At 45.1% G+C, this 207883-nt stretch carries 158 protein-coding genes, 7 pseudogenes and 1 riboswitch; of the genes and pseudogenes, 99 read left to right on the top strand and 66 right to left on the bottom strand.

Annotated features, from left to right (window positions below; all coding sequences use genetic code 11):
• A pseudogene (locus AC0YNV_RS31670) lies at nt 1-187 on the top strand (carbohydrate ABC transporter permease); the annotation flags it as partial.
• 495 nt (nt 188-682) lie between these two features.
• Here AC0YNV_RS31670 and AC0YNV_RS31675 read toward each other — a convergent pair.
• The 12 genes from AC0YNV_RS31675 to AC0YNV_RS31730 all read right to left on the bottom strand — a co-directional run bounded on the left by AC0YNV_RS31675 (nt 683) and on the right by AC0YNV_RS31730 (nt 17426).
• Nucleotides 683-2230, bottom strand: a complete 1548-nt coding sequence (locus AC0YNV_RS31675; protein WP_475771591.1) for an extracellular solute-binding protein — start codon at nt 2228-2230, stop codon at nt 683-685.
• Between the two features lie 241 nt (nt 2231-2471).
• The gene (locus tag AC0YNV_RS31680) at nt 2472-3614 is read right to left on the bottom strand and encodes an enolase C-terminal domain-like protein (protein ID WP_475771592.1); all 1143 of its coding nucleotides are present in this window, start codon (nt 3612-3614) and stop codon (nt 2472-2474) included.
• A gap of 38 nt (nt 3615-3652) precedes the next feature.
• A complete protein-coding gene (locus tag AC0YNV_RS31685) occupies nt 3653-4534 on the bottom strand; it encodes a carbohydrate ABC transporter permease (RefSeq protein WP_475771593.1) in 882 nt (293 codons plus the stop codon).
• A gap of 14 nt (nt 4535-4548) precedes the next feature.
• On the bottom strand, nt 4549-5466 hold the full coding sequence (locus tag AC0YNV_RS31690; protein WP_475771594.1) for an ABC transporter permease: 918 nt from the start codon (nt 5464-5466) through the stop codon (nt 4549-4551).
• A 167-nt stretch (nt 5467-5633) separates the two neighbouring features.
• Entirely contained in the window at nt 5634-7853 is a 2220-nt protein-coding gene (locus AC0YNV_RS31695) for a helix-turn-helix transcriptional regulator (RefSeq protein WP_475771595.1), read from the bottom strand.
• 388 nt (nt 7854-8241) lie between these two features.
• On the bottom strand, nt 8242-9114 hold the full coding sequence (locus AC0YNV_RS31700) for a carbohydrate ABC transporter permease (RefSeq protein ID WP_475771596.1): 873 nt from the start codon (nt 9112-9114) through the stop codon (nt 8242-8244).
• 27 nt (nt 9115-9141) lie between these two features.
• Entirely contained in the window at nt 9142-10053 is a 912-nt protein-coding gene (locus AC0YNV_RS31705; protein WP_475771597.1) for an ABC transporter permease, read from the bottom strand.
• 86 nt (nt 10054-10139) lie between these two features.
• Nucleotides 10140-11141, bottom strand: a complete 1002-nt coding sequence (gene yiaK, locus AC0YNV_RS31710; protein WP_475771598.1) for a 3-dehydro-L-gulonate 2-dehydrogenase — start codon at nt 11139-11141, stop codon at nt 10140-10142.
• 31 nt (nt 11142-11172) lie between these two features.
• A complete protein-coding gene (locus tag AC0YNV_RS31715) occupies nt 11173-12582 on the bottom strand; it encodes a family 4 glycosyl hydrolase (protein WP_475771599.1) in 1410 nt (469 codons plus the stop codon).
• A gap of 36 nt (nt 12583-12618) precedes the next feature.
• The gene (locus AC0YNV_RS31720; protein ID WP_475771600.1) at nt 12619-14112 is read right to left on the bottom strand and encodes an extracellular solute-binding protein; all 1494 of its coding nucleotides are present in this window, start codon (nt 14110-14112) and stop codon (nt 12619-12621) included.
• Between the two features lie 249 nt (nt 14113-14361).
• Nucleotides 14362-16539, bottom strand: a complete 2178-nt coding sequence (locus AC0YNV_RS31725; RefSeq protein ID WP_475771601.1) for a helix-turn-helix domain-containing protein — start codon at nt 16537-16539, stop codon at nt 14362-14364.
• Nucleotides 16540-17264: 725 nt separating this feature from the next.
• The gene (locus tag AC0YNV_RS31730; protein ID WP_475771602.1) at nt 17265-17426 is read right to left on the bottom strand and encodes an aldo/keto reductase; all 162 of its coding nucleotides are present in this window, start codon (nt 17424-17426) and stop codon (nt 17265-17267) included.
• Nucleotides 17427-17625: 199 nt separating this feature from the next.
• On the opposite strand from AC0YNV_RS31730, the gene AC0YNV_RS31735 reads away from it, so the two are divergent.
• Nucleotides 17626-18237: a helix-turn-helix transcriptional regulator gene (locus AC0YNV_RS31735; RefSeq protein WP_475771603.1), complete on the top strand. Its 612-nt coding sequence runs from the start codon at nt 17626-17628 to the stop codon at nt 18235-18237.
• 645 nt (nt 18238-18882) lie between these two features.
• Here the strand turns inward: AC0YNV_RS31735 and AC0YNV_RS31740 are convergent.
• From AC0YNV_RS31740 to AC0YNV_RS31820, 17 genes are all read right to left on the bottom strand, one after another.
• Nucleotides 18883-21423, bottom strand: coding sequence for a carbohydrate-binding protein (locus tag AC0YNV_RS31740; protein WP_475771604.1), 2541 nt, complete (start codon nt 21421-21423; stop codon nt 18883-18885).
• 333 nt (nt 21424-21756) lie between these two features.
• Nucleotides 21757-23766 (bottom strand): glutaminase family protein, encoded by a 2010-nt coding sequence (locus tag AC0YNV_RS31745; RefSeq protein WP_475771605.1) that lies wholly within the window; start codon nt 23764-23766, stop codon nt 21757-21759.
• 22 nt (nt 23767-23788) lie between these two features.
• On the bottom strand, nt 23789-26533 hold the full coding sequence (locus AC0YNV_RS31750; RefSeq protein ID WP_475771606.1) for a glycoside hydrolase family 2 protein: 2745 nt from the start codon (nt 26531-26533) through the stop codon (nt 23789-23791).
• Nucleotides 26534-26649: 116 nt separating this feature from the next.
• Nucleotides 26650-27492 carry a carbohydrate ABC transporter permease gene (locus AC0YNV_RS31755; RefSeq protein ID WP_475771607.1) on the bottom strand — a complete coding sequence of 281 codons (843 nt, stop codon included), beginning with the start codon at nt 27490-27492 and terminating at the stop codon, nt 26650-26652.
• Nucleotides 27493-27504: 12 nt separating this feature from the next.
• A complete protein-coding gene (locus AC0YNV_RS31760; RefSeq protein ID WP_475771608.1) occupies nt 27505-28440 on the bottom strand; it encodes a carbohydrate ABC transporter permease in 936 nt (311 codons plus the stop codon).
• Between the two features lie 59 nt (nt 28441-28499).
• Nucleotides 28500-29843 (bottom strand): ABC transporter substrate-binding protein, encoded by a 1344-nt coding sequence (locus tag AC0YNV_RS31765; RefSeq protein ID WP_475771609.1) that lies wholly within the window; start codon nt 29841-29843, stop codon nt 28500-28502.
• 1179 nt (nt 29844-31022) lie between these two features.
• Nucleotides 31023-31940 (bottom strand): ArsR/SmtB family transcription factor, encoded by a 918-nt coding sequence (locus AC0YNV_RS31770; protein WP_475771610.1) that lies wholly within the window; start codon nt 31938-31940, stop codon nt 31023-31025.
• A 695-nt stretch (nt 31941-32635) separates the two neighbouring features.
• Nucleotides 32636-32791, bottom strand: a complete 156-nt coding sequence (locus AC0YNV_RS31775; protein WP_475771611.1) for a hypothetical protein — start codon at nt 32789-32791, stop codon at nt 32636-32638.
• 1152 nt (nt 32792-33943) lie between these two features.
• Nucleotides 33944-35665: a dihydroxy-acid dehydratase gene (locus AC0YNV_RS31780; RefSeq protein ID WP_475771612.1), complete on the bottom strand. Its 1722-nt coding sequence runs from the start codon at nt 35663-35665 to the stop codon at nt 33944-33946.
• 17 nt (nt 35666-35682) lie between these two features.
• The gene (locus AC0YNV_RS31785) at nt 35683-36864 is read right to left on the bottom strand and encodes a M20 family metallopeptidase (protein WP_475771613.1); all 1182 of its coding nucleotides are present in this window, start codon (nt 36862-36864) and stop codon (nt 35683-35685) included.
• 51 nt (nt 36865-36915) lie between these two features.
• Nucleotides 36916-38127 (bottom strand): Gfo/Idh/MocA family protein, encoded by a 1212-nt coding sequence (locus tag AC0YNV_RS31790; RefSeq protein ID WP_475771614.1) that lies wholly within the window; start codon nt 38125-38127, stop codon nt 36916-36918.
• Between the two features lie 19 nt (nt 38128-38146).
• Complete coding sequence (locus AC0YNV_RS31795) at nt 38147-38917, bottom strand: phytanoyl-CoA dioxygenase family protein (protein ID WP_475771615.1); 771 nt, start codon at nt 38915-38917, stop codon at nt 38147-38149.
• Nucleotides 38918-38943: 26 nt separating this feature from the next.
• Nucleotides 38944-40233, bottom strand: coding sequence for an aspartate aminotransferase family protein (locus tag AC0YNV_RS31800; RefSeq protein ID WP_475771616.1), 1290 nt, complete (start codon nt 40231-40233; stop codon nt 38944-38946).
• Nucleotides 40234-40269: 36 nt separating this feature from the next.
• Nucleotides 40270-41151 (bottom strand): carbohydrate ABC transporter permease, encoded by an 882-nt coding sequence (locus tag AC0YNV_RS31805; protein WP_475771617.1) that lies wholly within the window; start codon nt 41149-41151, stop codon nt 40270-40272.
• Nucleotides 41152-41165: 14 nt separating this feature from the next.
• On the bottom strand, nt 41166-42134 hold the full coding sequence (locus AC0YNV_RS31810) for an ABC transporter permease (RefSeq protein WP_475771618.1): 969 nt from the start codon (nt 42132-42134) through the stop codon (nt 41166-41168).
• Nucleotides 42135-42218: 84 nt separating this feature from the next.
• Nucleotides 42219-43958 (bottom strand): extracellular solute-binding protein, encoded by a 1740-nt coding sequence (locus tag AC0YNV_RS31815; RefSeq protein WP_475771619.1) that lies wholly within the window; start codon nt 43956-43958, stop codon nt 42219-42221.
• Between the two features lie 35 nt (nt 43959-43993).
• Nucleotides 43994-45142 carry a Gfo/Idh/MocA family protein gene (locus tag AC0YNV_RS31820; protein WP_475771620.1) on the bottom strand — a complete coding sequence of 383 codons (1149 nt, stop codon included), beginning with the start codon at nt 45140-45142 and terminating at the stop codon, nt 43994-43996.
• A 202-nt stretch (nt 45143-45344) separates the two neighbouring features.
• Here AC0YNV_RS31820 and AC0YNV_RS31825 point away from each other — a divergent pair, with 202 nt between their 5' ends.
• The gene (locus tag AC0YNV_RS31825; RefSeq protein WP_475771621.1) at nt 45345-46136 is read left to right on the top strand and encodes an SDR family NAD(P)-dependent oxidoreductase; all 792 of its coding nucleotides are present in this window, start codon (nt 45345-45347) and stop codon (nt 46134-46136) included.
• A 24-nt stretch (nt 46137-46160) separates the two neighbouring features.
• Complete coding sequence (locus AC0YNV_RS31830; protein WP_475771622.1) at nt 46161-46946, top strand: IclR family transcriptional regulator; 786 nt, start codon at nt 46161-46163, stop codon at nt 46944-46946.
• Nucleotides 46947-47743: 797 nt separating this feature from the next.
• Here the strand turns inward: AC0YNV_RS31830 and AC0YNV_RS31835 are convergent.
• Nucleotides 47744-48040, bottom strand: coding sequence for a helix-turn-helix transcriptional regulator (locus AC0YNV_RS31835; RefSeq protein WP_475771623.1), 297 nt, complete (start codon nt 48038-48040; stop codon nt 47744-47746).
• A 101-nt stretch (nt 48041-48141) separates the two neighbouring features.
• On the bottom strand, nt 48142-48489 hold the full coding sequence (locus AC0YNV_RS31840; protein WP_475771624.1) for a hypothetical protein: 348 nt from the start codon (nt 48487-48489) through the stop codon (nt 48142-48144).
• A 309-nt stretch (nt 48490-48798) separates the two neighbouring features.
• On the opposite strand from AC0YNV_RS31840, the gene AC0YNV_RS31845 reads away from it, so the two are divergent.
• From AC0YNV_RS31845 to AC0YNV_RS31855, 3 genes are all read left to right on the top strand, one after another.
• Entirely contained in the window at nt 48799-48987 is a 189-nt protein-coding gene (locus AC0YNV_RS31845) for a hypothetical protein (RefSeq protein WP_475771625.1), read from the top strand.
• Between the two features lie 2190 nt (nt 48988-51177).
• Nucleotides 51178-52428 carry a replication initiation protein gene (locus AC0YNV_RS31850; protein WP_475771626.1) on the top strand — a complete coding sequence of 417 codons (1251 nt, stop codon included), beginning with the start codon at nt 51178-51180 and terminating at the stop codon, nt 52426-52428.
• Nucleotides 52429-53175: 747 nt separating this feature from the next.
• Nucleotides 53176-53838: a prepilin peptidase gene (locus AC0YNV_RS31855; protein ID WP_475771627.1), complete on the top strand. Its 663-nt coding sequence runs from the start codon at nt 53176-53178 to the stop codon at nt 53836-53838.
• A 581-nt stretch (nt 53839-54419) separates the two neighbouring features.
• Here the strand turns inward: AC0YNV_RS31855 and AC0YNV_RS31860 are convergent.
• From AC0YNV_RS31860 to AC0YNV_RS31955, 20 genes are all read right to left on the bottom strand, one after another.
• Nucleotides 54420-54950 (bottom strand): DUF3841 domain-containing protein, encoded by a 531-nt coding sequence (locus AC0YNV_RS31860; protein ID WP_475771628.1) that lies wholly within the window; start codon nt 54948-54950, stop codon nt 54420-54422.
• A 63-nt stretch (nt 54951-55013) separates the two neighbouring features.
• Nucleotides 55014-55148, bottom strand: a complete 135-nt coding sequence (locus AC0YNV_RS31865; RefSeq protein ID WP_475771629.1) for a hypothetical protein — start codon at nt 55146-55148, stop codon at nt 55014-55016.
• A gap of 277 nt (nt 55149-55425) precedes the next feature.
• Nucleotides 55426-55668: a hypothetical protein gene (locus AC0YNV_RS31870; protein WP_475771630.1), complete on the bottom strand. Its 243-nt coding sequence runs from the start codon at nt 55666-55668 to the stop codon at nt 55426-55428.
• A 190-nt stretch (nt 55669-55858) separates the two neighbouring features.
• Nucleotides 55859-56575: a hypothetical protein gene (locus AC0YNV_RS31875; protein WP_475771631.1), complete on the bottom strand. Its 717-nt coding sequence runs from the start codon at nt 56573-56575 to the stop codon at nt 55859-55861.
• A 794-nt stretch (nt 56576-57369) separates the two neighbouring features.
• Complete coding sequence (locus AC0YNV_RS31880; protein ID WP_475771632.1) at nt 57370-63150, bottom strand: CARDB domain-containing protein; 5781 nt, start codon at nt 63148-63150, stop codon at nt 57370-57372.
• 9 nt (nt 63151-63159) lie between these two features.
• Nucleotides 63160-64278 (bottom strand): S-layer homology domain-containing protein, encoded by a 1119-nt coding sequence (locus tag AC0YNV_RS31885; RefSeq protein ID WP_475771633.1) that lies wholly within the window; start codon nt 64276-64278, stop codon nt 63160-63162.
• Nucleotides 64279-64646: 368 nt separating this feature from the next.
• A complete protein-coding gene (locus AC0YNV_RS31890; protein WP_475771634.1) occupies nt 64647-65270 on the bottom strand; it encodes a hypothetical protein in 624 nt (207 codons plus the stop codon).
• Nucleotides 65267-65728, bottom strand: coding sequence for a TadE/TadG family type IV pilus assembly protein (locus AC0YNV_RS31895; RefSeq protein WP_475771635.1), 462 nt, complete (start codon nt 65726-65728; stop codon nt 65267-65269). The genes AC0YNV_RS31890 and AC0YNV_RS31895 overlap by 4 nt, the downstream gene beginning before the upstream one ends.
• Nucleotides 65729-65953: 225 nt before the next feature.
• Nucleotides 65954-66142 (bottom strand): hypothetical protein, encoded by a 189-nt coding sequence (locus AC0YNV_RS31900; RefSeq protein WP_475771636.1) that lies wholly within the window; start codon nt 66140-66142, stop codon nt 65954-65956.
• 13 nt (nt 66143-66155) lie between these two features.
• The gene (locus tag AC0YNV_RS31905; RefSeq protein WP_475771637.1) at nt 66156-66308 is read right to left on the bottom strand and encodes a hypothetical protein; all 153 of its coding nucleotides are present in this window, start codon (nt 66306-66308) and stop codon (nt 66156-66158) included.
• A gap of 12 nt (nt 66309-66320) precedes the next feature.
• Nucleotides 66321-67193: a hypothetical protein gene (locus AC0YNV_RS31910; RefSeq protein WP_475771638.1), complete on the bottom strand. Its 873-nt coding sequence runs from the start codon at nt 67191-67193 to the stop codon at nt 66321-66323.
• 18 nt (nt 67194-67211) lie between these two features.
• A complete protein-coding gene (locus AC0YNV_RS31915) occupies nt 67212-68138 on the bottom strand; it encodes a type II secretion system F family protein (protein ID WP_475771639.1) in 927 nt (308 codons plus the stop codon).
• Nucleotides 68138-69550, bottom strand: coding sequence for an ATPase, T2SS/T4P/T4SS family (locus AC0YNV_RS31920; RefSeq protein WP_475771640.1), 1413 nt, complete (start codon nt 69548-69550; stop codon nt 68138-68140). The genes AC0YNV_RS31915 and AC0YNV_RS31920 overlap by 1 nt, the downstream gene beginning before the upstream one ends.
• Before the next feature lie 11 nt (nt 69551-69561).
• The gene (locus AC0YNV_RS31925) at nt 69562-70803 is read right to left on the bottom strand and encodes a CpaE/TadZ family protein (RefSeq protein ID WP_475771641.1); all 1242 of its coding nucleotides are present in this window, start codon (nt 70801-70803) and stop codon (nt 69562-69564) included.
• The gene (locus AC0YNV_RS31930; protein ID WP_475771642.1) at nt 70800-71789 is read right to left on the bottom strand and encodes a hypothetical protein; all 990 of its coding nucleotides are present in this window, start codon (nt 71787-71789) and stop codon (nt 70800-70802) included. Before AC0YNV_RS31930 ends, AC0YNV_RS31925 begins: the two co-directional genes overlap by 4 nt.
• A 31-nt stretch (nt 71790-71820) precedes the next feature.
• On the bottom strand, nt 71821-73413 hold the full coding sequence (locus tag AC0YNV_RS31935; RefSeq protein ID WP_475771643.1) for a hypothetical protein: 1593 nt from the start codon (nt 73411-73413) through the stop codon (nt 71821-71823).
• 373 nt (nt 73414-73786) lie between these two features.
• Nucleotides 73787-74695, bottom strand: a complete 909-nt coding sequence (locus AC0YNV_RS31940) for a replication-relaxation family protein (protein WP_475771644.1) — start codon at nt 74693-74695, stop codon at nt 73787-73789.
• Between the two features lie 17 nt (nt 74696-74712).
• Complete coding sequence (locus tag AC0YNV_RS31945) at nt 74713-75561, bottom strand: 30S ribosomal protein S1 (RefSeq protein ID WP_475771645.1); 849 nt, start codon at nt 75559-75561, stop codon at nt 74713-74715.
• Nucleotides 75562-76076: 515 nt separating this feature from the next.
• Nucleotides 76077-76346, bottom strand: coding sequence for a hypothetical protein (locus AC0YNV_RS31950; RefSeq protein WP_475771646.1), 270 nt, complete (start codon nt 76344-76346; stop codon nt 76077-76079).
• 210 nt (nt 76347-76556) lie between these two features.
• A complete protein-coding gene (locus AC0YNV_RS31955) occupies nt 76557-76775 on the bottom strand; it encodes a type II toxin-antitoxin system HicB family antitoxin (protein WP_475771647.1) in 219 nt (72 codons plus the stop codon).
• Between the two features lie 314 nt (nt 76776-77089).
• Nucleotides 77090-77173: riboswitch (cyclic di-GMP riboswitch) on the top strand.
• A 35-nt stretch (nt 77174-77208) separates the two neighbouring features.
• On the opposite strand from AC0YNV_RS31955, the gene AC0YNV_RS31960 reads away from it, so the two are divergent.
• Nucleotides 77209-77871, top strand: a complete 663-nt coding sequence (locus tag AC0YNV_RS31960; protein WP_475771648.1) for a LytTR family transcriptional regulator DNA-binding domain-containing protein — start codon at nt 77209-77211, stop codon at nt 77869-77871.
• A 274-nt stretch (nt 77872-78145) separates the two neighbouring features.
• Nucleotides 78146-78463, top strand: coding sequence for a hypothetical protein (locus tag AC0YNV_RS31965; RefSeq protein WP_475771649.1), 318 nt, complete (start codon nt 78146-78148; stop codon nt 78461-78463).
• A 74-nt stretch (nt 78464-78537) separates the two neighbouring features.
• Here the strand turns inward: AC0YNV_RS31965 and AC0YNV_RS31970 are convergent, their stop codons facing one another.
• Nucleotides 78538-80973: a type IV secretory system conjugative DNA transfer family protein gene (locus AC0YNV_RS31970; RefSeq protein WP_475771650.1), complete on the bottom strand. Its 2436-nt coding sequence runs from the start codon at nt 80971-80973 to the stop codon at nt 78538-78540.
• A 685-nt stretch (nt 80974-81658) separates the two neighbouring features.
• Between AC0YNV_RS31970 and AC0YNV_RS31975 the strand changes: the two genes are divergently transcribed.
• A complete protein-coding gene (locus tag AC0YNV_RS31975) occupies nt 81659-82327 on the top strand; it encodes a hypothetical protein (RefSeq protein ID WP_475771651.1) in 669 nt (222 codons plus the stop codon).
• A gap of 1285 nt (nt 82328-83612) precedes the next feature.
• Here the strand turns inward: AC0YNV_RS31975 and AC0YNV_RS31980 are convergent.
• Both AC0YNV_RS31980 and AC0YNV_RS31985 read right to left on the bottom strand, forming a co-directional pair.
• Nucleotides 83613-84173 (bottom strand): hypothetical protein, encoded by a 561-nt coding sequence (locus tag AC0YNV_RS31980; protein WP_475771652.1) that lies wholly within the window; start codon nt 84171-84173, stop codon nt 83613-83615.
• 39 nt (nt 84174-84212) lie between these two features.
• A complete protein-coding gene (locus AC0YNV_RS31985; RefSeq protein ID WP_475771653.1) occupies nt 84213-85517 on the bottom strand; it encodes a ParM/StbA family protein in 1305 nt (434 codons plus the stop codon).
• Between the two features lie 591 nt (nt 85518-86108).
• Here AC0YNV_RS31985 and AC0YNV_RS31990 point away from each other — a divergent pair.
• The 30 genes from AC0YNV_RS31990 to AC0YNV_RS32135 all read left to right on the top strand — a co-directional run bounded on the left by AC0YNV_RS31990 (nt 86109) and on the right by AC0YNV_RS32135 (nt 122766).
• A complete protein-coding gene (locus tag AC0YNV_RS31990; protein ID WP_475771654.1) occupies nt 86109-87119 on the top strand; it encodes a replication-relaxation family protein in 1011 nt (336 codons plus the stop codon).
• 274 nt (nt 87120-87393) lie between these two features.
• A complete protein-coding gene (locus tag AC0YNV_RS31995; RefSeq protein ID WP_475771655.1) occupies nt 87394-87786 on the top strand; it encodes a hypothetical protein in 393 nt (130 codons plus the stop codon).
• 15 nt (nt 87787-87801) lie between these two features.
• Complete coding sequence (locus AC0YNV_RS32000) at nt 87802-88935, top strand: conjugal transfer protein (RefSeq protein ID WP_475771656.1); 1134 nt, start codon at nt 87802-87804, stop codon at nt 88933-88935.
• A gap of 58 nt (nt 88936-88993) precedes the next feature.
• Nucleotides 88994-89296 (top strand): hypothetical protein, encoded by a 303-nt coding sequence (locus AC0YNV_RS32005; RefSeq protein ID WP_475771657.1) that lies wholly within the window; start codon nt 88994-88996, stop codon nt 89294-89296.
• A gap of 3 nt (nt 89297-89299) precedes the next feature.
• Nucleotides 89300-89704 (top strand): TcpE family conjugal transfer membrane protein, encoded by a 405-nt coding sequence (locus tag AC0YNV_RS32010; protein ID WP_475771658.1) that lies wholly within the window; start codon nt 89300-89302, stop codon nt 89702-89704.
• Between the two features lie 31 nt (nt 89705-89735).
• Nucleotides 89736-92381, top strand: a complete 2646-nt coding sequence (locus AC0YNV_RS32015) for an ATP-binding protein (protein ID WP_475771659.1) — start codon at nt 89736-89738, stop codon at nt 92379-92381.
• Nucleotides 92350-95031, top strand: a complete 2682-nt coding sequence (locus AC0YNV_RS32020; RefSeq protein ID WP_475771660.1) for a CD3337/EF1877 family mobilome membrane protein — start codon at nt 92350-92352, stop codon at nt 95029-95031. Before AC0YNV_RS32015 ends, AC0YNV_RS32020 begins: the two co-directional genes overlap by 32 nt.
• A gap of 12 nt (nt 95032-95043) precedes the next feature.
• A complete protein-coding gene (locus AC0YNV_RS32025) occupies nt 95044-96963 on the top strand; it encodes a glucosaminidase domain-containing protein (protein ID WP_475771661.1) in 1920 nt (639 codons plus the stop codon).
• A gap of 486 nt (nt 96964-97449) precedes the next feature.
• Entirely contained in the window at nt 97450-97686 is a 237-nt protein-coding gene (locus tag AC0YNV_RS32030; RefSeq protein ID WP_475771662.1) for a hypothetical protein, read from the top strand.
• Entirely contained in the window at nt 97683-98078 is a 396-nt protein-coding gene (locus AC0YNV_RS32035; RefSeq protein ID WP_475771663.1) for a DUF4258 domain-containing protein, read from the top strand. Before AC0YNV_RS32030 ends, AC0YNV_RS32035 begins: the two co-directional genes overlap by 4 nt.
• A 76-nt stretch (nt 98079-98154) precedes the next feature.
• Entirely contained in the window at nt 98155-98388 is a 234-nt protein-coding gene (locus AC0YNV_RS32040) for a hypothetical protein (RefSeq protein ID WP_475771664.1), read from the top strand.
• A 112-nt stretch (nt 98389-98500) separates the two neighbouring features.
• A complete protein-coding gene (locus AC0YNV_RS32045; protein WP_475771665.1) occupies nt 98501-98698 on the top strand; it encodes a hypothetical protein in 198 nt (65 codons plus the stop codon).
• A 284-nt stretch (nt 98699-98982) separates the two neighbouring features.
• On the top strand, nt 98983-99342 hold the full coding sequence (locus AC0YNV_RS32050) for a hypothetical protein (RefSeq protein WP_475771666.1): 360 nt from the start codon (nt 98983-98985) through the stop codon (nt 99340-99342).
• Between the two features lie 435 nt (nt 99343-99777).
• On the top strand, nt 99778-100458 hold the full coding sequence (radC, locus tag AC0YNV_RS32055) for a RadC family protein (protein ID WP_475771667.1): 681 nt from the start codon (nt 99778-99780) through the stop codon (nt 100456-100458).
• Nucleotides 100459-100522: 64 nt separating this feature from the next.
• Nucleotides 100523-101245 (top strand): hypothetical protein, encoded by a 723-nt coding sequence (locus AC0YNV_RS32060; protein ID WP_475771668.1) that lies wholly within the window; start codon nt 100523-100525, stop codon nt 101243-101245.
• 243 nt (nt 101246-101488) lie between these two features.
• The gene (locus AC0YNV_RS32065) at nt 101489-102613 is read left to right on the top strand and encodes a hypothetical protein (RefSeq protein ID WP_475771669.1); all 1125 of its coding nucleotides are present in this window, start codon (nt 101489-101491) and stop codon (nt 102611-102613) included.
• Nucleotides 102597-102767, top strand: coding sequence for a hypothetical protein (locus AC0YNV_RS32070; RefSeq protein WP_475771670.1), 171 nt, complete (start codon nt 102597-102599; stop codon nt 102765-102767). The genes AC0YNV_RS32065 and AC0YNV_RS32070 overlap by 17 nt, the downstream gene beginning before the upstream one ends.
• Nucleotides 102768-102870: 103 nt before the next feature.
• On the top strand, nt 102871-103005 hold the full coding sequence (locus AC0YNV_RS32075) for a hypothetical protein (RefSeq protein ID WP_475771671.1): 135 nt from the start codon (nt 102871-102873) through the stop codon (nt 103003-103005).
• A 462-nt stretch (nt 103006-103467) separates the two neighbouring features.
• Nucleotides 103468-104205, top strand: a complete 738-nt coding sequence (locus AC0YNV_RS32080; protein WP_475771672.1) for a hypothetical protein — start codon at nt 103468-103470, stop codon at nt 104203-104205.
• A gap of 178 nt (nt 104206-104383) precedes the next feature.
• Entirely contained in the window at nt 104384-104587 is a 204-nt protein-coding gene (locus AC0YNV_RS32085) for a hypothetical protein (RefSeq protein WP_475771673.1), read from the top strand.
• Nucleotides 104588-105102: 515 nt separating this feature from the next.
• Nucleotides 105103-106662 (top strand): response regulator transcription factor, encoded by a 1560-nt coding sequence (locus AC0YNV_RS32090; protein WP_475771674.1) that lies wholly within the window; start codon nt 105103-105105, stop codon nt 106660-106662.
• Nucleotides 106663-106913: 251 nt separating this feature from the next.
• Entirely contained in the window at nt 106914-111641 is a 4728-nt protein-coding gene (locus tag AC0YNV_RS32095) for a DUF7402 domain-containing protein (RefSeq protein WP_475771675.1), read from the top strand.
• Nucleotides 111642-111751: 110 nt separating this feature from the next.
• Nucleotides 111752-113440: an extracellular solute-binding protein gene (locus AC0YNV_RS32100; protein ID WP_475771676.1), complete on the top strand. Its 1689-nt coding sequence runs from the start codon at nt 111752-111754 to the stop codon at nt 113438-113440.
• Nucleotides 113441-113531: 91 nt separating this feature from the next.
• Nucleotides 113532-114422 carry an ABC transporter permease gene (locus AC0YNV_RS32105; protein ID WP_475771677.1) on the top strand — a complete coding sequence of 297 codons (891 nt, stop codon included), beginning with the start codon at nt 113532-113534 and terminating at the stop codon, nt 114420-114422.
• A gap of 15 nt (nt 114423-114437) precedes the next feature.
• Nucleotides 114438-115319 (top strand): carbohydrate ABC transporter permease, encoded by an 882-nt coding sequence (locus tag AC0YNV_RS32110; protein WP_475771678.1) that lies wholly within the window; start codon nt 114438-114440, stop codon nt 115317-115319.
• Nucleotides 115320-115422: 103 nt separating this feature from the next.
• Entirely contained in the window at nt 115423-117138 is a 1716-nt protein-coding gene (locus AC0YNV_RS32115) for a sensor histidine kinase (protein ID WP_475771679.1), read from the top strand.
• A gap of 24 nt (nt 117139-117162) precedes the next feature.
• Complete coding sequence (locus tag AC0YNV_RS32120; RefSeq protein WP_475771680.1) at nt 117163-119625, top strand: glycoside hydrolase family 38 N-terminal domain-containing protein; 2463 nt, start codon at nt 117163-117165, stop codon at nt 119623-119625.
• A 117-nt stretch (nt 119626-119742) separates the two neighbouring features.
• Nucleotides 119743-121488, top strand: a complete 1746-nt coding sequence (locus AC0YNV_RS32125) for a class I mannose-6-phosphate isomerase (protein ID WP_475771681.1) — start codon at nt 119743-119745, stop codon at nt 121486-121488.
• Nucleotides 121489-121514: 26 nt separating this feature from the next.
• Nucleotides 121515-122453: an ROK family protein gene (locus tag AC0YNV_RS32130; protein WP_475771682.1), complete on the top strand. Its 939-nt coding sequence runs from the start codon at nt 121515-121517 to the stop codon at nt 122451-122453.
• Between the two features lie 187 nt (nt 122454-122640).
• On the top strand, nt 122641-122766 hold the full coding sequence (locus AC0YNV_RS32135; RefSeq protein ID WP_475771683.1) for a hypothetical protein: 126 nt from the start codon (nt 122641-122643) through the stop codon (nt 122764-122766).
• A 264-nt stretch (nt 122767-123030) separates the two neighbouring features.
• On the opposite strand, the pseudogene AC0YNV_RS32140 reads toward AC0YNV_RS32135, so the two are convergent.
• A pseudogene (locus tag AC0YNV_RS32140) lies at nt 123031-123238 on the bottom strand (IS110 family RNA-guided transposase); the annotation flags it as partial.
• 1033 nt (nt 123239-124271) lie between these two features.
• Here AC0YNV_RS32140 and AC0YNV_RS32145 point away from each other — a divergent pair.
• The 3 genes from AC0YNV_RS32145 (at nt 124272) to AC0YNV_RS32155 (ending at nt 134515) form a co-directional block, all read left to right on the top strand.
• Nucleotides 124272-127781, top strand: coding sequence for a Tc toxin subunit A-related protein (locus AC0YNV_RS32145; protein ID WP_475771684.1), 3510 nt, complete (start codon nt 124272-124274; stop codon nt 127779-127781).
• A gap of 150 nt (nt 127782-127931) precedes the next feature.
• Nucleotides 127932-133934, top strand: coding sequence for a toxin TcdB middle/N-terminal domain-containing protein (locus tag AC0YNV_RS32150; protein ID WP_475771685.1), 6003 nt, complete (start codon nt 127932-127934; stop codon nt 133932-133934).
• Between the two features lie 320 nt (nt 133935-134254).
• The gene (locus AC0YNV_RS32155; protein ID WP_475771686.1) at nt 134255-134515 is read left to right on the top strand and encodes a hypothetical protein; all 261 of its coding nucleotides are present in this window, start codon (nt 134255-134257) and stop codon (nt 134513-134515) included.
• A 121-nt stretch (nt 134516-134636) separates the two neighbouring features.
• On the opposite strand, the gene AC0YNV_RS32160 is transcribed toward AC0YNV_RS32155, so the two are convergent.
• From AC0YNV_RS32160 to AC0YNV_RS32170, 3 genes and pseudogenes are all read right to left on the bottom strand, one after another.
• Nucleotides 134637-135311: an exosporium glycoprotein BclB-related protein gene (locus AC0YNV_RS32160; protein WP_475771744.1), complete on the bottom strand. Its 675-nt coding sequence runs from the start codon at nt 135309-135311 to the stop codon at nt 134637-134639.
• An 11-nt stretch (nt 135312-135322) separates the two neighbouring features.
• On the bottom strand, nt 135323-135508 hold the full coding sequence (locus AC0YNV_RS32165; protein WP_475771748.1) for a hypothetical protein: 186 nt from the start codon (nt 135506-135508) through the stop codon (nt 135323-135325).
• An 82-nt stretch (nt 135509-135590) separates the two neighbouring features.
• Nucleotides 135591-135983: pseudogene (locus AC0YNV_RS32170) on the bottom strand (copper amine oxidase N-terminal domain-containing protein); the annotation flags it as partial.
• 430 nt (nt 135984-136413) lie between these two features.
• Between AC0YNV_RS32170 and AC0YNV_RS32175 the strand changes: the two are divergent.
• From AC0YNV_RS32175 to AC0YNV_RS32190, 4 genes and pseudogenes are all read left to right on the top strand, one after another.
• Nucleotides 136414-136584: pseudogene (locus tag AC0YNV_RS32175) on the top strand (amidase); the annotation flags it as partial.
• A gap of 270 nt (nt 136585-136854) precedes the next feature.
• Entirely contained in the window at nt 136855-137151 is a 297-nt protein-coding gene (locus AC0YNV_RS32180) for an ArsR/SmtB family transcription factor (RefSeq protein ID WP_475771687.1), read from the top strand.
• A gap of 46 nt (nt 137152-137197) precedes the next feature.
• Nucleotides 137198-137461, top strand: a complete 264-nt coding sequence (locus tag AC0YNV_RS32185; RefSeq protein ID WP_475771688.1) for a hypothetical protein — start codon at nt 137198-137200, stop codon at nt 137459-137461.
• Nucleotides 137462-138211: 750 nt separating this feature from the next.
• Nucleotides 138212-138787: pseudogene (locus AC0YNV_RS32190) on the top strand (transposase); the annotation flags it as partial.
• A gap of 154 nt (nt 138788-138941) precedes the next feature.
• Here the strand turns inward: AC0YNV_RS32190 and AC0YNV_RS32195 are convergent.
• A complete protein-coding gene (locus tag AC0YNV_RS32195; protein WP_475771689.1) occupies nt 138942-140543 on the bottom strand; it encodes a response regulator in 1602 nt (533 codons plus the stop codon).
• A gap of 17 nt (nt 140544-140560) precedes the next feature.
• Nucleotides 140561-142288, bottom strand: coding sequence for a sensor histidine kinase (locus tag AC0YNV_RS32200; RefSeq protein ID WP_475771690.1), 1728 nt, complete (start codon nt 142286-142288; stop codon nt 140561-140563).
• Between the two features lie 302 nt (nt 142289-142590).
• Here AC0YNV_RS32200 and AC0YNV_RS32205 point away from each other — a divergent pair, with 302 nt between their 5' ends.
• The 6 genes from AC0YNV_RS32205 (at nt 142591) to AC0YNV_RS32230 (ending at nt 150598) form a co-directional block, all read left to right on the top strand.
• Nucleotides 142591-143520, top strand: a complete 930-nt coding sequence (locus tag AC0YNV_RS32205; protein WP_475771691.1) for an ABC transporter permease — start codon at nt 142591-142593, stop codon at nt 143518-143520.
• 17 nt (nt 143521-143537) lie between these two features.
• Complete coding sequence (locus AC0YNV_RS32210; protein ID WP_475771692.1) at nt 143538-144458, top strand: carbohydrate ABC transporter permease; 921 nt, start codon at nt 143538-143540, stop codon at nt 144456-144458.
• 389 nt (nt 144459-144847) lie between these two features.
• Nucleotides 144848-146464 carry an extracellular solute-binding protein gene (locus AC0YNV_RS32215; RefSeq protein WP_475771693.1) on the top strand — a complete coding sequence of 539 codons (1617 nt, stop codon included), beginning with the start codon at nt 144848-144850 and terminating at the stop codon, nt 146462-146464.
• Nucleotides 146465-146700: 236 nt separating this feature from the next.
• On the top strand, nt 146701-147450 hold the full coding sequence (locus AC0YNV_RS32220; RefSeq protein ID WP_475771694.1) for a ThuA domain-containing protein: 750 nt from the start codon (nt 146701-146703) through the stop codon (nt 147448-147450).
• A 258-nt stretch (nt 147451-147708) separates the two neighbouring features.
• A complete protein-coding gene (locus AC0YNV_RS32225) occupies nt 147709-149457 on the top strand; it encodes an alpha-glycosidase (RefSeq protein WP_475771695.1) in 1749 nt (582 codons plus the stop codon).
• A 91-nt stretch (nt 149458-149548) separates the two neighbouring features.
• Nucleotides 149549-150598 (top strand): Gfo/Idh/MocA family protein, encoded by a 1050-nt coding sequence (locus AC0YNV_RS32230; RefSeq protein WP_475771696.1) that lies wholly within the window; start codon nt 149549-149551, stop codon nt 150596-150598.
• 448 nt (nt 150599-151046) lie between these two features.
• On the opposite strand, the gene AC0YNV_RS32235 is transcribed toward AC0YNV_RS32230, so the two are convergent.
• On the bottom strand, nt 151047-151280 hold the full coding sequence (locus AC0YNV_RS32235; RefSeq protein WP_475771697.1) for an ATP-binding cassette domain-containing protein: 234 nt from the start codon (nt 151278-151280) through the stop codon (nt 151047-151049).
• An 809-nt stretch (nt 151281-152089) separates the two neighbouring features.
• Between AC0YNV_RS32235 and AC0YNV_RS32240 the strand changes: the two genes are divergently transcribed.
• From AC0YNV_RS32240 to AC0YNV_RS32260, 5 genes are all read left to right on the top strand, one after another.
• Nucleotides 152090-152362 carry a hypothetical protein gene (locus AC0YNV_RS32240; RefSeq protein ID WP_475771698.1) on the top strand — a complete coding sequence of 91 codons (273 nt, stop codon included), beginning with the start codon at nt 152090-152092 and terminating at the stop codon, nt 152360-152362.
• 138 nt (nt 152363-152500) lie between these two features.
• On the top strand, nt 152501-154213 hold the full coding sequence (locus tag AC0YNV_RS32245; RefSeq protein ID WP_475771699.1) for an LPD1 domain-containing protein: 1713 nt from the start codon (nt 152501-152503) through the stop codon (nt 154211-154213).
• A gap of 58 nt (nt 154214-154271) precedes the next feature.
• The gene (locus AC0YNV_RS32250; RefSeq protein ID WP_475771745.1) at nt 154272-154409 is read left to right on the top strand and encodes an aspartyl-phosphate phosphatase Spo0E family protein; all 138 of its coding nucleotides are present in this window, start codon (nt 154272-154274) and stop codon (nt 154407-154409) included.
• Nucleotides 154410-154715: 306 nt separating this feature from the next.
• Nucleotides 154716-155234 carry a hypothetical protein gene (locus AC0YNV_RS32255; protein WP_475771700.1) on the top strand — a complete coding sequence of 173 codons (519 nt, stop codon included), beginning with the start codon at nt 154716-154718 and terminating at the stop codon, nt 155232-155234.
• Nucleotides 155206-155823 carry a hypothetical protein gene (locus AC0YNV_RS32260; protein ID WP_475771701.1) on the top strand — a complete coding sequence of 206 codons (618 nt, stop codon included), beginning with the start codon at nt 155206-155208 and terminating at the stop codon, nt 155821-155823. The genes AC0YNV_RS32255 and AC0YNV_RS32260 overlap by 29 nt, the downstream gene beginning before the upstream one ends.
• A gap of 354 nt (nt 155824-156177) precedes the next feature.
• On the opposite strand, the gene AC0YNV_RS32265 is transcribed toward AC0YNV_RS32260, so the two are convergent.
• Nucleotides 156178-157164, bottom strand: coding sequence for a helix-turn-helix domain-containing protein (locus tag AC0YNV_RS32265; RefSeq protein ID WP_475771702.1), 987 nt, complete (start codon nt 157162-157164; stop codon nt 156178-156180).
• Between the two features lie 851 nt (nt 157165-158015).
• Between AC0YNV_RS32265 and AC0YNV_RS32270 the strand changes: the two genes are divergently transcribed.
• Nucleotides 158016-158276, top strand: a complete 261-nt coding sequence (locus AC0YNV_RS32270; RefSeq protein WP_475771703.1) for a hypothetical protein — start codon at nt 158016-158018, stop codon at nt 158274-158276.
• Between the two features lie 770 nt (nt 158277-159046).
• Nucleotides 159047-160300, top strand: a complete 1254-nt coding sequence (locus AC0YNV_RS32275) for a toprim domain-containing protein (protein WP_475771704.1) — start codon at nt 159047-159049, stop codon at nt 160298-160300.
• Nucleotides 160301-161010: 710 nt separating this feature from the next.
• Here the strand turns inward: AC0YNV_RS32275 and AC0YNV_RS32280 are convergent.
• Nucleotides 161011-161259 (bottom strand): hypothetical protein, encoded by a 249-nt coding sequence (locus AC0YNV_RS32280; protein WP_475771705.1) that lies wholly within the window; start codon nt 161257-161259, stop codon nt 161011-161013.
• A 147-nt stretch (nt 161260-161406) separates the two neighbouring features.
• Between AC0YNV_RS32280 and AC0YNV_RS32285 the strand changes: the two genes are divergently transcribed.
• Nucleotides 161407-161589 carry a hypothetical protein gene (locus tag AC0YNV_RS32285; protein WP_475771706.1) on the top strand — a complete coding sequence of 61 codons (183 nt, stop codon included), beginning with the start codon at nt 161407-161409 and terminating at the stop codon, nt 161587-161589.
• Between the two features lie 45 nt (nt 161590-161634).
• Here AC0YNV_RS32285 and AC0YNV_RS32290 read toward each other — a convergent pair.
• A pseudogene (locus AC0YNV_RS32290) lies at nt 161635-161792 on the bottom strand (N-acetylglucosamine-6-phosphate deacetylase); the annotation flags it as partial.
• 354 nt (nt 161793-162146) lie between these two features.
• Here AC0YNV_RS32290 and AC0YNV_RS32295 point away from each other — a divergent pair.
• From AC0YNV_RS32295 to AC0YNV_RS32305, 3 genes are read left to right on the top strand one after another with little or no spacing between them, the layout of a single operon-like run.
• Nucleotides 162147-162788 carry a helix-turn-helix transcriptional regulator gene (locus AC0YNV_RS32295; RefSeq protein WP_475771707.1) on the top strand — a complete coding sequence of 214 codons (642 nt, stop codon included), beginning with the start codon at nt 162147-162149 and terminating at the stop codon, nt 162786-162788.
• 3 nt (nt 162789-162791) lie between these two features.
• On the top strand, nt 162792-163883 hold the full coding sequence (locus tag AC0YNV_RS32300; protein WP_475771708.1) for an alanine racemase: 1092 nt from the start codon (nt 162792-162794) through the stop codon (nt 163881-163883).
• Nucleotides 163861-165090, top strand: a complete 1230-nt coding sequence (locus AC0YNV_RS32305) for a M20 family metallopeptidase (RefSeq protein ID WP_475771709.1) — start codon at nt 163861-163863, stop codon at nt 165088-165090. Before AC0YNV_RS32300 ends, AC0YNV_RS32305 begins: the two co-directional genes overlap by 23 nt.
• 58 nt (nt 165091-165148) lie before the next feature.
• Here AC0YNV_RS32305 and AC0YNV_RS32310 read toward each other — a convergent pair.
• A pseudogene (locus tag AC0YNV_RS32310) lies at nt 165149-165606 on the bottom strand (RidA family protein).
• A gap of 239 nt (nt 165607-165845) precedes the next feature.
• Here AC0YNV_RS32310 and AC0YNV_RS32315 point away from each other — a divergent pair.
• The 30 genes from AC0YNV_RS32315 to AC0YNV_RS32460 all read left to right on the top strand — a co-directional run bounded on the left by AC0YNV_RS32315 (nt 165846) and on the right by AC0YNV_RS32460 (nt 203192).
• Nucleotides 165846-167615 carry a cache domain-containing sensor histidine kinase gene (locus AC0YNV_RS32315; protein WP_475771710.1) on the top strand — a complete coding sequence of 590 codons (1770 nt, stop codon included), beginning with the start codon at nt 165846-165848 and terminating at the stop codon, nt 167613-167615.
• On the top strand, nt 167612-169180 hold the full coding sequence (locus AC0YNV_RS32320) for a response regulator (RefSeq protein WP_475771711.1): 1569 nt from the start codon (nt 167612-167614) through the stop codon (nt 169178-169180). The genes AC0YNV_RS32315 and AC0YNV_RS32320 overlap by 4 nt, the downstream gene beginning before the upstream one ends.
• Before the next feature lie 123 nt (nt 169181-169303).
• A complete protein-coding gene (locus AC0YNV_RS32325; protein WP_475771712.1) occupies nt 169304-170362 on the top strand; it encodes a Gfo/Idh/MocA family protein in 1059 nt (352 codons plus the stop codon).
• 296 nt (nt 170363-170658) lie between these two features.
• Complete coding sequence (locus tag AC0YNV_RS32330; RefSeq protein ID WP_475771713.1) at nt 170659-171999, top strand: extracellular solute-binding protein; 1341 nt, start codon at nt 170659-170661, stop codon at nt 171997-171999.
• Nucleotides 172000-172116: 117 nt separating this feature from the next.
• Nucleotides 172117-172986, top strand: a complete 870-nt coding sequence (locus tag AC0YNV_RS32335; protein WP_475771714.1) for a carbohydrate ABC transporter permease — start codon at nt 172117-172119, stop codon at nt 172984-172986.
• A 38-nt stretch (nt 172987-173024) separates the two neighbouring features.
• Nucleotides 173025-173909 carry a carbohydrate ABC transporter permease gene (locus AC0YNV_RS32340; RefSeq protein WP_475771715.1) on the top strand — a complete coding sequence of 295 codons (885 nt, stop codon included), beginning with the start codon at nt 173025-173027 and terminating at the stop codon, nt 173907-173909.
• Between the two features lie 65 nt (nt 173910-173974).
• Nucleotides 173975-174847 carry a sugar phosphate isomerase/epimerase family protein gene (locus tag AC0YNV_RS32345; RefSeq protein WP_475771716.1) on the top strand — a complete coding sequence of 291 codons (873 nt, stop codon included), beginning with the start codon at nt 173975-173977 and terminating at the stop codon, nt 174845-174847.
• Between the two features lie 949 nt (nt 174848-175796).
• Complete coding sequence (locus AC0YNV_RS32350) at nt 175797-175940, top strand: recombinase family protein (protein WP_475771746.1); 144 nt, start codon at nt 175797-175799, stop codon at nt 175938-175940.
• A 1028-nt stretch (nt 175941-176968) separates the two neighbouring features.
• Complete coding sequence (locus AC0YNV_RS32355) at nt 176969-177823, top strand: phytanoyl-CoA dioxygenase family protein (protein WP_475771717.1); 855 nt, start codon at nt 176969-176971, stop codon at nt 177821-177823.
• A 3-nt stretch (nt 177824-177826) separates the two neighbouring features.
• Nucleotides 177827-178927 carry an amidohydrolase/deacetylase family metallohydrolase gene (locus AC0YNV_RS32360; RefSeq protein ID WP_475771718.1) on the top strand — a complete coding sequence of 367 codons (1101 nt, stop codon included), beginning with the start codon at nt 177827-177829 and terminating at the stop codon, nt 178925-178927.
• Nucleotides 178928-178950: 23 nt separating this feature from the next.
• Complete coding sequence (locus AC0YNV_RS32365; protein WP_475771719.1) at nt 178951-180585, top strand: type 2 periplasmic-binding domain-containing protein; 1635 nt, start codon at nt 178951-178953, stop codon at nt 180583-180585.
• A 96-nt stretch (nt 180586-180681) separates the two neighbouring features.
• A complete protein-coding gene (locus AC0YNV_RS32370; RefSeq protein WP_475771720.1) occupies nt 180682-181626 on the top strand; it encodes an ABC transporter permease in 945 nt (314 codons plus the stop codon).
• Between the two features lie 12 nt (nt 181627-181638).
• Nucleotides 181639-182541, top strand: a complete 903-nt coding sequence (locus tag AC0YNV_RS32375) for a carbohydrate ABC transporter permease (protein WP_475771721.1) — start codon at nt 181639-181641, stop codon at nt 182539-182541.
• Between the two features lie 15 nt (nt 182542-182556).
• The gene (locus AC0YNV_RS32380; RefSeq protein ID WP_475771722.1) at nt 182557-183705 is read left to right on the top strand and encodes an aminotransferase class V-fold PLP-dependent enzyme; all 1149 of its coding nucleotides are present in this window, start codon (nt 182557-182559) and stop codon (nt 183703-183705) included.
• 454 nt (nt 183706-184159) lie between these two features.
• A complete protein-coding gene (locus tag AC0YNV_RS32385; RefSeq protein WP_475771723.1) occupies nt 184160-184387 on the top strand; it encodes a tyrosine-type recombinase/integrase in 228 nt (75 codons plus the stop codon).
• A 512-nt stretch (nt 184388-184899) separates the two neighbouring features.
• Nucleotides 184900-186774, top strand: coding sequence for an SLOG domain-containing protein (locus tag AC0YNV_RS32390; protein ID WP_475771724.1), 1875 nt, complete (start codon nt 184900-184902; stop codon nt 186772-186774).
• Nucleotides 186775-186829: 55 nt separating this feature from the next.
• Nucleotides 186830-187438 carry a TIR domain-containing protein gene (locus AC0YNV_RS32395; RefSeq protein WP_475771725.1) on the top strand — a complete coding sequence of 203 codons (609 nt, stop codon included), beginning with the start codon at nt 186830-186832 and terminating at the stop codon, nt 187436-187438.
• Nucleotides 187439-187557: 119 nt separating this feature from the next.
• A complete protein-coding gene (locus AC0YNV_RS32400) occupies nt 187558-188649 on the top strand; it encodes a toll/interleukin-1 receptor domain-containing protein (RefSeq protein WP_475771726.1) in 1092 nt (363 codons plus the stop codon).
• Nucleotides 188646-190226: a protein kinase domain-containing protein gene (locus tag AC0YNV_RS32405; protein WP_475771727.1), complete on the top strand. Its 1581-nt coding sequence runs from the start codon at nt 188646-188648 to the stop codon at nt 190224-190226. Before AC0YNV_RS32400 ends, AC0YNV_RS32405 begins: the two co-directional genes overlap by 4 nt.
• A gap of 1147 nt (nt 190227-191373) precedes the next feature.
• On the top strand, nt 191374-191982 hold the full coding sequence (locus AC0YNV_RS32410; RefSeq protein WP_475771728.1) for a recombinase family protein: 609 nt from the start codon (nt 191374-191376) through the stop codon (nt 191980-191982).
• Nucleotides 191983-192778: 796 nt separating this feature from the next.
• Nucleotides 192779-194257 (top strand): spore germination protein, encoded by a 1479-nt coding sequence (locus tag AC0YNV_RS32415; protein ID WP_475771729.1) that lies wholly within the window; start codon nt 192779-192781, stop codon nt 194255-194257.
• On the top strand, nt 194244-195404 hold the full coding sequence (locus AC0YNV_RS32420) for a Ger(x)C family spore germination protein (RefSeq protein WP_475771730.1): 1161 nt from the start codon (nt 194244-194246) through the stop codon (nt 195402-195404). The genes AC0YNV_RS32415 and AC0YNV_RS32420 overlap by 14 nt, the downstream gene beginning before the upstream one ends.
• Before the next feature lies 1 nt (nt 195405).
• The gene (locus tag AC0YNV_RS32425; RefSeq protein WP_475771731.1) at nt 195406-195657 is read left to right on the top strand and encodes a hypothetical protein; all 252 of its coding nucleotides are present in this window, start codon (nt 195406-195408) and stop codon (nt 195655-195657) included.
• A complete protein-coding gene (locus AC0YNV_RS32430; protein WP_475771732.1) occupies nt 195654-196760 on the top strand; it encodes a GerAB/ArcD/ProY family transporter in 1107 nt (368 codons plus the stop codon). The genes AC0YNV_RS32425 and AC0YNV_RS32430 overlap by 4 nt, the downstream gene beginning before the upstream one ends.
• 675 nt (nt 196761-197435) lie before the next feature.
• Nucleotides 197436-198695: a hypothetical protein gene (locus tag AC0YNV_RS32435; protein WP_475771733.1), complete on the top strand. Its 1260-nt coding sequence runs from the start codon at nt 197436-197438 to the stop codon at nt 198693-198695.
• 505 nt (nt 198696-199200) lie between these two features.
• Complete coding sequence (locus tag AC0YNV_RS32440; protein ID WP_475771734.1) at nt 199201-199761, top strand: TetR/AcrR family transcriptional regulator; 561 nt, start codon at nt 199201-199203, stop codon at nt 199759-199761.
• Between the two features lie 104 nt (nt 199762-199865).
• Entirely contained in the window at nt 199866-200507 is a 642-nt protein-coding gene (locus AC0YNV_RS32445) for an NAD(P)H-dependent oxidoreductase (protein ID WP_475771735.1), read from the top strand.
• A 70-nt stretch (nt 200508-200577) separates the two neighbouring features.
• On the top strand, nt 200578-200706 hold the full coding sequence (locus tag AC0YNV_RS32450) for a hypothetical protein (protein ID WP_475771736.1): 129 nt from the start codon (nt 200578-200580) through the stop codon (nt 200704-200706).
• A gap of 329 nt (nt 200707-201035) precedes the next feature.
• Nucleotides 201036-202022, top strand: coding sequence for an oxidoreductase (locus AC0YNV_RS32455; RefSeq protein ID WP_475771737.1), 987 nt, complete (start codon nt 201036-201038; stop codon nt 202020-202022).
• A gap of 369 nt (nt 202023-202391) precedes the next feature.
• Complete coding sequence (locus AC0YNV_RS32460) at nt 202392-203192, top strand: SDR family NAD(P)-dependent oxidoreductase (protein WP_475771738.1); 801 nt, start codon at nt 202392-202394, stop codon at nt 203190-203192.
• Nucleotides 203193-203550: 358 nt separating this feature from the next.
• On the opposite strand, the gene AC0YNV_RS32465 is transcribed toward AC0YNV_RS32460, so the two are convergent.
• Entirely contained in the window at nt 203551-204429 is an 879-nt protein-coding gene (locus tag AC0YNV_RS32465) for a sigma-70 family RNA polymerase sigma factor (RefSeq protein ID WP_475771739.1), read from the bottom strand.
• 687 nt (nt 204430-205116) lie between these two features.
• On the opposite strand from AC0YNV_RS32465, the gene AC0YNV_RS32470 reads away from it, so the two are divergent.
• The 5 genes from AC0YNV_RS32470 to AC0YNV_RS32490 all read left to right on the top strand — a co-directional run bounded on the left by AC0YNV_RS32470 (nt 205117) and on the right by AC0YNV_RS32490 (nt 207745).
• Nucleotides 205117-205485, top strand: a complete 369-nt coding sequence (locus AC0YNV_RS32470) for a DoxX family protein (protein ID WP_475771740.1) — start codon at nt 205117-205119, stop codon at nt 205483-205485.
• Nucleotides 205486-205629: 144 nt separating this feature from the next.
• Complete coding sequence (locus AC0YNV_RS32475) at nt 205630-206001, top strand: hypothetical protein (protein ID WP_475771747.1); 372 nt, start codon at nt 205630-205632, stop codon at nt 205999-206001.
• Nucleotides 206002-206251: 250 nt separating this feature from the next.
• Nucleotides 206252-206608, top strand: a complete 357-nt coding sequence (locus AC0YNV_RS32480; protein WP_475771741.1) for an NUDIX domain-containing protein — start codon at nt 206252-206254, stop codon at nt 206606-206608.
• Nucleotides 206609-206915: 307 nt separating this feature from the next.
• Entirely contained in the window at nt 206916-207098 is a 183-nt protein-coding gene (locus AC0YNV_RS32485; protein WP_475771742.1) for a hypothetical protein, read from the top strand.
• A gap of 293 nt (nt 207099-207391) precedes the next feature.
• The gene (locus AC0YNV_RS32490) at nt 207392-207745 is read left to right on the top strand and encodes a hypothetical protein (protein ID WP_475771743.1); all 354 of its coding nucleotides are present in this window, start codon (nt 207392-207394) and stop codon (nt 207743-207745) included.
• Nucleotides 207746-207883: the final 138 nt, after the last annotated feature.

Here is a 207883-nt window from a genome sequence, read left to right on the forward strand (position 1 = left end):
GCAGACCATTGTGGTAGCGATTGATTTTAACAAGCTGGGGATGACACCATCCGATGTGGAGAACCTTTCCCAACGCGGTGTCAAGTCTGCGCAAATCTTCATCACGATGCTACCTATTCTGATTGTCTATCCGTTTCTTCAGAAGTTTTTCGTCAAGGGAATATTGCTGGGCGCCGTAAAAGAGTAGCGCAGCGATAACTAAATAACCTTGATAACGAACGCATTCGTTTGGGCAATATGAAGGGTTGATTCGCTCTCCCATGATCGAAAGGCGGTATTAGACCATGCTGCATGAAAATAAAGATGAAAGTCAGCGACAATCGTCGTTTTCTGTCCAAGGAAGACTGCAGCCTTTTCTTTTTGGCTGGAGATCTATCTGAGCAATCGGGCGAATGCAGCAACGAGACGACTGCTCAAATGGCTGTTCTGCACTAATATTCGGCGCAATTCATCCCGATTAAATCCTGCGGGGAAAGGATGAGATTATTGCACCACAACCGTTGGCTCAACTACGACAAGGAGGCATCGGGCAAAATTAGTACGCCTTCTGAAGAATCATCGATCAGACTCGTAATTTCAAGTAAGCTTGCTTTTATCCGTTTATGAGAGCAAAAGTGAAAAGAGGACCGCAAACGGCCCTCTTTTCACTTTATCGCATTGACAGATGTTATTCTATATGCAATTATTTCTGTGCCAGACGTTTCTGATACTCGGCATCCATCTCGGCGATAATCTGTTGGTACGTACCGTCCTGCTTGAGTTGGTCGACATACTTATCCCAGTCATTGAGCGTAATTTTACCGATAATGACTTGCGTCTTCATATCGGCAATTTTCTTCGTATAATCAGCGCCCATCTTCTGATCCGTCTCGGAAACCAGGCCAATCGTCGGGTCGCCGATCGAAACCTTGGAACGGTCCTGAGCAATTTTCATATTCCGTTCGTAAATCTCTTTCGGCATACCGGCGGCATACTGCCACAGATCGACGACTGGCGTACTGAACATTTTGCCCCAAGAACCGGTTCCTACGCTGTCAGCCACAGCCTTGTCGGTAGCAATCTTAAGACCATCTACAACATTGTAATGGACATCCTTAATGCCATACAGCGTCAGATCCAAGCCCTCCCCGCCGGAGCCATAATCGATGAATTTCAAGATCGCCTTCATTTTTTCTTCCGATACGGATTTCGGGATTGCGAGCACCCCATTCATGCCAGAGCCTTGCTCAACGATCGTCTTTTCTCCAGCATGGGGACTTAACGATGTGATCGGCGTCCAATTCACATTCGGATCTTTTTTCCATTGATCCATCGTATAGCGAAATAACGCTTCAGGCGTTTCAAAGGTAACTCCGGATCTACCGCTTGTGGCGAGCTCCCAGTATTGTGTTTCCTTAAGTACAGGGAAGTCTTGCGGAATAAGTCCCTCTTGGTACAATTTAAGTTCGAACGCTAAGGCTTCTCTCATTTCCGGCTCAAGTGTCATATCAACGAGTTTGCCGTTCTTGTCTTTCCACTTGCCGACTGTACCAGTGAAAACGTCTTCAATGAAACTGAGCCCGCGGGTTGTATATCCGGTCGTATCTTTCTTGCCGTCCGGGGCATTATCCTTAAAAGCTTTCATGGCCGTATACAGTTCATCCAAGTTCTCCGGCATCTTCAATCCCAGCTTATCGAGCCAGTCCTTGCGGATAGAAGCGAACGCGCCGCCATCCAGGGGACGCCCTGCCGGAACGGCATAAAATTTGCCGTCGATCTTCGTATTGTTCCATACCTTCGCGTCCAAGGCCATCAGGTTCGGGAAGTTTTTAACATATGGGGTGATATCCCAGAACGCTCCTTGCTTCACCATCTGGCGGAATAGAGATGTTGTGACGCTTGGGATCTTGATAAGATCGGGAATATCGCCGGCGGCCAAGGCTACATTAACTCTGTCTGCGTAGTCCCCACCGGGTATCCATTGAACCGACAACTTCGTGTTTGTCTTCTTCTCGAATTCCTTCAATACCGGGTTATCAGGCGACGGGGGCTGCGCAATCGTGTAGTCAACCATAATTTTGATATCAGTGGGCATGCTTGATGTTTTCCCCTCATCATTTGTTGAAGCTGTATTTACCGTGGTGGTGGGCGACGAAGAAGAACATGCTGTGGCAACCGTCGCTAATACGACGATCATACAAGCGAAGAGTACCGCATACTTGCGACAGATACGGTTATTGCTGATTTTCATACAAACTCATCTCCTAATGATTGTTTTACTGCTATTTGTAGAAATTGCTGGCAAGTCGGTGTCTGAGAATCCCTTTTTTCTGATTGTCCCCCGCCTAACAATGGGGGAGCGGTCCGCTAGAAGCCAGCAGCAACACCGGATCACGATCCGTTTTCCTTCCCAGTCGTGGCTCTATAAACAGGCAGCGGCGAGTCCGCCTGCTTCTTGGCATTTAATGCGGACAATGGGACTCTCCGAACAGTTACACCACCCAGCCGGCCTCCCGAACTTTCTTTTCATAGTAGGCACTGTCTAGATTTAAGCCGAACCCCGGCGCGGAAGGCAAGGTTACGAGTCCATCCAGAATGGAATAGCCGGACGTATCGATGCCCGGAATTTGTGCTTCGTCCCACTCTACGAACATAAAGCCATCAATCGCTGGATACGCTTGAGCCGAAGCAAAATTGCCATAAAAGCCGCCATAATTGTGAGGTGCCGCTCGAACCCCGCTTTTGGCAAGCCGTTCGGCTAACTTGAGCCAATTGACAATACCATAGTCCTTCAAATCATATTGAATCGCATCGATTAAACCCTGCTCGGCCCATTCAATAATTGGCTTTGCGGCCAAGCCTTCACCGTCAGCGATAAGAACATCCAGCTTCTGCTCGGACAACCATTCCTTCAAATTGCGGTACAGGCAGTTATCCTCGTGGAACGCCTCTTCCACCCACAGCAGGTTAGACTCCGCCGTCTCCATCAGCACATGTTTGGTCAAGTTCAAGTTATAGCCGTTGTTGGCGTCAATCGAGATGTTGCAGGCCGACCCGACTACATCCCGAATGCCGTTGACGATGGCGATATCCCGCTTCGTTCCTACCTTCATATCCATATGCATTGCCCCGCGGCCAACCTTGATTTTAAAACCGCGGAAGCCCTCGTTGTAACCCTGCATCGCCTCCTCCTGCAGCAAGCGAACTGCATCCGCTTCCGTGCTCAGATGGAGATCATCGAAGTACAAGGACGTATCGTAGCAAGGTACTGCTAGTGGGGTAGCCCCCCTTATGCCTGTCAGCAGTTCATAGACCGGCATATTTCTGATGTTACCGAGCCAGTCGAATAGTGGGAATTGCAAGTTCTGAAATCGGTCATGAATCCACTGCTCCTCGGAGAAGATGTCACCAACTGGGACGCCGATCAGAGCGTTCGCTTCTTCCCGAGTAATCCTAGACCAGCCGAAGCCAGATTTGCCACCAATCATGATGCGAACGAGAGGGAAGCTTACCTCTTTGCCATGGACTCCGAGGCGTGCATTGCAGCCTGCAAGTCGGCGGCGCTCCCCTTTCATCAGTACTTGCTCGATGCGCTGGATGCGCCAACTGGAATCTAAATCTGTAAATCGCTTCATTGTTTATATACTCCTCCCTATAGTTGCGTGCGGCTCGCTCAACCTTTAACTGAACCTAACATAACACCTTTGGTAAAATGCTTTTGCAATAACGGGTACACGCACAAGATCGGCAGCGTCGACACGACAACTGCGGCCATTTTAATCGTCTGCGTTGGAATTTGTTTATCGGACGCCATCTCCATGGCAGTCGCTCCACCTACCGCGGTATCGGAATCGACGAGCATGTTGCGCAGGACAATCTGCAAGGGTACTTTGGTGAAATCGTTAATATAAAGCACGGCACTGAAGAATGTATTCCAGTAAGCTACGGCATAGAATAGTCCGAAAGCAGCGAGCGATGCGGTGGAAAGTGGAATAATAATTCGAAAAAAAATACTCAAATCGTTGCAACCATCGATCATTGCCGCCTCCTCAAGCTCAACAGGAATGCTGTCAAAAAAGCTCTTCATCAGAATCACATACCAACCGCTAGTCAGCACCGGAATAATAAGCGACCAGACGTTGTTGATGAGACCAAGGTCACGCACTAATAAATAGAGAGGGATAATGCCCGGACTAAACAAGATTGTGAACATCACCATGAATAACAATAGCTTCCTTCCGTGCAACCGCTTCCTGGACAAACCGAAGGAGAAGGCGGATGTCACGATCAGACTCGATACGGTTCCAACGGATGCCAGAAATGCGCTGACCCCAGTAGCCTTTATAAAGGCCGGAGTGGACAGCAAGTATTGGTACGCGCTTATGCTCCACTTGCTTGGGAACAGCACGAAGCCATATTTCTCTATATACTCGCCGGGATCGGTGAAAGAAACGATAAACACATAGTACAAAGGGAACAAAGTCAAGATGCCCACCACGACCAACAGCGTGATGTTTACTGAACGAAATATGCGGTCTCCCAAACTTTCTCTCATAGGTTGATCCTCTCCTAATAAACGCCCTCTTCGCCGAATCGCTTCGCTATCCAGTTCGCTCCAATGACAAGCGTCAACCCAATCAACGATTTGAATAAGCCGACGGCCGTCGTGTAACTGAACTGACCTTGTTGAATACCATTGCGATATACATACGTTTCGAACACGTCGGCTACATTCGCCACCGCGCCGTTTGACATTAAGAACACTTGCTCGAAGCCGACATCCATAATGTGTCCCAATCGTAATATGAGCAAAATAATAATGACATTACGGATACCCGGCAGCGTGATGTGCCACATTTGCCTCAATCGGCTCGCACCGTCGATCTTAGCCGCTTCATACTGTTGTGAATCGATCCCCGTCATTGCCGCGAGGAAAATAATCGTACCCCAGCCAGTATCCTTCCATATATTTTGCCCGGTAAGCAGCCCCCAGAAGTAAGTCTCGCTCGTGAGGAACGGCACCTTCGAAAAGCCCGTATATTCCAGCAATAGGTTGATTATGCCATTCGATTGAGACAGCAGCAGGAAGGTAATGCCGGCGATGATGACCCATGATAAAAAGTGTGGCAAGTATACGATAGATTGTATCGTACGTTTCAAATATTTGTTTCCGACTTCATTCATACATAGGGACAGCACAATTGGCAGCGGAAAGAAGAAGACCAAGCTGAGTAAACTAATCATCATTGTGTTACGCAGTAGCATGTAGAAGCTCGGATTCGTAAAAAAGCGATGAAAATGCTCGAAGCCAACCCAGGTACTCTTCAGCACGCCCATATAGGGCGAATAGTCTTGAAAGGCGATGACAATACCCCACATTGGGTAATACTTAAAAATCAGAAAGTAAAGAATACCCGGTAGCACTAACAAATACAAATATTTGTCACGTCTTAGATCGGACCAAAGCGTAGTTAATCGATGATTCATTTCCTTTCACCCCCTCACTAGTTCAATTGCCCTCAATATAAATCACCTTCACTGATAGTACAATATCAATAAATTTTCGCGATTCCTGGTCCAAATTTCCGGTCATCGTCTTTTTTTGCCCACACTCGCAAAGAGCCCTCCGATACTTCGGAAGGGCTCTAATCGTGCTACTGCTGTACATGCTTTTCTCGATATTGCCGGGGGGTGATCCCATCAGTCTTCTTAAACAGTCGGATTAAGTGGGATGGCTGATAATGCAGCATTTCGGCAATATCGTTCACTCTCAGGTCGGTCGTAACTAGTAGCTCTTTGCACTTCTCCATCCGAAGCCGAATAATCGTATCAATAAAGTTGGTACCGCTTATTTGCCGGAACACCTTGCTAAGCTTAGAGGAACTCATCTGCAGTTGCTCCGCATACGCTTCAAGTGATATGTCCTTCAAAATATCTTCCCGAATCTGCAGAAGAAGCTTGTCGATTAACTCTCGCAGCTGACTATCGTAGGCGATTGATAATGACTTGTTACATGGCCGAATTAGCTTGTATTGAAACCAATCTATAATCTGATCCGGCTCAGTGAGCTGCATCAGTTGCTCATACAGATGAGCGCCTTCGTAAACGCCGCATAAGTTGACATTATGCTTGATGATCATGTCATGGAGTGCGCCAAGAAGCTTCATCATCCCCTGGTGCACCATGATTTCAGTGCTGTTGTTATTCTGCAGTTCCACCATGAACTGTCTAATGAGACGAACGGCTTCATCCTCAAGCCCAATGCTGACCGTATGCACAATTTCTCTCTCTAACTCAGCAGGGAACTGCTTCTGACTGATCGTCTCCATCATGAATTGGTTCATATCCAACAGCTGGTTGGAAGTATGCAAGTTCCGAAAACGCAGCGCCTTACGTGTTTGCTCCAACACCTTAGGCACCTCCACGATAGAATCGGTTATTTTACTGGTGACGATTGTGACCCTCAGCCTCAATACATTGTTGACTGTTGCGATGTAGTCGTGGGCTAGCTTATGAAGCGAAGCTTTCATCTCCTCATTCGTATCGTGATTGTCCAACACTATCAATACACCCACAGATAAATCTTGAAAGTTGATGACATGAACCACGCTCCACTTCTCGGAACACAGCTCCAGCGCAATATTGGAAGCGGCGAAGGTGATCAACTGTTCATCCCGCTCTGAGAATCTTCCGATCAACTCTGAGACGCCGTGCAGCTGCGCAACCATTATTCCAAACCGTTTATGCTCGACATCCCATTCCAACTGCTTCATTTTGTCGATGAGCTCCGACTCCGTATGGGTGTACAGATGCCCCTGTAACAATTGCAATAAAAAACTCTCACGTAATGCTGGAATCGATTGTTTAAGTCGCGTTGAGAGCCGCTGAATAGGAGCATATATTTTGTTGGAGGCGACCCACGACAACAGCAATCCGATCGTTAATCCCAATAAACCGATCCAAAGAATAAGTCGGGACAACGAGGTTACTGGGGCCGTGACTTGAGACAGCGGGGTTGCAGAGACGATCGTCCACTTACTGCCTAGCTTGGAAATAGTCCCGTAGGATACGATATACGTCTGTTTATGCCAATCCAGCTTGAATTTATTGTTTTCGAATCTATTCTGCTTAATTTGGACTTTTAATTCTCCCACAAGTGACTCCTTATCAGGTCCGATGGCATTACCTTGGGGGGGCGTTAAATTAACGTCATTCTCGTTATAAAGAAATGCAGTTCCCTGGCCGAAAGAGAGTTTCTTCACCATTGCATTCAATTTGTCCTGATTCAAATAAATGAGGAAAGCGCCGAAGGATCCATACATCTGTCCTCCCGGAAGCTTAAGAATAATCGCTTTATTGTCCGATTCCGGTACAGAAAACCTCGGTAGCGAATAGTCCCAATAGATCGTCTGTTCTCGATCCAACAAAGAGCGGAGCCTCTTACGGTATTCGTCTGATTGGATCGACCGGAAGCCGTACTTGTCTCCAATAAGCTTATCCGCATCACGCAAATATAAGATTACACTATCGATAAGCGAATTCGATTCCGTAATCAATGAGAATGATTTCATCAGTTCATTAGTCCCCGCAAACTCCTGGATAAAGTCGATTTCGTTCAATGACTCGTCGTAATCGTGGTCGAAAGCAAGCCTTACTACAGAATGCTCCAAATTAGTTAAATAATCATTCAATTGCTGAATCGAGAGGTTGAGCTGATTTTGATGCGCCCTGGTCATTTCCGTTTCGATTCGCGGCGTCCCCACATAATAAATAAGGACACCGATAATAACGGTGGGGATGCAAGTAATGAGCAAGGTGATGCCCATATTTCTCCAAAAAATACTTCCCCTTCCCCATAGGATCCAAGTCGTCATCCGAGATTTTCTCCCCCTCTCTTTCATATACAGCAAACAAATTCGTAATTTTTTTACTTTCTTTTTATTGATCAAGACTGGGGATAATGCCTTTGAGACATGGAAGTGTATACCTCCAGGAGCGGCATGGAGATAGCCTCTACCTCTATTTCTAATGCCTTCATGTTGCCTAAGTCGTGCACCTTCTTATCTTTCAACCCTTAACAACAAGGCAGCTCTCATCAATATAGAGCTAACGATCTCCGATAGCGTGGATCGATGACAAACAATGTCGTCATGAATAAATCCGTGTTCTTATCGCTTATTGGGTCTTATCGGCAGTGAGCCGGCGCGTTGACACACGAAAACACCTGGAGTAAGGACTTTTGTTGGCCCGGCGGCTGTTGTTCTAGCCCTTAACTGATCCGAGCATCACGCCTTTGGCAAAATGCTTCTGCAGAAACGGATATATGACCAGAATCGGAAGTGTCGCAAATACGATGACAGCCATCCTAATCGTCAGCGGTTGTATTTCCGATTCATCGAAGCTGGTGTCTCCGATCCGGCTTTGTGACATAATCACAATTTCGCGAAGCAGCACCTGAACCGGCCATTTATGGCTATCATTGATATACATGATGGCGCTAAAAAATTGATTCCAGTTCGTAACCGCATAAAACATACCAAAGGTAGCCATGGCGGGCATCGACAGCGGGAGTACGATTCGAAATAATACGCCGACATCGCTGCAACCGTCAATTCGGGCGGAATCCTCCAGTCCGTCAGGAATTTGCTGAAAGAAATTTTTCAGCACGATCAGGTTAAACGCGCTGATGGCACTAGGAATCATCAACGCCCAATACGAGTTGGTCATTCCCATTGCATTGACAATAAAATAAGTCGGAATCATCCCCCCGCTGAACAGCATCGTAAACAAAACGGCCATTAAGATCGTTTGACGTCCACGCAAGGTTTTGTGCGCCAGCGGATAGGCCATCAGTGAAGTAAGCATTAGGTTAATGAATGTGCCGACGATTGTTGTGCAAACGGACACGAGCAGGCTGCGAAGCAAGGTAGAGGTCGAAAATATATATTTATATGCGGATAACGAAAATTCCTTTGGAAATAGGATGAAACCACCCTTGGTCATCTCATGTGGGCTTGTGAACGAAACGGCTACAATATAAATAAAAGGAAGAATTGCCACAAAACCGATCAGGGCAAGCAGCGTGTAGTTGATACTGTCAAATAGGGTATTACCCATCGTGCGATCCTGATTCAACGCTTCCACCCTCCTGTCATCGTCATCCTAATAAATTCCTTCCTCGCCGGATTTCCTGGCGAGCCAATTGGCTCCTACGACAAGCGCAAATCCGATAATCGATTTGAACAAGCCCACGGCGGCGCTATAGCCGTATTGCGCTTCCGTCAAGCCTTTTACATAAACGTAGGTGTCGAACACTTCCCCCACTTCCCGATTTGTAGACGTCAGCATCAGAAAAATGTGTTCAAAACCGGAATCCAGAAACGTACCGAGACGAAGAATCAGTAAAATCACAATCGTGCCGCGGATCGCCGGCAGTGTAATATGCCAAAGCTGCCTCCAGCGGTTCGCCCCGTCCATCCTAGCGGCCTCATACAATTGCAAATCGACTCCCGACAGCGCAGCCAGAAAAATGATCGTTCCCCAACCAGCCTCCTTCCAAATCGATTGGGTGACAATCATCGTCCGAAACCATTCCGGCTCCAGCAGGAAGGCGATTTTGTGGCCGGTCAACATAAATAACAGATCATTTAAAACGCCGCCTTCGGTCGTAAACAAAATATAAAAGACACCCACAACGACGACCCACGAAACAAAGTGGGGAATATAAACCAGTGTCTGAACAACACGCTTGAAGCGCTCTCTTCTGACTTCATTAAGCATTAACGCCAGCACAATCGGCACTGGAAAAAAAAAGACCAAATTGTACATGGCAAGCAGCGCTGTATTGCGGAATAAATTCCAAAATTGCTGCTCTGTGAATAAACGCTCGAAATGCTTGAATCCTACCCAGTCGCTGCCCCAGATGCCGGAAAACGGCTTGTAATCCTGAAAAGCCATTAGCAGTCCATACATCGGTACATATTTAAAAATAAAAAAATATACTATTCCTGGAATCATCATGAAATACATCCACTTATCCCGAATCAGCTCCCGCATCAGAGGACGGTTGCCCATATGTTTTCCTCCTGTCCTTTAGTTGAAAAAAGATGGCACCGCTTGAGCTTGACTACCAGTCGGTGCCAGTTTGCAACCGGGAACAGCTACATAGCCAAAACCTGCGCCCAGTAAGAGGGATCGACTGGTATACCGTTGCGCATGTTTTCTTTTCTTGTCTGAAGTACACCCTGACCCGGATAATAGACGTTGCCGTTCTCCTTGATCGGCGCGGACCCGATCACATCGTCAATTATCGCGTTAACAACTTGTGGGATCGCCTGACTATCTTTAAACTTCGACAAATCGAAGGCAATAAATGTTTGCGACACATTTTTTTCACAATTCAGCTTCCCTATATCAAGGGACGAGTTGCCTCCGGATAAAACCGAAACGATCAAATCAAGCACAAGCGAGAACCCGGAACCTTTCCAATATCCGATAGGCAATGGACGTTGGGAGCGTATAATGGCTGCGGGGTCTCTCGACAATTTGCCCGTCTCATCGTAACCGCCGTCCACACTCAGCGGCCTACCTTTTTGCGCATAGGATTCAAGCTTGCCATAGGAGAACATCGACATGGCCATGTCCAGCACGACATGTCCTTCCTGGCGAGGTACAGCCAAAACAATGGGATTGTTGCCCAGCTTACTTTCGGCTGCCCCCCACGGCGGCATATTCGGTATCGTATTCGTCCAGCATATCCCGATGCATCCCGCCTCGGCGGCTTGCCAGCCGTATGTGCCCGCACGCATCCAGTGGTTTGTATTACGAATCGCCACACACCCGATTCCGTTGGTACGGGACAATTCAACCGCACGGTTCATACTGAAGTGAGCATTCAGGTTGCCTGGGCCGCTATTCCCGTCCCATCTTTCCATAGCACCGTATTGTCCTATCTTTACCGGTTGTCCATGGGGATTAATGTCACTATCAAGAATGTTGCGGATAAACCGAGGGAATCTGTTGAGCCCGTGCGAATACACCCCGTCTCTGCTCGCCTCTGCAAACAGCGTCGCGCAAAGATCCGCCCGGGCAGCCGTAAATCCTATGCTAAGCAGCACTCTGAAAAGCTCCGAATACAGCCGGTCATACGTCACTCTCTCCATAGCAGATTCAGCTCCTTTATCTGGTAGAAAACTAAATGTCCCAACCAGGCAGTAGATGCTTCGTGTTATGTAGCATCTCGTCAAACATCCTTCTGGCATCGTCCACTCCGATTTGAACAACCAGAGGATCGTTCAGGAACGCTTTAAAAGCCAGCTCTTTGTCTTTTGCTAGGGCCGCTTTTAGAATCGTCTCTTGATTCAGCACATGTCCCAGAACGAGATGCTGCAGCTCCTCTGGAAGTTTTCCAGATACGATTGGACTTACTCCCTGCTTTCGAAACAGCGCGTTCGTCTCCACCACCGCGCCAGCGGGAATCCCCTCATATTGGCCTTTATTTGGCAAATTCACATTGCTGACTAAATCCTCCAGACCGAGCAGAGCTTTAATTTGGCGCATGCCTTCTTCACCTGACTTTTCCAGGGACATCCGCTCTTCTCCGCTCTCCAATTTCCGTCTCGTTTCCAGTCTCGCCTCAAGCTGTCTCTTGCGCCACGGCACGGAGGTTAGGGCAAATTGCCATTTTTCCGCGGTTTTAGAGTCTTTCAGGTACCAGGCTGGCGGCAGCGCTTCGGCCAGATGCCGGTCGCCCGCGGCAGCAATGACTCCATACCGTCTGAACAAATCGAATTTCACTCTGTTTTTGGAGCCGAAGGCTTGTCTGTCTAACTCGCTTCTCTCTTTATCCTTTTTCGTTTCATAGCCGGTTTCATAATATTTATCCACGAATTCTTTATATACGGGGAACAAATCGATTCCCTGATAGGTTGCACTGTCAATCCAAGTAAAATGGTTGACTCCCAGTATATTTACTTTGATATCTTCTCGCTGTACGTTCTCGATCCCCCTTAATTCGCGCAGCATATCCGCCATCAGCAACTGCGAGCTAAATACTTCGTGACAGTTGCCGAATGCCTTGATCCCAGGAAAGACCTTGTAAAGCACACGGGTGCAAAGCGTCATAGGGTTTGTGAAATTAATGACCCATGCTTCCGGACAGTACTGCTTGATTTTCATAGCGTAATCGGTGTAGATTGGAATCGTTCTAAGCGCCCTTATCAACCCACCTGGGCCTACCGTATCAGCCACAGACTGATAAATGCCGTATTTCTCCGGTGTATGCACATCCGATGCCATGTCGTCAAATGTGCCCGGCAGGATGGACATAATGACAAAGTCGGCACCTGTCAACGCTTCTTCGATCGTACGCACGGCTTCATAGTTCCATTTCGCTTTAACTTCGTCGCGCTCCAGCAACGTATTGCCTATACGTGCATTGCTTTCAGCCGCAGCGAAATCGATATCATACAACCTCATTGTACCCGACATACTCGCTTCGTCCGCTAGATCACTCATCAAACCCCATGCCCAATAACGGGAGCCGCCACCGATATAAGCGATCGTCACTTGGGATGCTTTGTTAGATAAATATTGGATTGTCATGGTAGAGTTCCTCTCCTCTGTCGTATTCGTCATCTATTATTTAGCAAGCTTCGCGTAGGATTCCTCATATTCCTTAATAAGCTGGTCTCCTCCCGCCTTGCGCCATTTCTCGACTTCGGCGTCCCAGCCGGCCTCTTCGATTTTGCCCATAATAAACATCGTTTTGGCATCAGTCAACATCTGCTCCAGCTCTTTTCCTCGCTCGCTGAATGTTTTGGAGGACAAGGTAAGAGCCGGATTATGGATCGCATACTTCAAATTTTCGATTTCCATTTTGGCTCCTTTTTCCCCTAGCTGGTCCTGCTTCAACTCGGGGATATTATAACCATCCAAATTCAGTAAATTGTCACGGTAAGGCTTGATTTCCCGGTTAAAAGCTGTCAAATCCGTATATTCCACTTTTCCGTCAGGTAGTTTTTTATAATGCACATCTTCGATGCCCATGCGCTGCAAAAGAGACATTGGTTCATCCATCAGTTTGTCAAGGAACTCCAATATTTTCTTTAGCTCGGCTTCGGTTTTGACAAAAGCTTTCGGAATAACCAGCATCCCATTATACCCAGGTTCTCCGGCAATGCGGATGCCTTGCGGACCTTCAAAATTGAATATTTCCATTTTTCCGTCCGGCACATTTTTGACCAGACGGTCCTGATGGTTAATGGCGCTAGTTGCGGCAACCTGAAGCCGCATGCCGAGACGGCCCGAATCCACCATGGCGTCCGCGTCCGCCGCATCCAGAACTGGGAAATCCTGATTAATCAGATTTTCCGCAAACAATCGTCTGAAAAGCTTCAATGTGTCCATGTATTCCTTGGTAAGAAATTCCGGGGTGAATTTCCCGCTTGCATCCACCGCCCACTTATTGGGAGCGCCCTGACTTACAGCGATTAGCGTCAATATAATATTCATTCTGGTTTTATCGAGCACAGCGCCATATACGTTGGGCCTGCCGGTCTTGTCCAAATCACTTTGGGAAATCGCTTTAATGACGTTATACCATTCATCAAATGTCTTCGGTGGCTGCAGGTTCAGCTTGTCAAACAAATCCTTACGGTATACGACTACTGAACGGCCAATATTGCGAAATACTGGAAGGCTGTACTGTTTTCCATCGACCAGGACATTATCATAAAATTGCTGGTCCTGGGCCGCCAAATTTTTATAATCCTTCAAATAAGGTCCGATTTCCCAAAATTGATTGGATTGTATGGCGCTTACGATCGTTGGCACATAGTTGACTCTAAGCACCTTGGGAAGATCCCCCGATGCAATCATAATATTGATCTTGTCATCAAAAGCGGACTGCGGAATCCATTGAATACTAAGCTTCGTATTCGTGTAAGCTTCGACTGCCTGATCAAAGGCATTGCCTCTGGCTGGGATATCGTTTACCTGCTGCAGTCCGATCGTAATCGGGAACGGCGCCGCATCACCTGCTTCTTTCCCCCCCGCGTCATTACCGCATCCAGCGACTATACCAGCCAGCAGAAACGCAGTACTCGCTATGAGGATAATGCGTTTAAAAACCATTTCTCGATCTCCTCCTTTCATATGTTAAATCTGTCATCATCATAGTCCCGCTTACGAAAACAAACCATGCACTGCATTCAACTTATTTGAAAACACTTGGTGCGTCTGCGTTGATCTCGAAGCTATCAGCTTTTTGCAACCAGCAATCAGCTTTTCTCTACTACGGTGCATCGATGCCAGAAAACCAGAGTATGCAAAAAACCAAGCTTCCGATTCGCCCGGGCTTGGTTTTTGCTGTCTTTGCCACAATTATTGTTTAAAAAGTTGATCCTTATACTGGCCTGGCGTCACGCCTACTTTTTTACGAAATGTCCGGATAAATGCGGTCGTGTTCCTGTAGTTTAATTTCTCGGCGATTTCCGCTACTTTCATCCCCGTCTGTTCCAGCCACGATTTTGCCATATTCATTCTGTAATCGGCTACATAATCGCTAAAGTTCACCCCAAGCTCTTTTTTGAAAACCCGACTTAAATAAACCGGGTGGAAATTCAAAATAGTCCCGCACGATTCAAGCGATAAATCCTGATCGAATCGCTCATGAACGATTTTCACCATCTCGTTGGCAATGTTAATGTATTGCGACTCCGCCTGCTGTTTCATATAACAGGTGACGGGCTTAAGTAAATCGTGATGAAACCACTCCGTAATTTCATCCAGCGTATTGAGCTTCATGAAGGTTTCGATGGAAGCGTGCTCACCCATCATCTTATTGATAGAAATGCCTTGTTCTCGAATAAATTGGAGGATTTTAGACACAAAAAGGAGCAAATGAAACTGAAATTCACTAAAAGCGATATCGTTTTCGATCACTGTGGCATTATAGTCGCGTAGAATCCGACCGATTTTATCCGAGTCGCCTGTTTTGACCGCCATTAGCAATTGGTCCTCCAATAGCCTGAAGCTGGCGTAAACGGCAACCTCCATATCGCGGCCAGCTTCGATATCCTCATAATGAACAATAATCTCATTGCCCAGACTGATTCTGCATTTAAGAGCAGACAGGCTTTCCCGGTAGGCCTCCATTATTCCCGTGCATGTATCGAAAGGTCTGCTAATTCCAACGCTCACCGACAATTGCAAATATTTCTTGACATGATACTGAATTCTTTCCGCTATCCCATAGATATGATCTTTCAATAGGGCTGGGTCTTCCAAATCGCTCATCACCAAGGTCACCTGAGACTGCTCAAGTAAAATCGGGCTGAATCGCTCCTGTTGGGCAATCAACTCGCCAGTTATATTATTAATAGAGAATAAAAGCAATTCTTTATCGTGAATACGATATCGGGTACCTTGCAGCGTATCGATCTGGACCGCAAGAACAGCCAGCCTCTCCCATTCGCCGGAAAACCCGTATAGCCGCGATTTGTATTTAAAATCTGCCTCCGAAACCGGTTCCGTAAACAACTTGAGCACAAAATATTCCCGCAATGAAGTAAAATGTCCACGAACCTGCTGCTCCAATTCCTCACCGGTGTGGAATAGCGTACGGAAGCGTTCCTCAATCACAACAAATTCGTCCGTCCTCTTCTTCTCATGATCCCCAGTATGCGGCTCGTTCATAAATTCGAACAACCGCCGTATCGGTGAATACATACGGCGACTGCCGTAAAAAGCTGTTAGTGTTACTACGCCCATCGTGAGCACGCATACCAGCAGCGTCGCTAATGCGATTTTTTTTGATTGCTGGGTAATATCTCCGATCGAGACCATCGATACGTAAATCCAGCCATTCTTGGGCGAAACGCGGTATGTGACGCCAACTTTCTGATGATCGCTCGTGGCATTAAAAAAACCCTGATCTTGTTCCGTTTCCCTAATCCGTTTGACAACAGTTTGATTGATCTCCTTCTCCGAATCTTCGATATCGGACAAAAACGGATGACCGCTCGGGTCCAGGACATTAATCGTCCCGAGTTTTACATTTTGGGTCAGTAGGCTGGCCACTTCGCTTTTTAAAATATCGATTACAAACATCTCTTTAGGTTGGATCACAGTCGAAAAAAAAGGAATTTTCAGTACCATCCGGATCACAGGAGGGGGAAGGGACGTTTCCTCAGGCTGCGAAGCGTTAGCTAGGGGACCGCTTGTGACCAAAAATAGATTTTCTGGATAGGCCGCAAAGGAGGCAAATGCATCCTTATATATAAAGTCGCTAAATTTCCGAAAGCCCTTGTTGCCAATCATCCAGTCATGGTCCAAATTGACCAAATAGATATCGCTGATGCCTGAAAACGTTTGCAAGTTATAAAGCCCTGTTGTGAGGTCGTTTATTTGGACAAAGTTGTCGGGTGTCAGCAGCTCGTTTTGACTTCGCACAACCATGGGTAAATTAATATACTGGATAGCCGATAATTCCAACGTTTTCAGCACTTCCTCAATTCTGAGCTGGGTTTGTAGCAGTATTTGCATGTTGCCTTCCTTCACCTTGTCTCCGATGTCTCCGGACGCGATCAGATAAGAAATCAATCCAATACATATAGTTGGGATTGCCCCGATCATCAAGCCGAAGCTAAGCAGGCGAAATAAATATTTAGGCACTTTGCGAGTCCTCGCTTTCACAACGCAGCTTGGTGAAAATTCCCTTCAGCAGCAGTATAGCAAACCAAGAAGATTTTTCAATGCTCGGCAAGAATCATAATAAAAAAAATGAATCTAATAGAACATAGATTATTAATTGTACCGAATGTAAGGAGATGTCTGTCGTTCTTCCCGGTATCCTTTGCGGATAGCTATCCCAATGTCCTCATGGGGTAACAGACTTTTGACAAGCTTGTCCTAGTTCGGTTGACTACACGGTGTCGGTCTTGTAGAGCTTCGTCACGAAATACGGTCTGCTGTAATGCGCAAATGATGAGTTTCCTCCAGAGTTTCGCATTTAGTGGATCGTGGTTGTACGAGCAAAAACAGATTCTACCTACGTATCAAGCATCTTTGTCCCAATACACAGCCCTTATTGCGGGTCTCCGATAGTTATCTTTTGTTTAATAGAAAAAAAGAGCATCTGCCAAGGCATGCTGCTCCACCGATGTCCTGTCCGCATTGGAACGAACAACAATTACTACATGTCTTCTTCCGAACGATTGGTTGCCGGTGGATGAGTGATGGAAATGGCCGATATTTCTTTTCTTCACTCCAGAGTCATGTCAATTTCAAGTGCTGAGAGAGTATTCCAGCTGTTCTAAGTTTTTTGCCCCGATAATCGGTGCCGTAATCGCCAGGTGTGACATAACCCATGAAACAGCGAAAGTCGTAAGATGAATCCCTTGTTCTTTGGCACAGGCGCTGAAACGGTCTGCCACTTCAAAGTTCATCTGATCCGCATAGCTGGCTGTATAAATTTTTTGCTCGATTAAACGTCCTTGCTCTGGTTTACGATTGAGCCCGTACTTACGATTGTGCGCTAGTCCATCCGCATCATCTCCAATTTTTGTATTATATTTAGTTTACCTGATTCAATAAACAAACAATAGCAAGAAGTCCGATATTGAGCAATAGTACGAGAAGCACTTTATGATAGGACCTGACAAAATCCCTGGCCCCTGGTGTGATAACCAAACGAAAAAGGCGTCCCTTCCGAAGAAAGAAAAACTTGAAAAAGCGCGATTTCACCCGGAACAGGTCACGGCTTGGCTAGAACAGACGGCAGACCACTTCTTCCCACTGGATCCAACAGCGCATAAGTGCATAGTGAACAAGCTGCAAACAGTAGAACCGCTTTATGATATCGAACCCTTCCTTCAACTTCTCATCCGAAAGCGACAAAAGGAACTGCCCCTCCCACATACGAGCGACCCTAACGTCCATTACCGTGAAGTTGTGGAGAAGGCTTTGCTGTATATCACCGCCCATTATCATACTCCTTTCTCTATCACCGACATTTGCCAGCAGGTGAACGTCACTCCGAATTATTTCAGCTCGATTTTCAAAAAGGAAATCGGCATCAATTACACCGATTACTTGACCAACTTCCGCATGATGCAGGCAAAACGGCTGTTAACCGACACCACCCTGCTGGTGCAGAAGATCGCGGAGAAAATCGGAATCCCCGATTACAACTATTTTACACGGCTGTTCCGTCGAACCGTTGGCTGCAGCCCCAGCGCTTATCGTAAAGGATGCTAGGTGAAAGGTAAACTCGGCTTAACTAGGAAAGTTCCAGGTTAGCGTTTCCCCTGTACTAGGAACCCGTTAAAGAATCAATACTTCGCTATCATTAAATGCGGTTATTAACCAGGACTTTAATTCGGTAATATGGACTGTGTTGCAAAAAATAAAATGATTTTCTTACTCTTAGAGTATAAGGAATTTATGCAGTCGACCCAAGATATTTATTAAACACATCCACATCAGAAAGAACAGGCGATTTTTCAACCTGTTCTTTCTTTACGTATAAAAGGCTTAAATTCTGACTATTGTTTTCTCAGGTTTGTACCAGCGAAGCTAATTCTAGGGGCAAACTCCTGTAAATAAATGTTATTTACTGGTTTTGCAGTAATGTTTTCACAGTCCTCTTGAATGAATAGTCTACATTGATTGTAGTCTTATCTGTTTAAGCGGCACGATTGTCGAAACGGCATGCAAGGGTCGGTTACGTCAAGTGATCCGAGAGGATGATGCCCTCATATACATACCTGTCGTCATAGCCAAAGAAATACGCGAATGGCTCGATTCACTAACATCCGCCGTCTTCTTTATTTTTGGCGTTATAGAAGAGGTAAACATACCTTCATTCTCCAGCAGTCTTCCTTGTTGAGAGCGGCCTCTCGGTTAGTCCACGTTCGGAGTCACTGTGAAGTTATCGATCAGTGTTTCACTGAAATAGCTTCTTACCCCCACTTTACCATGCGTGAATGCTGTGCTGCTCCGATCTGTATAATTGATCAGAGGCCTATCCATGTTACCTACATAGATTTTGATATTGGCTCCTTTCACCACTGCTTTCATATGATGCCAGGAATCAGTGATGCCGCTGAGCGGAGCAGCGGTTAAATATTCAAAATTATAATTGAACTTAGCCAAGTGTACACCATCCTCTGTCAGATATGCCGCATAACCTTGCATGAAGTCGGCATTATTTTGTCCCCAGTCGTTTCCGCTGGCAGGATTGTTTACTCGCATCAGTATGCCGGCATTGGAGGGGTTCGCGGTCTCTCGAGAAAGCTTGATATCCGTCTCCAAAGTATAATCCGACCAGTTACTGTCACCGAAAACTGATTTCGCATAGCCTCCTGCCTCAGCCTTATACATGCCTTGTATCGGTATGGCAGGGTCGTTGTGGAAACGGAAGCTGTAGAAATCAAACTCGCCGGTGACAATTTCAACTTTGATCGTATGTTGACCAGCAGGAAGGGTGAAGCCTTCTCTGGTCAATGTCGACCATACGTCAAATCCACCGGTATTCGGGACATCGATTACTCCCGTAAGGTCAGTCTCATCATCAAGCCACAGTCTCACCTGACTGCTCTCCATGGCAGTCGCGACCCTCAAGTCAAGATTATACGTACCGGCTTCGAAGACATTCACATTATATTTTAGCCATTCGCCGGTCTGATTCCATCCCGTTGTGTATCCTTGAGGGTGATTACGGATGTCGACAGCATCTTTTCGATATTGACGGCCGATATTCTCGTCTGTATTGTCATGGTACGCGACACCTTCCCCTCCCAAATTGTAATCCACAGCAAGTACAGTTCCTGGAAGAGGCTTATATTCATTGAATGTAAAGAACGAAAGGCTGTCGAGATCGTATTCACCTTCGACGATTTCAACCTTTATTGTATGCTCACCTTTCGGCAGAGAGATGTCGCCGAGCTTGACATTGCGCCACGCATCGCCATCGCCAGTCTTGGGGATCTCAACTGCACCTGTCAAATCGGTCGTTTCGTCCAACCATAATCGGATCTTACCACCGTCCACGGCTTTAGCAATCCGAACATTGACGTCATACGTACCTTCCTCGGTGAAATCGACATTATATTTCAACCACTCCCCCGTCTGGTTCCATCCTACGTTCCAACCGCCTTCTGGATTGATGCGGATGTCAACAGCATCATTCCGGTACTGGCCGCCGATGTTCTCGGAAGTATTGTCATGGAACCCGGCACCTTCACCGCCTGTATTGTAGTGAACGGCTTCAATTATACCTGGAAGTGTTTTATGCATATCGAATGAAGTGAACTTTAACCTTGCGAAGTCAAACTCACCTTTGACGGTTTCAAGCTTGAGCGTATGTTTTCCTTCTGGCAAGTAGAAACCCTGAGCGGATACTGTTTGCCATTTGTCCCAATCCCCTGTATTTGGGATGTTTAGGATACCCGTCAAATCCGTCTCGTCTCCCAACCATAGCCGGGTTTGAGCTCCATTAAATGTTGTAGCCGCCGTTAACTCGAAATTGTACATGCCGGCCTTCTTAATGTCCACATTGTACTTGAGCCATTCCCCGGTCTGATTCCATCCGACGTTCAACCCATTGAAGGTATTGGTACGAATATCGACTGCATCACCCCGATATACACCGCCAATATTTTCAGGCGTCGTATCGTAATAAGCGACATTTTGACCGCCGGTATTATAAAAAGGTGCTTCAATAATACCAGGAATCGGCTTGAGATTATCAAATGCGGTTAACTCGCCCGTATCTATCTGCCAATTCTGATCAAACTTCGTCCAATCGGTATCGGTGCCATCATTGAAATTTTGCGATACCGGTATCGTTGCAGCGGATCGCTTAAATTTGAAGACTGAGATATCGAACTTCCCGCCGGCAGCCATCAACTTGAGTTTTTGTTCTCCCGGGGTCAGTTCGACCCCTTTAATGAGCAGATTATCCCACTTGGAAGCCCCACCGGTTGACTTGACTAGCACATTTTTTTTCACTTTATCCGAACCGCTGAACTCGATCTTCAATCGGGCATTGTCCTTAGCTGCATATCTTACAACCATGTCATAAATCCCAGCCTCAGCGACATTCACGTTATAAAGCAGAGAGTCGCCCGATTTGAATGACGCAACATGATAGCCACCCTCCGGATTAACGGTCATTCCCATATCATCGTCATGGTCATGTTTTCCTTCGCGACTGAAATGAATAGCCTGAATCTCTCCCGGTATAGGCTTATAAGAAGAATTGGCGCTGCTGCCGCCCACCGTGTTGCTGAAAGCGACATAACCGAACTCCGCATGCGTGTCGGAGGTTGTATATCCGACCTTGCCGCCAGCGAGTTTACCAATCGCGCGAGTCTGTTTCAGCATATCATCAACATAAATGCGATAATTGGAATCCTCTTTCTCAACCCGGATCTGATGCAACTTGTTATATCTCCTATTTCTTGCATTTGAAGATAAAAGATCCACCATTCCATAACGTATAAGAACAATGGAACGGTGGACGGTTAATCAATGCCATTTCAGTTCCGGCATCTCCCCCTCATTCACCAGTTTGATCGACTCAAGCAGCATTTCAGTTTACGGTCACAAATAAGCAGACCGTTGCTCTATTAGGATGATGAATAAAACACCCCCAAATTTGCAAACGTGAATCGGTTGTATTGAAATTCAATAGAACTAAACCAAATTGCTATTGCCCGACTCTGGGGTCGATGATAACAAGCCAGTGCCCGAAAACTGCAACACTTATCTCCCTTACCTCCGGTTAAACGGATGTAACAGCTGCATATAAAACCCGCCGACAACTGTCCGGTTCTGAAAGCCTACTTGCTTGCCCGTGACCGTATCGTACCAGTCGGTAAGAGGAACACGGCTGGGCGATTCATGCAGCGAATTCCAAAGTGGCTCGATCATTTTCGCAAAGTCTTCCTTCGATTTTGTCATCGAAGCACACCATACGAGCCAGTCCGACTTGGTGTAGGTATTCCTGTTGTCCAGCGGCGTACCATACTGGTTTTGTTTGGTAAAATAATAAGGGATTTCTTTCGACAGTATGTCACTCGGGAAAAGGTCAAGTCCAAAAAGACGATCCCATACGAGATTATATTTTAAACTCCATGTATCTTCCGTACTGTCAAATGTCAATTTGTAATGGTCTCCCGCTACACCCATCGCCGTCCATTGGGCTGCCATTTCTTTGGCTATATCGGAATAACACGCCTTGTCTTCCATTTCCCCCAACATGCTGCACAAAATGGCATATGCTCCAATGCCGATAATCGCTTTAATCGAAAGGTTGGCATTATGAGCAAGATGTCCGGCAAAATCGTCTGTACACAACTGGTTGTTCGGATCGAGACCGTTTTCTTTCAAATAATTTGCCCATTTCGTCAATAGTCCCCAATGCTTTTCCGCAAAATCAACGTTGTTTTCGCACAGAGAAACGGCCGCCGCCATAATTATCATATTGCCGCATTCCTCGATCGGCATTTGGTATTCTAGCTTATTGTCTCTGTATACTTGCCCGTTTGCTACTGGATAACGCCCCACATCGTGTGGGGCAAAATCATACGGCCAATGTTCGCTGGACGCATACCGGAAAATTGGCCGCATCATACCTTTGACAAGCTCGGGATTATATCGCAAAAACAGCGGAATCGACGGATAACTAACGTCCACCGTGCCGATACATCCGTTGCTAAAGCATTCCTTGGACAAAAATAGAACATCGGCATTCTCATCGACGACCAGTTTGTGCGCCGAGATCGCCTGCCTATATGCGAGTGACAGTAAATCCGCATATTGCGATCCGCCCGCATCCATGCTCTCCTGCTGTAATCCCCTATCAAAAGCTTCGCATTTACCGATGACTTGATCGTACTGCCTAAAAACGGTGTCAAGCATATTCTCGAATGACATGCCGTTCCTCCGCCAATACGCGTTTAGCGGCCGGTTGAAATATTCGATGGACTGTATGTCGTCGTAAGCCAACACCACATATTGCGAAAGAACTGTGTCATGAACAGCACCAAAATCGAGTATTACGGCCATCACCGGCATATCGTCTTCCACTGCACGCGGCTTGCGCTCATCATCCGGCTGGCTTACATCTATCGATTCAATAAATTGCTTGCGCATCTGGTAAGATTGGATCATCATACTGGTTGTTTCGGATTTGGTAGCGGCCAGGTAAACATATCCCCAGTCAATCCGCACATTGTCGCCGGCACGCTGCAGCACAGGTTGTTGTTCGCTTCCCATGCACAGCGCTTCTATCCCGCTGCCGATAGTTTTGCGAGACCACACGATTTTCTGATCCGGCGTGTTGACGCACCATTCACCGGTAATATCCAAATAAATTTTTACATCGTGAGGTCTGCCGTCGGCGGATTGAACGCGAAACGTAACGTAAGAAGCTGGCCGTGATAATAGATCGAGGTCGTCAAGTAGCAACGGCGTGGTGAAATCGACCTCCAGTCGAACGCCATCCCCTTCAAACCGGTATTTACTGGACGTCGCGGTTACTTCCAGGTTCGTTTGCTTCAAGGCATCCGGTTCCTGGAAGTCACTTCCTTCACCAAACTCGGTCTTTCCCATAAACCGCCGAGGCTGGCCGTCGATTCTAATCATGCCGGTCATACTGTTGCGTTGATTGGTCCAATGAGTAGTATGTGTATCGGTTAGTCGGTCTGCGGCTGACCATACACTGAAATACGGATCGACCGTTACCAGTGGGACTGCAGGAGGCCTGAAATGTTGTGCCATTTTTTTATTCCCCTTTCATATCTTATGATTGCCAGTGAACAACGATATCGATTGGATAACGGCCGGCATTGCGGCCATAGATGGCAAGTCCGCCTTCTGCAGCGGCCAAACGGAGTGTGAATCCGCCCTTGTCGATAAAGCGAGCCAACAGACGGCTCGAAATTTGTACCCGCTGCAGGTAACCATACGAACCGGCTTCTACCAATTTGCGTTCATTAGATTGATAATGCCAGGACAATACACCGCGGCTGTCTGCGGGATCGTCAGGAAGATACAGCTCGCCGAGAGATTCCCCGTCCACTGTAACATCGACTCTGGACGGGGTGCGCTCTTCATCTGTCATGAAGTAGGAATTGATGTTCATACCCGGATCCAACTTAGCGCCATGCATATAGGAAATATCGTGCGCTTTGACCGTCGCCAATTCCTTATCTTTACCGAGTACAACCTTGGCGCCGGCTTCAAAAATCACTTCGAGACAACCGATCGAACTATCGGGGGCTTGCTCCGGAAGCTCGACATGATACTCCACAAAGCCGGATGGTCCACCGTTAACCTTATGATCGTCCAGCGCGTTCCAAGAATTGTCCCAGTGCACAGAAGTAAAATCAGCTGGCTTGATGCTGGTCCATTCTCCTTCCAGTTCGTAAACGCCTTTTGAATCACCACTTTGCACATCAAAAGTTATAAAATTACGTGTAACAATTGCCCCGTCCGCCGTCTCCAGCGTAATAGCAAGTACGGCCACAGCGTCGTAATGGGGCATAGACACCTGCAGCGTGTCTATAGCACGTACGCCATACCCCTCCCAGCGCACCGGTAGCGTTCCCGATCCAGCAGTCATTTTCCCGCTCAGACTGTCGTACCATAAAGTCCAATTCAGTGACAGCGACTGCCCGTGATAACGGTCAGAATAACTCGATGCCAGCAGGTGCACCTCGACGGAATCTCTAGGACGAACAGTACGGCAAGGCGGTGCATCGATAACGATGAAATCCGCCGTATGCAAATCGCGTAGGCTCATCCCCGGAACAAATGATCCGTAGCCAAAATCCTTCTCCTGTCTATCCATCCGGTAATACCCGTTAAATTCGTTGATGACATCATGAAATTCCGTAAAAATAAACCCACACATTTTATCATGGCGGCGGAATTCATTGATCATGTAGCGGTAATGCCATGCAAGATCGCTATCACCTGCGCTACCGTCAATTCCCCAGACCGCGCCGCATTCACTGTTCATCAGCGGGGCTTCGCTCTGAACGTTGCCGCCAATGTAATTCCAACTCGATCCCGGATACGTCTTATCGACGGCTTCCTGGATATGATCGCGAACGTTCTCGTAACCATTGAGATAGAAATGCCAGGTGTTCAGATCGCTTTCGACATGGTCGTATTTACAGGGGGAATTGTCCTCCACCAGCCGCGTCGGATCCTCCTGCTTTATCCATTTATAAACCGAGCGCACCCATTCTTGCGTTTCCGGAAGGTACTCCCGCTTTTCTTCCGCTGTCCTTGTGAACAACCCCCAGGTTTCATTGAACACGACCCAGGAAAAGATCGACGGATGGTTGAAATCACGTGCGATGATTTCATTCGCTTCACTTTCATAAGCGGTGCGCGCTTGCTCGTCCGGCTCGCCCCAGAAGCAAGGCATATCCTCCATTACGAGAATGCCAAGCTTGTCGGCCCAATATAGCTTAAGCGGCTCCTCCGGTTTAATGTGAATTCGCACAAAATTCAGTCCCAGTCGCTTGAGGCGCCATATTTCATCACGGATGTAGTCCTCGTTCGGGAACGTAAAATAACTGTCCGGGATAAAAGATTGGTCAAGTGTGCCGTTCAGGAATACGGGTTTTCCGTTTAACATAATCCATCTGTAATCGCGCGCTTCAACCTTTGCGGTGCCGATCTCCCGGATGCCAAAATAGGTGGACACGATATCGCCTCTGTGACACTCGGAGTCGATTTCCAGGCTGACAGTACCTTCGTACAGATAAGGAGACTCCGGGCTCCAAAGCCGCGGGTTCACAACTTGAATTGAAGTATCGAACCGGTGATCGCCTTCCTCCAGCATCAACTGCAGGTCATGTTTAATCGTGCCGTCATCGAATGAGAAACGGATCATGGATTTTCCGGGTTTATACGCCCGAATGGTGCCCGATATAGCTACGGTTCCATCGATGCGGGAAGAAAAGCGGACGGAATCCAAATAATTTTGCGGACGCGCTTCCAGCCAGACGGTCTGCCATATACCCCGAATTTCGCCGTACCCTTGTTTACCGCGCGTTTGGTAAGCCTTATCTTCATCCTGCACTCGTACCGAAATGCGATTTTCACCGTGGGCGCTCCAAACATCGGTCACATCAAACTCGAAAGCGCTGTATCCTCCGGTATGTGAACCAACCAAAACCTCATTCACCCATACATCACATAGGTAATCCACCGCTCCGAAGCGGAGAAAGACTCTGCTGTCTGATTGCTCCGGCTTCCAACGAATGGTGCGGCTGTACCACGCGATCCCTTTGTTATCCTTCCCTATGCCGGATAGCGGGCTTACCCAGGAGAATGGCACGGTAATTTGTTCAGTATATGGCGTTATCCCAGCCAAATACCATTTATCAACGTTTCCTATATCTTCGGGATCAAAGCTAAATTCCCACGTTCCATTTAAATTCAGCCATTCTTGCCTTTGCCAATCAGGCCTTGGATATTCTGGCCTCGGGATCGTATTTTCTGCATTTGCTTTTTGCAGTGTTTGTTCCATTCCAACATAACCTCTCTTTCATTATCTTACTTATTCAACAGCCCTGCGTTCAATTAAGAGACAGTCTCAAATATTCCCTTGTAAAATAATAGCTCCGCTAAATATTAGAAATGTGATCAACCTTTTATTCCGGATAAGGTAATGCCTTTCACAATATATTTTTGGAAAATGATAAAGATAATGATGATCGGAACGGAAGCATACGCATTCACTGTCATCGGCAATGTTTCGTCCTGGTTATAAGAACTCATGAAAAACGGAATGCCGATCGGCAGCGTAAACAACTCTTCCGATTGAATCGCCAGAAACGGCCATAAGAAGTCATTCCAGGTACCCAGAAAAGCAAAGATCATCAAAGAAGACAACACCGGCTTGGATAATGGAATAAAAATTTTCCACCAAACCCGAAACAAGCTGCAGCCGTCCATTTTGGCGGCCTCCACCAACTCATTCGGCATCCCGTCGAAAAATTGCTTCATGATCAGGACGCCAAGCGGACCTGCAAGGCCGGGTAGAATGAGCGCCGCATAAGAATCGAGAATGTTCAAGCTGTTGGCAAGCATATACAAGGACACGATTGTCGCTTCGCCGGGAATCATCATGCCACTGAGAATGAGCCAGAATGCTAGTTTCTTATAGCTGAAATCAATCCTGGAAAGCGCAAACGCGGCCAAGGAGGCCATTGTCAGGCTGAGTATGGGAACGATAATGGCGATGATCAAGCTGTTCATCGTCCATTGGATAATTGGCGCATTCTCAAAAATATAAAAGTAGTTCTCAATCGAAAACGGGGGCAAAAAGCGGTCGATCATATCACCCATAGCGGTTCCTTGCGGTTTTAGTGAAGTGAATATCATGTAGATAACCGGAATAAAAAAGATGAGTGCCAAACCGTATGCCGCAACGTATAACAATATTTTCGGAACAGTCCACCTTTTGGATCCAGCGAATTCATTCATCTCTACTTCCCCTTAATCCGATTTTTTATTGAAAATTTTAAACTGCAAGAATGAAAGCACAATCAGAAAAATAAAGAAAACAAAAGACATAGCGGTTGACAATCCAAGATCGTTGGCGGTAAAGCCCGTTTCATAAATGTATTGGATTATAGTCCGGGTTTCGTTGCCGGGACCTCCTCGTGTAACGAGCCATACCTGACCGAAAACTTTAAAGGACGCGATAACCTGCAACACGGTGATCAGCACAATTAATCCGCGCATCGCAGGTAGTGTGATAAATTTCAGCCTTTGCCACGCATTTGCCCCATCCAGTGTGGCCGCTTCGTAATGATCGACTGGAATATCCTGCAGCCCCGCGAGAAGCACGATCATGTTAAAGCCCTGAGTCCACCAAAGCGTGATCATGACGATAGAAATCCAGGCAAAATTCGGATCATTCAACCAAAAAAGCTCCGTTTCCTGGCTGAGAATGCCGATATTATGCAGCACCGTATTGACCAAACCAGTATATGGCGCTAGGACGAATATCCAAATAAAGCTGACTACCGCTACCGATAAAATACTCGGCATAAAAAAGAGGGTCCGCAGGAATGTTCTGCCTTTCACCTTCGAATCAAGAATCAGAGCGAGCAGGAAAGGCGTTAAGATCATAAAAGGTGTGGATATTAAGACGAAATAGGTCGTATTCCACAAGGACGCCCAAAAATCCGGATCCGTAAGCGCATAGATATAATTTTCAAGACCAACAAACCTTTCTTTGCCGATTAACGTCCAATCGTGAAAGCTGACGAAAAGTCCGTAAAAAATCGGAATGATCGAGAAAAGGATAAAGAAAAAGAAATAGGGAGCAAGAAAACCGGTCGCCAACAATTCGTTGTACAGCTTTCTTTTTCTCTTACCTATTGACATATCGACCAGATTCGGATCCACTACCGATGCGGTATTCATGATTCACCTCCAATAATGCTGCGGGATTCGCGCCGGCAACCCCGATGCGAATTCCTTTTTTATCGTTTCAGAAGTTTTTCCATGCTTTGAACAGCTGCATCCAGTCCTTTATCGACAGCCGCTTGGCCGGACCAAATCGTATCCAATGCTTTGACTAGCTGGTCTTTCGCCGGCCACATTTTCGGGGATTGCGGCAAGTAGACGCCGTCGTTGCCTGCTTGCAGATAATCTTGGCGAAGCGGAAGACTTTTGAACGCTTCCGATTCTACAGCTGTCGCGGAAGAGGGAATATGTCCAGCCTTGGACCACTCGGCAGCATTGTCCGTCACCCATTTGGCAAACGTCAATGAGGCTCTTACCTTGTTCTCGTCTTGCCCCTTCTTCTGAATAGGTAGGATGAAGTTGTGTGAATCGATCCATGTTGCAGGCTTGTCATAGATTTGCGGGAACGGAACAGCTCCGAACTCCAGTCCTTCTGTCGCTTCCAGCGTACCGGTAAACCAGACACCTGTAAGCAAAATCGCACCTTTGCCCGCTTGAAACGTCTCACCGATTTTCGGCAGGTTTCTTTGTATCAAGCCGCTCTCGAACATGCTGTTCATATATTCCGCAGCCTGTTTGCCCTGCGGATTATTCAACGTCACCTTTTGGCCGGACTCATCAAACATGCCTTCTCCGCCCATCTGGTTGTAGAGCGCCCACCATACCCGGTACGGATCTTCGCCGGTGGAGGCTAGCAGCATATTCACGATGCCTTTCGGAACACCGTCTTTGATTTTTTGAAGGAAGCTTGTAAATCCTTCTGGACCCGGTTCAATGATCGGTTTTTCGTTCTCGTCCAGCAAATTCAAGTCCCGTAGAATTTTTTTGTTGTAAAACATAATGAGTGGGTGAGCGTCAAGCGGTAATGCGTACTGTTGGCCGTCGAACAACGTCGCGTTCAGCATGTTTTCGTTGAATCCACTTACATCTATCCCCATCGAATCCAGATAAGGATCTAGTGGTTCGATGATTCCCAGATCCACCAACTCGCTTAATTTGGACGTGTGAGATATCGCAAGATCAGGCGCGTTTCCACCGGCAACAGCTGTTTGCAGCTTTGTATAAAATTGTCCCCAATCCTGCGTCAGTGCCTTGACTTCGATTTGATCCTTATGTTCTTCGTTAAATTTCTTCACAAGCTCGTTCATGATCACACCGTCACCGCCACCGAACAAGTTCCAATAGGTGATCGTCACTTTCTCGTCGGGAACGACCGCTTCTTCTCCTGCCTTCACCCCTGCGTTTTCATTAGCAGACGACGAGTTAGAAGCGCTTTCATTTCCTGACGAACAGGCACTTAAAAGCAGTGACACAATCACCAGCATCCCTAGTACAGCCATATACAGTTTTGTTCGTTTCATAGATATCCTCCTTAAAAAATAGTAAAGAAATGATTACGCTTACATTACTCATTGGAAAAGTGGCTGGCAAACCGCCCTCCCCCTTTTATTTTCCAATTATGTAACATTAACGGTAATCAGTAACGCCAATATAAACTCTATAAGAGATAAATTGATTCGTCAATACTTTTTTACCGTTTTTTTAATTAATACCGAATAATTGTAACGAATAGCATAATCAGCGTGCTTTATTATCAAATGCATCACGGAATAGTAGTAAAACCATATTGGGAAAGCTCGATCAGCCTTGACTAGAACAGATAAATCGTTCGGATAAGTTGCCGCCATCGGTATCCTGGCCACCATAAACAACCCTTTACCTTCAGCAGAACAACGGTTTAGCAATCCCCTTAAAATTAATCGATATCTTTAATCGCATTGCTTCTAAAGGAGAAAGAGTGTTAATCACATTCATAAGATTATCCGTTTGAGACAACATGTGTGGTGTTGATAAAAGCGACCAGTCGCGTTTCGTGAGAGTAGCAGAAATCTAAGCCCCCATTCAGCCTGTCAAGGCGCTAATACCTATCACTCTCGAAATGATTTGGCGAATCGAGTGGTGCACTGAAACCAACTGAAGGAAAAAATAAACTTGACGATTGTTAAGAGTGCGGATACCATGGAATTGGGAGATCCCCTATTATGGGATTTTTGTTTTATGTTGGCCAACAATTTTTGCTGAAAATGCCACGAATTCCTTTTATTCTTAACGCTTCGAAAAAGGTTATGTTAAAACGAGCAGATCAAACTTAAACCTACATATTCTTTAAAAACTAAATTTTTGCATATGTAAAATGTTCTCACGGCTTTACAGCAATCTTTATTTTGCTGGAGCTGGAGAATGGTCCAAGCGTTCCTCGCCCGTATTAGGAAAGGCTGACGTTTGAAGGAGAGCTCACTATTTCGTATTTCCTTTAGGATCTGGCACGCGTTACATGAGGAAAATCTCAGTATTCTGAGATTTTCCTCATGATCACACGCTACAGAATAGCCCCAAACTTAACGAGGCCCACCTCCCAGAAACATGAAGCTGGCCATATAGAAGATAATAATCAAACATCTATTTTTCAGTTTGCATGAACGCTAGTATCGATTTTTTGTTCATTCTGAGAAGGTAGACCATTCGTACCACGTAACCGATCAGTAGATGATCCGCATAATGATGTCCTGGTTGTAATCGCCGAACTGCTTGCCGAAAATATTGATGCCGCCGATATGTACTGCATTATGCTTGATTCCGATTCGTAACTTGATGAACTTATTCGTGCGCAAATCCAGCTCGTCCAGCTTTACTTCGGAAACTTTCACGTCGTCGAGGAAACTTCCCGTGTTATCGACCTTCCATGTTTTCAGCAGCCCATACTGCGTATGGATATCGGGTAACCAATGTGGGTTCAGCTTTCCCCTTCTATCACCGAAATCGCCAGGACATGTCCATGTTCCGATTTCGATATCATTAATCCATATCGTAATATCCGACGGCCAATCGTGATCATACTTAGGCGCTTCGGAGCATAGCTCCATCGAAAATTGAATGGATTTAATGTCCGCGTTAGTCTCCAACAACACGGGAAATTTATAATCAATGTATCCCCGGCGAAACCAGATTAATTGCGCGGAAACTCTACTCGGATGGAAAAAGTAGGAGGGTTCGTCGGCTGGTTGAACCATACCAGTTTCTGTGATTAATCCGCAGGTCGGGTGGATTTCGCAATCAGCGTAACAGCCCACCGGCATTTCAATTTGGTATACGTTCGTCGGATTATTGTATCCGACGTTTAAATTCAGATGCATATGAATATCGTCAAACGTTCTTGTGCAAACCTTCATCGTGCCTCTGGAAGCAGGCTGCACTTCCGTCATGATAATTCCCGCATTTTCCAGAACTCGGATATTAGAAGCAACAGTGGATACGGGCAGATCCAATTTTTCAGCAATATCGACGATATTTTCCTGCTTGTAATTCAATAACTTTAAAATGTTAATACGAACATCCGAAGCCAACGCGTGCGCAACTTTTCTTAACCGCTCCGACTCATCAATCGACAACTCTAACATACTGTTCTGCTCCCCTTTTAGGTTGTTCCATCTACATACATCTACTGTACCTTGTAGAACGCCCTTATCTTTCCAATATAGTATTCATGCTGTTTTAATTTTTTAAAATTAACTATTCATTCCCAACACCATTATATACAACCCATCTTCTTGTGCCATAAGGTATCGCTTAGCACATAATGCCAAGCTTGAAAATAATTTAGTTGCATCACCCTCATTATTTTAATACAAGGGTGTAGGTTGCAGCAAACAGCCCTAACGGTATATAACCGTAGGGTTCAATGAATTCGCCGCCCGCGAACATCCTGAATGTATTGTGGTGAAAGAATAGGATAACAGCCCTCCGGAAGCTGCGCAGGATACGAATCGCCCTGCCAGATCGTACGTATGGAACATGCTTTGATTGAATACTCCTATCTGGATTACATTCTAAGCGATACCGAAGAAGTCATGGAACAGCCCTTCCTCCTGCAACTATTCTGATAACGCTTACATCTAAACCAGTCCTGCTTAATGTTACATAATCCATTCCAATCACTCCTTCTTGATAGAATCATACTTTTTCAAGATGCCTTATCGACGCTATTGTCCGGTTTTTACCCACTTTTGTCAATAACAACGGCTCCCAACCAATGAATGACACTAGATATCTTTATACCCTATATTGTAGGATATATCTGCAACGCAACGATGTTCTAGATTCCAAGCTGCAGCAGCTCCCGGGACAGGATATTTGTACAAACATAACGATAGTAAGCGTAAGCATGATTAAGTGTGTTACCGAACATCGACATCGCTTTGAGCTTGGCTGAACTGACATCGTCTGTACATACTACAACGGTTACTGGCATCCCCCACTAGGCCAACCTGGTCAATGATCGGCTCCTGCGAATCATTTGCTCAAACCTATAGGTTTCGCGAAAATGTGCTATGGACCGGCATCAGATTATAATCATGGATTGTCAATTGCCTATGTTTACTTTTTTGGTAACGGTCTTCAAGATCGGCGATTGAAAATGAATGAGGGTGGAGCGTTTTTCGTATGGCCCCTTTATCCACGCCTGCTTCCAATTAAGGCTATTCAACCGGCTGAGCGGGCGACTATCTCTAGTTTTCCAAAAGAGTTGCACCGTTCAGTTTTAACATTTACATTCTTAACATTATGTTTATTGTAAAAACACTTCTGGGGCTTCCTCAACAATATGCTCATCATATGACCTAATTGTTTGGAATCACGGCAACTATTTAACAAAAATAGCCTCTAGAAAGTGAAATTATTATTGCAGGAATTTTTTTTATGTCGAATATACGCTCGCAAGAGGTGATTGGTTAATGGTTGAAAAGATTTCCGTTATTGAATGAGCGCGATAATACAATGTTTGTATTCACTAAAAAGGGCATGTTTTATTGTCACATCATTAAGAACCGTACGGACAAAGAGCCGGCCAGGTTTGTTTTCGAAACGGCATTATTCGATTCGGTAGCAGCACTAAAATTAGAATATCCGGAGGCTAACACTTGAAACGTTCATACCTAGGATTCCGCCAACTGACGTCTACATGCATTTATTTACAGCTACTATCGAGCAAACGCCAGTCCTCGTTTTCATGCGTTGAGAACTAATCGGCAGTGGCACAATCGATAAAATTTCCGAGAAAGTAGCACATGACGATACAACGGAAGATATCGTTGAGATCCACGGCAAACGTTATATCCGTTGTATTTGTACTTGTGTGTATGTAAATAACAGAGATGGTATTTGTACTGGAATGCAAAGCAAAAACTCCAGGGAGTAGTTTCTGGAGTTCTATTATCAGCGGTACGTTAAAGAGGAATCAAACTTCCCCGGTGAATGATACCGCTGGAATCTGAACCGACGTTATGACAGGAACGGTTCGTACTACCGATGACGATTTCACACGGTTTTATGCTGTAAATCGCTTTAATTTCTTTCTCATATGGATTTATTTTCTGTCGCTCGAATTATCCCAACATGGTCCCTCTTATCCTCTACCTACTATCGGAGGAACAAACTTTGCCTCGGCTCTATTTTTCGCGCGTAATGAACGCAGATCGCAACCTTCGGGAGCCTGCATAACAAGATCTTCGAAAATACGCATATAACCCCTAACATGAGGGGATTGGGGTTTTTCCCACTCAGCAAGCCGGCTGGCGATAATTTGTTCATCAACAAGCAAATTTAAAACTCCGTTCGGTATATCAATATCTATTAAGTCATTGTTCTGGACAACCGCAAACGGACCGCCGACGGCGGCTTCGGGCGCCGTATGTAGGATTACGGTCCCATAACTGGTACCACTCATTCTGGCATCGCTAATTCTCACCATATCTCGAACACCTTTTTTCAGCAGCTTATTCGGAATAGGAATTAACCCCCATTCGGGCATACCGGAGCCAACAGGTCCGCAGTTTTTCATTATCAGAACAGAGTTCTCGTCCACCTCCAGATCTTCGCTATTAATCCGATCTTGCATGTCTTGATAACTCTCAAATACAACTGCTCTTCCAATGTGACGCATAAAATGCAGCGAGCTTGCCGATCTTTTTAATATAGCTCCTTCAGGAGCAATATTACCTTTAAGAACTGCAAACCCAGACTCATGTTTAACCGGGTTAGCCAAAGTGGTTACCACCTCAGGACAATAAACCTCTGCGCTATCATATTCCTCCATAATTGTTTTTCCGGTTGCGGTTAATGCACGCCCGTCCAGTATCGGCAAGAGCTCTTTGATGGTGGCTGCAATACCACCTGCAACATGGAACTGATCCATGTTAAAGAGTCCGCTTGGCTGTAAATTAACAAGCAACGGAACATTCTGTGTAAGTTGTCCGAATGAATCCAATGACAAACGAATACCCAATCGGCCTGCAATTGCCGTTAAATGGATTACTGCATTACTGGATCCTCCAAGCGCGGCCAAAAGTTTTATAGCGTTATCAAAAGCCGATTGTGTCATTAGAATCGATGGAAGCAAATCCTCATTCACCATCTCGACAATGCGACGCCCGGTCGCTTCAGCAGCAACGTATCGTTCGGAATGATTTGCGGGAATACTTGCCGTACCTGGAAGCATCATACCCAGTATTTCCGAAAGACTTTTCATCGTAGAAGCCGTCCCCATCACCGGACAACCTCCCAAACTGCAAGAGATGCATTTTTCCAATTCACTCCATTCGCAACTTGTCAATAACCCCGCATTGTAGTCATCGAGGTATTTCCAAAAGTCAGTTCCATAGTTTATAGGCTTCCCACGAAAATAGGCCGTGGCACGGTGTCCCGCTGCGAGTTGAAGCGCCGGCAAATTACAGCTGGCTGCGGCCATTAACTGAGCTGGAGTCGTTTTATCGCATTCACACAACAAAACCATACCGTCTATCGGCAATGACCGAGTCATTTCCTCAATATCCATAGACATCAGATTTCGGTAAGGCAAATCTGAAGGCTTCATAAAATCCGAGGGAGTGGTTATCGTATTCATTTCCATTGGGTATCCGCCTGCCATGAACACACCTCGTTTCACATGCTCTACCAGCTGTTTATGAGGTAAATTGCAATTAGAAAAATCATTCCATGAGTTAAAGATACCGATTATAGGTTTACCTAAGAAAGATTCCGGGATATGTCCCATGGCCCTCATAGAGGAGCGGTGCTCAAACGTATGATCGGGCTTACCTTCGAACCATTCCTGACTTCTTAATCCCATTTTTTTATCCTTTCGTCCTAAAAATTCTTTCGAAAAACAGTGTCAGAGGTCAAAAATTCAAAAATGAATTCCAGATACACTTGAACTGTTAACTCAAGCTCACTTATCTCGACATATTCCACATCACCGTGTGCAGTACGCTGGTCGGGACCGTGGCAAAGAGTGGGGATTCCTAGATTATTGACAAATATCCCAGCGTCCGTAACTATTTTTTTTCCGTTGAGGGGAAGGTTAATATTTCTAACTTTACGAACGGCGTTGACAAGCGCAGAAACGGCGAAGTCATTTTTATTAATGCGGTACCCGTCTCTTACCTTTTTTAAATTTAAATCAATTTGAACCCGGTTCTCCTTTGCTACCTTGTTTAGCACTGAGTGCAGCTCTTGTTCGATTACTTCAAACCTGGTTAGTGGACCATACCGTCTTACACCGATTATCTCGGCCTTGTTGGGATGTTGATTGTAAAATTGCCCGCTATGAACGGATCCGATAAAGTAGGATGCATAGCCAATGTCTTCTATATACTCGGTTTCCAGTTCTTGATTAAGCTTATTGAATTGCCGAATGACGTCGGCAGCAACGGTGATCGGATGCGGTGTCCCCGGCAGGGTATACAATTGGTGGCTTGGCTCTCCTTCCCTTTGAATCGTAATTTCGAATGTGGCGGAACCGAACTGGGCAATCGTACAGTCATAGGTCGCCCCTTCCATTACAACAGCGGCATCAGCCTGCAAATCAATGTTATCTGTTAATGCAATCAGATCTTCGCCGCGGCCCCCAGGACTTTCGTGTAAACTATTTACTACAACGACGATTTTTCCAGGCAAAGTGATTTCGCTCTCATTGAGTACCCGCAAAGTCTCTACGATACAGGCAAGCGAGCCTTTCATATCACATGCTCCCCTGCCATATACACGTCCATCCTTGATGCACGCCGATTCGTGCAGAAGCGGGATCGTGTCCATATGTCCGTTGAATAACACCGTTCTCTCCGAACTATCATCACCATAGGTTGCAACAAGCGTCGGATTGTTGGGAACGAATTCGTAACACTTCACTATACACCCGACACTTTGAAGTAATGCCTCATATGCTGTTGCAATTTCACGCGTATCCCCGGTTGGACTCGGAATATTCACCAATTGTAAAGTGTCTAAAGCGACCCGGCTTGCGCTCACCTTTTCCAATCTCGTTGACATATTTACACCACCCCGTTCCTTTAGCGCTATGACGATATCGGTAAACAAGCGTTACCCCTTTGCTCCGCGCATAAAATCCGGAAATTCAATCGGCGTTCCTCCCGCTGCAACCGATTGTTCCGAAAGGGGAAACACGCAGCTCCAGGTGACTGCATCATAGACATTAATTTGTGGCTGCCGCTGCTCTATTATCGAAGATATAAACTCCTCCAGAACGAAAAAATCCCCGCCCCCATGACCGGATACGTCCGCCTCAGTTCGCCACCGCTGCCATAGAGGATGCTCAAATTTATCAGAATATTTCCAAAGCGATTCCCATTCAGCCTGATTCTCCCACGAGTGTGAAATTCCCGGGGAACGGCCTTCCAGCCAAATTAAAGGGTCTTCCCTAACATGACGAGGAGATAAATAAGCACCTTTGGTTCCCTGTAATATATAATGAGTCATGTTATGCGGCCTTGGGGAAATCCAATCAACCCGCAGAACGATAACCGCCCCTCGTTTGGTGCTAATCATGGTTACTGCCGAATCTCCCTGCCCCCAAAAGCCCGGTTTCGCCCCTGGATGGTTGTCACCGAAGATTTCGTTGTAATACTTTTGCGCGGCCTTTCCTTTAGTGACAAAAGTCGCCATTTTATCGAAGCGGTCACCGCCATCACAATAAATACCCATCCACTGAGCGAGCGGTCCCAGCGAATGTGTGGGGTAATTCATGCCGTTAAAGTTTTTCAGGAGCTCTCCCCGCCATGTTAAGCTGCCATTGATATCGTGAGTCAACTTGCGACAGTCATGAATATAGGCACCTTCCGCATAAGTAAGCTCACCGAACTGCCCTTGTTCAGCCATATTTTTCACCATCATATTTGAACGCATATAGCAATAATTTTCCCCCATCATGTAGACTAACCCGGTTTGCTCTACCGTCTCAACCAGCTCCCAGCAATCATCTAACGTGTGTGAAGCGATCACTTCGCTGATGACATGTTTGTCTGCCCGCAGCCCCTTTATCGCTTGCTGTGCATGAATAAAAAGCGGGGTAGCGAGATAAACGGCATCTACATTCGGGTCCTCCAACAACCATTCGTAATCAGAATAGATCCGAATGCCAGGATGACGCTCCATCCACAACTTCAGCACTTCATCATTTATTTCGCAAACGGCTGTTAGTGTAACCTTTCCACTAAAATATGCCAGCGCTTGATGGAATGCTGCGCCTCGATGGCCACCTACGATCGCGAGGCGGACCGGTTGAACTTCTGCCACGATCTATCCCCCTGTCTGTTTAGACCCTTCCCTCATATTCCTTTCCACGAACTAGCGGAAACCCCTTTTTTTGCTCGGCCGCGCCCACCCATTGTGAATCGGCACGCATATAGGAAGTTACTAATCCTCTCCGGCGGTAAGGAGACAAGTTGGGACCACTGCTGTGAATCGTGCAGCTATGGTGGAAAACACACCAACCGGCTGGAACCTCTGCCGGAACCGCCTTCTGCGGATCGAAGTCATGGACATGGAGAAATCCGTCATTTCCTTTGTGATGTTCCAAAACCCCATGCTTATGCGATCCGGGGACATAGCGAACACAACCGTTTTCGATGGTTGCATCGTCTAGAGCCGTCCAACAGTTAATGAGGGAGGGAGGACTAATTTGGGTCCAATATCCCGAATCCTGGTGCCAGGAAACGGCAGAACCGTGATGTGCTGGCTTCATTAGGGTTTGGTCACCAAACAGCTTAATATCCGTAGTTCCAAGCAATTGCTCAATAATATTAAGTATTTTGGAATTTCGAGCATGTCTGGAAATGGTTTCATCATACGAAGAGGCGTCCAAAATTTGCCAAACTTTATTTAACCTGGATTCATTCTTCAGTTTCTCAGAGTCCGTATCAGCCTCTAACCGGATCCCGACTCGTTCTGACAAAGGGTCTTCACCTGAGGCAAGTGCATCAATTCTTTCGCGTAGAATTCGTAGTTCGTCTTCCGTCAGAATCGGACCGACCAACAAAAAACCATTGTCACGAAACTGTTCCAATTGTTCGTTGCTTAATAGCATCGTAAAACCCTCCCTATTAAAATCCATTATTTGTGTAGAAGTTCTTTTAACACGGTTTCTATGATCTCCAACGTGACGTCAATATCTTGGTCGGTATGGCTGTACCCGATATGATTTCGTTTCAAATTCATCGGCATCTTGAAAATCCCTTTCTCGTTCAGCCTGCGACGGTAGCTGAGATACATCTTGGCATCGTTATACTGTAAATCACCGTAATTTTTCGGCTCAAAATCCATGAAATAAGTCGTCCAGACTGAACCAAAGCCGGCAACGAACGCCTTTATACCTACCCGCTCATGGATCTCGCGGATTCCGGAACGCATTTTATCTCCCAATTTAAATAGCCGCTCATGCACCGGCTCCATCTCCATCAGCTCGATGGTTGCGATAGAGGCGGCAGTCCCTACCGCATGCCCATTATACGTTCCGGCAAACCAGACATCGCCACCCGGATTCGTATTGAATCTCTCCATATAAAGCTTTTTTCCAGCGACAGCAGCGATCGGATATCCGTTGGCCATCGATTTGCCAAGCGTTGTTAAATCGGGGGTTACACCGGCTACCTTTTGAAATCCACCGAGATCATGGCGAAATCCGGTAATAACTTCGTCGAAGATAAGTAATGCTCCGTTTGCTGTACACACCTCCCTCAGCCCTTGTAGGAAGCCCGGCTGGGGAAGAATACAGCCGATGTTATGTGGAATCGGCTCTACGATCAACGCAGCGATTTCTCCTTTGTTCTCCCGGAACGTCCGCTCTACATCATCCAAATCGTTGAACGTACAAACCAACGTATGATCGATCGCCTCGTCAAGCATGCCGGCCGAGCCTGGATCGCGTTTACCGATCATATCCCACGGGCTTAACATGTTACGTGCTACATAATCATGCCAGCCATGGTAACAGCCTTGAAATTTGATGAGTTTGGTTCGCCCCGTGACCGCGCGGGACAACCGGATCGCGTGATAAGTTGCTTCCGATCCGGAATTGCAGAAGAGCACCTGTTCAGAAGAAGGGACATGTTTGCAAATAAGGCGCGCACAGTCGACCTCCAAATCCGTACAGCCCACTCCGTAAAGATCGGAACGTCCGATCGCCTCAATGACCTTTGAGTTGACGTAAGGATGATTATGCCCCAGGATAAAAGGACCGAAAGCAGCCTGGTAATCGATATATTTCTTGCCGTCTGCATCGTAAATATAGGCGCCTTGTGATTTAACGAATACCGGAAAAGGTTCGATATTGCGAATAGAGGTATGAACCCCGCCCGGCGTGTACTTCTTCGATTCCTCGTAAATTTGCTCATTTCGTGACATTGTAATCCTCCCATGCAGATTCTTATTTGAATATGTTCAGCCCTTGACCGAACCTACCAACAATCCCTTTATAAAATACCTTTGTAGGAACGGGTAAATAAGCATTACTGGTAGAACCGTAATCATGGTAATCGCCATTTTCAACCCTTCGGGCGTTACCGTATTTGCGGCCGGATTCCCAGATGCCGACTGCATAAGACTTGCATTATTCGCATTGGACAGTGTTTGATAAAGCACATACTGCAAAGTGAACAATTCTGGATTCATGGCGTTGTACAGCTGCGTATCCATGAAATTATTCCATTGCCCAACTGCCGAGAAAAGCACCATCGCCGCAATAACCGGCAAACAAAGCGGGAATACAACCCGCCAGAATACGGTAAGATCGCTCGCTCCGTCGACGACAGCCGCCTCTTCCAAGGAATCCGGCAAGCTTTCGATATATGTTTTAATTAAGATCATACTAAAAACGCTGATTGCCGTAGGGATGATATACACTAAAAAAGATTTCGACAATTGAAGCTGAACAATCAAAACATACAACGGGATGAGTCCGCTGGAAAAATACATGGTAAAAACAAAAAATTTCCTCCAATACCTTACGGCTACAAAGTCGTCCCTGGTTAAACAGTACGCGGCCATAGAAGTAACGAAAATCATAAGCATTGGGCCAAGAACCGTTCTGCCCACTGAAATGATAATACTGTGGAATATGGCTGGGTCTTGGAAGGCTCTTATATAAGCTTCAATCGTAAATCCTGCCGGGAGAACCATTAACCCTTGCGGTAATTTGCTCGGCTCACTTAATGAATAGCTGGCGATATACAGAAACGGAAAAAACATGATCATGCCGATAACCACCAGCAGAATGTAATTCAAAGTCTCGAAAAGCCAGTCGATTAGCGTTCTCTTTTCCATGGCTTCCCTCCTCATTAGAGCAGCGATTTATCAGTAACTTTCTTGGAAAGTGCGTTGGCTCCTATAACTAACAGCAGGCTAACGATCGTTTTTACGATCCCGACTGCGGTTGCATAAGGGAAATTGCCCAATGTCAGACCAAACTTGTATATATACATGTCAAGGACTTCCATGGTCTCCCAGTTTGTTGGATTTGTAAATAAGTAGAATAGCTCAAAATCGGAATTAAGTACCCAGCCTACGTTCATAATCAACAGAATGATAAGCGTCGGCATTAAATTCGGTATTGTAATGTACCATATTTTCCCAAACCTTCCCGCTCCGTCAATTGCCGCCGCTTCATACTGCTCGGATGGGATAGAAGCGATAGAGGCAAGATAAATCACCCCGTTGTACCCCAAATACTTCCAACCCATAACAAATATGATTAGAACCCATGAAAATGCTTTATCACCTAATACATTAATGCCATGATCGATGATCCCATGCTTGATAAGTGTGACGTTGACCGCACCGGTGGATTCTCCCATAAGGGCGTGAATAATCGCATAGACAATGACCCACGACACGAAAAAGGGGAAAAAGGAGACCGTTTGAATGATCTTCTTAAACCACGAATGTCGCACTTCGTTTAAAAGAATCGCAAATATCATGGCTACCGTGAGATTCAAAATAATAACCGATAAATTCATAATCAACGTATTTCGAATCAAATAAATGTAATCTGAGCTTTCCATGAAAAACATTTTGAAATACTGCAGCCCGACCCATGGAACCTTCAATGGATTGATACCTACCTGATAATTTTTAAACGCTATCAACCAACCGGCTAGTGGAACATAATGGAAAACAGAGATTAAAATAACTGCCGGCATAATCATCAGAAATAAATATCTCTGCCTATAAACCTTTTTTAGCCGCTTATGTCTGCTGCTTTGAAGCTCACTTGCAGTTCCCATCAACGATTGCTCCCCCGTGTACATGATCAAGTCTCTCCTTTCCGGTATATTTGGGATAAAGAAAAAAGGGGAGTTACGGTAGGTACTCACATAACTCCCTTAGCTGAATTACTTCATATTCTTCTTCACAATTTCCAGCTGCTCTTTAAGAAGCTCATTGTACTTTTCGACAACTTTCTGCGGGTTTAAAGCCTGATATTGTTTGACAACGCTTTGCCAGGTCGATTCGAATTCAGCATCAGACTTGGCACTAATCAGGTTGGCTGAGCTTTTTATACGAAGCTCCACCATTTTCTGAGAAATCAATCCTTCCGGGCTTGCCGGGTCGATGATGACGCCACTTGCCAAACCAGTCGGAGCTGGAACGCCGTTTTTCAAGTACCAATCCTTCGAGTTTGCCCAGCCCATTGCTTTGTAGGTGTCTGCTACCGTCTTGGTCAACGTAAATTCATCATGAACATTGATATCGCTAAGTAAATTATACGGTTGACCGTCTTCTGCCGAGGATGCCTTGGAGCCAAGGATAGTTAATAAACCGAAGCCCTGCTTCGCTAAGTAATCCGGATCTTCCTTATATCCTTTCTTGAACTCGTCGGTTAGAACACGTTTTCCATCCACGATATTGTAGTGAACCCCTTCTATACCGGACTGCAGAAGAAGCTGCCCCTCATCTGAAGAAATCCAGTCGATCAATTCGAATAAGCGCTTTGGGTCTTTCGCAGCCTTCGTAATGATAACCGAATCAAACGGACGAACGGTTTCTAAACGAAGGTTCTTCTTCTGGCCCTCTTGGACCATGGTATTCGTTTGAATTGGTAGCTGGACATACTCCAATTCCTGTTGTCCGGCTTGTTCCAGTGTGTTGTTAACAACATCTTTGGCCCACATGGTGTAATAGAAAGCCAATGCTTGACCAGACTTTATCTTTTCCAATACTTGATTGTAAGTATCCGTGAAGCTCTCCTTGTCGAGAAGCCCTTCCTGATACAGTTTGTTGAAAAATTGTATCGACTCCTTCGTGTAAGGGTTAAGGAGCATATCCTCAAATTTCTGATCTTTGACATTAAAAACAACTCCCTCGTTACCAATAGCGATATACTTGTCGCCTTTCTCATAGAGAATGGGCAGAATACCGGCCATTCCCCATGATTCGGCGAAAGGCGCGACGACGCCGAGCGTCTTCTTGCCATTGGTGGTCGGATGTGAGGCAATTGCATTCTTTAGAAACGCTATATATGAATCTGTGCTCAGTAGTTTCGGATAGCCCTGCTCCTTGAGAATATCATTACGGACAGCGATGTCATTGCATTCACAGAAATTGTTTACATCCTGCGGAACAGACATTTCCCATTTGTACAGCTTGCCGTCGCTCGCGGGCATTCTCCAGTAAGATATGAGCTCCTTGAACGAATCTTTGAAGTACTTTGAATTATTCACATAGTCATCTAATGGTAGAGCGGCACCCGCATTGATATATTTTATGACCAAGTCTTGTCGTTCGACGCGAAGAAGTTCCGGGTAATCGCCTGAAGCGAGCATCATGTTTAATTTGTCCCGGTAATTACCGCTATAAGGTATTAATTCAAAAACGATATTGAATTTATCCTTGATCACTTTGCCGATTGGTGTTTCATCGCTCTTTTTCACCAACGGATTAGCCGTTGAGGTTAATAATTTGATGGTGTACAAAGGTGGAGAAGAGGAATTAGCCGATGTTGAACTCGAGTCTGAAGGCTTCGAACTGTTCGTTGATTCCACCTTATCGTTACCCGACTGACCTGAACATGCGGTGACCAACAACATAAGAGCACTGACAGCAATAGTCGTTACTTTTTTAAATGTAGCCATGCTCAAACCCTCCCATTCCCCTTCATAATTCCGCGTTATAATTTAATAATCTGCTCTGCGTAAGAATCGCTATTTCGGAAATCCGGCATCTCGATATTCTTTCCGCCGTTCATCACCGACAGCTCGGAGAGCAAAGCCACAGCCGTCCATTCGCAGGCATCATATACGTCAATCGCGGGCTTATGCAGCCCCTTAACCGCGTTAACAAAATCTTCAACGATGAAGAAATCACCTCCCCAGTGTCCTGCTGCCTTCTGCTCTTCCGTTACGTTCTTATACCGTTCAGGCAAATACTCATTAAAGTCACTTAAAGGACGCCATCTGGCATGTTCCGGATGATCTCCCGTCGATTCGAGCCATACTTTATGCTCATCTCCGAGTCCCCGAGGTGCTTCGAAGCAACCCTTCGTTCCTTGAAGTGTATAGTAGCCCATATTATGCGGGCGCTGTGAGATACAATCGATACGCAATTTGATTAGCTTACCGCTTTCGAGCTGGCACAGGGTAATAGAGGTATCTTCTTGGCGAAAACGTTGATCCGTATTCCAACCGGTTCCATAGCACGAAACGGAACGAATGCGATCTCCCTCAAACCATTTCATCACAGGCCCAAGACTGTGAGTCGGATAAAATGCGCCGCGTTTGCCAAGCTGCCAATATTTACGCCAAGTTGGTTTAGTGCCTCCTGTATTTCCACTGCGGTTATTTCGGTATGCAAGACTTCGGATATCGTGCAAATACTCTCCTTCACCGAAATACACCTCGCCAAACAGCCCCTGCTTCACCATGTTAGAGATAAGTTGGTTTTGTGGGATATAACAATAGTTTTCTGCCATCATATATACTTTTCCCGTAGATTCGACAGTTTCTTTCAGCCACCATAATTCGTCCATTGAAACACCCGCTGTTACCTCACTCAAAACATGCTTACCCGATTGCAGGGCCAAAATCGTTTGAGGCACATGCAATTGCATGGGCGTAGATATGACCACAGCATCGATATCCGAGTCCAACAAATCTTCAAAAATCCGATAAGTACGGGGTATGCTGTGTTTGGCGGCAGCCTCACGTACATATTCTCCATCCAAATCGCAAAGCGCCACCACTTCCGTTTCCGGCAAGTGTTTAAATCCTTTCAGTGTACTGAGACCTCTCGCCCCTACGATTCCAACTTTTATGGTCATTCTCTTCCCCCCTATTGGGATGTATAACTAAAAAGTTAATAAATTTCGGTATTTAGATTACAATTCATCCTATTGAGTTTGAAATGGATTTATTCCATCATTGCTATGTCATATTTCTGATTACCGTTCCGTATAATGAATATCCAGAGACTCTATATGCCGAAATCATTAGAGAGCTAAATTGTATTAATGGAGGAACGGTATGACGAGACTTAGAGGTAAAAGAGCCTTAATTACCGGCGGAGCCCGGGGTATTGGCTTGGGAGTGGCTTCCCGATTTCTTCGTGAAGGAGCCAGCGTAATGGTTCTGGATATTCGCAAAGCAGAACTGATTGAAGCCGTTCAACAGCTTCGAGAGGTGGCAAGCGAAAGTTTACTGGCGCAACCGCCAGAAGTAGATTCAGTTATTTGCGATCTGTCCGATCCCGACCAGATCGAACAAGCAGTGGAGTTGAGCTGGACTCGTTTCAAAGGATTAGATATTTTAGTCAATAATGCCGGAATTGCCACGCGGGAGACTTTTACGGAAATTCCCTTTGATCGCTGGCAGCATATCATGGATGTCAATCTACATGCGATGTTCCTGCTCAGTCAGAGGATTTGTATACGAATGATTGATCAAAACATCCAAGGCTCTATTGTCAACATGGCATCCAAAAATGGACTCGCTGGAAGCTCTATGCTTGCCCACTACAATGCGTCCAAAGGCGGCGTGAATTTATTGACGCAATCTATGGCCGTCGACTTGGCAACATACGGAATACGCGTCAACGCAGTAGCACCCGGATTTATCGATACACCGCTTGATCGGGAATTGAAGAAAAAGGAAGCTCAATCTCTAGCGTTGACCAATCGTACCCCCATGCGTCGCCTAGGTACCATTGAGGAAACCGCAAATGCATTTCTGTTCCTAGCTTCTGACGAGGCGTCCTATATTACTGGAATAACACTAGTCGTAGATGGTGGACATCTTGCAAATGCAGGTGAATTCTAATCTTAACTATATGGAGGTTTGGGGATGGCGCAAGGCACGAAAGATTATTCGGTTCCAGCTTTAGAGAAAGCCATTGCAATTCTTAATGTGTTGGCCGCTAATGAACTCGCAATTAGTGAATTACATTCGCATTTGAAATTTCCCAAGACGACTACTTTTGTCATTCTTAACACTCTGGAGCAGCACGAAATTGTTCGCAAAACACCGGAAGGGAAGTACCGTCTCGGTCCCGGTGTCCTTCATTGGGGAAATCGATACATTGATTCCATGGATATGGTCCAAATTGCTCGCCCACACCTGCAGTGCTTAGTTCATGAGAAGCCGTATACATGTCATTTAGCAGTGCTAATTGGGGATAAGCCGGTGTATTGTGATAAAGTGGAGGGCAATGGTTTCGTCAGGTTCGCAACTGCTATTGGCCAAAGCCAGCCGTTACACCAATCAAGCGTAGGTAAGGCCTTGGCTGCAGGTTTATCCGATGAAGAAATTAGGTTACTGTTACCTGACGACATGGAAACTTCCACTGTCAAAAGTATTCGTTGGATTGAGAAATTTTTGGAGGAAGTCCAATTTGTGAGGGAAAATGGGTTCGCAATTGAAGATGAAGAATTTGAGGAGGGTGTGCGATGCATCGGCGCACCGATCCGCAATTATACCGGCAATATTATTGCTTCACTCAGTATCACTGCTTTAAGCAAGGACTTACCGGCTGTGAAATTCATGGTTATAGGTGAAGAAGTCAAGCATACAGCTGAGCGCATTTCCCGCGACCTCGGCTATAAAACTAAAACGACGAGTAACAAGTCATGATAACGATACAATTTCTCAGTCAAGATCATTGCCACACATGAACGATAGCTTTAACAGGGAATTCCCATTGTGAGGTAAAATCGATGATTGCACCGTGACCTTCTGGTCGGATTTCCGTATCTACCGTCTTTAGGCTGGTGCCTTTGGTATAATACGTCATTCAATTCGTTCCATTTGCTACAAGAACAACTGTAAGTGGCCAAGTTATCCGCCCTGTTTCAAACATCTATACTCCCTTTAAAAAAGAAACCCGTCGTTAAAAACGCGGGTTTCTCGACACTCTGAGTCCCAGTAACTGAGACTCTTGCTTTACGCCGGGCGTCCTTGTTTTTGAATAGATTCTTAAATGGAATAAGTAGATCCCGAGTTTCACTAATTCCCTGCTCCATTCTGCTCGACTTTTCAAAGTCGGCGCTTATTTCGTTGTACCTGTTATTGTCGATGCTTTTTGAGAAACAAATGAAAGCGCGTACAATGGCAAATCACACTTTACGGGAAATGATAGCACGAAGTGCATAGCTTAATGTGACTACCAGTCAAAGACAAGCCGGGACTTGTCCTTCGGTTTGGACAAGAACTTGTATTCTTAAAATAAAAAAACCGCGATTTTCGCGACCTTAAATACCTATGATCTTGTCCACTACATCATCAGTTATGCCGCCGTCAATTGTGATACTATTCGTCCTAGAAAAGGTATCATTGCTCATTATATCGATCTGTCAATATTAAACCAGTACAACGGCTGCATCGGTAAAAGCTGTCATGAGAAGGCAGTAGCGGATGCGGGCAAACTTCATTCATCTTCCGCCTTTTTCCCTGTATTCTCCTGGAGTCATTCCCTCGTGTTTTTTGAAAATACGGTTGAAGTAGGAGGGCTGGTAACCTATCCGACTTGCAATGTCATTAATCCTGATATCCGTTTCGATCAGCATACTTTTCGCTTGGTCAAGACGAAGGCGCGTTAAATGATCGATAAAATTAATGCCGGTAATATTCTTAAAAGCCATGCTTACTTTTTGCGGATAAGTCTTGTGCAGTTCTGCGCACCATTCCAATAAAATATTGTGCATATAGTGCTCCCGCATAGTATCCATAACACTCTCCACAAACTGCTTAAGTTGGATATCGTAAGTCTCTGACAAGATCTCCACATAGGGGTGAATAACCTTATTCCGAAACCACTTAGGAATTTCATTTAATTCCCGAATTCGGTAAAGCTGGTCGAAGAGATTCCTTTCGACAACTGGTGCAGTTTAAAATCCGATTGGAGCATCGCATATTGAATATTACCCAGCAGTAGCTGCATCCCTTGCTTGACCTGCAGCTCATTGTCGGCATGAATTTGCAGATCATGCATAAAACGGCCGATCAGTTGGACCGCGTCATCCTCTTTGCCCATTCGAACGGCATGTATGACATCTTTTTCTGAGGTAAACGGGTAATGAATCGGTTGTTCGCCACGAAGCAGCACCTCCCCCATATCCATAACCTGGTTATCTATTTGTAAATCACGATAACACAGCGTATGCATCGCTTCTTCCATTATTTCCGGAATCTGCCTGATGTTAAGCAAAGATATCTGCCCTAATAATAGGTATCATTTTTAAAGGGCATTTAAGCATTGTTTTCAAGGCGTCTGATTGATTATAAAAGGAGCCCTGGAATCCATTGATCGCCTTCCTCTACTTTTGAGCCTTAAATCACTTCTGGGACTTCCTCAACCATATGCTCTTCATGTGACTTCACTGCTAAGATAGTTTAAGCGGTTCTCAAGAAGTAATAGCTGAAATCATTCATTGAAGGAATATTGTTTTTAAATGTCGAATATACGATCACAAGAGGTGATTTGTTAATGGTTGAAAAATTTCCATTATTGAATGAGCGCGATAAAACAATGTTTGTATTCACTAAAAACGGTATGTTTTACGGTCACATCATTAAGAACCGTACGGACAAAGCGCCTGCCAGGTTTGTTTTCGAAACGGCATTATTCGATTCGGTCGCGGCACTAAAATTAGAATATCCGGAGGCTAGTGCTTGAAACGATCATACCTTGGATTCCGCTAACTGACCTCTACCCTGCATTTATATACAATGCTATCGATATGCAAATAACAGAGGTGGTAATTCTAATGGAATACAAATCAAAAACTCCAGGGAGTAGTCTCTGGAGTTCTATTATCAGCGGTAAGAGTCACACAGAGCATGGATGCTTGGGACAAAACTGTAGAATGGTTTTCTCGACGAACTACCCAAATTTCAAAAATAATTTCAGCTTCTGAGTTTCTGCTCTTACTCCCAGCTCATCCATTCCTCCAGATTACTAACTCTAAATAATTAAAGGGACTTTCAAGGAGTACGGTAATGTCAGATAAAGCGGAAATTTGTATATACATGTCCTATGGATCTATTTGCACTCATCGCAACCAAAAATATGCTACAGACAAGGTCAGGGAGCTCCCGGCCACACGAACCAGACAATAACTTTGATATATTCACAACACCACTCCAGCTATGAAAGCTGTCGGAAAGCCTCTCCAAGAAAGCTAATTACCGGCCACACAAACCAGACCATTTAAACCTATAACGAAAAAATGTTTGGAGAGACTGTAAAAATCTCGGAGTCATACTTCTGTTATCCACAGTGATTTAATGGCGAAAACTAAAGCTAGGAGTAGGTTGTTCTCCTACCGGCCACACGAACCAGAATCCTTAAGCCGTAAACACGGAGTATTTTAATTAATATATAATAAGAGAACGGCTCATTTATCGATTTAACCTTCTAGGTACAAACAAACCAGGCATCTGTACATACTGACTGGCTGGTTTATTGGATAGAGGCCACACAAACCAGATAAATTCCTGGGTTATCCACATTAACTGAAGAGTTACGGGAGCTTTATAATACGATATAGAAGGCAACTCACATAACTGTGGCCTCCAGATTCTGCTCAACGTGGCCACCGAGTCTGTTTCAAGTGTCTGCTAACAACATTTAAGTGTGGCCGATTGGTCTGCTACATGTGACACTTAGGTCTGCTTCCTGTGGCCCATAGGCATAATTTATCCTTTAATACTCTATGATTATCTCTCTTCTAAACAGGTAAACAAATAAAAAAACAAGTAATATAAAAAATAATATAATATATGGTCTTAAACATCCATAGCTTTCCACAGTTAAACACTCTATCTCTATTTATATTATGATAAAGCTTTTCATATGATACCGTGTATAAAAAGAGTTTCAATTAAACCGGCCACACAAATGTGAGTATGCTTATACAGAAAAACCTCTCATGTAATCCCCCACGACAATTTCAGATTTTCATTATCACAAATCTTTGGTATGAACAATATCAACGAAGTTTAAGATCTACCATTCTTCCTACGTAGCTCTGGATTTTCCTTACCCGTGGTGATGTGAACCGAGCAGTTATTTATAACCGGCCACACCAAGCAGACAATATGAGGAATTACTAAGGAATGTTACGAATCGTCCGGATCGCATTATATGAAATTGTCTGCTACATGTGGCCGGTCAAAACTTACCCTCAAAGCAAGCAAATCCGCACTACGATCTGAACTGTCCGCAAATGTTTACATCTGAGTAAATAGAACTACAACCTAATATTATTACGCTCCATCACTAGAAATCAGTACATTTAGGCAATGAAAATTTGCTTTATTTGGCTACTATCAAGAAAAACATTCTGCTCCGTGTGGCCGCTACCCATAATAGCTCACATAGTGTCTGCTCGACGTGGCCGGTTTGAATAAACTCATTCTTGCCCGTAATCACTTACGGAGCTTGGTTTAACTTCATCTCCTTCCAAATTGTCTGCTTCATGTGGCCTCTACTTAGTCATATAAATCTCAGATTTTCATCCATTGATGCATTTTCAGTCTCAAATTGTCTGCTCCGTGTGGCCGGTTCAAAAAAACAAAAGATCTTGAAATGTAGACATGTTACAAATAGCTCAACTGTATCATTCTGCTTCGTGTGGCCGGAACCAAATAGACGCAAAACCACCTGTTTTACGTGGCCGCAGTTAAATGGGCTATATTTATGCTCTGTACGCAATCTTTCGCAAGCCTTATTTTGTCATTTGGATGAAATAAAAGCGTTTTCAGATCCTATTTAACCGGCCACACAAATATGAGTAGAACTTCCTACTAATATTCGTTATGATTCTAGTAAGTTATTATAAAAACAAAGAATGAAGGTGACCCGATGAGCGAAGAACAACTGGAGTTGAATTTTGAACCAGATCCGATATCACAACACTATATCGTTACTGAGTCAAATGCGCTCATCGAGGCAAAAACCAACCTCACCCTTTACGAGCGAAGGCTCATTTACATATTGGCTTCAAGGATACATCCAGAAGATAAAAACTTTAAAACACACTTCTTTAAGGTCAGAGAAATCGCTGAGAAACTTGATCTCAATGATAGAAACTTTTATAAACGCGTTCGTGAAATTATTACTCAATTACGTAGTAAAGAAGTCATCATCGATGAGCCCCAAATGAATTCAACCTTGGAAACCAACTGGCTTGCGTCTGCAAGATACTATCACGGTAAAGGGATCATCGAGCTTGAATTCTCTTCTCAATTACAGCCCTACCTTCTTCAGCTCAAACAGAATTTTACAAAGTTTAAACTATGGAATGTCCTTTATTTAAGGAGCAATCATTCACTTAAATTATATATGCTTCTAAAACAATATCTCCACCTTGGTAAACGAAAGTTCAAGACCATAGATGAGTTAAAACAGAAACTCGAGATTGAGCCCGGCCTTTATGAACGTTATTCCCACCTTAAGAGCCGTGTCCTTCTGACCGCACAGGATGAATTAGCTGAAAAAACTGATATCAGATTTGAAATTGAAGAAATCAAAAACGGTCAGCGAGTAGTAAGTATTGTATTTCATATTTTACGTAATGCCAAGGAAATCCGCGAAAACCTGAATGATGCTGAATATATAGATAATCAACCGATTTACGAGTTACTGAGCCGTTTCGATATGAATCAGCGTCAAGCAAAGAGCCTTGTTAAAACCCATGGTGAACATCGGATACGTGAGAACATTCGTTATGTATTTGAACGAATGAAAAACCAGGAAGTCACGAATGCCTCCGGCTATATTATCAAAGCCATTGAAGATAATTACGCTGATTGCGGCATCCTTTTTACACCAGAAGATCCTGAAAACAGAAAGACTTCTCTTACTGAACTAAATCAACGTATAAGCAGAGTCATCTTTTTCCATGAACAATGCATTAAAGATAATGTTTATGAACAGTCCGAAGGATATGCAAACATGATGAAAGCAATTATTGCAGATCTGTTGAACTGTTCAAATGAACGCCAGTTACTGAATTTAAAACCTATAGAGGAAGAAGACCTGTATCATCATTATGCAAAGCAGGCACTCGCCTATTATGTAAACGATACTGAGCCAGGTTTGATAAGACCATAATCCCAAGGAATATGAGTTGCCCCACTAAAGGGACGGCCATGCAAATGGACAATGTGAGATATGACCGTCTCTGCCTGCTGATAAGAAGCCTGATCGCAAGGAGTAACATCAGCATTATGACTAGGATGGTCATAGAGGCATAGAAAACTGCTAGCGGCGCCGGTAATTATCGTGTGAGCCATCGTGCCGATGCTTATTTTGAAATGGAATCGAAATTATGCCGTCCCCCATTCAACAAATTCAAAACCTTTGGAAAGATAGCCCCCCTGCTTCCCACATCTGCAGCTTCATATCTTCGGTAGAATCGATATGGATGTATCTTGCCATATTCACTTACACCAAATTCTGTCGTTTTGGCTGCTTAACCCCTTCCGTTCTCATCATTCCATATGTACTTTATATTGTAAATTTTCCTGAATACGAAATCTCATCAGAACGAAATGAGTAAACCATTATTTCCGATTGTTTTGAATGACAAGAATTAAAACAAAAGATTGCTAAAATTGCACTATATCAATATAGTAATATGGGAGTATCGTTAATGAATATACTTTCTTTTATTACATTCTTCAGCTCCGAGTCAGCGGGAATGCATGTTTAACGAGCCCTGGGCTTCATTGCGTAAATACTCATGCTTCCCCTTACTTGAAATTTACTTGTAGCTCGCTCAAACAGAAAATCAAGTGGTATCGTCTATATTGTTGTACCGAAAGACCAGAGCGGACAAATTAATGAGGAGTGTTTTAGATGCATCATTTCATTTACATATTAATAGCTGCCGCGTTGGGTTTTTGGATTGGAGGATATATGAATCTTCTGTTAACACGATTTGTCCTACTTTCTGAAAGTCCCCAGTTCTCCTCGATGATGTTGCGTATTTCGACAGCCGCAGTCCTTGCATTAAGCGTACTTTTTGTGGATTACTCAACAGAATGGTTTATTTCCTTACCTTTCGCAGTAGCCCTAATAACGATTTGCTTTCTCGATTTCCGTTACAAGGTCATTCCAGATTTCATAACTTTGCCCGGCATTTTGCTCGCTGCTGTACTTCGCTCATGGATTCACCCCCTTCCCTTCCTGAACTATGTCTCAGCCGCATTGTTCGGCGCCGGGATCTTCTATGCCATTGGTTTAATCATGCAGCTCTCTTCAAAAAGTGATTCAGTAGGTGGTGGAGACATAAAACTTCTTGGCTTAACAGGTCTCGTCCTTGGGGTCAAACTTTCACTACTCTCATTCGTGCTCTTCTGTTTGGCAGGTATGATAACTGGCATCATCATCGTGATTACTGGACGCTCACAGAAGAACATGCTAATCCCAGTTGGTCCTTTCATCGCTGGTGCATCGCTTATTTGCTACCTCTGGGGAAATGACTTTGAAAGTTGGTTAATAAGAAATTTGATTCTTTGATTTCTTAATGGCGTTACATAGAACATCGTCAAAGGCCTTCTACTTCTCACTGTTTGCTACCTCCGAATCATCAGGATTTAAAAATGCTCTTCTTATCAGTCCATTATGGAACAGTGAACAAGTACCTATGAAGAGAGAAAAATATTGGTAAAACAATTAGCCCAATCATAATATTGAATTAGGCTTAATTTAAAATAGAGCGTATGACTATATTAAATTAGCGTCTTAATAACACATATCGCTGATCTCCTAGACGACCTGCATATTCCCATCCATCTAGACCTAAATAATTTAAACACTCTAACAAGGTTTTATTTAGGCAATCTTCTAGATGTTCTTCATTAATAAACCATTTAGAAGAAAACTCACATGTTAAAATTGCGTGTTCAATGACAGACATTATATCACCTAGTTCCTAATAGATTTTTTACTCTACAAGTATTATGCAGAATCATTTTCGTATATTAGAACCAAACAGCGGTAATAATGGAAGTATAAAGGACGCTTATCTATCGGAAATAGTAGGCTCTGTGCTGATACTCAATTAGTGTCGGCATTTTTAATTTCATAGAAAGCCAATATTAAATGTTTGCATGTCTGCGTGTCACGAAATATTCAACTTTTTTTACCTGCCTTAAATCGATTCCTCCAGTTACCCCTTGCAATTTTTGTTCGCCACTGCCATCCCACTCTGGATCCCGTGTTTTATTCCAATCAAAGATGCGTTGCCAACTATCTTCTTTGGTTATCTGCAAAATACCAGCATAAAAGTTTTCCCATTCCTGTTCATCATTCCCCAAGAATGAATGATTAAGAACACTATGCCAATCATCAAAATCAGATACCAATACATCTTCATCATCCAATACCAAAGTTAATCTGACACACCTTGTATAACTCTCAAAATGACCTGTAAAGCGCATGTCTGGCTTTTTAATCCATAACCAAATAGGATGTTCAACGTTGTAATTAGGTAGCCTCTTGTCCATCTGATTCATCATCCATTGATACTCTTCTGGATACATTGCGTGATGAGGATTCCCCTCTAAGTATCCCGACTCTTTGGCACGATCCCATACAACTTCTTTTTGCAATGTCCAAAATGCAGTCAAACGATTATCCACTCCACTTAGAAGTATTATTTATGTTCAAGGCATTTTAAGAATCATCTATCGTCAATTATCATGATATTTTTCTGTTGGCTCATTCAATACCCATTCCAGTATTTCAATTTGCTTTTCGATTTCAACATTTTTACTCAAAGACTTTAACTGAATCAATTTCGCTTTAATTTGATCTTCTGTTCTCATGTTTTTCTCCTTAAATAAACTTTTATGTAATAATTAAACCCTCGCTTTAATTAGCACTAGTACGTTTTATACTTTTGCTAGTATCCTTTATTACTTGATTCGCATGCAATCGTGCAGTGGTACCCGTCCTGTTACAAAAGGTACAAAAAACGTTAAGCTCTAAATGGTCCCGCATTTGCCCAACTGGGATTTCTAATAAGCTGCTGATACGTGCCATACGCTGTGAATCCATTATCTGCAATGTTGTCAAAAAAATGACCAGTCGGATCCTTAAACCTTATGGATTATTCGCCACATATGTATATAAATTCAACATCAGTGGGTTTTTAATCTGTCCCTTAATCACATCCTCTACCTGTAAACCATCCATTACTGGGATCATACCATCTCGTTCGCAAATATTAAAGACCTGTTGCTGCGCGGCTATATTCCCAAAGATATCATAGCTATTAATGTTCAGCTTGGTTTTCCCGGTGATGTCCTCAGATTGACGACATCGCTTTGCCCATGTCGTCTTCACAGGCGATCAGCTCTTATCCTCGAATATAGCGAACCTTTAATGTCGCCACACCCGGTATGTCGCGTTCTGAATGCCGTTCCCATCATACGTATTGAATGAACAAAACACTTTTAATCAGAAATTCCAGCCCGTATGTTCGAGTTAAACTAATAAAACGCTCCCCCTTTACCTTTTAGGGGAGCGTTTTCGTTTATTCTAGCCTATGTGTTTTTGTTACATCCCAAATACTTCCTTTAATATTAACTGTCACATTGTCTACTTTCCTAACCCCATTCGAGTAATCGGTAGTGAAAGTAAATGTGTATGGTCCATCAAAAAGATTGTCGAAATTATCTTCCCATAAGCTACCTGACCAATAAATACTGTTTGTACTTGTCAGATCAGTTGTAATGCCTCCCATCGTGACATGAACTACAATCGCCTTTGTCGTTGAATTTCCCGTATCAGTTGTGACCGCGTTTAGAAGAAATTCTTCACCGGCCCAGTACGTATTTGCACTTCTTGGAGTCAATGGATTGTCCAAGTTCCATTCAATGCGATTCTTTTCCCAGGCTGCCGTATGAGTAACAAAGCCTTTTACCATAAGAGGTAGAATCTGAACGATCTTTTGCGTGTTAGTTAAATTTGGCTCTCCTTTTGAATCGGTCGCTTTTAATGTTACCGTGTAGTCTCCTATGTGATTCTCCGTTACAGACCCAAGTATTGTAATATCAGTTGTGGTATAGGTAGCCATATATCCATTCGGCCCATTCACCGTCCAATGATATATCATTACATCTCCATCAGGATCGGTAGAGAGGTTTTTACAGATAACATTGTCACCCTCATAGGCAGGATTTGGTTCACAAACAAAGTCTGAGACTGGAGGACGATTGGATAAGAATAGGTAAGGTTTTGAGGTAATCACCGCCTTTTCCCCTCTTCCACACCGTGCGAGCACGTTTCCGCGCACACGGCGTTCCATCTTCTTAATGTCGAATCACGATAAGTTCCAAGTTACTCATAAACTGTAATAGTCCCAATAACGTAAGGTTTGCACTATGGTATCCCCCCATTTCGGGAGAATTCCCCACTTTCCTACCTCATTGGTGCAATACACCTTTGGAATATCGAATTTAATTAAGAAGACTTGGGGCTGTTCCTCTGCACCTATTACAGATGCTTCGTCGGTCATGCCCCTACTCTCACAAAGATAAATGCACTTCGGCATCTTGCCTTATAGCAACCGTCTAGGATGGCAATCCATGTATCGACGTCCCTTGCTTTCCTTGTTCCTTGTAACTTAGCTATCCGTATCAACTTTAGGTGCTGCCACTAAGCCTGTGGACTTGATGCTGCCATTGTTCAGCATAGCGATTTTCCTATTGAAAACTCGTACTCTTCGCCATCCACTCCAACATTCGTTGGATCATATGTTTCCATATGCTCTATATTTAGACCCGTACATTCAGCAGTTCGTCAGTCCTGTGGACATTCTCACCATAGTTGATTTTTCAGCCGTCCGACCTATCTATTGGCATACCTTCTCGAAAAGAGTGGCTCCAGCCTCCATTCAGCCGACTTCACCTGGCTCCATACACCTTATGTTTGCCCATATGACGCATGCAGGAGTATTAACGGGATTGTTTCAGGATACATGGTTCCGTCATTCCAATCCTCAGTTACAAAGTTAGATTTTAATAAACCCCGCACTTCCCGCTGTTAGGCGGTTATAGCGGAACAAGTCGCACTTTCAATATAGAAGTATTTGGGATCACTCCAATTCCCCCAATCATAACCATCAAATGCACGAACTTTTACGTACATGTTTACATGCTCCGGCAAATCAGTGGTTGGCCGCCATGAAAGCACATTACCCGGCTTGATATCGGTATCCCGATACAGTTCACCACCATATTTAAAAATCTGAAGTTGATACCGTGTTTGTACGTCTGCATCCTCATCATAGTACGACCACTGAAAAGGCGGTCTGAACTCTTTTAATTTGGTAGGGTTATTCTGATCCGTGCTTTCCGGAATACTTATCTGTGCAACCGGTAAACGGTTGTATATATTTACCTGGTTACTGAACTGCGCTTCTGCCCCTGCAGTGTCCTGAACCACTTGGCGGATATTGAAAGTGCCCAATGAGCTGAATGCCTTGCTCCAGGATGTTCGGGACGTGCTCTGCAGCGTTTCGCCGTCTCCGGTTGTTACATTGCGGATATAGTACTCATGCGGCAGATTCTCCCGAGCGCCGTCTTCGGCGTCATAAGCCGTGGAGTCAATGACAATGGGAACGGTTCGGAACGTGCTTACATAGCTAGTTGTGAAGCCAGGAACGGGCGGTGTATTCGGTCTTGGAATAACGGATATATCCAAGGATACAACCGTATACTCTGACCATGCGCCGTACTCATCTTTTACGGCCATACCGATTTCATACAATCCGCGTTCTTGCGGCGTGACAAGCTTCTCATACACAATGACTCCCGATGGAGTTTGATAATAAAACTTCTTCTCGATAACGCCGCGGGTAACGCGGTAATCGATTGTCGATGGTTCAGTCGAGTAATTGTCAGGACTGACATACCTGTCCGGATCGTAACTGCTATCGGTCCAAATGAGTTTCCCATCCCCACCTGGAGTAACGGTGAACTGCGAGATTGGCCGCCGATGCACGGTGACTCGTTTCGCAAAGGGATTTGAGTTTTTTCGGTACTCGTCAAAGGTCATATCCGGATAGGGATAGCTTGGGTTTGGATCATCCTTTGCCTGCAATGTGACGATATAATCCCCAACTTTATCAAAGGTCAGCTGCTCGGAGTTGAATGTTCTGTCGTTCATGGCCGACACGCCCTGGTTATTGATGAAGCGCGGCGTATGCTGAATGCTCCACTGATAATCCCCGGCCTGATGATCCCCCTCGGGATCGAGAAACGAAATATTCTTGTAGTTAATCTCCGCCGTGGCTGTACCTGCATCCCAAATCGCGTAGCTATCTGACCATTCAATTTTATTCTGTACTGATTTATAGGTGAAAGCACTGAACACGACATAGGATTTGTCGCTGAAATAGCCAAAACGCCCTTGTGTATAGCTGCCATCTGATGCCGTCAGAATCGGGATATTATTGAGGAACACATCGATCTGATTCCCGACCGTCTTGATCTTTACCGCATAGCTTTCGTTTGATTCAAACGGATACGAACCTGCTTTCAGCACGGTTGGTGAGCCGTTCACATATTTCACCAGATTGAACACGTGGCCATCGGTTTCCACCGCGTATCGGTTGCGCGTATCCTGCATGCGGAAGGAGAAGCCCGCCATCTCCCGGTCATAGTCGATATCCTCCATCCGGAAGCTGAACTTCATCTCTACATCGATGAGTGTGAGGTCCGATACATATTGACCGTTCGTAAACGTCTTCTTAACAAGCGGCGTGGAGGTAGGTGTGCCTATCGCAACGCCTAACGAGGGTTGATCTCTGGCGGATTCATATTGAACATAGAAGAAGGCTCCATCTCCAAAATATTCCCCCATGATCTGACCGCCATTACCCCAGTTACACCCTGAAACGTTTTGGGCAATCAGTGCGCCGTTTTGATCGTAAATGTTGACGGCATTGGCGCCGCAAGTGCCCATCCCTTTATTGATCTCAAAATCGGTTGTATACCCGTCTGCAGTCATGGATTTATTGGCACCTGCTATATAGTTCCCGTTCCAATCCATGGTGTAGGGGGTATCGCCATCCGTTCCAAATCGGTAGGTCGGTATTGTCATGCCGTTCTGAGCCATTCGACTTTTTGGCGTGCCGTCACTTGCATTCAAGACGGTGAAGTACGTATTGGGATATTCGTAATTGCTCGCGGTTATTTCATTATTGAAGGGGTTCATGGCAAATCCGCTATAGCGCGTGATACTGCTGCCGCCTCCATTGATATCTTGGCCGGTATAGCCGGGCTCTCCTGCAGCCGTCAAGTATTGTCTCCAGGCTAAGCTCATATCCGGATTGTACTTTGTGACGCTCATGTCGCGGAAATAAGTATTACTGGGGCCCGTTGAGGCATAGCCTTGATACGTATATATGGCACCTGCCGGATCGGTATAGATCGGCAATAATACTTTGTACACCATGTTTAACCCTTGAAGGGAAGAGCGCGAAGCCGGTATCAGCCAGTCCGGTTTTTCAGCAACCGATAGATCCGGGCCAACTTCTCTCCATTGGGTAGTCCACGTTGTATTTTGATTACTATTATTGTCCCGGCGAACCATAACTTTGTTTCCGTTGGCATGGCTTATGGTCCAGTTGCTGACCCCGTTGACCGTATTACTCAGTCCCATATCGGCTGCATTCCTCGTTGCCACTTCTGCACCTGTTCTTGCATCCAGCACAGTAAATGTATCGTTATTCTGGATGTAAATATACTGATCGGCCAATTCCCATTTGTCTATTGTATAGGTTCCCGGCAAGGTCTTCGTAAAAACGTAAGGGGAACCATTGGTGTAACGGTAAAGCAAATTGAAATTGCCGCTGTCCATATACTGTTCTTGCGGAGATACCCTTTTAGGATCCAACGCATAGAGTGTCGTGATGACTTTTCCATTCAAGTACTGCTTTTCATCAAAATAAAGATATTTTTTGTTTGACCTGATTTGGGATGTCCCATGATCGAACTGGACATGTGTCCCGTCTTTGTTAATTAAAAGGTCCGTCATACCGGCATTAAAACGGGTTGCAGCTCGCCAGGGTGAAAGACGATTATTCCCAAATCCATTATTGTTCATATCAAATGTTTTGAGGAACGTATTGAAGTTACTGGTCTCCGTGTATGCGTAGGTCCGTGAGGTGCCAAAGTTTCGGCCTTCTCCACTCACAAGGCTGCCGCCCACTGCTTGCCACAAGTAATTCTTGTTGTACACCTCCTTTGTATCGTTGGTGATGTAGACCGGCCAGTTGATCATCACTTCCGGACGAATGGTGGTGGAGGGATCCAAATCCGGCTGCGGATTTTTTCCTTCTACTTCAAATGAGACTTCCGGTGCATTATTGACCACATCCAACGTCAATGTTTGTTCAGCGGCTGCAGATGTGTTGCCCGACTGACCAAATTCCTCTGTCACTTTGACGTAGAAGAGGTACTTGCCTACTTTATCCGGATTGATGATGACTTTTTCTAAATTACCGGTTAGGGGTTGCCATAAATCGTCTGCAAATCCGTTATTCGCTGTATCGTATTTGTATTGATAATCTGCTGTAACGATTTCATCACCATCGGGACTATATGATTTGTTGAGAATCACAGAGGGCTCGTTTCGTATGCCGAGTGGGGGAACGTCGAGCTTCGCGATTGGTGGTAAGTCAGGCTTAACGATAATATCGCAACTGGCAGTGTTTAATGATTTCAATCCATACGTATCGTAAACATCAAGCGAAACCTGAACCGTTATATTATGGTCGGTGCCGTTTGTATAACTGCTTTTTCTGTTTGTCCATTCATCTCGACTATGGTTGATGCCTCTGCCTGCAATCGGGCTGTAGCTTCCGCTTGCATCAAAGGCCGAGCTTGGGATGAGGTGGTTTTCAATCACCGTTTGCGGACACTTGATAACGGGAACGGCATTCTTCGCTCTGACGGTGATGTATGTTGTGGCTTGGGCTGTTAAACCAAATTCGTCATGGATCTGAGCGCTTATTTTATGATAGCCGCCTGTATCCATCGTGATTCTATACATCCCCCACGGAACAGGGGTGTATTTACTTGGTAATGACTGTATCCATAACGAATCACTGGCGTTGAAGTGAAATTCATCGAAGTACAGAGAATCGCCATCCGGATCGTTCGGAGTTGGAACGGAAGGATCCTGGATAACTACCAAATCCAGTACATCACCTTCGAGCGCTTCATGAACGGGTACTGTTGGCCGCGCTGGATTAACAAATGCGATTTGGAATTCCGGTGGATGATTATCTCCAGGGCCGGTGACGATGAGCGGTTTTGGACCGACCCACTTTTCACCGCAGCTGGTCGAAATCTTCATGTATACATCATGCGTTCCTACTCCGATGATCGAAGGGTAGGTGTTGCGTGTATACGTGGAATCTTTCGTTTGGCCGACTACATCCGGACCGATCCAGGTCAGACCGCGTTCGATTTTGAACGAATGCGAGATATAGGTACAACCTTGCATTTCAAAATCCCTGGGATGAAGCGTGAAACTGTCTCGGTAGGAGATCGTCGTCGGGTTTACATCGAAATCACCGGTGAAGTCCTTTTCCGGAGGAGGTGGTGCATCTCCGGGCTTAAAGGAACGGGAGACTTGATTGTTATCTTCGCGTTCTTCTCTTATCGAATCGGCACTATCTACGGTAAACCTGAAGGTTTTCTGAATGGTATTCGTAAATTTCCATGTGAATAATAGTTCTAGTGTGTCGCTGTCTTTGGGTGTACTTGTCCTCGGACTTAATTGAATTTGATTGCCTGACTCATCTATAACTTTTAGATTGTAAGAGGTATTAATTGCTGGCCCTTCGTTATGAAACAGAGCGCGAAAGGTTGTTGTCTTATTTACATCAATTGTACCGACTGGTTGAATATCATCGGCAATAAGATCGGGTAGTGTTGGTATCGCCGTACTCTTGTAGGCAACCTCCATTTCAAAATCAAGAACATAGGTTTTTGCAGACCAAGTTGTTTCGGAATCCAAGAGATAGGTTCTGCCTTGAACTGGATAACCAAGGCTGTCATCAACACGATAATCAATTCCTTCTGTGTTGTATGTGCTGTTCATTGACTTATGGACTTTTAAATATCCGAAACCATCTTTTCCTTTACCGAAGTAATCTATAACCATACCTCTTTGGTTAGGAGTGGCTGAGGTAATTGTAATAGAGCTTGCTTCGACTAATGATTTAGCGACTTCTACATTTGACGCTGTTTTGAAAATCGAAGGTGATGCTATTGCATCAGACCAAGAAGCTGCGGATCCATCCGGATATCGCAGTGGTTCAGGTATTGCTGCACCATTGTCATCTCTCGCAGGGAAAAGCCCTGGATAGTTAGATACGCCCCCTGAAATTGTTGACGAGTCAGCAGTGAATTGATATGTACCCAATTCTGGCAAGCTTGTTCTCCATGCCTTTCCTGAGCTTGTTCGCCAGATTGCATGATACATTCTAGAAGGAGCTTGACCCGTTAATTGGACGATATCTCCATTTAAACCATGGATGTTTATTTTTTTTGTTATCGGATCATAAGGTTCCAGTTCTCCTTTTGGTATACCGTTTTTGGTTAGTTTATATGATTTTACTTCATAACCAGAAAACTGTGGAACTGGGACTGAAATGTCTCGCAATAAGGTATTAGAATACTTTTGATACCCTGTTATGTTTGATGATTTTATTATAACTGGCTCTAACGTTTGATCAGCTGCAAAAGATACGACCGGAATAAACGTAAGCCCAATTGAAATCAGCAGTATAATTGAAAGAAGACGTTTCATTACTTCCCCCTATTGATAGAATATTTTTCCGTCCTTTGACAATGTGAAGTAAGCTGTACTTCCGAGCCATTGGAAATACCAAAACAGCTCATTATGCGATTTTATATCTTTGATCTCATTCTTATTTATTGTGGCTAAGAACCAAGTAGAAACTTTATTCATTTTATCCATATGCAAAGGCATTACATTACTAATAGTGGTAGTAAGACCAGATTCCTTCGGGATAACTGTTCTTGTTAGGAATGTACTAGCAACGAGATCATCAAAGTAGAGCACAGTTTTAGGGATAATCTTTGTATTTTCCATAGTTATTTTAAATGCAACCAAATAGTCGCCCTTCCAATCCTTGCCATCTACTTTGATAGCTCCATTCGCCCAACTTCTATATGGACTATTCTTGTCGTCCATATCAATGATTAATACTTGCTCAAACGTTCCCTTGACTGAAGCTGATAAATCATGTTTATCAGGCAAAGCATTCATTTTGCCGCCCCACATCGTTTCCATGTTCGTCCCGCGTAGTTCTACCTCGGCAAAGGACGCAGCACGTTTATCCACCGAAAGTTTTTTTCCATCAAGCAGCTGCAGCATACGATCAATAATGACGGCAGCCTGGGCGCGAGTAGAAGACTGATCCTTACCCAGTTCCCCATTAGCCACGCCGTTTATGATTCCGCGTTTGGTTGCCTCATACATAAGCTGCTTATCGTCCGAATTTTTGAAAGCCTTGTCTACCGCCCGGACAGCGAATCGAGCGGTCTCCAGCCGCGTAATGGCTTTATCCCAACCGGTTAAGAAATCCTTGGTGGTATAAATGCCGGCATCTTTTGAAACATTCACGTAAGGGGTATACCAGGGCTGCCCTTGTTTGAGATCAGCTACAGGCAAACTAAGCGCTGTCGCTGTCATTTTTATGAGCTCCGATCGTGTCACTGTTTGATTAGGTTTGAATGTACCATCGGTAAATCCATTGATTACACCTTTGTTTACTAGCTTTTGAACAGAAGAATAATACCAATCAGACGGTTTTACATCCTTAAATCCTTTTGTGGATCCCGCCGCGGCATATGACACCTGGGCAAATAACACAGATACAGCCACTATCAAGAAACTCAATCGTTTTAACATAATTATCTCTCCCCTATTTTTTTATTTCATCATTTGGGTATTGAAATAAATTCCCCTCAGCGCATATAGATATTTCTTCTTTTCTTCTCAGCTGCATAAAAATCTTTACTTTCAGCCCCCAATGAGAACTGCAATAGACATGTCCGAGCTGACGATTTTAGGCAATGGTTTTGCTGTTGCCCTATCTTGTACCAAAGCAATAGATTAGAGTAGAGCTGTAGGTGCAACGATCGTCGAAATCATATTTTTCTTTATTTATTTTCATCCTCCCTAGCGATTTGATTATTTATAGTTATATCGGTATTAATGAAGAAATATAGAATATCTGAATTGATCCTTGAAGGGTTCTTCTAATTTCTCTTACTATATTACTTTGCAAAATATACTTCCTGTAAAGCGGGTATTAAGAGCGGCTCATTGGAAATCGAACCGATGCCCTCATGTGACGTGTCAATAATCGCAACTAGCGATGGGCCAATAACCAACTGATCTATGGTGCGAGTTATCTGTGTCTGGGTTGCCGGATTCAAAGTAACGGAACACGAGACAATAGATGATATGTTGTTGTATGTACAAGTCGTTGGCTTTGTATTAAGATTAGTGATCGTTCCCGTTTCGTAATCGATATATAGAAGTTCATCAACGTTTACTCCGGTACCAGGCTTGATCTTACTGCCAGGTAGGGCTACATTATTGTCGTCGAGTTTCATATTAAGCCGGAGATATTGAAAGAACATATCTTGTACCCGAGTTCCTGGAGTTGTCGTATCGAGTTTGAAATAGCCCTTTGCGAGCTGCGCTTCGTCAATTGACAACGAGCTTGCATGGACCGCGGTATTCAGGTCGTTCTTTAGCTTATTTTGAGTGTTATATAGGATTAAATAGTCAAGGCAGATGATCATTACGAGAATAGTAAAAAGCAATCCACTAATGGAGAATATCATAACCTCAACACCTCCTCGTTCATTACCAAGGATGTTCAATTTTTTCATTTTTCTTCACTTCTTCCGTAGGCTTCAAGATAGAAATAACCTGGATCCTCGGTAGACGATACTCCGAAAAAGATCATTATCTTTGCTAAATCCGATGCGGGATACTGAACAATTAGCTTTACTGTTGGGTCTGGTTCAAACTTCCCAACCTTTGTTATTGTGCTCCCAGTAAAGGATGGATAGATTATGCCTCCCTTTGAAACGGCTGGGTAGCCTAAAGATTCCATTTTCGTTCGAATATCGTCCTCAATTTCTGGTGTGAGATACCCTGAAGTCTCAACCATTTGAAGCGCACGATCCTTAATATCATCGAGTTTAGCCTGACGCATTAAAAATAAGAACATCGTTACGATCATGACGGTTACAGCAAAGAAGATTGGCAGCACAATAAGAAGGACAATTAAGTTCGAAACTCCTTTTTGGTTATTCAATGGTTTCAGTAACCGTCTAACTAACATTTTTTTAACCACTCTACTTTCCAGATTTACTAAAGGGGAAGATTTCTGCCCTCCCCCTCCTTGCTCACGGACCGGGTTTGTAGCCGTACGAACGAACGTCTGCTTTCAGGTTGTCATAGCCGTATGATACGGTTTTATTCAACCCGTTCGGGCTTAGAAATAGCCAGCTACAAAGACCAATAACGATGATCGCGGTTATGATGATCAATACTAATTTATCCATTATTAAGGAGACACGTGGCCGGCGCCCGGCGCCGTCGACCCACTATAATCAAAAGATCCCACTTTGGAATGTACTTTAGTTGCCCCGTTGTCTGCAGCATCACCAAGACCATTCGGGTTATTGTAAGCCCAGAAAATTAGTCCAATTCCGATAACTACGATGATCAATGTTCCGATAACTTTGTCAATCATTTGATACTCCTCCTTAGTCTTGTGTCGCTTGAATTATTTTCGTCTTAACATTATTGCTGCCCTGGTCTAACCCATCACCAATGCCATTGGGGTTATTAAAAACCCAAAAAGTTAAACCAATCAGAATGATTGTTACAATAATTCCTCCGATTATTTTATCTAGCATTCGATCCCCCCTTCAAAATACTTGTTTGATCACCGTTTGGAAACTTATATACCAGGGCAGCAAGCACAAGGCGCCGACAACCGCGAAAGGTATCATAATTACGAATGTGACACGAAGCGGAGAAGCCTCAATCTTCTTTTTCACTTGAAAGTCTCTCATCGTGTCAATGTTACGTATTTGCTGATGGAACAGATCAATGATCTTGTCTTGCGGTGCGTTCCAACTTGCAAGCAGTGTATTGGTTAAAGGAAGCACCTCATTGATTCCGATCTGTTCCCCGAAGTAATTGATTGCTGCTCTTGGATTATCCATCCAGTCGATAAGTAAATCGTCCACGTACGGCTTCAAAACTTTAGACGTCCTCCCTGCTCTACGTATGGCGTAGTACAAGGGAATTTTATCTGTAACACAAACGATAAGCCGATGTGAGAACTTAACAATCTCTTCTGCAAGCACTTCTCGTCGGTTTCGAGCGAGAACAAAAAGCATTGTCGGAGGAGTAGCATAAGCAATTAGAACGATCACTATGAATGGTAAAAAGGGAAATGGTGCTGAATATCCATTCACACTGCTACGTAACACAAAAAGGAAAATCGTCAGGATACATGCAATCAGCGGTAGTAGCAGGCGGAGCATGTAGTAATGAAACACATGCATGCCGTATGGATGCCCGGCTGTTTTCAATCTTCTGGCGACTTTGTAATTCGACTTTCTCCGATCCTCTCTGATTACTGCAGCGTGGTACATGTCTTGAAGAAGCTGCTTCCTCTTCGTTCTGGTCGATGGGATGCGGAGTCTCTTCTTAAACTTTACGGATAAGGTGAACGGCATTACAATGAACCCCATGCCTAGCGTAAATGCGATAAGAATGATCCAAGTAATCAAGACCTCCTCTCCTCCTCCCTATAATTTTTTCCTGCCCATGTGCATCGCGCCGATGAATGATACAAAGAGCACTATTACTGACAATGTTACAATGCGGACACCGGTAGCCGTACGAAAGTAAAAATTGTAATTTTCGGGATCCATTTTGATGTTAAAGTACACCACGAATACCGATAAGCCAACCATAATGAATGTTCCATATTTGTAAGTAGTAAGTAACGTAATCCTTTTTTCCTCGTTGTACTCGGAATTTTGCATTTCACCGATTAGCTTAAATAATGAAGATGTAATATTTACTCCAGTATCGATATGCGTGATGAGGATATCCGCAAAATAATGCGCCCAATCATTCCCTACGCGATTGGCAAATTGGATGAGTGCTTTTTCAGGCTTTTCTCCCGTCTGAAAATCCATGATCAACCTGTTCCATTCGTTTGCGATCTCCGGCTCTATGCTTCTCGATGATTTGTAAATCGCACTTTCGAGATTTTCTGCTTCGGTAAAAAATCCAATGAAGTTTTGTACAGTCGGAATCATGACCTTCGCCATTGCTAAAGTTTTTTTCTGGTGCCTGGACCAAACCCATAGAAGCGGGATCGTACCGAACAAAACGCCTATAATGAAATTAAATAAAGGCGCTGGCATGACCTTATTGCTTATGATGAACAACGCAAGCAAGACCACGAAGCACAACAAGAACAGGTACTTTGCCGGCGTTTTGATTTCAGCAATACTCATGTACTCATCCAGTTTTTTGACAAGCGGATGATCAAAGACAGACTTTATTTCAACGGTCTCCAGCCGTCCATTATTTTTTCGTTTGTCGTAGAATCGATTTCGTCTCAGGACCGTAAATCCTACCAAGAGACGGCCAACTACCGGTTCAACGATTAGTACCATGCCGATTATGAAGACGCAGAGAAATGCAAGTTCGATAATTAGCATTAGTAGACACCTATCTCTATGAATTCTTCGGGTGTGGCGCCATAACTGATCATGTGCTCAATGAGTTCGTCGCTAACTTTATTCTCCGTTCTCTCCCAATCTTTTTTCTCCATATTCCAAACAAAGATTATCCGCATTTCAATTTCACCACTTTGGGTCGGTACAATTTCAGTGATTTCTGTCATGACCCGGAGATTTTTGTAATCATGCACCCTTATAAAACGTTGATAAACAACAATATTGAATGCACGCCCAATCCTGTTCTTTAGCAAATTGTCATCATGTGAACGGCCATCTTGCTTCACCATATCCATGATGTCGGTAATGATCATGCTGCGGTACTTTGAATGGAGCGAAACCATTGTATCGTGTCCACGAAGCGCTGCCTGTACAGCTTGAGAGGCTTCCGCGCCACGAATCTCTCCGATGATGATTCGATCCGGACTCTCACGAAGCAGAGGCTTAAAGGCATCTTCCATGGAAATTCCAAGTTCGGGTACAGCCTGAAATGGAACGATATTTCGACCAGGAAGGCGTTCATCTAACCGCATTTCCATTTCAGTTTCGAGGGAAAGTACGCGTTCCAAAACAGGAATTTCCTTCGCCAGTGCATATAGAGTTGTCGTTTTTCCGGTCTTCGTTCCACCTGCCACAATTATTGAAGCATGATATTTCACGAGCAGACTGAGAAACCTGGCCATCGGTTTATTCAATGTCCCACGATCCATGAGAGTGATGTGCAAGTCCGGATCCTTTAATATAAAATTCCGGATTGCAATTGTCGGGAAGGCTGAGTACGGCGCTTGCGTCATGGTAAGACGCGCTTTGTTATACATGTAGGTATGACAAATTGGATGTTGCTCGTTAATACGGGCGCGTCCATAAAGAGCAAGTCTTTCTTGCAGGCGAATGACCTGTTCGATATGGTCGAAAACCCTTGGGAATTTTACCGAGACTCCATCCTTCATGATGTAAATTTCTGTTCCGTTCACCTGTACTTCCTCAATGTCCTTCCCTTTGTATAAATCCTCGACGTAGCCAGCGCCGACGGTAAGGGCAAAAACGGCTTCCGGCAGACTCATTCGTTCTTGGAGCTCACCTATCGATGCATAGAGCAAGTTGTCGTAGATAATCTGCTTTATGAGCGCCTTAACCCTTTCTTGCGCGAGAGGGTTGCCCAGACCTGCCTGATGGACCATTTCTTTATGTTCGTCTTGTTCTTCCGCCGTACCGTCGGTCTTCTTCAAAAAATCCTGCACGATTTTCACAACTTCATAGAGCGTTCGGTGTTGATACCCGCGGTTTGCACCCGCCTTTTTCTTTTCTTGCTTATCTTTCTGGAGCTGCTCAACGATGCTAAAATTAGGGCGGTGCTTTCGAGTCGGCAAAGAAGCTGATAAAGTACCGATCACTATATTCCCTCCTATCCAATTAAGCCAAAGAGTTTTCGTTTGCCTTTTAGTGCTGATTTGTGATCGGATTGAAGCGGAACAATTTCTACTTTTACTCGTTCCGCGATCCATGCCGTCAATTGCAAAATATTGTCCCGGAAATCAACCGATTCATCTCCAGTATTGAGATAGAGCGGTTGACCATAGTTTATAGCCTTGATGCCCGCTCCTTTATCGACGTTCCGGATTCGTGAAACAATTTTGGTACCCATGGCCTTCTCAATTCCAAATCCGTCTAGTGCACCCTTATTGTCTCGATTCATGACCAATTGAAAATCGGTCTCTTTCATTCCATAATGCTGCCATACACTGTTATACCAGTCATTCCATGAAGACTGATAGCTTGTTACGATAGGCTGCACGACCACCAGGCGCTCGTCAGCATCTTTAATGCACTTCAATGTTGCGGCTTGATCAGGGAATGTATGAACGTCTGCTACGATCAAATCAAACGTCTTTCTGGCAACCGTCAAGAAATGTCCAATCTCTTCGATTGTGATTTTTTCGGCCCATTCACGTCGCTGAATACCCGTTAGAATATGAAGATTGGGAATATCCTTCAGGGATTCGCAAGCCTTTAGGAGAGAACTTTGTTCAAGCGTTCCCGAATCGCAATCCGCCTGGAGCATCTGATATCCTTTATCGGACTGTACGTTCAGATGATCACGGATTTCTGGGCTTTTAAGATTGAAGTCTACAAGCAAAACCTTCTTTTCTGGCATCCGCTGCGCCGCGCATACAGCAGTAGAGATTGCAATTGTCGTAGCCCCGTCTTTCGGGGAAGCTGCCATGAACGTGATTAGCCGTCCTCCATCACCGGTTTCAGTCTGCTTTGGTTTATTTGAGATCCGGGCACCGATCTCTTCAGCAATTTCGTCCTCGGTTAGACCATTTGGAATGAGGGAAACACCCAAATCAATGCTGATCCGTTGGATAATTTCTCGATACCACGAGTCAGTCGTTTCTGAGATCAAGATGACGATCCTTGTCATTTCACCTACGATGGTTTTTATCGAACTCATCCAATTCCAAGGGTATTTGGAACTGAATATATCCTCGTGAACAAAGATGAAATCTAGTTCCTTACCCGACTTACTCAGCGACTTGTTCAGCTCGGATTCATTAAAGGCATAGACTATATCGTCATCTTTCGAAATGATTTTCCCGGCTGCCTCAGCAAGACTTGGTTTGGAGAAAGCAAATATAATCTTCATTTTGGTGTCCCTCCATTACTATTTATCGCCGGATTTGATAGTGTTTCCGTTTCATCTTGTTGCACTTGACTACCCAAGGTTTTCGAATCCGGTGTTATCGAGATACCATTATCAACTTTCGTCTCTTCTACCTTTACGCCATCATCAATTGGCTGCTGATCGTTTGAATCGTTTCCCTTACCTTCTTCCTTTGTAATTGATCCAAAAGTATTCATCGAGTTCGGCAAACCCAATCGAATGGTTCCGTCTTTAGCGCCGGCGGCAAATATTTGATACTGGTCCTGCGACATGATGAAGGTAATATATGCAGGCTGTCCCGTTGCATTTTGGCGGTATCGTTCAACATTATCTTCATCGCGCTGTCCACCTACACTCGGGAGGGATATAGGTCCATTCAACGTTGTATCTGCAATTTCATTACCTTCTGAATCTTTGACGTAGGCTACGGTTAAGTCAGATAGCAATTGTTTGGTATAGATTTTCTTGAAAGTGGTCGCAGGATTGGCAGCAAGTATAGCAGCTTGTTGTACTTCGCTAATCTCTTGCCCATTTACATCGAGAACCTTTGGCTGGGTGTATTCGACCCAAGCCGACACTTTGTCTCCGCGGCGAACCATATTATTGACGGCGCCGACGAAATCAATTTTAAATCCGATATACTCCTCGTCACTCGTTGGATAAAGGCTATCGTTGCCTAACTTCCAAGAAAGAAACTCTTCAGACTCCCCAATCGGAATAAGAGCACGTTTACCAACTATTAGGCTTTTATCCAAAATGGCATTGTCCATGTGCTGGACGGTAGGGATGGATACTTTCCTCACCATATTCAACGTAATAAGTTGGCCGGACTCAATCATTTTCACTGGTTTCCAGGTCTGCATTGTCGTAACGTCCGTTTGAACGCTTTTCATGTACTGAAAAAATCCTACTGCGCACCCGGCAACAATCATCAAGCCAATTGCTCCAGATATCCATTTTCGATTCATAACTTACTCCTCCCTAACAACAGGTTTTGGATTAATCCTTAGGCGATTTAATTTGATGGAAGAATCTACGAACCTTAGCACCAAAACTATACTGCTTTTTCATTAGGGTATACATTTCCTTCGACATTACGGCTCTCGCCATTGGTTTGAACGGAATTGTTAACAAGTTTTTTATTTCTATGTCATCCCAAGCCAGGTTACCTTCCCAAGCATACTTGAGGACGATGCTTCCGAGATCAGGAATTTGTGTAAGTGTCGGGAGTAGGACGGCATCTTTCCATTCATTCTGGTTGATATAGCTCCCCCACTTATTTCCGATCACTTTCATCTGCTTTCCTGAATATTCATTCTTCAGCGTATCGATTTCATGAAGATGGTGATTTAATTGGACTGGATCGCCATCTGCAACAATCCAAATTTCATCTGACATGCTAAGTATCTTCTTACATTGTGGCTCATGATAATTAGACGATATATCACAAATTGCTATTGGAAAACGTTTGGCGGCCATAAGGAGTTGAATGGTTTGATCCTCGCTCCAATTCGGAGTGGGATTAGCATTTGCAGGTACCCAGTTTACACCATGAGTTACCCAGGATTTTTCTTGCGTAATGTACCCGACTTTTTGAATCTGTTCAGCCCATGATTTCCAATCCTTCGGAGCATTCGTTTCCCCGTGCATGAGCTCGTAATAAGTTGACCCGATACTCTGCAAGACAGGCTCAAACACCGCAACAGGAACTCTGTTTTCTCCAAGCATCCTGGCAAAATTCGAAGTGACGAATGTTGCTCCTGCGCGAGGATACAAGCTTATTACAGAAAGGAGTATGGAATTGAAGTGAACCGGCACGTGAACAGTGACGATCTTTTCTTTAATGATGATACGTTCCTTAATCTTCTGGAGCTTAACCTTCTGCTCTTCCATCGTCCGACGTTTATTATTCGAACCTTCAGATGGTAACTGCTCTGAATACTTCTGAGGTTCTTCGCTTCCAGCAGATTCAACATGCAGGTAATCGTTGATCGGATACGGATCATCTTCTGAAGCATGCGCCGTTTCTTCGATTGGATCCGGTAGGTTCTTTTCATTCGTTTGTGAAGTTGCTGATGGTATTTCTTCTTTTTTTTGCTCCTTGACCTCACGAGTTGCTTTCTTTTCTGTCTCTTGATTGTTTTCTTCTTGCCTATCCGATGTAATATTTAAAGCTGGTCGCGTTTGCTCGAGTGCTGAGCTTATATTTTTACTCTTCGATATCTCTGCTGACCGGCTTTGTAGTCTCGCTTCAAGCAGTCCGGTATCCAACTCATCGAAGCTGACGCAGACATTCCCATCTGCCTCGATCCTTGAAATAAACTCATCTTTCCCCCTATGGAAAATGAGAAGAAAAACCGTTTCCGGTGAGCCTAACCGTATGCTTTGATAGATTTTCTGAAATGACGCGTCATCTGTGATAACTGCTTCCGGGAGGATTATGACATCTGCAGCAGAATCTAACGAGCTCCACTGCGGGATGAAAAAATCCATCGAGTCGATACTGCGTATCACGCGTCCGTAATCGGCAAGTTCTTCTTCGATCCATTCTGCAAAGTCCTGATCATCGAAAACTATAAATAGACGTTTCATGGTCTCCCCTGTCTTTTTGATACACGTATATTAATTAATATATTGATATGCTACTATCGCAACGCCATTCTGTGTTAACGCCCCTACCGTAAGGGCAACTTCGGGGAGATCTACCAAGAGCAATAAATAAAAACATATTGTCTTGCAAGATCAAATCAGCAAGTCTGCTACCAAGTCCATCAAGTGAAGGCATCGAAAACTTCTCGCGTATTTCATAGTAACATTCCTTCGAGAGTCTAACCTTACTCCGGTGCGCCCTAGTTCGAACCCAATCTCACTTGCAGCATGACTTCGATGAGTGTTTCATGCAGCTTATTTTCAATCAGGAGATGGATCTTCATCTATGAATCACTCACACCTCTCCTTTCTTACGTCACCGTAAATCATAATATACCTTTTCGCCTTTGTTGAAAACAAAGAAACCTCTTCGCAAGTCAACTGCGCCACCAAGCAGGTCTTTATCTGTTACGAACCAAATTCGGCTGGATGCTCCTTCTTGTTCAGCAATTTTATATGCCAGTAATGCCTTCTCATCCGTAGAGACGAGAACAACTAGTGTTTCTTCTAAATCATCATTGACAAGGTACTCTTTGAAAAATCTCGTCTGAAAACGAATGGTTTTTACCCATTTCTCATCTTCCCGATGGCACAGTAGATAAAACGACATTTCCTTCCCTTTGGGGGTACGAAGTACAAACCGAGCGGTTGGGACCACATGGTCCTCCTTTCTTTTTAGTGAAGGATGGAACTCAAAGTGCACCAGATCAAATGATTCACGTAGTTGAATATAAAGTTCATTAGTGATTACATATCGCATGCGGAAAATAATAGTTGTCGTTTTTAGTATTCGTGGATCACGTTGACCGATCATCATTCCAAATTTGTATTTCAGTATGTCTGCACCGCTATCGCCAAGTTCATAAATACTAGGTCTATTTTTATCTGGTAAGGAATAGCTCGACCATTGTGTTCGGCGCAGCAGGCCGTATTTAATTAGACGATTCACCCGATCCCGAACAGATTTATTGCGCTCGACATCAGGAAAGAACAATCTTTCAATTTGCTTAAGAACAAGCCAGCGATGAACGAAAATAAACCGAACAAGTTCGACATCACGTTCGGTTATCCAGTTCTTTTCGATCTTTCCATCGATGTAGTAAAAATCGTGACTCGGCAGATTGTTTTGATTTGTAATAAAGGCATATGGATCATCCCATGTTGGCTGTTCTGGGACCGCGATATTTTGTTGCGGTTTGATGAATGGAGATACATTATAATCCATCGATTATTTCCCTTCCGTTAGATTTCATGCGGGAAATCTACGATTCTTGAACCAATCCTTCGCTTATCGGCATGTACATTCTTTATGCGCACGGATACTTTCTTTCCGAGAAGGATTCCATCGCGCGGCATTTTGTTTGAAGGAGGAAACCAGGCAAGAGACTCGATTCCTGGTGCAATTTTAACAAAAATACCCACATCTTGAACGACGCTAGTAATAATACCGGTATAATAATTATCCACACCAAACTTCTCATGAACTCTGCTCCATGGATCCTCAAGAAGCTCCCTCCGAGAAACACGCACTTGTTTCTTAACGCGATCAATGAACGTGATTCTTACTGTGAGCTCTGTACCCAAAGGAACTAGGCCTTTTCCTGTTGTAGTCCAATCATGTTCGTAGTCTTGGATCGGCAAGACGCAGATAACACCATGAATACGGATATAGATACGCTCATCTTCGAAACCAGACACACACCCAGTAACGATGTGGTTCAATTCTGCTGTTTCCCAGAACTCCTCTTGCATCTCATCGATTGCCTGCACCCGTGACAGTAGTACGATTCCCATTTTTTCATCAAAAACTACCACTTTCGAAGCGTCCTGTCCCAGTTTGGCAACATCCAGGACCATAAAATCAATCTTATGATCGAGGAAGCCGACAAGAGAATTGTACTTTCTGCGATCGAACTGATCCTCGTAGATTAAACCTTTCAGACCATTGTTCAGTTCCACCAAAGCACACTGCATATTCTTGCCAAAAGGCGCATGATTCTCAATAGCGGTGACGACACCTTGATGGATTAATTTTCGACGTGCAGACGTCTTATACTCCTGCATAGGGCTTGAAACCAATGGATTATTCAATCGAATTGCCTCCCCGTTTTTTAACGTATAAATGATTTGAATTAAACCTTGCTTTGCCAACCCCAATTGCCATTAAATTTCCTTCGCGTATATTAGTAACCATTAGTGATTTGGTTTTTGAAGCGGGCATTTACTATGGTATCCTCAAGCTTTACCTCCCAAGGGATCCTACTTATTCCGTTCTGTTCGGTGTGATGCCGGTCAGGTCATTAGTCACGTTAATAGAGCTAACTTCATAATCCCCCCTTTCGGGTAAAGATTGATTAACAACAACTGATCCTTGTTGTTCAATTTCGACCAGTCACCTTTTTCATATGATGTATCATGTTCAATCAAATAAAACATATTAACGACCGCCGCATTGCAATTCGAATGTGTAAGTTTGAATTCAAGTTCTTCAGTAATGTTTGGAGGCTTATGTCCCATCTCATATTCCCTTCCCTAGTGCCATCATATTGAACATTAACTGATATATATACTAATATATTACTATACGACAATGGGATTGAGAAGGACTATTTTAATCGTGTCAAATGCCCTGTGACGCCTCTTTTCAATGTTTTCACTCTATCCGAAGCTAACTTATGGAGTTCAATTTGCAAGACCGACTTACCGATTTGGATAGCATAAATATAATCCTCATCTGTCATAATAGTATGCTCATCGTATTGTCTACCTGCTTGTACTTGACCTATAAGATGGTCCAGCATTTCCTTCCCATTAATCGTGCTGCCGGCGATTTCCGCCTCTTGATGATTATTTAGCTCATTGAGACCCCTCGACATATACTTAACTGGCTCTCCCGAATTTGCGTTGAGGACAGTAATTACTCGAGCTTGATCATTTATTTATCCCAAGACGAATTGTAGTGATGGATCGAGGAAATGATACTCAAAATTCTCCTTCAAACTTGGATATATTTGCTACTTTTCTTCGTTGCATTTTTGGGTTATAAAAGGAGATAGCTCGTACACCATCTCCTTTTGGTTTATCGTTTATTCGAATTCTAGCTCAATACGTTCAATGATCGGCACGTTTTCCCTGCAACCTCTTATAAGGCTTGTCTTTTCCATCCTTGCTAAATCAATCGCGTTTTCTCGTGCTTCTTCATGCGTCATACCAACCATCCCAAGGCGTAGCTCCGGTATATAAACGGAGATATTGTTGTCGTTTTTATTTCCTTCGAACAATAAGGTAAAAGTTACTTTCTGCATTTCTAATCGTCCTCCCAGGTTGTCTTATAATTATTATGGTCCATTATGACTACAATATAAGAGTGATTCTTGAATCATAATGTGTGGAGACAAGTGAGACATATGTACTATTTTTAGTACAGACGAATTGTACTATGAACTATTTTAATCGGTCAACATGTTTCTTCCAATGGCTGTTTAGACATAACTGGATATTTAACGATTTATTTCGACTAAGTACGACTATTTCATGTTGAATTTTTAACAACTTTATTCCTAAATTCTCTCTGTATAATCTTGAGAATCATGTTATATTTTATTTAGAGAGAGGTTGTATGCAGATTTGGCAAACTACGCGAAAGCGCAGGACGCAAAACCACGGGTCTAACGTAATATGCTATGACAGCCGGGTTGCCAACTCTCGCCGAAACCTATTTGAAAGGGACATTTCGCAATGAGTTCAAATAAAATCGGGTCCCACCTTGAATCTCTCCGTTTAACATGTGGTTTTAGTTTAAGAAAGGCAGCTCAACGTAGTGGGTTAAGCCATGGCTATATTCGAGATGTAGAATTAGGTGAAAATCGCATTTGTGGACCCCAGATTATTCCGCGTCCACAAACTTTAAGGAAATTCGCAGCAGCTTACAGCACTGATTTTAACGAACTAATGAGGATTGCAGGGCATGTGGAATATGAGATGGGAGCCGCCGCCCTGCCCTACTGTATTCTAGAAATTAATCTCGATGATGTATTGTATGTTCAGGTAGATGAAAACAGCCATGTTCAGTATCATCTGGCAGAACACGTTTATTATGAAAATATGAAGCTCCAGGAATACATGCTTCTCGAAGAGCGATTAGAAAACGCAGATTTCATTCGTGTCCACTTCGGTACTTATGTGAATTTAAGGCATGTTTTTTCGTTTGACGATAAAAACGGACGTATTTTTTTGGAAAAAAGAATGACCGGAAAATTTATTGATATAACTTGGTTTCGTTTGCAGATTTTACGAAATTCAATTTTCAGAGCTGCTGCTCAAAATAACAAAAATGATATGGAGGGTAAATTAGCGCCGAACCCCTCCAGTACAATATTTGTTCGAAATATAAAATTGTAGACCTATTGTAATTCGAGTCGGTAACTTGTATGCAAGCAATGCGAACATTTCAGCTATGATCGCCGCGGTGATAAGATAAAATGAATGACAGATATGATTATCTATGTGTATAAGCCATTGTTAGCATTATCCATTGGCTATTCCGTTGCTTCCTCTCATGCTGAAATGTATTCAAATGTGCTATTTCAGTAATCATTGTTGTATGTTAATTATCCAACCAGTGTGATAGTATATTAATTAATTGGTGATTAAAGTAAAGGAGTGCAAAAACGTCATGTCTATTGACTTTAAAATTGAAGGTTCGTTAGAGCTTTATTTAGAAAAGATGATTAAAAACTTACCTAATGGACCTAAATTAGTTATGCAGGCGCTCTCAAAGAAGGATTGGAATAAAGAGGATTTGTCATTAAAAGCACGTGTCAGGCGCGGTGAATTGAATTTTGCTGTTTGCTGGCTTGAAGCACTCGGATTTGCTGAGTTTAATTCTGCGGGCAGACAAAAGTTATACAGTCTTACCCCTCTTGGCCAATCAGCTTATGAGCAGTTTAAAGATTTATTTTTGGATGTTACTGAGGACGTAGATGCCGATTAGAGCATAATAATTATATTTTCCTAGTGAAATAACGATAGCCGATATTCCCATTAAGGGATACATCGGCTTTTTCATTAAGTTGTTGAGTTTCTTGCAGCTTCAGCCCGCAGTGCAAGTTTTTCTTCGAGATCGTTGAGTGCTCTGTTTCTTATCACTCCATATGGTTCGTCTTGTCTTGTGCATTCTTGATTGCCAGTAGAAGTCTTGCCCTCACGTTTGATAGTAATTTCTGTCTTATCATCTCCACTATCCCATGCAGAACTTCTAATTGTGTTATGAGACTGGCTACCATCTACTCCACTCTCTTTCTCTCTTGTTGCACACCAACCCTTCTCTTTTATGCGTCCCAAGCGTTCGGACTGGTTATTTTCGTTATTATTAATTTCTATTTCTTGCTTAGTCACTTCAAGTTGAGGATTTTTCAATTCCTTTTCCGGTACACTTTCCCCACCACTATCTTCCCCCGTTGATTCATTTTGATTTGCATTGGAATCATCTTGAGCTGGGACCTGTTCTTCTCCGAGCGGTTCAAATAGCTTCTTTGGGAGAGGATACACCAAGCCAATGACTGGGTCCATTCTCACATTATTGTGAACGCCTCTGAACAAACACTCGCCTGGTTCCCCAGTTTCAGGATTGAATCCCATTAATCCTGTAATTTCACTCGGCATTACGCGATAACGTTTTTCTTCTATTAGTTGGGTCTTGAAACCTGTAGAAGACATTTCATCCGTACCGCTGCTTTGTCCAATTTTATACTCTTCGCCAATCATATCCGCGTAATATTCTGCGTCATCATTGTCCAAGCCGGCTAATATAAATTTTTGAACGGCATTTTGTTTTACCATACCACTCAGTCTTTCACTTACATCCTCAAGCTGGACATTCCCCTGGTGAATGACGTTTACATATACTTCAAACTCCCGGGCCATTTCAAGAAATGTTGAGAATTCCTCATCAGCAAACATTTCGATTTCATCGACTGTAAGTTGATGTGGCCGGACCTTTTCATTTAGATTTCTCCGAAACGTGCTTGCACGCAGTAAGTTCAGGTATAGTCTCCCGACGGTATAAGTTAGCGTCTGTAGCTTTCCATATGCCCCATTCACAAGGACAACCTCACCATTCCGAAGTGCGTCGTCAATGTTAAAGGTTGATTTGCCACAGAATATGCGTTGGATGTACTTACTTTCTGTTAATTCGCTTAAGTAGTCATACAATCCAGAATAAGTTTGCATCGCATGCTCTTGTAGCTTTCCCCCACTCGCCATATTCCTCGTATACTCAAGAAGCAAAGGCACTTCTGATTCACGACCGATAAATTCAGACATAATTTCGGCCCGATAATTGTCATTAATCGGTTGTATCAAACGATTTAGTTCATTGTAGGTACAATCATTCCCCATCGCAATTTTTAGAGCCTTGATACTAACTCGCAATAATTGTGTTGATCGACTTTTAAAATACTGCTCTGCATCTGGACCAAGATATCCATGAAATGCAGAAACATTAGCCTCTACCATTGGTTCAATGTCTTCGTCAATTGGTACAAAGAAAGGATTTAGACAATCTGTGTATGCATACTCCGGATCCAAGCGGCGGTATGGTCGTCCTGTTCTGTCCATGAAGTTTGCCATTCTCTTAATAAAAGATCCTTTCGGCTCAAGGATTGTAGAACCCATAAAGTCATTTAGAACATCCTGCACTACAAAAGTTGTCGCGAGTAATGTTTTCCCCGCACCAGTGCCACCGATAGTTTGTTGATGCTGCGCCCGATCCCCACGATTAAGTACGATTAGTTCACTTTGACGTACTTTTGTGGGTACCGTGTGGAACAACTCAAGTCTACATTCTTCAGAGTAATATCTTAGATGGCTTAATGAACCCTTTTTGCTTAAATCAGCCCTATCGAGGGTAGCAAATTTTGAGATTAAAGCGCCATCTCGTTGTAGAACAGTTACCTTCTCACTTGTATTATTAATAAGCGTTAATTCTTCAGCAGCTCTTGATAATCTACTAAATACAGTTGAACGAATATTAATATGTAATGTGAAGTATAGGGTAATGACCACTGCACCAAAAAATAGAATGCTTGAAATGCCCAACCCCTTCCATCCCGGGACATATCTCATCAAGATTTGTCCAGCAGCCAGCATGCTTAATGCGTTCAAAAATGTCTGGATCACCGGTTTAGCATATGTGCTTTTAAATAGCAAAGGACATGAATAGATAATATGACCTAAAAAACACGCAATTAGCAATGGAATTGCACGAAAAAACACAGGTTGCCCTACCCCATAGAATAAATCCTGATATCTTCCTATTAGCCATAAGAAACTGAGTATAAGTATGGTCAAGATACTTATTGCTTGCATATTCCAAATGGTTTTTTTATTAGACGGATCCATTGCGTACCTTCTCACTTGTATGAAGATATTTTTGAATATAAATGCAAGCATATGACCAATCGCTGATATAATACCTCCGATTAGTAATCCTATATATTTCAATTGCTCCCCCACCTTCTATTCCAGTATGTTATATTATTAATATATTATATTACGGATGACCATTTTGTCATAATAAATTTCCTCAACAGATTAACATTAATTGTCACATCTCTACCCCTCAATACTCGCTTCTTATCAATATGTTCCATACATGTTGTTCACCGTCTGTAGTCAACACTTCACATGTTGTATTTATGTAGTTAACTTGTTGTCTATTATCTTACACATACAATTCATATGTTGTTGACTACATGGAGACAGTGATTCACAAGTCATACTCATGTAGTCAACTTATTATTTATTATACTGTATAAATATCTCATATGTTGTTTACTACTTGTATACAGTGATACACAAGTTAATCACATGAGTTTAACTTTATTTCTATTATATTACACATATTGTTCATATGTTATTTACACATTGTAGGTTGTTAAACATATCTCAAGTACATATAGTCAACTACATTTATATCGTGTCTCACAGATGTTTTACTTGTAGTTAACCAACTGTCATATGTTACTCACACATTCCACATATGTTGTACACTCCATTTGTCATAGAACTCTGTGAGATCCTCTAATTGGTGACTTTTTTCAATTGTTTGTGTATGATTAATTGTACAAGTGCTGCACATGTACACCATATACAACATGTAATCAACAATATGTAGAGGAGGAGTAGTGTGGAACTCGAAAAGGCATGGAAAATATCCGAATTTGCCAAGTTAATTGAAGCCAAACATCACAATACAATCAATCAATGGTTTAACGCCTTAGAAGAGAAACGAATTCACTATGTAAATCGAATACTTGGCGAAAAAGTATACGACCAACTCGACCTCGATATTGGGAGGTATATCCGAGAAGGTCGAGAAAAAAGCTATAATCTTCAACTTATTTTCGATCAACTTCCAGACGTGTTCGAATTACGACCGTTCCCACCTGAATGGGGGATGGGAGATAGTGGTCTGCTGGATATCGAAGCCATTCGTAGACAAATGGAGATCAAGTTCGAAGAAAAGTTTCAGGAAGCCCAAGCCCGCATTAGAGAGGAAGTCGTCTCTGCAGCAACACTTCTTCTGGAGGAGCATCGAAGTTTATTGCCACCTCCGAAAACAATAGAGGAGATCAGAGCTGAGGAAGTTAATAACAAGATGACACGCATGAAAGTTGAATGGAGTCTTGAAGAAAAAGCAATTGAAGAATGGTCAAAGCTCCCCGAATCAGAAAGATTGCGGAAAGTGGGACTTTTCCGCAAAGATGAGGATTGGGGTAAGAGGGCAGCGTTTATTCGCAGATATGTACAAGATCATATGACGGAAGCCCTGAAAGCAGAATATGGAATCAACTAGGAGCGCACATGTTGCGCTCTATTTTTTTCAAAGAACAAATGATGCACTACATATACTCACTATATTTATTACAATATATCTTTTTAAATGAAATATACATTAAATATTTATTGCATTTAAAAGTTTTATTTAACAAATTCATATCAAATGCTAATCTAATAATGATTGGGTTAGTATCTGAAATTGATTTTTATATATTGGATCTATATCTAATAAATAATATATATTAATCATATAATTATTCGATTTTAATAAATCAACGTTAAATCTTTATTGATCAATCATTAAGAGAGTATTTCACCTAAAATTCTGCTTTATGTTGGATAAACCGGAATTTGAATTCGTCATTCATTCCGGCTAAACTTAAATCGAGAGCAGCAGATTGAGTGAGTGAATAGAGAGTGGAGAGAATCGAGAACAGCTTACAGGGCTTTTGAGCGGTCGCTCCGGGCACCAAAATCGATTGTGCGGGAATTGAGGAAAGAACCATAGTTGAAAAACAACCGATTGCAGTTAGCGTTCTGGTCAATAGATATCAAATGATGAATGACGGAAGAGAGAACAGTAGATGAGGTTTGACAAGTAGGGACTTGTTCGGATGAACCTGCACGAAGAAGAAGAGCATCGAGATTTTAGATATAATGAACGGCTTCCCTTGTCAATCGGCCGTTTTACTTTGTCACGCGGTGATGGCAAATTCGAAAGTCACGACGACGTGAGCACTCTGCAACATGTGTTTCCCTTCATTCTGAAATATAGAGTAAACCGAAGTGGGCGAGCGATCGCTAACATTCTTTTCTTATAAGTAGAAAACTAGGAGATAAATTCCTAGCGAAGTGTCCAATGATGTTTGATCACCCAACCTGTTCGTAGATAGCTGATATTCACGTTTCTTCCTAAAGGGTACGAAAAAGTTCCAAGTTGCTCGGCGCGCACGACCAGGTAAACTGTTTACAGGAATATGAGTAAAGTAGGGGAGCGGGGATAAAGTATTGGTTACTTGGGACGGTATGGACTTCCGGTTAATTCGTGGTACAAGGAGAGGGGATTGGAAGTGCGACACGGTCGAACGCAAATATAGTCGCCCGTAAAAGATAGATGTCTTAAGCATCGTAAACGGATAAAATCTCATAAAACTTACCAACGAAGAAGAGTTAATGAAACTCACAGACTGCCGTAGGGAAGAAAAATGTTGGTTGAGAGATATTATCTCTCGATCTCTGGAAAAAATAAAAGGAGTAGTACAAACAAATCACCTCCACCTATCGAGTGGAGGTGATTTGTTTTAATTTGCGTACGATTTTGTAACGTCGTCACCAAATACTTTTTTGGCTGGCTTCCTTCCTGAATCTGAAGGTGCTGTTACTGTTGCCTGTTGATTCGGCATATCACTACCAGAAAGAAGTGGCACAGGAGTCGTATCCTTTTTAGGTGCACCCCCTAATGATGTATTCGCATTCTCCTGTGTATTCGTAGAATATCCAGAAGGAACAGAAAGATCTTGTTGAATCGGACTTGATGTTTCACTCACAAGAGAAGAGTGAGGAGGGGATATAACTGGTTCATCATGGACCGCTTCATGATTTACCGGAGGTTGCGCAACCATTTTCACTGGTTCGGAAACAGTATATCCTAACAACGTTTTCAACGATTCCACCGAACGAAATTGCGGAATAAATTCCTGAAGGTTTCTTAAACCATTTTCAGCAATTTCTTTCTGAATCAGATAGCGGATTGAGTCACTATAAACATTCTGCAAATTAAACCAATCGCAGACGATTTTCTCCTCATCATCTCGCAACTTCATGACCATCGGTTTACCTGGTATTGCTTGGGTAGTCTTCAAAAGAATCACCCCCTTTTGAATCAGATATATTCTAGAGCATCATTGTTGTTTGGCAGCTGCGACCTGTTTTTTGGTTTTTTCAGGAACGCTAGAAATTACCGTCCGAGCTTTCAACGCTCGGTAAATTTCACTGTGGACGAAGTAATCAAGTCCTTCGGCGTTTAATGATAAAGCGTATTTTGCTGGAATATAAAAAAGCATGATACGTGAGTTATCAGTGAGTTCCTTCAACTTCGGCAATAGTTGCTCCTTCATCAGAATGCTTCCACCGCCGTATACAACAAGAATATCGATCTCATTTGCACTGATTTTCAAGATTTGGTCGGCAACGTGCTGAATTATTTGATTTGCTTGGTTCAGACAATGTGGACGGAACGCCGACATTGCCTCATTTAAGAACTTGTGTGGACGTGATGAGAATTGGCTGATCAGAATATCACTGTACTGTTGGCGAGAAATCGAATTGAAAGCATGCGGGGCCAATTCCAGTAGATCATTAACAGAGTCAACAATAGCATGTCCGACGCCATGGTTAACTCCAGAACAGAAGTCTTTATCCACGGCATCACCCCTTGTAAACGGACTATCAGCCGTTCCATCTCCAAGATCAAGATGAAGAATATTCTTGCCATCGAGGTAACTTCCATCGGTTCCATCCGGAAGGTCATAAGTATTTGCGAACTCAGTGAATAAATCAGTATCAGGGTTGGACCTGTTAGGAGTGTAGCTGCCCGTTCTCCAATCCCCATCCTTGTCCAATTGAAGCGCGAATACCGGTGGGGAACCTTCCTGAAGGAGATGAACGTATTCGAAGGTGATTTTGACATCGATTTTCTTCGTCAAACCGAGATGAACAGATACCGTATGTGTACCATCCATGAATTTCTTCTTCATCTTTTCGATATTCGTAGGTGAATATTGTTTTACCGGAAGAGCTGCGGCCATGTCTACAGTCACATCAATTTCATTGATATCTTGACTTTCGGCGTAAGCTTTCTCCACGGCACGAGCTGCGATAACCGCCAACGTGTTAACATAGGGAACTTCTTGATCCGACTTCGGATTGTTTCCTTTTACGTACAAGCTAGTAACATTTTCTCCGTATGTCTTCAAAGCATGACGACCAACGACGTACATATTTGTGCGGACTGCAGCAGAAATGACCGAAACGACGATGTTATCGTAGATATTCTGTAGGTTTTTCTTTACATCCGAGTCGTCATCAGCCCATGGATTCATACCGGCTACGGCAAATACATTCGGTTGAAGGATCTGTTTACCATCAATGAATGCATCGAACCCCGAATTTCCAATATCAACACCAGCATTGAAGTGAATTTTCATGCTTTTTCCTCCTGAGGATAAAATATCATTCTAGTGAAATTGTATCCCCTTTTTATATCACAGTCAAATCAGATTCGTATTTTGTTTATATTAAATTATAATTCGATTATTATCTCATCAAACTCATACTCGCCCTGCCCCCTCGTCTCGAAATTTCCATTGAGCCCCTTTAATCCTACGGTCATAATTCCATAATTCCATTTTTACGTGATCCGTTGCTGTTGGGTAGGTATCTATATTATGATTACCAAGAGCGATGGAATGATCTTACAATCCTCGTTCTAAGCGAAATTAGGTCGAAGAGGGAGGGCCAATTTTTTTTGACCAACACGCATGTTTATGATGTTAAGGGAAGTTTCTATATTCATCTCCTAATAGGCATTAGATGTGTTTCATTATTCGTCTCGGAAAAGCTGGCACAAATGATGTTTTATCATGCGGAACAATGTGCTCAACTTTGTAGGCAATTTTCAAGTAAACGCAGATGGCGAGAAGACTTTACTATTTCACAAAATCGCGACTAACACAGAAAATTGTTAATCATGAAAAACGAGTCCCCATTGGAGGAATGCGTGAAAGGAGTGTAGGCCAATGAAAGGGAATATGGAGCATGATAAGAGCTCAGTCCCGGCAAGTGGGGAAGGAAAAAAGAGAAAAGTCCGTGCGCCAGGAGAATCATCCTTTGGTGCTGTGGTTGACAGGTTGAGTACGAGGGACTGGCGATTCCTGATTGATCTATACATTTGTAGGTGTATGCCTATATCTGCGACGGTTGAGCATTACTTTTGGAAGAATCCCCATGAGGTTTATCCTGGGTATGCTGAGGCACCAAAGGTTAAGCAGGTGGAGATGGATAATAACGATTTGAAATCTGCAAAGATTAGGGCACAACGTAAGCTGTTTGACCTCTACATGAAGGGAGTTCTGGAGAAGTCGAATGCTCTCCCAGATGAATTGGACAAGGCTCCAAAACTAAGGAATAGGGTGAAGGGAGAGACTTGGTATTATCTTACCACCCGGGGGCTGCGCCTTGTGGAAATGAAAATAGGGGTTCTGGAGGAGTCCAAACTTTCAAAGCTTGAACTTGATATGGAACGGGCAAAGAAGGAGCACTTTTGGGGACTTGCAAAAGTCTACCTTGATCTAAAATACAATCAATTGGAGCAGATCGGTGCGAAGCAATTCAGCGATTGGGACTGGCACCCCGCCCTAACCATCTATGGGAATAAGGATATGAACATTGAGGTACGACCTGACGCTGTTTTTCGCCTGGAGGAACAATGTTTCTACGTCGAACTGGATCGCTCAACCGAACCTGTTCAAAGGTCGCCATTCGTCAGTGCAAAGGATCATCAAGTATCAATCGAGAACAAGTTGCAGCGATATAAGGCAGTCATACACCATAAAGATGCGCCAGTCATTCAAAAGAATGGCATCATCGCCTTCATTGTTCCAGAAGCAATCTACGACGCCCGACTGAATAACATCAGGGCTGCTGCGAAGACTGTGTTCAAAGGATTTAATACACAGGTATTCGTGGGACGCACCATAGGGGATGTACTAGCTCAAAGGTTTGCCGCGGCAGGGAGGAAGGATGGTTAAAGCAAGTAAAGTATAAGTAAATGACGGAGGAGCATAAGCGAACATAAGGATTCATTAAGCTGACTAAAGATCAACTCTCGGTCATGACGAGCATGAGAGGGAAAGACATCGATTGAACTCTTTTGGCCATAGATAGATCGTTCTAATTTATGTCTTAATGTGAATAATTAATGCCTTAAAATTTACCAATAGTCATATATTAATTAATATACTGGTATGTTATATTATTGATCATCTGATATACCACCGGTTTGATCGGGGAGGAGGTGAGCGATTGAGTAAAAACAGAAAAGTCATTATCGCCAGCGTTGGCATCATACTTGCTCTAATAGTTGCGGTTCTAATGATCCGGGATCCGGCATCCAAAGTAACGCATGAACCCCCGAAGATCGAGACGTCCGCTCCAGCATCTAAACCATCTTCGGCTACCGATTGGCCAAAGGATATGGACGATTCGCACCAACAGATTGCCGGTATCATTGACGATGCTTCAAATGCTGTGGCTGAGCAAGCACCGGGCATTTGGAATCGCATGGTGAATTACTGGAACTGGATAATGGAATTCGACGCTAAGCACGCAATCATCCTTATTGCCGTCATCTTGGTGGTCGTAGGGGTAATCATCAACGGCAACAACCCGAGCAAGAGTAAGAAAAATCAACACTAGGCAGGTGAATTAGGTTTGGCGCTATTCAAAAAAAAGAATAAAGGCAGTGATGAACCGTCGGAGGAGCAGCAGAAGACAAAGCCAGATAAAAAGTCGAAGAAGGACAGGTCTATTAAGCCGAGGGCGCCGAGGGCAATGGCCGGTAAAAAAGTGTTGCGTACTTTCTTCTGGGTGTTCATGAGTATACTGATCCTCAAGGGAGCGATCGCATTTGCCCAAGGGAACCGGACCATCAACCAGACAATCGTTGAGGGGAATGCGACTCCTGTTATCTCCGATTCTGTTAAGGGCTTCGCGGCTGATTTTGCGACCGAATACTTCACTTGGGATTCGAACTTTGTGAGTGATCGAGCAACGCGACTTTCAAATTTTATTAAGGGCATTGATCCTGATATGGGGTTAAAGAATTACGACGTTAAAGGTTCAAGCAAAGTCACCTCGGCCGTAATTTACCGTACGAACCAAATCGACTCTAAGCACATCGACGTTACAGTTGTTGTTTGGCGGGAAGTTCAACAATTGCCGGATCAACTGCTTGAAGCTCAGCGCAAAGCGGCGATGCCGCCGGTGGTGAAAAAGAAGGTATACGTGATCGTCCCTGTTACTTTGGCGGATGAGGGACCTGTAATCCAATCCTACCCGCGATTTATCTCCGAGCAACAGAAAGGGGATACCGTGGGTGAAACTTCGACTGGCAATCTTGTTGGAGACGAGGATTTGGTGAACAAAGGCAAGGAGCTCGCAGATAGTTACCTTCGGTCATGGTATGAAGGGAATGCAAGCCAACTTCGGTACTTTTACTCGGACAGCATTAAAGCACCTAATGCGGTTCAAAAATCAGAGTTCACGTATCAGAAGATCGATAAAGTCTCGGTGTATGAATTACCATCCGGTCTAGGCGAACTAACAAAGTATCGCATTGAAGCAAGCGTTCTCGTGAATAGCGATATTGATGAACCATTCGCAAACTCCTGGAATCTTGAGGTCGTGCAGCAGGATGGGCGCCTATACGTTCTTTCCAATGGCATTGAACCAACAGTGCTCACCGCAACTTCATCAACGGCCACCAAAAATCCCACTCCAGCAGCGAGTAAACCTGAGCTGAAGGACAATACGGACAATATACCTGTCCAGACCTCAACCAATTAGCTGTATATCACTATATTAATAAATATATTATCAAAAATCCGAAGGGAGATTGTTTCAAATGAAAAATCAAAAGGCTCAACTGGCTTTTCGTATCGCATTGCTGTCCTTGACCATCTTGGCTGTAGTTGCTCCAGTTGTATTCGCAGACACCCCAGGAGCGAAGCTTGGCGGCTCGATTACCTCGAACGTTAACTCATTGATTCCAGGTGTACTCGGATGTATCGGCATTTTCTTCCTCGTAACGCGCGATTGGTTCAAAATGGCTAGTGCATTCGGCATTACACTGCTCGTAGCCATCTTCATGAACTGGAATTGGGTTCAAGGCATCGCAACCAAACTCTATAACAGCTTTATTGCATAAACGATGAGCGAAAAGAACGAAACACCACGCGTCACGGTTTCGAATTATACGAGAATTTGGAATCTTGACTTTGTGATTTACGCGTTAGAAGGGAAGAAGCTCCCGATCCCAGCAAACTTGAAGGTGGTTGGCATCTTCATGGTTTGCGAGTTTATTTTCTGGTTGCTCGGGAAAACAATTTTCTTCTTCCTTCCTTTCTCGTATAACCACATTCTGTTCCCTATCGGCGCCACATGGCTTATTGCCAAACAGAAACTAGACGGCAAGGCACCGCATAAATGGCTCCTGGGGATGATTTTCTATTGGATGCGTCCCAAGCGGCTTCACCGATACCGGAAATTTGAGCATATGAAGCATTATACGTACGGCAGTAAGGTTATTTATCGCAACGAGAGGGAGCGTGTTTAGCGCGCCCCTTTTTTACAAGGAGGTCTCGACATTGGCACTAGCTGCTAAAAAGAAAGTGAACAAGGTTAAAATTGAATTTCCTATTGCTTATTACGAGGGTAATCTGATTTTTAGTCACGATAAATCCGTATGGGCCATCTACGAGATTGATGCTTTTGTTTATGATCACTTGAGCGATCAGCAAAAAATCGACAAGCTGATTTCTCATACATCGTTTCTCACTCTACTCACAGATCGATTTCACATCCTGTGGCTGCCACGTACCCATGACATCACTGAACATCACAACCGTCTAAAGGAACGTCTCCAAGGCCCCTTAAAAAAATGGGGCCAGAAGTTCATCAATACGATGGACGATTACCTAAACGAGCGATATAACGCCGTCTCCGGGACCAACAACGCTGATTATCGCGCCTTTATTACTGTCTACCTTCCGAAAAATGAGGCAAAAGACCTTGTAGAGCAAATCGGTACGATTGCCACAGAAGTAAAAAAACTTGTCCTGCATCCAAAACGCGCAATCGAAAACTTTGCCGGCATTAATGAACCCGAGATTTTTGACCATGAATGGCAGGCTTACAACATCAAAGAGCGACAAATATTTGATCGGCTCTCGAGAAAACTCAAAGTGGAGCGGGTTACGCACGAAAAGATTGAGTGGCTTATCAAACGTAATTTCTGGTGGGGGATAGCGGAACCTGCGCTTCGATCCTCCAACGTCGAGGGCTGGAACCCGAAGAAAACGAAAGGCAAGCGGGGTGGAGTCAGCACGTTTCTGTACGATCCCCGTCAAGTCCTAACCCTGACCGAAGGAGATATCGATACCAGTAGCGCCCGTCGGGTTACGATCACGCAGCCTCACGATGGAGAGGATAAGAGAATTCATCACGCATACCTTGCACTTTCTGATCTGCCTGACAATATGGAACATCCGGGAAGCGAGTGGCTTTATAGCGCTGCGACTTTACCGTTTCCTGTCCAGATGAGCATCAAAGTGGAAGTACTGGAATCTAGGGATGCCATCAAAAAGCTGAGCAGAAAAAAGATGGATATCGATAACCAGGTTAAAAACATCAACGAAGCAAACGCACAGGTGCCGCTTGATCTCCAAGAGAAGCAAGAGAAGGCCTTGTATCTTGAGGACGAATACAAGAAGCGAAAGAACCCTACGTTTGTTACGCACGTCTCCTTTGGACTCTATCATGAAGATCTCAATTTGCTCAAAAGCAACGTGAAGATATTCCAAGACCATTTTCGTGACATGGGAAACATTCAAATTGAATTGCCTGCGGGTGACCAATGGCTATTGTTCAATGACTTTATACCGGGTTCTCCTCGTTACGTTTCGGACTATATTCAGCGGATTCCACCTGAAACACTTGCTGCCGGCATGATTGGTGCAACCCAGGATTTAGGTGACGGCAAAGGACTTTACATCGGGACAACAGGTTCGCTCCAAAATCCGGTCTACCTCGACCTTCGCCATGCCAGTCAAATTAACCGATCACCATCATTCAGTATTACGGGTACGCTCGGAGGTGGTAAGTCGGTTCTCATGAATTTACTTGGCTATCACAATTCTATCAATGGTGGGAAAACACTCATGTTCGATCCAAAGGGCGAACGCTCCCATTGGCCTGATATGCTGCCTGAGCTCAAGGGGCAAATTCAAGTCGCAACCTTATCCTCGGCTGCGCAGGACGTTGGTAAACTCGACCCGTTCGTCATGCTGAAAAACATCGAGGATGCTAAGGAAGCCGCGATGGACATCCTGGCGTATCTCAGCTCCGTGAAGACGGATACGATCGGGTACAGCTATATCTCTCAATCCGTTATGCGCGTCGCAGCGGAACCAAAACCATACCTCACGAAATGCATTCATGTTCTGCGGGAAATGGGGAAGACACGCCACGAGGCTGCAGTTATTGCGGAGGTACTCAACAGTTTTGCGGATCTGTCGTTTGCAAAGCTCCTATTCGGTAATGGCGAACAAAAATCCATCAATATGGACTATGCCATGAATATCCTTCAGGTACAAAACTTGAAGATGCCTGCTATTGAGAAATCTCCTGCGAACTACTCCTTAATCGAGAAAATGTCTATTGCAACCATGTACTCGATTGGAAGTTTCATGGATTCCTTTATCTACTTCGACCGCGGGATATTCACCTTAGCGAATATGGACGAAGCCTGGGCAATTCTGGCCACCCAGATCGGCAAAGAGATGGCAAACCGCGTCATCCGTACTGGCCGCTCATTAAATGGCGGGCTCGGCATCGCGACGCAAAACGCCACGGACATGGCCGGTGATCTTGCGGGAAATATCGGAATGAAGTTCGCGTTCAGGGATCAAGACACAGATAAAATCAAAAATACCCTGTCCTACTTCGGTCTGGAACGCACGCAAGAGAATATCGACTTGATCAGAAACTTACAAAACGGTCAATGCCTCATGCAAGATATATACGGTCGTGTTGGGGTCCTTACCGTAGATGTCGTGTTCCAGCACCTTTTTGATTGCTTCGACACACGGCCGCCGGAAACGACCGAGACGGAAGTGGAGGTTCAAGAAGAGAATGAGTACTCCGTGCTAGAGCGATTCGCTCAGTATCAAGCGGAAGTAGCCGTGGGAAGGGAGGATATGGATGATTCCGAGGATGAAGATTCCGGCGATTAGGATTAAGAAAACGTCCAAGCATTCCCTCTTCGTTTTAAGCATAGTTATGACGCTTGTTCTTGCGTTCATCGTCTCCGCGAGTGTCGCGTATGCCAAATCCATGGACGACATGATCCCGAGCGATCAAACGACGGCCACCCTTTACAACACATACTCGCCATCGCATTATTCGTTCCAGACCATGTCACCTGATCGGCAATTCTGGCAGATTGGTGCAAAAGCAAATGATAGCGTCAGTCGGATGTACGATACGGTACTATCCGGGTTTTTCCTGATCGGTGTCCAGACCACCCGCTTCTTTAATTTTATTGCCCGAGAGGCCTTTACGTTCTCCTATATGAACACTCTTATAGACGGCGCCGCGGAGATTATCCAAAGCATATCTGGCATAAATAACGGAACAATTGGTAATGGCCTCTGGAGCGGGATGTTCGGCATTTTCGCCTCGATCACGATGCTTGCTGTTCTATGGCAGATGGTACGATTTAAATTTCTGGATTCTCTCCAGACGATGATATCGTTTCTTCTAGCGCTTGTCGTGGCCTTCGCCTTTTTCACCCAGGCCGGAACGTTTCTTAAGTTTCTCAACGATACGGGTAATGAAGTCGCATCGACGATGTATGCCGGGCTCGCGAAGCCCGGAGGGCTGAGCACATCTTCGACGACTGGGGTACAGGCCATTAGCGAACAGGTATGGATGGAGCTCGTTATGAAGCCATATGGCATGCTCCAGTTTGACGATGCTTCAGCATACGAGACTCATCCTATACAGATTAATAAGGTCCTGAAGACGAAGCCTTTTTCGGATGAACGAGATGAAGCGCTTAAAAGCGTAGAATCGGATTTCCCAGCTGTTGCAGACGTCCGTTCGGACGAACAGATGATTGTGCTATTATGTAACACCATTTTTGGCGCCATCATCCTGGGCCTATTCAGTTTCTGGTCAATTGCCACCATCTACGTACGATTAAAGCTTTTGATTCATGCCATGGTAATGGCCCTTACGCTTCTAGCCTCTCTATTGCCGGGACGGGAAGCGGGATTGTCCGTCGTACGATCACAGTTTCTCAAACTGATCGGGCTGATGTTGATGGCCGTATTCACGATGTTCTTCCTCGATCTCTCGTTGGTCGTCGGACACATGACCTATAACCTTGTCGCCGTTAAGGCAAGGGCAGGCTGGTTTACCGGCATGCTACTTGAGGCGATTATGGTTTACATCGTCTTTAAGTATAAGGACGAGATTGGATCTGTCCTCTCTAAGGCAGCAGGTCACATTCCGATGCCTGCAAAAGCCAAATCTACGGTTTTGGATGCTGTCCAACGTAACGTGACCCGCTCCCTTTATAGCAAAGGTATGTCTACGGTCAGTACCATGTTCAACAAGCAGGAGACAGACGGCGTGCCAGGTTCCTTTAACCCGAGTGCCCTGTCCAAAGCAGGTGATAACTTGAACGATGCCACGACGGCTAGTATGCAACTTCGCTATCAGAGGGAGAAAGAAGCGTCCGAACATCTCGCATCCGAAACCGATCAACCGGTTCAGTATACGCCATACGTCTCCAAGGTGAATGAAAACCTTCGAAACGGTACAAAGAACCCCTTTCGCGGCATGGACAAAGAGTGGAAAGAAGAGAACGGCCGTCTTTCCGATGTCCAAAAGGATGGGGGAGATGTGCGCGGAGCGATTCTCTCACAAGGCGTCACCGATGATATGAACGATCAGCAAGTCGCTGCGACGATGTATGCGAACGAGAATTCGATTCGTCAGGCATCTACGTTCATGGTCAACCGTCCGAAGTCAGCTGTCAGTCAATTGCAACGCGCAGGTACGCTCAATAAGAACCGGAAACTTGAAACGAACGTCAACGACTTTATAATGATCGAGATGTTCACGCGCTATAAGGTAGAGTACAAGACGGCGATCGACACTTCTGCTGCAACGGGTGAACCAGTGAAACATACTGATTTCGTCAAAAGCATGGACGATCGTTTCAAATCCGCTGGACTGACGAACACGAACCAAATTAACGAGACCATGACAACGCGCAAAGGCAGGATTGCGTATGCCTCGAAGTTTGAGACCTTGCCTGAGTTTGGAAAGAAGAAGGATGACCTGCTCCGTGCCAATGAAGCATTCCGCAAAGCGACCGGCACAATTGAGGGAGTTGGCCCTGCAGTTACTCCGGTTGCCACTTCTGTCCCATTTAGCGCGGCATCGGTTCTGAAAAGCGTGCCTGAGATGCCTAAAGCTTCGTCGAAGCGGGAAGTTCCAATTCGGCTCACATCAACGCCAATCGTGACCAGTGAAGTCGACATGAGCCGCGTCAAGCTGCCAAGCAATCTAAAGCAAAGTATGAACGCCGCGAAGGACAAGCTGGCAAACACCGCGACTTTGGACGTTGGGGACCGCCTCGAGATGAATACAGAAACGAAAGTTCAGGTGTTCAGTACACTGAAACAGCGCGTATCGCATGTGATATCGACCGATCTTTCTAACCTGGATCAAGAGCTCAAAATCATGCAGCGCGCGAATGGGCGCAAATTGAAAGAAGCTACTGTTAACGAGAGCACCAATAACATCTTGAAGAAAAACACAAAAACGGCGCAACAAACGAGACTGACGAAACAGCGTCCAACCGTACAATAGGGGGCTGAGAGGATGGCTTCGTTTAAACCACCGATATTGGACTTCAAGAATGCTCGAGGCTCAATGGAAAATCTCAAGAAAGAAGCCATGAGGCAATTAAAAAACAAGGTTCGCTCTCAAATTGCGAACCACTTTGCTGGCTTTTGGTGGGTTTATGCCATTATCTTCGCTGTATTTTTGTTTTTTTACATCATTGCCGCAGCAATTTCCTCCGGTCAGTCTGTTGCTGCTCGTACAATTCTTACGGAAAGGTTCTTGCCACCGCAAATTTACAAGCACGATTTGGAGAGCATCATCACCGACGGCTTTGGTGAACGGATCCACCCTGTAACAGGTGAAAAAAGCTTTCATACTGGGATTGATATCGGTGTGCCCGTTGGGACGCCGGTATCAGCCTCTCAGGATGGGATTGTAAAATCCGTAACCTATCCGAAGACAACCGATTCGGATGCGACGAAAGCAGCTGGTATCAACCTAACCATTGAAAGCAAAAGTGAAGATATGCCGGGTACGATACGATACCTTCATTTGAGCAACGCCCTTGTTGGTCCAGGTCAAACTGTGAGGAAGGGTCAAATTATCGGATTATCAGGTAATTCTGGACGCTCTACCGGCCCACACCTTCACTTCGAGCTCCTGCCTGACGGAGTGGAGCCTACCGATCCTACGGCCTACATGCTCTTTATGAGTAAGATTACCGATATTGCAAATGATGCTGCCTTCAATGCCTTTAGTGAGGTGAATTTCTCTGAAATGAATGGATACGATTTTAAGACTAATCCCATGCTCTATCTCAGCAACGTGTATATCGAGACCATGGCGCCGGTATTCAGTGAGACAGGGACCGTGTACACGCACGATATGAACACGGGAGTTATCCTTGGATCAGATACCGGAGCGGGAGGGGGGGGAGGCGTTGGCACTGGCCCTGTCATTATGGTGCCAACGACCGTTGGTACCCTGCATAACCCTTTCTTCATCAAGTGGGCCCCTTATGCAATGGATACAGAGAAAAGAACAGGCATAAAAGCAAGCGTTACACTCGCACAAATGGCGCTCGAGTCGAGCTGGGGGAATGTCGACATCTGTAATAACGTATTCGGCATCAAGGCAAACTCGTCATGGAAGGGGCCAGTCTGCTATGCAGGGACAAGTGAACAGGATGTAAACGGAACCTATCACATCAACGCCGGCTTCCGGGCTTATCCAAGCTATACGGCCTCATTTGATGACCATGCCCAATTCTTAATCGAAAATCAGCGTTACACGGTCACCCGCTCCAAGAAGAATCCTTTCGAATGGGCGAACGAGCTGCAGCGCGCGACGTACGCGACCGACTGGCAGTACGCAAACAAACTCAAGAGTCTCATGATGATCGATAACCTGATGAGCTTGGACCAAGACCGCGGAATCGATCCGGCTACCGGTGAGCCATGGAAGGACGTGCCGTACGACGGATTCATCCCGCTTCCGCCATCTACACCGTCAACGCCGTCAACGCCTGCGCCTGAAAAGCCCTCGAAAGAGAACATGTCAGAGTCGATTACCATCACCTTTGGTATCGAGCAACTCTACGGGACCTACGGGCGACAAGTTCATCGTACGCAAGTGAAAAAGCCGAAGACTACCACAACCGGCACAAGTCCGGGTTATACCTCTGAATCGTCAACATCAAACGGCACAGACGATTCTACAACAGAGGAAGAGACAGAAGAGCAGGTCACATATACGAATCTATTGGATCCGTACACCGGAAAACCCGTCATAAATTTGGTGAATTACAAAAACGTGGTACCATTTTATTCAGGAGAACTTCAGGCACCTAACATTTACGTAAAAGACCTTCCGGACGCCATATCGGTTACGCTTGAATCGAGTTCCTCTGATGATCTACACGTATCCCATGTCGAATTTGTTAAGGGGCAATACTAAATATGAACACTCAAATGATGGAAGACCTATACGTAGAATCCTATCTGATGATGAATTCGAAAATACATTCAGCGGCGTTCGAGCCTGGTTTGAATGGCCAATTATCAAATGGATGATGCGACGCTGTTCAGGAATCTCTTGTTCCCTGAGCAAATCTCTATCGAAAACCAATTCGTCTATCGCCATGAAGACGTCTTTTTTCAAGTCAACCCGATTGGACGAAATCGGGGCTGAGGTTCACCCGCTGTGCGACGTGAACGAGCCAGTTCATCAGCTTCTACTTCGGATAATGCATACCCGGTCACTCCATGGGAAGGAGAATGACATTATTGACCTCGGTGTTACGCTGCAAAAGGATATGGCCAGCAAGAAACCGGTATTCGCCTCGTTCCACGGCTTTTTCCAGAGAATCGCCTAGAGCGACTTTATTCTTCCGGCTGCCCTAAATGGGCGCCGGCTTTTTTCCTTTTCGGTAGCAGCCGAAGCGTGAACGGCATGATTGCCCAGTTTGATATTTTAGAGTATAATCGGAGTATTACGATTAACCATTACTATTTCTTCGCCGATCCTATTTTCAGCGAAGACGGAGCGTTGTCATCTCGACAACAATTGGGATACGCCCTGGGATTAAAAGAGCAGGCTTTTTTTGGCCATGCACTTTTTATTCCCAGGGCTTTTTTGCGTTCGATTCACTGCTCGCAAAGGGGGGAAATTGGAGGATGAGCTATCGTCAGGACAACTGGCCTTACGAACTGGAATGTATTCGCAAAGGTATCACGGGTGAAGAAGGTTACTTAACTGACATCTCGAAGCACTACACGGACGATCGTCTTGAAATGCGCGGCTATGACCGTACGGATATCGCATGCGCTATTCTGACTGGAACAATCGTTGAAGGGTACTCTAGCGAGACTAATAGAATGCGCAGTTCGCGTTCTTCTGGTCTCGTAACCCCTTCGCGGTGCATTCTGGGCAGGAGTCTGAAAGGCGAATGGTTCATTGTAGTCGTAGGACTCGCCAGCACGAGAAATTTTCACGTGATTACCTGCATGCCAACGATTTTCCGGCACCAGGAGTTAATCGCGAAATTGGGAAAAAATTTGGGAGATCATTAAAACGATGGTACAATAAAGTCATGAGGAGCGTGATTTCATGACGCATTGCGACCGGTGTAAAGGGGAGTATCAGCATATGATGACGACAGAAAAAGTCTCCTTCGATGGAGGGATTCTGAATGTTGTCGACGTACCGTCTCGCAAATGCGAATGCGAAACGTTTATCGCTCTGGGCGATGGCGTCATCGTAGACGGTTACAAGGGTCTACTTGAGAAGAATGGCATCATAGGTGCAGTTACCGTATCGTTGGGAAAGCTGAAAGAGCGGTTTGGGCCCATGGATTTTATCCGTCCGCATATCCAGTCTTAGGCATGCAGTGGGAGGCAATTCGTATAGGTTTGCGGGGAGAGAATAATTTGCAGCTTTGCGGCCGCAGATATATTCTCTCCTTTCAGTTGAAGCCAAGTAGGGGGAGAGCGACATGTCTACCACAATCATGCGTGATTACAAAGGTGGAACGCTTGAAATTTCGAACGTGGATTTGCTAAATGGGGAAACAGAGATTTCTACCGAAGATGAACAACTCATCGTTCAGTACATTCAATTTTTGGACGAACTGAACATTCTCGGGGATATCATCGTCGCCTTCCATGAGGTAAAGAACAAATTCAGCTCTTAATTGGAGCGGAATCCGCATCTGGCGCATGGATCATGCTTGACCGATTTCTGATATTCGGCCAATGAACGGATTCAATCATTCCAGGGATGACCATTAGAAGATGCTACCTGCATCTTCTTTTTTTATGCACTAAGAGGAGGTAATACAGATCATTAAAAAGGTTTCGATCCAGCTCAGCAAAAGCCCGGTTTGCGGTGGCTTTGCAGTTCAATGTCGTGAAGTCGTATCCGCTCAAAGTGATTGTGGCCGGCCGCGGAAGGCAGGTAGCGGAGAAGGATGCGGACATGTACGAGAAGAATTTGCTCGATCTCTTCCTCAAACATGCTGCTCCTGAGAAGCTCGGTGTTGTTGTTCCCGTGACGACTAAACAAATGAACGACCGTGTTTTCTCGGATTGGTTTTTTACCTTGAGCCAATACGCAGAGATGACGGTTAATTGGCTGGATTCTTATCGATCAACTCAAATTCCGGTCGTTTCACGGCTACAAGGAATCATCGCCGAATATTTGGTCGAAAGAGAAGATGGATTCTCCTTCTGGCTCGATGAGTTGAAGCATAACTTGCTTGGTTACGCGCGGCCGGACGATCAAATCGCCTTCGATATGGGGGCAATTGGGAGGAACATAAGAAGTCCGTTGCCATGATCGCGATGTACGTGACCGTATACATGATGGTCTGCGTCGTGCTCGGTTCCTGCAAACGTAGATCGTAACCCGCCGCTTGGCCAGTCAAAAGGGTGACCGCCTACAGCATCCTTGGTTTCCGGACTCGGAGACTGAAGCAACATCAGTAAGAGCGTTGGGGTAATTCGAAGGTTTATACAAAACCATAATGTGAGGAGGAAGCCCCTCTGCCATTTTCGGCGCGGGGGTGAGACCCCGCAGTATGGTATGGGGCGACATTCGTATGCAAGAACAATACATGAGCAAAATCCACCTGATGAAGGTAGCCTTTCAGCTACAGAGACGCCAGACGCTGAAGAAATACACCGTCGTTGGTAAGTTGTTGTCGCGATAAGGCTGATGAGGGCGCATTTGCGCCCTTTTTCATTTCTACCCCAATCAAGGAGGAATTGGTATATGTCCATGAAGGAACTCAACGCATTTGCCGTTCGAGAGATTCTAAATAACTACTATCTAAACGGTCAGGTGAAGTCACTATCGACTCGCGACCTCATCGTTCTGATTATGGAGCCGATTAACAACGAACGATCCTTATCTTTACTAGCCGATGAATTGCTTCAGCACGGCTTGCGAGAACTGTCTGTCCTCTCCGAGTTTGAACTGTCTATGCGCTACGGATTAGATGAGCGTCAAAGCTTTTTTTTGACAGCACTTCTTGAGCTTGGGCGTAGACAGACTCTTGCTCGAAAAGAAGACCAGGTGATCATTCGTACCCCACGCGACGTTGCTGACCTCATGATGGACATGCGTTTTTTGGAGAAGGAGCACTTTGCCTGCTTGTTCCTGGACACGAGGAACCACGTGATCGCAAAAGAGACAATTTCTATCGGAACTCTTGATGGAGCTTTAGTTCACCCCAGAGAGGTTTTCCGCGCTGCCATTCGGCATGGTTCATCTCAGTTTATCGCGGTGCATAATCACCCAAGCGGGATACCCACACCTTCGCCAGAAGATATCAAAATGACGAAACGGCTTTATGATTCCGGGATCCTAGTTGGGATTGATCTAGCCGATCATGTCATTATCGGGGATAAGGTGCACTACAGTCTTCGTGAACACGGACATCTTACGGGGTAATTGGAATGAACATACGCGGTGCTTACGATGATTGATGAAGACCAGAACGGGGAGGAATTTTCGGATGAAACAAACGATTTTGCGAACAATTTCACAGCGGTTGATTGATGAAGTTGAGGATTTCGTCGATGTATGGGAAGTGGATCCCGCTTCCTTGAGCCTCAAACAGCGGATGTCTGCTCTCTGGTGTAAGTGGATGTTCATATGTAGTTGCACTTCTGCTCAGTGGACCGCACCCTTCCGTAAGCCTTTAAAGCGGCAGGAGCCCAAGCCGGAAAGCGTCAACGTTGAACAAATTGATTTGTTCGCTTTTATCGAGGAAATGGAGACCCATGCGGAGCCGGATATTGTGAATGCAAAACCTGCACCGGCGAAGTCTTTGCCAGTCGTGCCGCGCGTATCGCCGATGATGTTCTTCTGGCAGGTCTTGCGTGGCCTTTACTGGTTTTGGATTCTCGCGCATAACCTGTTTGGCATTGCCCAGTGGGTGAACGTCTACACGGTAACACGAGGCTTTGGTGGCAGGCAAGCGGGCGGTTGGTACTATTTGAAGCACACGTGCGAGAAATCGCGTCAGGTAGGCTTCTGGGAGGCGCAGGCGCTTCGTCAGCATTGGCTTCAGCAGTATTCGTTAAGTCATAAATGGGGGGACTTGTACTCCGCGTCCGGTGGTCAAGACGTAATCGTCTGCATCGAATCGAGCAAGGCTGCTCGAACGACTATACAGGCGCCGCGGTTTGGCGAGTTTGCTGGACCGATCCCGTACCTGGTTATTCATAGAAGGTAATTCTGAGGCAAAGATCACAAAGCAGGTAATTCATAAGAACGAAAGGGAGGGAAGCTCCGCTGCGTCATTGGCGGGGTTTTCCGCCTTGTTGCATGAGCATCAAAATGAGCAATACGGTACCATTAAACCCCTCAGGTGCAGCGGAGGGCATGGAATTTGAGCCTTATTTGTTCCTCCAAAAAATATGAGCAATCCGGGCTTTTACCGGCTATTTGTTGTATATTAAATTGGGGTGATAGAACAGTGGTAGTCAAAGAGATCAAATCCAATTACCATAGTTATCTCAGCGAAATTCATAGTGAGATAGACCCGTTTATTACCAAGATGCGGTCTCAAGTTGGACAGCCTTGGGTAAAAAAGGCCTGGCTGGGGCCTGTAAAAACGCTCGGTGGCTATTTCAAATATCTTAAGATTGCGAAGGCGATCCAGTGGTCTACGCTTCCCATTATCGGCCCTGCCATTGCTGGAGTTGCTGTGGGCAAGTATGGCCCGTGGCCGCTTTGGATGAGTGGAGCCGGGGCTGTATTCTTATCTTTCGTTGTTTACTATCTATATGTCCGATCCTATGAAAACAAGATGGCAACCATCGGTCAACCTGAATTTCATGTGGAGGCATTTAAGGCAAAACGTCCAGTCGAATATGAAAAAGTATGGGCGCAGTTTGTCAATAAGAATGACTTCACATTCAAAGGTTTGTACGACATTGTAAATGCTGTATTCAGCCAGAATGACCACGATCCTTCCGGAGTAGCCTACATCGCTGCCTACTCGCAAAGCACGCATGAATTTATGCAGAATACCATTTCTGATCTTAAGAGCACCATCAGCGAGCAGGAGGATGTCATTGAGCTTCTGGAGGATGATTTGGTCAAATCAGAGAATGAAATTTCATATCTTATCGGGATCATCAAGAAGGTAAACGAAAACCTTTACCGGTATGTGAATGACAGACTCGAACTTACCGACATGGATTTCGTCTCTGGCTTCTCTCTATACCGTAAAGTAGGGAATACGCTTGAACCGATTTTGGACAAGGGTACCACTGGTAAACACCGTACCCTCGATTTGGATGCTGATGCCCATTATGCGGCCGTCGTTGCGGCGAAAGACGAGCAGGAGCAAGCCCATTCACAAAACCCCTACCCAGGCAGGCACCAGGTTGCATTTCGAATGACTATGCTTGAGGGGGAAACATGGGTATGGTGTTTTCACTTCGATAATGACGACGAGCGATCCTTGTCTCTGATTCTAGGAAATGGTATTATAGAGTCGAGACAGATTCGTAGAGTTATCCATGCGTTTTGCTTAACAATTCAAAAACGCATGATATTTCAGAAGGAGGTTGACTTGAATGCCGAGGCCAAATAATATTGCTGCTGCGGTTCGGGTAGTTGAGGATGTGTCACAACAAAACATCATTCAAAAACGTCGGAAGTTACGTGAGCAGATGTTGAAGCAGATCGGTCAACGGACTTCCATTACGGAGCAGAACATCGAACGCCTTTCTCAATTAACCCGATAATTCGACCCGAAAGTCCTCTTGGTGAAAACCAAGAGGCTTTTTTTGTTTATATGGGCTTTTTGTGGGCAACACTTCTATTATTCTCTCATAAAGGATGAATAGGATGAACAACAAGAAAATTGTCCCGTTTTGCCCGAGACCTGTACCACTAAAGGATAGGACCCATGAAGAGATCATAGAAGAGCGCCGGGCAAAAAGAAATGCCATGCTCGAAAAGCTCAGACGCAAAGATAAATAATTCCACCTATTGGGCGTAAGAGTGGATGCCCAATTGACGGTTTCAGGGAATGTCCGGTAGCTTCCGGCCATTCAGAGGATTGGCATAAAATCGTTCCATCGTATTGAAAAAGGGTTTTTCGATCAACCTTTATGTTCCTGGCCTTCGCTTTTTCGGTAGGGAAGGAGCAGCTATTCTTATACATTCTGACTCGCACTTGGCGAGCAATAAGTAGACGAGATCCGTCTGCTTTTTTGTTCGTCCTTTTTTGTGCCACAAACAAAGGAATGATTTGCATTTTTTCGGTTAATAACGCGTGACACATTTAATAATGGCTTTTTTTGCGCTGGCTTGATGAGTAGGTACTAAAGTGACAAAATCGTAAGGTTTCGGCGGCATAATGTAAGCCGTAACGGGTATCATCACGGCCATTGGTTTCCTATACTTATGGCATAACCCAAACAGGAAGAGGAGAAGATCAGATTGTCTGACACAACCCTAAAGCAAAGCTTTGAAAAAACCTATGATTTTCCGGGGAGATGGCTTGGAGGAGTGGCGCTTATTTTGGGTCCGCTGCTTATGCTAGCCGGAGTCGCTCTACGTTATCGTTTCCATTTTTTCTTCCCGGATCAATTGACTGCGTTTCGGGATTATCCAACATTATTAACAGCCTCATACAGCGCGTTCGCTGCCGGCAATGTGTTGATGTGCCCGGCGGTCATTCTACTGGCTAAAAGAATCGGCGGCCGCAGACCGCATTGGGCGTTCTGGGGAGCGACGTTCTCGGTTTTTGGTTTATTCACTCGCACTTTCCACGCCGGAGTCGACCATCTCGCTTTCCAACTCGTTCGCCAGCAAAATGCCGATGCCGCGACCCGTGTCATCGCGAATTCTTACAGCGCGTTCCATATTTTTAAGACGTTTAATTTGGCCATTATGTTGGGGTGGATCGCCCTTGCGATTGGTTCCTACCTATCCCGCACATTAACCGTTTACCAATGCGTCGGCTTAGCCCTAATGTCTTCACTTCCGCTTGGCGTGCTGAAGGGTAGTACCACATTCTCCGTCGTCGCAACAATCGGGTTGTGCATTGCGTTATTGCCTTTTGGCGTGAAGGTGCTGCGAGACGGTCCGAAACCTTCTGCTACTGCCTTGTTATGTTGGAGCGCCCTTTCTGCTGCGTTGGTCGGTTTCTTCTACTTCTTTGGTCAGGCTGGCTAACGGCTACGCCCTGTCGGTTTAACAATAAGCTGGCCACGACTGGGAATGGTTGACGGGAGAGTCTCAAAATGGCAGGAAGGGTGGATCGTAACATTTATCGAAAGCTGACCGCAGCGGACGAGCAGGAATCCAGAGCTTGCTGGTCGAATCCCCTTAATTATGCAAGGAGGGGTAGATAATGTTGGAAGGAATCATCAAGGTTACCGAAGAAGACGGAAGTGTATTTACTGGCTGTGTAGAGGGGTTTGATTTGAAGAATGGATTTCTTAAAATCAGAGGCGTGACATGCGTTCAATTCATTCAGTTGACCCAAGTCCAAAAGATCGAGAAAGTTAAACCAGTGTTCAGCGGAATCATTTTTAAAGAGAGGCCGCGGCATTAGGCTGCCGATACGCATCGCCCCACCACGTTCTGAGAACGGTGCGCGATGCAGAAAGTAGGTCGCCGCGAATGCCGATTTTGTCCGAAGCTCAGAATCAGGTTTATGCAGGGCGTGCCAGCAAGTAATCAATACCCGCATTTTATTACCCGAACAACAGAGCTGTCTCAAACTTATCAAAGAGACTTAGGACTTTTCAATGGCTTTAGGCTGCATTTTCATGCGTATAAACGGATCAGCAACCATAGTGCGAATGTCTGTAACAAGCCGGATTCGATTCTCGAAGCCGGCGGGAGTTTTTATTCATTCACGCAGGGTGCAGGCGAACGTCACGAGGGGAAAGGAAGGGCCCGCCAGCCTCAGCGGGCATGGGCGTTTGAAGCTCTCCGGCCGCCGGACAAGCTCATAGAATGTCCTATTCCTGCAAAAACAAGTCTTAATTCTATATATACGCCCGGACAAGATCCAATTATAATGAGAATTACGCTCTCAGCAGGATTATAGCGGGAAATGGGGGTATGGGCGTGCATTCCATATTAATTGTCGATGACGAACCGATTGAACGAAATGGAATAAAATCTCTTATAAGAAGATTTCAATATGCTTTAACGATCATAGAGGCCGACAATGGTGAACACGCGCTGGATATTATCAAGCGCAGACCGATCGATATTTTGTTTACAGATATTAAAATGCCATTCATGGGCGGTCTGGAACTGGCTGAACAAGCAAAGATAGCCAATCCGGCCTTAGAAATTGTCATTTATAGCGCTTATGGCGAATTTGATTATGCTCGCAAAGCCATAGAGCTAAGAGCGGTGAATTATTTGTTGAAGCCGATTGTTATTGACCACTTCAGCAGTACGATGTCTGATATCATCGATCTGCTTACAAGCAGAGAAGCAGAGCAGGAACAGCTGGAGAAGATGCTGGAAGGGTACAAAATCGGGGTAGCGCATGTGAAGGAAAAGATGCTTCTTGATCTTCTTAGCGGTTCATTGTGGGAGCAGCATACGGACAACGGTAAACAAGTAATGATGGACGAGAGCTACAATAACAAGTCCTTTTTGCTCTTTTTGGTGGATTATAAACGCAAGTTTTTTGATGCCTCATACGATAGGTTTGTGGATACGCTTGAGCAAATTGGCATCGGTGAATTTGATTGTATGAATCTAAATGAATTTCAGAGTGGGATCCTATTACGCTATGATTCATCGGCGGCTGTTCCGCAGCCAGAGGAGATTGCTCAGACACTATTGGAGCAGTTATGGGAGCGTTTCCAGGAGCAAGTTGTCATTGTTCACAGTGGGCTTATCGAGGATGTTAAGCATATAGCTGCTGCATATAACCAGATGGAACAAATGCTGGATTATAAATTTTTTGTAGATACCAATGCCGTGTTATCTACCATGAATCAGGCTTCTGGGCTTGCTCACAAAGGAAATCAGGTGCAGCCTATTCTTGATATGCTGTACAAGCAAATTGAAATGGGCGATTATTACGGAACAGAACGGGTGCTTCCTATGCTGTGGAGCCATCTGGAAAACAACCAAAGTCTGTCCGTCCTTTATTGCAAATATATCTGCTCTGAAATTGTGAAGAAAATGTTTGCAAATTCGGATTCACCAGAACAATTCAGTCCCATGATTGAACCTGTGTTCAACTGCGGTGATTTACAAGATTTAAAGGATTTAATCGATACGGTAGTAGGGAAATTCAAAGACAAGCAGGACGACAGAGAACGCTCAGGGGACACCCACCGGGTCATCCGCTCCATCACGGAGATTATTGAGTCTGAGTATATGCATGATATCAGTTTGGAATATATTGCGGAGAAAGTGTATTTAACACCAAGTTATCTGAGTTATCTGATTAAGAAACAAACGGGGCGGAGCTTAATCAAGCAGCTGACGTTATACAGATTGGAGAAAGCAAAGCAGCTGCTTAAACAAACGAACATGAAAATCATGGCTATCGCACAGGCTGTCGGGTACAGCAACTCTTCCTACTTTTGTATAACCTTTAAAAACTACTTGGGGACAACACCCGCAAAATATAGAGAGAGCAGAGAAATATAGGGCCGGCAGCCTGCAACAGTCAAGCCCCAATAGATCGACCGTCTAGCTGAAGCTGGTACCGGACTTAACCGGTATCAGCTTTTTCATTTCATCCGCCTCATTATCAAAGCGGTCATTAGTTTCATCGGATGCAGTTTACGAAAGGTATCTAAAAATAATAAAACGGATCGAAAAAATAAGATGTTTCTTCTTCAACTGTGTGAGATTACCATTGGAGTGTGGATGACAACTTAAGGAATAAGGGAGGATTTATGAGAAAAAAATTATCATTATTGTTGGCGCTTACATTACTATCGGCTCAATGCTGGACAGGAGGTACTGCTTATGGAAAGGACAAGGATTCACTTGAAATAACAGCCATTAAACAAACCCCGTGGATGATTAAGGATCAGGGCATGCTGAAATCGGAAACACAGTTGACGATCAGTAACACCGGAGATGAAATCTCTGCGTGGGTTAAAATCATGATCCCCGGCGAAAAGCCGTACATGCAGGCGTTGGGAAAGCTGGCCGCAGGAACCAATCAGATCGTTGTAGATGTCGCGGAGCTGCATAAGGACGGGGATAAGGTGACCTTTACCGTTTACGATAATGCCCAAGGAAAGGGAAAACCGCTTGGCACAATAACGAAGGAGCAGGAGAAGATCCGCCATTGGAAAATTTTCGTCGCTCATGACCTCCATACGGATATCGGCTATACCAATACGCAGGAACAGCTCAGCGGGGATATTTTCCCGGGGTATTTGGATGAGGCAATGCAGAAGGTGAAGGAGACGGAAGGGCTTGATAAGAAGGATCAATTCCGTTATCCTGTCGAGGCGTCGTACATGCTGAACGATTCAGCTTGGAAATCAAGAAATGCCGATTGGATGGAACAATTGAAGCAGCATTTAAGAAAAGGTAGCTTGACGTATCCGAGCAGCTACCTTAACGAAGTGTATCCGGGTCTCGGCACAGAAGAGCTGGTGCGGATGGCTTATTATTCGGAACGTTTCTTGAATGATAAGCTGGGTGTTCCCTCCAATAAACTGCTGTATATGTCCGATGATCCCTCTTTTTCATGGGCTGCTGTCGATACAATGGTTGAATCGGGGATCAAATACTTAATGATGAGGCAGAATCCGGATCCGCTGTTTGATTATCCGAAGCTGTTCTATTATCAAGGTCAGGATCCCCAGCATAAAGTGCTCGCATATAACTACGGACATTACAGCACGGATGAGTTTGATTTCAGAAATGCCGACAGTCTTGCAACGGCCGCGAATGTAACGGATAAGGTGATGAACTACCATAAGGACGACTATCCTTATGATGCGATTATTACGGACTTCACCACACCCTATGACAATAAACCTGTTACAGCGGCTGTTCAGAAGAATATACAAGAACTTAATGCAAGAAAGGATGCCAGCGGGCGGGATTATATTTATCCGGAGGTTATCAGCTCCACGGTAAATGATTATTTCGAATATATCGAGAAACACTACGAGAAGGAGATTCCAACCTACAAAGGCAATATCGAGGACTGGTGGAATTACGGTGTATCTTCCGCCTCCTATGAAACAGGAAAGAACAAGGAGAACCATGAGAAGGTTCCGACGGCCGAATGGTTCGCTACGGTGGCCAGCAGCGCGGGTAAGGGGAAGAAATATCCCTATGAGCAACTATCATCCGCCTATAACAATATGATTCTTTTCGATGAGCATTCGTGGGGCAATGAGATTCCGCAAGCGGATGAACAGTGGATATGGAAGCGGAACACGGCGCTTGCCGCGGGCAGACAGGCCGATCGGCTGATTGATGATTCTCTGCGTTCAATCAGTTCATTGATCCCTGCAGATGAAGGAACTATCGCGGTATACAATTCGTTGTCTTGGGAGAGGTCCGATCTTGTAACTGTGGATGCGGCTAAGCTGCCTGAGCATTTCACGCTGACCAATGTGGAGAATAATGAGCCTGTGCCGTATCAAAGAATGGATGATGGAACGGTTACTTTTGTGGCTAAGGGCGTTCCGGGATTGGGCTATAGGACGTTCAAAGCGGTACCAGCAGCAGAGGAGCCGCAGTTTGCTTCGAGCATTCACGTCTCCAATTCTTCTATGGAGAACGAATATTTTAAAGTGACATTCGATGGAACGGGCGCCATCGCAAGCATCGTGGATAAGCAAAATGGCGGCAAAGAAATGGTGGATGCCTCCGCGCCTTATCAGATGAATGAATTCGTCTATCACACAACAAAGCTGATGAGCCCTGAAGTGTATTCGACCTTTACAGTGAAACAATCGCAGATGAAGGGGACAACCGGACCTGTTATGGCAGAAATGACTGCTAACGGAGTGACAGCCGGCATAAACAGCATGAAAAGAAAGGTTATTCTCTATGACGGCATTCCGAGAATCGATATCGTGAATGAGGTGGATAAAACGGATGCCCCTTCGTACAGCACACAGGATGAGGAAGGATTTTTCGTATTTCCGTTAAATGTGCCGAATTTTGAATTAAGGCATGAAATGCCAAGCGGAGATGTGAAGCCGTTTCTGAATTCCGACATCGAAAACCCGGATAATGAGCAATTTTATGGCTCCAGCACGGCTTATTATACGGTGAACCGTTGGATCGACGCTTCGGATAAGCAGAATTACGGCATTACTTTATCGCCGTTGTCGAATCCGATCGTCCAGTATGGAGAGAGAAGATCGGCGATGGGAGCCAAGGATTACAATACGGAGAAGCCTTGGATTTATAGTTTTGTATTTAATAATAAATGGCATACGAATTTCCAGAAAACGCAGCCCGGACCGGTAACGTTCAAATACTCCCTCACTTCGCATACCGGTGAGAATTGGAAGGACGGACGCGCGGACCAATTCGGGATGAATGCTTCGAACGCGCTGCAGGCAAACATTATTTCCACTAAACAAGCTGGCGGAAGATTGGCCGCGGCTAAAGGGCAATTCATTACCATTAATAAAGACAATGTGGTGTTAACCACTGCCAAATTGGCTGAAGCAAACGGCGAAGGGACGATACTGCGCTTTAACGAAACGTTAGGTCAAGACACGAAGGTTACGGTTGACTTAAACTTTCTTCATCCGGGCGCGGTCATAGAGACGGATCTGGTCGAGAACGACCGTTCCCCGTTGACGCTGAATAAGGGCACCGTTTCATTTACGATCAAAGGACATGGCTGGGTAACCTTGCGGCTTACCGGCGGTGAAGCGCCCGGGATCGTTAAGAACGTTCAAGGTGTAACCGATCAGTACGGAACGCAGTTGACGTGGAATCCCTCTCAAGATCCAGGTCTTTCTTATTATGAAGTATACCGGGGGACGCAAAGCGATTTTGAGCCGGGAGCCGGTCATTATCTGGCATCGGTTAACGACAATCACTATCTAGACCGTCAAGTCATCCCAGGCTTAACGAATCATTATTATTATAAAGTCCGCGCTGTTAAGGCAGGACGTAAGGGTAAGTACTCGAATGCGGTGGGACCAACAGCCGGCCTAATCGGTGACACGAGGGGACCATCTGCGCCGACTGGATTGGAAGGTCATGCCCGGAATTCGAGCAGGGTTTCATTAACATGGAATTCTTCCTCAGACGATGTGTCCGTTAAAGGCTATAAGATCTACCGGAACAACGAGGAAATCAAATCTATAAGCAGTGGTTACCAAAGCTATTTGGACACAGATGCTGATGGTCATACATCGTACACGTATTCGATCAAGGCCTATGATGATGCCGGAAATTTGTCCGACTTCAGCAGTCCCATCACTGTGGAGACACCGGAGTTCATGCTAAAGGGAGGCAATATTGCGCCAATCGCCAAGGTAACCGTCTCCTCGGCATATAACGCGGATTTTGGCGGTTCCAAAGCGGTAGACGGCATCTCGAATGTGCACGGCAGCGGGGAGTGGGCTTCTGCGGGAGAAGCGAATCCATGGATAGAGCTGAAGTGGGAGGAAGCGAAGAAGGTAAATAAAGTCTCCTTGTATGACCGGATCAATCTTGACGATAACGCTTTAACCGGAATTCTGAGGTTTAGTGACGGAAGCGTTATCCAGGTGGACAGCATAGCTGCTGATGGTGCGGTTAAGGATATTGTCTTTGACGAGAAGACGATTACCTGGGTGAAATTCGAAGTGACGGGGGGAGCAGGCTCCAATGTAGGCTTGTCGGAAATGAAAGTATTTGAGCCGGCGAACCTGGCCAGAGAAGCGATTCTGTCAGCCTCTTCCTGGTTCGATGAGGGCAGTGCGCCATCCCAAGCAGCTGACGGTATAATCGGTGTGAATGGAAGCGGGGAGTGGTCATCTGGCGGAGAACAACATCCTTGGCTCAGTTTGGAATGGGTTGAAAGCAAGATGATTAATAAAATCACCCTATTCGACCGCGTTAATACAACCGACAATGCAATTAGCGGCAAATTAACCTTCAGCGACGGCAGCAGCGTTGATGTGCAGGATATACCTGCGGATGGTTCCGCAAAAGAGCTGTCCTTCCCAAGCAGAGCGGTGACCTGGGTTAAATTTGAGGTGACGGAAGGTCAAGGAAGTCATGTGGGCTTGTCTGAAATTCAAGTATTTGAGGCGGAGAATGCTGCGGTTAAGGCTGAGGTGACTGCCTCATCCGAATACAGCAGCGATTACAGCGCCGCCAAAGTAAGCGATGGCATAATTGCAGTTCAAGGGGCTGGCGAATGGGCTTCACAAGGGGAAGTGGAACCTTGGATTCGACTGGACTGGAAGGAAGAACGCACGATCAGCCTGATCATTCTGCATGACCGGATGAATTTGGCGGATGATGCCAGAAGCGGTACGCTGACGTTCAGCGACGGCTCAACGCTTGAAGTGACGGATATTCCCGCTAATGGGGACGGGAAAGTGATTCCATTCACTGACAAGAAGGTTACTTGGGTGAAATTCGACATTCACGGGGCTGGAAGCAATGTGGGCTTGTCCGAAATACGTATCTACTAACCCAATCCGTAAAATAATGAAATGAATCGAAAATATTTAAGATTTCGTGTCATCCGGCTATTTTATATGATGAACATGTACCAAATAACAACGAAGCGGGGGAGCAACTGGTGAAAGGAAAATGGGTCCAACTAGTATTGGCGGCGGTGTTGACCGTTGGTTTGTCGGCATGCAGCCAGAGTGGAAGCTCGGAGAATGATGGGAACAATCAGAATAATGCATCGGAAGGAACGACAGATACGCAGAACAAGCCGGAAAACAGCGCTGCAGCGGAGAACGCGGATCCATTCGCACCGTATGCGGACACAGTAACGTTCACTTTGGGCCGTCAAGGTGTGGCGGGTAATAATCTGCCTGCAGGGGATACACTGGAGAGCAATAAGTTATTGAAGTACGTGGAGGATAAATTAAATATTAAAGTCAAATACGATTTCTCTGTTGAAGACGGCGAGGCCTATAAGCAGAAAGTTAATTTAGCCATTGCCAGCTCCAACATTCCAGATGTCATGATCGTTGACGAAAGCCAATATAAGCGTTTAGCGGAATCGGATATGCTGGAGGACTTGACCGAAGCCTATGACAAATTCGCTTCTCCATTAATTAAAGATTATTACGGCTCGTATAACGGCCGGGTACTGGATGCGGTTAAAAAAGACGGCAAGATGCTTGCTTTGCCGGATACGAACATCGCAGGGAATAACCAGTTGTTATGGGTTCGCGAAGACTGGCTGAAGACGCTGAAACTGAAAGCGCCTGCCAACCTCGATGAGCTTGCAGCAGTTGCTAAAGCTTTCAAAGAACAAGATCCGGATCAGAATGGCGCAGCCGACACAGTCGGTTTGCTGGGAGATCCGAATCTGGCAACGGATGGTGCGTTCTTCACCTTTGATCCTATATTCGCTGCATATGGCGCGTATCCGGGATATTGGATGAAAGACGGATCCGGAACCATTATGAACGGTTCCACAGCTCCTGAGATGAAACTGGCTCTGGGCAAACTGCGTGAGATGTACGCTGCAGGTCTGATCGATAAAGAATTTGTTACCCGCAAGTGGAATGACAACGCGGCGCAGGTGGCAAGCGGTAAAGCCGGTATTCTCTTCGCCCCTTGGTTTGCGGGATGGATGCTCTCGGACTCAGTCAAAAATGACGCCAAAGCGGACTGGATTGCATTAACCGCACCTTTAGATGGGAACGGCAAACGCAATTTGGCAGTTTCCAAGCCATCCGGCCAATACCTGGTCGTACGAAAAGGATATGAACATCCGGATGCTGTCGTCAAAGCGTTAAGCATGGAGTACGAGGGATTGCGCCTGAAGGATCCTGCAGCTGCCGAAATTTACAAAGGACTTGGTGTCAGTTGGTTGAATTGGCCTCTAAACCTGCAATTAAACAATGAAAATACAGTATACGAAAATTATCAGCTCCTTAAAAGCGCAGTTGAATCGAAGGATAGCTCAAATCTTCCTGCGGATCAAATTCCGAACTATGAGTCCATTATGAAAAACCTGGAGAAACCAAAACAGGATATCGCAGCCTATGCCAATTACCTTGCGTCCTATGTTGGAGGCAGCGAAGTTGGTTCAGATAAGCTGAATAAGGTGATGCCGGTCTTCTACGGACAGACGGAGACCATGGCGAAGAAAGGAACCAATCTGACGAAGCTTGAAAATGAAACCTTCTTGAAAATTATCACAGGAAACGCGCCGTTGGACAGCTTTGATGATTTTGTCGAGCAGTGGAAAAAACAAGGCGGAGATGAAATTACAAAAGAAGTGCAGCAGGAAACAAGCCAATAACCGTACCGATAACATTGCGTAATTAGGTATCAGGATCACGCTGAGCTTGATACCTAATTGTCATATCCCAGCGAAGAAAGGGGGATGCCAATTGAGAAACCGAAGTTTTATGATGAACTATCACCTTATGCTGGTTCCCGGCATAGTCCTTCTTATTATTTTTAGTATCGTGCCGATGTTTGGGGTTGCCATTGCATTCCAGGATTATATACCGACCAAAGGAATTTTGGGTTCGAAATGGATTGGCTGGGAAAACTTCAGCTACATGTTCTCGCTTCCTGACAGCAAGCAAATTTTTTTTAATACGATTACTATCGCGTTAATGAAAATCGCGGCAGGACTTATCGTACCTTTTGTTTTTGCGCTCCTCTTAAACGAAGCCCGAATCGTATTGTTTAAGAGAACCATCCAGACCATCGTTTACTTGCCCCACTTTATGTCCTGGGTCATATTATCAGGAATACTCCTTAATATGCTGACATTAGACGGGCTCGTGAATCAAATATTAAGCTGGTTCGGCCAAGAACCGATTATGTTTCTTTCCAGTAATACGTGGTTTCAACCGATTCTCGTCATCAGCGATGTGTGGAAAGAATTCGGCTTCAGCACGATTATTTATTTGGCCGCACTCACATCCATCAATATGTCTTTGTATGAAGCAGCTTCCATAGACGGAGCCAGCCGCATACAGCAGCTGCAGTTCATCACAATTCCTGCCCTGCTGCCGACCGTTATCCTGTTAGCGACGTTAAGCCTGGGCAACGTGCTGAATGCCGGCTTTGAACAAATTCTTAATTTATACAACCCGCTCGTTTATGAGTCAGGGGATATTATTGACACTTATGTGTACCGTACCGGTTTGCTGGAAACACAATTTGGTCTGGCAACTGCGGTAGGACTGCTGAAATCGGTCGTCAGCTTCATCTTAATCTTAATCTCATACGGGTTGGCCAGCCGATATGCCAATTACAGAATCTTCTAAGCGAGCGTGAGTGGAATGGTGAAAGAAACCAACAAAATGGCAGATATCAGCATCTATATGATTTTGGCGCTATCTGCACTATTGTGTTTGGCGCCCATCCTGTATACGATAGCCCTGTCTTTTAGCGATAAGGCGGCTGCGAACGCCGGAATTGTTTATTTTTGGCCGGTCAATATGACACTGTCATCTTATAAAGAGGTGCTGACAGATCGATTCTTCTTTATCTCTTTCGGGGTGTCAGTTCAAAGGGTTGTACTGGGCGGAATCATTAATTTTCTGATTACGGTGTTAATGGCGTACCCGCTATCCAAGTCGGAGCGATTATTTCCGGGAAGAAATGTGTACATGTGGTTTATGGTGTTTACCATGTTATTCAGTGGGGGGCTTATTCCTTGGTATATGACAATCAGCTCTCTAGGGCTGCTGGATCATATTTGGGCCCTTGTTCTGCCTTCTGCGGTTCCAGTGTTTAGCGTGATTTTGCTGATGAATTTTTTCCGCGGCATTCCCAAAGAACTGGATGAGGCAGCTAACATGGATGGAGCAGGGCCTTGGAAGACGCTGTTCCATATTTATTTGCCGACGTCGGTGCCGTCACTGGCTACGATCACGTTGTTCTCTATCGTTGGACACTGGAATTCTTTCTTCGACGGTATGATCCTGATGAATCATAAGGAGAACTGGCCGCTGCAGACCTACATCCAGCAATTGGTTCTTTCCTTGAGCTCCATTATGAATACAACAGATCCTGAAGAATTGAAGCGGCTCTCAGCGATATCGAACAGGACGCTCAGCGCGGCGAAGGTTGTATTGTCTATGCTGCCGATTCTATGTATATATCCTTTCCTGCAAAGATATTTTGTCAGCGGTATCGTTCTTGGCGCGGTCAAAGAATAACGGGATGGATACCATTCAAGTCTCTCTTTTAACGGGTTAAGCGTTCTGGTATTGTCAAAGGTATCAGAAACCGTGCAGCACGGGAATAGAAAGAGGACGGAATGTGAACAAGGTGAATCAATTGCTCTATTTCATTAAAAATTTACGGTTTAAGCAGAAGCTGATTCTGTCTTATCTGCTGGTTGTCATTATCCCGATGTCGGTGCTCGGTATTTACTCCTATAATCAATCCAAATCGCTGTTAATCAAACAAGCGAAGGCTGGCATTGAAAGCAGCGGCAGGAAAATGGCGGATAGTTTGGATTACAAAATGAAAATGTACAACGCAGCGATAGAATTGATCAGCTATAACTCGAATATCGTTAATGTTTTTCATAATGAATACAGTGATTATTATACGATGTATAAGGATCTGAATGAGAAAGTGGATCCTTTGTTCAATACCATCCTTTTTCTAAACAGCGATATTCGCCAGCTTACCGTTTTTACGGACAACCATATTACGGAAAGAAGAAACTCCATTCTGGCCATAAGCCATATCGAACAGATGGCTTGGTTCAAAGCAGCTATGTCCAATGTCCAAACGAATTGGTTCAGTGAGGAAGGGAAGCTGTTTGCCGCTCACCGGTTTGTCGGTGCTTATAATCAGGACATCCGGAACTTGCTGTACGTAGAGCTCGATCCTAAGAAAGTATTCGCCGAACTGGCGGTCGCCACGGATCAAGATTACGGGATCATCATTACCGATCAGCAGCAAAATATCATCTATTCTAAGGCTCAACTTGAAGATAAGAGCGCAGAAGCACAGATTCATCAATGGGTCAGTCAAGGACATAAGGTGTCAGACTGGCCGGGGCTTATTGCCATCACCTATGAAATTGCTGAAACGGGATGGAGTATTGTCTACTTCATTCCTAGTAATTCCGTATCGGTTAACGCTGGAATTATTCTGAAAGCGACGATCACCATCGAAGGCATCTGTTTGCTGCTGGTCATCATCCTCATATGGGCGCTGTCCTACTCCTTCGTCAAACGGATTCATCAACTGAACCGGAATATGAACATGGCGGCGATCGGCAATTTGGAGATCGAAGTCCAAAGCGAGTCCAAAGACGAAATTGGTGAGCTGACGAACCGGTTTGGCAATATGCTAAGAAGCCTTAAATCAATGATTGATGAAGTGTACCAAAGCAAAATCATTCAGCAGGAAGCGGAAATGAAGGCGCTGCAATCACAGATTAATCCTCATTTTCTCTACAATTCGCTTTCCTTGATTAACTGGAAAGCAATCGATATCCATGCCGATGAGATCAGCCGCATCACGACTACGCTTGCACTTTTTTACCGAACGACCTTAAATCGGGGCGATGACATTATTTCTGTTCAAGGCGAGCTCGCCAACACGAAAGCCTATATTGATATTCAGCTCGTTATGCACGAGTATCAATTTGATGTGGTCTACGATATCCAGGAATCGTTGTACACCTTTGAAGTGATTAAGCTGATTTTGCAGCCTATCGTGGAAAATGCCATTGAACATGGAATCGATAAAAAACGCGGAGGCCGGGGACTTCTCACAATTAAAGGAGAAGAAGCGGGAGAGACGATCGTCTTAATCATTGAAGATAACGGTCCGGGAATGAGCGATAAGCAGATAGAAGAAGTATTTGTGAAGAAATCGCACGGCTATGGTCTATATAATGTGCAGCAGCGCATTCAAATCTTTTTCGGTGCGAGTTATGGCATATCCGTTCATTCCGAGCCGAATCAAGGAACCCGGATTACCATTGAGCTGCCAAAGTATAACCAAAACAATTGATGATCTCTGGAGGGTTACAGAACCATGAAACAGCCATTAAAGAAAAAGTGGAAAATCTATACGATTCATCATTCTCATACCGATATCGGCTACACCGAACGCCAGGAGAAAATTGAACAATTTCATGTTGATTTTATCCGTCAGGCTGTGGAAACGGTGAAATCCATTCAATCAGGGGAGCACCCGGAGTGGAATGGCTTTAAGTGGATGTGTGAGACGTTTTGGGCTGTGGAGCGTTTTTTGGAGCAGGCTACGGATGAAATGAGAGCGGATTTCGCAGCTGCCGTAAGAAATGGCGATATCGAATTGTCAGGCACGTATTTAAACATGACGGAGTTGATAGACGGAGAGCTGTTAACCAATATGATGGGCAAAGCCAAAGCTTACGCGGATCAAATCGGCATCAAGGTGAGTTCAGCCATGACGGCGGATATTAACGGCTACAGCTGGGGGTACGCTCAATCATTGGTAGATTCGGGAATTGATCACCTGCTGACCAGCATCCACACGCATCACGGCATGTTTGCTCTTGGGCGCAAGCAGTATCCTTTTTATTGGGAAACTCCGAAGGGAGACCGGCTGCTTGTATGGAATGGGGAGCATTATATGATGGGTAACGATCTGGGACTTAATCCAGGTTCAATGCTCTCCTACTCAATTCAAGACGAGTTTGCGATATGGGGCGTAGCGGATAATCATTGGGAGGTTGCGGAAACACGGATCAACCGTTACCTGCAGCAGCTGGAAGCAGAAGAGTATCCCTATGACTTCGTGCTTGTGAATGTGATGGGTCTGCTTCGGGACAATGCCGCTCCGAATGGCGGGATTATGGAATTTATCCATGCATGGAATGAGAAGCACGGTTCAGCCGTTGAGATTGAAATGACAACGCTGTCCAAATTTTTTGAGCATGTGAAGAAGCAGTCTGCAGAAATCGATGTGTTCCGCGGGGATTGGCCGGATTGGTGGTCGGACGGGGTAGCCTCCACGGCCATGCATACCCAGATATTCAGAGAAGCGCAGCGAACGCTTAGAACGGTGAAGAAGCTGGATCCTCGCAGTGAAATTGCCGGAAGTGAATTAATCCAAGAAGCGGAGCAGCAATTGATTATGTATGCTGAGCATACCTGGGGGTATCATTCTTCTGTCCGTGAACCTTGGCATCCATTGGTTCAGGAGCTTGAGGTGCGCAAACAAGCGTATGCAGCGAATGCCAGCCGTAGTGTCTGGACGGCATTGGATAAGGTGACGCACAGCAAGGGTGAAGCGCTGCTGGCCGCGGGTCGTCCGTTTACGTACAAAGTGATTAATCCATCGGAGCGCAGTGTTCAGGAGCTAGCTTATTTCTACATCGAAGGCGGATGGGAGTCGGATTTGTTCCGCAGCGGCCTTGAAGTCGTAGATGACAAGTCCGGCAATGTCCTGGTTCACCAGAAGGAATCGGTAAGCAAAGGCAATCAGATTGCGGTCCTGATCTCGCTGGAGCCTGGAGAAGAGCGTACCTATTCGCTGAGCCCTGCAGCGGATGTCCGCGCGCATACAACTAAAAGCTCAAGGCTTAAAGGAAACGACGGCATCTACGATATGAATGATTTGATCCCGCTGCAGGACGCTTTTGTAAAACAAGGATTATCGATCAGCGAATCTTCTATTGAATCACCGTATACAAAGATCGAATGGAAGATTGGAGAAGGAATCCTTTCGTGGACGGATAAACCATCAGGCGAGCAATTGCTTCGGTCAGATGCTAAGCATGCCGCTTTTACGCCGGTTTATGAAGTAACGCCTGCCGGCAGCATCAAGGATATGGCTGAAGTTCGCAGGAAGATGGGGCGCAACCGCAAAGGTATGGATGTAAAGCGTTATGCGGGGCGGTTGACCGGTGCAAGGGAAATTACGAACGGACCGTTATACGGAATCGTAGAGCTGCTCTATCAAGTGGAAGGATCCAGCTATTATTCTTTATTCCTGAAAGTATACACAGGCAAGGCCCGGGTTGATGTTTCGGTGCGTATGCACAAAGACAGCACATGGGATCCGGAGAACGTATATATTTCGCTGCCGTTCCGTTCCGGAAGCCAAAAAGAGCAGTTGTGGATGGAGAAGGCGGGAGCATTGGTTCGTCCGGGGATTGACCAACTGCCGGGAACCATGCTGGATTATTATTGTCTGCAGGAAGGTCTTGCCTACATCACTGATACGAAGGGGCTTGTTATTGCTGCGAAGGATACACCGTTATTCCAATTGGGCTCGCTTGAATACGAGACGAGAAAAGTTCATGGACAGCAAGAAAAGGATGAGTTTCACGATTTGTATGCATGGGTGCTGACGAACTATTGGGAGACCAACTTCAAAGGCACGCTTGGCGGGTTCTATGAGTTCCGCTATGCGATTCAATGGGGAGCAGAGTTGAATACGGCTGAAGAAGCGGTTGCGCAGGCGCACAGCATTAACAGCGGCTTGGTTAGTTTCAGAGCCCGGACATAAACTGGTTGAACCTTAAACCCGGCAATCTATCGGAGCCATTCCGATTTTGACCGGGTTTTTGGTACGATCTTAGCATGCCAACCGGAACCAACAATATGAATCAAGGAGACGATGACAATGACGACTTTATACAATCGGGAACCAGAGATACGGATCACCGATAAGGATCATGAAATTTGGGCAGGGTATGCAGCAATCGCGCAGGAATTGCTTCGGAAGTCTCAGGGAAAATCAAAGGCGATCATGACGGTTGAGTGTTACCCCGGCGTCCGGATGAACGAAATCGCAGCAGGACTCCAAAGCTGTATGCCTGTAGAAGCCGTAATATATGCCGAGCATGCGGTTATCGATAAAGAACTCCGGGAAGCCCAGGTGGGCCGTTATTTAACGGATGACCGCGTTTTCGGCTATATGTCTCCCTTTACGATTAATCAATTCTATGACAATAAGAAATTAGAGCTGCTGAGGGCTAGGATTGATCAAGTGACGGCAGGAATCGTTGTCGTTATCGGGTTCGGAGCAAGCTTGGTCACCCAATCCGATATGCTGATCTATGCGGATCTGACAAGATGGGAAATACAGCTGCGATACAGGAGCAAAGAAAATGGGAACTGGCTTGCTCATAATCATGATGAAGATTTACTAAGGAAATACAAACGGGGGTTCTTCGTGGAATGGCGAATGGCCGACCGGTTAAAGCAATCGATCCTATCCCAATCGGATTATTATTTGGACACGAATGCGAAGGATAAACCGAATATGGTCACTATAAGTGCACTGTTTGCTGGACTTGAGCAAGCGGCCGCACAGCCGTTTCGCCTAGTTCCTTACTTCGACCCTGGGGTATGGGGAGGGCAATGGCTGGAGCGTAACATTGGCTTAGAGCCGAAGAACCATCCTTACGCCTGGGGCTTCGACGGTGTCCCGGAAGAGAACAGCCTTTATTTCCGGTATGGCAACTGCCGCATGGAGCTACCGGCTATTAATCTCGTATTCTTCCAGTCCATTCCGCTGCTTGGCAAACAGGTATATCAGCAATTCGGCGCCGAATTCCCGATTCGTTTCGATTTCTTGGATACGATCGGAGGACAGCCGCTCAGCTTGCAGGTGCATCCTTTGAAGGCATATATTCAAGAACATTTCGGCATGGCCTACACGCAGGATGAAAGCTACTACATGCTGGAGGCCGAAGAGGATGCTGTTGTTTATCTGGGGTTAAAAGAAGGCATTGATGCCAATCAGATGTTTGCTGATCTGGAGAAAGCCCAGCAGGGGAATTTTACTTTCCCGGCCGAGCAGTATGTTAATACCTATCCTGCCCGGAAGCATGATCATTTCCTGATACCTGCCGGTACCGTTCACTGCTCCGGCAGCAATGGGATGGTGCTTGAAGTCAGTGCAACACCTTATATATTCACTTTTAAGCTGTGGGATTGGGACAGGCTGGGACTTGACGGAAAACCAAGACCGGTACACCTGGAGCATGGCCGCAGAAACATTAGCTTGGAGCGCACGACGGCCTGGGTGAACGAGAATCTCGTCGGTCAGGTAGAGCAGCTCGAAGAAGGCGACGGATGGAAGGAAGAGCGTACAGGTCTGCATGAGCTGGAGTTTATTGAAACTCGGCGTCATTGGTTTACAGGCATAGTTTCCCATCATACGGATGGTACGGTTCATATGCTAAATCTGGTAGAAGGCGATGAGGCTGTGGTTGAAAGTCCGGAGGGCAAATTCAATCCTTTTACCGTCCGTTATGCGGAAACGTTTATTATCCCCGCATCCGTCGGCGCCTACACGATCAGGCCGGGCGGCAGCAATCGGAGCGAACGCCTTGCAACGATAAAAGCTTATGTTCGTTCCTAATGGTCCGGATTTGGGGAGGGTAACCTATGACACATATCACGATTGATTTCGGAGGGACCAATATAAAGATCGGGTTAGTCCGCAGCGGCGAAATCATTGGACATTCTAGCATACCCAGCAACTCCGGCCAAGGCATTCATGCCAGGCTTGATGATGTAGAACGAACGGTTCGGGGTCTCCTAGACAGTTTTAACCTTCCAATGCAAGAATGCAGAGGTGTGGGAATAGCGATACCCGGTATTGTAGACAGCCCTAAGCGGAGAGTCCTTTCCATACACGAGAAATATGAAGATGTAATCGGGTATTCATTTGATCAATGGGTTCAAGAGCGATTTGCACTTCCATTCGTGATGGAAAACGATGCAAGGGCGGCATTGATTGGTGAAACAGCCTATGGAGCTGCCAAAGGTCAGAAGGATGTCGTAATGATGATTTTCGGTACAGGCATCGGAACGGCGGTTATGATCAATGAACAAGTACTCAGGGGCAAACATCATCAAGCCGGTGTGCTTGGGGGTCACCTGACTACTGATATTCGGGGGCCTCTATGCAACTGTGGAAATCGGGGCTGCCTTGAAGAGCATGCCAGCCACCGCTCGCTGCTGCCCAGGGCAAGGGAAAGTGAGAAGTTCAAAGAGAGTGTCCTCTTCTCTGTAGAAGAGATGAGCTACCTGGCCGTCATTGATGCCTGGCAGTCAGGGGACAGCTATGCGCAAGAATATATGAATGAATTAATTTCGCATTGGAGTGCAGGCATCGTAAGTTTAATTCATGCTTACGATCCGGAAACCGTTATTCTAAGCGGAGGGTTAATGAAATCAGCCCATGTCCTGCTCCCGATTATTGAGGAGCGTGTCCACAGTATGACATGGACGCCATGGGGCAAGGTGGGTTTCATCGTCTCGCCGCAGCCGGACGCTTCCGTACTGCTGGGACTTTCACGTTTGATAGATTCAGAACAATAAACTTGAGCAGGAACAACAAATGTAGATGTTTGCCTGTGGTTATACCAGTCAACAAGAGAAAGCCGTCCCTATTCGGACGGCTTTTTTTGCTGTGCGCCAGCAGAGTGGTGAACAAGCCAATTTTGACCCGTAAAGTTTAATTTGGCTATAGCCGGGGCGATATGATTAGGTCAGAAGTAAAGGCGTGATGAGGGAACTTGTCCGCAACCGTACGCTGCTGCTTATGTTCCTGCCGGTAGCTGTACTCCTGTTCTTCTTCAATTATCTGCGGCTGGCGGGTCTTGTCATCGCCTTAAAGAACTCGAGGGGTTAACGTTACTCAACCAAGTATTTTCAACATTATTTAGCTTGGCTGGTCACCTCTTTCCTGTTTACTGTACATGAGACAAACACCAATCTTCGCGGAACATATTTTTTCCTCCTAAACTACCTCGATACGATTTAGTTTTCTCACGAATGCTCGATCTTGCTAACGGTACAGGTCGGTGCCCTATGGTTTAATGCATCCGGTACGCCATGCTTTCTTTGAAATTCCGCGAATAAGCCAAAACTCGTACCACGAAACGGTAGGTATCGATTAAGCTGCTAACTGAAAAGGCAACGTTTTAGGAGGTGTAGGCTTCACCGCTGCGAGGCATTCCAGCAAGTATTCCAGCCAATTTGCCATACCGATTCATAATGGACCTCATTTTCTTCATCTTCTTCACCTGAACATTATGTGCATGCATCGTATGGAATTCCGGGTTGTTCATGACCAAACTCATGGTCATCATGAAAATGAAACGTCAGGTGAAGCTTGTAGGCATGAATGGCTTGTTTAGAACCAATAGAATGACGGGCTAGTGTATTTTCGGTCCCAATAAAATTTATACTTTACATTTTGATTCTATTGTATAATTTAGCTAAACATTTCGGGTCGGAGGAGGGTTACCCCTGAGACCATCTAAGGTGCGAATACCGTTCAACCAATCCGTGGCCTGGAGAAGATCCGTCAGATCAAAGAACTGCTTATACATAGATCTTACCGGGACTATTTTTTGTTTTATATAAAGATCAATTCGGAATTGAGGATCAGTGACATTCTACCTCTGCAAGTATTTGAGGTGAAGGCAGCCACCCATCTTAAGGTCCAGAAAACCTCCATGTTGTCATGCCGAGAGGACTTATTCCGATTGTTAAAGTTGGCTCTCTTTAATATAAATTTATGGTTTTCGTTCTGAGGATTGAAAAAATATGAGTTTACACAAAAATTCTCGACAAACCCATGTGACATGTAATAATTACGTTTAAACATAATCCACTCCTCCTATAAAGCGGGATAATCGAAGGCCCTCCACCATAACCCATCATGGTTGCCCGGCCAAAAGAAATAAATAACTTCAGCAGTTTACTCCACATACTTTTCACGATCCTTTTCCTAATCAATTTCGCCGAGTTCAGTAGCGGGCAATTCAAAGGGTGTAGAGCTGCAACCAAACCGGCCCTATTTAATCAAGTTGTAATTTGTTTGACTAATTAATTTACGTTATTAAGTTTATTATGGAAATAATACATCGATACGTAAATATTTTCTATGATCTTATTTCAAAGTTATTAGCTCATTGATCTTAACAAGGTAGTACGGTACAAATTTGAATTAACTGTCGAACCGGTTTCTATTTTCAGACTAATAGAACTAGAGTAATAAGCCGAACTAACTATATCAACATAACTGGAAGAACTGTATACTTCTGGTGATTGCTGTTCGCTTCAATTCATAGGTTATTTACTAGCAATCCGTGATGTCACCAACCACTGATAAGAGGAGATGGTAAACGGATGACGGTTAAATTTCAGGAAAATTATTTAACGCTTCGAGATATTTCAGAGACGGCAGCAAGCTATTTGCTGGACAACGGCACGAAGCTCTCAGAAGCATTGGCTTTGGAACGACAGCAGACAAGCGGTCAGGCGGAGAAGAAGCTGCAGGACATTAAAACAAATCTAGATACGGCAAATGCCTTATTTCTCAGAAAGCGTTACCGCGAAGCGATCGACGTCTATAAAACCTCCCAGGCTCTAATTTATAAGCTGCTGCATCCCAGCTTTCCGACGCAGGTTGCCCGCAGGTCGGAGGCGATATTCCCGCTTGATTCCGTCCTGTTCGGACCGCTGCTGACCGCAGGTCTGGATCTTGTCGAAGCCCTGCCGCTTACCGATTTTTCAGATAAATTTGGTCCCGCGTTCACGGAAGTTCCGGAGGTGCGCGCAAGACTTGAGACTTATGAAGGTCTGGGTATTCAGACTTCTGATACAGCGCTTCAATCGGCAAAATCAGACAGCGAGCTTGGAATTTCTTATGCTGCAAGAGGACAGTGGAATCGGTCCGAATATTATTTCAAGCGGGCCATGGAGCAAGTATCCAGGTCGGAATCCGAGGATGCCAAGTCGGCTTATGGAGCGGCTGCGATCAATCTGGCGGCCGTGTATATCAACCAGGATCAGACGGAACAAGCCCAGGATATGCTGAACCAAGCGAATCGGATATTTATTGAGCACAAAGATCTGGTGGGACAAGCTCAATACTGCTTCAATATGGCGGCTGCTCTTGTCAGGCGGGGGGATCAAGGACGGGCTGCCGAGCTGCTAAAACAGGGCGATCAATTCGTTGTGCAGGCGCAGGGGCTTGCTGCAGAGAACGCCACGAATCGACTAGCGCTGCCACTGACAGTGGCGGATCAAGTATCGATATCAGATAAGCTATCAATGGAACCTCGAACCTTGAGCGACATGCATTCCTCGCAAGGCCTTGCCGTCACATTCCGCATGCCAGGCAAGGGCGGGGGATGGCTCAAGCAGCAAGTAGAGAGCAGAGCGACATCCGCTGAGAAGGAATTCTCTAAGACTCTAGGTACAACAATCGGACAGGAGCGTCTCGAGCTCAAGTGGAAAACGGGCGATATTCCGCCGACTGATCCCATTTACTTCCTATATAAATCCCGCATTGATGTAATGGATATCCACCTCATCCGCTTTCATGACGACGTCATCACCGATTTCTCCATCCAACTCCCTCACCTCTACTTCTATGTCATTCCTACCGCATTAGGCGACTGCTATCATGCACTTGGCGATTATGAAACCGCACAATCCTATTATTTGAGCGCTGCTGATTATGAATATATGAATATGGCCATCGAGTTGCCTGCCCTGTGGCTGAAGATTGCCGATAACGTTCTACGGTGGGGGGATTTGCTCTATAAGAATGATGATTTTGCGAAGGCCACTGAGATTTACCGGATAGCTGCCGAAACGCCGGGAACCGTGCCGCCGGTTAATCTGGATTCTCCTCTCTACAAACAAGCGAAGCTGTCGGTGACGGGAGCCCAGGTACAGGCGATGCTTACCGAATACGAGGTAAGCGCCAGCATTGGCGCAATGAATCCGCAGCTTGCAATTACCGTATTGACGATTCGTAATCGGCTAGCGCAGCTCGCTGCGAATTTGGATTTTCTGGGCATGGCGGATATTGTGCCGATCTGGAGCTTTGATTATTTGCAAAATGTGGCGAGGTATTTCGCCCAGCAGGCGATTCAGGCGGAGCGCGGGTTTATCGATTTCTATGACCGCGGCGAGAATGAATCGTTGACAAGGATGCAGCTGGAGCAGGCCAGCAGCATTGCTAGCGCCGAGCAGGAGCTCGCCAAGCAGCAGCGTGAAGCATCCGAATTGGAAGTGAAGGTCTATCAGGCAGGCAAAGATTATGCGGCGGCTCGCTCGGCGAATGCCGAGCAGAACTTCAATGATTATTCCGCAATGAGCTGGGAACGGATCGGCCTGCAGACGAGCATAGCCTGGTATTCCTCGCAGAATCCGTGGGAGCTGGAGAATGGCATCGATGGCGGCAGCCAGCATATTCATGAGGTGATTGCCGAGAAAACCAGACGTTCGCAAACGATAACCCGTGATTATGAGCTTGCCGCGATGCAGCGCCAGAAAGATGAAATGTTGAAAGCACAGATCATGGCGCAGGCCCAATTAAATGCTTCTATCGCTCAACTTGATGTCGCAAAGCAGAATGAGGTCATCGCAGGGCTTCGCAAGCAAGCGGCCAAAGATAATCTGGAGGCGTTCGAAAATCAGTTTTTCTCCGAAGATGTCTGGTACCAGATGGGCAATTTCATGAAGACAATCTCCGCCAGCTACTTCAACATGGCGCTCAGATCGGCGAGATTAATGCAGCGTGCGTACAATTTCGAGAATGATATGGTCCGCCATTTTATCAAAACCGATTATGCCTCGCAGTCGGTCAAAGGGATGTTGGCTGCCGATGCGCTGATGCTGGATGTGGATTCGTTCACCTATGATGCAATCGTGAATGTGCAGCGGAAACGGGTTCCGGTCAAGCAGACCATTTCACTGATGGAGCGTTATCCATACTTATTTGAGACCGCATTCCGCCAAACAGGACGGATGGAATTTGAGACCCGGATCGAAGATTTCGATATGGCTTTTCCGGGGACTTTTGCCCGGAGAATTGAAAGCGTTGAGGTCGAGATTGAGGGGGTTCTTCCTAGTTCCGGCGTACGCGGAACGCTGACCAATGGCGGGGTAAGCCGTTATCGGACGGCGGATATTAACGAGCTGAAATTCCGCATTCAGCCTAAGGAAACGCTGCTGCTATCGGAATACCGGCTTCGCGAGGACAGCTTCATCTTCCCGGCTGACGGCCGTACGCTGAAGATTTTTGAAGGGGCAGGCGTCGCCAGCTCATGGGTACTCGACATTCCGCGGTTCTCTAATGATCTGGACTTTTATTCGATCTCGGATATCCGGGTCACGTTCTACTATAACGCGAATTATGACGAAGTGTTGGCCGAAGGCGTGAGAGCAGAGCTTGCATCAATTGCAGCAGCAAACTTCCGTCCAAGAAGCCTTCCGCTCCGCTGGACATATCCGGACGCGTTTTTCCATTTCCAAGATACTGGGGTGCTCGAATTCTCGCTTGGCCGGACAGATTTTCCTTTTCAGGAGGAAAACCCGCAGCTTCGCAACGTAAGTCTGCTTGTCCTGACGGATGACGGGGTAGATACCTCCGGCTGGACGATCCGGCTGGGAGTTCCAGCACATACGGATACACTCGCTGCAAGTCCGAATGCAGAGGGCCAAATCACCGCAGCGCCGGGTCATCCATGGGAGCCGCTTGCTGCAGGAACGGCTATCGGTCAATACCGGGTGGAACTTCTTGCGGCGGACAACCCGGCTCTCGTCGTAGATGGCAAGCTTCAGCTGAATCAGATCCGGAATTTGATTCTGCTGACGGAATATGAATTCACGCCTCGGGTTTAAGTCGGGGCTCAGTCACCAAAAACTGAGATGATGCTTACGAAGTAGGTCTTTCTACGAAAAAACTAAGCTTACGATGTAGTTTTTGCTTGTTCGTATCGAACACCGACACGATCAGACACAGACACACAAAAACGTTTAGGAGCTGAAAACATGAGCAAAACGACCGGAACGGCGGATCAGATTCTGTCGCTGCCTAGAGGCGGCGGGGCAGTCAGCGGGCTGGGAGAGACGTTCCAGCCGGACTTTCATACCGGAACCGGCTCGTATTCGATTCCGCTGGATATTCCAAATGGACCCGGGGATATCGCGCCTAAGCTTACCCTTCAATACCAGACGACCGGAGGGCAGGGACCCTTCGGCTTCGGCTTTAGCTTAAGCCAGCTTGCTGTCAAACGCTCGATTGATAAACGAATTCCTTCATTCACCGCGGCTGATCCGCTAGTTTTGGCAGGAGGGGGTGAGCTCGCTGAAGCAGGAGACGGCACTTACCGCCTGAATCCGGACACGAACGGCTGGATCATCACCCGGGAGGGCGACGGCTTCCGGATCATGGATAATGCAGGCAAATATTATCGGCTAGGAACGGGCAGCAATGCAAGACAATCAACCGATATTGGCGGCAGTGAAGCGGTGCACAGCTGGGTCATTGAGGAGATTGAGGACCCGCTCGGCTGCAAAGCCAGCTATTCCTATTTGCATGACGGTAATGTCCTCTATCCGGAGCGAGTCGATTACAGCATCTATTCGGTTATTTTCTACTATGAAGAGCGGCCGGACCCTTTTGTCAGCAGACGTGCCGGGTTTGTAGAGACGACGCGGCTGCGCTGTTCGCATATTGAGCTGTGGGTAGACGGAGAGGCGAATCCGATCGCCAGACGTTGGGAGCTGAGCTATACGCCGAGTGAAGCAGGCGGACATTCATTCCTTCGGCAGGTGAAGCTGACTGGCTTCGATAATGCCGGTAATTCGGCCTCTGTACCCGTACTCACGCTGTCATATAGCTCGTTTCGGCCCAGAACACTGGAGCGCATCGGCGCAGAGTCATCGGATGCCCGGCCTGGAGCGATGCAGCAAGGAACGCGGGAGTTAATCGACTGGACCGGCAACGGGCTTCCGGATCTGCTGGAGATCGGCGGCGGCACTGCGCGCGTTTGGCAGAACAAAGGCAACCTGACCTGGGGAAGACCGCGCTCGATTGGACCGCTGCCGGCGGCTATATCTCTTAGCGAGCCGGGTACAGCTTTTGCCGATATGGAAGGAAACGGAACGGCTGATCTTATCATGCTGGATCGCCCGCTTACGGGCTATTATCCGCATAAGGCAAAAGGCGGCTTCGAGAGGCCTGTGTTCTGGCGGCAGACGCCCAGTGTGCGTCTTTCTGACCCGAATGTCAGGCTGGTTGATTTGAATTCCGACGGCATCGCTGATCTGCTTGTCACGGGCGAGGATTTCTTCAGTCTGTACTATCGGGAAAAGGATGGCGGATGGGCGGAGAAACCTGTGCTCCTGCCCAGACATGAAGCGCCGCCCGTCTTCTTAAGCGACCCTCGCGTCCATCTAGCCGATATGACAGGCGACGGCCTGCAGGATCTCGTCAGAGTGGACGGGTCGGGCGTTGTTTATTGGCCTTATCTCGGTGCCGGAAGGTGGGATGAGCCTGTCGTGCTCGCAAATCCGCCGAAACTGCCCGGTTCTTATGATCCCCGAAGAATGTTCCTAACCGATGTGGATGGAGACGGCTGTGCCGATCTTGTCTATGTTGGACCGGAGCGGGTTACGTACTGGCTGAATGTGAACGGTATTCGGCTGGGCGAACCGGAGGAAATCCGCTTCACGCCAGCGGCGCAGCCCGAACAAATCCGGCTGGCAGATATGAACGGTACTGGAACGGCCGGCGTCCTATGGTCACTGATAAGGCCCGGAGGCAGAACGACCGATTATTATTTTCTTGATTTTTCCGGAGTCACGAAGCCATACCTGCTGAACCGGATCGATAACGGCATGGGCCTGTTGACCGAGATTGGATATGGGACATCGATCTCGCAAGCTTTGAGGGACGAGGCAATTGGAGAAGAGTGGCAGACATTTTTACCTTTCCCTATCCCTGTTGTTCTCTCTTTGCACGTACGTGATCAGGCCAGCGACAGCCCTATACTCACAAGATTCCGTTATCATGATGGTCATTATGATGGCGTATCTCGTGAATTTTGCGGGTTTGGCAGGGTGGAGATTGAGGAGACCGGCGACGAGTCGATTCCGACAATGCTTACATGCAATCGTTATCACTTAGGGCTCGACCCTGATCAGTTGGATCGGCCGCTTAACGCGCTTGAGTATTCACGTCTCAAGGCATTGCGGGGCAAACTGCTGGCAACTGAAGTCTACGGAGCAGATGGAAGCGATCTGGAGAACAAGGCTTATATGAAAACAAACAGCATCTGGGAAGCGCATGTTGTATCGGCGATGGAAGGGGCTCCGAATGCGAAGGAAAGGGTATCTCCGCGATTGCTCGAGAGCCGAACCGCGTATTTTGAACGGCAAGCCGAACCTTACCGCATCACCGTTAATCTGAACACCGCATTCGATGTTGCGGGCAATGCGACCGTACAGGAACAGCGGGCGGAGGATCCGCGCAATGCAGCGCTTAACCGAACCCTGATTACAGAGACTGCGTATGCTGCAGATCCAGCTTCGCGATTTCGCGGCAAGCCGTCGCGGACCATTCAAAGGGATGGCAGCGGGCAGATCGTCTCCGCGACGATCAGCTATTATGACAATCTTCCTGAATCTCAGATTGGCGCAATGGGGCTGTTAACCAAGCAGGAAACGTTGGTTCTGACAGATGCCCAGGCAGCAGAAGTATATGGAGACGCGCCGGAGCAGCCGGATTTTGCAGCACTCGGCTATCATCGCCGCCCGGCTGAAGGCGGCTGGTGGATCGATCAGGTCAGCTACACCCGAACTGAGGATGCGGCCGGCTTACGCGGAACGACGACGAATTCGCGCGGGAACACCACGCTGCTGGAATTCGACACCCACCGGATTCAGCCGGTCCGGGTGACGGATGCCCTCGGCAATAAGACGGAGGCGGTGCTGGATTACCGTGCCAATAAGATTAGCGTGCTTACGGATGCAAGCGGTGTGACAATAACGAATCGCTATGATCCGCTAGGCAGGCTGATTTATACGGTTGAGCCGGAGGCGAGCGCTGAGCTGCCGACCATCCGGCATGAATATCCAGCTGTGGGAGACGCTGCAGCCTATCCGTCTTGTCTGCTTACCGAGCAGCGTCTTGAGAATGGCAAAGCTGAGACACTGAGGAGCAAAACCTTCATCAGCGGCTCCGGTCAGACCATTGAAGAGCGAAGCGCTGCCGGCGGGCTGGAGACGGTCGAGAGCAGCCGGCTCTATTCAGCAAGGAGCCTGATCAAGAAGCAGTTTCTTCCGTTTCAACGTGCAGATCCGGCATACATGAATCCAACTGCGCTCAACATTCCGCACCGGGAATTCCGTTATGATGCAATCGGCCGGCTGATAGAGGCACGGAATCCGGACGGTTCCCTGCAGAAGCAGGAGTTCGAGCCAGGCATTGCTTATATGTTCGATGAGGAGGATTGCAATCCAGAGGCAGGCGCTACGCATGCTTCGACTCCTGTTAGGCATACGTTCGATCCGTCGGGCCGCATTATGGAGGCTGCATCGAATGAGGCGGGAAGCTGGATATCTACCTTTTATGAATATGACATCAAAGGGAATCTGCTCTGCGTAACGGATCCGGTAGGGAGGAGATCTACCTTCCGTTATGATTGTTTGGGCAGGCGTCTGCAGACGGACAATCCTGTCTCGGGATCATCAGTTTTTGTATTCGATGCAGGTGGCAATCAGGTGGAGAAGCGCGATGCTGCGGGCGTGAAGGTGCAGTTTGAATTTGATAAGCTGGATCGTTTGCTCCGTACAACACTTCCAGCCACAGGCACGCAAACCGCTGCTTTTACCTATGATGACGTTGGTGCTGCAGCTCTGGAAGGGGACAGCCATAGTAAAGGTAAAGCCGTGAAAATTACGCATCAGGCAGGCTTTGAGCTGCTCACCTATGATGGGCTCGGACGTGTGAAGCACAGAGAACTGTATCCGGAAGGGTTGGCTAGCCAGAAATTCGAATTCGATTATTCGTACCGGGCAACGGGGCAGATTGATTCAATTACGTATCCGAAGCCAAGCGCCGGAGCCGCTGGAAGACTCATTGTCCGTTACAGTTATGATGAGCGCGGCAGACTTAGCGCGATCCCCGGTTACGTAAAGAAAATCAGCTATAATACGTTAGGTCTGCGGGAAAGTATTGAATATGCGAATGGAGTTGCGTCTACTTACCTCTACGATCCGTTAACCTTAAAGCTCAAACAGCTGCGAACTGTGGACAGCGGAGGGGTCGTGCTGCAGGAGTTCGATTATCGGCATGATCGCGTCGGCAATCTGCTGGAGGTCAGTTCAACCGATCCAAAGCTTGCCGCCAGCTATAGGTATGATGACTTATATCGTTTGGTTGGGGTGGATACGCTATCGGGCCAGCAGTGGGATTATCAGTATGACAATGCCGGCAACCTGACGCATAAGTCGGATATCGGGGCTTATACCTATGATGTTGCAGGAAGATTGACTGCTGCAGGACCGCATTTATTCGCCTACACGGCTGCTGGCCAGACGCAGAGCGGGCCTTGGGGCGAAGCTGTCTATGACGGGATTGGACGACTATCGTCACTCACACGTGACGGTGAGCAGATGAGCTGCACCTATAACCATGAAGGAAGTCGGGTAGGGATGCAAATTACGGGCGGCGTAGAGAGCTTTGACCAATGGAGACTCGACGATCGGCTGATAATTGAGAATGGAACCCTATTCGGGTATGTGATGGATGGTTCGGTCCGCGTTGCCCAAATCGCCTTAGCGGCAGGTACGACTAGCTTTATGCATGGCGACCATTTGGGGAGCACGTCTCTTGTAACGGGGATGGATGGCGCAGTCCTGCAGCGTGTATATTATGATCCTTTCGGTGCGGTGCTGACCAATACGATTGAAGCAGGAGCGGCAGGTACGCCATACCTCTATACGGGAGCGCTGTATGATCGGTGGTCTGCACTCTTGTATTGTCAAGCCCGCTATTATGATCCGCAGATTGGCCGGTTTCTAATGCCTGATTCGATGGTTCAGGAGCTTTATAATCCGGCGGCTTGGAACAGGTACTGCTATGTGTTGAATAATCCTCTGCGCTATACCGATCCGACCGGTCATTTCTGGGAGGAGATCGGGGAGTGGTTCGAGGATAACTGGAAGCAGGTTGTCGCAGCCGTCGCGGTTGTGGCAGTCATCGTTCTTGCGGTTGTGTTGAGCATCGTTACCTTCGGGGCAGCGGGCATTATTGCGGTCGGCATTGGCATGGCGATCGGAGGCGTAGTCGGCGGAATATCGGCTTCCGCAGCTGGAGGCGATGTGCTCCTCGGTGTATTATGCGGCATGGCCGTCGGCGGAGCAGCGGCAATTGCCGGTATGGGTATTGGGGCGGGGATGGCAGCGGCGTTTGGTGCTAAGACTTTAGCTGCAACGCTGCTTACCGGCGCCTTGGCCGGTGCAGTCAATGGAGCTGCAATGGGTTTCACGGCAGGCTTCGCCGGGGGCCAAGGAACTCTCGGTCAAATTTGGGAAAAGATGGTTGAGGGAGCGTTGGTCGGAGCCATCACCGGTGCGGTCATGGGCTTTGGCAGCTATTTATTCGGAGGCGGCTCACTGGGTACGGGTAAGCTGTCAATTCCTAAGCCAAGTACAGCTGCGCTAGGGAAGGCGGCTGTTGGTTTTGCTGCAGGAGCTGCAGCGGAGCTCGGACGTGAGGCCGCCGCTGGCAACGGTTTCGATGCCGCTAAGATCCTTGGGGCTGGTGCGGGCGGAGCAAGCCTTGGAGCGTTCGTAAGCTTCGGCGGAAGCAGCGGCCTGCCGGTGCTGGACTTCTTGAAGCCTGAATTGACGGGAGCCGTAAGCGGCTTGTTCGCTCAAGGCGTCAGTTCTGTATTCGTGCTTGATTACGCTGACGACATGTGGAAGTTCCTAGTCGAGAATGATCTCGCCAAGGCAAGTAAAAGCGGTACGTTCAGCAATCCATGATTGTTCAGCATAAGGTGCTCCCCTCTGCATAAGGGAGCGCCTCCTCCGGAGCACAGGCGCGCTGTCCTACCGTTGCCGCGGTCCGTACAGCCGCCTTCCGATATTTCACAGAGGACTTCTTGGCAATGGCATACGCAATATGTTGCAGACAGCCTTTTCGACAAGGTACTGCTCCAGGAGAAGTTTGAAGTGAATGCAAGAAGTACTTTTTTTCACACGTACCCTACCTTTAAAGAGCTCGAACGGGACATTGCGGCCTACATACATTTTTACAACAACGAATGTTTCGCCTCCGTCGTCGTGACTATGTGGCTATAATTGTGTCACTTGATAACAATGTAGGGACATTTGTGCTTTTTCCTAAGACACAAATCTCCCTACATAAAAATAAAAAACGCCTGATCAATCAAGCTTTCTTAACTTGTTTAGGTTGGTGGATTCGTGGCCCTAGACAGATGATGGATATCATTATCACATCATCATCACTCTGCTTCTTCACTTCTTGCAAAAGTGTATTGCCGGCAGACAGCCAGGATCCAGGACGCCGCGGCAGTGAACCTTTGGATCAAGCGCTTTGGTAATTATTTAATTTGTTACACCAGCGTCCGGAATCCGCGGCTTCCCGAGTAAGTTTATCTTAGTGAAAAACGCCATCCGGCCAATTGGCAATGATGGCGTTTTTGCGTATGACAGAGTCAGTAATTAGGAAATAACTAGCCCAGCGCTTGCGTATCCTTGCACAATAGTGACCAGCTCTAACCCTCCAATATGGCTTGCGTTTGCGTTTGCTGCCGTTGTGGAAAAAACAAGCACATAACGAGTATCGGCAGCTAAGAGGATGTTTAAGTCTGCAATTCCATGGGATACGGTTCCTGCTGTGACCATTCCGGTAAATGGAGGCAACGAGACAACAGCTCCTGGTACGGGTGAGAACATATTGTCGAACCCGCTCGAGCTATACAGCTGCGCTTGTATAGTGATCGTAGTATCGTTAAATAGCAAGGGATTAAATGTCATGCTGAAGCTCGCTGATATTCCCGTCAGCCTGCCGTTGCGTGGCATGGAGAAGGCATAGTTAAGATCCTCATGCTGGCTTCCGGTCAAATCAATATTAGAGCTGCCGTCAATATAGACCCCATCTCTGGAATGCCCGAATCCGAGAAGTCCAACTGAGCTTTTCACTCCGCCCAAAGTCGTCTCCAATGATATGTCTGCGCCTGACGAAAACGGTATGATTGCTCCAGGTCCTGGGGCGCCTGCAGGACCTGGAGCTCCTGTCGGACCTTGGGCACCTGCCGGTCCTATAGCACCTGCGGGACCTGCGGCACCGTCTTCACCGGCAGGACCTATAGCTCCTGCCGGACCTTGAGGTCCCATTCCTCCCGAACCTACCGGTCCAGTCGCTCCAGTATCTCCTTTTTCTCCTTGAGGTCCTTGAGGTCCTTGAGGTCCCTGAGGTCCCTGAGGTCCCTGAGGTCCCTGAGGTCCCTGAGGTCCCTGAGGTCCCTGAGGTCCCTGAGGTCCCTGAGGTCCCTGAGGTCCCTGAGGTCCCTGAGGTCCCTGGATACCTGCAACCGAGTTATCACCTTTTGTTACTGGAAATACCGCCGATGTATCCCCCGGGTACGGATTAACCGGTTCCATAATAGATACCGTTCCCGTTATTTTGTTCCAGTCTACTTTTGCCCCAAATAATGTGGCCAGGAATCGTACTGGAACCATGACTCTATCGTTGGCTAACTGCGCTGGTTGATCGAGTGAGATTACTTTAACTTCGGAACCGATTTTTACGGTTCCTTTCGATTCTCCAATAACCAGAGTACCCGAGACATCACCTTTGACAGCAGTTAACGTCTTTGTAGAGTTGTCCCAGTTCATAGTCGCGTCTACCGCGTCACTAATGACGCGCAATGGAACAAGTACCGTACCGTTGACAAGAATAGGCTCAGACTCCGTATGTACGCTGCTTCCGTTGACGACAAGCGAAACGCCGCCTTTCGCAGCTTGGACCAGCGGAACGGACACCAGATTCATAGCAAGTATGGACATAATAGCTACTTTTGACCACTTCTTTTTAAACAATTGAATGCCTCCTTGAAATTAAGAAAATTGTCGAGTACAAAACCGTTATATCTTAAAAATTTGAATATTCAGTCCTTGAAGAGTCCCATAATATTCCTCCTATCAGTATATATCGAAATATGAGCTTAGGGTTGATACATGCTAAAATTTTTCACAAGCTATTCATGTTAACGGGATCTGATTGAAGAAGCTCCCTGATGTCGGGTGACAAGATCCCGGAGTAGTTTACCGATTTTATCGCATGGAAGACAGAAGAAAAACGAGACAGGTCATGATGGGGAATTATTTCTACCGAAGATCGAATTTAATATGACATCGAACAACCGATTGGCATTATAACGGATTTGAAGCGAAAGCAGCTTTTAATGAATCAATTTATGTCGGAGCTGATCTAAGCGCTAGAGCGGGTTACCCGTCCATCGCGGTGCCAGGCGGATTTCAAGATAATGGAAGAGCATTCGTTATTACGTTCGCAGGAACGGCATTTAGTGAATCGACGTTAATACGAATTGCATTTGCATTTGAACAAAAAACCAAACACAGAAAAATGCCAAATCATAAGCCTTGAGCTAACGGGTACGATAGTTAAACATAAAGGGTTTATTTTCTTTTTACAGCAGAAGCCTTCGATCCCCGGCTTCCGCTATCTTACGACCTAACAAAAGGGGGCGACCAGTAAGATCTGGTGACCGCATAATACGAAAAGGCAGGATACTTAAAATGGAAAGTGGAGATACTTGACATAACTTTTCACATGTAATAAAATTCTTACATGTAATAATTAACTTACATGGTCGGTTAGCACCAAAAACATGCTAAATGAACTGGAGAAACTGCTATGAACGCTAGCGGAAATGAATTATTGCTTGTATTTGAAGCCTTAGCTAACCCTATTCGTTTGAAAATTGTAGCTTCCTTGCAGGAAAAACGGAAGTATGTAAGTGAGCTTGCAAGGGAGATGGGGATAAGCAGACCATTATTGTATATGCACTTGCAGCGATTGGAGCGAGGGGGGTTGGTCATTGGCAATTTGGAATTGTCTGAAGATGGGAAAGCGATGAAGTTTTATGAATTATCGGAGTTTGAATATCATCTAACACCAAAGACTATAGCTGACGCAATATTAAAAATTTGAATGCTAACATTCTACAACAAATCAAAATACACTGGAGGAAATTTGAATGGATAATTTATATGGTTATATTTTTCTAGTAGCTGTCATGGTTCTGCTTACCATCTTTATGCAATCCCGATTTAAAACCAAGCATTTGAGTATTTCGAATGCTTCAGACATTGCCAGGGATGAGGAATTTCGTAATCTTGCTGAAAACTCAATTCGTATACAGCAAGATTTAAAAGAAGGGCAAGAAAAATTTTTATCAGAACTGTCTCAAATACGCAACCGTATGACTGCGATTGAAAAAATGCTTCATGAAGTGGATTAACTGGATCCTTAAATAGGTGGAAAAGGCGTCGCCTCTCATTCAAAAGTAAGAATAATAGAAGCCTTCCCAGCAACAATGTTTGTATCAAATGGCGAATACAATCATATTCCTTGATACTCTATTATGGAAGCGAAGGATCAGAATCCTAACACGATTTCTTAAGCAAAGACTTGGTATTAAAAGTGCCATGATAAGCCAGATATCATGATGTTGAAGTTGATGTACAAATGGACTAGTGATTTTGAGCAAAGTAGAAACAGCTTTGAAGCTAAGTTGAAAAGATACAATGAGAAAGTGATCAGGTTAAGAGATAGTAAGAATCTGGTTTTTACTATAGGAATGTGACTGCGCTTACCGGATACAAGAGCTAAATGAGGCTGCATTGGGATAGAACTGCGGCCTCACTCCGCTAACAAGTAGTTTAGTTCCAATATGTGGTACCATTAAGTCAGTATAAAATTTGCTTTTGGGGATGGTAGATATCAATAAAAAGAAGTTGTCAAAGGAGTATATGAGTGATTTCTTAGCTATCAGAGAAATTGTTAATGGATTTGACCCTATGGGACTAATCGGGATGGGGGCTCCTGACGACGAGCATGATAGGCTCACTCAAAAATCATTCGCAACTTATATGACCACAAAATCGACAAAATAAAAGATTTACTTATTGATTGTTACGATAAGTATGGTTCCAGTGGTAGGATATTAAAGAAGAGTACCAGGAGAGTTTTAACAGGAAAATTTAAACAACGTATAACCAAATTGAAGCTTGGTATCACAACAAAAATAAGCCAATTGATTAAGCTACCCCGAAAATTACTCTTAGCACCCAATATAACCCAATATGAACTACTCCAAAAGAAGTTTGAAAAATTGGAAGTGCACTTGGATGAACTGCTGATGCAAATCCCCTTTATCCCGCAATTGTTAGCGATTAAAGGGATTGGCAGAGACACCATCGCCGGATTTCTCGCTGAAATAGGCGACATTGGGCAGTACCGACATCCAAAGCAGATCATAAAGCTCGCTGGGCTGAACCTGAAAGAAAACACGTCGGGCAAACACAAAGGGCAAACCAAAATGACGAAGAGAGGCAGGAAGCGACTTCGTGCCTTGCTCTTCCGAGTCATGATGCCGTTGGTTGGTAAGAACGGAGCCTTTAAAGCATTACACGAGTATTATACCAAACGGCCGGGTAATCCCTTGAAAAAGATGCAATCCCTCATCGCTTTATGCAACAAGCTCATTCGGGTGCTGTTCGGTATATTGAAAAAGGGACATGAATTCAATGAAAGCAAGATGATGCAAGATATCCCTCGATTCGCGTTTGTATGGTTATGTTTCGAATTCTCAATAAAAATCAAATCTCCGCTCAATCAAATTGTTTTCATATATATCACTTTTACCTTCCTCGAATATTTCAATCACTTCGATAGGGCATTTCTTTTCGCCATATTACGATTGAGGAGGCATGGGTCTATTAACTAGAATTCAGCTCCTTTTTGAATTCGTGAGGGCTGCAACCAACCACTTGTTTAAAAATCTTGGAGAAATAAGAATAATTGGAATACCCAACCTTGTTTGCGATTGTAAGGACGGACATCGTCGTTGTTCCTAGTAATTGCTTTGCTGCAGCGATTCGGATATGAATAATATAACTCCCTAATGATACACTCGTTTCTTTCTTAAACAGCCTTGCTAAATAATCCGGATGGAGATAGACGATTTCCGCCAGATCGTTTCGAGTTAAATTATCCCCGTAATGCACAAGAACGTACTGCTTTATCTCATCTACAACAGACTTTGGCTGCGCGGCGAAATCCAGGTGGTCCATAGCGGTGTTCACCAAATAGGTAAGGTATTCCATCATATCCTCAATGGAAAATAAAGAATGCAGTAATAATTGATCATTGGTTTTGCCGGCATACAGTTTATGCGCCTGTATTCCTTTAAGCTTGAGAAAGGAATAGACGAGCTGTACAATATCCAGTCGGAACAAGCCTAGGATAGCCGTATTGAGTGTCTTATTGTTTAAACTATCTGTCAAATATTTGGCAGTTTCTTTAAGAAAAGCAGCAGGTTTGTTTTGGTTAAGGAGCTCTTCTAATTGCGCCACATTAGGTGGAATATAGTCAACTTTATTGTGACGATGATATTGCTCCACGAAAAAGGTTTGGTTACGGGCTTTGGTAATCTCTTCATTCATATTCAGTAATTGCTTGATGATTTGACTGATCCCTTCTAGTCTGAAGGATAAGGCGATATTGCAGCAAACATCACATTTCAGATATTGATTCGCTTTTTGGATTAAGGAAGAACAAAGTTCTTCAAGCGTTTGCGAATTTGGAGATTGAGTCCACTTCAAAATGGCGATCCAGTTGTGGTCCTTGCATTCTAGAATGGTTTCGATTGAAAAACAGGGGTTCTGAAACAACTCGTGAAGAACATTAAGAAGTGCGAAATCAAAAAGGCTCTTTTCTTGTTTACCCATGCTCCCTGCGTAAGGAAATATATTAAATAGCAAGGGCTGAATGATATCGCTCATCTGATAAGAAAGATTCTGATCTTCAATGGAATAGGCTATGGCATCTGGTTTGATGGGGAAGGAAGCACTATCATTGACCAGTTTGCGCCAGAAATGCTCGAGAATTTTCGATTGATTCTTTTGCCAGAAGTAACCTTCCTGGATGGCTTTCTCGTTTGTTTGTTGTTCTTTTGCTTTTACGATTGCTTTTTGGATAATAAGCAGCAGCTTGTCGAATTCGATCGGTTTCAAAAAATATTCAAAGCTCTGCAATTCAATTGCTTTCTGCGCGTAGTTGAAATCTGCGTAATTGGTCAGGAATATGGCTTGAACGCTGTAATTCTCTTCTCGAATCCAGGCGAGGAGTTCAAGTCCGCTTCCTTGCGGCATTTCGATATCGGAAATCAGAATTTGAATAGGATGCTTCATTAATATGTCTCGTGCCTGGGCAACATTATTAGCCGTGTAAACCGTTTCGATATGCAGAAATTTCCAGTTTATTTTCTTTTCTAAAGCGGTTACGACAAAATAGTCGTCATCAACAAGCAATGCATTCATTTTTGCTACTCTCCATTTCATAGTTTATCCTTCGGGGGTTCCGGAAGGTATAAGACGACACAAGCGCCGCTGCCTTCTATATTGGAGAAACGGACTATTGCTTCATTATGATAAAGGTATTCCAGCCTTTGCAAGGTATTCATGATACCGATATGTGTACCATCCGTTTGATCAAGGGAATGTCCTTCTATAAGATTTTCTAATACATTTGCTGAAAAACCAGGTCCGGTGTCAGCTATGCGGATAACGGTCATTTCTAATTCCTTTTCTAACTTGCGGTCTACTGTAAGCAAGATCTGCACCTCATTTTCTCTTGAAACCGCATATTTAATCGCATTTTCGATGAAAGTCTGAAGCACTAGCGGTGGAATTTTCTTGCCCCTTGCGTATTCTATCTGCTCGATCCTATAATCAAACGCATTTCGATAACGGTGTTTCTGTATTTCGAGATAAATTCTCGCATGATCAATTTCATCCTCCAGGTTGACAAAATCCTGACCGCTCTGAAAGATGTACCGAAAATATTTTGAAGTAGATAACGTCATATTTTGAATCTCCGCATACATCTGCATCTGTGCCATGCTGTAAATATTGGTTAAGCAATTCAGGAAAAAATGGGGTTTGATTTGCAATTTCATGTAATTAAGTTGGATTCGCTGCTTTTCTAATTCACTTTCGTAAATATCAATCTTATATTCTTTAATTTGTTTAACCAGGCTTAAAAACTGATTATTTGCTTTCTCCAGTTCGATAATTTTGCTGCATTCAATATCCAGTGGTTCGCCATCCCCAGTCCAGAATCTGATGTTATAGGAGAAGATCTTGATAGGCTTCAATACCTTTTTCTTAAAATACAGCAAAATGAAACAAAAATTACAGGCAATGATTACGGCTAAGAGAATAACGAGCAGCTGGGCAATCATGATTTTTTCGAAAGCCCCGAATTGAATGACTAGTTTAACGTAAAATGATGCATTCGTAAACGCGGCGTTAACCGTTGTTCGAGACTGTATAACATTCAAGAGGAATGGCGTTTCAGAATTTGTTTTCAGCATCTTTCCATTGTTTGATATCGAACTGGTTACACTTGTTCCATCCGCATTCACCAAAGAGGCAAAACCATTTTCTCCAAGATTGATTTGACGTAACGGGCGGATTAGATCATCTGCAGCTATCAGACCGATCATGTATCTGTCATTATAAGGGATAATATTAACAATGTAATTAGATCCATTTAAAGCGATTGTCGACCATTGGGAATAGATCTGTACGTGACTATCTTTATCTTTTTCATAAGTTTTAATTTGTCCCTTCAACGCCTCATATTCGGAATACGACATACTCATTGGCGCGCAGTTAAGAAGGTAATTCTTATTCTTTAAATATAGAAAGAAGTTATACTCTTGCCCATAGCTCTTTTGGAGTTCGACAAAACGTTTGTATAACGTAAGATTTGCTTTTAGAAACTTGGTATCATTGGTTTCATACGTATCCATTGTAATTACACTTTCGTCGTTAGCGAGTGTCCACCCCATAAAGTGATACATATAGGCGAAATTACTATTGATCCGGTCAATATACAAATGAGCCGTATCCTGTAAATACCGAGCAGATTGCTGCTTGACTATGGTAATCGTAGCAAAGCTGATGACAAAATCCAGAATCAGTGCGGCAAAAGAAATGAAGAGCATGGTTTTCACGTAGTGCTGAATCGGGTACAGCTTGTTCTCTGCATGTTTCTCCATTGCTCCGCGCGCCTCTTTCTGTTTCCAATAATGAAATCGTTTTCATTTGTTTCAAATATTATAAACCCAACTGAAATAAAAACAAGACAATAATTGTGTTTGTTTAACCAAGGTCCGGAAAGTGCTAGTAAAGGTCTGGATACTGTCATGTAAGCTGCCGAAGACATTGGTGAGACTGGATAGTTTCAAATAAAGAATCATAAAGGTCCGGATAACACCTTTATAAAGTCGAAATAGCAGGTGACAATAAATTTATAATTGATAATGTTCAGAACAATTAAAAAACAGAAGGGGGATTCTTTTTGAGTGCCAGCCAATTAAACATCAATATACAACGTACGTTTGGGAGGATAGCCAGGAACTGGGGCCTGTATCTATTATTGTTGCCTGCTGTGGTCCTGCTCCTTTGTTTCACCTACAAGCCGATGTATGGTGTAATTATCGCTTTTAAAGATTTTAGTCCTGCCTCAGGGATTTTGGGAAGTCCGTGGGCAGGATTCAAGTACTTTGAAAAGTACTTTCACTCCTATCAATTCTCTATCACAATCCAAAATACGTTGATAATAAGCCTTTACAGTTTTGCTACGTTTCCAATTCCGATCATATTTGCGTTATTAGTTAATCAGCTGCGAGTAAACCGGTTCAAGAGGGTGTTCCAGACTGTAACCTATATGCCGCACTTCATTTCCACCGTTGTTCTTGTCGGTTTGATGCTGATTTTGTTCTCTCCCGGGAATGGAATAATCGGAAATTTATATCGTTTGTTTGGATCTGATGCTCCTAACCTAATGGGTTCGTCCAGCTTGTTTAGCAGTGTGTTCGTATGGTCCGATGTGTGGCAGCATACTGGATGGGATAGTATCATCTACATCGCGGCACTGTCCGCGGTTAATCCAAGTCTGTATGAGGCAGCTACAGTGGACGGAGCGAGCCGATGGCAGAAGATCCGATTTATCGACATTCCGATGCTTATGCCAACGGCAATTACGCTGCTTATCCTGCGGGTCGGCGGTCTTTTGGGTGTAGGCTTTGAAAAGGTCTACCTCATGCAGAACAACTTGAATATCTCCGCTAGTGAGGTCATTTCTACCTATGTGTATAAAATCGGGCTGTTGAGTGCCCAGTACAGTTTTTCTGCGGCAATCAATCTATTTAACACAATCATTAATTTCATATTGCTGATCCTGGTAAATTGGATATCAAGAAAGTACAGCGAACACAGTCTCTGGTAAAAGGAGGAAGGAGAATTATGGAGAAGGAAGCGACGACAAAATTGGCAATGCAGAAGAGGATAAAAAAACGATCTTCCGATACAACGCTAGAAGTGCTGCTGTACATTTGGGCAGCGTTTGTGCTAATCGTTACACTATACCCGCTTTACTTTGTCCTAATTGCATCCTTCAGCGACCCTTCTGCGGTTGGGAATGGACAGGTCTGGCTTTATCCCAAAGGTTTTACGTTTGACGGTTATACGGAATTATTGAAGCATTCGAATATATGGATTGGATACCGGAACACAATCTTGTATACAGTGGTTGGCACGGTGATTGGTTTAGCTGTAAATATGTCTGCAGCCTATGCGTTATCGAGAAAAGACCTCGTCGGCCGCAAAGCCATTACGTTATTTTTTATTTTCACCATGTTTTTTAACGGCGGACTGATTCCTACATTTCTGACGATTCGCGATTTTCATTTGTACGACACGTTTTTAGTAATGGTGCTGCCGTTCTCCGTTGCAGTCTTTGATATCATCGTGGCGCGGACCTTTTTTCAGACCAACATCCCTACCGATTTATGGGAGTCTGCGCAAATTGATGGCTGCGGGAACCTTCGATATTATTTTCAATTTGTTCTGCCGCTTTCGAAAGCGGTAATTGCGGTGCTGGCTCTATGGTTCGCGGTTGGTCAATGGAACTCTTATTTTAATGCTTTAATCTATTTGCAGAATAAGAATCTTTTCCCGTTGCAGCTAATTCTGCGCGATATCCTTATTAACAATCAGATGCAGTCAAGCATGGGAACCGGCGAAGCCGCACAAATCGCGATGCGTCTTGCCAATATGCTGCGCTATTCCGTTATTATTGTATCAACCATTCCAATCATGTGTATCTATCCATTCATTCAAAAGTATTTTAACAAGGGGGTAATGATTGGTGCGGTGAAATCATAGTTTTAGTCCTTGCGGGCTGCGGAAGTAAAAACGATGATGAAAGTTCTACCCTGCAAATATGGATAATCAAGAGGGTCTGCCGATAGTCAATAAACCGGTCACATTGAATATGCTGACCATTCATTGGGGCAACATGGGGGATAGCTTCGCTAAAAACATATGGTTACAAAGAACTTATGACAAGATTGTAAGCGTTTACTATCATCCTGATGCCGGCTAGTTGTCCTTCCTATTATCAGAAGATTGCAACTTTCATTCAGCGTCAATCCAGCAATGGTTAATCAGGGGGGTGATGATTGGCGCCGTAAAGTCATAGAGAATGCTGAAACCGGACTTTTGGAACACGATGAAAAGGAATGGAAGTTAAAATGAATTAGGGGGATTTTCACATGGGAAAAACTTCGATAAGCGTAATGAAAAAAACGCTAACTGTCCTTGCTCTGGTTTTCACACTGGTTTTCGCCCTTGCGGGCTGCAGCAATAAAAGCAATGATACGGATTCTGCTCCTTCCAATGCGGATAGCAATTTCAATCAAGAGGGTCTGCCGATTGTCAATAAACCGGTTACGCTGAATGTACTGACCATTCGCTGGGGCAACATGGGGGATAGCTTCACTAAAAACACATGGCTGCAAGATCTGGAGAAAAGAACCAACGTAAAAATTAACTGGCAGGTGGTGTCCTCCAACGATTGGAATGACCAGAAATCAGTCATGTTAGCCAGCGGCAAGCTTCCAGATGTTATTATAGGCGATCTGGCATTTAGTGATTCCGATATCATCAACAATTTAAGTTTTTTCCGCCCGCTGGATGATTATATTGAAAAAGATATGCTAAATTTGAAAGCGGCAATAGAAGAAACCCCGGAACTGAAGAAAACCAGTACTTTTCCAGATGGAAAAATCTATTCTTTGCCCGCGAAGGGGCCATCTCAGCCCGCCTCTGTAAATCAGCCAATCATCAACAAAGTTTGGCTTGACAAATTGGGGCTGAAAGCTCCTGCTAATTTTGATGAACTCAACAATGTCCTTAAAGCTTTTAAAGAACAAGATCCGAACGGAAACGGAAAGCATGACGAAATTCCAATTAGTATGGCGGGAGATTTCAATGTGAATTTCCTTGCCCCTTTTGGCATCACAGACCGGAGAAGCAACCATATGATGGTCAATGATGGCAAGCCGGTCTACTATCCGACTACTGAGGAGTATAAGGCTGGCATGAATTGGGCGCATCAATTATATGCGAATGGCTTACTCGATCAAGAGTCCTTTACACAGGATACTACAATGTTGATGGCCAAGCAGCAAAATCCGGATGCATCGCTTATCGGATTTGATTACCAGTGGACGCCAGACGCCGTATTTGGCAAATGGGGAGATCAATATGAAGCTATTGCCCCCATAGCCGGTCCGGATGGTAAACGTTATCAGGATGGTGACCCGAACCCAGGGGTCGGTCGCAACCAGATGTTGATTACAACATTTTGCAAGTATCCGGATGTCGCTGCCCGATGGGCGGATCAGTTCTATACAGGTGAAGCGAGTATTCAGAATAACTGGGGCGCAATCGGTACTTCCATTAAGAAGAATGACGACGGCACCTATTCGCTGATGAATCCGCCTGCGGGCACAAGTGCGGACTCATGGTATTGGGAAAATTCCCTTCGGTCTTTCGGCCCTAAATATGTAAGTCCCAGCTTTGATAAGAAGATCAAACTTGATCCGATAACCGGTGATGGACTGAAATTGGAAATTGATAAGTTGGGAAAGGATTATGTAACTACACCATTTCCAAATGTCATGTATTCGGAGGAAGATTACCAACAATTGCCCACACTTACAACGGATATTGACGGCTACATTGCCAGCACCCGTGCCCAATGGATTACAAAAGGCGGCATCGATGAAGGTTGGGACGCATACGTGAAAAAACTCAATGATATGGGACTTCAAAAGCTAATCAAGATCTATGACGATGCGTATGATCGTTACATGAGTGTAAAATAAGTTTTCACTGATTTTATCCCGCTGCCATAGGTAATTGCTGAAACGGTTGGTCGGGGGGTCAAGGCGTAATGAGGTTTCGGTCTTATTCAACAACAAGAGCAATTTTACTCTAATGGGAAGCCTCGTATTCTCGCTTGATCTCTAGGCTGCACCGGTGTGGGGTGCTGGACACCTTTGCCAAAGCAAGTGTAACCAAGGAGTAATTCATTTATAAATTTCAAAGGAGTGTTCTTGCATTGATAAAGGTTACGGTATGGAACGAAAATCGTCATGAGCAGAAAAACCCGCTAGTAAGCAAGATCTATCCGAACGGTATCCACGGTGCGATTGCAAAATTTTTAACGAATGCAGGATTCGAAACGGGCACAGCCACTTTGGATGAACCGGAGCACGGCTTGACCAATGAAGTGCTGAACCATACAGATGTATTGATTTGGTGGGGGCATCTGGCACATCATGAAGTTGCGGACGCTGTCGTTGAGAAAGTGTATAAACAGGTGCTTGAGGGGATGGGTCTAGTCGTCCTGCACTCGGGACACGCTTCGAAAATATTCAGTAAGTTGCTGGGCACGCCAACTGGACAGCTGAAATGGCGCGAAGCCGACGAGAAAGAACGGATTTGGGTGGTCGATCCGGCGCATCCGATTACGGCAGGTATCGGAGAGTACATTGAGCTTCCAGAGGAAGAGATGTATGGAGAGCATTTCAACATTTCCACGCCGGATGGTCTGGTATTCGTCTCCTGGTTCGAGGGTGGTGAAGTATTTCGCAGCGGTGTCACCTATCACCGAGGGCGTGGAAAAATCTTTTATTTCCGACCGGGGCACGAAACGTATCCGACCTACCACAACAAGAAAATTCAACAAATGATTGTGAACGGCGTACAGTGGGCTGCGCCGAGCGGTACGGCAGTACCGGTTTACGGCAACGCCGTCCCGTTGGAATACATCAAGGGGAAAAATTTGGAGATAAGAAACAGGAAATAAAATGAAGGAACAACTGCAAGTCGGATTGATCGGTTACGGTTTTGCCAGCTGGACATTTCATTGCGGAAGCGGACGACAGCTTCGATATCGCGCTTGGCAAAAAAAGGGGTTAGAAGGTCAGACTAACGTCGTCGTTAATAGTCCCCATGCCCAGACCGCGCTATGCTTTGTTCGGAACAGCGGGTTCCTTTGTCAAGCATCGGGAGTGAACGTTACTCGTAGTATCAAATGTAAATAATTCCTCAAGGGGGTTGGAATATGTTATTGGAAGCAATCTATCATCGTCCCAAATCGAATTACGCCTTTGCCAATGATAATCAAAAGCTGCATATACGGATAAGGACAAAAAAAGAAGATATGAGCAATGTGACTCTATCTTTTGCTGACAAGTGTGACAGTAACAGTCCCGCAACACATGTTGATATGGTTAAGTTTGCTTCTGACTCTATGTTTGATTATTATCAGGCGGAAATAAAGCCGCCTTACAAACGTACCTCTTATTCTTTTTATTTGGAATCAAATGACGGAGAGCATATTTGGATGACCGAGAGGGGATTCCAGAAAAATGCACCGAATCACACCGGAAATCGCGGCTTGTTTGAATTTCCTTATCTTAACAACATCGATGTATTCAAGACACCAGAGTGGGTAAAGGACGCTGTTTTTTACCAAATATTCCCTGATCGGTTTGCGAATGGCGATCCTTCCAATGATCCCGAGAACGTTCAGCCTTGGGGAGGAAAGCCTGAACGCGGCAACTTTTTCGGCGGGGATTTACAGGGGGTAATTGATCACCTTGACCATTTGACCGAACTCGGCATCAATGCCATTTACTTTACGCCGGTTTTCGAAGCTCGTACAAATCACAAATATGATACTGTTGATTACATGAGAATCGATCCTCATTTTGGGGATAATCAACTGATGAAAACGCTGGTGGCAGCAGCCCATCAACGCGGAATCAAGGTTATGTTGGACGCTGTCTTCAACCACTCTGGATACTACTTCCCTCCGTTTCAGGATGTCATCCGAAATCAGGAGAAGTCTAAGTACGTCGATTGGTTTCATGTCAAGGAATTCCCGCTCCGAACCGAGCCAAGACCGAACTATTCGACTTTTTCGTTTGGTTATATGATGCCAAAATTAAATACCGAGAATCAAGAGCTGAAAGAGTACCTTTTGCAGGTAGCTCGTTACTGGATTAGCGAAATCGGCATTGACGCCTGGCGTCTGGATGTCGCCAACGAAGTGGATCATCAGTTTTGGCGCGAATTCCGCCATAAGGTCAAGGAGGCGAATCCCGAAGCATATATACTCGGAGAGATTTGGCACAATTCTCTCCCATGGCTGCAGGGTGACCAATTTGATGCCGTGATGAACTATCCCGTGACGAATTCCATTTTGGCATTTTTCTGTGAAAACTCCATTCACGCCGCTCAGTTTGCGGACCAGATTAATAAAATGCATGTCGAATACCCGTGGCCTGTAAACCAGGTCTTATTCAATTTGCTGGATTCGCATGATACCCCTCGCTTGTTGGAAATATGCAGCGGAGACAAAAGAAAAATGAAACAAGCCGTCACTTTCCAATTTACGTATTTGGGAACACCATGCATCTACTACGGAGATGAAGTCGGAATTGCTGGGGGAATGGACCCCGATTGCAGAAGGACGATGATCTGGGATCCGGCAAAACAAGATCAGACGCTATTTGATTTTTATAAACAAATCGTTCACTTGAGAAAAGCTCACGCCGCTCTCCGGGATGGGGATTTTAGATTTATATCGGTCGATCATAAAAGAAATCTTATTGCGTATGAACGAAAGAAAGACCAGGAGCATTTCATTATTGCCATGAATGCATCCAATCAACCTGCAATATTTCAATTGGACATTCCGCTAGGGAACTGGGTCGGTGTACTCGGCAATCAACGAATTGCCTCCGACGGCAAACCCATTGAACTTCAGTTGGACGCTTTCGAATCTGTGATTTTAAACAACACTTAACAAATCAAGGCTGCATTTTGGATTAAGTTAAAGAGACAAAGTTAATTTAAAACATATTAAATATCATAGCGAACGAAGGAGAGAAACAACGATGAACAGGTATCATATCGGATTGATCGGTCTCGGAGGGATGTCTCAGGCACATATTAATTGGATGAAGGCGGAAGGAAGATTTGACATCGTTGCGGTTAGCGACGTGAAGGCGGAAGCGTTAGTAAGGGTGGGTGACCAGCTTGACATCCCCGGAGACAAGCGGTATGAGGATTACAAGCGTCTGATTGAAGACCCGGACGTCGATGCCGTAGTTTCCGTAACACCAAACAACGTTCACGCAAATATTATTCGTGCGTGCCTGCAGGCTCGTAAGCCGTTCATGGCGGAGAAACCGTTCACCCGCATGTTCGAGGAAGCCATACCGTTGCTGGCATTATATGAACAACAGCCGGTGCCGGCGATGTTCGGTTTCACTTACCGTTACACGCCAGCCTTTCGTTATACACGAGAGCTCGTACGAGAAGGTAAGATAGGCACGGTGCGAAGTTTCTCTATTCGGTATTTGCAGGGATGGGGCGCGGCGCTGTATAACCGACCTTATGTGTGGAGGTTCAATAAAGAGATAACCGGTACGGGAACCCTCGGCGATCTTGGTTCGCATATGATCGATATGGCACGTTTCCTTTTTGGGGAGTTCCAAGAGCTATCGGCGCAGTTACATACGATTATTCCCGAACGTCATGAATCGCCCAGCGGAAATGTGGTCAAGATTGAAGTCGACGATTTCGCTAGTTTCCAAACCCGAATGACGGGTGATATCATGGGGGTATTTCATACGACGCGCAATGCTGTCGGATCGGGCAACCAACATGAAGTGTCCATTTACGGCGACCTCGGTACGATTCACGCTTCTACACTGCATCCTGATCATCTTATCTGGATACGGGAGGAAACGCAGGGACAGCTAGCGAAAGAGACGCTCGAAGTACCAAAGCATTGTAAAGTAACGCAATACGCAGACTTCTTGGCGATGCTTGAAGGCTCCCAACCGGACGGACTTCCTGGTTTTATGGACGGTTATCGTAACCAAGAAGTATTGGATGCCATCGTCAGGGCAAGTGAAACGAAAGCAGTCATTCGTTTGTGATATCCCGCTGAAGAACGTATTATCCGGTTCAGCAAAAAAATCATTTGTTTTCCTGAACCGGATCTCATTTTTGTGTGAGGAGGTCAAGCAGATTGCCGTGACATGGCCGATATTTATTATGGGGCAATTTAATTCATTGACAGCATGACCATGTATTTAAGGTGCTGCAAATCGGTATCCTTTCTCTATGGTTAACTTGTCATATAACGTAAGCGATTTAGTTATTACTGCTCTTATTTCATCAATTTGTACATGACGGTTTCAACTAAAATATACACGTTAATATTATCTTCATTTGTCATTTGGAAATATAAATTTCCGTTCACGAGTACACTAATTTTGAAATGAGCATGGTTATGATGAAAAGACGCTGGAGAGCATCAGCTACATCGATAATGGTCGTACTTATTGCGGTATTCATAGCAAGTAATTTCACCTATACAACGCGTCAACGTTGAAGGGGATAAGGTAACGGAAGCCGAACCGTTTTGCCGAAACACGTTATGCTTCCCGAATCGATTCCGATTACGCCGGCCAGGGCATGAATCAGCGTCGTTTTACCCGCTCTGTTCGGCCCCAGCAGCCCTAAAATTTCACCCTGATGAATATCAAGGTCGACATGATCGAGAGCGAGCGAGTTTCCGTATCGTTTGACGATTCCGCGCAATTGTGCGAGTGCCACTTTAATCATCCTCCCTGTTGCCGATTATGTATTTAGTATCGGGGAATTGGGAGCCGGCGAACAGTTACAAATGTAATTTATTTTGGAATGACTTTACAGCAGCAGCCTGTTGCATTCGTGAAAGGAAAGGGGAGACTATATAAATGCAGAAAATAATAGGATTCACAATTAGGGGAGGCGGCGGTTTCTTAAGAAAAATGAGACAGTGGAGGATGCGTCGAACGTACCCGTACCAGAACCGCTCGATCTGAAGGTGGACTGCGACTGATGCTTCGGTTTGTGCTGCGCCGCGCTAAGATCACGCGTCAATATGGGCCTCATTGACCTTAAAGGCCACGCCGACGTGAGTTAAAGGCCACAAATGAGGGTGGTTTAATGCCAGGTGGAGAGGTATGGACAGATACATCATCGGCAGTTTCCTGCCACGCCGACGGGAGTATAAGGAGGAATTGCCTCTAAATGGACCGGATCCCGCCGATTCAGACTCCCTTTCGTGTGGCATACCCAATATTTAGAGCAAATGACTCCCGTTTATGAGGCTCATAGGTTGCAGTAGTTCGGATAACTCCTCTTCGTGTGGCCTTTTTTAATAGCTTACCCTTGCTAGCGGTAGGTAGGCATTGTATAATTTCCTTATTACGATCCAACTTATTTTCTACGCCAATCATTTTTGGCGAAGAGGGAGCAAGCTATTAATAGCAAATAGGTAACGGTTCAATAACAGGAGACCATTAGAACATACGGGAGACGTGTGTTCTTTTTTGCGTCTACCTGTTTTTTTTGTGCCGAAAATTGAGGAGGAATTTGGAATGAACCAGGTTGAACGCACGGTGATGCTTGAGGGAGTACTTCCAGAGTTTTTGCTTACTTCTTGCTACCGGCGGTTTATTCGGTGCTTTACTGAGGTTAATGGCAGCTATGCTGAATACTTTCTTGAGACACCGGACGAACTGCATGCATTCACAACAAGCGAAATGATTTCCGCCACGTGGCAAGATGGTATGCATGTCGGGATCTACGATGGCAAATTATTTGCAGACAGTGAATTCCGAGGAGAAGGGGAAATTAGGAGGGATCGTTAACAGTTCCTCGATAGCAAGAACAAGGTCACCATCTAGGACTGCGGATAACCAATAAGTACTCCGGCTGAGCGGAGCGAAGACAATTCGTTTCTCGCTCAGCGCGGGAGACCTATGGGGGTAATTCGGAGATGGCGCTTAATGAAACTTTTTGACTACTTTCCGGCATCGTTCGCCGGCACCGAAGAGCTCGCTGCCGTCATCTTGGAGAAAGATGATAAATCGCCGGATACTGGACGTAAGCAATATTCCTACGATGTCGGTGAAGAGCTCGTAGGGGCTCGCAAACAACTTGCTTCTTTGCTTACATACACAAAAGAATGGTATGTGGCGCTCGAGAAGGATCCAACGCAGGCATTTGAGTCGATTTGTAAGGACGAGTTACTGGGTGCCTTCCCAATTCAGGATTTTCGCGAGAAAGGATTTTCTTCCGAAGTGACGTTCGCGATCAAGCTTATTTGGGATCGAGTATGTCAACGGCCAGAAGATAACCCCGAAGCGCGGGAGCATTTTATTAAAGGGATCGCTGAACTGAAACTTGTCTTTGCCGAGACGTATACCGAGGCGGAATTTAGAAGTGCTTTCGAAGTGCTCCAGGCGGACGTCAAGAAAGCAACTTGGTCTCAGCATGATCAATTGTTGCTCAAAGACCCGTCAGTTGCTAATTTCGCCTTTTGGTTATCGCTCGGGGAACGTTTCAAACGAACGTTCCTATCAAGCGGCCGCGGGAAAGAAGCGGCCTACGCGAACATTTTCGGTAAGGCTTTCTCTTCGGAAGAAGGACTAGCTTGGAAATGGACTGAACCCAAAGTTCGCTCTTCTTCTTCTCAGAGCCACTCCAAAGCGCGATGGGAACGCCGGGTGCCAAAGGAGGTCCTACGTCTCTCGAAAGAGCCTTCAGGCGTTGAGAAGCCGGAAGATTTAATCACGCATTACGGCTACCGTGGCATCCAATTTGGAAATTGGATGGAGGATGCGGCTGGCCGTTATCATCTTCTTTGTAGCGGTAACGCCCATGCTGATCTCGCTGCGGTTCTAAACATTCCACGGCATGCTATCAGCTTCTACGGTATAGTCGGGCTTGCGTTCGGCGCCCGTGGGACTGGGAAAGCAAGTGCCCACTATGAGCCGTATCTGAATGTTATCAATTTGACGAAGATGAATGGCGGTGGGGCACTATGCCATGAATGGGCGCATGCCCTGGATTATAACTTGAATTCTTATGGGCATGGGTTTGCCAACGGAAGGCTGGCTGCACTATCCGCTACCGACCTAAAAGACTCTCTCAGCCAGAATTCACTCCAAACCGCTTTTGCACGCTTGATGAAACACATCAAGCAAGGCAATGGTACTCTGCGGCATCCTGTTCCGAGTGAATTGCCTCCACGTCGTGGGCGGTACAGTTCGGATATAAACCAGAAACTTGATCGAAATGGATACGATGTTTCCAAAGCGCTTGCGTCTCTCAACCGGGTTTACCGTATTAAGAGCAAAAAAAAGTGGATCGATATCGGCGTCTACTACTGTCAATTGCTTAAAGAAGCAAGCAGGGAAGTGCCGGCCGAATTTTTTATTCCAACATCGTTCAGTGCATTTTTCCTTGATGCGAAAGAGCGCGGCGAATATTGGCGCCGGGACCACGAGCTATTTGCCAGGGCCTTTGAAGCTTGGATCGAGGATGAGCTCGTGGAGCGAGGAATGACGAACAGCTACCTGGTCAGCGGAACCCGCTGCGAAGGTCCATATCCCCAAGGACTCGAGAGAATTACTATTAACGATGCATTTCGTGAATGGTGGAGGGTACTGCTCGCGTCCGGCATTCTGCAGGACGCCAAGGGGTGGAGTAGAGGATAACCGTTGATAGGGGGATGATGTCATACCGGTACCAAGACTCTCTCAAATCAGAAGAGCTATCGAACGCAAGCGAAAAGAAATGCATATGCTGAGCGATCAGTTTGGAATTCGTTCGGATATCGTGATTCGAAAATCCCAGGAACTTGATCGTTTACTCAATCATTATGGACAACGGGAAATGGCAATAAAAAAGTAGATTCAATGTGAAGCAGGCTGCGCATATGGCAGTCTGCTTATTTTTTTACGATTCTGGGTCCGCCTATCTTTGCCGATACTTTGATCATCAGCGCAGCAAGCTTTTTCGCCTGCTCGGGAGTCAACTCATTTATGGCCGCCATCGTCTATCACTCCTATTCATAGATTACTATTCAGCATCGACCGATCCAGCTGCGATTATACCTCGGACGAGCGTTCTATTCTCCGCGCCTTCACTCATATACTTGTCTTACATGGAATTCTGGAATTTTGACCGAAATCATATCGCGATGAGGGGGCCACACCTATGGTAAGCAGTTTGAATGATGTTTTCAGGCCGGTGAGTAATGAGCCACCGAAAACACCGCCGCCAAAGCCTCAAAAGCAAGTCGCCGTTACCCCGGCTGCGCCGCCTGCAGTAAAGAAGCCAAAAGCCCGTACCCGGAAAGAGCGATCTAATAAGAAGAAGGACATGAAGTTTCCGGTTACTCCCGAGCAAAGAGAGGACCTGCGCCGGCGTGCGAGTGAGATGCGTGTCGCTGATCGCAAACCTGACGTTAAATACGAAACGATATCAAACACGGCTATCCTCAAGAAAGCCATGGAACAATTCACCATATTTCCAGAGCGATATCCACAGCTGATGTATAAGGATACGGGCCAATATATGCACGCTGAACTCTTGCTGCCAGACTATTTGGAAATCGAAGCCCTAGCTAGGCGTTTGAATTTATCCATCAGAAAAACGGTCTACAGGCTAATTATGAATTACATTTTCCGTGGGGATGTGGATATACATGCGTATCGAAAGAGTCAGCAGCAGTAGTCAAAGCGTATCGGACAAGCTGCGGGACTTAACGGGGAACTTTACCTGGGCTGATCTTTTTACAAGGTCGAAGCGGATTGTTCGATTAAAAGTTCGGGCCGAGGAAATCGACTTTGCCCGCGCCGCGGTTTTTATTGGGGATGTCAATAAGAAAACAAAGGGCGCATTCTCCGAATTAACCGTTGCGCACTTGGTTCATGTGCTATACGCGGACTTCCTCCTTCATGTCCGGGAGAATTTGAGTGAGTATAAAACGTCGGCAGATTCCGTAACGCTGGAGGACACCGTAAAGAGTCTTCACACGAAACGACAAATCTACTTCCCGCGACCGAAGAAGAGCGAAGCTTTGAATCATATCATCTCGCCAAAACGGTGGGCACTGCTTGAGGTGCAATTCATACGCGAGAACGTGCAGCGCGGTGAAGTGTTCCTGTATGACGCCCAGGCCACCTTTCCCGATTTTCATATGGAAGTTGATGAAATGATCTCGATTCTTTTCGTCGACTTTATTGCACAGCTCCGGCGTGGTAATCAGCAACTTTTGATTAACGCACTTGTGGATCGATTCTTCTCCCATGATTTTGATTGATGATGAATATATAAAGATTGTTTTTCTTACAATCAAGTTCTTCTTAAAGATTGTATTTATTCGGTATCAAATTTTGAGGCAGGCTATCTCAGATTTTGACGAAGGGTGTCTCAATTTCTAATATGACATATTCACCTATAGAAATTTGATGCCCCTATATCAATATTTTATAGGCGAGAATTCGTATATTTTTTCGGGTATCAAAAATTGATAGGCGATGCATATCAAAAATCTATACCCCGGGTGTCAATAATTGAGATAGGTGAGTCCGAAATTTATAGGCAACCTGTCAAAGCTTGATTCCTTAAAATTGACATAAAAAATAGGAGCTTTTGTCGGCTCCTAAGTAGATACTTATATTGTTTCAATCTGAATTTCCTTTACTGAATCGTCGAACGTATAAATGATTTCTTTGATCATATTCATGTAGCGGCCTGATAACCAGTTCGTGACCATCTCGTGGGGGGTAAATATCGTAAGGATATCGTTTCGCTTATGCGCGAAGGTCTTCGCATACCAGTTGTCATAGGATGGTCTTGAAATACGCTTCAATATTTCAGATAAGAACGCCTGCCAGAGTGATTTATCGTAGTCAGACTGTTCGTCCTCGAGAATGCGGCGTTTCAAAGCGGATTGTTGTTCCATTTCGAACAAGGAGAGCTGTTTCACTTTGCGGTGAACTTTCCCTTTATCGATTAAGTCATCGTAAAGCTCGCTGTAGTCGACACTTGGATCAAGATCGAGTTCGTGTTCACAAGTAGCCAATAATTTTTTCAAGTGTTTCTCGTGGTCGATCTGCAGCACATGGGGCAGCTGGTCGCATAGTTCCTGGGATAGGAGCGGGACTTTCCTCCGGACCTTAAAAAGCGGACTTTCATTGGTATTGTTCAGATCGGCATTTTGCACATTGAAATGGTAGACGAATCCGTGGTCTTCCAGGATGCCGAGATACTTCTTAACCGTGTTTCGACTCATCTTCATCTTGTATGAAATCAGCTCAAGATTCGGCCAGCATATATCTTTGTCCCCGTAGCAGTATCTCTTCAGGTGAGCGTAGAGCGCAATCGCTTCCGCTCCGAGTATGTAGCCCCAGTAGTCAAACATATAATTATTGATGATGGTCATGTGGCCATCGATATAAGGGACATTTTGCGAATGCTTGTCCAGCGACAATTTACGAATATCTTCTTCGTTGAAGTAGATCCGTTCGAGTTCTTCTTCGAAATAGGCCTGTGGCTTACCTTTGACCATTCGCATCTTCGGTGTGCGATTCCCAGTGGGCCTCTCCCGATAGTAGAGGAGTCGAGCTGAACCTTCCTTCAAATTTTTGGTTTCCGACATAAAAAATCTCCCTTGCGCCTACCAAATAGACAATACTAAAGAGAGAGAAGAGGCTTTATTTTTCAAAAACGATATGTTAAAATAGGCTCATATCGAATTTGTGTGTAATAAAGCTTCTACTCCTGAACCATCCATTGTCTAAACGCTTGGCGGCCGGAAGACAATGAATGTAACCTGGTAGGGGCTTTTTTTATTGTATTTGAGTGGTTTCGGCTTAGACTCGCTACCCGCGATGCCGAAATGGGTAATAAAAAAACACACAAGATATTTGTGTGCAATGAAGCAAAGGTCACAATCAACACCAAAGAAGGGTTGACTTGACCCGGCAGCACGCAAGAAGATTATACCCCAATTATTTTCAATTGGTAAAGTAAAAAATGGCTAAACTTGCCGGGATCCGTATTCCGAGCTTGTCCACTCATTGGCATCATGGTAAAATGGAATCAACAAAATATGCCTAGCACGCAGCAAAAACCCCGCTAAAGGATTAACCTGAAGCGGGGTTTCTTGCGTCGGTTGAGGGATATTAAATGACAAGGGCGTACTTTACCTAAATTCAGTCTGATGCTATAATTCTAGTATTACAGCATCAATCTATTTTTTTCTTCGTTGTCATCTTTTCGACGAAGACGGGGACGCCTTACGGCATCAAAGTATGTAAATGGAAGCTTTTTGGACTTATACTACCCGTATGTCCATTTTTGTTTCCATTCCATGAAAGACGCATTCGAATTTCGAATGCGTCTTTTTTTGTTGGCGATCTGAAGAAAGAGGCGTAATGTTCATAGATTCATAATGATCAGAGCTGCGGAATTGGGGGCAATTCGAATAAAAAAAATGGAGGAATGTTGATGGAAAACCATGGACAAGAGCGAGGCTATCCTTACTTGGCGGGTGAGGATGGAGAATACGATAAATGTATCGTTCTGGTGGAGAAGAAAAAGCTAGTGCATGTGACGATTCAGTCGGTCTATGATCTGGTGACTAGTGAATTTCATAAGAACATTCGGCTGCTTTCACAAAAAGAGAAGGAGCTGGACAAGCAGTTCACCCTTTACTGTAGAGCAAAGAGATCATGGTCTTCACTCGTGCAAAGGCAAAATGTACAATGAAACGTTTCGGCCTTACGTGGGCGTCGAAGGTCGCATCGAGCAGATGATTGCCGTTCACAAAGTGCACAAAGTGCATGAAAAAAGCTACGAGATCAACATCTATCCGGAGCAAATCGGAGATTGGGTCATGACATGCCATTTCGATGGACTGAACAAAAATGGTAAGCCCCTAAAGATGAAAGAGCGCGTGATCATTTGATTTGGCGCGATATACGTGTGAATTCCACCAACCTGCTTCGATAAATTTCCGTCGGGCGAACGCTGTCTCATGGCAGGTTCGGCAACATCGGCTTTGGACTCTCTTCATACGAGGAGATTATATCGACGAAATCCCGGAAAAAGCGCTAGAGAAACTGAAGGTCAAAGAGAATGGATCCAGCGAACGTAACGGGCTAGGGCCAAATGGTCTAGGAAATAACCGTACATCATCTTCCGGTGGTGGAGAAAAGCAGCCGCAAAGAAGCGGACAAGCGACGCCAACTGGAAACTCAGATCGTTCCCAAGAGCACTCCAGTCTAATACGAATGGTTCGTCTAGCATGAACAATCACGATCAAGTCTATGGGCAAACCGGGCAGGAGGAGAAATACGTCAGCCGTTTTATGAACGGTACAAAGCACTGGTCGAAACCGGACTTGAAGAACAAGGTCCAGGGATCCTTCAGATCACATGGCTCGGCAAGTTTACCTCTCATTCCCTTGAACAACTGCAGCAACTCGAGGTGGGAATGGGCACAATTCTTCAAGCATCGTAGGAAAAGGAGTTGGAGGGATGAAGCTTCGAAGAACAAAGCATGATGGATGGTATGAGATCATGGCTCAATGCCCTATTTGTGGGCATAAAGGCTGGTGCCGGATAAACCGCGAGCAAACGATTGTTCATTGTATGAGGGTGCCGAGCGATGATTATTTTGATTCGATTATTGGTCGGCAATTCCGGCATTATCTTGATCCCGATGTTGTTCCGAAGACAAAGGTCGAGATTGAAGTGAATAAGGCTGTCGATAAGAAGCCGGATCACCATCTTAACCGGGTCTATCGTGCCTTAATGAAGGAGCTCCAATTATCCCCCAATCACTTTGCGCATCTGCTCGAAGATCGATTTCTCGAAAAGGAGGTTGTTCACATACGTGAGTATCGCACAATGCCTACTCAGGAACGCTACAAAGTCGCCAAGAACGTGATTAACCGTCTCAACGATAATAGCGACCTATTAGGCGTGCCGGGCTTCTTCTGCGAAGAAGGACGCTACGGTCCTTACTGGACGATGGCGGGCGGGACGGGTCTTATGATTCCGTTCCGTACCATCTCAAATGAAATTACGGGCTGGCAGATCAGGGTGGATAACCCGCTCCTTGAATTGGACATGAAAGGCGCGATAAAAGGAGAAATTTTGGAGGAACTTCCGCAGGATCAAAGCGGGAAACGGCGGGCCAAATGCTCGCTGAAAGTACAAAACAAGACGTTAATTGTTGAACTGACCGAGAAGGACAAGAAGGAGTGCTTTTCTGATTCCAAGCAACTTGTCTTTAGCGTTGAATTAAAGCAGGGGCAGCGATACTGGTGGTGGAGCAGTGGTTCGAAAGATAACGGTTCGTCAATTGGCGGCCCACTTCCGGTTCACCTTTCTTTACCTAGTCCGTGTTTGAAGTACTGGCACGTTGGTCAAACTGCAGATACCATTTTTGATTGTGCCGAGGTTTGGGTGACGGAGGGGCCGATAAAATCTGATAAGGCTGCGGACGGTCTATTGAAGCCGGTCTTTGGAATTCCCGGCGCCGGCGCTTTCTCGCTCTTGCTTGAGCCGCTGAAGCAATTGGGTTGCAAGCATATTGTTTTTGCATATGATGCAGACGTCGTTAATACGCCTGAAGTCGAAATGGCCCTCGAGCAGTGCGTCGAATTCTTTGCGAAGGAAACGACCATGAAGCTCAGCCTTGCAATGTGGGACATTTCCCTGGGAAAAGGCATCGACGACTTGATCGACCGTGGCTTTCAGCCTAAGGTATCCACGCTTCTTGAGTAACCAGGTACCGAAGGACATGACATGGAGAAACATTCGCTTCGTGTCGTAATGATGTGGTCAGTGGAGGAAATTCAAATTTAATACAAGGGTGGTAATTAACCATGTTAATCAGCGTCATTCTCATTGGCAGATTAACTAGGGATCCTGAAATGCGATGCACGCCGATAGGCATGTTAACTTTATGGTAAAATGACGCTAATTTTATAGTATGATGTCGGTAATTTTATATTAATAATGGCGGTCTAATCTTTTTTGATGGATGGGGCATCGCGGTACGCCGAATCAATCGGAGCATTCTAGACCGAACCTTGTCTTGATTTATACGGCAGCGCAAAATGGACCGCAGATAGGCAGCACTCAAATTCCGCAAGAGACTTATGATGGGTGCTCCGACAAAAGCGAAACGGCTACTTCGCAAAGAGAAAATTGGCTTTCCGGCTGCTCAGCCTTTCTAATCGAGCCATCCTCACCTGACCGCACGGTCAGGTGGTTTTTTCTATTGGTACGTTGATCACGCAGTTTGAATAATGTTGACCGCACCAGGCAGCCAAACATCCACTTTACAAAAAGAAAACTGCCGCAATTGCAGCAGTTCTCCATTGTCCTATGATTCTAACCTTTTACCGAACCAATTCAATCGCCTTTACCGCGTATTAACCTTTCATGACTGCTCGTTCTTGAAAATCGCAAACTCGGTCATGGATAAGTCCCTAGAAATTCGAATTCGTGAAATAAATCGTCTGCGGTCCCGCTGCGCCGCCCGTCAGGCTAAAATTCGACGCGATCGTCTTTCCATGCTTGTTCACCCTGAAATCGGCGATATTCCAAGCCTTCGTATAGTTCACGTACGGCGATTGCAGGATGAGACCCGCCCATTCGACGACGTAATGCCCGGCGCCGCCCGAAGAATTGTCATAGACGGAAATTCGTTTCTTCGAGCCGCTCTCGTTATTAATCACGACGGACAGATTGTACGTGACGCCGTAGTTGCCGTTGTTTACGACGTCTTTCCCGTCGACGAACTGACAAGCTCCTACAAAATGATTGATTAAAACCTCCCATTTGATGCAAACCTAGATTTAATAGGTCTAATGGGAGGTTATTTTATGAATTTAACTAAATTATGGAGACTGTATGAAGCAGATAAACGAATCCAGGGATTAAGTCCATACAAAATAAAAGCGTACAAACTGCAGCTAAAGATGCTGGTCGCTAAACAGGGTGATCTTGAAATTAGTGAGATCACGTTACAATTGTTGAAGGAGTACCTGGCTAAACAGTCCGGTTGAAGAAGGAGCTGCCGGGGCAGCTCTTTTTGCTTTTTACCAAATCATACTGACCGAGGTGACCAAGAACGATGTGCAACCCGTATCCGCACATGCTTTTGACACTTCCTTTATACTTTCGACCGTACCGTCCATCATGTCGTAGCCTTTTGCCCATGAATTTGAACGTCGATCATCCCTAGTATAAGCAAGCGTTCCTTTCCATCAAGAACCTCGACATCTTCCGTGTTCATCTGAATGCTTTCTTTAACAGGCGCAATTCGGCCATTGTCGATACATACCGAACCGCATTCTGTCATGCCGGCCTCCATAACGATGCGCACGTTCACAATCCATTTTAATCCCATTGGACATCCCTCGTAAATAAATTTCAGGTATAGTATACACGAATGCGATCGAATCTATGGGGTAAATCTTCGCTAGTCTCCGTCAGTCCAAAAGGGTTGACACTTTTATTCCGGATGATTTATGCTAAAAATCGAATCTGAAAAAAAGTATGACCATAAAAATTTTTGTCAGAAATGAAATGGGGAAATTAACTGAACCATATAGAAGAGGAAATGTCTTTGCTCAATTCGCTAGTAATAGGCATTGCCGCGCAATTTGGGAGCAAATGCGAAGTCGTGCTGCACGACTTGACGGGGGATTATGACCGAACGATCACAGCCATTGAGAACGGGCACGTTACGGGCAGGAAGATTGGAGATTGCGGCAGCAACCTGGGCTTAGAAGTGTTGAGAGGAACTGTGGGGAACGGCGGCCTTTACAATTATATCACGCAAACAAAGGATGGGAGAATTCTCCGCTCATCCTCCATGTATATCAAAAACAACGAAGGCAAAACGATTGGGGCGCTTTGCATCAATCTTGACATCTCCGATTTGTTAGTAGCGGAAAATACGATACGTTCGCTGACCATGCACAGCTTTGATCAAGAAGTCAAGGAAACCTTTGTGAGCGATGTGAGGGATCTGTTGGATTTTTTACTACAGGAGTGTCAAATTGAAATCGGCAAACCGGTTGCGGCAATGAGCAAGGAAGATAAATGCAAGGCGATTGAGTACCTCGATAAGAAAGGTGCTTTTTTAGTGAAAAAGTCTGGGGACAAGGTTTGCAAGTTTTTCGATATTTCAAAATTTACTCTTTACAACTATTTGGATGAAATTCGTACAGCCGAAGGATCTGCCAGACAGGAGGAATAAAAGATGGTTGAAGAATTGTCAACACCTGCAGTTGTGGTGGATTTAGATATTGCAGAACGCAACATATCGCGGATGGCCGAACGTCTCCGCGCCAAAGGGATCGCACATAGACCGCACATCAAGACAACCAAATCCGTTTATTTCGTCAACAAGCAATTGGAAGCCGGAGCTTCAGGCATTACAGTAGCCAAGTTATCCGAGGCGGAGACGTTCGTCGATCTTGGAATCGATAATATTTTGGTCGCTTATCCCATTGTAGGAGAAGACAAGCTGCAGCGTTTGGAAGCTCTGAGGAAGAAAGCGCACCTTATCGTAACAGTGGACAGTCCGGAAGCAGCCAAGGGGTTGTCCGACGTAGGGGTACGCTCCGGTCAGCCGGTTGAGGTGCTTATTGAAGTGGACGGGGGCCTTCATCGCGGCGGAAGGCAGCCGGGGGAGGATACCTTGGAGTTTGCCCGTTCGATTTCAGTGCTTCCAGGGATTCGCCTTAAAGGGATTATGGGGTATTTTGGAACGATTTACCTCAACAAAGACGAGGAGAGCTTTAGAAAAGCGGCTCAGTTTGAAGCGCTAGTTCTTAGCGAAACGGCTTCCCAGTTAAAAGCGGCAGAGTTTTGCACGGAGATCGTCAGCGGAGGCTCGTCGCCTGCGGCCATGATGTGCGAATATTTGGATGGGGTGACAGAGGTTCGGGCAGGCAATTATATTTTTTTCGATGCGTCTGGGATTTCCATGGGACTCGCTGATGAGTCCGATTGTGCGCTTCGCGTCATTGCGACAGTTGTGAGCGTTCCTCTGCCGGGCAGGGCAACAATGGATGCCGGAACGAAGACGTTGACGAGCGATAAAGCTCATCATCGGGAAGGATTCGGCATTGTGGCAGGGCAACCGGATATTCGAATTACTGCATTAAATGAAGAGCACGGTTTCTTGGAATTTGACCTTGCCAAGGTGCAACTTCGCGTGGGGGATCGGGTGGAAATTATTCCGAATCATTCCTGTGTGATCCCTAATTTATGCCATACCATTACTGGAGTTCGGAAGGGCAAGCCGGTAGAACGAATCAAGATTGATGCGCGCGGGTGCAATTACTGATAAGGGGTGGCCGGGCATTACGGAATATAAAGCTTGGATCGATAAAGAGCGGTTAACTGAAATTTTGCGGAATTTGGTACGAATACCCAGTGTCAATGCGGGATTTCCGGACGGCCATGGGGAAGGAGAGATGGCAGCCTATGTGAGACGTTTTTTTGATTCGCTGGGATTAAGCTACGTAGTTCAATCCGTCGAGGCGGGTCGGGATAACATCATTGGCACGCTGCCGGGCTCCTCGGATTTTCACGTGTTGCTGGAAGCGCATATGGATACGGTGCAAACGAGTGGGATGAGCATTGACCCTTTTGGCGGAGCCCTCGAGCATGGCCGGCTGTACGGGCGCGGTGCTTGTGATACGAAAGCATCGTTGGCGGCTATGCTGCTAGCGGTAGAGACGCTTGTACGGCGTGAAGTCGTTCCAAACGCGCACCTGCATGTGGCGGCGGTTGTAGATGAAGAAATAACATATCGGGGAGTTGACAAGCTGGCTGAACGCATTGCCGAGGGGGGTCTCAGTTACGATGCCGCAATTGTCGGAGAGCCGACGAGGCTGGATGTGGTCGTCGCCCATAAGGGGGTCGTTCGGTTTCATGTCGATGTGCAAGGTATTGCTGCGCATAGCTCGACGCCCACGCAAGGGGTCAATGCCATCGAGTACATGGCCGAAGTCGTACTGTACTTGAAAAAAATCGCACAAACGGAATATCCGGCTCAAGTCCATCCTCTTGCGGGTGCGCCTACCTTGTGCATAAGCATGATTCAGGGAGGGATAGCCCCGAACACCGTAGCCGAGCACTGCCGTATTACAATTGACCGCCGAACTGTACCGGGCGAAGACAGCTATGAAGTATGGAAACAGCTTAAGACTCGCCTGGAATCGTTGCAAACGGATATTCCCGGTCTGCACCTTCAGGTGAACGAACCGTTCCTGATGGACTATTCCATGGAGGTGCGGGCCAATCATCCTTTCGTTCTTTCTTTAGCACATGCTGCAATACAGTATGAAGCGGGCAGTCGCATCATCGGAGCTCCTTACGGCAGTGACGCCAGCAAGCTGACACGAGTCGGCGTACCTACTGTCGTATTTGGCCCCGGAGATATTGCACAGGCCCATACCCATAATGAATGGGTGGATTTGGAGCAAGTGGCCGAGGCTGCGGCGATTCTCATCCATACCGCTATGCACTTTGATTTGAAAACGGTATGAATAATAAGAAAGACCGTCCCCGATTGTACTGGGGCATGGTCTTTTTTCTCTTGCTCAATTAGTCGCGTATTTCCACAATCAATTCAATTTCCACTGGCGTATGGAACGGCAGGTCGCTGGTTCCGATGGCGGAGCGGGCATGACGACCATTCTCGCCGAATACGTCAATCAACAAGTTCGAAGCTCCATTAATAACATAAGGCTGGTCGGCAAAGTTCGGAGCGCTGTTTACGAAGGCGAGCATTTTGACGATTTTGACCACGCGGTCCAAGTCTCCAAGGTAGTGCTTCATGACGGAAAGGCAGTTGATGATAACTTGTCTTGCCGCTTCCTGACCTTGCTCAATCGTCAAGTCTTTGCCAAGCTTGCCCTCGTACATCAGAACGCCGTCGATGCGGCAATCTTGGCCGGACAAATACAGAAGATTTCCAGTACGATTGTACGGAAGAAAGGAGAATTTCGGCTCGGATATAGCGCAATTTCCAGTTCCCGTAATCTGCTTTCAATGATAGACATGTTCAATGGCCTCCCATGATGAAATTCAAGGTGCTGTAAGAAACATCAAGATCGATCCTACCACAAAATGTCGAAAAATCAAACAAAAAGTTTGATCATATAAAAAATAGTTTGAAATCCTTTTAGGATAGGAATGGGCGGGAAGGAAACATCAAATAAAAAAAGATGCTATGGACAAATTATCGCATGTTGCATTCATGCGCGTCCGTTGACATGCATGGATACGAGGGGGTTTGAATTTGTCGTTCGCGAAATCGTTGAAAAGCAAATTGTCACTGCTGCTTCTTATTGCCGTCATATTTCCGCTCCTCGCGACAGGCATCATATCGTACCGGATCGCTTCGAACCTGACTGAAGAAAAAGAAAAGCAATCCGGCATGAATACACTTCAGCAAATTTCGGATAAATTAGATTTTATTATAAGCGATGTTGAGAATATGTCGGTTTTCATTATTGGGCAAAAGGATATTCAGGCCTATCTCGACAACGGACAGGAGGATATTTCCTTGTTATCGCAGAATGTCGCTTTTCTGATGAATCTGGGGTCTTCAAAGAAATATATTTCCAATATTACCATTACATCGGATTTCGGACTTCCGACATTGTCCAATACAAATGTGCTGCACTCAGAGTTGCCAGAGCTGCTGAAATCCAACGAGGCATACTATAAGTCAAGCAAGACATGGTGGACGCCGGTATACGAGACCCAGACGACTGACAATGGGCTCAGACAGGTCATCTCTCTCGTACGGCCGATCCGGAGTATCGGTAAATATCAGCGGATCGGCACTCTGTCGATCAGCATAGACGAAGCGGAAGTTCGACGAATTCTGAGGGATGCGGCGTGGGAGAAAAAAGGATCCATTAGGCTTGTCTATCAGGATAACCGGATTTTGTCCTCGCAAAACGGCGAAGAGCTGAATCACCTGCTCACCGAGCTGATTCCGACCCTTGGCGAATTGCAGGGGACTGCAGGGGTAATGGACTATACAGCAGGACGCGAACGCAATACCGTGCTTTATCACTCGCTGCCAAGCATCAATTGGAAGATCGTCGGCGTCATCCCGACGAAGGTATACACCGCGCAGAACGAATATCTGCTCACGCTGACGGCGTTTGCGATCGGGATTGCGGCACTGATCGCCGTTGCGCTCGTACTCTATTTCACTACTTGGGTGACACGTCCGCTGACTGAACTATCGCGGAAGCTTAAAGACATCAATCCCGACGAGCCGATACCTACAATCGAAGTCAAAAGCACGGACGAGGTTGGATTGCTGCTTCACAGCTACAACAAGCTTAGTGATCGGATTGAACGTCTTAAAAGCCAATTGCAGCAAAATGAGGCGATGAAGAGGGGAGCGGATATTCAGGCACTGCAGGCGCAGATCAATCCGCATTTTCTGTATAACACGTTGTCATCTATTCACTGGATCGCTTTAATGAACAAGGACAAGCAGATCGCCGAGATGGTCGGAACACTCAGCGACTTCATGCGGTTCAGTCTAAACAATGGCGAGGAATTTTGTTCTGTTCATCAGGAAGTGGCGCATGCGCAAAACTATATCCTAATCATGTCGAAACGATTTCAAGACAAATTTGATTGGGCGTTCTATGTCGATTCGGAATTGCATGACCGATCGATGCTCAAGCTGTTGCTTCAGCCTCTGATTGAGAACAGCATTATGCACGGTTTGCAGAAGTGTAAAAATAAAGGACACGTCTACGTACATGGCGAGCGCAAAGGCGATGCGATGGCGTTCGTCGTTGAGGATACTGGCATCGGTATGGCGGAAGAGAAGCTGGCGAAGATCCGACGCCAGTTGAACGGTATGGCTGGAGGGGAAGACGGCAATCCGGAATCGGTCAAATCGGGCTACGGTTTGGGAAATGTTCACCGCCGGCTGCAGCTGCATTACGGAAGCAAGGCTGGATTGTACATCGAAAGCGAGCCGGGCACCGGAACGCGAGTCTCATTCATCATTCCCATCTTGGAGGAATTACCATGAAGATTATAATCATAGACGACGAAGTCATTATTCGGACAGGACTCTGCACGGTGATCGATTGGAAAGAACTTGGCTTGACGTTACTGCCGCCGGCCGAGTCCGCTGAAGAGGCGCTTGAACGCATTCCGATAGAGAAGCCGCACATTGTTCTCACCGACATCCGCATGCCCGGAATGGATGGGATCCAGCTTGCGAAGGAAATCAAAAAACACTTGCCGGACACGGAGATCGTCATCCTGACAGGGTACGATGATTTCAGCTATGCCCAGCAGGCACTTCGTGAAGGAGTAACCGATTATTTGCTGAAGACGAGTGGTCCTGAGGAGATCATTAAGGCTGTTATGAAAGCGAAGAAAAATCTACTGGACAAGTGGGAGACGATGAAGCAGAAAACCGCGCAGGCGGCGGCACTGCGAAACCAATTGCTCGAGCGGATGTTAACGGGAAACGGGGAAGGGGCAGCAACAGTTGACGTTTCTATGGCGCCGGTGAGAACTTGGCTTGAGCACAATCAGGTTGTCCGCGAAGGCCCGGGCGGCATCTGCAGGCCCATGCGCGTCACGCTGGTGGGAGCCTCGGGCTGGGCTGAAGGCATGACTTCTAGTCTGTTGCTTGGGGCAGTTGAGAATATTTTGTCTGAGCTTCTCCCGTGTGTGACCCTGCTCAAAAACGAAAAAGTTATTGTTGTTTCCCAGACAGATGAGGGACAGACCGGAACAAGACAGCTGGAGAAAGCGGTTTATCGGGTGCGTGACACGCTAAAGTGTGCTGTTTTCGCGGCAGTCGGGGACGCCGCGACGTCTCTTGACGACCTGCGTCGCTCTTACAAGGAGGCGGAGAACTTATTCTCCTATCGTATTTTGTTCGGGGATCAGGGACTTTTCGATACGAATGACGTTGAGCGCTGCGTGGGTGGGCGAACAGTCTGCTCGCAGAATGAAGAGAGCGAACTCTCTGCGATTTTGATGAACAACAATGCGGCGCAGCTTCGCCGCTGGTCTAACGAGATCGTTCGCGAGCAGATGGAAGATACTGCAGTGACTCCTGCGACACTGCGAGCATTTCTTCAGTCGATCGTCGTCGTCGCCCACCGCTGGCTCGACCGCGCCATGGAGAATCGTAACGTAGAGAAGGGAGCGGTACAGTTGTTAACGTTTGAGGCTGATACTCGACCAGATGATGAGCTATACAAGCTGCTGGTTTCCGTTATGAATACATTCCACGAGTTGGTTAGCGACAGCCGATATTCGTACATTCATCGCGCGATTGTCTACATCCGGGATCATCTGGATCAGCATTTGACGCTTCAGCAGGTGGCCCAATTCGTCCATTTGAATCCGAATTACTTAAGTGAGGTGTTCAAGAAAGAAATGGGATTTAGTTATATAGAATTTATTACTAAAGAACGTATGAACAGAGCAGCGAATATTTTGCGGAACACGGATAAAAAAATTAGTGAAGTAGCGGGCGAAGTCGGGTACGAAGACATGAAATATTTCAGCCAACAGTTCAAAAAAATGATGGGCAGGACGCCTTCCGAATTTCGTCAGTTCACTAATTACTGAAGATATTCACCCCTAATGCCGAAAAATAACCCGTTTGAAAATGGAGGAGATGCAAGTATACTTGTTCCTCGTAAGGGTAAGTAATGGATAATTGAGATATTCATTTTGGGGGAGGGAAATACCTTGAGTAAATTAAGAGTTGCCGTAATTGGTGCAGGTTCGATTTCCGAAGCTCACTTTAATTCCTATGCAAAAAATGAAAATGTCGAAATGGTCGCCGTGTGCGATTTGGTCGAAGAAAGAGCTAGAGCCAATGCGGATAAATATGGTGCTAGCAAGGTATATACGGACTACCTCGAGTTGCTCGCTGACCCTGATGTTGACGCGGTCAGCATTTGTACCTGGAACAATACGCATGTCGAGATCAGCATTGCGGCACTCAATGCGGGCAAGCACGTGCTTGTAGAGAAGCCGATGAGTACCAACGTTGATAAGGCGCTTTTACTGCAGGAGGCGGTGAAACGCTCAGGCAAGAAGCTGCAGGTCGGCTTCGTACGCCGTTACACCAGTAGTGCACAAGTGCTGAAACAGTTCGTCGATGCAGGCGAGTTCGGGGATATTTATTACGCTAAGGCTTCCATCCTGCGTCGTCTCGGTAACCCGGGCGGCTGGTTCTCGGATGTGGAACGTTCCGGCGGCGGTCCGCTGATGGATATTGGCGTACACATCATCGACCTGTGCTGGTACTTGATGGGTCGACCGAAAGTAGTTTCGGTCACGGGCAATACGTATAATAAGCTTGGCAACCGTTCCAATATCAAAAACCTCGACTTTTATAAGGCTGCTGATTTCAACGCATCGAAAAATACAGTCGAGGATTTGGCTAACGCGTTGATCCGCTTTGAGAACGGTGCATCATTATTTGTCGATGTCAGCTTTACGCTGCATGCCAAAACACCGCGCTCGACAGTTGAAATTTTCGGTGAAAAAGGTGGAGCAGAGATCGAACCGGATTTCGTTATCGTCACCGAGAAACACGATACGATTCTTAATATTCATCCCCAGGTTGACAATCCGGGCTTCCATGTTGAAGAGGGATTCCAGAACGAGATCAACCATTTTGTCAACAGTGTTCTCGGTCACACTGAGCTAATCAGCCCCGTTGAGGATGGTGTGGAAATCACCAAAATTTTATGCGGTATCTACGAGTCGAGTATCAAAGGACACGAAATTCGTTTTTAATTCGCGGTAAAAGGTCAAATCACACAGTTAGTCACATCGGGGAAGATTTTCGAGGAATGTCACTTTGTGAAGGCAAAGTGGCATTCGACGCGTACTTCGCCGTGCTGCAGAAAATTGATATTTGCAAGAAGATTGAATTTATAAATCGCTATAAATAGCTTTTCTTTTTTTATGTTAATAGTTAGAAGGGGGGTAAAAACCTGAATTATGCCTACCTTATGGCTGAAGTATATCCCCTTCTGAATCTTTTTTATCAGGTCTATACTAAAAAAATAACATAAGAGGAGGGTTTGAATTTGATAAGAAAACCAATAGCAGTTCTTACAGCTATACTTGCATTGTCAACGTTGCTTGCGGCATGTGGTGCAAATTCGGCAGACAACAGCGGTGCAGCCACATCAGCCGGAGGAAAAAATGCCCCAACGGAAAAAATAAAATTGTCCATTTGGCATAACTTCTCTGGCGATGATTTGAGGGCTAAAACCGTTCGCGCTCAAATCGATAAATTTAAGGAAGCGCATCCGGAAGTAGAGCTGGACGCACAAGCGATTCCACCGGACGGATACCGTCAACGTTTGAAAACAGTAGCGGCCGCTAACGAAATGCCTGACGTATTTTACACGGATTCCGGAACGTCCATTGCAGAGTTCTATAACGGCGACTTAATTCAACCAATCACATCGTTGCTGGACAAAAATCCGGATTGGAAAAACAACTTCACACCGGGTGCATTTGATCCACTTTCATTCGAAAACCAAGTATATGCAGCACCTATGAGCGGTTCGGCTACATCATTGTTTTACTATAACCAGTCTCTTTTTGATCAAGCGAATGTGAAAGTGCCAACGACGTGGGACGAGCTGATGATTGCCGTCAATGCGTTCAAAGACAAAAAAATCACACCGATTGCGCTCGGTAACAAGGCAGCATGGCTGGCGCAATCGAGCATCCTGTCATCGCTCGGTGATCGCGTGACTGGAACTGAATGGTTCTTGAATGCCACAAAGCAAGAAGGGGCGAAATTCACCGATCCGGAATTCGTTCAAGCGTTAACTTACTTCAAGGATCTTGCTGATGCAGGTGCGTTCCAGGAAGGATTCAACAGCTTGGATAATACTCAAATGGAACAATACTTTATTCAGGGCAAAGCGGCAATGATGATTGACGGCTCTTGGGCGCTCACCAACATGGCGTCAACCGGTACAAAAGAGCAGCTTGACCAAGTCGGAATAGGTGTCATTCCATCTATTCCTGGAGGTAAAGGTGATCCGAACTCGATCTCCGGCGGGCCAGGCGGCGGTTTGGCTTTAAGCAAAGAGGTAACAGGTAAACAACTTGACGCTGCACTGGATTTGATCTACACGGTCAGTGGTCCGGAAGGCATGAATGCCATTGCACACAGCAACACTTTAATCAACTATAATATCGACTTGGATGAAACCAAAGTTACACCTCTGTTCTTAAAAGCGTTTGATCTGTACAAAACCGTAAAATTGACGCCGGTGTACGATGCATACCTGACTTCAGCTGGCACGGATGCAATCAACAACGGCTTGCAAGAGCTTTTAATGGGAGGTAAACCTGAAAACATCGCTAAGAAATTGCAGGATGCTCAAGTGAAAGCGCTCGGTAAATAATTCTTTAAGTTCTGGCAACGAATGAGTTCTCTGGACGATATCGGTTATTTATTGAGAATAGTCGATATCGTTCCTATTACACAAAACAATTATTTGCAAGCGTAAAGGAGGCTAGTTATGGCGACCGCGAGCCGAGTAAAAGGATTTATTATAGTGGGCCTGCTTCCTGCCTTGTTGATCTATTTTGTTTTCGTCCTCGTTCCGATCATCTGGTCGGCATATTACGGCTTTTTCGATTGGAAAGGCATTGGGGCAGCAAAGTTCATCGGGTTTGACAATTACATCGAAGCGTTGAAACATCCAATATTTTGGAGAGCGTTCAAAAACAACCTGATCATCGTCGGTGCTTCCATCTTCGGTCAGGTACCGATTGCACTCGTTCTATCGCTCGTCTTGTGGAAAAACACCTTTTTTCATCGTTTTATCCGTTCGGCGGTATTTATGCCGATGGTAGTCGCATCTGTCGTGATTGGGATCATGTGGGGATATATCTATCATCCGCAGATCGGTATATTGAACTTCGTATTAGATAAAGTTGGTTTGGGTTCTTGGATCCACGATTGGCTTGGTGATCACAAAGTAAACATGTACTCGGTCAGCGTCCCGATCATCTGGGCGAACATCGGACCGTATTTGATACTTTTTATAGCGGCTATTCAAAATATTTCTTCCGAAGTGGAGGATGCCGCAAAAATCGACGGTGCTACTAAATCCAAAAGGCTATTTTGGGTCGTCATTCCGATGATCTGGGACACGATCAAAGTTGCAATTGTCCTTTGCATCTCAGGGAGCTTGACGTCTTTCGATCTGATTTATGTTATGACCGGCGGAGGTCCAGCTCAGTCGACGGAATTGCTCGCCACCTACATGTACAACAATACCTTTGAAATTTTCCGATATGGCTACGGCTCAGCGGTTTCCACGTTGATAATCATCATCAGCATGGTATTGGTACTTGGCAGTCAGGTGATGATGAAGCGCAAGTAATAACATTTTAGAGATATCCTAAGAAGGAGGGGACCGATATGAGGACGATAACTTCAGGCGGTATACCAACGGGTGCAGGTCACAGTCCTCTCTCCAACGCAATCAAGTCGGGAAAGTCATGGATTGGGAACGTTCTGCTGATCGTCTATGCGCTAGTGACGATTTATCCGCTCATTTGGCTGTTCATAAGCTCATTCAAATCGAATCAAGACTTTTTCGGTAAGCCGTTTTCGCTACCGACCGTTTGGAAGTTCGATAATTATTCGCGGGCCTGGGAAGTAGCTGGTATCGGTACGGCATTCGCCAACTCAGTCATTGTGACGTTGTGTTCGCTAACACTGACCATTTTAGTCGCCACGCTTGCGGCCTACATACTTACGCGCCTTGAATTTCGGTTAAAAGGGCCCATCATGTCGCTGTTCGTGCTTGGGATGCTCATTCCGATTCACAGTACGCTCGTGCCGCTGTTTATCATGATGAAAAATATGAGAATTCTGGATACGTACGCGGCTTTGATTCTACCGTACACGGCGTTTTATTTACCGGTTGCCATCTTCATCATCGCAGCCTATTTAATGTCAGTACCCAAAGAAGTGGAAGAGGCTGCTATGATTGACGGTAATGGTTACTGGGGAATTTTTTTCCGGGTTATCTTTCCGTTGTCAATCCCGGCTATGGCTACTGTTGCCATTCTTGCCTTTCTGCGATTCTGGAATGATTTCTCATTCGCGCTTGTATTTATTAATAAGCAGTCCTTAAAGACGCTGCCGCTTAGCTTGTCCGTTTTCTCCGACGGCTACGGCACGGACTACAGCTTGACGATGGCTGCAATGTCGATTGCCGTCATTCCAACTATTATTATCTATTTGATTTTCCAGGGGCAAATCATGAAAGGTATGGTAGCGGGCGCCGTAAAAGGATAAATCATAATTCCTTTCATAAGGGATTCGAAGCACATAAATTTCCTAATGGGAAATGAGGATTGAGCATGAAACTGGGAATTAGTTCGTATTGTTTATATCCGAGCCTTCGTACGCAAGAGACAGATATTTTACGGGCGATGGAGTGGATGAAGGAACAGGAAGTCGATCACGTGGAAATCACGCCGATCGGTATTGAATTAAAAGAACAGCCGGAGCTTGTCGATGCGATAGCGGCCAAGGCGCGACAGCTTGATCTGGAAGTGGCGAATTTTGCGGTAGCGGGGGATGTGTTAAAGCCGACAAAGGAGGAGTATGAGCAAGAAATCGCAAGGCTGAAAAAACAAGTTGAGACGGCAGCTCGGCTTGGCGCCACGCGGATGCGTCATGACGTTGTACCATGGGCGAAAAAGCCGGAACGTCTGGGGCAGTTCGAAGAAGATTTTCAGCAAATCGTGGAAGCTTGCGGTATCATTGCTGATTATGCAGTCGGGTTCGGGATTACAACGACGATTGAAAATCACGGATTTTATATCACGCCGAGTGATCGTGTAATGCGTATAGTACATGCGGTGAATCGTCCCAACTTCAAGCTGTTACTGGATGTGGGCAATTTCTTATGCGTAGATGAAGATCCGTACGCGGCCGTGAAACAAGCCATTGCCTATGCCGCAATCGTGCATTTCAAAGATTTCTACATTCGCAAGAGTGATGCGTTCCCTGGAGAAGACTGGCTGCAGACGTTGAACGGCAATTATATCCGGGGGTCTATTTTCGGTCAAGGAGACATGGATCTACGGCGTATTATCCGGACGATTAAGGAAGCCGGATATGATGGTCCAATTTCGATGGAGTTCGAAGGAATGGAACCGGACATGATTGCAACGCGCATTGGATACGAGAATGCACGGCGGTTGTGGAATGAAACCAATTTAGGATGATCTTCCCTTTGTATGAAAACCTGTTCTTTGGAGCAGGTTTTTTCAATATCCAGATTGGCTTAAAGAGTATATAAACAACTATCTGATTCCATATAACCGAAGTGATTTTATTCGTCCAAAAGCAGTTATTGACATTCAACGGGAGTCAGCATATATCCGTTTAGAATTTGAATTAGAAATCCCTAAGCCCTGCAAAATATTACTCTCATTCAGCAGGTGGAACATGGAAATAATTTGTCAATATTCTGTATTATGCTACATTCTGGGGAATTAAACGTTCAACCAACGGTGTGGAGTATTTTCAAATAGGGAGGGAGGACAATGATGATTCTTTTCAGCAATTTTATTGATCCTTTTTCCGTTTTCGTTTACTTCTCGTACGTCTGAGACGCAGCGATTATTACGAACTACAGATGATTGTAGACGATCTGAACGAACAGATGGATGAATACTACCAGGAAAACGCCCGAATTAATCGCAACCAAGGTGATGAAGACTTTCATCGATAAGGCCTATGGAGATAGCGCTCGGCGCATTATCAAGACGATTTTTCGGAAACCTTCGTCTTGATCCTAAAAGGAGATAAGGCGCTCCAGGAACACCAAGCTGCTTGATCTCGCATTCTCCTTCAATGAGAACATATGCTTGCTGACATAATGATGTACTTAACTTCATGTATGGTAGGGGTTGTCGATTAAAGGGAATTTAGTTGTCTAGCCCTTGCAGAGAGTCTTCATCTCCTTGTAGGGGTTTAGGTTTGTGTGATGTGTCTAAAAAACGTTTTATTTAACCGTCTACAATTCAATGTTTATAAAAGTACACAAAATAACGTTTTATAGACGTAAGGAGCCAAGATAATGGTTAAAATTGGTTATGCTCGTGTATCCAACGTGAATTTGCAGATTGATTCCTTAAGGCAGCTGGATGTGAAAGAATATTTGAGGAGAAGATTTCGGGGAAGAAGAGTGATCGTCCGGAATTGACTCGATGTTTAGAATACTTGCGTTTAGGTGATACGCTCGTGATTTGGAAAATGGATCGCTTGGGGAAAACGACAAGCAAGACAGTTGATCGAACTTTCCTCATGAGTTGAAGGAAGGAGGGACAGTCTGGATTGGATTGCAGGCTGCTCGTAAAAGGGGAAGGAGGGTGGAAGACCGCCAATCGATAAAAGTAAAATAGATATGGCATTGCTCCTCTATGATAGTAAAAAATATATGATCAAAAAAATAAGTATCTATATAACCATACGACAGGCTACCGCAGAGCCTGTTTTTTCTTTTCCCCACCGTAAAGCCCACAATTCCAATCAGAACCAAGGCACCTACACCCAACTCAATAAAGGTGTTTCTATCATTAGAAGGCACGTATTCGATGTCCGTATCACGAAGAAACAAATCCAATCGAAAGAATCCAATCGTCGTCCTTCTACGGCTTCGACTAAGGAGGTGTCAACGATACAAGCTAGAATCTATATATACCATTAGCAATATGCATGATTTTTCCTGTAGTTGTCCTGCTGTTCTTATTCAACTCATTCCGATAGTCGGTTTGTAAACGCATTCAAAAATGAGGCATACCTCTCCCCTCCCCTATCATATAAAATAATAACCCTGCAACACTTCAAAAGTGTTGCTCGGTCAATCAAGTGAAAAGAATGATTACCATGTGAGAGGGGAGAAGCAGAAAGGTAAGAAGTGATAAGAAGAGAACGATCGATTGCGTCATTTATAGATCATGATAGTTATGAGCAAGTTACTCGTATCGGTTATATTTAACTGCGAGTCCATTTTCGGCGGGAGCTTGCGTATGTAACGAATCATTTATTTTTAGGGGATTTAACGAACGAACCCTCCGGATGGAGCCAGGTAAAAAACGTAGGCTTTAAATGAGTTTTTTCGAAGCATGAACGATTTTCGGCACTGGCTTATGCTCTGGATTGTTCCACTGCAACGGCGGTCGCGTTGCTACTCCAGAAGTTCTTCGTATTAAATGGTAATTTTATACTTTATTACAAAAGCATAACATGGAGTAGGGCGTGATAGGTTATCCAGCTTTGCGAAATCCCTTGTACTTCACGGCAGGTCTTGAAATTAAAATGATATATGGGAGAGTGAAAGGATGGTATCAAAAAAACATGTGGCGTTCTTCCGAGAGTACGGATACGTCAAGATCGAAGGAATTGTACCTAAAGAGAATTGTGATCGGGTGATCGAAGCCATCTGGGATTGTCTAGGGAAGGATCCTTCCGATCCGGAGAATTGGTATAATCCGCCCGAAGGGGTCTTAAGTGGCGGCGGCATGGTGGAAATGTACCAGCATCAATCGATGTGGGATAATCGGCAGCACCCCGCTGTTTACGAAGCTTTTTCTCAAATCCTTAGGGAAAGAAAACTCTGGGTGAGCATGGACCGTGTAAACATGAAGCCACCCGCAAGAGATGAGCATCCGGAGCTCAATTATGCGTTTATTCATTGGGATACGGATACGTCAAAATTAACTTGCCCGATTCAAAGACCGCAAGGAGTTCAGGGCGTCTTATATTTGGCGGATACTGCGGAGAATCAGGGCGGTTTTCAATGTGTGCCCGGCATTTACCGGGAACTTGAAGATTATCTCAAGAGACAGCCGGCGGATCGGAACCCAACGGTTCCGGATTTAACCGGTTACCAAGTCGAGCCGATTCCTGGAAAAGCGGGCGATCTTGTGATCTGGGATACTTTATTGCCGCATGGTAACGGTAATAATCATGCACAAACTCCCCGCTATGCCCAATATATCACAATGTATCCTGAACGCGAGGAGGACACTAATGCTCGGGAGGACCGCATTTCCAAGTGGCGAAACCGGAAAGGCCCAGACGGCAGAGCGTTCCCCGGCGATCCGAGGAATTGGGAGCAAACGAAGTTTCAAGACCCACCTGAATTAACCCCGCTTGGACGCAAACTGCTCGGTTTGGATTCTTGGGGAGACTGACCGATGCCCCAACCGCTCGCAGTAAAAGTAATTGACCCGGTTCAATCGGCCGCCTATTCCGCATATCTTGTTCAAACTAACGACGGATATCATCTCGACCGCAGCAAGCCGGTAATCTCGAATCCGGATGTGTATATGAGTCCCGGTTGGATCGATCTGCATACGCACGTATATGATGGCGTCACCCCTTTGAGCGTCCCGCCCGATGAGGTCGGTTTGAATACCGGCGTTCATCTGCTTGCCGATGCAGGTAGTGCTGGCGAAGCGACCATCAAAGGGTTATCGCAGTATATAGCGCCGCAATTTGAAACCGAGGTCATCTCATGGCTGAATATTAGCTCGATCGGTCTTGTTCATCTTCGGGAAGGCTCGGATTTGAGCCTGATCAATGTGGATCGTACGGTTCAAGCCGTGCTTCAACATCGGCCGTTCGTCTGCGGAGTAAAAGTGCGGTCAAGCGGAATGATCGTCGGGAGTATGGGACTTCAACCGCTTCAACTTGCATTGCTGGCGGCTAGGGAAGCCGGTGTGCCGTTAATGGTACATATCGGAGAAGCCCCCCCATTAATCGACGATGTCTTGGACCTCTTGAGGGAGGGAGATGTGGTAACGCACTGTTATCACGGAAAGATCGGCCATCCGTGGGAAGCCGACGGCCGTGCCGGCCCCGCTCTGGAGCGGGCTTTGGCGAGAGGCGTATTGTTGGACGTCGGCCACGGAGCGGCTAGCTTTAATTTCGATATTTGCGAAAAAGCGTTAGCTGCCGGACATTTGCCTTTCTCAATCAGTACCGATATTCACATCGGCAACATTAACGGTCCGGTATATGATTTGCCTACAACAATGAGCAAGTTTCTAACATGCGGAATGGACTTAGAGAAAATTATCGCCGCCGTGACGCTGGCGCCCGCCACCGTACTTCGCTTGCAGGAACGGATGCGAATGGACGGCGTTCTTAGTAATGCGACGTTATTTCGGGTTTCCGATGAACCGATCCCCCATCGCGTATTCCGCGATTCGAACGGCAACGACCGCGTGCCCTTGCAAACCATTGTCCCGACAGCAACGATCAAGGATAACCGATATCAAGAGATTACTATTTAAAACAAAACAGGGGGAGAAAGGGCATGAGGAAAGTTGTTACTGCATTTACGCTAGTTATTTTGTTCTTGTCTGTCTTTTTATCGGCTTGTTCCGACAATTCTGACGGAGAGAGCGGCGACGACACAGAATATACTGCCGAAGAGCTAGAGAAATTTGAGCAGATGGAGTGGACCGACCCTGGAATATCTTGGAAACAAGATAAATCACCAGTAAGTTTTACGATGTTTATAGACCACAACTGGTACCTGGTGGATACTTGGGGTAAAGACGAGGTTTCTCAAGAAATTACAAGAAGAACGGGCGTGTCGCTCGAAGTGACGAAAGGCTCTGATCCGCAGCAGCTGCAGGTACTGCTCGCCGCAGATGAGCTGCCGGACTTAATCTTCACGGATAAACAGGTGGAACGGTTTTACAATTCGGATCTCGTGTGGCCGTGGGACGAATTAATTAAAAAATATGCTCCCGAATTCATGCACCTCATTGACCCTATCGAAATTGTAAACAACACGGCTTCAGACGGACATTTCTATACCCTAAAGACTCACTATAGCAATACGGAAGCTTGGGCGGATGAGAGGAATCTTCCTTCACCAGGTGACCCAGGCTTCTATGTTCGGGATGACATTATGAGAGAACTCGGAAACCCGCCGCTCGAATCTTTTGATGATGTATTGGCCATCTTTCGAATGGTGAAAGAAAAATATCCGGATATGATCACTTACTTGCCCCATCCTACGTGGACGAATCCGTTCATGGATTTCCTGGGACTGACAGCTTCGGATGCAGTTTTTCCGGATGAAGATGGAAATATTACGTACGGGTTTATGAAGCCGGAGTTTTTGGATTACTTTAAATTTATGAACCAGATGTATCGTGAAGGTTACTTAAGCGCAGAAAGCTTCGCTTATAAACCGGAGCAGTTCTTCCAAATTGTAAGAAGCGGTAAAGTATTTGCTGCTTCGTATAACTCGGGATTGGCTGACGAAACGAACAAAATTTTTGACGAGAGCGGCATTAAAGGGAAATTCGTACCGGTCGTTAAGGCTCTGACGTACAAAGGCGAGGATAAATTAAAAATTATTGACGATTCGGTAGGCTGGTCAAGTTTCTTTATTTCGAAGAAAGTAAAAGACCCGAAGCGTGCTATACAGTTCGCCGAGTTCTTGAAAAGCGCGGAAGGCGACCAACTGACGCAATGGGGGATTGAAGGAAAGCATTATACGTTGAACGATGAGGGGTTGCTTGAGCGAAATCCTGAGGTCGCCAATAAAGACGCAACAGAAACCGGGATCGGACCGTGGTATTTCCAAGCAAGCGGACTGGGAGAAGGAGTTGGCGTATCCTCCATGGTTCTAAACAGCCAATATCATACCGGGGTCGAGCTGCTTAAATTTCGAAAGACCCGTTATGTACGTGACCCTGCTTTATCCTTTACCAAACCGGCTGCGGACACAGAAGAAATCAACATCAGCGTGAAGCTAGCGGACCTCTGGACGAATTCACAGGTACGGATCATCACTTCCTCCAGCGAGGAAGAGGCTGTAGCAAAATATAACAAGATGACTGCCGATGCGAAAAAGATTGGGGTAGAAAAGTTGCAAGATTACATGACGCAAAAATATAAGGAGGCAAAGCAGAAGTACAACGCCATCAAGTAATTCGTCATTTATTTAGCAAAGTGCCGGTAAATGGAAGTGTCCATTTACCGGCATTTCTTCACACTTTATGCCGAACTTGTGAGGGAGGGATGGCAGTTGCAAGGTAGTAAACTGCTTTGGAATAAATTTAAATCCCAATTATTCTATCAAGTATGTGCTTTAATGGGGATTGGCTATCTGCTTGTATTTGCTTATACGCCAATGGTTGGGATTATCATCGCGTTTAAGGATTACCAACTATCTTCCGGGATTCCGGGATTTATTACAAGCGAGTGGGCAGGTTTCAAGTGGTTCGTTGAATTTTATAACGACATTAACTTTTGGCAAATTATTCGAAATACGGTTGTGGTTAGCGTTCTAAAGCTTGTCTTTACGTTTCCCGTTCCGATTATATTCGCCCTTGTACTTAACGAGGTGCGAAGACAACGCGTCAAGAGAACGGTGCAAACGGTCAGTTACCTTCCGCACTTTATTTCCTGGATTGTCGTTTCTGGCATGATGTTCTCCTTTTTTAGTGAACAAACCGGGGTAGTGAACCAATTCCTGGTCACCGTCGGAATTACGGACAAAGGAATATCGTTCCTTTCGGATCCTGCTTATTTTTGGCCGATCGCTGTATTAAGCGACATTTGGAAGGAGATGGGATGGTGGACCATCATTTTCTTGGCTGCCATCGTTGGGGTCGATCTGTCGTTACATGAAGCCGCGGTAGTGGACGGTGCTAGTCGAATTCAACGGATCATATATATCACGCTTCCCAGCATTAAAGGGACGATTATTATTGTCTTGATTTTGAGTATCGGCAATTTGTTCGGCGGCGGCTTGGGCGGTTCCAATTTCGAGCAGTCCTACCTGTTGGGGAATCCGGTAAATAACAGCGTCTCGGAGATTTTACAAACGTATACGTTGAAGATGGGGCTTGCCCAAGGGCGGTATTCATACGCAACGGCGATCGGATTAATCCAATCCGTGATCTCCTTGCTACTGATTTACCTCAGCAATTTCCTATCCAAACGGTTTTCCGGGGTCGGGCTATTTTAAGGGGGATAAGAAATGGAATCAAGCGCGATGAAACGAAACACAGAGGACTATATCATTGATCTTTTCGTCTATGCCGTGTTGATCGTTGTTTTCATCATGACCGTTTATCCGTTCTATTATTCACTCATCATCTCGCTCAACAACGGAATCGATGCGTCTCGCGGAGGCATTTTTTTCTGGCCGCGCGAGTTTTCCTTAGATAATTATAAAGCGGTATTTTCAAATCCCGATCTTTTAAAGGCGTTCGGAGTAACGATTTCCCGAACGTTGATCGGAACCGTCTCAACCCTGCTGTTTACGGGATTGTTCGCTTATAGCATCTCGAACAACCAACTGTTGTTCCGAAGGTTTTACGTCACGTTGTTAATTATTGCGATGTACTTTTCAGGCGGCCTAATTCCATATTTCATCTTGCTTAAGAAACTGTACCTGATGAACACGTTCTTGGTTTATATTATTCCACTGCTGCTTAACGCCTTTTACGCCATAATTATGATGAGCTTTTTTCGAGAGCTTCCTCATGAAATTAAAGAGTCCGCCAAAATGGACGGCGCCAGCGACATGCGGATTTTCTTCAGTATTGTTATACCGATTTCGATACCGGTCTTTACCACCATTGCTTTGTTTGCCGGAGTGGAGCATTGGAACAGTTGGTTCGATTCGGCATTCTTCGTACAGGATAAGAACTTAAAGACGATTTCATTTATGCTGATGGAGCTCATTAATAGGGCCAACCTGACGGCAGTCCAAGGATCGAATATGGAACGGGCGGCTACCTATGCGGCGCAAACCTTTACTGCAGAAACGATTCGGATGGCGACGATGATTGTAGTCGTGAGCCCGATCATATGCGTTTATCCGTTCTTACAGCGTTATTTTGTAAAGGGTATCATGGTCGGTTCCATTAAAGGGTAGTGGGAGGAAACGGTTATGAACAGATTAGGAGAGAACCATATTTATACCCGATTGAGCATACGCCCCTTCATCAATGCTGCGGATTCCTTCACAACGATCGGAGGCTCTCGGATGCCTTATGAGGTACTCGAAGCGATGCGGCAAGCGGCGGAGCACTTTGTCGAGTTAGATTTGCTGCATGACCGCATCGGCGAGGAAATCGCCCGCCTCACAAGAAATGAAGCGGCTATGATAACAAGCGGTGCCGCTGCGGGTATCACGTTATCCGTAGCGGCCTGCGTTACAGGATTTGAACCTAGTAAGAAGCGAAGCTTTCCATACTTGGAAGGGATGAAGAATGAAGTCATTATTCACCGCTGCCAGCGCAATGCATTCGATATGGCGGCGGCTCAACTTGGAATACAAATTATTGAAATAGGGAGCCCGGATGCAACATCCGAATTCGAACTTGGAGAAGCGATCGGACCGAATACAGCTTGCATTTTATATTTCGATACCACTCAGTTCGTGAAAGGCGCATTGTCTGTAAAGAAGGTCGCGGACATTGCACGTAACCGTGGAGTCCCGCTGATTGTAGATGCCGCGGCACAGCTTCCACCAGTGGATAATTTATGGCGGTATACAGAGCTTGGTGCCGACCTTGTTATTTTTTCAGGAGGAAAGACGCTGCGGGGACCGCAATCGTCAGGATTTATTGTAGGGAAGAAAGAGCTCGTTCGCGCATGCCGCTTGCATGCGGGGCCTGCAGCCGATGCCGTCGGCCGGCCGATGAAGGTGGGCAGAGAAGAGATGGCAGGGTTACTCGCGGCGATCGAACGATATGTAAAGCTAGATCATGCTGTGATTCGCAACCGGCATGAGCAAGCGGTTGAGATCTTCCGGAGGGAGCTTGAAGCTCTAGGATACAGATCGGAACGAGCTTATCCCGGTCCGACCGGTCAAGACTATGCTTTCGCCATGTTTGATATGCGCGGTGCAAGTGTGACGGCCAATGATGTGTTACAGTTCATGAAGGATGGAGAACCGGCGATATTAGTCGGATTGGCCCGCGAGAAAGAAAACCACTTTTGTTTAAATCCCTTGCATGTTACCGATGAAGATATCCCGATCATCGTCGAGCGGTTTAAACAGTTCGGACCCATTATGTTTGAATCGGAAGCTTAATTTGGGGGATCAAGTGATGGGTGAATACACGTTTATCGGGAAAGCTTTTTCGCAATCAGGATCAACTTCGTTTTAAACCCCATAGGCGTTATGTTCGAGGTGAACTTTTCGACAGGGAAAATGCGCATCGAACATGATAACGATGTTCAAATGATTCTGGATGAAGTGGCCAAAGTGGGATTTAAAGCATCTTCTTCCAAGCACCGAGAACAACGGGGTAAGTGCATTGAAATTGTTCCAGCGTTGGCAAACTGGCTTCTTGATTCCATTTGCGTAGATATTTGCTTAAAGTCAAAAATGAAATTAACAAAATGCACAATCTGTTAAATTGATGAGAACGCATGCGGGTAGCTGAAAAACGGCTTCTAGCAATGCGTTTTTGTTTAGTTTCAGTTTCATAAAAAACTTGTACTTATTCAGGCCTTAGGATCAGTGACATTTTGCCGCTGCGTGTGTGGGATGTAAAGTTAGCTACGCATCTCAAGGTGCGGGAGCAGGGGATTCGGATTATTTGTTTCCTTCCCGGAATGGGGATAAGCCGATTAGCCGCGTGCAAGCCTGGAATATTATTAATGTTGCTGCGCGGGAAGCCGGCATTCAGGATTCGATTGGGACACATAGCATGAGAAAGACGTTCGGTTATCACTTTTATCAAAAGTACAAGGATTTGGCTCTGCTTTAACAGATTTTTGGACATTCATCCCAATCCGTGACCATGCGTTACATTGGAATTACTGATGACATGATTGACCAAGCTATGCAAAGCTTTTCTTTATAAAAATAAGTAGTATTTAAAAGAATTTAAAATAATGCCGATAAACATGTGGTACATATTTATCATATCATTATGTTACGTTAAAGATTAGCAACGGGGAGCCTTATCACAAATAGGGTAAATTTCCCGAAGATATCTGGACAATATTGACGAAGGTGTTGAAATAATCCTCACATTTTAACTAATATGTTCTTTACTTAAAGGTGGAGATAAAAGGAGGATGTCTTGAAGAATTTTAACAGTTATTAGGAACCTATGTCATCTACATTTTCCAAGATTATGATATAATGAAGTGGGTATATCGGCTTGAATGAGAACGAATTGTAGTTCCTTATAATCATCTAATCTGCCTAGTTGTGTCCTAAATTATATGTTTGTAATGTAAAGTACACAACTTATTAATATAGAGGAGTGGTTACGTGACAGCTTATATTATTCTTCCAGAGCTAACACTGGGTGCAAAAGAACTTTCAGAAAGATTTTATAAGACTTGTTTGGAAGAGTTGTCACTACATATACCTACTCAAGGGTTATCAACAGAGTCTGTTATGCAGAGTATACGCATTACAAGAAGTGATGCGATTATTTTTTTTAACCGATCCGACGGAAGGTATCCGGACTTTATTATTGATTTTCTAAAAGATGCTGTTACTGATCAATGCAAAATACTTCCTGTCGCAATTACCAGAGATGAACGGATACCGCCCGACTGTGTTAGACAGGCGCAAAGCTTTGATGTATTTGAACACTTAAGACAACGCTCCTTATCTGAATCACTGATTGAGACAGTAGCTGTTGTTTTCGCACGTAACGTGATTGCGGAACTACAACCGACATTAAGTAAAAATAATATGTATTTATTCCTAAGTCATAGGCGCTTTGACGGAGAACTGATTGCTGGCGCATTTCACGACGCATTCGCTGTTAGAGCACAAGAAGCGTTCAGAGATTTAAATAAGGTACTAGTAGGCCAAGATGCTCAAAATATAATAGAGCAGAACTTGCGGCAGAGTGATGCCGTCATCTTTTTGGACACGCCTAAGAGTGGTGAGTCGGAATGGATCGCAAAGGAATTAACTATGGCTATGTCGGCTGGTCTTCCAATCATCTGGGTACGTATTGGTCCAGAGGAGGGAAGGTCAACTAAATATTCACTTAGACCTACAGGTCAACCACATTTTAACCTGCCTCAACTTGATGCGGCCGATACTATCATCGACTCAAGCATAGTTGATGCCATTATACATAAAGCTTTCGAGATTTCAAGGGAACATGCAAAAACGATATTAGGTCACATTAAGCGACTCCGTACTTTGTCCAGAAATGGTTCGATTACACTAACGGAGCTAGATAACCAACTCCTTACGTATCAAATAGATATTCCGCGACGTGGCTATCGATATTATCAAAGACCGATGACCCATGTGGTTGGCTTCTACGGTTGGATTCCGCAAGTGAAAGATCAAGATCAGTTTATGGAAAAGGTACAAAGTACTGGTTATCAACCGCATCCTCTTCTGGGCCATGTGTACGATGCGGCCCTGATGCTAGCACCAATAGCTTCTTACAACAATCAGGATCTCATAAATGAACCTCATAAAATTGATTCTTGTGACGAGTATATTAATAGTTTGGAAAGCTATCTTAGTTTTCCAGGTACTTTAAAAAAAGATTGCAAGATAGGGGTAATTATTTCAGGAGCTTTTCCCGACTGCGAACCAGAGCATCAGCAGTATATAACAGATGCAGTAAGAGCATTTACTCAAGCAGTACTTAGTCGAAATGGGCAAGTTATCTTTGGTGCCCACCCAACCTTTCAACATTTGACTTTCGATATGGCTAAAGAAAAACGACCTGATGATTTTCAAGCAGCAGTTCACATGTATGTTTCAAGATACTTTGTGACTGAAGGCAACATTGAAGAAAACAGAAAAAATGCAAGCATCTCGCCGGTTGACGCATTCAACGATAGGGCGAAAAGTCTGACTGCCATGAGAGAAGCTATGATATTGGATCCAGAGGCTGCATGCATGGTTGTTATTGGTGGAAAGAACAATCGACCGGATCTTCCACCGGGAGTGGATGAGGAAATCGAGCTTGCAAAGAAGCGAAATTTGCCGATATTTTTAATCGGGGCCGCTGGCGGTCGCACCTCAGAAATTGCATCTGAGCTTGATAGTACAGGATGGAAAGCACAGTTGAATGATTTCTCTGTAGAAATAAATCATGAATTAATGGTTAGTTTGGATTTCCCAGCACTGGCGAACAAAGTATTAGATAAAATGCACATCTAAGCAAAATGGTTATGGATTCAATGTGACGTGACAAGCATATTAGGGGGAATGTACTTTGGCGCATAAAACTTTTATTTCATATAAATATTCTGAAGCAAAAGTTCTTAGAGATCGAATTTTGGAGATCTTAGGTGATGACGTGAGATACTATCAAGGTGAAACTAGTGAATCTCCTGATATGTCAAACCATACCACAGATTATATTAAGGAAAAGTTAAAAGACATGATTTATTCTACATCTGTTACCATAATAGTTATTTCTCCAAATATGAAAAAAAGCAAGTGGATTGATTGGGAAATCGAATATTCACTTAAACAAATAAAACGAGACGATAGAACATCTGGTACGAACGGAGTATTGGGAGTAGTAATGAAGTATAATGGTGATTATTCTTGGTTAAGACCTACCACTACTAACTCAGATGGACATACGGCAATTCTTACAAACACCAAGTACCTATATGAAATTATTACAGATAATAGGTTCAATCAAGAACCTAAGGAATATACATGTAATGTATGTAAGAATGTTGATTTTTTAACAGGATCATATATTGCTTTAATTAATGAAGATGATTTTCTTGTTGATCCAAATAAGTATATCAATAATGCATATGATAAAAGTAAAAACACAGTAAACTATAACATTTCCCGAAAAAGATAAACGAATTTGAATGTTTGTTTGCAGGGATTAACTTAGAGACTGATAGTAATTTTAAAGATTACCGTTAGGGCACTGGTCTAAAGTATCTTATAGTATAATCCCATGATGGAGGGTTTGGCGTGGCTGAACATAATCCAAAGGTATTTTTAAGTTATTGCCAAGAAAGCATTGAATTTTCCGATAAGGTTCTTAAGTTTTCAAATAAATTAAGGAGTGAAGGCATAGATACTATCTTGGACCAATATGAAGAATCCCCTAAGGAAGGGTGGCCAAGATGGATCGAGAATTCAATTAATGAATCAGAATATATAATATTAATCTGTAACCAAGAGTACCTAAATAGGCTATCGGGGAAAGCTGAAAAAGGAGTAGGTAGAGGTGTTAAATGGGAAAGTAATATAATTTACCAGCATTTATATAATGATGATACTTTAAATGAGAGGTTTTTCCTGGTTGTATTTCAGTCAACTGATACCGCATTTATTCCAATGCCACTTCAAGGAGTTACCTATTACGATGTTTCAAAATCTGAAAGATATGATAGTTTGTATTGGCGTTTAAGAGGGATAAGTAAAAAAGAGAAACCTCAGCTGGGTAAATTAAGATCTTTGCCAGCAAAAGAAAGAAAATCATTATTCATTACTACGCCAATTGATATAGAATCATGGGATAAGGCTATCTGGAGAGGGGCTGCATTTCTCATGGACGTGGATGATGAGGAGCCTCCATGTTTAATGCTGCCCTACTCAAAAGAATTCTACGCAAAGAAAATATTCAAAGATTGGATATCCATTTATGGTAAGGAAGATATGTTTGATGAACTCAGGGTAGCAATTATTGAAGGTGATATACCTGGTGAAGATACAGGTTACACAATACATATTAGCTCCAATATTGATAGTGCTGCTAAGAGAATGGAACAACAGGGATTTGAATTTGAAGAAAGCCTACTAATGTCAATTTCAAGAATGCAGCGAGCTAATCCTACAGATAATTTTAAAATGTTTAATATGTTTAAAACTCGATATCAAAAACACAAAAAATATTTCTTGATGCCTGCTGTACTTGACGAAAAGAATCAGAGACTTAAGCCATTGATTCAATATAAAATATTAAAGCAGGAATTAATTTTTAGGCATGTAAGTGAAATTGGGGAGCATGATATAGATATAGTAGTTATTCAAAAAAATAAGCCTGGGAGAAAGTATTGATCGAGTTAGTTGGTTTTAGAATACCTGAAAATAGTGGAAGAAGGTTGAACGGGTTGCCTAACGTCGATGAACATAAAAATAACATTAGAGATTATTTTAAACAGAACAAAGAGATTGATACGATGCTTGGTTGCCTTACAGTTGATTCTGAAATTGGACAAGGCGGTAATGCTCTTGTCTACTCAGCCAATTGGGGTAAAAGAAATGTTGCTGTTAAGGTGTTGGCAGAAGATTGTTCACAGACGAAGTCTTCGCGATATCTAAGGTTTATTACCGAGATTAAAGAAATCATAATTTTAACAGAAACCAAAGCGGTAACACCTATCTATTATATGGGTCAATTACAAGTCAATAATCAAGTATATCCTTACATGGTTATGAAAAGGTATCCTTATTCTTTGAGTGAATGGAAAAAGAAAAATAACATCGACAGTCTTGAGATGCTACTAGAAATTACAGAACAGCTGCTTTATTGTCTTGAGGTCATTCATGACAACAATATTGTTCATAGAGACGTGAAACCACAAAATATTCTCATCGACGGTAATAATGAAATTGTTCTAAGTGATTTTGGCATTTCGTGGTTTGATCCAGATCATTATGAAAGACTAGTCAAGACAGAGAGAAGAGAACGATTGGCGAATTTCGGTTTTTCTGCACCTGAACAGTTCCATCTCAATCCTGATCCCAAACCAACAATGGATTTATTTGCATTGGGACAAGTAATACAATGGCTGGTAACAGATATGCCTTCTAGAGGCTTAGGGAGAGAACTGCTAAGCAGTTACAGCGAGTCATTTGCACCTCTTGACGTTGTTATAGATAAATTACTTCAACAAGCGCCAAGTAATAGACCACATGGTATAAAAGAAGTACGAGAATTATTAAAAACTGCATTTAACCCACCTAAGAGAATTGAAACCGAAGAAGAAAAGGTGCTGAAGGCTCTTAGAAAATTTAATGAGATAATAAAATATGCCTGCCCTGGAATGCGTGGAATTAACAAAATCACTGATCGTGAGAAGATAAACGGTGTGCTTGAATTACTTTCTGAAAATACTGATGTCTTAAATCTATGGTGGACACAAGGGTCTTCCAATTGCCCGATCCACGATAACTTTAAGAGGTTAGACGAGGATACATGGATTATCGATCACGGAGAACATAGAATCGAGGAGATGTGGATAAAGAATGATGCTTATTCCTTAGATCATCAATATATACTACTTCAATGTGCTGCAATGCCGAGTTTTGGAATATATGGAGACGAATCTTACCAGTATGAAGAAGCAGCATGGTTTTTAGATAGATATATAACTAGAAGTGAATACGATGATGGGTTTGCTAATATTGAAGGAAAGTCGGTCGAGCTTAATGGGCAGGCTGAATTAAGAACGAGGGAAATAAAGAGAGACTTTATGTTTATTGGAACAGCGTATAATCCAATCAATATAAGTAGAAACGACGACATTGTTGATAAGGTATACCATCACATAAACGAGAACGATGTTGACGAACAATTACTAAAAGTACTGGATAAACTAAAACTACATGCTACTTCTTTAATGATGCAGTAAAGTTTATTTTTTTACCTTTAAAAATTCGATGAGAAAAATGTTACAATATAATCCTCAAAAGCTTGAACAAGTGCTTCACAGTTTTTTTGGTATTGTTGTTTGAATATTGATGTTTTTGATAAATATGGGCAAAGACATACCCCTAGAAGGTGGTTTATTGCTCCACTTCCTATAATTGAGGAAGCAATTTATTTTAAACTCAATGGAGAAATTGTTAATTACAAATATGATCCGGTAAATCAGATGAACGTTGAAGAGATTCTCTTGCGCTTCGGGATTTGATGAATGGATTGGAGTCGTGGATTCGCAGCGATACATTAAAATCAATCATATATATTTTGAACCGGAGGATAATCATCGCCTTCGGTTTTTTGTTTTCACGCAATCATCATTTTTATTTTGACCCAAACAATAAAATGAGATGGTATTGTCTTAATCAATAAGATAGAGATTGTCGTAAATGATCGTCGGCCTTGAATACATATTGAAATTTAAGCAATAGCTAGGATGTGTTGTGGCACATCCTGGCTTCTAAATATCGCCTATTGTATTTATTGATCGTAAATAAAACGATCGTTTTATAGACAGTTTGAGCAGCAACTCAAAAAGAACCAAAAGCGTCATTATTCATGTCTATTTAATCATCTCTAATTCAAAGTGTATAAAAGTACATTAAATAACGTCTTATAGACGTTAGGAGCCAAGATAATGGTGAAAACTGGTTATGCTCGTATATCCAGTGTGGATTAATCCATGGATTTGTAAATTGACTCCTTAAAGGCAGATGAAACAAATATTTGAGGAGACGATTTCTAGGAAGAAGAGTGATCGTCCGGAATTGACTCGGGGAACAGATTAGCCAGATAACTCCCATCTATTTTGGCCGTTATATGATCGGACAGAAATGTATATATCTGGAGAACTTTCATTGTGGCCAATTGATCATTCTGAAAGTAAGGGGCGTGAGATTTAGATGGAGATATTCATATCCGGGGAAAAAGAGCTGTATTTTTTGTGTCAGAAAGCATACTTTTCGGCACATTAAAAAATAGGCTTGTTTCGCGTGCCAATATATCATAAAATGTTTTTTGGCATGTGCCATGAAATGATAGGATATTTTGGCATGGAATATGGAGGAGTTTAACAAATGGAGATGGGGTATGGGAGGGTTTCGGCAAAAGATCAGAATCCCGAGCGGCAGCTGATCAAATTCCGGGAACTTGGGATTGACGAGCGTTATATATTTGTAGACAAATTAAGTGGCAAAGATTTTAATCGGCCGCGGTATCAGGCTATGCGATTGATGATTCGAGAAGGCGACTTAATTTATATCGACTCGCTCGACCGGCTGGGCCGTGATTATGACAGGATCATAACTGAATGGAAGTACATTACGCGGGAAATGAGCGCAGATATTGTCTGCTTGGATAATCAAACGTTGTTTGATTCTCGGAAGTTTCGGACGATGGGCGACTTTGGGAAAGTGATGGAGGATCAATTTTTAAGCTTGTTGGCGTATGTGGCCGAGCAGGAGCATAAAAAGAATCGGCAGCGTCAAGCCGAAGGGATAGAAGTTGCCAAAGCGGATGGAGTAAAGTTTGGTAGGCCCAGGCAGGAGATCGATTCCAACTTTATTCAGGTATATAAGGAATGGAAGGGTGGAGGGATAACGGCTGTTTCGGCAATGAAGACCTTAGATATGAAACATCGGACATTTTACCGGCGTGTGAAGGAATATGAATCATCACAACTATAACTTCATTAGTCATATATTCATTTTTAAGCTAATTGACAAGCTGGTACAAAATGATCGATTAAAACCTCCCATTTGATGCAAACCTAGATTAATAGGTCTAATGGGAGGTTATATTATGAATTTAACTGAATTTTGGAGACTGTATGAAGCAGATAAACGAATCCAGGGATTTAGTCCACTCACAATAAAAGAGCGTACACGCTGCAGCTAAAGATGCTGGTCGCTGAACAGGGTGATCTTGAAATTAGTGAGATCACGTTACAATTGTTGAAGGAGTACCTGGCTAAACAGTCCGGTCGATTAAAGCCAAACAGTTTAGGACACCGGATCCATTTTATACGTTCCCTTTTTCGCTTTGCATATGAAGAAAGTTACCATCCTAACCGCCGTATGACGATTCCGACGATCAGGTGGGCGTTAAAGCAGCTAGCAGACTGAGGAGAAGCTCAAACTAATGTGTACCCTCACCGTTTTCGTCACACCTATGCATGCCAGTTGCTGGATAACGGAGCACCGTTGGAGTTTCATACAAGGCATGCTGGGCCATGAGAAATCATCGACCACTCAAATATATGCACAGTGATGTCCATGAACCTTCGAGGCGCGAATAATTCGCTCCGCTTAGGTTGAACATCCTTGGGTTAAGCGAACCGAGATTCGAAGCTGCCATAACCACTCGCACGAGTTGCCAAGCCATTGGCGGCTTGTTTTGTTTTGCGCCTTGGCTGAATAATTGGAGTACAGAAAGCAAATACTTCCATAGAGCTTAAGTATGGATTGCCGTTGGAGGAACTCTATGGAAACGCGTTCGATGTCAATCGAGTCTTCGGTTCTACGGAATGTGGAAACGTTGCGGCGCCAATATTCGGATAACGAACAAATTAGATTCCATCACTTCGAATTGAATGAAGGGGAGCCGTTTGCTGTCTTGGCGTACTTGAGCGTCCTGATCGATGAAAAAAGACTGCACCAGCACATTATCCCAGCGATAAGCGTGAGCTCGCGACCGGAGAAAAGGCCGATAGATACGGTATTGGAATCGGCCCGCGCGCAAGGAATCGAACATCTGCTCCCGGACATTGACGAAGCGGTCCGCATGATTGCTGATGCCGGTATCGTCCTGTTTATTGATGGTCATACCCATGCATTCGGGATGCTTTTGCCCGGCTATGGAAAACGCGCCGTCGAAGAACCGATGCAGGAAGTGAACGTGCGCGGGCCCCGCGCCGGATTCATCGAAGACTTGGAAACCAATTTGGGTTTGATTTACCGTCGGTTGAAGACCCCCAAGCTAAAGTCGAAATCGCATGTCGTGGGCCAGGAAAGTCGAACGAACGTCACAGTACTTTATTTGGAGGATCAAGTGGATGCAGATGTGCTGCGCGAGGTCGAGCACAGATTGGCAGCCATCAAGCTGAACGTGGTCGTGGACAGCGCCCAGATCGAAGAATGGATCCAAGACAGCCCCTATTCGCCGTTTCCCCAAATCCAGAACACCGAACGTCCCGACCGGATCGCGACGGCCTTGAACCAGGGCAAAGTCGCTATCCTGACGGATGGAAGCCCAAATGCCCTGCTGGCACCTGCAGCCTTTACCGACTTTTTGCATCCGAGTGAGGATCTCTACGAGAAATTTTATTTCGCCAATTTTCTTCGCGGATTGCGTTTGATCACGCTGTTCATATCTTTGTTTTTGCCTTCGTTATATATCGCGTTATCGACGTTCCATCTGGAAATGATTCCGACGCCGCTCATGCTGAACTTCTTGTCGACGAAAGCTGGTATACCGTTCCCAACGTTTCTCGAAGCTCTGATGATGGAAATCGCCTTCGAGGTGCTTCGGGAAGCGAGTTTGCGTCTGCCGCAGGCCGTAGGCCAATCCGTCAGCATCGTTGGCGCGCTCATTATCGGGGAAGCCGCCGTTCAATCGGGCATCGTGTCCCGTCCGGTGGTCATCGTGGTCGCGATGACCGGTATCTCATCCTTTACCATCCCTTCCTTCAATACGGCCATCACACTGCGATTGCTCCGGTTTCCGCTGATCTTTATCGCGGCTTGGACTGGCGTTCTGGGTCTTGCCTTGAGCATGTTCGTCATCATCATGCATCTGTGCTCGTTGAAATCCTTCGGAAAGCTGTACCTGCATACGTTTGAAACGTTCCGTTGGAAAGACATCTTGGGGCAATATGTGCTTCTTCCGATCAAGTACCGGAGATTATCGAGGAAACAGGCATCGCCTGCAGCGCTAAGAGGGACAGATCATGAAGAAACTTAAACGGCATTTCGTGTGGCTTGTGCTCTTGCTCCCCATCACAGGTTGTTCGCCGGATGCGCGCGAAATCAACGATATCGCGCTGGTCATGATTACCGCGATCGATTATGAAGAGAAAACGAATAACTATATTTTCACTAATTATTGCATCCTTGGATCTACCAATACTGAAAGTTCGGAGGGAAAAAAATTGGAATGGATCGCAAGCGCACCAGGAGCAACTATACTCGAGGCAGCCCGCAATTTACGAAGCCGTACCGGCAAGACCTTGATCTGGGAGCACAACACGGTTTTACTGGTAGGGGAAAGCGCGGCACGCCATTCGCTTTACGATATAGTGGATTTTTTCTCCCGAACCCGGGAATTTCGGATGTCCAGCTACTTGCTCATTACTGAAGGAGATGCTAGCGACAAAATGAGGGTCAAATCCGAAACCGGCGATTTGAAAGCAAATGAAATCATCGGAAAAATCAGAAATGAGAAGTTGTGGGGCAAAAGCTTGTCCTTGACCTTCATGGATGTCGCCAATTATTACATGAATCCGTACCGTGGATTCGTGACGGGGAAGCTTAGCAAGGCGAAACCGGTAAACAGCTCGCTCGAGGTTCTCTTCCTAAGAGGAGGATCGGTCGTCAACAAAGGTAAGCTGGTAGGTTGGCTGTCGGGCAAGGACGCGCTTTCGATCCATCTGATGACCAAGAAAAAAGAATGGCGGAACTTGGAATTCTCGGAGCGTATCCCATTCAAGTCGACCAAAGTTAGCTTGCTGATGAAAGTCGCCAAGCGATCCCTGCATTATACGAATAAGAATGGAAATCCGGCCTTCGATCTTCATATCCGAATCAACGGAACCCTCAAGGGCACAAGCAGTCCTCTGAACGTGTTGGAACCGCAGATGCTCGGACAGCTTGAACATACAGCCGGCACGTACATGGAGAAGCAGATCAAGGAAAGCTTGGATCTGTTTCAGAAAGAATTGAAGGTTGACGTCGTCGGCTTCTCGGACAACGTTCGACGCTACCATCCTTATGAATGGAGAAGAATGGAGAAAACGTGGGTAACCGACATCTATCCGACAATCCCCATTCTCGTCCATGTTGAAGTTGCCATTCCGACACTCGGAATGAGCGAAGTAATGGGAGGGCCTTAACATGTTGAGTTACGCGATTCCGATTCTTTATTTGCTCTATAGCGAAACGAAAGCCGCAAGCCTGTGGAAGCAGCACAAAAAGCGTGAAGCTGTCGTGCTCGGAATCGTTTCGCCGATTATCATCGGCTATTTTATCCCAGCTTTTGGCGCCTTTATGCCGACTTCGGAATCCGTGAGCAAATTCTTGTACCAGCCGCTGTCGGATTACGTGGAGAGGCTGCTCAAGATCAAGCTGGAGGTCCAAACCTCGTGAATCACGAACGAATAACGCCCTTTCAGTTCGGCTGCCTCTGTTTCGTGTTCATGTCCGGGTTCTCGACGCTTTATTTATTGGAAGCGAAGATGATCATGCAGGACGTATGGATTGCCAATCTGTCGGCCATGTTCGCGGTCCTTGTTTTCATGAGGATGATCATCTATGTGCAGTGTCAATTTCCCTATACCGACATGAGCGCCATTATCGAAATCTTGTTCGGCAAATGGGTGGGCAAGCTTATCCTTTCCGTTTATCTTCTGGGCATGACTGATCTTGGCGGGTTATCGCTCCGGTCCGTTTCGCTCTTCTATACGACGGCCATATTGCCCAATACGTCGCCGAATTTGATCATGCTGATCGTACTGATCGTCACGACGTATGCTGTCTCACTAGGGCTCGGATCCATCGCGCGATCCGTTCAGGTGATTCTACCTTTCTTCATCGCCTTCATTGTGGTCATTTGCATGATTATGTACCAAGAAGTTGACGAGAATCCTTTCATGCCACAATTTCAGCACCGCTTCTCGCTGATTTTGTACGGATCGATGATTTCATTCGGATTTCCGTTCGGCAAAATGATCGTCATGATGTTCTTGTTCTCCAAGATCACGAACCAGAAGAAGCTGTTCAAAAGCTGCAGCGCAGGCGTAATTATGTCCTGCTTATATTTGCTGGTATCCACGTATCTCACGCTCGGCTGCTTAGGCGAGAATATGTTCAAAACGGTTTCGTTTCCGTTCTTTTCAGCCATTCAATTGGTCAAGTTTGGCGAATACATCGAACGGATTGAAATCATGATCATCGGCATTTGGACAATTCTTATCTTGTTCGAAATCATTATGATACAGTACGTTTTCGTGAAAATCATAAGCAAAATGTTCGGTCTGAAGGATAAAAGGCCGTTTATTATCCCCATCGCCGTCTTCCTTTTCGCCACGTCTCTTAAAAGCTATATGACTCCAACCGATTTGGTGACGTTTGACAAAGAAATCCTGCCGTTCTCAATTATTAGCCCAGCCATGGTCGTTCCAGTCTGTATGGTCGGCTTGACTTGGATGAAGAAACGAAGAAGAGGAACGGCGGAAATAAAACACCATTAACGAGTAAAAAGCAATCAGGCAGGAGACTGCACGGGTCCAGTCTGTAGAACTTCAAGGGTCCCGCCGATTCCAGCCGTAATGATGCTGCCATATATCGATTTCGAATAGCCGAACATGCATGTAACGTAGCCGTCAAAGCTGTGTTGCCGTATCCAGTTCTAGCCATGGGGACTCTAGCTCCTTTTAGCATTTTTAGTATTTCGGTCATAAACCTGAAGACTTCTTCCGGCATATAATAGTTCTCCGGTTCTTTCCTGCATTAAGGGATCAGACGGAATATGTAATTTATTCGGCGGACTGATGCTTTTATCTACCTTCACACACAACAGTCCTTCTCGTAACTAATCTTCAGCAGAATTCAAATTCTGGCACCTGAGGATGTTATAGTGTCGAGTGCGAATCTGGCAAACATACATGCCACGTAAGTTGGTTCGATGTTAATCAGGAGTTAGTTCATTAACCTTGCGGTTCGTGGTGGTTTGGAATCTCTGAATCAATAAGGCAGTATTGCGAGGCAAAAGATGCATTTTTGCCTTTAATTTGAACCGTAAGGATAGACTTTTTACTAAAGGCACGAATATTCAATAAATTAAAAAGACAATATTTGGAGTAAAATCAGTGATCAGAGGACATAATGGTAACATCTGATTAAAAAACAGGAGATTCAGAATAACGATGAAGAGATATCCACTATTGATGAAAAGTAGTCCGTATAACACGAATATTTTGCATCCATTAAATCCATGGATTCCTTTTTGGTGGTCAGCTGCCTTTCCAGGGTTTGGTCACACCATTATGAATAACAAACTGATAGGGTACTGTTTAATAATCTTCGAATATACCGTCAATAATCTTGCAAATGTTAATCAGGCTATTTATTATTCCCTGATTGGAGATTTCCAAAGTACGATTAATGTAATCGATTTGCGCTTCATTTATTTATATATTGGAGTGTATATATTTACCATGTTTGATTCTTATCGAAGAGCTGTGGATCTCAACAACCAATATTATTTGTCTTACAGAAAAACGAAAACAACAGACACAAACTCGATGTCTACTTTTAGTGTAAATGAATTGACCAAGGTAAGCCCATTGGTATCGTTATTTTGGGAATTGATGATGCCTGGATTAGGTTCATTATATTTAAACCGTGTGCTTAACTTTGTCTTTTGCATGGCCACGTGGTTAATAACGATAACCTTTTCTCGTTTTTACGTAGGATTATTTTATAGCTTTACCGGTAATTTTTCTAAGGCGAAAGAAGTTGTTGATCCCGAGTGGTTTTTATTTATCCCCTCAATTGTCGGTGGATTTTTGTACTCCGCATACTGGGAAGCCGTCAAAGTTAACAAACAATTCAAATTATCCCAGGCTCAACTTCTAGTTTCCCAATACCAAAGCAACTATTTCGAAACTATGTTTCATTCGGATAGAAAGGGAGAAGATATGTATATTGTCGCATCTTTTGAACATTCGACGTATGTCGAGATCGCTTTAACTGAACTAGAACAAAATGGGGTAGAAAGGTCGGATATTCTTGCATTGCCTCTTCATGTACGGAATAGAAAGGCAAAGCTGTTTGATAATGCCCATTACTCGGACGGGGTGAGTTTTGTTGATCTTGCGACCATACTTGGAGCCATTTTCATGCTTTTAGGTGGAATTTACGGTTTTGTTCTTACGCTTGGACCAGTTTTATGGGCATTAATTGGACTGGTTGCAGGAGGAATTCTTGGCTTTATCATAAAACTGATCGCGATCAAAAGAAAACCTAAGATTGATTTATTTGGACGGATAAAAGCATCGGAAGTTTTTTTAATGGTAAAATGTACGGAGGGAAATGATGAGTTAATTAAGGATATCTTTTGGAAAAATAAGGCGTTGGGTGTGAACAACTATAATGAAAGCAAACCTCAAATAAATCTTTCTTAAGGATAATCATGACTTACAATATGGGAACTGTTGCGGGACAACAACATATAGCGTATCGGATCCGCGGAATTCGTGAATTTTTTGTTTTAACGATATATGTTCTTGTCCTAATCGAAAGATAAGAACATATGAAGCGAAACCATTTCTTTCCATTATCGTTTTAGGTTTGTGTAGGTGCATTTAGTGCAGGAATCGCTTACGCATCTACAGATAAATTCGGCAGGGCAAGACTGTCGAGGGGAGGAAGGTTAAAATAAAGAAATTATTCGGTTCGAGTTTCATTATTCTGTTTTTCGTTGCAATAGTAACAGTTTGTATTGTGGTGGAAGGCATTATTGTCTTAAACATCGTCATGCTGCGCGAAAGCTGTCCTCCTAACAACAAATATCGAGGCACAAGAACGCCGGGAAGAAACGATGGAAAAAAATATCAAGAACAATCATTCCGAAAAAACTTGAAATCCGTTCCACGATGATTTAATATCAATACCAGGGGATGATCAACGATGGCAAGAAATAAATCCTTTAATATCGACGACGCGATCGAAAAAGGGATGCACGTTTTCCGCGAAAAAGGGTACGAAGGCACGTCGATGCAGGATCTGGTCAACGCAACCGGCCTCAGCCGCAGCAGCATCTACGAGACGTTCGGCAGCAAGAAGGATCTATACCTCACGGCGCTCGACCGGTACGAGGATCAGTCGAATGATTTGACCGCGATTCTATACGAGAAATGCCCAGCGAAGGAGCTTCTTCGCGCCTATTTCGATAAGCTCATCGCGCATAATTTGCCGCAGAGATGCCTCATGGTCAACGCTACGCTCGAAATGAACGGTCATCCAGAGGTGAGCAGTCGGACCAAAGCGAACACGTCGAGAAACGAAAGAGCCTTCTATCAACTGCTCACGCGGGCGGCATCCAACGGAGAGCTGAGGGGCAATCCGGATTTGCGCGCTCTCTCGCAGTACCTCGTTAATGCAATGCAGGGCATTACGGTGACGGCCGCGACCATGGATCGTCAGGCGCTTGATAATATCGTGGCGGTAACGCTGCAATTTTTGCGGTAATTTTTTTGTTCATTTCTGGAACGATCATTCCCTAAAATATGTTCCACAAACGGCGGCTGGCATGAAAGGCGATTATTTTTTTGTTCATTTCGAAGTTGAGTGTCATGGCAATTGTATTATACATCACCGCGCATCCTTTGACGGAAGAGGATTCGTTCAGTCTGTCCGTTGGCGGCGCGTTTATCGATGATTATCCCGAGACGCATCCTCATGACGAGGTTGTCCATCTCGATCTGTATCGCATGAACGTACCACATATTGACGCAGACGTGCTGCTCGGTTGGGGCAAGCTCGGCACGGGAGAAGCATTCGATACCTTGTCTTCGGAGCAGCAGGCCAAAATCGAGCGGCTCGGTGAGTTGGTCGATCAATTCAAAGCAGCCGACAAATACATTTTCGTCAATCCGATGTGGAATTTCTCATTCCCACCGGTGCTGAAGGCTTACATCGACGCCGTCTGCATCGTCGATAAAACGTTCAAATATGTGTCCGGAATAGGTCCGGTCGGACTGTTGACCGAGAAGAAAGCCATTCATATTCAAGCGAACGGGAGCGCGTTGTCGCCGGGATCGGATTTCGCTGCGTTCGAAATGGGCCACCGTCGTCTGGACGTCATCATGAAATTTCTTGGTATTCCCAGCTTCGAGGCCATTTTTGCGGAAGGCATGGCCACGGCGCCCGACCAATCGCAAACGATTAAAGCGAAGGCGATCGAGAAGGCTCGGCAGGTCGCCCGCAGCTTCTAAGCGGAATCAATATTTTCTGGCAATGATTCGTAAGTGAAAATCGATAAAAGAGGAGAGAATAACAAAGACTATGCATACAAACGGATTGACGGGTAAAGTGGCGTTCGAAACGGGCGTTTCCCTGGGGATCGGTGAGGGGTTTGTAGTATCGATGATAGTCCGTTCCATTCCGGACGCCGCGTCCGGAACAGCAATTTAAAAACTCCTAAGCAAGGCGTGGCGACAACCGGCAAATTCTTCACCAGACTTTTAGAATTTTTACGAATATACGAATTGCTCAAGTCCGCAACGGGGGAGAAGAGCATGCCCCTTCCGCTCGCTTGCGCCTTTGGAGGAGATTTAATAAATGTGCATACATCTGTTTGCGATTGACCTCTTGGCGTAAGCCGGTATGTACACGACGGGTGTACCGAGTTAAGAGCGCAGACATTCGGATAGAACGTTAGTCGATCTTAGTTGCTTTATTGAACTTACTGAAATTATAGTTGGGCATCTCACCATTCATAAACATCCTTGGAGGTTACACATATGACGATTCAAAATCATACCGTGCTTCAAACGCCGATTCCATCTGGCTTCGGGCCTCGGACGACTGCGCAGGAAGTCTTGGGCGGCCAGGACCTGACCGGCAAGATCGCCATCGTGACGGGCGGCTATTCCGGACTAGGCCTGGAAACCGTAAAGGTGCTTGCCTCGGCAGGGGCAACGGTCATCGTGCCCGCCCGCACTCCAGAGAAAGCTCAGGCAGCTTTAAGCTCGGTTCCTGGCGTGGAGTTGGAACGATTGGACCTCATGGATCCCGCGTCCATCGATGAGTTTGCCGAGCGGTTCCTCGCTTCCGGCCGGCCTTTGCATATCCTTATCAATTCCGCAGGCATCATGGCGACTCCGCTCATTCGCGATTCGCGGGGATTTGAATCCCAGCTAGCGACTAACCATTTGGGGCATTTTCAGCTTGTGTTGCGGTTATGGCCGGCGCTTAAGAAGGCGGAAGGCGCAAGAATCGTTTCCGTATCGTCTCGTGCTCATCAACTTGGCGGCTTCGATTTCGAAGACCCCAACTTCAATACGCGCGCCTATGACAAATGGCTTGCGTACGCGCAATCCAAGACGGCCAACGCGCTGTTCGCCGTAACGATGGATAAGCGCGGAGAGCCGCATGGCGTTCGGGCATTTTCCGTACATCCGGGCACGATCGTGACGGACTTGGCCCGTAATCTGACCGACGACGAAATGCGTGCGATGGGCGCGTTGAACGAGCAGGGGGAGCGCGTCTTTGGCGAGTACAACGATGAATTCAAGACGATCGAAGAAGGCGCAGCCACGTCCGTCTGGTGCGCAGTCCATCCTCAGCTCGACAGGAAGGGCGGCGTCTATTGCGAGAATGGGGATATCGCGGTCATCACGGACACCCCATACACGTCTGGCGTATTTGAATGGGCAGTCAACGCCACGGACGCGGAGCGTCTATGGACGTTAAGTGAACAATTAACCGGCTTGAAATTCGTCATCTAAAGTAACGTAGCACGACAGTCCCCCTGAGACCGCAGCGGGTGAAAGGACTAAAACGGTTGGCCGGTGTTTATCATTGAGCTTGCGGTTCCCGCGGCGCATTGTAAAGGTTCAATTGAATCACGGAGGCAATCGTGACCGGCGAGAATCGTCGGATTTACGTTAATGTCGGGCCGCGACTTCGTGTGAAATTCTGCTTCCGAAACTGGACGAAAGCCGTCATCCTTCACTTCTTTCGTGCAAATTCATATCGCACAGCGTATCGCTTCGAAACATTTCTATAAATTGCACAACTTAATGTTTTCATCAATGGAATAATGCCTGGTATTAAGGGAATTTAAATTTTTAAAGCGTTAGCTTAGGAGGGTAAACATGGATCTTAAATTAGCCAACAAAGTAGCTGTCGTAACCGGAGCAAGTAAAGGAATTGGACTCGCTATCGTTCGAAAATTTATCGAAGAAGGGGCAAGAGTCGTCGCGGTAAGCCGGACATTAACGGAGGAATTGGCTGATCTTGTTGAAAAAAAATCAGTCAAACATCTGCCTATTGATGTCAATATTGATCGCAATACAGTTGAACTTTCCAAAAAACTCGGTGAAGCGTTCGGCAGAATTGACATTTTAATCAATAATGTCGGGGCGGTTGACAAGAGGAGAGGAGAAGGTTTTTTAGCTACGCCAAATGAGGAATGGGAACAACTTTATGATTTAAACCTGTTTAGCGTTGTTCGTTTTACCCAAGCAGCATTACCGCATATCCTAAAGAACAATGAAGGCGCAATTGTAAATATCTCTTCAGTAAATGCACAGATGCCCGAATTGTTACTGCCTATTTATGGCACAACCAAAGCGGCGCTTAATAATTTGACGAAAATGCTGGCTGGTGAGTTTGGACCTCGTAATATTAGAGTTAACTCGATCTCGCCTGGACCGGTAGTAACACCTTTGTGGCAAGACCCTGAGAACGGAATGGCCAAAACAATCGGTTCAGTTGCAGCGATGGCTTCCGAAAAAGTTTTTGAAGAGCTACCCAAAATGGCTGGTATAACATTAGGGAAGTTTGCAGAAGCCGAAGATATTGCGAACCTTACAGTTTTCCTTGCTTCGGAACGAGCTTCAATGATTACCGGAGCGGATTATGTTATTGATGGAAATATGATTAAAACGATTTAATCGAAATTGTTCGATAAATTAAATTTGAACTTCTGAACTGGTTAATAATTCAATCCAATATAAAGGTTTTAGCTTTAATACTGCTGCCAATATAAGAAAAAGTCTGTTGATAAGAAAGATGCATTAAGCTAACGGGTACGATAGTTCCAAATGCAAAGGGCTGCCTGCGAGCAGCCCTTTGCTCCGCTAACTGGCAGTTTGCGTGGCAGGTTTGCATGGGGCGGATATATTTGAGAACACATTTTCAGATGGTAAACTTGATCTTGAACAAAGCAGAAAAACGCACTGTCGAAGACAATGCGTTTTTGTGCTTTGTTCAAATTTTATGTTATTGTGACTGCTCTTTGAAGCTGACCCATCAATCCTTCAATTCTGCTAAGTCGAGCTGGCGGACACGCGCTTGATCGGCAATCATGTCGATCTCAGTGATCTTGCCATCCACAATTTTGAGTTCGAGTACGAAAAGCATTTGACCGCGAGGAGCAACAATCACGCCTACAGATCCGTTCACGAGCACCAGCCGTGCTCCCTGAGCGCGGCCAGCGAAGCCCTTGGCCACAGCTTCCGCACCGAGAACAAGCGGCCATGCAGCGACCGGAGGAAATGCAGGGTCTTGTCGGAGCACAACATTAGGGTCTAATACCGCTAGAAGCTTCTCAAAATCTCCAGAACGCGACGCCGCTAGGAATGCATCCACAAGCTCCCTTTTTCGCATGAACTCGTCCGAATCCGCAGTCGCTTTCGCTCCCTGAACCCGACGGCGTGCACGGCTCGCAAGTTGTCTGGCTGCAACCTCGTTACTCCCTATAATCGAGGCGATCTCCGAGAAAGATAGGGCGAAAATATCGTGCAGTACGAATGAGATGCGTTCGGCGGGATTCAAATTTCCAAGGACCATCAGCATCGCAAGACCAACGGAGTCGGCCAACAAGGATTCGTGCTCAGGGTTGCTTTCGTCCTGATGGTCATTAACCGGCTCAGGTGCATTCATTAGCGTAAGCTCCTCACGCCGCGATTTACGAGTTCGTAGCATATCCAGGCACACCCTTGATACTATCGTCGTCAGCCATCCCCCCATATTCTCTACCTCTCTAGTATCGGTGCGGCTAAGACGAATCCATGACTCCTGTACAGCATCATCCGCTTCGTATAAAGATCCGAGCATCCGGTAAGCCACCTTTTGCAGGTGATTTCGATGCGACTCGAATTGTTCCACAAGCCAATCCTGATCGTTCATACAATACATTCCTTCCTTCGGTTCCTTTTTACTTAATTGTCGTAAGAGACTCAACAATCGTGACATGGCAATGTACAAAATCTGTATTTTACTTATCCCAAAAAAATTTTCACCGTATCCGTCACGTTTCCTCGCTGACTTACGACATAGTAAGTGACAAGGGAAACCGGATCATACGAAGAATGCCGAGGATGTCCTGGAAAGAATATTTAAACTAAGGAGCTGATTATTGTGAGTACTGTTTTGATTCCCTTTCTTGAAATGAACGGAAGTGCTCAGGAAGCAATAGATTTTTACGTGTAGACATTGGATGCTAAGGTCTCCTATTTGCTGCGATTCGGCGACATTCCGGATGATCCCAAAGCTCCGCTACCTCCGGAAAAGAAGGACTGGGTTAATTACGCCATCTTGAAAATCGGCGATTCGGAACTACAGGTTACGGATCATGTCACCGGAAGTATTTACGACAGGGAACACAAATCACCATCGTTGTTCAAACCGACGATAAGGATAAAGCTACCCACTATTTTGAAGCTCTGAAGATAGATGGTCAAGTGAATGATCCGCTTCAAGCTAGTTTCTTCAGCCCCGCATACGGCAATGTGACGGATAAATTCGGCATCACTTTCCGAATCCTTATAAGAGGTCGCTAATAATCAGATAATTAAAAAAAGGGAGGAAATCCTCATGACTGTATTTTCCATTGTACTTCAAAGTTTGCTAGTTTTATACTATGCCTTTTCGGGAGGCGCGAAGATCGCAGGGGCCCAATATTGGGCTGATATTTTCAAGAATCTTGGACTACCGAAGTGGTTTCGCGTCGTCACGGGTATCGTCCAGTTAGTCGGAGTAGCAATACTCATCATCGGCTACTGGTATGTAGAGGCGGTCGCATGGGCCGGAATATGGCTTGGAGTCACTATGTTATTGGCGTGTCTCGCTCATTTCAAGGTCAAAGATCCAATCAGCAAAACGGCAGCGGCCATCGTTTTTACTGCGTTAATCATCATTCTAACCATCATTAATGCAGATGGCCTGATGCTTCCTTTATCTTAAGAAAGCATGATCTCAATTGTTTTCGACTGGTTTTGTCGGCGGATGGATCAAAGGCGGAAATGGATGCCTATTTAGCGATATTGAAAAAGAGTTTCTATAAATAAAAAACCAATCCAAATGAAAGGAATGAAAGAAATGAATAGCATGGCAATGGCGACTTTCGTAGAGTTATTTTGGGGTTGGATGACCGTTATTATTTCTGCTATTTTGTTTGTCCGCCCTTCGGTTCTACGTGAATTGAAACGGCTGGTGGTCGAGGACAGAGGTTTTGGAATTATGTACGGCTTTTTGTCCATTTTCTTAGGTCTAGGAACGGTTATTCTTCATAATATCTGGGCTTTGAATTGGCAGGGGTTTATTACCTTAATAGCGTGGCTTGCCTTGCTAAAAGGGATTTACGTTATAGCGTATCCAGAACCCTCCAAGAAGACCAACTTTGAAATACGTATTTTGACTACGCGAATTGCCCTCGCAGTCGTGGGTGGCTTATCTTTGTGGATGATTTTGGTGATCTAAAGTAGTCGAGCCGATTATTCTTTATTGACAGCTACTAGAGTGGGATATCCGGATCTTAATTAACTTCTCGCTAAACTAACGGGAACGATAGTTGAATGATGGCCGCGGCGGACCAGTCCTTTGAGGGGCTGGTTTTTTCAATACATAAGATAAGGTATGTGTTGAAACTGTCGTTACGCTAACGGGCAGGATACTTCCAATATGTGTTAATATAAAATTAAATATTAGTGAGCAGAGAGGTCATCAGCAAATGAGGATTGTTGTAACTGGCGGAGCGATAATAAGAGATAGCATAGGTAGAATTTTATTGCAGCAGAGATCCGATTACGGCGATTGGGGATTGCCGGGCGGAGGCATGAATCCAGGCGAGACTATTCAAGAGACAATGATTCGAGAGGTTATTGAGGAGACCGGATTATCTGTTAAAGATTGTGAATTTTATGCAGTATATAGCGGCCCTAGAATGGAATACACTTATCCTGACGGGAACAAGGTAGTATTCGTTATGTTTCTTTTCAATGCTTGGACTAATTACAATGAGCTTTTATCAGAAGATGGAGATACGAAAAATTTTCGGGACGATCAATTTGAATCATTGAAATTATAGTTCTGAAATATTAGCGATATCTCACTGGATCAAATAAACAGCGTCCAACGGCCTGTCTTTGAAGATTTGCTAAAAGGAAATATAAATATACTAAGATTCTAAACACTAATTCGTTGAGCTAACGGGTACTTTAGTTAAAGTACTAGTGGAGTATCTGCCGGCGGCAGATACTCCATTTTTATTATGACTTAAGCACAGTTTAACTGAGTAGGGGGAACCTAATTTTATGGTAATATGTAAATGTCAGGTTGATTTTCGTCGTAGTTATAAACAACGAGGTATCGCAACTTTCTTGGGGAGGAAAATCGTGAAAATACTAGGATTTATTATCTTGGGTATGATTATTTCATACGTTTTAATTTTGCCAGGTGAGATTGGTTTAGTGTTGCTTGGAGGAGCTACTTTCGGTTTGCTTTTGTACATTGCAATTGGTATTTCGAATTTGAATAAAGCACAAACTTCATCTACGAAAAGTGACAAAGAGATGTAAGTGTTTCTAAAATATTTGAATTGATTGTTAAACTAACGGATTACGTTAGTTCAATGATGGCAGCGGCAAACCAGTCCTTTTTAGAGGGCTGGTTTTTTCAATACATAAGATAAGGTATGTGTTGAAACTGTCGTTACATAGTTCAACGAATCATGGAGCAGGGCAGCTGATCCGTTTTTCATTAGGCTAACGGGCAGGCTTAGACTTTTATGAAGAAAAGAGGTTTTTGTGGTATTATATGTAATTATGGGTTGTGAAATAAATGGATTATTTGAAAATGGGGGATTCAAAATATGGAACGTAAAATTCAACTAATGGAAACCTACGTAAATATCGACCTTGGAAACTCCCCCTTTTTAAAATTAGATAAAGGGTTGCAAATTCCATACTCTTCAATCAAGGGAATAACAACAGGTAGACCGATACCAAATGCTTTTAAACTATATGGTGCTTTATTAGGAGGAATGAGAAGTGGCTTATTTAGATCAAATGGTGGTTATCAACTGCACTTTTTTGAAAATGAGCTTGAAACTCTTCATTTAGATTTGAATAGCTTTCAAGTTGGTAAGTTCAAAATATCAAAGTTGATCATTGGTGTTGAAAATCCTGAAGGAATAAGTAAAAATATTTCCGAAAGAGTGAAGTGATAATTTGTTGATGAACTGTTCTTTGAACTAACGGGTACGATAGCATTCCTGTAGAGCGTTAAATTACCGCTTTGCAAAAAAACGAGCGCCTCGGTACGATGGGAGTACGCAACGGGTCATAGCCCTTTAAATCCCATC

The sequence above is a fragment of the Paenibacillus sp. JT31N11 genome (assembly GCF_056269285.1).

Coding starts and splice junctions, on each gene's coding strand:
- AC0YNV_RS31675 (WP_475771591.1), bottom strand. CDS start 2,230: ATGAAAATCAGCAATAACCGTATCTGTCGCAAGTATGCGGTACTCTTC.
- AC0YNV_RS31680 (WP_475771592.1), bottom strand. CDS start 3,614: ATGAAGCGATTTACAGATTTAGATTCCAGTTGGCGCATCCAGCGCATC.
- AC0YNV_RS31685 (WP_475771593.1), bottom strand. CDS start 4,534: ATGAGAGAAAGTTTGGGAGACCGCATATTTCGTTCAGTAAACATCACG.
- AC0YNV_RS31690 (WP_475771594.1), bottom strand. CDS start 5,466: ATGAATCATCGATTAACTACGCTTTGGTCCGATCTAAGACGTGACAAA.
- AC0YNV_RS31695 (WP_475771595.1), bottom strand. CDS start 7,853: ATGACGACTTGGATCCTATGGGGAAGGGGAAGTATTTTTTGGAGAAAT.
- AC0YNV_RS31705 (WP_475771597.1), bottom strand. CDS start 10,053: ATGGGCAACCGTCCTCTGATGCGGGAGCTGATTCGGGATAAGTGGATG.
- yiaK (WP_475771598.1), bottom strand. CDS start 11,141: ATGGAGAGAGTGACGTATGACCGGCTGTATTCGGAGCTTTTCAGAGTG.
- AC0YNV_RS31715 (WP_475771599.1), bottom strand. CDS start 12,582: ATGACAATCCAATATTTATCTAACAAAGCATCCCAAGTGACGATCGCT.
- AC0YNV_RS31720 (WP_475771600.1), bottom strand. CDS start 14,112: ATGGTTTTTAAACGCATTATCCTCATAGCGAGTACTGCGTTTCTGCTG.
- AC0YNV_RS31730 (WP_475771602.1), bottom strand. CDS start 17,426: ATGAACTTTGAAGTGGCAGACCGTTTCAGCGCCTGTGCCAAAGAACAA.
- AC0YNV_RS31735 (WP_475771603.1), top strand. CDS start 17,626: ATGATAGGACCTGACAAAATCCCTGGCCCCTGGTGTGATAACCAAACG.
- AC0YNV_RS31745 (WP_475771605.1), bottom strand. CDS start 23,766: ATGGCACAACATTTCAGGCCTCCTGCAGTCCCACTGGTAACGGTCGAT.
- AC0YNV_RS31750 (WP_475771606.1), bottom strand. CDS start 26,533: ATGGAACAAACACTGCAAAAAGCAAATGCAGAAAATACGATCCCGAGG.
- AC0YNV_RS31755 (WP_475771607.1), bottom strand. CDS start 27,492: ATGAATGAATTCGCTGGATCCAAAAGGTGGACTGTTCCGAAAATATTG.
- AC0YNV_RS31760 (WP_475771608.1), bottom strand. CDS start 28,440: ATGAATACCGCATCGGTAGTGGATCCGAATCTGGTCGATATGTCAATA.
- AC0YNV_RS31765 (WP_475771609.1), bottom strand. CDS start 29,843: ATGAAACGAACAAAACTGTATATGGCTGTACTAGGGATGCTGGTGATT.
- AC0YNV_RS31770 (WP_475771610.1), bottom strand. CDS start 31,940: ATGTTAGAGTTGTCGATTGATGAGTCGGAGCGGTTAAGAAAAGTTGCG.
- AC0YNV_RS31775 (WP_475771611.1), bottom strand. CDS start 32,791: ATGCCAGTAACCGTTGTAGTATGTACAGACGATGTCAGTTCAGCCAAG.
- AC0YNV_RS31780 (WP_475771612.1), bottom strand. CDS start 35,665: ATGGGATTAAGAAGTCAGGAATGGTTCGAAGGTAAGCCCGATCATACG.
- AC0YNV_RS31785 (WP_475771613.1), bottom strand. CDS start 36,864: ATGTCAACGAGATTGGAAAAGGTGAGCGCAAGCCGGGTCGCTTTAGAC.
- AC0YNV_RS31795 (WP_475771615.1), bottom strand. CDS start 38,917: ATGCTATTAAGCAACGAACAATTGGAACAGTTTCGTGACAATGGTTTT.
- AC0YNV_RS31800 (WP_475771616.1), bottom strand. CDS start 40,233: ATGTCACGAAATGAGCAAATTTACGAGGAATCGAAGAAGTACACGCCG.
- AC0YNV_RS31805 (WP_475771617.1), bottom strand. CDS start 41,151: ATGGAAAAGAGAACGCTAATCGACTGGCTTTTCGAGACTTTGAATTAC.
- AC0YNV_RS31810 (WP_475771618.1), bottom strand. CDS start 42,134: ATGTACACGGGGGAGCAATCGTTGATGGGAACTGCAAGTGAGCTTCAA.
- AC0YNV_RS31815 (WP_475771619.1), bottom strand. CDS start 43,958: ATGGCTACATTTAAAAAAGTAACGACTATTGCTGTCAGTGCTCTTATG.
- AC0YNV_RS31820 (WP_475771620.1), bottom strand. CDS start 45,142: ATGACCATAAAAGTTGGAATCGTAGGGGCGAGAGGTCTCAGTACACTG.
- AC0YNV_RS31825 (WP_475771621.1), top strand. CDS start 45,345: ATGACGAGACTTAGAGGTAAAAGAGCCTTAATTACCGGCGGAGCCCGG.
- AC0YNV_RS31830 (WP_475771622.1), top strand. CDS start 46,161: ATGGCGCAAGGCACGAAAGATTATTCGGTTCCAGCTTTAGAGAAAGCC.
- AC0YNV_RS31835 (WP_475771623.1), bottom strand. CDS start 48,040: ATGGATACTATGCGGGAGCACTATATGCACAATATTTTATTGGAATGG.
- AC0YNV_RS31840 (WP_475771624.1), bottom strand. CDS start 48,489: ATGGAAGAAGCGATGCATACGCTGTGTTATCGTGATTTACAAATAGAT.
- AC0YNV_RS31845 (WP_475771625.1), top strand. CDS start 48,799: ATGGTTGAAAAATTTCCATTATTGAATGAGCGCGATAAAACAATGTTT.
- AC0YNV_RS31850 (WP_475771626.1), top strand. CDS start 51,178: ATGAGCGAAGAACAACTGGAGTTGAATTTTGAACCAGATCCGATATCA.
- AC0YNV_RS31855 (WP_475771627.1), top strand. CDS start 53,176: ATGCATCATTTCATTTACATATTAATAGCTGCCGCGTTGGGTTTTTGG.
- AC0YNV_RS31865 (WP_475771629.1), bottom strand. CDS start 55,148: ATGAGAACAGAAGATCAAATTAAAGCGAAATTGATTCAGTTAAAGTCT.
- AC0YNV_RS31880 (WP_475771632.1), bottom strand. CDS start 63,150: ATGAAACGTCTTCTTTCAATTATACTGCTGATTTCAATTGGGCTTACG.
- AC0YNV_RS31885 (WP_475771633.1), bottom strand. CDS start 64,278: ATGTTAAAACGATTGAGTTTCTTGATAGTGGCTGTATCTGTGTTATTT.
- AC0YNV_RS31890 (WP_475771634.1), bottom strand. CDS start 65,270: ATGAAAAAATTGAACATCCTTGGTAATGAACGAGGAGGTGTTGAGGTT.
- AC0YNV_RS31895 (WP_475771635.1), bottom strand. CDS start 65,728: ATGTTAGTTAGACGGTTACTGAAACCATTGAATAACCAAAAAGGAGTT.
- AC0YNV_RS31900 (WP_475771636.1), bottom strand. CDS start 66,142: ATGATTGACAAAGTTATCGGAACATTGATCATCGTAGTTATCGGAATT.
- AC0YNV_RS31905 (WP_475771637.1), bottom strand. CDS start 66,308: ATGCTAGATAAAATAATCGGAGGAATTATTGTAACAATCATTCTGATT.
- AC0YNV_RS31915 (WP_475771639.1), bottom strand. CDS start 68,138: ATGCTAATTATCGAACTTGCATTTCTCTGCGTCTTCATAATCGGCATG.
- AC0YNV_RS31925 (WP_475771641.1), bottom strand. CDS start 70,803: ATGAAGATTATATTTGCTTTCTCCAAACCAAGTCTTGCTGAGGCAGCC.
- AC0YNV_RS31930 (WP_475771642.1), bottom strand. CDS start 71,789: ATGAATCGAAAATGGATATCTGGAGCAATTGGCTTGATGATTGTTGCC.
- AC0YNV_RS31935 (WP_475771643.1), bottom strand. CDS start 73,413: ATGAAACGTCTATTTATAGTTTTCGATGATCAGGACTTTGCAGAATGG.
- AC0YNV_RS31940 (WP_475771644.1), bottom strand. CDS start 74,695: ATGGATTATAATGTATCTCCATTCATCAAACCGCAACAAAATATCGCG.
- AC0YNV_RS31950 (WP_475771646.1), bottom strand. CDS start 76,346: ATGTCGAGGGGTCTCAATGAGCTAAATAATCATCAAGAGGCGGAAATC.
- AC0YNV_RS31955 (WP_475771647.1), bottom strand. CDS start 76,775: ATGCAGAAAGTAACTTTTACCTTATTGTTCGAAGGAAATAAAAACGAC.
- AC0YNV_RS31960 (WP_475771648.1), top strand. CDS start 77,209: ATGAGTTCAAATAAAATCGGGTCCCACCTTGAATCTCTCCGTTTAACA.
- AC0YNV_RS31965 (WP_475771649.1), top strand. CDS start 78,146: ATGTCTATTGACTTTAAAATTGAAGGTTCGTTAGAGCTTTATTTAGAA.
- AC0YNV_RS31985 (WP_475771653.1), bottom strand. CDS start 85,517: ATGAAAATTCACTTCAATGCTGGTGTTGATATTGGAAATTCGGGGTTC.
- AC0YNV_RS31990 (WP_475771654.1), top strand. CDS start 86,109: ATGAAAGGGAATATGGAGCATGATAAGAGCTCAGTCCCGGCAAGTGGG.
- AC0YNV_RS32005 (WP_475771657.1), top strand. CDS start 88,994: ATGAAAAATCAAAAGGCTCAACTGGCTTTTCGTATCGCATTGCTGTCC.
- AC0YNV_RS32010 (WP_475771658.1), top strand. CDS start 89,300: ATGAGCGAAAAGAACGAAACACCACGCGTCACGGTTTCGAATTATACG.
- AC0YNV_RS32020 (WP_475771660.1), top strand. CDS start 92,350: ATGATTCCGAGGATGAAGATTCCGGCGATTAGGATTAAGAAAACGTCC.
- AC0YNV_RS32025 (WP_475771661.1), top strand. CDS start 95,044: ATGGCTTCGTTTAAACCACCGATATTGGACTTCAAGAATGCTCGAGGC.
- AC0YNV_RS32035 (WP_475771663.1), top strand. CDS start 97,683: ATGAGCTATCGTCAGGACAACTGGCCTTACGAACTGGAATGTATTCGC.
- AC0YNV_RS32040 (WP_475771664.1), top strand. CDS start 98,155: ATGATGACGACAGAAAAAGTCTCCTTCGATGGAGGGATTCTGAATGTT.
- AC0YNV_RS32045 (WP_475771665.1), top strand. CDS start 98,501: ATGTCTACCACAATCATGCGTGATTACAAAGGTGGAACGCTTGAAATT.
- AC0YNV_RS32050 (WP_475771666.1), top strand. CDS start 98,983: ATGTACGAGAAGAATTTGCTCGATCTCTTCCTCAAACATGCTGCTCCT.
- radC (WP_475771667.1), top strand. CDS start 99,778: ATGTCCATGAAGGAACTCAACGCATTTGCCGTTCGAGAGATTCTAAAT.
- AC0YNV_RS32060 (WP_475771668.1), top strand. CDS start 100,523: ATGAAACAAACGATTTTGCGAACAATTTCACAGCGGTTGATTGATGAA.
- AC0YNV_RS32070 (WP_475771670.1), top strand. CDS start 102,597: ATGCCGAGGCCAAATAATATTGCTGCTGCGGTTCGGGTAGTTGAGGAT.
- AC0YNV_RS32075 (WP_475771671.1), top strand. CDS start 102,871: ATGAACAACAAGAAAATTGTCCCGTTTTGCCCGAGACCTGTACCACTA.
- AC0YNV_RS32085 (WP_475771673.1), top strand. CDS start 104,384: ATGTTGGAAGGAATCATCAAGGTTACCGAAGAAGACGGAAGTGTATTT.
- AC0YNV_RS32090 (WP_475771674.1), top strand. CDS start 105,103: ATGGGCGTGCATTCCATATTAATTGTCGATGACGAACCGATTGAACGA.
- AC0YNV_RS32095 (WP_475771675.1), top strand. CDS start 106,914: ATGAGAAAAAAATTATCATTATTGTTGGCGCTTACATTACTATCGGCT.
- AC0YNV_RS32110 (WP_475771678.1), top strand. CDS start 114,438: ATGGTGAAAGAAACCAACAAAATGGCAGATATCAGCATCTATATGATT.
- AC0YNV_RS32120 (WP_475771680.1), top strand. CDS start 117,163: ATGAAACAGCCATTAAAGAAAAAGTGGAAAATCTATACGATTCATCAT.
- AC0YNV_RS32125 (WP_475771681.1), top strand. CDS start 119,743: ATGACGACTTTATACAATCGGGAACCAGAGATACGGATCACCGATAAG.
- AC0YNV_RS32130 (WP_475771682.1), top strand. CDS start 121,515: ATGACACATATCACGATTGATTTCGGAGGGACCAATATAAAGATCGGG.
- AC0YNV_RS32135 (WP_475771683.1), top strand. CDS start 122,641: ATGAGGGAACTTGTCCGCAACCGTACGCTGCTGCTTATGTTCCTGCCG.
- AC0YNV_RS32145 (WP_475771684.1), top strand. CDS start 124,272: ATGACGGTTAAATTTCAGGAAAATTATTTAACGCTTCGAGATATTTCA.
- AC0YNV_RS32150 (WP_475771685.1), top strand. CDS start 127,932: ATGAGCAAAACGACCGGAACGGCGGATCAGATTCTGTCGCTGCCTAGA.
- AC0YNV_RS32160 (WP_475771744.1), bottom strand. CDS start 135,311: ATGGGACCTCAAGGTCCGGCAGGAGCTATAGGTCCTGCCGGTGAAGAC.
- AC0YNV_RS32180 (WP_475771687.1), top strand. CDS start 136,855: ATGAACGCTAGCGGAAATGAATTATTGCTTGTATTTGAAGCCTTAGCT.
- AC0YNV_RS32185 (WP_475771688.1), top strand. CDS start 137,198: ATGGATAATTTATATGGTTATATTTTTCTAGTAGCTGTCATGGTTCTG.
- AC0YNV_RS32195 (WP_475771689.1), bottom strand. CDS start 140,543: ATGAATGCATTGCTTGTTGATGACGACTATTTTGTCGTAACCGCTTTA.
- AC0YNV_RS32200 (WP_475771690.1), bottom strand. CDS start 142,288: ATGGAGAAACATGCAGAGAACAAGCTGTACCCGATTCAGCACTACGTG.
- AC0YNV_RS32210 (WP_475771692.1), top strand. CDS start 143,538: ATGGAGAAGGAAGCGACGACAAAATTGGCAATGCAGAAGAGGATAAAA.
- AC0YNV_RS32215 (WP_475771693.1), top strand. CDS start 144,848: ATGGGAAAAACTTCGATAAGCGTAATGAAAAAAACGCTAACTGTCCTT.
- AC0YNV_RS32225 (WP_475771695.1), top strand. CDS start 147,709: ATGTTATTGGAAGCAATCTATCATCGTCCCAAATCGAATTACGCCTTT.
- AC0YNV_RS32230 (WP_475771696.1), top strand. CDS start 149,549: ATGAACAGGTATCATATCGGATTGATCGGTCTCGGAGGGATGTCTCAG.
- AC0YNV_RS32240 (WP_475771698.1), top strand. CDS start 152,090: ATGAACCAGGTTGAACGCACGGTGATGCTTGAGGGAGTACTTCCAGAG.
- AC0YNV_RS32245 (WP_475771699.1), top strand. CDS start 152,501: ATGAAACTTTTTGACTACTTTCCGGCATCGTTCGCCGGCACCGAAGAG.
- AC0YNV_RS32255 (WP_475771700.1), top strand. CDS start 154,716: ATGGTAAGCAGTTTGAATGATGTTTTCAGGCCGGTGAGTAATGAGCCA.
- AC0YNV_RS32260 (WP_475771701.1), top strand. CDS start 155,206: ATGCGTATCGAAAGAGTCAGCAGCAGTAGTCAAAGCGTATCGGACAAG.
- AC0YNV_RS32265 (WP_475771702.1), bottom strand. CDS start 157,164: ATGTCGGAAACCAAAAATTTGAAGGAAGGTTCAGCTCGACTCCTCTAC.
- AC0YNV_RS32270 (WP_475771703.1), top strand. CDS start 158,016: ATGGAAAACCATGGACAAGAGCGAGGCTATCCTTACTTGGCGGGTGAG.
- AC0YNV_RS32275 (WP_475771704.1), top strand. CDS start 159,047: ATGAAGCTTCGAAGAACAAAGCATGATGGATGGTATGAGATCATGGCT.
- AC0YNV_RS32285 (WP_475771706.1), top strand. CDS start 161,407: ATGAATTTAACTAAATTATGGAGACTGTATGAAGCAGATAAACGAATC.
- AC0YNV_RS32295 (WP_475771707.1), top strand. CDS start 162,147: ATGTCTTTGCTCAATTCGCTAGTAATAGGCATTGCCGCGCAATTTGGG.
- AC0YNV_RS32300 (WP_475771708.1), top strand. CDS start 162,792: ATGGTTGAAGAATTGTCAACACCTGCAGTTGTGGTGGATTTAGATATT.
- AC0YNV_RS32305 (WP_475771709.1), top strand. CDS start 163,861: ATGCGCGCGGGTGCAATTACTGATAAGGGGTGGCCGGGCATTACGGAA.
- AC0YNV_RS32320 (WP_475771711.1), top strand. CDS start 167,612: ATGAAGATTATAATCATAGACGACGAAGTCATTATTCGGACAGGACTC.
- AC0YNV_RS32335 (WP_475771714.1), top strand. CDS start 172,117: ATGGCGACCGCGAGCCGAGTAAAAGGATTTATTATAGTGGGCCTGCTT.
- AC0YNV_RS32340 (WP_475771715.1), top strand. CDS start 173,025: ATGAGGACGATAACTTCAGGCGGTATACCAACGGGTGCAGGTCACAGT.
- AC0YNV_RS32345 (WP_475771716.1), top strand. CDS start 173,975: ATGAAACTGGGAATTAGTTCGTATTGTTTATATCCGAGCCTTCGTACG.
- AC0YNV_RS32355 (WP_475771717.1), top strand. CDS start 176,969: ATGGTATCAAAAAAACATGTGGCGTTCTTCCGAGAGTACGGATACGTC.
- AC0YNV_RS32360 (WP_475771718.1), top strand. CDS start 177,827: ATGCCCCAACCGCTCGCAGTAAAAGTAATTGACCCGGTTCAATCGGCC.
- AC0YNV_RS32365 (WP_475771719.1), top strand. CDS start 178,951: ATGAGGAAAGTTGTTACTGCATTTACGCTAGTTATTTTGTTCTTGTCT.
- AC0YNV_RS32375 (WP_475771721.1), top strand. CDS start 181,639: ATGGAATCAAGCGCGATGAAACGAAACACAGAGGACTATATCATTGAT.
- AC0YNV_RS32380 (WP_475771722.1), top strand. CDS start 182,557: ATGAACAGATTAGGAGAGAACCATATTTATACCCGATTGAGCATACGC.
- AC0YNV_RS32410 (WP_475771728.1), top strand. CDS start 191,374: ATGGAGATGGGGTATGGGAGGGTTTCGGCAAAAGATCAGAATCCCGAG.
- AC0YNV_RS32415 (WP_475771729.1), top strand. CDS start 192,779: ATGGAAACGCGTTCGATGTCAATCGAGTCTTCGGTTCTACGGAATGTG.
- AC0YNV_RS32420 (WP_475771730.1), top strand. CDS start 194,244: ATGAAGAAACTTAAACGGCATTTCGTGTGGCTTGTGCTCTTGCTCCCC.
- AC0YNV_RS32425 (WP_475771731.1), top strand. CDS start 195,406: ATGTTGAGTTACGCGATTCCGATTCTTTATTTGCTCTATAGCGAAACG.
- AC0YNV_RS32435 (WP_475771733.1), top strand. CDS start 197,436: ATGAAGAGATATCCACTATTGATGAAAAGTAGTCCGTATAACACGAAT.
- AC0YNV_RS32440 (WP_475771734.1), top strand. CDS start 199,201: ATGGCAAGAAATAAATCCTTTAATATCGACGACGCGATCGAAAAAGGG.
- AC0YNV_RS32445 (WP_475771735.1), top strand. CDS start 199,866: ATGGCAATTGTATTATACATCACCGCGCATCCTTTGACGGAAGAGGAT.
- AC0YNV_RS32450 (WP_475771736.1), top strand. CDS start 200,578: ATGCATACAAACGGATTGACGGGTAAAGTGGCGTTCGAAACGGGCGTT.
- AC0YNV_RS32455 (WP_475771737.1), top strand. CDS start 201,036: ATGACGATTCAAAATCATACCGTGCTTCAAACGCCGATTCCATCTGGC.
- AC0YNV_RS32460 (WP_475771738.1), top strand. CDS start 202,392: ATGGATCTTAAATTAGCCAACAAAGTAGCTGTCGTAACCGGAGCAAGT.
- AC0YNV_RS32465 (WP_475771739.1), bottom strand. CDS start 204,429: ATGAACGATCAGGATTGGCTTGTGGAACAATTCGAGTCGCATCGAAAT.
- AC0YNV_RS32470 (WP_475771740.1), top strand. CDS start 205,117: ATGACTGTATTTTCCATTGTACTTCAAAGTTTGCTAGTTTTATACTAT.
- AC0YNV_RS32475 (WP_475771747.1), top strand. CDS start 205,630: ATGGCAATGGCGACTTTCGTAGAGTTATTTTGGGGTTGGATGACCGTT.
- AC0YNV_RS32480 (WP_475771741.1), top strand. CDS start 206,252: ATGAGGATTGTTGTAACTGGCGGAGCGATAATAAGAGATAGCATAGGT.
- AC0YNV_RS32490 (WP_475771743.1), top strand. CDS start 207,392: ATGGAACGTAAAATTCAACTAATGGAAACCTACGTAAATATCGACCTT.